154 protein-coding genes, 1 tRNA gene, 1 other RNA gene and 1 riboswitch (2 of these 157 only partly in view) are annotated in these 161,814 nt (G+C 67.8%); of the genes, 71 read left to right on the top strand and 85 right to left on the bottom strand.

The annotated features are described in order from the left end of the window. On the bottom strand, positions 1–1,076 hold the 5' portion of the coding sequence (tyrS, locus tag C1927_RS01765) for a tyrosine--tRNA ligase (RefSeq protein ID WP_108745772.1). It extends 136 nt beyond the left edge of the window; only the first 1,076 of its 1,212 coding nucleotides appear in the window; the start codon lies at positions 1,074–1,076; its stop codon lies beyond the left edge, outside the window. Positions 1,077–1,243: 167 nt separating this feature from the next. Here tyrS and C1927_RS01760 point away from each other — a divergent pair, with 167 nt between their 5' ends. Together C1927_RS01760 and C1927_RS01755 are read left to right on the top strand one after the other, a co-directional pair. Next, complete coding sequence (locus C1927_RS01760) at positions 1,244–2,716, top strand: peptidoglycan DD-metalloendopeptidase family protein (protein WP_079225010.1); 1,473 nt, start codon at positions 1,244–1,246, stop codon at positions 2,714–2,716. 67 nt (positions 2,717–2,783) lie between these two features. Continuing rightward, the gene (locus C1927_RS01755; RefSeq protein ID WP_108747748.1) at positions 2,784–3,911 is read left to right on the top strand and encodes an anhydro-N-acetylmuramic acid kinase; all 1,128 of its coding nucleotides are present in this window, start codon (positions 2,784–2,786) and stop codon (positions 3,909–3,911) included. 66 nt (positions 3,912–3,977) lie between these two features. Here C1927_RS01755 and C1927_RS01750 read toward each other — a convergent pair whose 3' ends face one another. The 3 genes from C1927_RS01750 to C1927_RS01740 form a co-directional block, all read right to left on the bottom strand. Next, on the bottom strand, positions 3,978–4,208 hold the full coding sequence (locus C1927_RS01750) for a hypothetical protein (RefSeq protein WP_079225485.1): 231 nt from the start codon (positions 4,206–4,208) through the stop codon (positions 3,978–3,980). 77 nt (positions 4,209–4,285) lie between these two features. Continuing rightward, positions 4,286–5,581, bottom strand: a complete 1,296-nt coding sequence (locus C1927_RS01745; RefSeq protein ID WP_108745771.1) for an MFS transporter — start codon at positions 5,579–5,581, stop codon at positions 4,286–4,288. Further along, the gene (locus tag C1927_RS01740) at positions 5,578–6,378 is read right to left on the bottom strand and encodes an exodeoxyribonuclease III (protein ID WP_079225006.1); all 801 of its coding nucleotides are present in this window, start codon (positions 6,376–6,378) and stop codon (positions 5,578–5,580) included. Before C1927_RS01740 ends, C1927_RS01745 begins: the two co-directional genes overlap by 4 nt. A gap of 162 nt (positions 6,379–6,540) precedes the next feature. On the opposite strand from C1927_RS01740, the gene pyrE reads away from it, so the two are divergent. From pyrE to C1927_RS01700, 8 genes are all read left to right on the top strand, one after another. After that, the gene (pyrE, locus tag C1927_RS01735; RefSeq protein WP_079225004.1) at positions 6,541–7,200 is read left to right on the top strand and encodes an orotate phosphoribosyltransferase; all 660 of its coding nucleotides are present in this window, start codon (positions 6,541–6,543) and stop codon (positions 7,198–7,200) included. A 16-nt stretch (positions 7,201–7,216) separates the two neighbouring features. Then, the gene (locus tag C1927_RS01730) at positions 7,217–7,861 is read left to right on the top strand and encodes a hypothetical protein (RefSeq protein WP_079225002.1); all 645 of its coding nucleotides are present in this window, start codon (positions 7,217–7,219) and stop codon (positions 7,859–7,861) included. A 127-nt stretch (positions 7,862–7,988) separates the two neighbouring features. After that, on the top strand, positions 7,989–8,081 hold the full coding sequence (locus tag C1927_RS01725) for a potassium-transporting ATPase subunit F (RefSeq protein WP_079225483.1): 93 nt from the start codon (positions 7,989–7,991) through the stop codon (positions 8,079–8,081). 12 nt (positions 8,082–8,093) lie between these two features. After that, the gene (kdpA, locus tag C1927_RS01720) at positions 8,094–9,803 is read left to right on the top strand and encodes a potassium-transporting ATPase subunit KdpA (protein ID WP_108745770.1); all 1,710 of its coding nucleotides are present in this window, start codon (positions 8,094–8,096) and stop codon (positions 9,801–9,803) included. 10 nt (positions 9,804–9,813) lie between these two features. Beyond that, the gene (gene kdpB, locus C1927_RS01715; protein ID WP_108745769.1) at positions 9,814–11,871 is read left to right on the top strand and encodes a potassium-transporting ATPase subunit KdpB; all 2,058 of its coding nucleotides are present in this window, start codon (positions 9,814–9,816) and stop codon (positions 11,869–11,871) included. Beyond that, positions 11,868–12,515: a potassium-transporting ATPase subunit KdpC gene (gene kdpC / locus C1927_RS01710; protein ID WP_108745768.1), complete on the top strand. Its 648-nt coding sequence runs from the start codon at positions 11,868–11,870 to the stop codon at positions 12,513–12,515. The genes kdpB and kdpC overlap by 4 nt, the downstream gene beginning before the upstream one ends. A gap of 51 nt (positions 12,516–12,566) precedes the next feature. Then, a complete protein-coding gene (locus C1927_RS01705; protein ID WP_079224995.1) occupies positions 12,567–15,227 on the top strand; it encodes a sensor histidine kinase KdpD in 2,661 nt (886 codons plus the stop codon). Beyond that, the gene (locus C1927_RS01700) at positions 15,208–15,921 is read left to right on the top strand and encodes a response regulator transcription factor (protein ID WP_079224994.1); all 714 of its coding nucleotides are present in this window, start codon (positions 15,208–15,210) and stop codon (positions 15,919–15,921) included. The genes C1927_RS01705 and C1927_RS01700 overlap by 20 nt, the downstream gene beginning before the upstream one ends. Before the next feature lie 37 nt (positions 15,922–15,958). On the opposite strand, the gene C1927_RS21630 is transcribed toward C1927_RS01700, so the two are convergent. From C1927_RS21630 to coaBC, 3 genes are read right to left on the bottom strand one after another with little or no spacing between them, the layout of a single operon-like run. Continuing rightward, positions 15,959–18,316: a phosphomannomutase/phosphoglucomutase gene (locus C1927_RS21630; protein WP_108745767.1), complete on the bottom strand. Its 2,358-nt coding sequence runs from the start codon at positions 18,314–18,316 to the stop codon at positions 15,959–15,961. Between the two features lie 12 nt (positions 18,317–18,328). Next, entirely contained in the window at positions 18,329–18,817 is a 489-nt protein-coding gene (gene dut / locus C1927_RS01690) for a dUTP diphosphatase (protein WP_079224983.1), read from the bottom strand. Then, positions 18,814–20,082: a bifunctional phosphopantothenoylcysteine decarboxylase/phosphopantothenate--cysteine ligase CoaBC gene (gene coaBC / locus C1927_RS01685; RefSeq protein WP_108745766.1), complete on the bottom strand. Its 1,269-nt coding sequence runs from the start codon at positions 20,080–20,082 to the stop codon at positions 18,814–18,816. Before coaBC ends, dut begins: the two co-directional genes overlap by 4 nt. A gap of 227 nt (positions 20,083–20,309) precedes the next feature. On the opposite strand from coaBC, the gene C1927_RS01680 reads away from it, so the two are divergent. The 4 genes from C1927_RS01680 (at position 20,310) to C1927_RS01665 (ending at position 24,433) form a co-directional block, all read left to right on the top strand. Next, entirely contained in the window at positions 20,310–20,936 is a 627-nt protein-coding gene (locus tag C1927_RS01680) for a response regulator transcription factor (RefSeq protein ID WP_108745765.1), read from the top strand. Positions 20,937–21,006: 70 nt separating this feature from the next. Next, positions 21,007–21,711, top strand: coding sequence for a DNA repair protein RadC (gene radC / locus C1927_RS01675; protein ID WP_108747747.1), 705 nt, complete (start codon positions 21,007–21,009; stop codon positions 21,709–21,711). A 127-nt stretch (positions 21,712–21,838) separates the two neighbouring features. Beyond that, positions 21,839–23,527, top strand: coding sequence for an arginine--tRNA ligase (gene argS / locus C1927_RS01670; protein ID WP_079224978.1), 1,689 nt, complete (start codon positions 21,839–21,841; stop codon positions 23,525–23,527). Positions 23,528–23,548: 21 nt separating this feature from the next. Beyond that, positions 23,549–24,433 (top strand): SPOR domain-containing protein, encoded by an 885-nt coding sequence (locus tag C1927_RS01665; protein ID WP_108745764.1) that lies wholly within the window; start codon positions 23,549–23,551, stop codon positions 24,431–24,433. A gap of 145 nt (positions 24,434–24,578) precedes the next feature. On the opposite strand, the gene C1927_RS01660 is transcribed toward C1927_RS01665, so the two are convergent. Both C1927_RS01660 and C1927_RS01655 read right to left on the bottom strand, forming a co-directional pair. After that, complete coding sequence (locus C1927_RS01660; RefSeq protein WP_079224974.1) at positions 24,579–25,331, bottom strand: SDR family NAD(P)-dependent oxidoreductase; 753 nt, start codon at positions 25,329–25,331, stop codon at positions 24,579–24,581. Between the two features lie 91 nt (positions 25,332–25,422). Further along, entirely contained in the window at positions 25,423–25,911 is a 489-nt protein-coding gene (locus tag C1927_RS01655; protein ID WP_108745763.1) for a hypothetical protein, read from the bottom strand. Positions 25,912–25,995: 84 nt separating this feature from the next. Between C1927_RS01655 and C1927_RS01650 the strand changes: the two genes are divergently transcribed. Then, positions 25,996–26,463: a DUF1456 family protein gene (locus C1927_RS01650; RefSeq protein ID WP_079224971.1), complete on the top strand. Its 468-nt coding sequence runs from the start codon at positions 25,996–25,998 to the stop codon at positions 26,461–26,463. Here the strand turns inward: C1927_RS01650 and C1927_RS01645 are convergent. Continuing rightward, positions 26,432–27,319: a LysR family transcriptional regulator gene (locus C1927_RS01645; RefSeq protein WP_079224969.1), complete on the bottom strand. Its 888-nt coding sequence runs from the start codon at positions 27,317–27,319 to the stop codon at positions 26,432–26,434. The genes C1927_RS01650 and C1927_RS01645 overlap by 32 nt on opposite strands. A gap of 158 nt (positions 27,320–27,477) precedes the next feature. Between C1927_RS01645 and C1927_RS01640 the strand changes: the two genes are divergently transcribed. Next, on the top strand, positions 27,478–28,626 hold the full coding sequence (locus C1927_RS01640; protein WP_343125699.1) for an MFS transporter: 1,149 nt from the start codon (positions 27,478–27,480) through the stop codon (positions 28,624–28,626). Here C1927_RS01640 and C1927_RS01635 read toward each other — a convergent pair. Beyond that, on the bottom strand, positions 28,623–29,321 hold the full coding sequence (locus C1927_RS01635) for a TorF family putative porin (RefSeq protein ID WP_079224966.1): 699 nt from the start codon (positions 29,319–29,321) through the stop codon (positions 28,623–28,625). The two genes, C1927_RS01640 and C1927_RS01635, sit on opposite strands and share 4 nt — an antisense overlap. A gap of 171 nt (positions 29,322–29,492) precedes the next feature. Here C1927_RS01635 and C1927_RS01630 point away from each other — a divergent pair, with 171 nt between their 5' ends. After that, complete coding sequence (locus C1927_RS01630; RefSeq protein WP_079224964.1) at positions 29,493–29,882, top strand: DUF6165 family protein; 390 nt, start codon at positions 29,493–29,495, stop codon at positions 29,880–29,882. 9 nt (positions 29,883–29,891) lie between these two features. Here C1927_RS01630 and C1927_RS01625 read toward each other — a convergent pair whose 3' ends face one another. Together C1927_RS01625 and C1927_RS01620 are read right to left on the bottom strand one after the other, a co-directional pair. Further along, positions 29,892–30,569 carry a response regulator transcription factor gene (locus tag C1927_RS01625; protein WP_079224962.1) on the bottom strand — a complete coding sequence of 226 codons (678 nt, stop codon included), beginning with the start codon at positions 30,567–30,569 and terminating at the stop codon, positions 29,892–29,894. Between the two features lie 190 nt (positions 30,570–30,759). Further along, positions 30,760–31,332 (bottom strand): Ax21 family protein, encoded by a 573-nt coding sequence (locus C1927_RS01620; protein WP_079224960.1) that lies wholly within the window; start codon positions 31,330–31,332, stop codon positions 30,760–30,762. 286 nt (positions 31,333–31,618) lie between these two features. On the opposite strand from C1927_RS01620, the gene C1927_RS01615 reads away from it, so the two are divergent. After that, positions 31,619–31,978 (top strand): DUF1428 domain-containing protein, encoded by a 360-nt coding sequence (locus tag C1927_RS01615; RefSeq protein ID WP_079224958.1) that lies wholly within the window; start codon positions 31,619–31,621, stop codon positions 31,976–31,978. A 24-nt stretch (positions 31,979–32,002) separates the two neighbouring features. Here the strand turns inward: C1927_RS01615 and C1927_RS01610 are convergent, their stop codons facing one another. After that, positions 32,003–32,689 carry a hypothetical protein gene (locus C1927_RS01610; RefSeq protein ID WP_079224956.1) on the bottom strand — a complete coding sequence of 229 codons (687 nt, stop codon included), beginning with the start codon at positions 32,687–32,689 and terminating at the stop codon, positions 32,003–32,005. Positions 32,690–32,796: 107 nt separating this feature from the next. Next, positions 32,797–33,699 carry a histone gene (locus C1927_RS01605; protein WP_108745761.1) on the bottom strand — a complete coding sequence of 301 codons (903 nt, stop codon included), beginning with the start codon at positions 33,697–33,699 and terminating at the stop codon, positions 32,797–32,799. Between the two features lie 447 nt (positions 33,700–34,146). Here C1927_RS01605 and C1927_RS01600 point away from each other — a divergent pair, with 447 nt between their 5' ends. The 9 genes from C1927_RS01600 to C1927_RS01560 all read left to right on the top strand — a co-directional run bounded on the left by C1927_RS01600 (position 34,147) and on the right by C1927_RS01560 (position 42,182). Further along, positions 34,147–35,580 (top strand): Do family serine endopeptidase, encoded by a 1,434-nt coding sequence (locus C1927_RS01600; RefSeq protein ID WP_079224953.1) that lies wholly within the window; start codon positions 34,147–34,149, stop codon positions 35,578–35,580. Between the two features lie 101 nt (positions 35,581–35,681). Continuing rightward, positions 35,682–36,044: a hypothetical protein gene (locus C1927_RS01595; protein ID WP_079224951.1), complete on the top strand. Its 363-nt coding sequence runs from the start codon at positions 35,682–35,684 to the stop codon at positions 36,042–36,044. Positions 36,045–36,052: 8 nt separating this feature from the next. Continuing rightward, positions 36,053–36,523 (top strand): phage holin family protein, encoded by a 471-nt coding sequence (locus tag C1927_RS01590; protein ID WP_079224949.1) that lies wholly within the window; start codon positions 36,053–36,055, stop codon positions 36,521–36,523. Then, positions 36,520–36,966 carry a protein sip-5 gene (locus tag C1927_RS01585; protein WP_079224948.1) on the top strand — a complete coding sequence of 149 codons (447 nt, stop codon included), beginning with the start codon at positions 36,520–36,522 and terminating at the stop codon, positions 36,964–36,966. Before C1927_RS01590 ends, C1927_RS01585 begins: the two co-directional genes overlap by 4 nt. Positions 36,967–37,033: 67 nt before the next feature. Further along, positions 37,034–38,140 carry an AI-2E family transporter gene (locus C1927_RS01580; protein ID WP_079224946.1) on the top strand — a complete coding sequence of 369 codons (1,107 nt, stop codon included), beginning with the start codon at positions 37,034–37,036 and terminating at the stop codon, positions 38,138–38,140. A 31-nt stretch (positions 38,141–38,171) separates the two neighbouring features. After that, positions 38,172–38,894 carry an HAD family hydrolase gene (locus C1927_RS01575; protein ID WP_108745760.1) on the top strand — a complete coding sequence of 241 codons (723 nt, stop codon included), beginning with the start codon at positions 38,172–38,174 and terminating at the stop codon, positions 38,892–38,894. A 3-nt stretch (positions 38,895–38,897) separates the two neighbouring features. After that, positions 38,898–40,265 (top strand): M17 family metallopeptidase, encoded by a 1,368-nt coding sequence (locus C1927_RS01570; RefSeq protein WP_079224942.1) that lies wholly within the window; start codon positions 38,898–38,900, stop codon positions 40,263–40,265. A 277-nt stretch (positions 40,266–40,542) separates the two neighbouring features. Next, on the top strand, positions 40,543–41,649 hold the full coding sequence (locus tag C1927_RS01565) for a catalase family peroxidase (RefSeq protein WP_108745759.1): 1,107 nt from the start codon (positions 40,543–40,545) through the stop codon (positions 41,647–41,649). Then, entirely contained in the window at positions 41,646–42,182 is a 537-nt protein-coding gene (locus C1927_RS01560) for a cytochrome b (RefSeq protein WP_108745758.1), read from the top strand. Before C1927_RS01565 ends, C1927_RS01560 begins: the two co-directional genes overlap by 4 nt. A gap of 126 nt (positions 42,183–42,308) precedes the next feature. On the opposite strand, the gene C1927_RS01555 is transcribed toward C1927_RS01560, so the two are convergent. From C1927_RS01555 to C1927_RS01540, 4 genes are read right to left on the bottom strand one after another with little or no spacing between them, the layout of a single operon-like run. Beyond that, on the bottom strand, positions 42,309–42,911 hold the full coding sequence (locus C1927_RS01555; RefSeq protein ID WP_079224937.1) for a response regulator transcription factor: 603 nt from the start codon (positions 42,909–42,911) through the stop codon (positions 42,309–42,311). Beyond that, on the bottom strand, positions 42,908–44,122 hold the full coding sequence (locus tag C1927_RS01550) for a sensor histidine kinase (RefSeq protein ID WP_108745757.1): 1,215 nt from the start codon (positions 44,120–44,122) through the stop codon (positions 42,908–42,910). The genes C1927_RS01555 and C1927_RS01550 overlap by 4 nt, the downstream gene beginning before the upstream one ends. 6 nt (positions 44,123–44,128) lie before the next feature. Beyond that, positions 44,129–44,905, bottom strand: coding sequence for an ABC transporter permease (locus C1927_RS01545; protein ID WP_108745756.1), 777 nt, complete (start codon positions 44,903–44,905; stop codon positions 44,129–44,131). After that, positions 44,902–45,810 (bottom strand): ABC transporter ATP-binding protein, encoded by a 909-nt coding sequence (locus C1927_RS01540; protein WP_079224934.1) that lies wholly within the window; start codon positions 45,808–45,810, stop codon positions 44,902–44,904. Before C1927_RS01540 ends, C1927_RS01545 begins: the two co-directional genes overlap by 4 nt. A 204-nt stretch (positions 45,811–46,014) precedes the next feature. Between C1927_RS01540 and C1927_RS01535 the strand changes: the two genes are divergently transcribed. The 5 genes from C1927_RS01535 to C1927_RS01515 all read left to right on the top strand — a co-directional run bounded on the left by C1927_RS01535 (position 46,015) and on the right by C1927_RS01515 (position 54,096). Continuing rightward, complete coding sequence (locus C1927_RS01535) at positions 46,015–47,265, top strand: efflux RND transporter periplasmic adaptor subunit (RefSeq protein ID WP_079224933.1); 1,251 nt, start codon at positions 46,015–46,017, stop codon at positions 47,263–47,265. Positions 47,266–47,368: 103 nt separating this feature from the next. Beyond that, entirely contained in the window at positions 47,369–48,058 is a 690-nt protein-coding gene (locus C1927_RS01530) for an ABC transporter ATP-binding protein (protein ID WP_049435531.1), read from the top strand. 14 nt (positions 48,059–48,072) lie between these two features. Next, complete coding sequence (locus C1927_RS01525) at positions 48,073–49,230, top strand: ABC transporter permease (protein ID WP_079224932.1); 1,158 nt, start codon at positions 48,073–48,075, stop codon at positions 49,228–49,230. Positions 49,231–49,242: 12 nt separating this feature from the next. After that, positions 49,243–50,559, top strand: coding sequence for an ABC transporter permease (locus C1927_RS01520; RefSeq protein WP_108745755.1), 1,317 nt, complete (start codon positions 49,243–49,245; stop codon positions 50,557–50,559). Positions 50,560–51,270: 711 nt separating this feature from the next. Then, entirely contained in the window at positions 51,271–54,096 is a 2,826-nt protein-coding gene (locus tag C1927_RS01515) for a TonB-dependent receptor (protein ID WP_108745754.1), read from the top strand. A 116-nt stretch (positions 54,097–54,212) separates the two neighbouring features. Here the strand turns inward: C1927_RS01515 and rarD are convergent, their stop codons facing one another. Together rarD and yedA are read right to left on the bottom strand one after the other, a co-directional pair. Next, positions 54,213–55,112 (bottom strand): EamA family transporter RarD, encoded by a 900-nt coding sequence (gene rarD, locus C1927_RS01510; RefSeq protein WP_079224929.1) that lies wholly within the window; start codon positions 55,110–55,112, stop codon positions 54,213–54,215. Next, complete coding sequence (gene yedA, locus C1927_RS01505; RefSeq protein WP_108745753.1) at positions 55,109–56,014, bottom strand: drug/metabolite exporter YedA; 906 nt, start codon at positions 56,012–56,014, stop codon at positions 55,109–55,111. Before yedA ends, rarD begins: the two co-directional genes overlap by 4 nt. A 424-nt stretch (positions 56,015–56,438) precedes the next feature. Here yedA and C1927_RS21575 point away from each other — a divergent pair, with 424 nt between their 5' ends. The 7 genes from C1927_RS21575 (at position 56,439) to C1927_RS01475 (ending at position 62,282) form a co-directional block, all read left to right on the top strand. Continuing rightward, positions 56,439–56,582 (top strand): hypothetical protein, encoded by a 144-nt coding sequence (locus C1927_RS21575; RefSeq protein ID WP_159095035.1) that lies wholly within the window; start codon positions 56,439–56,441, stop codon positions 56,580–56,582. Between the two features lie 67 nt (positions 56,583–56,649). After that, positions 56,650–57,582, top strand: a complete 933-nt coding sequence (locus C1927_RS01500; protein WP_254051526.1) for a HEAT repeat domain-containing protein — start codon at positions 56,650–56,652, stop codon at positions 57,580–57,582. Between the two features lie 7 nt (positions 57,583–57,589). Beyond that, entirely contained in the window at positions 57,590–58,516 is a 927-nt protein-coding gene (locus C1927_RS01495) for a transposase (RefSeq protein WP_108745752.1), read from the top strand. Continuing rightward, complete coding sequence (locus C1927_RS01490) at positions 58,503–59,240, top strand: ATP-binding cassette domain-containing protein (protein WP_108745751.1); 738 nt, start codon at positions 58,503–58,505, stop codon at positions 59,238–59,240. Before C1927_RS01495 ends, C1927_RS01490 begins: the two co-directional genes overlap by 14 nt. After that, entirely contained in the window at positions 59,237–60,358 is a 1,122-nt protein-coding gene (locus C1927_RS01485; protein ID WP_254051525.1) for an ABC transporter permease, read from the top strand. The genes C1927_RS01490 and C1927_RS01485 overlap by 4 nt, the downstream gene beginning before the upstream one ends. 222 nt (positions 60,359–60,580) lie before the next feature. After that, positions 60,581–61,915: an MFS transporter gene (locus tag C1927_RS01480; protein WP_079224927.1), complete on the top strand. Its 1,335-nt coding sequence runs from the start codon at positions 60,581–60,583 to the stop codon at positions 61,913–61,915. Between the two features lie 31 nt (positions 61,916–61,946). Next, positions 61,947–62,282: a hypothetical protein gene (locus C1927_RS01475; RefSeq protein WP_254051578.1), complete on the top strand. Its 336-nt coding sequence runs from the start codon at positions 61,947–61,949 to the stop codon at positions 62,280–62,282. A 170-nt stretch (positions 62,283–62,452) separates the two neighbouring features. Here the strand turns inward: C1927_RS01475 and C1927_RS01470 are convergent, their stop codons facing one another. From C1927_RS01470 to C1927_RS01455, 4 genes are all read right to left on the bottom strand, one after another. Next, a complete protein-coding gene (locus C1927_RS01470; RefSeq protein ID WP_108745748.1) occupies positions 62,453–64,105 on the bottom strand; it encodes a M28 family metallopeptidase in 1,653 nt (550 codons plus the stop codon). An 81-nt stretch (positions 64,106–64,186) separates the two neighbouring features. After that, positions 64,187–65,119 (bottom strand): MBL fold metallo-hydrolase, encoded by a 933-nt coding sequence (locus tag C1927_RS01465; RefSeq protein WP_108745747.1) that lies wholly within the window; start codon positions 65,117–65,119, stop codon positions 64,187–64,189. A gap of 205 nt (positions 65,120–65,324) precedes the next feature. After that, entirely contained in the window at positions 65,325–65,621 is a 297-nt protein-coding gene (locus tag C1927_RS01460; protein WP_108747745.1) for a hypothetical protein, read from the bottom strand. A gap of 124 nt (positions 65,622–65,745) precedes the next feature. Further along, positions 65,746–67,038, bottom strand: a complete 1,293-nt coding sequence (locus C1927_RS01455; protein WP_108745746.1) for a tryptophan--tRNA ligase — start codon at positions 67,036–67,038, stop codon at positions 65,746–65,748. Between the two features lie 109 nt (positions 67,039–67,147). Here C1927_RS01455 and C1927_RS01450 point away from each other — a divergent pair, with 109 nt between their 5' ends. Beyond that, positions 67,148–67,957 (top strand): hypothetical protein, encoded by an 810-nt coding sequence (locus tag C1927_RS01450; protein ID WP_079224921.1) that lies wholly within the window; start codon positions 67,148–67,150, stop codon positions 67,955–67,957. Positions 67,958–68,038: 81 nt separating this feature from the next. Here the strand turns inward: C1927_RS01450 and C1927_RS01445 are convergent, their stop codons facing one another. From C1927_RS01445 to C1927_RS01430, 4 genes are all read right to left on the bottom strand, one after another. Then, positions 68,039–68,260 (bottom strand): CsbD family protein, encoded by a 222-nt coding sequence (locus tag C1927_RS01445; RefSeq protein ID WP_079224919.1) that lies wholly within the window; start codon positions 68,258–68,260, stop codon positions 68,039–68,041. Between the two features lie 194 nt (positions 68,261–68,454). After that, positions 68,455–68,592: an entericidin A/B family lipoprotein gene (locus tag C1927_RS01440; protein WP_079224917.1), complete on the bottom strand. Its 138-nt coding sequence runs from the start codon at positions 68,590–68,592 to the stop codon at positions 68,455–68,457. 151 nt (positions 68,593–68,743) lie between these two features. Continuing rightward, positions 68,744–69,664 carry an arginase gene (gene rocF / locus C1927_RS01435; RefSeq protein WP_079224915.1) on the bottom strand — a complete coding sequence of 307 codons (921 nt, stop codon included), beginning with the start codon at positions 69,662–69,664 and terminating at the stop codon, positions 68,744–68,746. Between the two features lie 86 nt (positions 69,665–69,750). Then, on the bottom strand, positions 69,751–70,515 hold the full coding sequence (locus C1927_RS01430) for a DUF3011 domain-containing protein (protein WP_108745745.1): 765 nt from the start codon (positions 70,513–70,515) through the stop codon (positions 69,751–69,753). 165 nt (positions 70,516–70,680) lie between these two features. Between C1927_RS01430 and C1927_RS01425 the strand changes: the two genes are divergently transcribed. Continuing rightward, on the top strand, positions 70,681–71,616 hold the full coding sequence (locus tag C1927_RS01425) for a hypothetical protein (protein WP_108745744.1): 936 nt from the start codon (positions 70,681–70,683) through the stop codon (positions 71,614–71,616). Between the two features lie 502 nt (positions 71,617–72,118). Then, positions 72,119–72,523 (top strand): hypothetical protein, encoded by a 405-nt coding sequence (locus tag C1927_RS01420; RefSeq protein WP_079224910.1) that lies wholly within the window; start codon positions 72,119–72,121, stop codon positions 72,521–72,523. Here C1927_RS01420 and C1927_RS01415 read toward each other — a convergent pair. The 3 genes from C1927_RS01415 to C1927_RS01405 are packed head-to-tail and all read right to left on the bottom strand — an operon-like array spanning position 72,509 to position 74,693. After that, a complete protein-coding gene (locus C1927_RS01415; protein ID WP_108745743.1) occupies positions 72,509–72,997 on the bottom strand; it encodes a hypothetical protein in 489 nt (162 codons plus the stop codon). The genes C1927_RS01420 and C1927_RS01415 overlap by 15 nt on opposite strands. Then, on the bottom strand, positions 72,994–74,283 hold the full coding sequence (locus tag C1927_RS01410; RefSeq protein WP_254051524.1) for a PAAR domain-containing protein: 1,290 nt from the start codon (positions 74,281–74,283) through the stop codon (positions 72,994–72,996). The genes C1927_RS01415 and C1927_RS01410 overlap by 4 nt, the downstream gene beginning before the upstream one ends. 32 nt (positions 74,284–74,315) lie before the next feature. Further along, on the bottom strand, positions 74,316–74,693 hold the full coding sequence (locus C1927_RS01405) for an addiction module antidote protein (RefSeq protein WP_108745742.1): 378 nt from the start codon (positions 74,691–74,693) through the stop codon (positions 74,316–74,318). Between the two features lie 622 nt (positions 74,694–75,315). On the opposite strand from C1927_RS01405, the gene C1927_RS01400 reads away from it, so the two are divergent. Both C1927_RS01400 and C1927_RS01395 read left to right on the top strand, forming a co-directional pair. Further along, on the top strand, positions 75,316–75,924 hold the full coding sequence (locus C1927_RS01400) for a hypothetical protein (protein WP_108745741.1): 609 nt from the start codon (positions 75,316–75,318) through the stop codon (positions 75,922–75,924). Positions 75,925–76,110: 186 nt separating this feature from the next. Further along, positions 76,111–76,836: a Sir2 family NAD-dependent protein deacetylase gene (locus tag C1927_RS01395; RefSeq protein ID WP_108745740.1), complete on the top strand. Its 726-nt coding sequence runs from the start codon at positions 76,111–76,113 to the stop codon at positions 76,834–76,836. A gap of 13 nt (positions 76,837–76,849) precedes the next feature. Here C1927_RS01395 and C1927_RS01390 read toward each other — a convergent pair. From C1927_RS01390 to birA, 4 genes are all read right to left on the bottom strand, one after another. After that, positions 76,850–76,925 (bottom strand) — tRNA-Thr (locus C1927_RS01390). A 40-nt stretch (positions 76,926–76,965) separates the two neighbouring features. Beyond that, positions 76,966–77,814: an SPOR domain-containing protein gene (locus tag C1927_RS01385; protein ID WP_108745739.1), complete on the bottom strand. Its 849-nt coding sequence runs from the start codon at positions 77,812–77,814 to the stop codon at positions 76,966–76,968. Between the two features lie 10 nt (positions 77,815–77,824). Beyond that, entirely contained in the window at positions 77,825–78,556 is a 732-nt protein-coding gene (locus C1927_RS01380) for a type III pantothenate kinase (protein ID WP_108745738.1), read from the bottom strand. Further along, the gene (gene birA / locus C1927_RS01375) at positions 78,553–79,518 is read right to left on the bottom strand and encodes a bifunctional biotin--[acetyl-CoA-carboxylase] ligase/biotin operon repressor BirA (RefSeq protein WP_108747743.1); all 966 of its coding nucleotides are present in this window, start codon (positions 79,516–79,518) and stop codon (positions 78,553–78,555) included. The genes C1927_RS01380 and birA overlap by 4 nt, the downstream gene beginning before the upstream one ends. Before the next feature lie 142 nt (positions 79,519–79,660). Here birA and C1927_RS01370 point away from each other — a divergent pair, with 142 nt between their 5' ends. Both C1927_RS01370 and C1927_RS01365 read left to right on the top strand, forming a co-directional pair. Continuing rightward, a complete protein-coding gene (locus C1927_RS01370) occupies positions 79,661–79,945 on the top strand; it encodes a hypothetical protein (RefSeq protein WP_079224897.1) in 285 nt (94 codons plus the stop codon). Next, positions 79,912–80,700 carry a M90 family metallopeptidase gene (locus C1927_RS01365; protein ID WP_174208661.1) on the top strand — a complete coding sequence of 263 codons (789 nt, stop codon included), beginning with the start codon at positions 79,912–79,914 and terminating at the stop codon, positions 80,698–80,700. The genes C1927_RS01370 and C1927_RS01365 overlap by 34 nt, the downstream gene beginning before the upstream one ends. Before the next feature lie 91 nt (positions 80,701–80,791). Here the strand turns inward: C1927_RS01365 and C1927_RS01360 are convergent, their stop codons facing one another. From C1927_RS01360 to dusA, 4 genes are all read right to left on the bottom strand, one after another. Further along, on the bottom strand, positions 80,792–82,216 hold the full coding sequence (locus C1927_RS01360) for a sensor histidine kinase (protein ID WP_079224893.1): 1,425 nt from the start codon (positions 82,214–82,216) through the stop codon (positions 80,792–80,794). Positions 82,217–82,238: 22 nt separating this feature from the next. Then, positions 82,239–82,922: a response regulator transcription factor gene (locus C1927_RS01355; RefSeq protein WP_079224892.1), complete on the bottom strand. Its 684-nt coding sequence runs from the start codon at positions 82,920–82,922 to the stop codon at positions 82,239–82,241. A 71-nt stretch (positions 82,923–82,993) separates the two neighbouring features. After that, positions 82,994–83,395: a hypothetical protein gene (locus C1927_RS01350; protein ID WP_079224890.1), complete on the bottom strand. Its 402-nt coding sequence runs from the start codon at positions 83,393–83,395 to the stop codon at positions 82,994–82,996. Between the two features lie 213 nt (positions 83,396–83,608). Next, entirely contained in the window at positions 83,609–84,640 is a 1,032-nt protein-coding gene (gene dusA, locus C1927_RS01345) for a tRNA dihydrouridine(20/20a) synthase DusA (protein ID WP_079224888.1), read from the bottom strand. A 372-nt stretch (positions 84,641–85,012) separates the two neighbouring features. Here dusA and C1927_RS01340 point away from each other — a divergent pair, with 372 nt between their 5' ends. Continuing rightward, positions 85,013–86,260, top strand: a complete 1,248-nt coding sequence (locus C1927_RS01340; protein WP_159095269.1) for an HNH endonuclease — start codon at positions 85,013–85,015, stop codon at positions 86,258–86,260. A gap of 164 nt (positions 86,261–86,424) precedes the next feature. On the opposite strand, the gene C1927_RS01335 is transcribed toward C1927_RS01340, so the two are convergent. After that, on the bottom strand, positions 86,425–87,879 hold the full coding sequence (locus C1927_RS01335; RefSeq protein WP_108745736.1) for a SulP family inorganic anion transporter: 1,455 nt from the start codon (positions 87,877–87,879) through the stop codon (positions 86,425–86,427). A 232-nt stretch (positions 87,880–88,111) separates the two neighbouring features. On the opposite strand from C1927_RS01335, the gene C1927_RS01330 reads away from it, so the two are divergent. Both C1927_RS01330 and C1927_RS01325 read left to right on the top strand, forming a co-directional pair. Further along, positions 88,112–89,068: a cation transporter gene (locus C1927_RS01330; protein WP_237771993.1), complete on the top strand. Its 957-nt coding sequence runs from the start codon at positions 88,112–88,114 to the stop codon at positions 89,066–89,068. A 109-nt stretch (positions 89,069–89,177) separates the two neighbouring features. Then, positions 89,178–89,603, top strand: coding sequence for an organic hydroperoxide resistance protein (locus C1927_RS01325; RefSeq protein WP_079224881.1), 426 nt, complete (start codon positions 89,178–89,180; stop codon positions 89,601–89,603). 147 nt (positions 89,604–89,750) lie between these two features. Here the strand turns inward: C1927_RS01325 and mmsB are convergent, their stop codons facing one another. The 5 genes from mmsB to C1927_RS01300 are packed head-to-tail and all read right to left on the bottom strand — an operon-like array spanning position 89,751 to position 95,290. Then, positions 89,751–90,641: a 3-hydroxyisobutyrate dehydrogenase gene (mmsB, locus tag C1927_RS01320; protein ID WP_079224879.1), complete on the bottom strand. Its 891-nt coding sequence runs from the start codon at positions 90,639–90,641 to the stop codon at positions 89,751–89,753. Next, entirely contained in the window at positions 90,638–91,813 is a 1,176-nt protein-coding gene (locus tag C1927_RS01315; RefSeq protein WP_079224877.1) for an enoyl-CoA hydratase/isomerase family protein, read from the bottom strand. Before C1927_RS01315 ends, mmsB begins: the two co-directional genes overlap by 4 nt. Then, entirely contained in the window at positions 91,810–92,607 is a 798-nt protein-coding gene (locus tag C1927_RS01310; RefSeq protein ID WP_079224875.1) for an enoyl-CoA hydratase, read from the bottom strand. Before C1927_RS01310 ends, C1927_RS01315 begins: the two co-directional genes overlap by 4 nt. Continuing rightward, positions 92,604–93,770 (bottom strand): acyl-CoA dehydrogenase family protein, encoded by a 1,167-nt coding sequence (locus C1927_RS01305; protein ID WP_079224873.1) that lies wholly within the window; start codon positions 93,768–93,770, stop codon positions 92,604–92,606. The genes C1927_RS01310 and C1927_RS01305 overlap by 4 nt, the downstream gene beginning before the upstream one ends. A 14-nt stretch (positions 93,771–93,784) precedes the next feature. Next, positions 93,785–95,290 (bottom strand): CoA-acylating methylmalonate-semialdehyde dehydrogenase, encoded by a 1,506-nt coding sequence (locus C1927_RS01300; RefSeq protein ID WP_079224871.1) that lies wholly within the window; start codon positions 95,288–95,290, stop codon positions 93,785–93,787. Between the two features lie 114 nt (positions 95,291–95,404). Here C1927_RS01300 and C1927_RS01295 point away from each other — a divergent pair, with 114 nt between their 5' ends. Beyond that, the gene (locus C1927_RS01295) at positions 95,405–96,772 is read left to right on the top strand and encodes a short-chain fatty acyl-CoA regulator family protein (RefSeq protein ID WP_108745734.1); all 1,368 of its coding nucleotides are present in this window, start codon (positions 95,405–95,407) and stop codon (positions 96,770–96,772) included. A 413-nt stretch (positions 96,773–97,185) separates the two neighbouring features. Here C1927_RS01295 and C1927_RS01290 read toward each other — a convergent pair whose 3' ends face one another. Together C1927_RS01290 and C1927_RS01285 are read right to left on the bottom strand one after the other, a co-directional pair. Beyond that, positions 97,186–97,623: a hypothetical protein gene (locus tag C1927_RS01290; protein WP_108745733.1), complete on the bottom strand. Its 438-nt coding sequence runs from the start codon at positions 97,621–97,623 to the stop codon at positions 97,186–97,188. Positions 97,624–97,666: 43 nt separating this feature from the next. After that, positions 97,667–99,541, bottom strand: coding sequence for a patatin-like phospholipase family protein (locus C1927_RS01285; RefSeq protein WP_108745732.1), 1,875 nt, complete (start codon positions 99,539–99,541; stop codon positions 97,667–97,669). A gap of 271 nt (positions 99,542–99,812) precedes the next feature. Next, positions 99,813–100,006: riboswitch (cobalamin riboswitch) on the top strand. Positions 100,007–100,164: 158 nt separating this feature from the next. Here C1927_RS01285 and C1927_RS01280 point away from each other — a divergent pair. Continuing rightward, positions 100,165–100,836: an epoxyqueuosine reductase QueH gene (locus C1927_RS01280; protein WP_108745731.1), complete on the top strand. Its 672-nt coding sequence runs from the start codon at positions 100,165–100,167 to the stop codon at positions 100,834–100,836. Between the two features lie 56 nt (positions 100,837–100,892). Further along, entirely contained in the window at positions 100,893–101,519 is a 627-nt protein-coding gene (gene pncA / locus C1927_RS01275; RefSeq protein WP_108745730.1) for a bifunctional nicotinamidase/pyrazinamidase, read from the top strand. A 107-nt stretch (positions 101,520–101,626) separates the two neighbouring features. Here pncA and purU read toward each other — a convergent pair whose 3' ends face one another. Both purU and C1927_RS01265 read right to left on the bottom strand, forming a co-directional pair. Continuing rightward, entirely contained in the window at positions 101,627–102,478 is an 852-nt protein-coding gene (gene purU, locus C1927_RS01270; RefSeq protein WP_108745729.1) for a formyltetrahydrofolate deformylase, read from the bottom strand. 60 nt (positions 102,479–102,538) lie between these two features. Beyond that, on the bottom strand, positions 102,539–102,793 hold the full coding sequence (locus tag C1927_RS01265; protein WP_108745728.1) for a DUF2798 domain-containing protein: 255 nt from the start codon (positions 102,791–102,793) through the stop codon (positions 102,539–102,541). 122 nt (positions 102,794–102,915) lie between these two features. On the opposite strand from C1927_RS01265, the gene C1927_RS01260 reads away from it, so the two are divergent. After that, a complete protein-coding gene (locus tag C1927_RS01260; protein ID WP_108745727.1) occupies positions 102,916–103,827 on the top strand; it encodes a LysR family transcriptional regulator in 912 nt (303 codons plus the stop codon). A 3-nt stretch (positions 103,828–103,830) separates the two neighbouring features. On the opposite strand, the gene C1927_RS01255 is transcribed toward C1927_RS01260, so the two are convergent. The 3 genes from C1927_RS01255 to C1927_RS01245 form a co-directional block, all read right to left on the bottom strand. Beyond that, positions 103,831–104,934, bottom strand: coding sequence for an NADH:flavin oxidoreductase/NADH oxidase (locus tag C1927_RS01255; RefSeq protein WP_079224854.1), 1,104 nt, complete (start codon positions 104,932–104,934; stop codon positions 103,831–103,833). A 120-nt stretch (positions 104,935–105,054) separates the two neighbouring features. Further along, positions 105,055–105,861: an NAD-dependent protein deacetylase gene (locus C1927_RS01250; protein WP_108745726.1), complete on the bottom strand. Its 807-nt coding sequence runs from the start codon at positions 105,859–105,861 to the stop codon at positions 105,055–105,057. Positions 105,862–105,904: 43 nt separating this feature from the next. After that, on the bottom strand, positions 105,905–106,327 hold the full coding sequence (locus C1927_RS01245) for an acyl-CoA thioesterase (RefSeq protein WP_079224850.1): 423 nt from the start codon (positions 106,325–106,327) through the stop codon (positions 105,905–105,907). 93 nt (positions 106,328–106,420) lie between these two features. On the opposite strand from C1927_RS01245, the gene C1927_RS01240 reads away from it, so the two are divergent. Then, complete coding sequence (locus C1927_RS01240) at positions 106,421–107,056, top strand: LysE family translocator (RefSeq protein ID WP_108745725.1); 636 nt, start codon at positions 106,421–106,423, stop codon at positions 107,054–107,056. Between the two features lie 100 nt (positions 107,057–107,156). Here the strand turns inward: C1927_RS01240 and C1927_RS01235 are convergent, their stop codons facing one another. The 3 genes from C1927_RS01235 to C1927_RS01225 all read right to left on the bottom strand — a co-directional run bounded on the left by C1927_RS01235 (position 107,157) and on the right by C1927_RS01225 (position 111,408). Further along, the gene (locus C1927_RS01235; RefSeq protein WP_108745724.1) at positions 107,157–107,408 is read right to left on the bottom strand and encodes a hypothetical protein; all 252 of its coding nucleotides are present in this window, start codon (positions 107,406–107,408) and stop codon (positions 107,157–107,159) included. A 449-nt stretch (positions 107,409–107,857) separates the two neighbouring features. Then, on the bottom strand, positions 107,858–108,877 hold the full coding sequence (locus C1927_RS01230; protein ID WP_079224844.1) for a ribonucleotide-diphosphate reductase subunit beta: 1,020 nt from the start codon (positions 108,875–108,877) through the stop codon (positions 107,858–107,860). 119 nt (positions 108,878–108,996) lie between these two features. Next, the gene (locus tag C1927_RS01225; protein WP_108745723.1) at positions 108,997–111,408 is read right to left on the bottom strand and encodes a ribonucleoside-diphosphate reductase subunit alpha; all 2,412 of its coding nucleotides are present in this window, start codon (positions 111,406–111,408) and stop codon (positions 108,997–108,999) included. Between the two features lie 567 nt (positions 111,409–111,975). Between C1927_RS01225 and C1927_RS01220 the strand changes: the two genes are divergently transcribed. Further along, positions 111,976–112,773, top strand: a complete 798-nt coding sequence (locus tag C1927_RS01220; protein ID WP_108745722.1) for a DUF2884 family protein — start codon at positions 111,976–111,978, stop codon at positions 112,771–112,773. A 128-nt stretch (positions 112,774–112,901) separates the two neighbouring features. Here C1927_RS01220 and zapE read toward each other — a convergent pair whose 3' ends face one another. Together zapE and C1927_RS01210 are read right to left on the bottom strand one after the other, a co-directional pair. Next, positions 112,902–114,002 (bottom strand): cell division protein ZapE, encoded by a 1,101-nt coding sequence (gene zapE, locus C1927_RS01215; protein WP_079224839.1) that lies wholly within the window; start codon positions 114,000–114,002, stop codon positions 112,902–112,904. After that, entirely contained in the window at positions 113,999–114,670 is a 672-nt protein-coding gene (locus C1927_RS01210) for a CocE/NonD family hydrolase (RefSeq protein ID WP_108745721.1), read from the bottom strand. Before C1927_RS01210 ends, zapE begins: the two co-directional genes overlap by 4 nt. Before the next feature lie 44 nt (positions 114,671–114,714). Between C1927_RS01210 and C1927_RS01205 the strand changes: the two genes are divergently transcribed. Further along, a complete protein-coding gene (locus C1927_RS01205) occupies positions 114,715–115,572 on the top strand; it encodes a hypothetical protein (protein WP_108745720.1) in 858 nt (285 codons plus the stop codon). Positions 115,573–115,634: 62 nt separating this feature from the next. On the opposite strand, the gene C1927_RS01200 is transcribed toward C1927_RS01205, so the two are convergent. From C1927_RS01200 to C1927_RS01190, 3 genes are all read right to left on the bottom strand, one after another. After that, entirely contained in the window at positions 115,635–117,077 is a 1,443-nt protein-coding gene (locus tag C1927_RS01200) for an ExeM/NucH family extracellular endonuclease (RefSeq protein ID WP_108745719.1), read from the bottom strand. Between the two features lie 259 nt (positions 117,078–117,336). Next, positions 117,337–117,855 (bottom strand): c-type cytochrome, encoded by a 519-nt coding sequence (locus C1927_RS01195; protein WP_079224832.1) that lies wholly within the window; start codon positions 117,853–117,855, stop codon positions 117,337–117,339. A 196-nt stretch (positions 117,856–118,051) separates the two neighbouring features. Next, complete coding sequence (locus C1927_RS01190; protein WP_079224830.1) at positions 118,052–118,669, bottom strand: TetR/AcrR family transcriptional regulator; 618 nt, start codon at positions 118,667–118,669, stop codon at positions 118,052–118,054. Between the two features lie 157 nt (positions 118,670–118,826). Here C1927_RS01190 and C1927_RS01185 point away from each other — a divergent pair, with 157 nt between their 5' ends. The 3 genes from C1927_RS01185 to C1927_RS01175 are packed head-to-tail and all read left to right on the top strand — an operon-like array spanning position 118,827 to position 123,635. Continuing rightward, a complete protein-coding gene (locus C1927_RS01185) occupies positions 118,827–119,990 on the top strand; it encodes an isovaleryl-CoA dehydrogenase (RefSeq protein ID WP_108745718.1) in 1,164 nt (387 codons plus the stop codon). A 10-nt stretch (positions 119,991–120,000) separates the two neighbouring features. After that, entirely contained in the window at positions 120,001–121,611 is a 1,611-nt protein-coding gene (locus C1927_RS01180) for a carboxyl transferase domain-containing protein (protein WP_108745717.1), read from the top strand. A 41-nt stretch (positions 121,612–121,652) separates the two neighbouring features. Next, positions 121,653–123,635, top strand: a complete 1,983-nt coding sequence (locus C1927_RS01175; RefSeq protein ID WP_108745716.1) for an acetyl/propionyl/methylcrotonyl-CoA carboxylase subunit alpha — start codon at positions 121,653–121,655, stop codon at positions 123,633–123,635. 18 nt (positions 123,636–123,653) lie between these two features. Here C1927_RS01175 and C1927_RS01170 read toward each other — a convergent pair whose 3' ends face one another. Next, positions 123,654–124,805: a putative peptide maturation dehydrogenase gene (locus tag C1927_RS01170; protein WP_108745715.1), complete on the bottom strand. Its 1,152-nt coding sequence runs from the start codon at positions 124,803–124,805 to the stop codon at positions 123,654–123,656. A 125-nt stretch (positions 124,806–124,930) separates the two neighbouring features. Here C1927_RS01170 and C1927_RS01165 point away from each other — a divergent pair, with 125 nt between their 5' ends. Beyond that, positions 124,931–125,209: an NHLP-related RiPP peptide gene (locus tag C1927_RS01165; RefSeq protein ID WP_079224820.1), complete on the top strand. Its 279-nt coding sequence runs from the start codon at positions 124,931–124,933 to the stop codon at positions 125,207–125,209. Here C1927_RS01165 and C1927_RS01160 read toward each other — a convergent pair. From C1927_RS01160 to aceB, 4 genes are all read right to left on the bottom strand, one after another. Beyond that, positions 125,182–127,680 (bottom strand): putative peptide modification system cyclase, encoded by a 2,499-nt coding sequence (locus tag C1927_RS01160; protein ID WP_108745714.1) that lies wholly within the window; start codon positions 127,678–127,680, stop codon positions 125,182–125,184. The two genes, C1927_RS01165 and C1927_RS01160, sit on opposite strands and share 28 nt — an antisense overlap. Positions 127,681–127,695: 15 nt before the next feature. Continuing rightward, complete coding sequence (locus C1927_RS01155; protein ID WP_108745713.1) at positions 127,696–128,739, bottom strand: GGDEF domain-containing protein; 1,044 nt, start codon at positions 128,737–128,739, stop codon at positions 127,696–127,698. Between the two features lie 308 nt (positions 128,740–129,047). Further along, entirely contained in the window at positions 129,048–130,349 is a 1,302-nt protein-coding gene (gene aceA, locus C1927_RS01150; protein WP_108745712.1) for an isocitrate lyase, read from the bottom strand. A 76-nt stretch (positions 130,350–130,425) separates the two neighbouring features. Next, a complete protein-coding gene (gene aceB, locus C1927_RS01145; protein ID WP_108745711.1) occupies positions 130,426–132,063 on the bottom strand; it encodes a malate synthase A in 1,638 nt (545 codons plus the stop codon). Between the two features lie 110 nt (positions 132,064–132,173). On the opposite strand from aceB, the gene C1927_RS01140 reads away from it, so the two are divergent. After that, positions 132,174–133,142: a LysR family transcriptional regulator gene (locus C1927_RS01140; RefSeq protein WP_079224813.1), complete on the top strand. Its 969-nt coding sequence runs from the start codon at positions 132,174–132,176 to the stop codon at positions 133,140–133,142. A 304-nt stretch (positions 133,143–133,446) separates the two neighbouring features. Next, positions 133,447–134,355, top strand: coding sequence for a LysR family transcriptional regulator (locus tag C1927_RS01135; protein ID WP_079224812.1), 909 nt, complete (start codon positions 133,447–133,449; stop codon positions 134,353–134,355). Positions 134,356–134,438: 83 nt separating this feature from the next. On the opposite strand, the gene C1927_RS01130 is transcribed toward C1927_RS01135, so the two are convergent. Both C1927_RS01130 and lepB read right to left on the bottom strand, forming a co-directional pair. Continuing rightward, positions 134,439–135,695, bottom strand: coding sequence for an MFS transporter (locus C1927_RS01130; RefSeq protein WP_108745710.1), 1,257 nt, complete (start codon positions 135,693–135,695; stop codon positions 134,439–134,441). 120 nt (positions 135,696–135,815) lie between these two features. Next, positions 135,816–136,442 (bottom strand): signal peptidase I, encoded by a 627-nt coding sequence (gene lepB / locus C1927_RS01125; RefSeq protein ID WP_079224810.1) that lies wholly within the window; start codon positions 136,440–136,442, stop codon positions 135,816–135,818. A gap of 171 nt (positions 136,443–136,613) precedes the next feature. On the opposite strand from lepB, the gene C1927_RS01120 reads away from it, so the two are divergent. Together C1927_RS01120 and C1927_RS01115 are read left to right on the top strand one after the other, a co-directional pair. Beyond that, positions 136,614–137,015, top strand: a complete 402-nt coding sequence (locus tag C1927_RS01120) for a hypothetical protein (protein ID WP_108745709.1) — start codon at positions 136,614–136,616, stop codon at positions 137,013–137,015. Between the two features lie 3 nt (positions 137,016–137,018). After that, positions 137,019–137,465: a 3-dehydroquinate dehydratase gene (locus C1927_RS01115; protein ID WP_108745708.1), complete on the top strand. Its 447-nt coding sequence runs from the start codon at positions 137,019–137,021 to the stop codon at positions 137,463–137,465. 116 nt (positions 137,466–137,581) lie between these two features. On the opposite strand, the gene dcp is transcribed toward C1927_RS01115, so the two are convergent. From dcp to arfB, 3 genes are all read right to left on the bottom strand, one after another. Continuing rightward, entirely contained in the window at positions 137,582–139,738 is a 2,157-nt protein-coding gene (dcp, locus tag C1927_RS01110) for a peptidyl-dipeptidase Dcp (protein ID WP_079224807.1), read from the bottom strand. A 111-nt stretch (positions 139,739–139,849) separates the two neighbouring features. Continuing rightward, positions 139,850–140,410, bottom strand: coding sequence for a lysophospholipid acyltransferase family protein (locus C1927_RS01105; protein ID WP_234458306.1), 561 nt, complete (start codon positions 140,408–140,410; stop codon positions 139,850–139,852). A gap of 46 nt (positions 140,411–140,456) precedes the next feature. After that, positions 140,457–140,888 carry an alternative ribosome rescue aminoacyl-tRNA hydrolase ArfB gene (arfB, locus tag C1927_RS01100; RefSeq protein WP_049429794.1) on the bottom strand — a complete coding sequence of 144 codons (432 nt, stop codon included), beginning with the start codon at positions 140,886–140,888 and terminating at the stop codon, positions 140,457–140,459. Between the two features lie 134 nt (positions 140,889–141,022). On the opposite strand from arfB, the gene C1927_RS01095 reads away from it, so the two are divergent. Then, positions 141,023–141,550, top strand: coding sequence for a DUF2059 domain-containing protein (locus C1927_RS01095; protein ID WP_079224805.1), 528 nt, complete (start codon positions 141,023–141,025; stop codon positions 141,548–141,550). A gap of 84 nt (positions 141,551–141,634) precedes the next feature. Here C1927_RS01095 and C1927_RS01090 read toward each other — a convergent pair whose 3' ends face one another. The 4 genes from C1927_RS01090 to C1927_RS01075 all read right to left on the bottom strand — a co-directional run bounded on the left by C1927_RS01090 (position 141,635) and on the right by C1927_RS01075 (position 145,796). Then, positions 141,635–142,372, bottom strand: a complete 738-nt coding sequence (locus tag C1927_RS01090; RefSeq protein WP_108745707.1) for a pseudouridine synthase — start codon at positions 142,370–142,372, stop codon at positions 141,635–141,637. A gap of 103 nt (positions 142,373–142,475) precedes the next feature. Beyond that, the gene (gene ubiB / locus C1927_RS01085) at positions 142,476–144,131 is read right to left on the bottom strand and encodes a ubiquinone biosynthesis regulatory protein kinase UbiB (protein ID WP_079224801.1); all 1,656 of its coding nucleotides are present in this window, start codon (positions 144,129–144,131) and stop codon (positions 142,476–142,478) included. Continuing rightward, positions 144,128–144,763 (bottom strand): SCP2 sterol-binding domain-containing protein, encoded by a 636-nt coding sequence (locus C1927_RS01080; RefSeq protein ID WP_079224800.1) that lies wholly within the window; start codon positions 144,761–144,763, stop codon positions 144,128–144,130. Before C1927_RS01080 ends, ubiB begins: the two co-directional genes overlap by 4 nt. Before the next feature lie 76 nt (positions 144,764–144,839). Beyond that, entirely contained in the window at positions 144,840–145,796 is a 957-nt protein-coding gene (locus tag C1927_RS01075) for a class I SAM-dependent methyltransferase (RefSeq protein WP_159095030.1), read from the bottom strand. Between the two features lie 260 nt (positions 145,797–146,056). Between C1927_RS01075 and ddlA the strand changes: the two genes are divergently transcribed. Continuing rightward, positions 146,057–147,142 carry a D-alanine--D-alanine ligase gene (gene ddlA / locus C1927_RS01070; RefSeq protein WP_108745705.1) on the top strand — a complete coding sequence of 362 codons (1,086 nt, stop codon included), beginning with the start codon at positions 146,057–146,059 and terminating at the stop codon, positions 147,140–147,142. A 109-nt stretch (positions 147,143–147,251) separates the two neighbouring features. Here ddlA and C1927_RS01065 read toward each other — a convergent pair whose 3' ends face one another. The 3 genes from C1927_RS01065 to oleC all read right to left on the bottom strand — a co-directional run bounded on the left by C1927_RS01065 (position 147,252) and on the right by oleC (position 150,170). Then, complete coding sequence (locus tag C1927_RS01065) at positions 147,252–147,407, bottom strand: DUF1328 domain-containing protein (RefSeq protein WP_004153593.1); 156 nt, start codon at positions 147,405–147,407, stop codon at positions 147,252–147,254. 121 nt (positions 147,408–147,528) lie between these two features. Continuing rightward, positions 147,529–148,515 carry a 2-alkyl-3-oxoalkanoate reductase gene (oleD, locus tag C1927_RS01060; protein ID WP_079224794.1) on the bottom strand — a complete coding sequence of 329 codons (987 nt, stop codon included), beginning with the start codon at positions 148,513–148,515 and terminating at the stop codon, positions 147,529–147,531. Next, positions 148,512–150,170: an olefin beta-lactone synthetase gene (oleC, locus tag C1927_RS01055; protein ID WP_108745704.1), complete on the bottom strand. Its 1,659-nt coding sequence runs from the start codon at positions 150,168–150,170 to the stop codon at positions 148,512–148,514. The genes oleD and oleC overlap by 4 nt, the downstream gene beginning before the upstream one ends. 104 nt (positions 150,171–150,274) lie before the next feature. Here oleC and C1927_RS01050 point away from each other — a divergent pair, with 104 nt between their 5' ends. Beyond that, complete coding sequence (locus C1927_RS01050; protein WP_079224790.1) at positions 150,275–150,646, top strand: YkgJ family cysteine cluster protein; 372 nt, start codon at positions 150,275–150,277, stop codon at positions 150,644–150,646. Between the two features lie 75 nt (positions 150,647–150,721). On the opposite strand, the gene C1927_RS01045 is transcribed toward C1927_RS01050, so the two are convergent. From C1927_RS01045 to C1927_RS01025, 5 genes are all read right to left on the bottom strand, one after another. Next, positions 150,722–151,612 (bottom strand): alpha/beta fold hydrolase, encoded by an 891-nt coding sequence (locus tag C1927_RS01045; RefSeq protein ID WP_108745703.1) that lies wholly within the window; start codon positions 151,610–151,612, stop codon positions 150,722–150,724. A 59-nt stretch (positions 151,613–151,671) separates the two neighbouring features. Further along, a non-coding RNA gene (locus C1927_RS01040) (sX9 sRNA) lies at positions 151,672–151,742 on the bottom strand. A 62-nt stretch (positions 151,743–151,804) separates the two neighbouring features. Next, positions 151,805–152,821: a 3-oxoacyl-ACP synthase III gene (locus tag C1927_RS01035; RefSeq protein WP_079224786.1), complete on the bottom strand. Its 1,017-nt coding sequence runs from the start codon at positions 152,819–152,821 to the stop codon at positions 151,805–151,807. 101 nt (positions 152,822–152,922) lie between these two features. Then, on the bottom strand, positions 152,923–153,240 hold the full coding sequence (locus C1927_RS01030; protein ID WP_079224785.1) for a DUF4156 domain-containing protein: 318 nt from the start codon (positions 153,238–153,240) through the stop codon (positions 152,923–152,925). A gap of 200 nt (positions 153,241–153,440) precedes the next feature. Beyond that, on the bottom strand, positions 153,441–156,290 hold the full coding sequence (locus C1927_RS01025) for a pitrilysin family protein (protein WP_108745702.1): 2,850 nt from the start codon (positions 156,288–156,290) through the stop codon (positions 153,441–153,443). Between the two features lie 405 nt (positions 156,291–156,695). On the opposite strand from C1927_RS01025, the gene C1927_RS01020 reads away from it, so the two are divergent. Together C1927_RS01020 and C1927_RS01015 are read left to right on the top strand one after the other, a co-directional pair. Beyond that, positions 156,696–157,172, top strand: coding sequence for a hypothetical protein (locus tag C1927_RS01020; RefSeq protein WP_079224782.1), 477 nt, complete (start codon positions 156,696–156,698; stop codon positions 157,170–157,172). Between the two features lie 70 nt (positions 157,173–157,242). Continuing rightward, positions 157,243–157,722 carry a tRNA (cytidine(34)-2'-O)-methyltransferase gene (locus C1927_RS01015; RefSeq protein WP_079224780.1) on the top strand — a complete coding sequence of 160 codons (480 nt, stop codon included), beginning with the start codon at positions 157,243–157,245 and terminating at the stop codon, positions 157,720–157,722. 108 nt (positions 157,723–157,830) lie between these two features. Here the strand turns inward: C1927_RS01015 and C1927_RS01010 are convergent, their stop codons facing one another. Then, a complete protein-coding gene (locus C1927_RS01010) occupies positions 157,831–158,994 on the bottom strand; it encodes an acyl-CoA dehydrogenase family protein (RefSeq protein ID WP_108747742.1) in 1,164 nt (387 codons plus the stop codon). A gap of 223 nt (positions 158,995–159,217) precedes the next feature. On the opposite strand from C1927_RS01010, the gene C1927_RS01005 reads away from it, so the two are divergent. Together C1927_RS01005 and C1927_RS01000 are read left to right on the top strand one after the other, a co-directional pair. Then, positions 159,218–160,894 carry an electron transfer flavoprotein-ubiquinone oxidoreductase gene (locus tag C1927_RS01005; protein ID WP_108745701.1) on the top strand — a complete coding sequence of 559 codons (1,677 nt, stop codon included), beginning with the start codon at positions 159,218–159,220 and terminating at the stop codon, positions 160,892–160,894. 65 nt (positions 160,895–160,959) lie between these two features. After that, positions 160,960–161,373 (top strand): c-type cytochrome, encoded by a 414-nt coding sequence (locus C1927_RS01000; protein WP_079224776.1) that lies wholly within the window; start codon positions 160,960–160,962, stop codon positions 161,371–161,373. 8 nt (positions 161,374–161,381) lie between these two features. On the opposite strand, the gene C1927_RS00995 is transcribed toward C1927_RS01000, so the two are convergent. Further along, on the bottom strand, positions 161,382–161,814 hold the end of the coding sequence (locus tag C1927_RS00995) for a transporter substrate-binding domain-containing protein (protein ID WP_108745700.1). 3,182 nt of this gene lie beyond the right edge of the window; only the last 433 of its 3,615 coding nucleotides appear in the window; its start codon lies off the right edge, out of view — the gene reads right to left on this strand; its stop codon occupies positions 161,382–161,384.

Here is a 161,814-nt window from a genome sequence, read left to right as displayed (position 1 = left end):
CGGTTGGCCTCGGAGTTGCTCGGGGTCAGCCCGGCAGCGGTCAGCAGAGCCGCAATACGCAGGCCTTCAGACGGGATGGCGACGTCCTGCAGCGGCAGCTGGGTGATGTCGCCCTGCCCGGTCACCGCCGCTTCCCAGCCGGCAATGGCCTGGTCAGCCGCAGCCGCGTCGTGGAAACGGGTGGCCAGTTCACGCGCCAGGCGCAGCTTGACCACGCGCGGGTTGAGATTGCCGGCGGCGACCTCTTCACGCAGCGAAACTGCTTCGGCCTGGCTGATATCAAAGGACAGCAGCTCGATCCAGCGCCACATCAGGGTGTCGTCGACCTTCATGGTCTTGGTGACGATCTCGATGGCCGGTTCGCTGATACCAATGTAGTTGCCCAGCGACTTGGACATCTTGTTGACGCCGTCCAGGCCTTCCAGCAGCGGCATGGTCAGCACCACCTGCGGCTTCTGGCCGTGGTGTTCCTGCAGGCCGCGGCCCATCAGCAGGTTGAACTTCTGGTCGGTACCGCCGAGCTCGACGTCCGCTTCCAGGGCCACCGAGTCGTAGCCCTGCACCAGCGGGTACAGGAACTCGTGGATGGCGATGGACTGCTGGGCGGCGTAGCGCTTGGCGAAATCGTCGCGCTCGAGCATGCGGGCCACGGTGTGCTGGCTGGCCAGGCGGATCATGTCGGCCGCGCCCATCGTGCTGAACCACTCCGAGTTGAAGCGCACCTGGGTCTTCTCGCGGTCCAGCACCTTGAACACCTGCTCTTCATAGGTACGGGCGTTGGCCAGCACGTCCTCGCGGCTGAGCGGCTTGCGGGTCAGGCTCTTGCCGGACGGGTCGCCGATCATGCCGGTGAAGTCGCCGATCAGGAAAATGACCTGGTGGCCAAGGTCCTGGAACTGGCGCAGCTTGTTCAGCAGCACGGTGTGGCCCAGGTGCAGGTCGGGCGCGGTGGGGTCGAAGCCAGCCTTGATCCGCAGCGGACGGCCTTCCTGCAGGCGCGCACGCAGATCCTCGATCTTGAGGATCTCGTCGGCACCACGGCCGATCAGGGCAAGGGCTTCTTCAATCGAGGACACGGTGACTACTCCCGGCTATGCCGTTTCTTGTGTGGGGTGTTAACGCCAAGTTAACCCATCCGGCTTCACAAAAGCCAATAGGCACAAGGGTTTGACGCGGTTTTCTCAGGTGTCTATGGTAACCGGCGATCAGGCCCGCGCTCCCGGGCCGCAGGAAAAAACCACTGATGCAAAATTCCGAACAAGGGCGCGCACGCAAGCAGCGCTTCCAGGAACGTCTCCACGTCCTGCACGACAACGCCCTGCACCGGAAGCTCAGGCAGCACCTACCCGCCGCATTCAATGAACGCTGGACGCGTCGCCATTGGGTGCACGCGAGCCTGTTCGCCACCATCGGCGCCCTGGTGGCGACGATCGTGCCGGGTTTCTCGCACACCATCGATTCGCCCTACCAGGAAAGCCACACCAGCCTGGCCCTGCCCTTGCCGCCGCTGTCGCTGGCACGCCAGCAGCAGACCCCCGGCGACAGCTGGCAGGTGCTGCGGGTGCAGCGCGGGCAGACCCTGAGCGATCTGTTCGACCAGGCCGGCATCCCCGCCACCACCCTGCACCGGGTGCTGGACCATCCGGGCGCGCGTGACTCGCTGACCAAGCTGCGCCCCGGGGCCGAGATCGCCTTCGACATGCCGCTCTCGGGCGACCTGCGCAGCATCCGCTTCGACCGCGATGGCGACAACCGGGTGGAACTGAGCCTGGCCGGCGATGACATCAAGGAAAAGGTGACCAAGCGCGAGACCTCCACGCGCACGGTGGTCACCAGCGGCGAGATCACCAGCTCGCTGTATGCCGCGGCCCGCCGGGCCGGGCTGTCGCCGTCGGCGATCGCGACGATGACCGACGACATCTTCAAGTACGACATCGACTTCTCCAAGGACCTGCAGCCGGGCGACCGCTTCAGCGTGGTGATGGACGAGACCTGGCGCGAAGGCGAGAAGGTCGACACGAGCAAGATCCTGGCGGCGACCTTCACCACCGGTGGCAAGACCTACTCGGGCTTCCGCTTCGAGCGCGGCGGCAAGTCGGAGTACTACGACCTCAACGGCCGTTCGCTGAAGAAGAGCTTCATCCGCATGCCGATCCCGTTCGCGCGGCTGAGCTCGACGTTCGGCGCGCGCAAGCACCCGGTGCTGGGCAAGATGCGCATGCACAAGGGCGTGGACTACGCCGCGCGCACCGGTACGCCGATCATGGCCGCCGGCGACGCCCGCGTGCAGTTCGCCGGCGTGCAGCGCGGCTACGGCAACGTGGTCATCCTCGACCATGGCCGCGGCCACACCACCCTGTACGGGCACATGTCGCGCTTTGCCAATATCAAGACCGGCCAGCGCGTGGCCCAGGGCACGGTGATCGGCTATGTCGGTTCGACCGGCCTGGCCACCGGCCCGCACCTGCACTACGAATTCCGCGTGAACGGCGAGCACCGCAATCCGCTGACGGTGACCATGCCGCCGCCGGAACCGCTGAAGGGCGCCGAGCTGGTGGCCTTCCGTGCGCAGACCGCGCCGGCCATGGCCCGTATCCAGGGCATGGAGAAGCTGATCTACGCCGAGGCCAGCCCGGCCCCGAGCAGCCGCGAGGCCGCGCCGACCGAGGTGGCCAGCGCCAAGGCCAAGCCGGGCAACAGCCACAAGCGCGGCTGACCCGCGCTGCGTTGACGAGGAAGGACGCGGCAGCCCAAGCTTGCCGCGTCCTTTTTTTATGCCCGCCATGAACACGACCGTCGACGTTGATGCCCCCCTCTACCTTGGCCTGATGTCAGGCACCAGCGCCGATGGCATCGATGCCGCGCTGGTGCAGTTCCCCGCCAGCGGCGGCTGCCGCTTCGTGCGTGGCCTGACCGCCCGCTGGGAGCCGGTGCTGCGCGCACGGCTGGTGGCGCTGGGCGAAGGCGGTCCGCTGGAGTCGGTGGAGGAGCTGGGCGAACTGGATGCGCGCATCGCGATCAACTTCGCCGCCGCCGCCAACCAGCTGCTGGACGAGGCCGGCGTGGACCGCCGCCAGGTGCGGGCGATCGGCTCGCACGGGCAGACCGTGCGCCACCGGCCGCTGGCCGACCCGGCCTTCACCGTGCAGCTGGGCGATGGCAACCGCATTGCCGAACTGACCGGGATCACCACGGTGGCCGATTTCCGCCGCCGCGACGTGGCCGCTGGCGGCCATGGGGCGCCGTTGATGCCGGCCTTCCACCTGGCGATGCTGGGCACGGCCGGCGAGGACCGCGCGGTGCTCAATCTGGGTGGCATCGGCAACCTGACCCTGATCCCCCGGCAGGGCGTGCCGCGCGGCTTCGACACCGGCCCGGCCAATGCACTGATGGATGCCTGGTGCCAGCGCCATACCGGCCGCACCTTCGACGCCGACGGGGCCTATGCGGCCAGTGGTGCGGTGGATGCACCGCTGCTGGCCAGCTGGCGTGCGGACCCGTGGTTCGACCTGCCGCCGCCCAAGAGCACCGGCCGCGAGCAGTTCCACCTGGCCTGGGCCGAGGCGCGCATGGGCGAAGGCGAGTACGCCGCCGCGGATGTGCAGGCCACCCTGCTGGAACTGACCGCGGTGACCGTGGCCGATGCATTGCTGGCCCAGCAGCCGGAGACCCGCCGGGTGCTGGTCTGCGGTGGCGGCGTGCACAACCGGCAGCTGATGCACCGGCTGGCGGCACTGCTGCCCGGCGTGGCGGTGGAATCCAGCGCCGTGCATGGGCTGGACCCGGAGTATGTGGAGGCGATGGGCTTTGCCTGGCTGGCACAACGGACGATGGATGGGCTGGCCGGCAACCTGCCGAGCGTGACCGGGGCGAAAGGGCCGCGGATTCTCGGGGCGATCCATCTGGCGTGAGGTGATGCCATCGGCCGGGCGTGGCCCGGCGCTACCCCGTCGGCGCCATCCACGCATGGCGTGGATCTACCGGAAGCCCTGCCCCGCCGGCATGGCCTGCAGGGCGGCGATCGCCGCTGACAGGGCGTCCACTTCGGGATCGCCGAAGCCGGAGCGGACCTCCAGCTCGCTGCTCAGCAGGCCCTGTTCGAGCAGCACCGAACAGGCCTGCTCGTGGCTCCAGCCGCGCGCCACGGCCACCCTTCGGATACGTTCATACAGCAGCGGGTCCACGTCCCGCAGCACTACATCGGCCATGCTCACTCCCCGTTCGCAAGGCACCGCCCCCTCGGCGCGTCCCGGGCGATCATCCCGCAGGTTGCGCAGTCAGGCAATCAGGGGGCGCTGCGGTCGTGGATGCGCGGCCACAGCCAGGCCAGCAGCAGCAGAGTCGGTACGACGGTGACCGCGCTGAGCATGAAGAAGGTGCTGTAGGAGCTGGCTTCGACGATATAGCCCGACACGCCGCCGACGAACTTGCCCGGCAGGTTGGCCAGCGACACCAGCAGGGCGTACTGGGTGGCGGTGAAGTTGCGGTCGGTGAGCGAGGACATGAAGGCCACCAGCACGGTGCCGGCGAAGCCCTGGAACAGGTTGTCGGCGCTGAGCGCGGCGTAGAACGCCCACAGCTGGCCCGGGTTGTGCGCCATCAGCAGGAAGGCGAGGTTGGACAGGGCCACGCCCAGCGCCGCCACCAGCAGCATGCGGCGGAAGCCTAAGGCGGCCACGGCGATACCGCCAAGGAAGGCACCACCGATACCCATCCACACGCCGAACAGCTTGGAGACGGTGGCGATGTCGGCCTTGTCGAAGCCCGAATCGAGGTAGAACGGGCCGGCCATCACGCCGATGACCTGGTCGGGGAACTTGAACAGCCCGACGAAAGCCAGCAGGCCCAGCGCCAGGCCGATGCCGTTGCGGGTGAAGAAGCTGGTGATCGGCTTGACGAAGGCTTCGGCGACGTCGATCCGGCGCTGCACGGCCTGCGCCGGGCGATCCGGTTCGCGGCACACCAGGGTGGTGATGATCGGCAGCAGCATCAGCCCGGCCATGGCCAGGTAGGCGACGATCCAGCCTTCGAACTGGGCCAGGTAGAGCGCGCCGGCACCGGCCAGGATCAGGCCGATGCGGTAGCCCAGCGTATAGGTGGCAGCCAGCGCAGCCTGTGCGGTTTCCGGGGCGATCTCGATGCGATAGGCATCGACCACCGAATCCTGGGTGGCGCCGGCGAAGGACGCCACCAGCACCCAGGCCACCAGCGGCCACACGCCCTGTTCGGGGCGGACGAAGGCCAGCGCGACCAGGCCGATCAGCACCGCCACCTGCGACAGCAGCAGCCAGGAGCGGCGGCGGCCGAGGAATGCCAGCAGCGGGAACGCGTAGCGGTCCAGCAGTGGGGCCCAGACGAACTTGAGCAGGTAGAAGAAGCTGGCCAGGCTGATCAGGCCGATGCTGCCCAGGTCCAGGCCGACATCACGCAGGCGGGTTGAAAGCGTCTGCGAGGCGATCAGCAGGAACGGCAGGCCGCTGCCGAAGCCCAGCAGGGCCATGGTCAGGGCCGAGGGCGTGCCGAAGGCGCGCTTGATCCCGGCCCAGCCTTTGTAGCTGGGCTTTGCAGCGGCTTCGCTCACAGGTCGTAGTCCACGGTGAACGGGGCGTGGTCGGAGAAGCGCTCGTCGCGGTAGATGGAGCAGCTGCGCAGGCGGTCACGCAGGCCGGGGGTGATGAACTGGTAATCGATGCGCCAACCGACGTTGTTGGCGCGGGCCGCGCCGCGGTTGCTCCACCAGGTGTAATCCTCGCCGGCGGGGTGCAGCAGGCGGTAGGCGTCGGCCCAGCCGCGGCCGGTGGCCACGTCGGTGGCCTGGCCGTGGTCGGCACACAGGCCGTTGAGCCAGTCGCGCTCTTCGGGCAGGCAGCCGGAATTCTTCTGGTTGGACTTCCAGTTCTTGATGTCCAGCGCCGAGCGGACGATGTTCCAGTCGCCGCACAGGACGTAGTCGCGGCCGCTGCGCGCCCACTCCTCCAGGATCGGCCGCAGCCATTCCATCACTTCGAACTTGAAGCCCTGGCGCAGGTCGCCCGAGCTGCCGGACGGGATATAGAAGGAGACCACGCTGAGATTGCCGAAGCGGGCCTCGATGTAGCGGCCTTCGTCGTCGAACGGCGCCCAGCCCAGCGAGGTGATGACCTGATCCGGCTCGCGCTTGCTGTAGATCGCCACGCCGCTGTAGCCCTTCTTGGTGATGGCGTCGCGGTAGAAGCAGTGGTGGCCGTCGGGGCGGAACATCGGATCGGTGAGCTGGTCCTCCTGCGCCTTGGTCTCCTGGATGCACAGAACGTCGGCGTCCTGGGCCCGGAACCAGTCGAGGAAGCCCTTGGTGGCGGCCGAGCGGATGCCATTGGCGTTGAAGCTGATGATGCGCATGCGGATGAACCTACGGCGGGAAACCGGGCAAGCATACCGGTTGCCCGGCGGCCCGCGCAGCCCGCCGGCCGGGCCCGGCAGGGCCTTCACAGGGCCTCAGGCGAGCGCGGAACGCCCAGCTGGATTAGGATTTGTGCTCCAAATGAAGACGAATCGAGTTTGATGAGCGACCACCGCCACCGTTTTTTGCAGCTGGCCCTGACCGCCGACGCCCTGCGCTTCGGCCAGTTCACCCTCAAGTCCGGCCGGCTGAGCCCCTATTTCTTCAATGCCGGTCGTTTCGACTCCGGCTCGCTGCTGTCCCAGCTGGGCGCCTGCTATTCGGATGCCATCGACGCCAGCGGAATCAAGTACGACGTGGTGTTCGGCCCGGCCTACAAGGGCATCCCGCTGGCCACCGCGATGGCCTGCGAGCTGGCCCAGCGTGGCCGCGACCTGCCGCTGTCGTTCAACCGCAAGGAAGTGAAGGACCACGGTGAAGGCGGCCAGCTGATCGGCGCCGACCTGACCGGCAAGCGCGTGCTGATCGTCGACGACGTGATCACCGCTGGCACCGCCATCCGCGAAGCCCTGGCCATCATCCGCGCTGCGGGCGGCATCCCGGCCGGCATCGTGGTGGCGCTGGACCGCCAGGAAATCGCCTCGGAAGCCGACCCGCGCTCGGCCGCACAGGCCGTGGCCGAAGAAGCCGGCATCCCGGTGATCGCCGTGGCGACCCTGGCCGACCTGCTTGATTTCGCCTCCGGAAACCCGGAACTTGTGGGCTACCGGCAGCCGCTGGAAGCCTATCGGGCCCAGTACGGCGTCCGTTCCGCACGCTGACCCAGGGGAAGGTCGCATGTTCCGAGTTCCTGCCATCGTTGCCACCGGCCTGCTGCTGGCGCTGCCGGCCAGCCTGCTGGCCCAGTCCGGCGCGCCGGGAAAGAAGCTGTACTGCTGGAACGAGGGCAAGGAGCGGATCTGCAGCGATTCGCTGCCGGCCGACGCGGTCAACAACGCCCGTGAGGAGTTCAATGCCAACAGCGGCGTGCGCAACGCGCAGGTACAGCGCGCGTTGACCGACGCCGAACGTGCCGCTGCCGCCACCGTGGCGGCGCAGGCGCAGCTGGACCAGATGGCAGCGCAGACCAAGCAGCGTACCGAGCAGGCCATGTTGTCGACCTACGGCAGCGAGGATGCACTGCGCAAGGTGTTCAACGAGCGCCAGGAGGTGCTCGACAACAACCTGAGCACCGCCCGCTACAACGTCACCAGCCTGCGGGATTCGCTGGTGACCCTGCTGGGGGCGGCGGGCGATCGCGAGCTGGCCGGCGGCAAGGTGGGCGACACGCAGGCCGAGGCGATCCGCCAGCGCCATGCCCAGCTGCAGGCACAGCAGCGCCTGCAGGCCAGCTTCGAACAGCAGCAGGTGACGCTGAAGGCCGAGATCGACGCCAGCCTGCAGCGCTACCGCGAACTGAAGGGCATGGCCCCGGGCGGTTGAGGCCCGGGCGACATCGGAATTTATGCACTCTTTACGCGCCGGCCCCGTCCGGCGCGTAGTGCGTTTATGGGGGGCAGGACGACGATGGCGGCCTGAGGTGGAGGGGTTCCACCAGGACGCATTTCCCATGTCCCCCTGGCTGTCGTTGTTCTGTGGCGTGCTGGTGCTGGTTGCCGCCGCCTATCTCCTTTATGTCGTGCTGCGGCCCGAGTCGTTCTGAGCGGAGCCTGCCATGACTGAGATGCTTGTGATTCTTGCTGCCAGCCTGCTGCTGGCCTGGCCGCTGGGCCTGTACCTGGCGCGCGTGATGCGTGGCGCGCCGATGAAGGTGGACGTGCTGTTCCACTGGATCGAAAAACCGCTGTACCGGCTGTTCGGCGTGGATGCCACGCGCTCGATGTCCTGGCGCGGCTACGTGCTGGCCTTCGTGCTGAGCAACGTGGTGGTGGCCGTGCTGACCCAGGCGGTGTTCATGACCCAGGCCTGGCTGCCATTGAACCCGGACCAGATCCCGAACATGCGCTGGGACACCGCGCTGCACACGATGATCTCGTTCCTGACCAACACCAACCAGCAGCACTACTCGGGCCAGGCCCAGCTGTCCTACCTCTCGCAGATGACCGGCATCACCGGCCTGCAGGTGGTGACGCCGATGATGGGCCTGGCGCTGGCGGTGGCCACGCTGCGGGCGCTGTTCGCGCGGGCGCCGCAGACCGTGGCGGCGCCTGCGGCCGGCGGTGACCGGCAGGTGCCGGTGGGCAACTACTACGTGGACGTGGTGCGCCTGTGCGTGCGCTTCCTGTTGCCGCTGTGCCTGGTCTGGACCCTGTTGCTGACCAGCCAGGGCGTGCCCTCGACGATGGCCGGCGGCCCGCAGGCCACGCCGATCGACGCCAGCGCCGGCATGGCGCAGCAGAAACTGCCGCTGGGCCCGGTGGCGGCGATGGTCGCGGCCAAGCAGCTGGGCGCCAACGGCGGCGGCTGGTACGGCCCGAACAGCAGCTTCCCGCTGGAGAACCCGACCCCGGTGTCGAACCTGCTGGAGGTGGTGGGCATCCTGCTGATCCCGATGGCGGTGATCTTCATGATCGGTGCGTTCACCGGCCGACGCCGCTTCGGCGCCCTGGTGTTCAGCTGCATGCTCGGCATGTCGCTGCTGTCCACCGGCGCGATGATGTGGAGCGAGGGCCACAGCGCCAGCGCGGCTACGCCGCTGCTGATGGAAGGCAAGGAGGTGCGCTTCGGCGCCGACGGCACCGCGCTGTGGGCGGCCGTGACCACCCAGGTCTCCAACGGCTCGGTGAACGGCATGCACGATTCGCTGGCACCGCTGAGCGGTGGCATCGCGATGGTCAACATGCTGGTCAGCGCGATCTGGGGCGGTATCGGCTGCGGCCTGCAGCAGTTCATCGTGTACCTGCTGCTGGGCGTGTTCCTGGCCGGGTTGATGACCGGGCGCACGCCTGAGCTGTTCGGCCGCAAGCTGGAAACACCGCAGGTGCGCCTGCTGGCCCTGCTGGTGCTGCTGCAGCCGATCACCCTGCTGGTGTTCACCGCGATCACCCTGGCCGTGCCCGGCCTTTCCGGCACGTCCAACCCCGGCTTCCACGGCATCAGCCAGGTCTTCTACGAGTACGTCTCGGCCTATGCCAACAACGGCTCGGGCTTCGAGGGCCTGGGCGACGCCACGCCGTGGTGGAACCTGAGCTGTTCGCTGGTGCTGCTGCTGGGCCGCTTCCCGCTGCTGATCATCCCGCTGGTGGTGGCTGCACAGCTGGCGGCCAAGCGCCAGGCACCGGAGTCTGCCGGCAGCCTGCAGATCGAAACCCCGACCTTCGCCCTGACCCTGGTCTCGGTGATCGTCATCCTGACCGTGCTGCAGTTCATGCCGGCGCTGGTACTCGGCCCGATCGCCGACCACCTGAGCCTGGGACTGCACTAAGGACACCCTGATGAGTACCCACGCAAGTTCTTCCCGCAGTTCCCTTGCACCGCGCCCTGCCCTGCTCGATGGCGCCGGCCTGCGCCGTGCGCTGGTCGAAGCGGTGCGCAAGCTCGCTCCGATGCACCTGGTGCGCAGCCCGGTGATGGCAGTGGTGATGGCCGGCACGATCGTCGCCGCCATCGTCACCCTGACCGGCAACGCGCCGCTGGGCTTCGGCCTGGCAGTGACCGCGATCCTGCTGGTGACCGTGCTGTTCGGCAATTTCGCCGAAGCCGTGGCCGAGGCACGTGGCCGCGGCCAGGCCGCATCTTTGCGCCGGGCCCGCCAGGATCTGGTGGCGCGCCGCCTGGCCGCCCCGCAGCCGGGAGCCGCCGAAGCGCAGGTGCCGGCCGCCGAGCTGCGCCCGGGCGACCATGTGATCGTCAGTGCCGGTGAGCTGGTGCCGGCCGATGGCGAGATCGTGCAGGGCCTGGCCACCATCAACGAAGCGGCGGTGACCGGTGAATCGGCGCCGGTGCTGCGCGAGGCCGGCACCGACCGCTCCGGCGTGATCGGCGGCACCAAGGTGCTGTCCGACCAGATCATCGTGCGGGTGACCGCCGAGCCGGGCCACAGCTTCCTGGACCGGATGATCGCGCTGGTGGAAGGCGCCAACCGGCAGAAGACCCCCAACGAGGTCGCGCTGACCCTGCTGCTGGCAGCGATGACGCTGACCTTCCTGGTGGTGGTGGCGACCCTGCCGGCCATCGGTGCGGCCGTGGGCGTGCAGGTCGATCCGCTGCTGCTGATCGCGCTGCTGGTGTGCCTGATCCCGACCACCATCGGTGGCCTGCTGCCGGCGATTGGTATTGCCGGCATGAACCGTGCGCTGGCCGCCAACGTGCTGGCCAAGTCGGGCAAGGCGGTGGAAGTGGCCGGCGACGTGGACGTGCTGCTGCTGGACAAGACCGGCACCATCACCTACGGCGACCGACAGGCCAGCCACTTCCACCCGCTGGCCGGCATCGACGCCAGCCAGCTGCGTGAAGCGGCACTGCTCTCTTCGCTGGCCGACCCGACGCCGGAAGGCAAGTCGATCGTGCGCCTGGCGCGCGAGCAGGGCTGCGCCACCGCCGAACCGGAGCAGGCCGACTACCTGGCCTTCAGCGCGCAGACCCGCATGTCCGGCGTTGACCTGGAACATGGACGCCAGATCCGCAAGGGCGCGCTGGATGCGATCCGCAACCACGTGCAGGCGCTGGGCGGCACAGTGCCGGCCGAGCTGGCCGGGCGCGTCGAGCAGGTGGCGCGCAACGGTGCCACTCCGCTGGTGGTGGCCGAGGGCCGCCACGTGCTGGGCGTGATCGAGCTGTCGGACGTGGTCAAGCACGGCATGCGCGAGAAGTTCGCGCAGCTGCGGGCGATGGGCATCCGCACGGTGATGATCACCGGCGACAACCCGCTGACCGCCGCGGCCATTGCGGCCGAGGCCGGCGTGGATGACTACATCGCCGAGGCACGCCCCGAAGACAAGCTGGCACGCATCCGCCAGGAGCAGGCCGGTGGCCGCCTGGTGGCGATGGTCGGCGACGGCACCAACGACGCGCCGGCCCTGGCCCAGGCCGACATCGGCCTGGCGATGAACTCCGGCACGCAGGCGGCGAAGGAAGCCGGCAACATGGTCGACCTCGATTCGGACCCGGCCAAGCTGCTGGCGGTGGTGGAAGTGGGCAAGCAGCAGCTGATCACCCGCGGCGCATTGACCACCTTCTCGCTGGCCAACGACGTGTCCAAGTACTTCGCGATCCTGCCGGCGCTGTTTGCCGCAGCGGTCCCGACCATGGCCGCCTTGAACGTGATGCAGCTGTCGAGCCCGCGCAACGCGGTACTGGCAGCGCTGATCTTCAACGCCCTGGTGATTCCTGCCCTGATCCCGCTCGCCCTGCGTGGCGTGCGCTTCCGCCCCGCCACCGCAACCGCGCTGCTGCGCCGGAACATGCTGGTGTACGGCCTGGGTGGCGTGCTGCTGCCGTTCGCGGCGATCAAGGCCATCGACCTCCTTCTTGTCCTGGTATCCGGCGCATGAACCGTTCTGTCTCCTCTTCCTCCCTGCCCCGCGAACACGCGGCCGAGGCCCGCGTGGCGCGCCTGCAGGACGATGCCACCTGGCGCCCGGCGATCGGCCTGGGCCTGGCCACCCTGCTGCTGGCCGGTGCGGTCTACGCCGGCATCGCCACCGGGTTCGCCGGCCTGAGCTACCCGACCCAGGCCGAAGGCAGCCTGCTGCGCGATGGCAGTGGCCAGGTGCGTGGTTCGGCGTGGCTGGCGCAGCCGTTCACCGGCGATGGCTACTTCCAGGCGCGCCCATCGGCGGCCAACTACGACCCGATGGCCGCGGCCGGTTCCAACCTGGCCCGCAGCAACCCGGCGCTGGCCGAGCGCGTGGCGGCCAGCACCGCTGCGGTGGCAGCGCGCGAGGGCGTGAGTCCGGCGCAGGTGCCGGCTGACCTGGTCACCCAGTCCGGCGCCGGCCTGGACCCGCAGCTGTCGCCCGCTGCCGCGCAGGTGCAGGTGGCGCGCGTGGCGCGTGCGCGCGGCCTGCCGGTGGAGCGCGTGCAGGCGCTGGTGCAGGCGCATACCGAAGGCCGCCAGTGGGGCGTGTTCGGGCAGCCGCGGGTGAACGTGGTGACCCTGAACTTCGCCCTGGACCACGCTGCACGGGCGCCGTGATGCCAGCCTGCACCGGCGGCGCGCACAATGGCGGCCATGACAGCAGCTGCGATGAATGATGCACGTACCCGCCAGGCCGATGCCCTGGTGGAAGGCCTGCAGCGCGAAGCCGGCGGCAAGCTGACGGTGTTCCTCGGCGCGGCGCCGGGCGTGGGCAAGACCTACACCATGCTGACCCGCGCGCAGGAACAGCTGCGCCGGGGCGTGGACCTGGTGGTGGCGGTGGTGGAAACCCACGGCCGCGTCGATACCCAGGCCCTGCTGGAAGGCCTGCCGCAGCTGCCATTGAAGGGCGTGGCCTACCACGGCCATGCCCTGCAGGAAATGGACCTCGATGCGGTGCTGGAGCGCCATCCGGCGCTGGTGCTGGTGGACGAGCTGGCCCATCGCAACGCGCCGGGCAGCCGCCATGAACGGCGCTGGCAGGACGTGATGGAACTGCTGGACGCCGGCATCGACGTCTGGACCACGGTCAACATCCAGCACCTGGAAAGCCTCAACGATGTGGTGATGCGCATCACCGGCGTGCGGGTGAGCGAGACCGTGCCCGACGGCGTGCTCGACCGCCTGCATGACATCGTTCTGGTGGACCTGCCGCCGCGCGAACTGATCGCGCGCCTGCAGCAGGGCAAGGTGTACGTGCCCGAACAGGCTGCGCAGGCGCTGCAGGCGTTCTTCTCGCCGGCCAACCTGACCGCGCTGCGCGAACTGGCGATGCAGGAGGCCGCCGACCGGGTCGACAGCAGCCTGCGCGAAACCCGCGCCGCACGCGGCGAAGGCAACCTGCCGCTGCGCCGCGGCGTGCTGGTGGCCATTGATGGCGGCGGCCAGAGCGAATACCTGGTGCGCGTGGCGCGGCGCATCGCCGAGCGCCGCGATGCGCCGTGGACGGTGGTGACCGTGCAGGGCCGGCGCCAGGACGAGGCGACCCGGCGCGAGATCGATGCGGCCTTCGCGCTGGCCCGGCGGCTGGGCGGCGAAGCCGAACTGCTGCATGGCTCGAGCATCGCCGATGCCCTGCTGGACCATGCCGCGCACAACGGCGTGTCGACGCTGGTGCTGGGGCGGACCCGCGAGCGGCCGCTGGCACGGATGTTCAACCGCACCCTGACCCAGCAGCTGATCCAGCGCGGCGCGCACTACGAGATCACGATCATCAGCACGCCGCAGGCGCGTGCGCGCGCGCGACGCGAAGGCCTGCTGCCACCGATGCGCGGCATCAGCCACGAGCCGCTGCAGGCACTGCTGGCCACGGCGCTGGCCTGCGGCGTGGCGTGGCTGGGCGAACGCTGGGTGGGGATGGCCGACCTGTCGATGGTGTTCATCGTGGCGGTGGTGCTGGTGGCCGCACGCACCCGCGCCAGCGTGGCGGTGATGGCAGCCATCCTGTGTTTCCTCGCCTACAACTTCCTGTTCATCGCGCCGCGCTTCACCTTCGCCATCGGCGCGCGGCAGGGCGTGATCACTGTCTTCCTGTTCCTGGCAGCCGCGCTGGTGGCCGGGCGCCTCGCCTCGCGCCTGCGCATGCAGGTGATCGCCCTGCGTGCGGCCAACCGGCATGCGCGCGCACGCCAGCAGCTGGGCCGGCAGCTGGCCAGCGCGGCCGGCAACGGCGAGGTGGCGCAGGCCGGCCGGCAGGCACTGGAACAGGCCATGGACGTGCCGGCCTGGCTGCGGATCGGCGCTGACACCGCCACCGGCGGCGGCGCCCAGCCCGGCGACACCGACCTGGCCGCCGCCGACTGGGCCCTGCGCCATCGCCAGCCCAGCGGCCGCTTCACCGATACCCTGGCCGGCGCGCAGTGGTGGTTCCTGCCGCTGCTGGATGGCGAAGACCGCGCCGTCGGCGTAGCCGGGCTGTACCTGCCCGGTGCGCAGGCCCGCCTGCTGCCCGAGCAGCGCCAACTGGCCGAGGCCATGGTCGACGACATCGCCCAGGCCGCGCTGCGCACGCAGCTGGTGGCCGAGCTGGAACAGGCCCACGTGAGCAACGAGACCGAGCGGCTGCGTTCGGCCCTGCTCTCTTCGGTGTCGCACGACCTGCGCTCCCCGCTGGCGGCGATGATCGGTTCGGCCGACAGCCTGGCCAGCTATGGCACGGCGATGGACGCGGCTGACCGGCGTGCGCTGCTGGACACCATCCTGGTGGAAGGCGAGCGGCTGGACCGCTACATCCAGAACCTGCTGGACATGACCCGGCTGGGCCACGAAGGGCTGACCATCCAGCGCGACTGGATCGGCGTGGACGAGCTGATCGGTTCGGCCGCGCGCCGCCTGCAGCGCTACCAGCCCAAGGTGCGGCTGGAACTGGATATCCCGGCCACGCTGGCGCCGATCTGGGTGCACCCGGCGCTGGTGGAACAGGCGGTGTTCAACGTGATGGAGAACGCGGCCAAGTTCTCGCCGCCCGATGCGCCGGTGCAGGTGCTGGCGCGCGAGCTGGATGGCCAGCTGCGCATCGACGTGATCGATGCCGGCCCCGGCATTCCCGATGACGAGCGCGCGCGCATCTTCGACATGTTCTACAGCGTCGAGCGCGGCGACCGCGGCCGCCACGGTACCGGCCTGGGCCTGACCATCTGCCAGGGCATGATCGGCGCCCATGGCGGCAGCGTGCAGGCGCTGCCGGGACGCGACGGTCGCGGTACCCTGATCCGCATCACCCTGCCCCTGCTCAAGCCAGCCGCCCACGATGAGCCCGACCCCGATTGATGCCAGCGTGCCAGCCGCGCGCGTGCTGGTGATCGACGATGAAACCCAGATCCGCCGGTTCCTGGACATCAGCCTGCGCGCGCAGGGCTACCAGGTGCGCCAGGCCGCCACGGGCCAGGAAGGCCTGGACATGGCCGCCAGCGAGGACATGGATCTGGTGATCCTGGATATCGGCCTGCCGGACATGGAAGGCCACGAGGTGCTGGCGCAGCTGCGGCAGTGGAGCCAGGTGCCGGTGATCATGCTGACCGTGCGCGCTGGCGAGCACGAGAAAGTGCGGGCGCTGGATACCGGCGCCAATGACTACGTGACCAAGCCGTTCGGCACGCAGGAACTGATGGCGCGGGTGCGGGCGCTGCTGCGCACCCGCAGCGTGCCCAGCGATGGCACCCCGCCGGTGTTCGACGATGGCCACCTGCACGTGGACCTGGTGCGCCGCGAGGTGGCGATCGACGGCGAGCCGGTGGCGCTGACCCGCAAGGAATACGCGCTGCTGTCACTGCTGCTGCGCAATGCCGGGCGGGTGGTGACCCAGCCGCAGATCCTGCAGGAGATCTGGGGGCCGACCCACCAGCAGGACACCCATTACCTGCGCATCCTGGTCGGCAAGCTGCGGCACAAGCTGGGTGATTCGGCGCTGGATTCGCGCTACCTGTTCACCGAGCCGGGGGTGGGGTTGAGGTTCAAGGGGTGAGCCGTGCCGACCAACGGTCGGCACCCACCAATATCGGTCAGAAGCCCAGCGGGGTGTCGCCCAGCAGGCCCTGCAGCTGGCTGCGGAACAGCGCCTGGATGCGTTCCAGCGCGGCGGTGTCGTTGCCTTCGAAGCGCAGCACCAGCACCGGGGTGGTGTTGGAGGCCCGTACCAGGCCCCAGCCGTCGGGGTAGTCCACGCGCAGGCCATCGATGGTCGACAGGCGGCCACCGGCGTACGGGTTGTCCTCCGACTGCGCCGCGGCCACCAGCATTGCCACCAGTGCATGCGGCGTCCCCGACGCCACCGGCACCTTCAGTTCCGGCGTGGACACCATGTCCGGCAGTTCCTCCAGCACCTCGTGCGGGGTCTCTTCGCGCTGGGCGAGGATTTCCAGCAGGCGGGCGGCGGCGTACAGGCCATCGTCGAAACCGAACCAGCGCTCCTTGAAGAAGAAGTGGCCGCTCATCTCGCCAGCCAGCTCGGCATCGGTCTCGCGCATCTTCGCCTTCATCAGCGAATGCCCGGTCTTCCACATCAGCGGGCTGCCACCGTTGCGCAGCACGTGGTCGGACAGCTTGCCGGTGCACTTCACGTCGTAGATCACCATCGCGCCGGGGTTGCGCATCAGCACGTCGGCGGCGAACAGCATCAGCAGGCGGTCGGCGTAGATGATCTTTCCTTCGCCGGTGACCACGCCCAGGCGGTCGCCATCACCATCGAAGGCCACGCCGAGGTCGGCACCGAAGCGCTTGACCGTCTGCACCAGGTCTTCCAGGTTGGCCGGTTCGCTGGGGTCGGGGTGGTGGTTGGGGAAGGTGCCGTCGACATCGCAGTACAGCGGGATGACCTCGGCGCCGATCGCTTCCAGCAGCTGCGGGGCGAACGCGCCGGCCACGCCGTTGCCGGCGTCGGCCACCACCTTCAACGGGCGGTCCAGCTGCACGTCGTCGGCAATGCGCTGGATGTAGTCGGCCGCGACCTCGCGCTGCTGGTAGTCGCCCGGCGCAGCGGCCTGTGCCAGGCGGCCTTCGCTGATGCGCTGGTAGAGGTCGGTGATGGCGTCGCCGGACAGCGTTTCGCCGCCGATGACCACCTTGAACCCGTTGTACTCGGGCGGGTTGTGGCTGCCGGTCACCGCCACGCAGGTGCCCGTGCGCAGGTGGAAGGCAGCGAAATAGACCAGCGGCGTCGGCGCCAGGCCGATGTCGATGACCGAACAGCCGGCGCGGCGCAGGCCCTCGGCCAGGCTGGCCGACAGTTCCGGGCCGGACAGGCGCCCATCGCGACCGACCACCACCTCGCGCAGCCCCTGTTCGAGGGCGACGGTACCGATGGCCTGGCCGATCAGCGCGGCGTTGCGCGCGTTCAACTCGGTGCCCACCACGCCGCGGATGTCGTAGGCGCGGAAGATGCCGGCCGGCAGATCCACCGGTGGCGGCGGCGGCACGGCCGGCGGGGTGCCGGCTCCGGCATCGTCCGCATCGGCGGCAGGCACTGCCGGTGCAGCCATCTGCAGGCTTTCGCGCAGGGTCGGGCCGTGATCGGCCTCGGCCGCAGCAGCACGACGCGCCGGCAACGGCAGCGACTTCGGCAGGCGGCCCCGGCCCACCGCCAGCAGCACGGCGATGAAGGCCAGCAACAGCGCCACGATGGCACTGGGCAGGGCGCCCAGGCCCAGCGGGCCCGGGTCGATGTTGGGCGCGCTGGCGGTCAGCCGCAGCGGGGTGCCCTTGATCGGCCGCGCCATCGCCTCGGCGCTGTCGGACAGACTGGTGTTGCCCTGGGCAACGATGTCATGCGCGCCCTGGCGCAGCGACAGGAACCCACTGGATGGCGTGCGCAGCTGGTCCAGCGGGCTGGTCAGGCGCAGCAGCGGCTGGCGTACATAGACCACGGCCGGGCCCAGCGAGCCCAGCTGCACCGGTGCCGCCAGGCCGAGGCGGTTGCCACCGCCATCACGGACCACGCGCAGCCCCGGCTTGCCGTCGGCCAGGACCGACTCCAGCAGCGCCAGGCGGGCATAACCGAAGGTCGCGGCATCGGCGTAGGCATCGGCCAGTCCGGCCGTCAGGACGTCCACCTGCTCCACCCCGGACCAGCTTTCACGCAGGGCCTGCGCGGCACCGGCGGCGTCGCCGGCCTGCAGCGACTGCTGTACGCGGTCACCCTTGAGATGCTGCTGCAGCTGCAGCAACTGGCCGGATGCGGCCTGCTGCACGCCCTGCACCGCCTCGTCGCGTACCTGCGCCAGCGTGTCCCCGCTGGCCTGCTGACGCCACTGCTGCACCGCGCTCCAGCCGAACCAGCCGGCCAGCAACAACAGCGCTGCACCGAGCAACGGCGCATTGCGCCCCAATGACTGCTTCTGCCGTCCTTCCCCGCTGCCGCTCATCAGTTTCCCCCGTCAACGCACCCCGGTATGGCCGAATCCACCCGTTCCCCGCACGCTGTCGGTGAAAGTATCCACCACCTGCAGGCTGACGCGGGCAATCGGTACGACAACCAGCTGGGCGATGCGGTCGCCCGGCTCGATGGTGAAGGCTTCGCGGCCGCGATTCCAGACGCTGATCAGCAGCGGGCCCTGGTAATCGGCATCGATCAGGCCGGTGCCGTTGCCCAGCACGATACCGTGGCGATGGCCCAGGCCCGAGCGCGGCAGGATCACGGCGCACAGGTTCGGGTCGCCGATGTGGATGGCCAGGCCGCTGGGCACCAGCGCGGTGTCGCCCGGCTGCAGGGTCAGCGCGGTTTCCAGCGCCGCGCGCAGGTCCATGCCGGCGCTGGCTTCGGTGGCATAGGCCGGCAGCGGCCAGCTGTCGCCGAAGCGCGGGTCGAGCAGCTTCACCTGCAATGCCTGCAGAGGGGCCACCGGGGTGGATGTTGCCTGGGTCATGCCTGGAGTCTCCGCGCGATCAGCGCCAGCAGTTGTTCGGCCAGCTCGCGCTTGGAGGTGGCCGGGAATACCTGTTCGCCGTCCTGCCAGAAGGCAGTGGCGGCATTGTTGTCGCTTTCAAAACCGCCGCCGCTGATGCCCACCTGGTTGGCGATCACCAGGTCCAGGCGCTTGTCGACCAGCTTGCCCCGCGCGTACTTCTCCACGTCGTGGGTTTCGGCGGCGAAGCCGACCACCAGCTTCAGCGACTGGGTCTGTGCGGCAACCTCGGCCAGGATGTCCGGCGTGCGCACCAGCTCGATCACCAGCGACTGGCTGTCGGCGGTCTTCTTCAGCTTCTGCGCGGCCACCTGGCGCGGGGTGTAGTCGGACACCGCGGCCGCGCCGATATAGATGTCCGCCGGCAGCGCATCCAGCACGGCCTCGCGCATCTGCGCGGCCGAGCGCACGTCCACCCGCTGCACGCCTGGCGGGGTCGGCAGCTGCACCGGGCCGCTGACCAGCACCACCTGGGCGCCGAGGGCGGCGGCGGCACCGGCCAGGGCGAAGCCCATCTTGCCGCTGCTGCGGTTGCCCACGTAGCGCACCGGGTCGATGTCTTCATAGGTCGGGCCGGCGCTGATCAGCAGGCGCAGGCCCTGCAGCGCGCGGGTTTCCGGCGCGGCGGGCCGGGCGGCCGGGGCGGTGCCGCCCAGGCTGGCCAGCGCGGCGACGATGTCGCCCGGCTCGGCCAGCCGGCCGGGACCGGATTCGCCCTCGGCCAGCGGCCCGTCGACCGGGCCGATGACCTGCGCGCCACGCTGGCGCAGCAGGGCGATGTTGGCCTGGGTGGCCGGGTGCAGCCACATGCGGTGGTTCATGGCCGGGCACACGGTGAGCGGCGCGGTGCTGGCCAGGCACAGGGTGCTGACCAGGTCATCGGCGTGGCCCTGGGCCAGGCGTGCCAGCAGATCGGCGGTGCCCGGCGCGACCACGATGCGGTCGGCCCAGCGCGCCAGTTCGATATGGCCCATGGCCTGTTCGGCGGCACTGTCCCACAGGGTGGTACGGGTGGGCTGGCCGGACAGGGCCTGGAAGCTGAGGGGGGTGACGAACTGCTGGGCACCGGCGGTCATCGCCACCTGGACCAGGGCCCCGGCGTCACGCAGGCGGCGGACCAGTTCCAGTGCCTTGTAGGCCGCGATCCCGCCGCCGACGCACAACAGCAGTTTCTGGCCTTCCAGCGCGCGGGCCGGCGCGGGGAGGGCGTTCGGGGAATCAGCCACCTGGAAATCCTGTGCAAACGAGGGCGCTAGCTTACCCGATGGCCGGTAACGTCCCGGTACACAGCGCACATAGCGCGCAGCTATCAGCAGATGGTGCTGCGACTACTTCATTTTCCGAATTGTCGCGCTGAGGTTTCAGAACATTCCTATACCTGTAACGGGCGCGGCTTCCGCAGAATCAATGCTGGCCCCCTCGGGTGCGCCATCTGCTATCCGAGGAGCCCACCGTGCCACCGCGCATCATCATCGCCGACGACCATCCGGTCGTACTGCATGGCATCCGCATCGTGCTCGAACGCCACAACATGTGCGTGACCGGTGCCGCCTCCGACGGAGCGGCATTGCTGGATCTGGTGGCCCGCCGACCCTGCCATGCAGTCCTGACCGACCTGGTGATGCCCGGCACCGGGCCCGATGGCCCCGAACTGCTGGGCACGCTGCGGCACCGCTACCCGGCGTTGCCCGTGGTGGTGCTGACCAGCGCGCGCCATCCCGGCCTGCTCGATGGCCTGCTGCGCGACGGCGTGCAGGGGCTGATCGACAAGAGCGCCGATTTCGCCGAACTGCCACGGGCGCTGCGCGCCGCCATCGCCGGGCGCACGTTCGTTTCCAGGCAGCTGCGCCGCCTGCTGGAATCCCGCGACCTGCTGCTGCAGCGGGTGCCCTGCGCGCCGTCGGCACGCGAACAGGAGGTGCTGGACCTGCTGGGCGACGGGCTGAGCGTGAACGCCGTGGCCGAACACACTGGCCGCAGTGCCAAGACCATCAGCCGCCAGAAGGCCGAGGCCATGCGCAAGCTGGGCCTGGACAACAACCAGGAGCTGTACGACTACCTGCAGGCCCAGCGCGCCTGAGGCATCGACTGACCGCTGCGGGCGGCAAACGCCGATGGCCGGCGCGGGCGGCGGCAGCGACCATGTGGCCATGCCCATCCATGACTGGCCCATCGACGAACGCCCGCGCGAGAAGCTGCTGACGCGCGGCCCCACTGCCCTGTCCGATGCCGAACTGCTGGCCCTGTTCCTCGGCTCCGGCTTCGGTGGCCGCGATGCGGTGCAGACCGCGCGCGACCTGCTCGGCAGCCACGGCCCGCTGCGGGTGCTGCTGGACCGCCCCGCCGCCAAGCTGGCCCGCCTGCCCGGGCTGGGGCCGGCGCGCAGCTGCACGCTGGCAGCCGGCCTGGAGCTGGCCCACCGCTACCTGGCCGCCGAACTGGCCCACGGCGAGAGCGTGGGCGACAACCCACTGGCGGTCGGCCGCTACCTGCAGCACCGGCTGCGCGGGCAGGCGCGTGAACTGTTCCTGGTGCTGTTCCTGGACAACCGGCACCGCCTGATCGCCTGCGAGGAACTGTTCGCCGGCACCATCAACACCGCCCCGGTCTACCCCCGCGAGGTGGTGCGGCGGGCCCTGCTGCACAACGCTGCGGCGGTCATCCTCAGCCACAACCATCCGTCCGGCGACCCGGAACCGTCCGGTGCCGATGCGCGCATCACCGAGGAGCTGCAGCAGGCCCTGGCCCTGGTCGATATCCGCCTGCTGGACCACTTCGTGATCGGCGAGGGGCGTCCGGTTTCATTTGCTGAACGGGGCCTGCTTCCGCAGGTGCAACCGCGCCTGTTCGGCTGAGTCCATCGCCCGCGACGCCCGGCTGCCAGAGGTCGCGGGCGTTCACATGGGCAGGCCGCGGTCAGCGTAGGTGCCGGTATCTGCGCTAAAATGGGCGATTCCGCCGCTCATTCTCACAGCAGGCCTCGTGAAAAATCTCCTCCGCGCCCTGATCAGCCAAGGCATCGAAGCCTTGCGCGCCAATGGCACCCTGCCCGCCGACTCCCTGCCGCCGGACTTCGTGGTCGAGCGCCCGAAGACCCGCGACCACGGCGACTTCGCCACCAATGCCGCCATGCTGCTGGCCAAGGCCGCGCGCAGCAACCCGCGCGCACTGGCCCAGGCGCTGGTTGAAGCGCTGCCGCGCAGCGAGGACGTCAGCAAGGTCGAGATCGCCGGCCCCGGCTTCATCAACTTCCACCTGGCCCCGGCCGCGTACCAGCGCGAAGCCGCCTCGGTCATCAAGGAAGCCCACGACTACGGCCGCAACCTGTCCGGCAATGGCCGCACGGTGGGCGTGGAGTACGTATCGGCCAACCCGACCGGTCCGCTGCATGTCGGCCACGGCCGCGCGGCGGCGATCGGCGACTGCGTGGCCCGCGTGCTCGATGCCAACGGCTGGAACGCCAAGCGCGAGTTCTACTACAACGATGCCGGCGTGCAGATCGAGAATCTGGCGCTGTCCGTGCAGGCCCGCATCAAGGGCATCGCACCGGACCAGGACGGCTGGCCGGAAGGCGGCTACCGCGGTGAGTACATCGCCGACGTCGCCCGTGCCTACCTGGCCGGCGCCAGCGTGGACCTGGAAGGCACCATGGTGGTCGGCGCCAAGGATCCGGACGACATGACCGCGATCCGCCGCTTCGCCGTGGCCTACCTGCGCAACGAGCAGAACCTGGACCTGGCTGCGTTCGGCGTCGACTTCGACATCTACTTCCTGGAAAGCTCGCTGTACGCCGACGGCAAGGTCGCCGAAGCGGTGGCCAAGCTGCAGGCCTCGGGCCACACCTACGAGGAAGGCGGCGCGCTGTGGCTGCGCAGCACCGACTTCGGTGACGACAAGGACCGCGTGATGCGCAAGTCCGACGGCACCTTCACCTACTTCGTGCCGGACGTGGCCTACCACCTGTCCAAGTGGCAGCGCGGCTACGAGCGCGCGATCACCGAGCTGGGCGCCGACCACCACGGTTCGCTGGCGCGCGTGCGTGCCGGCCTGCAGGCGATGGAAGTGGGCATCCCGCAGGGCTGGCCGGAATACGTGCTGCACCAGATGGTCACCGTCATGCGTGGCGGCGAGGAAGTGAAGCTGTCCAAGCGTGCCGGCAGCTACTTCACCCTGCGCGACCTGATCGAGGAAGCCGGCCGCGATGCGACCCGCTGGTTCCTGATCGCGCGCAAGCCCGATTCGCAGCTGACCTTCGACATCGACCTGGCCCGCCAGCAGAGCAACGACAACCCGGTGTTCTACGTGCAGTACGCGCATGCCCGCGTCTGCAGCCTGCTGCGCCAGGCGCAGGAGAAGGGCCTGGTGTACGACCAGGGCAACGGCCTGGGCAACCTCGGCCGCCTGGCCGATGACGCCTCGCTGCTGCTGATGAACGAGATCTCGCGGTACCCGGAAGTGGTGGAAGCAGCCGGCGTGGCGCTGGAACCGCACCTGGTCGCGCAGTACCTGCGTGAATTGGCGCATGCCTTCCACACGTGGTATCACGGGACGCCGGTGCTGGTGGACGACGCCACCGACCGCAATGCCAAGCTGACCCTGGCCTGCGCCGCGCGCCAGGTACTGGCCAATGGCCTCGACCTCCTGGGCGTCAGCGCCCCGGAAAAAATGTAAGTCTCAGGAGACGCAGTACACATGGCAGCACGACGCGGCAAAAGCCAGGCACGACGCAACAGCAGCAGCCAGGGCACACCCGGATGGGTGTGGCTGGTCGCTGGTGTGGCCATTGCCGCAGTGGTGTTCCTGGCGGCGCCGAACCTGTTCAAGGGTGAAGGCGATGGCTTCCTGCGTGCCGGCCCGCAGCCGAACCCGAACGCGCAGCCGGCCCCGGTTGCCGATGCCGACAGCGATGTCGGCAGCGAGCCGGCGGCCGCACCGGCCACGCCGAAGCCGGCCGAACCGGCCAAGCCGGCTGCCACCCAGTACGACTTCTACACCCTGCTGCCGGGCAAGGAAGTGGAAATGTCCGACGCCGAACTGGCCGCCAGCACGCGCGCCGAGGAACTGCGCCGGGCCAAGGCCGAGGCGCAGCGCGCGCAGGCCGCACTGGAAGGCAAGCCGGTTCCGGCGGCTGCGGCCGCAGCTCCGGCGGCGACCCCCAGCGTGGCCACCGCCACCCCGGCCACCCCTGCCGCACGCCCGCTGCCGGCACCGCTGAGCGAACGCCCGGCCACGCCGTCGGCATCGGCGGCGGCACCGGCCAGCACCAGCACCGCTGCGACCACGCCGGCCGCGCGTGCAGAGGCCGCGCAGGCCGCCGCTGCCGCACCGGCCGCTGCCGCCGACAACGCGCGCTACATCCTGCAGGCCGGCGCCTTCGGGGCGTCCGGCGATGCCGAAGCGACCAAGGCCAAGCTGGCGATGATGGGCCTGGCGGCACGGGTGGAATCGGCGCAGATCAACGGCAAGACCGTGTACCGTGTGCGCATGGGGCCCTACGGCAGTGCCGGCGAGCTGTCCGAAGCCAAGCAGAAGCTCGATGGCACCGGGCTGCAGGCGATGGCGATCAAGGCGCAGTAAGTTGTTGCGGATGTGAATGAAAAAAGCCGGGCATTGCCCGGCTTTTTTGCTTTTGTAGAGTCGAGCCATGCTCGACTGCCGCTGAATGCAGCCGAGCGAGAGCAGTCGAGCATGGCTCGACTCTACAAAGGCGATACGACGCCGGTCAGCCTTCGCGGGCGACCTGGAAGCCGGCAAACGACTGGCTGACCGGCATCAGTTCGAGGCGATTGATGTTCAGGTGCGGCGGCAGCGTGGCCACCCAGAAGATCTGCTCGGCGATGTCCTCGGCGGTCATCGGGTTGGCGCCGGTATAGAGCTTGTCCGAGGCGGCCTGGTCGCCATGGGTGCGGACCACGGTGAATTCGGTCTCGGCCATGCCCGGCTCGATCGTGGTCACGCGCACGCCGGTGCCGTGCAGGTCCGAGCGCAGCCCGAGCGAGAACTGGCTGACGAAGGCTTTGGTGCCGCCGTAGGCGTTGCCGCCCGGGTACGGGTACACGCCGGCCACCGAGGAAATGTTGATGATCGCGCCCTTGCGCTCGACCAGCAGCGGCAGCAGGCGGTGGGTCAGGGTCACCAGGGCGGTGATGTTGGTGTCGATCATGGTGGTCCAGTCCGACAGCTTGGCGTTCTGCGCCGGCGCCGTGCCCTGGGCCAGACCGGCGTTGTTCACCAGCAGGTCGATATCGCCGAAGGCCGGCGGCAGCGCCAGCAGGGCGGCTTCCATCGCCACCGGGTCACGCACATCGAACACGGCAGCGTGCACCACGTCCTTGCCATAGCGGTCGACCAGCGGCTGCAGGCGTTCGCCACGGCGGCCGGTGGCGATCACCTTCCACCCAGCCTGGGCGAAGCGATGGACGGCGGCGGCGCCGAAGCCGGAGGTGGCGCCGGTAATCAGGACGGTGCGGGTCATGCAGACAACTCCGTGAGGAACCAGACCCCCATTCTGGCACCGTCGACCGATGCCTGCGTTGCCCGATCAGGCCGCGATGGTCAGGCTGGGGTCAGCGCAGGCGGAACACGCGTGCCTTGGGCAGGTCTTCGTCCACCTGCAGGAACCAGCGCCCGGCGATGCCCGGGATCACTTCGATCTGCGGTGCCTGCAGGGTCCTGCGCAGCTTCATCTGGCCCTTCATCACCTGCCACTGCTGGCCATTGTCGAGGGTGAAGACGGTGCCGGGTTCCCAGCCGGCGACATCGCCCACCACCCGCGCCGTGACCGGGCCTTCTTCCAGGCCCAGGTGCATGGCGGCCGGGGCCGGAACGTTTGCCGGCAGGGGCGCCGCCGGTCGGGCGGCCAGGGCTGCGGGGGCCGGCGCTGCGGTTTCCGCCTCGCGCATCACCCGGTTCAGCGCCTGCAGCTGTGCCGGGCTCAGCCCCACTTCGGCCAGCTGGGCCGCGGTGAGGCGCTGTTCGACCGGCACGAAGCGGTCCTGGGCGGTGGCGGCGAAGCTGCTGGCGACCAGCAGGGCGGACAGGAGGAACCGGCGCATCGGCGAAGTCTCAGCGGAAGTGCGCACACTTTGCTACGACGGGATGACAGTCCGGTGACACGCGCCAGGCCGGTACAATGGGCCATGATCAACAACGATGTACTGCGCAGCGTGCGCTACGCGCTGGACCTGGGCGACCACCACGTGGTGACCCTGTGCCAGATGGCCGACCCCGCCTTCGTGGTCGATACCGAGCAGGTCAAGGCTTGGCTGCGGCGCGACGACGAGGCCGGCTTCGAAGCGATGAACGATGGCGCGCTGGCGCACTTCCTGGATGGCCTGATCGTGCACCTGCGGGGCCGCGACGAGAGCCAACCGCTGCGCGCGGTGGAAACCCGCATCGACAACAACCTGGTGCTGAAGAAGCTGCGCGTGGCCTTCCAGCTGCGCGACGTGGACCTGATGGAGATCTTCGCCAGCGTCGGCTTCAAGGTGTCCAAATCCGAGCTCGGCGCGCTGTTCCGCCAGCCCGGCCACACCAACTACCGGCGCTGCCTGGACCAGATGCTGCGCAACTTCCTCAAGGGCCTGAGCCTGCGCGTGCGCGGCTGAGCACGGCATCGACGAAGGCCCGCGCCGCCGGCGTGGGCAGGCGTTGCCAGGCCAGGTGCACGCGCCGGGTCGGGGTGGGCTGCAGCGGTATCCGCACCACCCCTTCAAACCCCTGCGCGATCAGCACCGGCACGATGCCCACCGCCAGCCCATGGCGGACGAAGCGCTCGATCAGCTCCATCTGGTTGACCTCGAAACGCACCGGGTGCGGCAGGCCGGCCGCGGCGAATGCATCGTCGGTCTGCCGGCGCGCGCCGGTCCCGCGCGCGAAATCCACCAGCGCCTCGTCCTGCAGCCGGGCCAACGGCAGCCGCGCCTGCCCGGCCAGCCGGTGCGTCGGCGCCACCACCGCCACCAGATCCTCCTCCTGCAGCATCTGGTGGCAGACGCCCTCCAGGCTGGCCGACGGTGCCAGCCCGACCAGGGCGACATCCAGTTCACGCGCCTGCACCTGCGCGATCAGGGTTTCGCTCTTGTCCACGCGCAGCTGGAATTCCACCTGCGGATAGGCCTCGCGGAAGGTGGCAAGGATGGCCACCACGTCGATGTCGGTGAGCGAGGAAATCTGCCCGATCGCCAGCGTGCCGCGTACCGTGCCGGTCACCGCGGCGACATCGGCGCGCAGGTGGCGCAGGCTGGCCTGTACCTGCCGTGCATGCACCAGCAGCGCCTCGCCAGCCGGGGTGACCCGCACCTGGCGCGGCAGGCGCTCGAACAGCGGCGTCCCCAGTTCTGCTTCCAGATGCGCGATCTGGTGGCTCAGCGCCGACTGCACCACGTGGCAGCGCGCGGCGGCACGGGTGAAGTTGCCCTCCTCGGCCAGGGCCACGGCGAATTCAAGCTGCTTGAGGTTCACGGCGTGCCGCCCCGCATCATCATCTGGTTTCCAGATGCCAAGGATGATGATGATTCATTTCCATCATCAATGCAGCAGGAGGACACTGTGCTCCCCACGTTCTGGAATGCCCCGTGAGCCCGTCCCTCCCTCCCCTGCACCGCTGGCAGGTGCTGCTGATGTCGGTGGCCACCGGCGTGGCGGTCGCCAGCAACTACTACGCGCAGCCGCTGCTGCACACCATTGCCGATGCCTTCGGCGTGCCGTTCGGCCAGATCGGGATGGTGGTGACGGCCGCCCAGCTGAGTTACGCCGCCGGCCTGATCCTGCTGGTGCCGCTGGGCGACCTGTTCGAGCGGCGGCGGCTGATCGTGGTGATGAGCCTGCTCTCGGCCACCGGGCTGGTCATCAGTGCCTGTGCGCCGTCGCTGGCCTGGCTGCTGGTGGGCACGGCCATCACCGGCCTGTTCTCGGTGGTGGCGCAGGTGCTGGTGCCGTTCGCCGCCACGCTGGCCGCACCGGAACATCGCGGCAGGGTGGTCGGCACGCTGATGAGCGGGCTGCTGCTGGGCATCCTGCTGGCGCGTACCGTGGCTGGCCTGCTGTCCAGCCTGGGCGACTGGCGCCTGGTCTATGCCATCGCCGCCGCCGTGCTGGTGCTGACCGCACTGGCCCTGCAGCGCGGGCTGCCGCGCTTCCACCACAGCGCCGGCCTGGGCTACTTCGCCCTGCTGCGTTCGATCGGCACCCTGTTCGTGCAGGAACCGGTACTGCGCCAGCGCACCCTGCTCGGTGCCTGCAGCTTCGCCATGTTCGCCATCTTCTGGACGCCGCTGGCCTTCCTGCTGGCACAGCCGCCCTACGAATACAGCGACGCCACCATCGGCCTGTTCGGCCTGGTCGGTGCCGCCGGCACGCTGGCAGCGGGGCTGGCCGGGCGCATGTCCGACCGCGGCCAGACCGGCCGCGCCACCGCCATCGCGCTGCTGATGCTGCTGCTGTCGTGGCTGCCGCTGGGCCTGTCGGCGCACTCGCTGCTGGCGCTGCTGGTGGGCGTGGTGGTGCTGGACCTGGCCGCGCAGCTGCTGCACGTCAGCAACCAGAACCTGATCTATGCGCTGCAGCCGGAGGCACGCAACCGCCTCAACGCCGGCTACATGACCGGCTATTTCATCGGTGGCTCGCTGGGTTCGCTGCTGTCGGCGCAGGTCTACCAGCACTTCGGCTGGGCCGGTGTATGCGAGGCCGGTGCCGCGGTGGCCGTGCTGGCCCTGCTGCTGTGGCTGCCCGGCGCGTGGCGTGCGCGCCAGGCGGCCATCGCCCGCTAGAAGCTGCCCTGCAGGGCCAGCTCCCAGCGCCCGCCGGCATTGCCGGGGAACAGCCGGCGCGCGGCATTGTCGGTGTCATGCACGGTGGCCCGCAGTTCCCACGCCGGTGCCAGGGTGGCGATGGCACTGAGCTGGCCATGCAGGTAGTCCGGGCCCTGTGCGTCGGCCAGCCAGTAGTGGCCGACGGCCGCTTCCAGGCGGAAGCGTTCGTTCAACGGCAGGCGTGCCCCCAGCTGTGCATAGGTGCCGCGATGGCCACCGGCCAGCGCATCGCTGGAATGGGCCAGCTGCAACCACGCCCGCTGCTTCCAGCTGAGCGTGGCGCCCAGTTCGGTCCAGTCCAGTGCACGGCCGGTGCCCGGGTAGAGGTAGCGGGTGAGGTTGGCATCCAGGGTCCAGTCCTGCGCCACCGCGCCGGACCAGCCGGCCACCAGGTCGAATTCACTGCGCGCACCGATGTCCGGGGTGAACGATACGTTCGATCCCCACACGCTGGCATACAGGCCTGTAGGCATAGCGAGCTTCGCCCCGGCCTGCACCGCCGGGTCGCCGCCGGTCTGCGAGCTGCCGCGCCACACGTAATCGCTGGTCACGGCCATGTTGCCGCTGGCCTGCACCTGCGCCTGCGCGCTGCCGATGCCGAGCAGGCCGGCCACCAGTGCGGCCACGGCCGCGCTCATCCCCTTGCTGTCCACTGCGTGGTGTTCCTCGTCGAAGGCGGTCGCGCCGCCGGGACGGCAGTGTCGGCGGCAGCGCCGTAACGGATCGATGGCGCAGCCACGCCCAACGCGCAAATTCACCGTAAAGCGACCGGGCGCCGGCAACAGGCGGGGTATCATGGCCGCCTGTTTCCAGGAACCAACCGCGTGGACGCCATCCTGACCCCGGTATCGATCGGCGAGCTGATCGACAAGATCACCATTCTCGAGATCAAGGCCGAGCGCATCGACGATGCCGCCAAGCTGGCCAACGTGCGCACCGAACTGGACGGCCTGCTGCCGTTGCTGCAGCAGCAGCTGCAGGCGCAGCCGGCGTTGGGCGCGCTGCGCACCCAGCTCAAGGCCATCAACGAACGCATGTGGGACATCCAGGACCAGCTGCGCGACAAGGAAGCAGCGCAGGTGTTCGATGATGCGTTCATCCAGCTGGCCCGCGGCGTCTACGGCACCAATGGCGAGCGCATCGTGGTGAAGAACGAGATCAACCGCGTCGCCGGCTCGGCGCTGGTGGAAGAGAAGCAGTACCAGGGCGAGTAAGCCCGCGCTTCAACAGGAGTCCAGCAGGTGGCGGATGCGGAACAGCTCGCCATCGCTGTGGATGCCCAGCTTCTGGTAGGCCGTCTTCTTCTGCGTGCTGATGGTGCTGGCCGAGCGCTGGAAGCGCCGTGCCACTTCGCCGGTGCTGCAGCCCTGCAACACCAGCCGCAGCACTTCGCGTTCGCGCCGGCTGAGGGGCGTGAGCGCTGGCGCAGGAACGCGCCGCGTGCGCGTTCGGTTGAGCTGCGTGCGCAGCTCCGGCGGCACGAAGCGGCCGCCCCACGAGAGCGTATCCAACGCGCGCAGCAGCACGTCCGGCGAGGTGGCCTTGGAGATGAAGCCACGCGCACCGGCCTTCATTGCGGTGGCCACCGTGCTGGCATTGCAGTGGGCCGACAGCACCAGCACGGGCAGTTGGGGGTAGCGCTGGGCCAGCTCGCGCAGCAGGGCCAGGCCATTGCCACGATCGCCCAGCGCGAACGCATCCACCACCAGCAGGTCCACTGACTGCGGGTCACGCTGCAGTCGTGCCAGCAGCAGTGCCGGGTCGGCATGACTGGCGCAGACCTGCACGCCGCTGTGCTGGCTCAACAATACTTCCACCCCCAGCCGCAGCACAGGATGCGGATCCAGCAGCGCCAGGCGACGCGGCTGATCGGAAAGCAGGGGAGGTAGCGCAGGTGGCATTGCTTCGGGTCCTGTTGCACAGGACCCCCACCGTAGGTGCGCGCCGCCCGCAGCGGAATCCAATTTCTTGCAATGCAACAGACGAGCGGTGCAGCGGTCACCTTTCATTCCGGTTCGTCAGAACGCGACAGGCCCGGCAATGCCGGGCCTGTCGGTGCACATCCAGCGCGCGGGGGGCGCTGCGGTGCAGTTACCAGCTGAAGCGCGGGCCGACGGTGTATTCCTTGTCGCCGTGGCGGTTCATCTTCAGCTCGCCGTTCAGGCCCCAATTCTGGTTCAGCTTGACCTGGCCACCCAGGCGGCCGTACCACTGGCCTTCCGGATTGACACCGTGCTTCTTCGAATAATCTTCGTAACCCACCAGGCCGTAGACTTCGGCGTGCGGGCCGAAGGCGGTGCGGATACCGGCTTCAGCGCTGTAGCCGTTGAAGTCCAGGCCGTGCTTCGGGTCGAACTTCTGGTAGGCGACGCGGGCAACGAAGTCGCTCGACGGGGCGATTTCAACGTTGTAGCCGGCACCGATCTTCCACTGGTCAACCTTCAGGTTGGTGTGGTCGATTTCCTGGCGGCTGTATTCACCGAAGGCATGGAAGTTCGGCAGGAAGCCATAGGAACCCTTGACGCCCCAACCGTCGGCCTTGATGCCGTCGACGTCGGTCTTGGCGTAGTCGGCTTCAGCGTAGTTGTAGGACAGGTTCTCGGCGGCCGAGGCAGTGAACGGCAGGGCAGCGGCCAGCGCCAGGGCAATCAGCGAATTCTTCATGGGGGTACACCTTTACTTTCTTATGTTGTGCAGCAGCGCCAGGGCGCCATCGCATCGGGAATGTAAATTCTCCGTTATTCGCCACAACGCTCCCTGAAAACAGCGACCTTCGCATTGCTGAATTTTTTGCCTTGATTCAGGCACTTTCAGGCATACGCGCGCGGTCGCGAACGCAGCTCTGGCGTGATTGCCGCGTGTTGCCAGCACCGTTGTCGATTTCCCCCACGCTGGTTCGTCGGGTCATTGAAGGCCGTGCATGTGGCACGGCCCACCTCGGAGGCAAGCGATGAGTTACATCGATGGTTTCGTCCTGGCGGTGCCCACCGCCAACAAGGAAAAATTCCTCGCCCACGCGCGCAGCGGCGACGTGGTGTTCATCGAGTACGGCGCGCTGCGCGTGGTCGAGTGCTGGGGCGATGATGTGCCACACGGCAAGACCACCGACTTCTTCGGTGCGGTGAAGGCCACGCCGGAGGAAACGGTGGTGTTCTCCTGGATCGAGTGGCCGGACAAGGCCACCCGCGATGCCGGCATGCAGAAGATGATGGAAGACCCGCGGCTGGATCCGGCGAAGAACCCGATGCCCTTCGATGGTGCGCGGATGATCTACGGTGGCTTCATCCCGATCTACGAACTGACCGCCTGAGCACCGATGGCCGGGCGCGCGTGCTCAGCGCGCGTCCGTGTCATCACTTCCGGCCGCATGGCCGGCGCCCAGCGCGGCGCCGGCACCCAGGCCCATGCCACCCATGCCGCCGCCCATGCCACCACCACCACCGCCGCGGCCGCCCTTGGCATCGCCGTCGTTGCGCCCCTTGCCGCTGCCACCGCCACTGCCACCGGGCCGGGTGGGCCCCTGCGGGGGGATGCGCAGATCGCCCGGGATGGGCGCCAGATCGAGTGCCTCGCGCACGAAGTCACGCAGCGATATCACCAGTTCGTGGGTGTGCACCGGCCGGCCCTGTGCCAGTTCCTCGGCGGCACGCGCGGCCAGGCGCACCTGTTCGTCGGTGCCCAGCAGCAGGATGTCGGACAGGGCAGCTTCGACCGCATCGCGGATGCGCCGGGCGCGGTCCGAGCGAGGCTCGGCGATGCCTTCGGCTTCTTCGCGCTGGCGCAGGTCACGGCGATGGGTGGGGTCCACGCCCAGTTCGCCGGTGAAGGAACCGCCCAGGGTCTTGTAGGCCGCCATCAGCGTGCGCAGGCGTTCGTTGATCTGCCGGTTCTCGCGCTCGCGGCGCTGCTGCAGGGTCTGCATCACCAGCAGGCGGATGCCCACGCCCAGCAGGGTGATCAGGACCAGGCCGGCCAGGGTGGACAGTACGCCCTGCCAGGAACTGAAATCGATACCGCGCATGCCCGGGGCTCCAGCGGGAAGAACCCGCATCTTGCCGCAAAGCCTGCCCCTGGAATGCGAAAGGCCCTCCCGCCCGGGGGGCGGAAGGGCCTTCTGTCACCGCGCGATTACTTGCGCTTGGCGACCTTGCGCACGGCCTTGGCCGGAGCCTTCTTGGCAACGGCCTTCTTGGCGACGACCTTCTTGGCCGGGGCCTTCTTGGCGGCAACCTTCTTCAGCGGGGCAGCCTTCTTGGCGACGGCCTTCTTGGCGACGGCGACCTTCTTGCCGACAACCTTCTTGGCAGCAGCGGTCTTCTTGGTGGCGACCTTCCTGGTGGCGGCGGCCTTCTTGCCGACGACCTTCTTGGCAGCGGCGGTCTTCTTGGTGGCGACCTTCCTGGTGGCGGCGACCTTCTTGCCGACAACCTTCTTCGCAGCCACGGCCTTCTTGCCGGCAACCTTCTTGGCGGCGACGGTCTTCTTGGCCACAGCCTTCTTGGCGGTAGCGACCTTCTTGCCGACAACCTTCTTGGCGGCCGCGGTCTTCTTGGCAACGGTCTTCTTGGCGACGGCAGCCTTCTTGGTGGCGGCCTTCTTCACAGTGGCGACCTTCTTGCCGGCAGCCTTGGTGGCGGCCTTGGTGGTCTTCTTGGCCGCAGCGGCCTTCTTGGTCACGGCCTTGCCGGCAGCCGCCTTCTTCTTGGCCACTTCCTTCTTCAGGGCAGCGGCTTCGGCCTTGGCGTTCTTCTTGGCCGTTTCCAGCTTCTGCTTCGCCTTGGCGACGGTCTTGCCGACCGACTTGGCAGCCTTCTCGGCCTTCTTGGCAACGGTCTTCTCGACCTTGACCACAGCCTTCTTGGCCTTGGCAACGCGGGTACCGGCAGCCTTGGTGGCGCGCTTGACGGTCTTCTTGACCGACTTCACGGCGTCTTCGGCGGCGTGGGCGATGGTCTCGCCAACGTTGGCGGCGGTTTCTTTAACGTTCTCGACGGCGTCGGTCACGACCGACACACCATTACCGTTGCTCATGTTGCCCTCCTGGGGGCCTGGATTGTCAAAACGGGGCGATGCTATACCGACATTGTCCATCGTGGAACGGGGCGCACATATCCAATCGCATCGGATGCGACGGCCCTGGTGTAAGCGACAGCCACTGCCAGGCCGACCTTCATTCAGAAAACCCCTTTATTTAAGTGCTACGCGATGATGCCCGCGTGTGCACGGGCATCCCGCCCGTGGCGCTGCATGGCCCGTGCATGAGATGCGCGGCAAGCGCCATGGCAGCGCCAGGATGCGCCGAACTGCGCAAGGTTCGGCGCGTGCAGGCATGCTGCAGAGGCACGCCTGCACGGTCGCCACGCGCGTCGCGAGCCGGTCTTTTTTCATGGGCCATTTATCCGGATCGCGACACACTCATTCAGCTTGTTCTACCGTATAGCCCTACGGCCCCACTCCACCGCCAGCGAACCGACTCCCATGCGACCGCTTCCCACCCTGCTCACGCTCGCAATCGCGGCTGCCTTCGGCGGCTTCGTCGCCACCGGCATCAACGCCCACCTGGACAACCGCGCCGATGCAGCGCCGCTTCCCGCCGCGCTGCCGACCAGTGCCGCGTTGCCGGCCGCGGTTGCCGGGCAGGCGGTACCGTCGCTGGCGCCGATGCTGGAAAAGGCCATGCCGGCCGTGGTCAGCGTCAACACCAAGCAGGTGGTGCGGGTGCGCAATCCGTTCTTCAACGACCCGTTCTTCCGCCGCCTGTTCCCGGACGTGCCGCAGGAACGCATCAACGAATCGCTCGGTTCGGGCGTCATCATCGATGCCAGCGAGGGCCTGGTGCTGACCAACCACCACGTCATCGACAACGCCGACGACGTGCAGGTGACCCTGGCCGACGGGCGCACGGTGAAGGCCGAATTCCTCGGTTCGGACCGCGACACCGACATCGCCCTGATCCGCATCCCGGCGCAGAACCTCACCGACATCAAGCTGGGCAACAGCGACCAGCTGCGGGTGGGCGACTTCGTGGTGGCCATTGGCAACCCGTTCGGTTTCAGCCAGACGGTGACCTCGGGCATTGTCTCGGCGGTGGGCCGCACCGGCATCCGCGGCCTGGGCTACCAGAACTTCATCCAGACCGATGCGTCGATCAACCCGGGCAATTCCGGTGGCGCGCTGGTCAACCTGCAGGGCCAGCTGGTCGGCATCAACACGGCCAGCTTCAACCCGCAGGGCAGCATGGCCGGCAACATCGGCCTGGGCCTGGCCATTCCGTCCAACCTGGCGCGCAGCGTGGTCGACCAGCTGGTCAAGCACGGCGTGGTGGTGCGCGGCACCCTGGGCGTGGAAGCACAGAACCTGAGTGCGCAGATCGCCCAGGGCCTGGGCCTGGGTGAAACGCGTGGCGCGCTGATCACCCGCGTACTGGCCGGCTCGGCCGCCGCTGCAGCCGGGCTGAAGCCGGGCGACGTGGTGGTGTCGGCCAATGGCCAGCGCGTGGACAGCGCCGAAGCGCTGCACAACGTCGAAGGCCTGGCCGCTGTCGGCAGCGTGCTGGCGCTGGACGTGCGCCGCGAAGGCAAGGCGGTGCAGGTCAAGGCCACGCTGAAGGAACAGGCACGCTCGGTCACCGGCGAAAGCCTGGACCCGCGCCTGACCGGCGCCACTTTCACCGACCTGCCCGAGTCGCTGCGCCAGTCCGGCGTGGGCGGCGTGCTGGTCAGCGAGGTCAAGCGCGGCAGCCGCGCGGCCAGCAACGGCCTGCAGCAGGGCGACATCATCGCCGAGGCCACGGTGGGCGAATTCGCTGACCTGGCCAGCTGGCGTGCCAACTTCCAGCAGCGCCCGGCCAACCTGGTGCTGCGCATCCTGCGCAACAATGGCCAGCAGCAGGGCCAGCTGGTGATGCGCTGATCGCCCCGCCGTAACACCCCCTATACCCGGCCGATGCTATTGCTGTACGCCCTATCGGCCGAACCCTTCGTTCGTCCCCCCATCGCAACAGGAGTGATTCGATGAGCCCCACCAATACCGAGAACCTGAAGGAACACCTGGGTGAAGCCGGTTCCCACCTGAAGCAGGCCGCCACCGCTGCCGGCGGTGCGATCAAGGGTGCAACCGGCGCCGCCGGTGACGAACTGCGCATCGGCAAGGCCAACGTCAAGGCCGAACTGTCCGACAGCGCGCTGTCCGGCCTGGCCGCTGCCGAATTCGGCGGTGCCGCTGCCAAGGAACAGGTCGACGCACTGATGGACAAGGGCAAGGACCTGGTCGACAGCGCCGCCGAGCTGATCCGCGAGCGTCCGCTGGCATCGTTCGGCGTGGCCTTCGCCGCTGGCTGGCTGATCGCCAAGCTGGCCAGCAGCAGCGACAAGTAAGCTGCGGCGTGAGCGAAGAGACCACGCAAGCACCCGATCCAGCGGCGACCCCGCCGCTGGACGAGAGCATCCGCCAGGTCGGCGCGGCAGGTAAGGCCACCGCCGATTCGGCCAGGAATTCGCTGCGCTCGCTGCGGCGGTTGGCTTCGGCCGACTTCGCCCTGGCCCGCAGCGCATTCGGCCGCGCCCTGGCCTGGGCCGGGGTGGGCATCGTCTTCGGGGCCTCGGCCTGGCTGCTGATGGCCGCCACCCTCATCGCCCTGCTGCAGAGCTGGGGTTTGAGCTGGCTGCAGGCCCTGCTGATCACCTCGCTGCTGAGCCTGGCCGTGACCGGCTATGCGATCTGGCGGGTGTCCTACTTCTTCCACCACACCGGCATGCATGCCACGCGGCGCCAGTTGTCGAAGCTGGGGCTGTTCGACGAGCCCAGCGAAGACGACCCCGATGCCGAGGTGCAGATTCCGGAGGGCAAGCCATGAAGTTCGGCGCGCTGCAGCGACGGGTGAAGCGCTGCGAACAGGTGATGGCCGTGCGCATGGCCGAAACCGAAGACAACTGGACCGTGCTCAGCCAGGTCTGGCGGCAGGGCTGGTCGCCGCTGCGCATCATCACCGTCGGCCTGGCCGGCGGTTTCCTGGCCGGCAAGCTGGAAGTACCGGGCAAGGTGAACGGTGCACGCTGGCTGCAGATGATCGGCTCGGTATCGAACCTGTTTGCCAGTGGCCAGGCGGCGTTTGCCGCCGCGATGGCTGCACACGCGGCCGATACGGCCGATGAAGCCGCCGACCAGGCCGATGAGGCGGCCGAGCAGATGGCCCCGCAGGCCGCAGCCCGCCCTGCCCCGCGCGCGGCTGCCACGCCCGAACCGGAACTGCGCGAACCACAGCCGGCCGAAGCGGCCACCGACGTCTCCGAGCGTTGACTCGACACACCCGCCGCGTTGATCGCGGCGGGCTGATAATGGGCCTCCCTTCCCGGTTGGTGCGTCGATGAGCGAGTCCCTGCTGTCCCCTGCGGCACCCCGACCGGACAACGCGGCGCCCCTGCCGCCGCCGTCGCGCCCACGCGGGCCGATGTCGCTGGTGGTGCTGGCCACCCTCGCCGTGGCCTTCACCCTGTGGGCCGCGCAGGACATCATCCTGCCGGTGCTGCTGGCCATGTTCTTTGCGCTGGTGGGCAACCCGATCCTGCGTTTCCTGCGCCGGCTGTGGATCCCGCGCGCGATCGGCGCGCTGCTGATCCTCGGCACCGGCCTGGGCGTGACCGCCTCGCTGGGCGTGCAGCTGATCGGCCCGGCGATGGACTGGGCGCAGGAAGCACCGCAGCAGCTGCGCAAGGTCGCCCGCCAGGTGCAGGACCTGACCAAGCCGGTGCAGCAGGCCAACCTGGCGGCGGAGAACTTCGCGCGCGTGGCCGGTGGCGAGAGCAACCGCAAGATCCAGGTCATCCGCACCCAGCTGGACGACCCCTACCGCATGCTGACCCGGGCCCCCAAGCTGGCCGCATCGGTGCTGGCAGTGGTGCTGCTCACCCTGTTTTTCATGATCTATGGCGAGAGCCTGCAACGCGCGGCCATCGCACTGTTCCCCAACCGCCAGCAACAACGGTTCACCACGGACATCCTGCGCTCGATCGAGCGCGAGGTCTCGCGCTACGTACTCACCATCAGCGTCATCAACACGCTGGTGGGCCTGGTGTTTGCCGGCGTGCTGATGCTGCTCGGCATCGGCCTGCAGGAGGCGCTGCTGTGGGGCACGGTGGCCGCGCTGCTGAACTTCGCGCCGTACGTGGGCCCGCTGATCGGCGTGGCGATGATGCTGCTGATGGGCTTCGTCGAGTTCCGCGACCCGCTGCAGGCCCTGCTGCCGGCTGCGGCCTACCTGGGCCTGCATACGCTGGAAGGGCAGCTGGTGACGCCGATCGTGCTGGGCCGGCAGATGAAGCTGTCACCGCTGGTGCTGATCCTGGCGCTGATGGTGTTCGGCTGGGCGTGGGGCATGGTCGGCCTGCTGCTGTCGGTGCCGCTGCTGGTCTGCATCAAGCTGGTGCTGGCCCGCCTGGAAGGCATGCAGGGCTGGGCGCGGCTGCTGGAATGAAAGCCCCGGCGGGCAGGCGTAGAATGGCCGGGTGAAATTTCCAGTCCAAGCCATCACCCTCGACCTCGACGACACGCTGTGGCCGTTCGCGCCGATCGGCGCCCGCATCGACGTGGTCCTGCACGAATGGATGTGCGAGCACAGTCCCGCCACCGCTGCCATGTACCCGGTGGCGGCGATGCGCGAACTGCGCGAGCGCTCCTTCCGCGACAACCCGCACCTGCACTTCGACCTGAGCGCATTGCGCCGGCTGACGATCCAGGAGGCGCTGCAGAACAGCGGCGCCAGCCTGGAGCTGCTGGAGCCGGCCTACGAAGTGTTCTATGCCGCGCGCAACCAGGTCGAGTACTACCCCGACGCGCTGGAGGCGCTGGCGCGCATCGCCGCGCGGGTGCCGGTCGCAGCGCTGAGCAACGGCAACGCCGACCTGGAGCGGATCGGCCTGTCGCATCTTTTCGCCTTCCAGCTGGGCGCGCGCGAACACGGCGCGGCCAAGCCGGAGGCCAGCATCTTCCATGCCGCCTGCGAGCGCCTGGGCGTGGCCCCGGCGCAGGTGCTGCACGTGGGCGACCATGTCGAGATGGACGTGGCCGGGGCGATCGCCGCTGGCCTGCGCGGTTGCTGGATCAACCGCGACGCCGCCACCTGGACCCATCCGCAGCTGCAGCCGGACCTGCAGTTCGACACCCTTACCGGCCTGGCCGACTGGTTGGACGCCAACCTTGATGCCGCCGACGAACACCGGAGTAACTGACGCATGAGCGAGATCATCGGCTTCACCGCCACTGCCACCGCCGCACTGCCGCTGCACGTGCTGGACCGCGACCAGTTCGCACGCTGGAAGGCCGCCCAGCCGGCTGCCCAGCAGGCGTGGCTGGACGCACAGGGCTTCACCGCCAGCGCCCACAGCGTGGCCCTGCTGCCCGGCGAGAATGGCCTGGCCGGTGCGGTGATCGGGGTGGGCGACCGCGCCGATGCCTACGCCTATGCACATGCCCCGCACGCCCTGCCTGAAGGCAGCGTGTGGCAGCTGGCCACCGAACTGCCGGCCGCCGAACAGGCGCTGCTGCAGCTGGGCTGGGGCCTGGGCAGCTACCGCTTCGACCGTTACCGCAAGCGCAACCGTGCACCGGCGCAGCTGCTGGCCAGCCCCGGCGCGGAAGTGGCCGACCTGATCGCCGCCAGCCTGCGCGTGCGCGACTGGGTCAACACCCCGACCGAAGACATGGGCCCGCAGCAGCTGGAAGACGCCGCGCGTGCGCTGGCCGACACCCATGGCGCGCAGGTCGAAGCGATCACCGGCGATGAACTGCTGAAGCAGAACTTCCCGGCCATCCATGCGGTGGGCCGTGCCTCGCACCGTGCGCCGCGCCTGATCGTGCTGCGCTGGGGCAAGGACAGCGACCCGGCGCTGGCGCTGGTCGGCAAGGGCGTCTGCTTCGACACCGGCGGCCTGGACATCAAGCCGGCCGACGGCATGCGCAACATGAAGAAGGACATGGGCGGCGCCGCCCACGCACTGGCTTTGGCCGGGCTGGTGATGGCCCAGCAGCTGCCGGTGCGCCTGACCCTGCTGATTTCGGCGGTGGAAAATGCAATCGGCCCCGATGCCTTCCGTCCGGGCGAGATCATCGCCACGCGCAAGGGCCTGAGCATCGAGATCGACAACACCGACGCCGAAGGCCGCCTGGTCCTGTGCGACGCGCTGACCTTCGCCGGCGAGCAGAAGCCCGACCTGGTGCTGGATTTCGCCACCCTCACCGGTGCGGCGCGCATTGCCCTGGGCCCGGACCTGCCGGCGCTGTTCAGCAATGACGACACGGTGGCCCAGCAGTGGCTGCAGGCCGGCGATGAGACCCGCGACCCGGTGTGGCGCATGCCGCTGTGGCGCCCGTACCTGCGTTACCTGAGCAGCGGCGTGGCCGACCTGGCCAATGCCGGCTCGCGCATGGCCGGCTCGGTGACCGCCGCGCTGTACCTGGAACGTTTCCTGGAAAACGACCAGCGCTGGGCACACCTGGACGTGTACGCCTGGAACGACGGCGAACGCCCGGGCCGTCCGGCCGGTGGCGAGGCCCTGGCCCTGCGTTCGGCCTGGGCGATGCTGAAAGCGCGGTACGCCTGAGCCTGCGCGCTCCCCTGCCCCACCGGCCTGGCCGGTGAGGCGGCGGGGCGGCGGCACGCGCTCCACGGTAGAGTCGACTGTCAGTCGACTGTCGCGCGCAGCGCGGGATTTTCCAGGGCCGGTCGGAGAGCAGTCGACCAACGGTCGACTCTACCGCTGCCGGGGCCGGGGCCGGGGCTGGCAAATCTGACGAAAAATTGAATTTCGGCCCCGGCCGGGTTCTGCGAGGATGTGCGGGTCGACCACCCACACGATCTGTGAAGGCAGGAACCCGACCATGTCGCTCTTCCGCTACACCCGCGCCGGCCAGACGCCCGGCGCACCGCGCGCCAATTCCCCGTTGCCCTGGATCGCCCTGATCGCCTTGATCCTGGGCGGCGTCGCGTTGGCGTTCGCCTGGCTGGCCGGCTGGATCGGCAACCGCCTCACCGCGCAGCGCTTCACCGACACCATCGAAGCCACCGGCCCGGCCCACCCGGGCTTCCGCCGCGCGCACAGCAAGGGCATCTGCGTGAGCGGCTGGTTCGAACCCAGCGCGCAGGCACCCACCCTGTCCAGCGCGCGGGTGTTCTCCCAGGCCCGCGTGCCGGTGATGGGCCGCCTGTCGATCGGTGGCGGCGACCCGTACGGCGCCGACAACACCGCCCGCGTGCGCAGCATGGCCGTGCAGATGGTCAGCGACGATGGCCAGGAATGGCGGATGGCGATGAACAGCTTCCCGTTCTTCGCGGTGCCCGACGCCGAGGCGTTCTACGAGCAGACCCGCGCGTCCATCCCCGACCCGGCCACCGGCAAGCCCGACCCGCAGAAGATGGCCGCCGTGCTGGCCAAATACCCCAGTGCGCAGGCCTTCCAGCAATGGGCGAAGACTGCGCCGTGGACCAGCAGCTGGGCCGACACCACCTACAACAGCGTCAACAGTTTCTGGTTCACCAACGCGCAGGGACAGAAGCGCGCGGTGCGCTGGCGCTGGCAGCCGCTGGCGCCGGTGGTGGAGATGGATGCGGACACGCGCAAGCAGGCCAGCGTCGATTTCCTCAGCCAGGAACTGCAGCAGCGCCTGGCCAAGGGCCCGGTGCAGTGGAACCTGGTGGTCAGCACCGCCGCGCCCGGCGATGCCATCGACGATCCGTCCACGCCATGGCCGGACACGCGCGACCAGGTGGTGGCCGGCGTGCTCAGCCTGGACCGCATGCAATCGCAGGAGGAAGGCGCCTGCGGCCAGATCAACTTCGACCCGTTGATCCTGCCCAGCGGCGTGCGCGGCAGTGACGACCCGATCCTGGCCGCGCGCTCGGCCGTGTACTCGCAGTCCTTCAACCGCCGCGAACGCGAACGCGCCGCCGGCAACGTCGAACAACCGAAGAAGGAGGCCGCACGATGAGTACCGGCAACGGCCACTTCAACCTGCTCGCGCGCATCCTGCACTGGACCATGGCGGTGATGATCCTGGCGATGCTGTTCGTCGGCGTCACCATGGTCGCATCGCTGCACCTGCGGCCGATGCTGGTCGACCTGCACCGCCCACTGGGCATCGCCATCCTCGTGCTGGTGCTGCTGCGCCTGTACAACCGCCTGCGCCATCGCCCGCCGCCGCTGCCGGCGGACCTGCCGGTGTGGCAGGCGCTGGCGGCCAAGGCATCGCACTGGATGCTGTACGGGCTGATGCTGGCGATGCCGCTGATCGGCTGGGCGATGCTTTCGGCCGGCGGCTACCCGATCACCCTGTGGGGCGGCGTGCACCTGCCGCCGATCGTGCCGCACACCCCGGCGCTGTATGCGGCCCTGCGCAACGCGCACAGCCTGCTGGCGTATGTGTTGTTCGCCACGGTGCTGATGCACGTGGGCGCGGCGCTGTTCCACCTGTGGGTGCGCCGCGATGGCGTGTTCCAGGCGATGGCGCGCGGAAAGGATTGAGCCGGGCCGCGAACTGGTAGCGCCGGGCCACGCCCGGCGGATCGTTTCGTCGCATGTGCAGGTGCAGGTCAAGGGCGGCCACTTCGCTCGCCGGGCATGGCCCGGCGCTACCGGCGCATCGCGCGCCTACAACCAGCCCTTCTGCCGGGCCAGCCGGTACGCCTCGATGCGGTTGGCCACGCCCAGCTTGCCGATGCATTCGGACAGGTAATTGCGCACGGTGCCGTGCGACAAGCCCAGCTGCTCGGCAATCTCGCTGGCGGTGCGGCCTTCGCCGGCCAGGCGCAGCACGCGCCGCTCGCGGTCGGTCAGCGGGTCGGCCTGCGACCATGCATCCATCGCCAGCTGCGGGTCGATCGCGCGGATGCCCTGCTGCACCTTGCGCAACGCGTCGGCCAGGTTCTCCGCCGGGGCGTCCTTCAACAGGTAGCCCAGCACCCCCGCTTCCAGCGCGCGGCGCAGGAAACCGGCGCGGGCGAAGGTGGTGACGATGACTACCTTGATCGGCAGTTCGTGGCGGGCAATGCGCTGGGCCAGCTCCAGGCCGGTCAGGCCGGGCATCTCGATGTCGGTCACCAGGATGTCCGGCTGCAGCTGCTGCAGCATGCGCCAGGCCGCCTCGCCATCGGCAGCGCTGCCCAGCACCTCGATGTCCGGTTCCAGGCCCAGCAGCGCCGACAGCGCGCCGCGCACCATCGCCTGGTCCTCGGCCAGCAGGATGCGGATCATGCCGCACCGCCCTGTGCCAGCGACGCCGGCGGGACCGGCGTGGTGGCCGCCGCCAGCGGCACGCGCAGGGTCAGCAGCGTGCCCTCGCCCTTGCCCGACTGCACCTGCAACTGGCCGCCCAGCGCGGCCACGCGCTCGCGCATGCCGCACATGCCGTTGCCCTCGGCCTGCAGGCCACCCCGTCCGTCATCGCGTATCTGCATCACCAGCTGCCGTCCTTCCTGCATGAACTCCACCCGTGCCTGGGTCGCCTGCGCATGGCGCACGATGTTGGTGGCCGCCTCGCGCAGCACCAGCGCCAGGCCGCGCTCCACCTCCACCGGCATCGGCGGCGGCACCGTGTAGTGCAGGTGCACCTGCTGGCATTCCAGCAGCAGCCGCGCCGAGGCCAGCTCGCCGGCCAGATCGCTGGCGCGGATGCCGGTAACCGCGCTGCGCACCTGCGCCAGCGCTTCGCGGGCAATGGCCTCGGCCTCGCCGATCTCCTGCCGCGCACGCGCGTCATCGCGGTCGTACAGCTTGCGCGCCAGTTCCAGCTTCAGCGTGATCAGCGACAGTGTGTGGCCCAGCAGATCGTGCAGGTCGCGGCCGATGCGCTCGCGCTCGGCGGTGGTGGCCAGCCGCCGCACTTCCTCCTGCGACAGCTGCAAGGCCACGTCGCGCTGCTGGCTCAACGCCTCCACGTTCACCACCAGGCCAACAATGAAGGACACCGCCGGCATCCACACCAGCGCCTGCCACGGGTAGCCGAAGTACAGCGCGGCGGCGCAGAACACGATGTTCAGCGCGGTCAGCTGCAGCAGGTACATCCACCAGCCACTGCGCCCGCTCATGCGCATCATCACGCAGCCGAACACGAAGTAGCTCAGGCCGGACGGATACCAGGGCAGCAGCACCAGCGACATCGCGACCATCGCCAGCGCATAGCGTGGGCCGTGGTGGCGCGGCGCCAGCATCACCCGCGCATACAGCAGCAGGAACAGCGGATAGCTGGCCAACGTGAGGAACAGCCAGCGCAGGGTGAAGCCATTGCCCAGCGCGGGGGTGAGGAAGATCCACACCGACCAGAGCAGGTGGATCGCACCGCTCCACGGCGATTTGCCCCGCCGCAGCAGGTCGGCCACGGCCGAATCCGGCGCGGGGCGCAGCAGCGACGCAAGCCGGTTCGATGGCACGGGCGGATCCAGGCGGGAACGTTCGCTGCCGATCATGCCAGTTCAGCCGACCCGGCGCAGGCGACGGCGCGCCAGCAGCAGCGCCGCCACGGTCACGCCCAGCAGCACCAGCAGATGCCCGGCGATGCTGCCCACCGCTGGCTGCCCCACCACGGGCAGTGCCAGCTGGGCCAGGTGCCAGGTCGGCCACAGCGGTGCCATCGTGGAAAACAGCTTCGGCAGCGCCGACAGCGGCAGCCACAGCCCCGACAACAGGGCCAGCGGCAGGTACACCAGGTTGACCATCGCCGGTGCCGCGCTGGCACTGGCATGGCTGCCGATCAGCAGGCCGATGGCGCCCAGCGGCAGCGCTGCCAGTGCCGCCACCGCCAGCAGCTGCAGGATCTGCTGCGCCTGCAGATGCACGCCGCCCAGGGTGCAGGCCACGGTGACCAGCAGCCCGGCCACCAGCAGCGCAAACAGCACCGCCATCGCCAGCCGCGCCAGCAGGGGCGCTGCGGCCGGCATCGGCAGCGCGCGCTTCAGGGTCAGCAGGCCACCCTCGCGGTCCAGCGCCAACTGCACGCCGAAGCCGAACAGGGCCGGTGCCATCGCGCCGAACACACAGTAGGTGGCCAGCAGGTACAGCGGCGCATGGCCACGCCCCAGCAGCACGCCGAACAACAGGTAGAACAGCACCGGGAACAGCAGCGAGGGCACGGCGAAGGCCGGCGTGCGCCAGGCCCGGCGCAGTTCGGCCTGCAACTCGGCGATGTACGGGCGCAGGACGGCACGCATGGACGGGCGCGGCGCAGCGAGGGAACGGGTCACGGTGTTCATGCAGCCTCCCGGGTCATGTCGAGGAAGGCGTCGGCCAGCGCCGCGCCCTGTACTTCCAGTTCCTGCAGCTGCGCATCGGTGGCCAGCAGGCGGGCCACCACCGGTTCGGCCGGGCTGGCCAACAGGTGCAGGTGCGCGCCATCACGCTGCACCTGCTGCACGCCCGGCCAGCGCTGCACGTCCTCCACCGCCAGGCTGCTGCGGCAGCGGATGCGGCGCGGCCGGTCGGCCAGGCGCAGTTCGGCCAGCGGCGCATCGGCCAGCACGCGGCCCTGTTCCAGCACCACCACCTGCTGTGCCAGTGCTTCGGCTTCCTCCAGGTAATGGGTGGTCAGCAGCACGCCGCAGCCTTCGGCCACCAGCTGCCGGATCGCCTGCCACATCACCTGCCGCGCCTGGATGTCCAGGCCGGTGGTGGGCTCATCCAGGAACAGTACGCGCGGGCGGCCGCACAGCGCGATGGCGAACTGCACCGTGCGCTGCTGGCCACCGGACAGCTGCCCATAGCGACGGCGGGCCAGATCCTGCAGGCCGGTGCGCTGCAGTACCTCCGCCAGCGGCATCGGCTCGGCGTAGCAGGCACTGGCCTGCGCCACCAGCTCATCCACCTGCAGCATCGGCGGCAGGCTGGTGCTCTGCAGCATCACGCCCAGCCCCAGGCGGCTGGCGCGCTGCTGCGGATCGCCACCGAGCAGTTCAACCTGCCCGGCATCGGCGCGGCGCAGGCCCAGCAGCACGCTGATCGCGGTACTCTTGCCAGCACCGTTGCGGCCCAGCAGGGCCAGGACCTGGCCGGCACGCACCTGCAGGTCGATACCCTGCAGCGCGGCATGGCCGGCGTAATGCACCTGCACCTGGTGCAGGCGGGCCAGTGGGGCCGTCGTGGGGGCTGCGGTCGGATCCATCGGTGCGGTACCGGTAGCGGGGACGTTGCCATCCTGTGCCGCGCCGGTCACGTTTCGCAGTGGCCGCCGTCAGCTCCATCGGGTGACAGCTGTCACTGCCATCCCGCCCCGTGCCACCTGCATGCTGTGCTGCACGCTTGCCCACCGGAACCGCCGCTGTCGCCCTTCCGGCCATATCCGCCCGAATGCCTGTGATGGAACGCAATGAACGCTTCTGCCGAGCTGTTGAAGGAACTCCGCATCGACCGCAAGAACCCGCCGCCGTCCTCCGGGGATGGCCCGGGCGGCCGCCGCTGGCTGTGGATCGCCCTGGTCGTCATCGTGCTGCTGCTGGCCGGCGGCGCCTTCCTGCTGTTCGGCCGCGAGCCGGCGCCTGAGGTCGAGACCGCACCGGCGGTGGCGATCCAGCAGGGAAGTGCCAGCAGTTCGGTGCTCGACGCCAGTGGCTACGTGGTGGCCCGGCGCATGGCCACGGTGTCGGCCAAGATCACCGGCAAGGTGCGCGAGGTGATGATCGAGGAAGGCATGCGGGTGGAGGCCGGCCAGATCATGGCCACGCTGGACCCGATCGATGCCGATGCACAGCGCAGCCTGTCCGCGTCGCAGGTGCAGGCCGCGCGTGCGCAGGTGGCCGGCCTGCAGGCGCAGCAGCGCCAGGCCGCCGCCGAAGCCAGCCGCCTGCAGGCACTGGTGGGCCAGCAGCTGGTCTCGCGTTCGCAGTACGACCAGGCCGTGGCCCAGCGTGACAGCGTGCGTGCACAGCTGGATACCGCCCAGCGCAACGTCAAGGTGGCCAGCGACCAGCTCGCCATCGCCGACCTCGGCGTGGACAACAACATCGTGCGCGCGCCGTTCTCCGGCGTGGTCACCGCCAAGGCCGCGCAGCCGGGCGAGATCGTCTCGCCGCTGTCGGCCGGCGGCGGCTTCACCCGTACCGGCATCGGCACCATCGTCGACATGGATTCGCTGGAAATCGAAGTGGAAGTGGGCGAAGCCTTCATCGGCCGCGTGCAGCCGAAGATGCCGGTGGAAGCCACGCTCAATGCCTACCCGGAATGGAAGATCCCCGGCGAGGTGATCGCCATCATCCCCACCGCCGATCGTGGCAAGGCGACGGTGAAGGTGCGCGTCGCACTGAAGGTGAAGGACCCGCGCATCGTGCCGGAGATGGGCGTGCGGGTCAGCTTCCTGGAGCAGGCGCAGCCGCAGGCCGCCGCCAGCAAGCCGCAGGGCGTGCGCGTGCCGGCCACCGCCGTGGTCGAGCGCGAAGGTGCCAGCGTGGCCTTCGTACTGGGCGATGCCGACCGCGTGCAGCAGCGCACCGTGCAGGCCGGCCAGGCGATGGGCAAGGACCGCCAGATCCTCAAGGGCGTGAGTGCGGGTGAACCGGTGGTGGTCAACCCACCGCAGACCCTGCGCGATGGCGCCAAGGTGCAACAGAAACAAGCGCAGTAACGGCCAGGCGCCCGCGTGGCGCCGCCGGCAGCACCGTTCGACGCACGCCTGCGGCTACCGCAGGCGCAGTGCCCCGTTTCCCGCCTTCCGTGGAGAACCACCCATGTCGACCCTGGTTTCACTGCGCAACATCACCAAGACCTACCAACGCGGCCCGGAAAAAGTGCAGGTGCTGCACGGCATTGATCTGGACATCGCCAGCGGCGACTTCGTCGCGCTGATGGGCCCGTCCGGTTCGGGCAAGACCACCCTGCTCAACCTCATCGGCGGCCTGGACAACCCCAGCGGCGGCGAGATCAGCATCGAAGGCGAGCGCATCGACCAGATGAGCGGCGGCCAGCTGTCCACCTGGCGCAGCCACCACGTCGGCTTCGTCTTCCAGTTCTACAACCTGATGCCGATGCTGACCGCGCAGAAGAACGTGGAACTGCCGCTGCTGCTGACCCACCTCAGCGCCGCCCAGCGCAAGCGCAATGCCGAGATCGCGCTGACCCTGGTCGGCCTCGCCGACCGCCGCAGCCACCGCCCCAACGAACTGTCCGGCGGCCAGCAGCAGCGCGTGGCGATCGCCCGCGCCATCGTCTCCGACCCGACCTTCCTGATCTGCGACGAACCCACCGGCGACCTCGACCGGCAGTCGGCCGAGGAGATCCTGGGCCTGCTGCAGCAGCTCAACCGCGAACACGGCAAGACCATCATCATGGTCACCCATGACCCGAAGGCCGCCGAATACGCCACCCACACGGTGCACCTGGACAAGGGCGAGCTGGCCGACGCCCCGCTGGCCCACTGACGGAGGCCCCGGCGATGAAATACTTTTCCCTTGTCTGGGCGCAGCTGTTCCGCAGCCGCACCCGGACCCTGCTGACCCTGCTCTCGGTGGTCGCCGCGTTCCTGCTGTTCGGCATGCTCGATTCGGTACGCGTGGCATTCAACTCCGGCGGCAGCGTGGAAGGTGCCAACCGCCTGGTCACCGCATCGCGCCTGTCGATCACCCAGTCGCTGCCGATCCGCCTGGAAACGCAGATCCGCCAGGTCGACGGCGTGCGCGACGTGGCCTATGGCATGTGGTTCGGCGGCATCTACCAGGACCCGAAGAACTTCTTCCCGAATTTCTCGGTGTCACCCAACTACTTCGATGTCTACCGCGAACTGCAGATCGACCCGGCGCAGCTGGAAGACTGGAAGCAGACCCGCACCGGTGCCATCGTCGGCGAGAGCCTGGCCAACCAGTTCGGCTGGAAGATCGGCGACACCATCCCGCTGCAGGCCACCATCTTCCCCCGCGGCGGCAGCAACGACTGGCCGCTGGAACTGAAGGGCATCTTCCGTTCCAAGGACCGCGCGCAGGCGGGCAACGAAGAACGCCAGTTGATGATGAACTGGAAGTACTTCGACGAATCCAACGACTACATCAAGAACCAGGTGAGCTGGTACACGATCACCCTGGACAACCCCGACCATGCCTCGCGGGTGGCCCAGGCCATCGATGCGATCTCGGCCAACTCCGACCACGAAACCAAGACCCAGACCGAATCGGCGTTCCAGCAGGCCTTCGTCAAGCAGTTCGCGGATATCGGCATGATCGTCACCTCGATCATGGGCGCGGTGTTCTTCACCCTGCTGCTGTTGACCGGCAACACCATGGCCCAGGCCGTGCGCGAGCGCATTCCCGAACTGGCCACGCTGAAGACGCTGGGCTTCAAGGATGGCACCGTGCTGACGCTGGTGATGGTCGAGTCGGTGCTGCTGATCGGGCTCGGTGGCCTGATCGGCATGGGCCTGGCCGCGCTGGTGCTGCCGGCCATCGCGCCGAAGAGCATGGGCATGCTGCCCCCGCACGTACCCACACCCACCTGGCTGGTGGGCGTGGGCCTGATCGTGGTGATCGGCATCGTGGTCGGGCTGCTGCCTGCGCTGCGGGCCAAGCGCCTGAAGATCGTCGATGCGCTGGCCGGCCGCTGAGGAGGACAACCAATGAACAAGCTCAAGAAGTGGTTGGGCAACGCGCTGACCGTGCTGTTGCTGGCGGTGGGCCTGGTGCTGTGGATCGGCCTGCCATGGTTTGGCGTGCTGGCCGTGGCCGTGCTGGTGGCGCTGTGGCTGCTGCTGACCCGCAGCGGCCGCCTGGCCCTGGCGGCCACCCGCATAGGCATCGCCAGCCTGCCGCAGCGCTGGGGCGCCTCCTCGGTGATCGTGGTCGGCATCGCCGGCGTGGTCGGCGTGCTGGTGGCGATGCTGGCGATGGGCGAAGGCTTCCAGGCCACGCTCAACAACACCGGCGATGACACCACCGCCATCGTGCTGCGGGGTGGTTCGCAGGCCGAGACCAACTCGGTCATCACCCGCGAACAGGTGCCCACGCTGTCCACCCTGCCCGGCATCACCCGCGATGGCGAAGGCCGGCCCCTGCTGTCACCGGAACTTTCGCAGGTGGTGAACCTGGTGTCGCGTGCCGATGGCACCGACGTCAATGCGCAGTTCCGCGGCGTCGGCCCACAGGCGTGGGCGGTGCATGACAAGGTCAAGATCGTGCAGGGCCGCAAGTTCGCCACCGGCCTGCGCGAGATCGTGGTCGGCCAGGGGGCGCAGGGCCAGTTCCGCAACATGGAGGTGGGCAAGACGCTGACCCTGGGCAACCAGGCCTGGACCGTGGTGGGTGTGTTTGCCACCGGCGATGCACATGATTCAGAACTGTGGACCGACGCCGATACGCTGGCCACCACCTACCAGCGCGGTGCATGGCAGTCGATCAGCGTGCGCACCGATGGCAAGGCGGGCTTCGAGCAGTTCAAGGCGGCGGTGGCTGCCGACCCGCGCCTGAAGCTGGACGTGGAAACCACGCGCGCCTACTACAGCAAGCAGGGCGGCGGCCTGACCAAGCTGATCGACATCCTCGGCAAGGTGATCGGCACGATCATGGCGGTGGGCGCGGTATTCGGCGCACTCAACACCATGTATGCCGCCGTGGCCACGCGTGCACGCGAGATCGCCACCATGCGTGCGATCGGCTTCCGCGGCCTGCCGGTGGTGACTGCGGTGATGCTGGAAACCATGCTGCTGGCGCTGCTGGGTGGATTGCTCGGCTGCGCCGTGGCCTGGTTGTTGTTCAACGGATACAGCGTGTCCACCATCGGCAGCAATTTCAGCGCGGTGGTGTTCAAGTTCCATGTATCGCCGGAGCTGCTGTGGAATGGGCTGAAGTGGGCGCTGGGCATCGGCCTGGTCGGTGGCCTGTTCCCGGCACTGCGCGCGGCGCGCCTGCCGATCACCACGGCGCTGCGCGAAACCTGATCAGCGCACACGTGTATGTGGTGATGGATGTGGAAGGGCGAAGCGAAGGCTTCGCCCTTTTTTGTTGGTCGTCATCCAAGCATGGCGTGGATCTACTGGTGCCCTATCCACGCATGGCGTGGATCTACCGGTGCTTCATCCACGCATGGCGTGGATCTACCGATGCCTCATCCACGCATGGCGTGGATCTACTGGTGCCTCATCCACGCATGGCGTGGATCTACCGGTGCTTCATCCACGCATGGCGTGGATCTACTGGTGCCCTATCCACGCATGGCGTGGATCTACCGGTGCTTCATCCACGCATGGCGTGGATCTACCCGTGCCTTGTCCACGCATGGCGTGGATCTACCCGTGCCTTGTCCACGCATGGCGTGGATCTACCGATGCGCCTGTCGATCGCGCGGGTGTCCGCATTCCAGTAGATCCACGCCATGCGTGGATGAACGCACGCACACCCTGCGCATTACAGATCATGCGATTGCGGCCGTTATCGGTGCCTCTGCGCATCGAAAACAGCACGCGCGTGACGCTGCGCACAGCCATCCTGTGGATTGTTGGTTGCGATTCATCTTCAACGCGATGAAACACGCAGGGACAAACAGTTACGAATGAAAACACTCTAGAATCCCGCCCCCCACGTTGGTTTGCAGTACCCCACGCGCCCACAGAACGGGCGCATGTTTTTTTCTGAAACACGAGATTTCACGGATGTCCCTGAAGACCACCCCGCTGCGCAACGCGATCGTCATCGCGCTGGCCGCCAGCTGCACCACCCCCGCCTTCGCACAGGATGCGGGCGACAACACCACCAACCTCGACCGCATCGAAATCACCGGCTCGCGCATCCGCCAGGCCAGTGTCGAGACCGCCCAGCCGGTGGTCGCGCTCAACCGCGCCGACATCGAGAAGAAGGGCTACGTCAACGTCGCCGACATCCTGCAGGACGTGACCGCTGCCGGCTCGCCGAGCATGAGCCGCGCGTCCTCGCTGACCTCCTCGCGCGACTTCGGTGGCATGTATGTCAGCCTGCGCGACCTGGGCCCGGAACGCAGCCTGGTGCTCATCGACGGCCGCCGCATGGGCGTCAGCGCCGGCGGTTACTCCGACCTGGCCTCGATCCCCTCGGCCATCGTCGAGCGCGTGGAAGTGCTGACCGACGGTGCCTCGGCGCTGTACGGCTCGGACGCCATCGCCGGTGTGGTCAACATCATCACCCGCAAGAACTTCGACGGTGGCGAAGCCAGCGTCTACGTCGGCCAGTACGGTGAAGGCGACGGCCAGAAGCGCTCCTACAGCGCCACCTTTGGCAAGACCTTCGACCGCGGCTGGTTCAGCGTCGGTGCCGAGCGCACCAAGGAAGACGAAGTGATGGGCGGCGCGCGCGAGTTCAGCCGCTACGTCAACGGCCCGCGCCACCCGAACGACGGCCTCAACGGCACCACGCCGTGGGGCAGCGTCACCGTCGGCGGCAAGCCGGTGACGGTCGGCCCGGGCGGCGACCCGACTGATGCAGCCAACTTCCACACGCTGAACCCGGCCGACGGTGCCAACACCAAGACCAACATGAGCCTGCTGACCGGCCTGGAGCGCACCTCGGTGTTCGCCAACGGCGGCTTCTCGGTCAACGACAACCTGCGCATCGTCGCCGACGCGCTGTACAGCAAGCGCGAATCAAGCAAGCACCTGGCCGGCTACCCGTACTCGGTCACCGCCGCACAGGCCCGCAACGGCACCCGTGCCGCCCTGTCCAAGGACAGCGCGTTCAACCTGTGGGGCCAGGACGTGCTGTTCTCGCACCGCACCGAAGAACTGCTGCGCGGCACCGAGAACAACCTGGAAACCAAGCGCGGCAGCCTGGGCCTGGAAGGCAGCTTCGAGACCGGCTCGCGCTACTGGGACTGGAACGTCAACTACACCTACAACCGCAATGAAGGCGAGCGCATCGGCACGGGCAGCATGTTCCAGCCGAACGTGAACCAGGCCGTCGGCCCGTCCTTCATCAAGGATGGCGTGGCCTACTGCGGTACCACCGATGCGATCATCGCCGGCTGCGTGCCGTGGAACCCGGCTGCACCGATGGGTTACACCGGCCCGGGCTCGCTGAGCAACCAGGACGTGCAGGACTACCTGTTCGCCCGCTTCGTGGACAAGAGCCAGACCACCACCAAGGTGGCCAGCGCCAACATCTCCGGTTCGCTGTTCACCCTGCCGGCCGGTGACTTGCTGACCGCGATGGGCTTCGAGCACCGCACCGAAGAAGCACGCTACACCCCGGACCTGATGGTGCAGAACGGCCAGATCGCCGGCACCAGCGGCAAGCCGACCCAGGGCGACTACTCGCTCAACGAGGTCTACCTGGAACTGCAGGTGCCGCTGCTGGCCGACATGGCCTTCGCCCGTGAGCTGTCGCTGGACGTGGCCGGTCGCTACTCGGATTACAACAACTTCGGCTCCACCACCAACAGCAAGTTCGGCGTGAAGTGGAAGCCGATCGACAGCCTGCTGGTGCGCGCCACCTACGGCACCGGCTTCCGTGCGCCCACCGTGGACGATCTGTACGGCGGCACCGTCAGCAGCCGTGACTCGTTCACCGACCCGTGCGACACCTCGTTCGGCACCGCCGCCACCAGCGCTGCGGTTGCTGCACGCTGCAAGGCCCTGAACGTGCCGGCCAACTTCCGCCAGCTCAACAGCGACGGCACCGTCGCCAGCAAGCCGGGCCAGCAGGCCACCACCGATTTCAGCTCGGGTTCCAACCCGGACCTGAAGCCGGAAACCGCCAAGACCTGGACCGTGGGCCTGGTCTACAGCCCGGACTTCGTGCAGGGCCTGGACGTCAGCCTGGACTGGTGGAAGATCCGCATCGACAACGCCATCGTCGGCGAGTCGGCCACCAACATCCTGGAACAGTGCTACGTGCAGGGTTCGGACGCTGCCTGCGGCCGCTTCACCCGCGGCAGCAACGGCCAGGTGAACGGGCTGGACCGCTCGCTGGTCAACGCCGGCTACCGCGAAACCGCCGGCTATGACATCAGCGCGCGCTACCGCCTGCCGGAAACCGCGTTCGGCAAGTTCGCCGTCACCTGGAACACTACCTACACCGACTACCTGGAGCAGCGTAACGACAACGCCACCACCACGCCGGTGGAGCAGCTGACCAGCTGGGGCGGCAACTTCCGCGTGCGCTCGACCTTCAACCTGGACTGGCAGTACGGCAACCTGGGCATCGGTTGGACCGCGCGCTACTACTCCAGCATGAAGGAGAAGTGCTCCTACATGGACGAGTGCAACATCCCGGGCTTCAGCTCGGCCTACACCGATGCCTCGCCGACCAACAAGGTGGGCTCGAACACCTTCCACGACCTGCAGGTGCGTTACAGCCTGCCGTGGGATGGCACCGTTTCGCTGGGCCTGAACAACGTGTTCGACCACCAGGGTCCGGTCATGTACAGCCAGCCGAACAGCAGCTTCGTCTACTACGGCGGCTTCGACATCGGTCGTTTCATGTACATGAAGTACCAGCAGCGCTTCTAAGCCTGCACCCGCGTTCCCGTTCCGGCCAACTCTCTCCTGGCCGGAGATGGAAGCAGAACGGCGCCCCTCGGGGCGCCGTTCTTTTTTGCCGGAACCGGGGTCGGATCCCTTCGCGATTACCGCTTCGCCGCCCGCATCGCGCGCACGTTCTCGCCGACGAACAGCACCAGCCCGGCCCAGATCACCGCGAAACCAATCGCCTTGCCGGTGTCGAATGCCTCGTGGAAGAAGAACACGCCCAGCAGCAGCTGCAGGCTCGGCGCGATGTACTGCAGGATGCCGACCAGCGACAGCGGAATGCGCTTCACCCCGTAGGCGAAGCCGATCAGCGGCACCGCGGTGACCACGCCACCGAAGACCAGCAGCAGGTCGTTGCGCAACCCCCAACCATGGAAGAACGCGCCGCCATGGCCGTTCTCTGCCCACACCGCAAACGCCAGCGCCGGCAGGAACAGGTACAGGCTTTCCACGCCCAGCCCGGCCACCGGATCCACCGACACCAGCTTGCGCAGCAGGCCGTACAGGCCGAACGAGCAGGCCAGCCCCAGCGCGATCCACGGCGGCGTGCCGGCATCGATGGTCAGCCAGGCCACGCCCACGGCGGCCATCGCCACGGCCACCCACTGCAGGCGGCGCAGGCGTTCCTTCAGCACCAGCACGCCCAGCAGCACGTTCACCAGCGGATTGATGAAGTAGCCCAGGCTGGTTTCAATCACATGCCCGGCGTTGACCGCCCAGATGTAAAGGCCCCAGTTGAAGGCGATGGTCAGGCTGGATACCGCCAGGATCGGCAGCGCGCGTGGCTGCGCGGCGATCTTCTGCCACCAGCCCAGGCGCGCGCTCAGCAGCAGCCATGCCACCACCAGCACCGTGGACCAGATGATGCGGTGGGCGATGATCTGGAACGAGGGCACCTCGTTGAGCAGGTGCCAGTACACCGGCACCAGCCCCCACAGCACGAAGGTGGAGGCGGTGACCAGCAACCCGCGGCGTTGTTCTTTCTCGTCCATGCTCATTTCTTCCAGGTCCGCGCCATGGTCAGCACCACCACGCCCAGCAGGATCACCGCCATGGCCAGGAAGTCGCGCCAGCCGAAATGCTCACCGTTCAGTGCCGCACCCAGCAGCACCGCAATCACCGGGTTCACGTACGCATAGCTGCCGGCCAGCGCCGGGCGCACGTTGTGCAGCAACCAGACGTACGCGGTGAAGGCCACGATGGAACCAAAGACACACAGGTAAGCCATGGCCAGCAGGCCGCTGGTATCGGGCAGCGTGGTCGGGCGCTCGCCCACCGCCAGGCCGATCAGCACCAGCAGCACGCCGCCGCAGATCATCTGCCCGGCGGCGGTCATGAACGGGCCGGGCAGATCCAGCCCGCGCGCCCACACCGAGCCGAAGGCCCAGCCGATCGGCGCGATCAGCAGCAGCACCAGCCCGGTCGGCGAGGCGGTCAGACTGCTGCCAGCGTTGAGCCAGACCACGCCGATGAAGCCCACCGCGATGCCCAGCCATTCACCACGGCTGGCGTGCTGGCCGCGCAGCGCCGAGAACAGCGCCATCCACAGCGGTACCGAGGCCACCGCCGTGGCCGCCAGGCCTGAAGAGACCTCGCGCTCTGCCAGCACCACCATGCCGTTGCCCAGCACCAGCATGGTCACGCCCATGATGACCAGGTTGCGCCACTGCCGCAGGGTCGGACGCGGCATCTTCCAGAACAGGCGCAGGGCCAGGTACATCAGGCCGCCGGCAATGATGAAGCGGCTGCCGGACACCATCGTGAGCGGCAGCGCGCCGCCGTGCAGGGCCTTGGCGATGCCCAGGTAGGTCGAGCCCCAGACCACGTAGACCAGCAGCAGCGCCAGCGCGACAAGGCCACCCCGGGGGGCAGCCGCAGAAGGAACAGGGGAAGCCGACATGACGCACCAGCAGGCAGGGGAAAACGGATTCTAGAAGGTTCGGGTGACGGAAATCACCCCGGTTCTGGAAGTGAGCTCGTAAGCCGACGGCCCAATCAGAGTTTCTGGCATCACGCATGGGCTAAAACCCGAGCGAGATCTTCCCCTGAGTACGGAATTCACAAGCGAAGCATGACGCTTTCTATCGGAGCTCCAGCAACTGAGATCCAGGTCATAAAAACCTTCTTCGCGATCATTGAAAACGGATCTGCCCAACATGAGTTGGGCCACCGATCTGTAAGGAGAAACCAATGGATGGCATTCCGCTCCCCCTCACCCCAGCCGTGGGTTTGGCTGGCACTTCAATGCTCTGCTCGCCGATTGAACCAGTAACGATTGCAGTCGCAATCGTCATCGCCGTTCTCCCCGTATGAGGAATATAGACATGAAACCCACCGCACTTCCGAGGCAACAGCACCCGGTTGGCATGCATGGCTCATGCATCCTGATCGAGACAACGGGAGCTGGCTGCGCAGCAGTTGGCGTCGTCGTCGGCATCCTGATCAATCGTGGCATTCACCCGATTTGAAGTAAATCGGCGGCGGGCCGGATTCCCGGCCCACCGCACTGGAGGCGGCATGGAACGTCCGAGGCAAATGCTTGACCTGGCTGATGATCCTTCCCAGCTTCAGAAACTGAAGACTGCTCATGGAAGGAATACCTCACTCCTCAGCGCACTTGAAGCGACAGGCCAAGCGAATCGAATTCGTGGCTGGAGCAAATGTATCCGCGGCGACGGCACCGTCGCGATGAATCGTAAGTTGATGCTATCCATCTGTCGGGAGTTCGATCTGCCGACTTTGAAGCAGCACTTCGGCAGAGAGTGCCAGAACCATCTTGAGAGCGCGCTCTACACAACGCCCGGGCGGTTCTTCGTCAAGCAACCTCTAGCGGGGATGGTCGTCTACAAGGACGAGCACGTGCAGATTCACTACATGCACAGGCCGCCACGTCAGCTCATTGCAGCTCCAGAGGGTGACACCGAGACAGGGATCACGATCATCGGGATGGACTCTCTGGTGCTGTTCGCGCAGACAGAGCATGTCAGCCACCAGACATTCTCCGTTGAGTGCGACGATGCAGCGGCGCCAGCACTTGGCCCTCCCTCCAGCGGGAACTCCCAATCAGGAGATTTCGTGTTTCTAGAGGGTGGTAGACAGGGAATGCGCCTGCTTAAAGGAGATGCGCCCACGTCGATGATCATTTGCCTCGCCGCGCAGCCGAGATGTGAAGCAACCAAGCACTTCTCCCTCAGGACCAGCCAACTGGTCGGCTGCACAGCAGCCAGTATCACTGACTCCCGCCTCCAGCTCATCGCTACGGCACTTGCCCAGCTAGGGGGTAGCGGAGCTGCAAGTTCGCTTCTTGATTTATCCCACCATCCGACGACGTTCGTGCGCTGGAATGCCCTCCGGGCGCTTTACCAGGTCGACCCCAAATCAGCATCTACTCGCCTGTCGGAGATGAGAGAAGGCGATCCGAGTGATGAGATAAGAAGCCTCGCGGCCCGTTCAATGGAACAAGGATGAAAATTCCATGCCCATCCAGATATTAGACCCGTCTACAGATTCGATCACGCTGACAGATCTTGTGGAGCACCTCGATCAATCGTCATTCGATCCACGTGACCAACACTCGATGATGGCGGTGGCCCCCATGCTCAAGAGGCTTGGAAACAACCGCACATTTCTCAGCGATGCCATTTGCGCCGAGCTCAAGGATTCGAAGGAAATCCAGGTCGACAACGACTACACACCACAGGTCATCATGCTTCACGCCCCCCAGTCTTCAGGTCAGAGCTACTTCATTCGTGCGTGCTTCTGGCCCGGGAAGAATGACGAAATTCTTGCTGCGAGCGGCCCCCAGGCGTTCTTCTACGGTGTTCCGCATGATCACAATTTCAACTTTCTGACGGTTGGCTACCAGGGACCTGGATACGAAAGCGACTACTTTGAGTACGACTACGCCTCGGTGGCTGGAATTCCTGGCGAGAACGTGGATCTTCGCTTCACCGAACGCTCGCGGTTGAAAAAGGGAAATGTGCTTCTGTACAGGGCATTCAGGGATGTACACCAGCAAATGGCACCCGATGAGTTTTCTGTGAGCATCAACATCATGGAGCACTCCCTGAGAAGCGTAACCATGGATCAGTATGAATTTGAACCTGGCACAGGGACGATCTCACAGATCATCAATCGGTCCAATGCATCCGCCCTGTTCATGATTGCCGCCGGAGATGCGGATGGAGAGGCGCAGCAGCTGCTGAGAGACGTGTTCCGATGTCATCCAATGGAGCGTGTACGTATGGCTGCCTTGGAGGCACTGGTCGCAAATTCTCGCAGCCATGAGGCATCAATGCAGTTGATCGCAATGGTGGAGAACCGTCACAGCCGTTTCATGCAATCTAGGGCTCGTCAAATTGCCGAGAGAATTGAGAAGGGAGCCTCAGATGCTGCACGCTGAACGCCTTTGCAAAAATTACGGATCACGCGTAGTCCTGCATGGCCTGGAAATGCAGGTCGATGCTGGACAAATCGTCGGAATCATAGGGGCCAATGGTGTCGGCAAGACGACGCTGTTCCGCGTCCTCTGCAACCTCATCCCGGCCGATTCCGGCGTCGTCTCAGTTGCTGGGAGTGAAAACGGAGCGCGGGCGCCATGGTGTGACATCGGCTATCTTCCAGAGTCCCGGAGCCTGTTCCCCGAGGTTACCGTTGGCCGGTCACTGGAGTTCTGGTCTGCCATGAGAGGCATGACGAGGTCGGATGCTGTCCGCGCACGTGACCTTTGGCTGGGCAAGATCGGGCTTCTAGATCGTGCTTCACACCGGGTTTCCAGCCTGTCAAAGGGCAACCTGCAGAAGCTTCAGGTTGCAGCCTGCATGCTTCATTCACCGAAGGTACTTGTACTGGATGAGCCTTTTTCAGGACTGGATCCGGCCAATCAGGTTGCGGTCGTCGACCTGATCTCGGCCGCAGCGCGTCAAGGCGCAGCGGTGGTCCTTTCAGCGCATCACATTGAACTTCTGCAGCGATTCTGTGGAAGGATCCTGGTGCTCAAGAACGCGCAACTCCAGCCTGCCAAAGCTGAGGACCTTCATCTGCCCGCGGGCGCTCATCACCGGGATGACACCGGCGATCCCCCGTCACAGGCATCGACGTCATGGGAGGACAGAGCATGCGCATGAGCCACTACGCCAGGGTCAGCGGCTTTGAGTTCAGACGGCACCTGGATATTCGAGGCGAGCTGGTTGGTCTGCTCCTGCTGGCAGTGATTGCTTTGGTGAAACTGGGAGGCGACGCCATTCTGGCGAAGGAGGCCGCGACCACCATCCAGATTTCTGCCGGAGGAACTCCGGTGGCCGGAATGAATGAGGGACGCTTCCAATTCGCCAACACCAAGGGCGATACCGCCACTAATGGACAGCCAACGCTATCGATGGAGTCCGGTGACTACGTACTCCGAATCGCACAGGCGCCGGGCTGGATTGCGGAGTTGCAACACAGCCTCGATTCGCTTCATCGTCAGCACTCGCTTCAGGCTCTCGGAGTTTCCGCCGACCAGCTGCGGCATGCTGAGTCACCGGCATCACTCAGGGTAGTGGATCTCTTCGGAGTACCGGCTCTCCCGAACTCATCACTCACCGCTATTTCGATCAGCATGGTTGTACTGACCACACTTGCCATTCTCGGTTGCCTGGGCATGTTGTTTCAGGGCTTGCTCAGTGAGCGCTTTGCTCATGTGACAGAAATGATCCTCAGTGCCTCTCCGCCGGGCTTCTGGCTCGACTGCAAAGTTGCAGCGTCGATCTGCCATGGAATGAAGACGATCACAATCTATGGCGTTTACGCGGCTTTTGCCTGGATGCTCATGTCGGAATCGACCAGTATGTTCGCAGACATTTCCGGCCGGAGTTGGGGCCTCGTAGTTGGCCTGTTGGCATTCTGTTTCCTGGGCCTGATGCTGTGGAACTGGTTCTTTGCCGCGTGCGCTACCGCAATCCGGTCACCCCATTCAGCATTCCGCAACACCCTCGCAGCCTTTCCTTTGACCATGATCATGATCGGCTTTGGCGGGCTAAAGGCCCCGGAGGGCCTATTCATGCAGGCCATGTCGCTCTTTCCGTTCACTTCAATGGCGGCAATGCCGATCCGCCTGCTCTACGTGGATGTGCCGAAGTGGCAGCTTCTGGTGTCGGTGGTACTTCTGGCAGCGAGTGCAGCCATTTTGAGGACCTGGGCCAGGAGAAACTTCAGAGACGCCATCGTTTCTCCGATCGACGGTTCGGCTTCAGCGCTTCATTGAGTCGATCATGTGACAAATGGGGACCACCGCGTACGACGATCTAGCTATGGTCCCTTCCCCCTCACGCTGTCACCCTGTGCGGTCCCCATGCCCTGCCCGCCCCTCCGGCACCCGGCGTTGACGTGGGATGCAGTACCTAGGAGGCTGGCTGGCAGCGCCCACGCGCGCCCCTGGCACCGATCTTTCCCGCATGGAAGCACCGCATCGAGGATCCTCACCCAGATGAGCACCACGTCCCAACCTGCTGTCCCCAGCACCGACGGCGCCGCGCTGCGCCGCTCGATCTCCAATACCCTCAAAGGCTCCGCCGGCAACCTGGTGGAGTGGTATGACGTCTACGTGTACTCGGTGTTCGCCGTGTACTTCGAATCGCAGTTCTTCTCGCCTGAAGACAAGAACTCCACGATGTACGTGTGGGCGATCTTCGCCGCCACCTTCCTGATGCGCCCGATCGGCGCCTGGTTCTTCGGCCGCTTCGCCGACCGCCACGGCCGCCGCCTGGCGCTTACCGTGTCGGTCACCCTGATGGCCGTCTGCTCCTTCCTCATCGCCATCACGCCCACGGCGGCCAGCATCGGCATCTGGGCGGCGATCATCCTGCTGTTCGCGCGCCTGCTGCAGGGCTTTGCCACCGGCGGCGAGTACGGCGCCAGCGCCACCTACATGTCCGAGGCTGCCATTCCCGGCCGCCGCGGCTTCCTGTCCTCGTTCCACTACGTCACCCTGGTCGGTGGCCACGTGCTGGCGCAGCTCACGCTGTTCCTGATGCTGAATTTCTGGGGCAAGCCGGAAATCTCCGAGTTCGGCTGGCGCATCGCGTTCGGCATCGGTGGCATCGCCGCAGTCGTGGTGTTCTGGCTGCGCCGGGGCATGGACGAGACGATGGAAGAGTCGTCGATCGAGGCCGCACGCGAAGGCAAGGCGAAGAAGTCCGGCTCGATGTACGAGCTGTTCGTGCACCAGTGGCGCCCGCTGCTGCTGTGCTTCCTGATCACCGCCGGCGGCACCATTGCCTTCTACACCTACTCGGTGAACGGCCCGAAGATGATCCAGAGCGCCTTCGCCGCCGATGATCCGATGACCGCCACCCTGGTCAACCTGGGCGTGCTGACGTTCCTGATGGTGCTGCAGCCGATCGGTGGCTGGCTGTCGGACATCATCGGCCGCAAGAGCCTGCTGGTGTTCTTCGGCGTGGGCGGCGTGCTGTACAGCTGGTACCTGATCACCCAGCTGCCGCACCAGCACGATGCCACCCTCGCCTTCCTCACCCTGGCGCTGGGCTTTGTCATCCTCACCGGCTACACCTCCATCAACGCGGTGGTGAAGGCCGAACTGTTCCCCACCCACATCCGTGCGCTGGGCGTGGGCCTGGGCTATGCGCTGGCCAACTCGCTGTTCGGTGGCACCGCGCCGCTGCTGTACCAGGGCGCGCTGAAGACCGGCCACGTTGACTGGTTCGCCATCTACGTCACCGCCACGATCGCGGTATCGTTGGTGGTCTATGTCTTCTTCCTCACCAACAAGGGCCCGAACTGGCTCGACGGCACCCGCAAGTAAGGGCGCTGTGTTGATGGCAGCCACCGGTGCAATGCCGGTGGCTGCTGCGTCTCCGGCGTCACCGCTGATGTGGATGGCGGTGGTGCTGGCCGCAGCCACGGCAGTGGCCTGGCTGCTGCGCCGCCCCAGTGCGCAGGCCGCGTGGCCGCGCATCGGCTTCGGGGTGGCATTGCTGGTGTTCGGTGCCGCGCTGGCGCTGCAGCTGGCGGTGGACCTGGGCAGCGGCCACAGCTCCCTGGCGATGAGTACCCACCCGCGCGGCGGGCAACTGCACCCGATGGGCATGCGCACGATGGTGGCGTGCTATCTGGCCGCGCTTGCTGCCAGCGGCTGGGGCGCGTGGAGGCTGTTGCGCCAGCGACGGTAGTGCCGGCCGCTGGCCGGCAACCGGCGACCGGCGACCGGTAGAGTCGACTGTTAGTCGACTGCTCTTCGATCAGGCTGCCAAGAACCCCGCGCTGCGCGGGTAGTCGACCAACGGTCGACTCTACCTCTGTCGTCGCACCGGATTGCCGGCCAGCGGCCGGCACTACCCCCTCAACGACGGGCGGCGTCGCTCTTCTCGCGGGCACCGTGGAATTCCGACGCCTTCTCCCACTGCGGCCAGCGGCGGCTGTTGGCCAGCTCGGCGCCCAGGTCGTAGACCAGCAGGGTGTCGGCAGCGTGGCCAGCCGGGTCCCAGCTCGGGGTCCAGGCATCGCAGGCCTGGTGGTAGCAGTCGGCGAAGTACTTCTCGCGCAGCGCGCGGCCGGCCTCGACGCCGCCGTCCAGCTTGTCCAGGCCCGGGCCGATGGTGATGGCCGGCACGCCCAGGCGGGCGAAGGCGAAGTGGTCGGCGCGGTAGAAGAAGCCCGCTTCCAGGTTCGGGTCGGGGCTGTAGCTGCGGCCACGGGCCTTGGCCACGCGTTCCAGGTCGCCTTCCAGCGACACCCGGCCCTTGCCCCACGACGCGATGTCACGCGTCGCACCGTCCGGGCTGAACATTTCGATGTTCAGCACGGCGGCGGTCTTTTCCAGCGGCGCCAGCGGGTGCGCGGCGTAGTAGCTTGCACCCAGCAGGCCCTTCTCCTCCGCAGTCAGGGCCACGAAGTACAGGCTGCGCTGCGGCTGCGGGCCGGCCGCGAACACGCGGCCCAGTTCCAGCACGGTGGCCACGCCGGTGGCGTTGTCGATGGCCCCGTGGCGGATGCGGTCACCCTTGGCATCGGGCTGGCCGATACCGAAGGCATCCCAGTGCGCCGAGAAGATCACGGCCTCATCGCCATGCTCGCCACCGGGCAGCTTGGCCACCACGTTGCGGGTCACCACCTGCTCGCGCTTCAGTGCGAAATCCACGCTCAGCTTCGCGTTGTCCAGCACCACCGGGCGGAAATCGGCCTGCATGGCCTTGCGCTTCTCGGCGTCGAAATCCAGGCCCGCGTCGGCGAAGATCGCCTCGGCCAGTTCGCGCTGCATCCAGCCACGCAGCGGCGTGTGCTGGGCCATCGCTTCGGCCTGGCCGCGTTCGATGTCGAACAGCGGCGAGGTGCCCGAGCTCTTCACCGTGGCCCAGCCGTAGGCGGCCGGCGCGGTCTCGTGCACGATCAGCACGCCCTCGGCGCCGCGGCGTGCGGCTTCCTCGAACTTGTAGGTCCAGCGGCCGTAGTAGGTCACTGCCTTGCCGTCGAACGCGCCCGGTGCATCGGCTTCGAAATCAGCGTCGTTGATCAGCACCACGGCGATCTTGCCGTGCAGGTCCACGTCCTTGTAATCGTTCCACTGGCGCTCGGGTGCATCGATGCCGTAGCCGACGAACACCAGCGGCGCGTTGTTGATCTGCACGCGCTTGCGCGGCTGCAGGCTCTGCAGCGTCACGTCCACGCCGTTGGCCAGCGTGCGCTTGCCCTTCTTCAGCTGCAGGCTGGCCTTGGCCGGGCCATCCAGCTGCGCACGCACCAGCGGCACCGGCTGCACCCAGCTGCCATCGGCACCACCGGGCTGCAGGCCGTAGCTGCGGAACTGCTCGATGAGGTACTGCACGGTGCGTTCTTCGCCTGCGCTGGCCGGTGCGCGGCCCTCGAACTCGTCCGAGGCCAGCACCCGCACGTGGCGCGACAGTGCCTGCGGATCGATGCCGCCGCCGGGCAGGTCGTTGGCCGCATGGGCCAGGCCCCCGACGAAGAGGCAGGACGACAGCAGCAACACGCGCATCGGATTCACGGCAATACCACGGCAGGAAGGGGAGTCACCAGAGTGTAACGTGGTCGTGACACCACGGCGCAGCCGTGCCGGTCAGCGTCGTGCGCGGTCCAGCCAGCACGCCAGGCCCTGCGCGTTGAGCTCGATGTCCATCGCCAGCACCTCGGCCACCGCGGCCTGGTCCAGTGCGCAGCCGTGCTGCTGCGCGCGTTCCAGGTACAGCGCCTGCAGCGCGGCCAGCAGGCAGCGGTGGCGGTCGGCGCGGCCATCGCACTGGCGGCCGATCGCCGCCATCGCATCGATCTGCTCGAACAGGTCGCCGGCCAGCTTTTCGACCTGCTGCACGCGGCCGTAGTGAGTCAGGTACATCGCCTGCGGGCCGTAGCCCAGCATGCGCTGGATCGAGGCCTTCATCGCCTCCGGGTCGAACTGCACCGGCGAGGAGGTGGGGAAGATGAAGGCGCCCTGCGCGCTGTCCAGCTCGCGGTAGGAAATGCCGAACGTATCGCCGGTGAACCAGCTGCGGCTGCGTGCATCCCACACGCAGTAGTGGTGCTGCGCGTGGCCCGGGGTGTGCAGCAGCAACAGCTCGCGGCCCGCCAGGTCGATGCGGTGGCCGTCATCGGCCACCACCACGCGGGCCTCGGGAATCGCTTCGATGCGGCCGTAGCTGCGGGCGATTTCCTCGGCGCCATAGACGGCGGTGGCACCGGCAATCAGCCGGGTCGGGTCGATCATGTGCGGCGCACCGCGGGGGTGCAGCACGGCCTTGGCATTGGGCAGCTGCTGCATCAGCAGGCCCGCACCACCGGCGTGGTCCAGGTGCACGTGGGTCAGCAGCAGCCAATCCACCGCCTCCACGCCCAGCCCGGCATCGGCCAGCGCCTGCAGCATGGCCGGCACGGACAGGCCGGTGCCGCAGTCGACGAACGCCGCACGGCCGTTTTCGACGATGAGGTAGGCGGCGTCGAAGTCGGGACGCTGGAAGCCGGTATCGATGGTGTGGATGCTGGGATCGGCGGTCATCGGCACGCACCTGGCAGGATCAGGAACAGACCCCCATGGTAGGCGCCAGCGCGGGCCCGGTTCGATGCGGCTTTGGTCGGGTAGTGCCGGCCGCTGGCCGGTTGTGGACGGGTCGGCGGCGGGTAGAGTCGACTGTCAGTCGACTTCGCGCGCAGCGCGGAATTTGGCGATGCCCGACAGGAGAGCAGTCGACCAACGGTCGACTCTACCGTTCCAGCCAGCGTGGCCGCAGCAGCAACGCCAGCACCAGCACCGCCAGGAACGCGCCATAGGCATACAACACGGCCAGCACCTGCGGCCAGATCGGTCCGGCGCGGGGCTGCACGCGGCCGATGTGATAGCCCCACAGCATCGAGCCGATGCTCAGGGCGAAGGCCAGCACCAGGGTGGTGGTATCGAACAGGCGCCGCCGCGCGGTGCGCGGCTGGCGCGGGAACAGCCAGTACAGGCTGCCCAGCAGCAGGAACCAGGGCAGGAACAGCAGCAGCGACAACCAGGCCATCGCAGACTCCATGTCATCGCGCCGGGGGCGCGCGGCCATCATGCCATGGGTGCAATGCCGTGGTGGTGCCGGCCGCTGGCCGGCATGTCCCGTGCGGTTGCCGGCCAGCGGCCGGCACTACCCGTCATTCGGCGCGCAGCACTGCCAGCGCGGCCAGCACGGCATCCACTTCGGCTTCCAGCTTGAACAGCTCGCTCTGCAGCTGGTCGCCCTGCTCGGCCTGCTTGATCACGGCAATCAGCTGGCCGGCATCGCGCGGCGAATCGAAGCCTTCGCTCTGGATCAGCAGCGTGCCGTCACCGGCGGTCAGCTTGAAGTAGAAGAGGCCGTCCTTTTCGCGGTACTGCTTGAACAGCGGCGGTGCCACGCGGGCCACGCCGGCGTCCTCGCTGGCGATGTCGCCGGCGCTGGACAGGTCACGCAGGCCCACCGCATGGCGCAGCTCTTCCAGCAGCGGTGCCGCCAGCTGCTCGCGCAGCTGCTGGCCACGGCGCTTGAGCAGCGCTTCGATCTTTTCCGGCTCGGCCATCAGCGCGTTGTAGCGCTCGCGCAGCGGCGACAGCTCGCCGTCGATGCGCTCGAACAGCTGCTGCTTGGCATCGCCCCAGCTGATACCGGCGGCGAACGCCTTGGCAAATTCAGCGGTCTGTTCCGGGGTGGCGAAGGCCTGGTACATCTGGAACAGCGCCGAGCCCTCGGTGTCCTTCGGCTCGCCCGGTGCGCGCGAATCGGTAAGGATCGAGAACACCAGCTTCTTCAGCTCCTCGCGCGGCACGAACAGCGGAATGGTGTTGTGGTAGCTCTTGCTCATCTTGCGGCCGTCCAGGCCGGCCAGCGTCGCCACCTGCTCGTCGATCACCACGTCCGGCAGCGGGAAGTACTCCTTGCCGTACACGTGGTTGAAGCGCTGGGCGAAATCGCGCGCCATTTCGATGTGCTGGATCTGGTCGCGGCCCACCGGCACCTGGTTGGCCTTGAAGATGAGGATGTCGGCGGCCATCAGCACCGGGTACATGAACAGGCCGGCGCTGACGCCCGCATCTTCATCCACGCCTTCTTCGCGGTTCTTGTCCACCGCCGCCTTGTAGGCATGCGCGCGGTTGAGGATGCCCTTGCTGGCGATGGCGGTGAGGAACCACATCAGCTCGGTGGTCTCGCGGATGTCGCTCTGGCGGTAGAACCACACGTGTTCCGGGTCCAGGCCACAGGCCAGCCAGCTGGCGGCAATCTCCAGGGTCGCGCGCTGGGTGCGCTGCGGGTCCTGCGACTTGATCAGGCTGTGCAGGTCGGCCAGGAAGAAGAAGCTCTCGATGTCCGGGGCGCGGCTGGCGGCAATGGCCGGACGGATGGCGCCAACGTAGTTGCCCAGGTGGGGCGTGCCGGAGGGGGTGATACCGGTAAGGACTCGGGTCGTCATGACTGCGTGGGGGTAACCTTCGATGAACGGGGCCAGTTTACCGCGCCCGTGACCAACCCCGTCAGGGCCTGCGGCGCGTTTGTTCACCCAACCCCGCTGGAGACGCCCGATGAAACGCCTGCTGCCCCTGCTGCTGATCCTGCCCCTGGCCGGCTTCCGCCCGGCCCCGCTGCCGCCGCCGGTCACCCAGGACGGCCCGGTCCGCATGACCCTGGTCGACCGCGACCGCGGCACCGAACTGCGCAGCTACCCGGCCGACGGCCAGCGCTGGGTGGCCGGCGATCGTGGCCATCGCTATGCGGTGCGCCTGTACAACGACAGCCCGCGCCGGGTGCTGGTGGTGTTGTCGGTGGATGGCATCAACGCCATTTCCGGCGAGGAGGCCAACCCCTCACAGACCGGCTACGTGCTCAACCCCGGCCAGCGCGCGGACATCACCGGCTGGCGCAAGAGCCAGGACGAGGTGGCCCAGTTCGTGTTCAGCAGCCCCGGCAACAGCTATGCCAGCCGCACCGGGCGGCCGGACAACGTGGGCGTGATCGGTATCGCGGTGTTCAACGAGCGCACCCAGTGGCGGCCGGAGCCGCGCCCCATCCTGCGCCGGCCGGCGTCGCCCGCACCCATGGCTGAAGCCTCTGCAGCCGCCGACAGCAGCGCCCGTGCCAGCCGTGCCGAAGGCTACGCGGCCAAGTCGCAGGCACCGGCACTGGGCACCGGCCACGGCGACCGCGAGACCTCGCAGGTGCGCGACACCACCTTCGACCGCGCCAGCCGCGATCCGTCCTACGTCAGCGAACTGCGCTACGACAGCGCACGCAACCTGCGCGCACGCGGCATCGTGCTGGATTCGCCCTCGCGCCTGCCACGCGAACCGCAGGCCTTCCCCAACCGTTACGTGCCCGACCCGCCCTCGCGCTGAGGCAGACAGCACGACGCCCGCACCATCACGGTACGGGCGCCGGGCTGTGGGGGCGCGCTGTGGGGGAAGCGCGACGGACCTTTACTTGAAGTCCGGATAATCCTTGCGGACGCTGTCGGAGAACTCGTGCACTTCCTTCTCCGCGCGGTCCTTGGCCCAGCCATAGCGTTCCTGCAGACGGCCGGCCAGATACTCGGCGTTGCCCTCGGCCACATCGAAATCGTCGTTGGTCAGATCGCCCCACTTGGCCTGTGCCTTGCCCTTGAGCTGCGACCACTTGCCGGAAATGATGTCTTTGTTCATTGCTGGAACCCTTGGTTGCAACGGCGTTCTTACCGTGGTTCCAGCTTCGCGCATCGGCTGTTGGCCAACGGTCAACCCGCAATGAAAAGCATGCTCACCTGCTTGAATGGTTCACTCCGCCTGCACCCTGGAAAGCGCGCACAAAAAAGGCCGGGACGTTGTCCCGGCCTCTTTCATTGGGCACCACCCCGGGCTCAGTTGCCCTTGGCGGCATCCTCAACCGACTGGCCTGCCTTCTGCACATCCTTGCCGGCGCCGGCAACGGTGTTGCAGCCAGCCAGCATGGCCACCGAGAACATCGACAACAGCATCAGGGCAACTACACGCTTCATGGTCTTCTCCTGGGGTTCGCCACTACATGGTTTTCATCGCGCTTGGCCATTCCCGCAGTGGAGTGGCCTTGCGTGAAGTGCAATCTGGCGTCTCCCGCGTGCAGCGAGTGTGAACAGGCTTCCAGGCCGTTCAGGTGCAGTCCGCTGACGCTCAGTCGCGCATCAGCGTGGACTTGCCGAACAGGCTTTCCACCAGGTCCACGGCAAGCTCGGCGGTCGCGTTCTGCTTGTCCAGCAGCGGGTTCAGTTCAACGATGTCCAACGAACCCATGCGGCCGCTGTCGGCAATCATCTCCATCACCAGCTGCGCCTCGCGATAATTCACTCCGCCCGGCACCGTGGTGCCCACGCCCGGGGCAATGCTCGGGTCGAGGAAATCCACATCGAAGCTGACGTGCAGGTGGGTGTTCTCGTCGATGCCGGCCAGTGCCGCTTCCACGGTGCGCTTCATGCCGTTCTCGTCGATGTAGCGCATGTCGTACACATCGACCTTGTGGGTCTTGATCAGGCGCTTCTCGTCCGGGTCCACCGAGCGGATGCCGATCTGGTGCATCTGCGCCGGGGTAATGGCCGGGCTGCTGCCACCCAGCTGGGTCAGCGCGTCCGGGCCGAGGCCGCACAGGCAGGCCACCGGCATGCCGTGGATGTTGCCCGACGGGGTGACATCGCTGGTGTTGAAATCCGAATGTGCATCCAGCCACAGCACGCGCAGGGTTTTGCCCTGTTCGCGGCACCAGCGGGCCACGGCGGTAATCGAACCGATGCCCAGGCAGTGGTCGCCGCCCAGCATGATCGGCATGCGCCCGGCCTGCAGTTCAGCGTAGCTGGCGTCCATCAGCGCGCGGTTCCAGGCCACCACCTCGTCCAGGTGGCGGTAGCCCTGCACCGGCGTGGTCCACGGGTTGCGCGGGCCGTCCAGGTTGCCCAGGTCGCGCACGTCCACGCCACGCGCCTCCAGCGCCTCCGGCAGGCCAGCCACGCGCAGGGCTTCCGGGCCAAGCCGTGCACCGCGATGGCCCGCGCCCACGTCGGTGGGCACGCCGATGAGGGTTACGGAAATGGGATGGGCCATGGGTGCCTCCTGCAGGCGAAAAAGAAGCACAGTCTAGCCAGAGGCATGTGACACCACTCGCGGCGGTGCAGCAGGAAAGCGGCCGATCAGCGGCGGCGCACCGGCGTCACGCTCTGCACCTCGCCGCTGTTGCGCAGCATGCACAGGAAGCGGCCATCGGGGTAATCGATGATCATCTCCTGGTAATCGCTGCCCACCGGCACCTGGGCCACCAGCGTGCCCTGTGCGCCCTTGCGCGTGTTGCAGGCCCCCAGCGCACTGCCACCGCTGGGTGCGCTGTACGCGGCGCGCGACGTGTTGCGGAACACCGCGCGGCAGCCGCCATTCACCCACACCGCGTGCCGCGACAGGCCCCAGTTCTGGCCCTGCTCGCAGCGCGTGCGGCTGATCTGGCGGGCAACTTCCACGTTGCCGCGCGTGTCCATCCCGCACGACACCTGGCGCTGGTCGATGGATTCGCAGGTGACCTCACTCGGCAGCGCCGCCCCCTCATCGTCATCGTGGTGGCGGCGGTCGTGCCGCTCCGTCGCGGCCGGTGCACCGCTGCCGCTGACCTGGCAGATGCCGTTGGCGCCGCCACGGCCGGTGTAGCTGATCTGCGGCGTGCCGTCGTCACCACTGGTGATCGACAGGGTCACGCCGCTCTGCGCATCGCGCGCTTCGAAATAGCGGTCGTTGAAGCGCTTCAGCGCCGCCTCCCGTCCCTGCACGTAGACCGGGCCGCCCTCGTCGGCGTGCACATCCAGGCCAACGGGGCAGCTTGCGTTGAAGAACGGCACGGCGGCCATGGCCGGGGCCGCGAAGGCGGCGCACAACAGTGCAGCGGTAAGGGAAACAGCGTGGCGACGCATGATGGATTCCCAAGGCGGCCCGGATGGGCGGATGGCGACAGTATGCGTCGGGAAGGGCGCGCCGGTCCGTGAGGAATATCAAGACCTCGATCGGCCATCGCGTGGCCGGGGCGTCACGGGCCGGCGCTATCATCCGGGCACCCCAAGGACGACCGGAACACCCGCATGGCCACCCCCAGCTTCGCCGCCGCCCAGCAGACCCTGCTTGAGCTGCAGCAGCGCATCCACACCTTCAGCCTGGACACCGCCAGCGAGTACGCGCTGGATATCGACGATCCGGCCGGGCCGTTGTGGCTGGCGCTGCAGACACGACTGACCGTGGCACCGCTGTACGGTGGCCTGCACGTGGAATTTTTCGGCAACCCGTGGGACGAACCGTTCGAATGGACGCTGGCCTGCCTGTCTGATCCGGGCGTGGCCGCTGCGGTCATGTCGCTGCGTTTCACCGGCGGGGATGAAGGCGCCAACGGCACCCGCGAATGGGCGTTCACCTCCCTGTTGGACAGCAACGTGCAGTTCCCGCGCCTGCGCTCGCTGGTCATCAGCCCCACCGCGCCGGAGCACCACAACACCTCGCTGATCCAGCGCGCGGGCTCGATCATGGAAGAGGCCGGCGAGATCGCCCGCTTCGCCAGCCGTGCCCCGCACCTGACCGAACTGGTGGTGCCCAACGCGCCGGATGCCCGCTTCTTCGACGTGCCACTGCCCCACCTGAACGTGCTGCAGATTGGCGGCGGCTACGACACCCAGCACTTCATCGAGCACCTGGCCGCATCGCGCAACCTTCCGGCACTGGGCCTGCTGGATTTCAGCGAATCCACCGAACTGCAGTTCACCTGGGCCGATGCACGGCAGGCCGATGCGGTGACACCGTTTGCCGCCTACGAACGGCTGTTCGCCAGTGACGCGTTCGCGGCGGTGCATATCTTCCGCCTGCGCAACAGCGCGCTCAGCGTGGCGCAGTTGCAGACGCTTCAGGCCCTGCGGCCGGGGTTGCAGTTCATGGTCATCCAGGCGGGCATGGGCGGTTACGTCAGCCATTTCGAGAAGAACGTGTTCCCGTGGGCGCATCTGGTGCCGGGCGATACCGGGCAGCGGTAACGGTCTGCTTGGCACCGCACTGAGGGTGTGCATGGCCTGGCGCGGCTGTTAAGCCAGCTTTGCGGTGCATGTGGGGCTTGGCTTCAAGCGTTGCGATGTTGGCGATCACGTCAGCACACCTCGAACGCGCTCGCGCACGTTGTCGCTTTTGCCATTTGAGCCGGAAAAACAGGCCAATCGCGATAATTCATTTTTCCTTTCGGAAACAGCGGATTCATCCGAACAATTGATTGGCGCGTCACGACTTTGCGTGCCCAAGATGAATTGCCACCCGCACCTGGTGGCCGGGACTTCCAAACCCGTGTTTTGATGAAGCAAGTTTGCGCTTGTCAGCCGACGTCGCCTGTATGTGGCGGCGTCGGCTGGCAATCCGTCTGCGGCTGTATGGCGGGCGGTGCGTGGGGGCCTTGTGCCCGCCGGCTCATCATTCCCGGTTTTGGAAGCCACGCATCGTCCGCCACCCTCAGTCGGTGGCATCTCCGTTACTGCCGAGGATGCCCGCATGTCCAAATCCCGCCACCCGTACCTGACTGCCACCCTGGGCGACGCCGCCACGCAGCTGCCGGCCGATCTGGCCCAGCCACTGGAGGACGCCTTCGCTGCCGCAAATGAAGTGCCCTGCACCATCACCCTGCGCAGCTGCCTGCAGAACATTGCCGCCGGCGATGCCGCGGATGGACAGCCCTGGCCGTTGCCAACCCGCACGCCTGGCCAGGCCGTCGACAACGCGCGCCGGGACCGCAGCGCCGCCGGGCTGGTCGCACTGCTGGAGCTGTATCACGCCAACGAACGTGTGCGCGTGGATGGCGAGGAAAAGGACGATATCGGCGACGGTGCGCGCGAAGGGCTCATGCTGGCCTGCCGGGGGCTGGCCGAATATGTGGCGTTGCAGTCACGGCCGGGGTGAGGCAGCGCACTCCGACTCACCGGCCTTGGTCACCACCTTTCCGGCCACGTCCACCATGCAGAAGCGGCCGTTGAACCAGCGGGATTGCGCCTCGTCCTTGTTGCCCGGCGTGCCCGGTGTGCGGCCCCAGAGTTCCACCTGGTAGCGCTTGCCGCTCTGCAGCGCGGGCGCGGGCGGTCCGCCTTCGCCGTAGGGCAGGCACTGCCCCGGCGGCAGCGGCGGTTCGGCAGACCCGGACTGCAGGAAGTCACGTTCCCAGATCGGCGCGCCGCCCGTGCCGACTTCCATCACCGAAACACCGGTGATGAGCGGCGCGTTGGCGCGCGTTTCGCGGGTATCGGGCACGCCAAAACACGGCACACCGCCACGGTCCTGGATGGTCGCCTGCTGGTAGCGCCCGGCGGGCGACGAACAGCTGGCCATCATCGGCAGCAGCAGGCCCAGCAGCGCGACCGGCACTCGCAGTTGCATCATCGGGTTGTCCTCGGCAGGTTGTCCTTGCTGCTGCGGTCGGCAAGGAACGGGGAAAGCGTGCGTTCCAGCTGTGCGCCGATGCCGGCCACCGCGCGATATCGGGTGTTGTTCATGCGCGACTGTGAGCCACGGAAGGTGACGAGGAAGTAATCGGCCAGCATGTCACCCTGCGCCTCCATGTTGTAGTCGTGGAACAGGCGCGTTTCATCCAGCACGTAGTCATAGCTCATGCCCGGCCTCGGCCCGCGCACGAGTTTGACGTTGTAGCCGAGCTGGTACTGCCAGACATGCGTCATCTCGTGGATGAAGAACTGCTGGTTACCGATGCTGTCGGCGGAGAAGTCATCGAGGTAGATGCCTTTGGGGAAGTACATTTCGCCGTTCGGGGTAACAGCGGTGTTCTTGTCCTGGAAGCCGAAAAACAGCCAATAGCCGTGGTTGTGGACCTTTACGCTGCTGTAGTCGACTGCATTGCCGAACACCAGCCGTGCCATCTCGATCTCGCCCGGGGTCAGGCTGCGCTCATGGCCCGGCGCACTCACCGGCACGACCGAGGTGCCCATTTCATCGGAGGTGGTCATCACCCCATCAAGCTCGAAGACCTCCTTGGCGTCGGCGCTGGCCGGCGACGTGCGTGCGCAGCAGCCCGTCGGCTGCTCGGGTGGATGCAGCTCGGCACGCGCGATGGGCTGGCTCTGGCCGGATGACACGCGTGCCGTTTCGCCCTGTTCATTGGTGGTGCCGTTGATGGACTGGCCATCGGCCAGGTGCAGCGTGTACGGCACATTCGCCAACGGTGTGCCCTGCGAGCCGACGAAGCGGACCGCCTGGTCATACGCAGGCAGCACCTTGCTGGCGAGCGGCGCCACGGCGCCCACGATGGCGGCGACCTTGCCGGCGGCACCTGAGCTTGCGCCTGCACCGCCCGCGGCCGCGCCCGCACCGCCACCGCCACCGCCACCGCCGGTGACATGCACCACGGACTGCTGGCTGGACAACACCCGGCAGCCACAGGCAAGCGCGCTGCCATGCAAGGCAACCGGCTGGCCATCGACCATCAGCGTGGCATCGCCTTCGACAATCGCGAAGACGCCTTTATGCAGACTTGGGCAGGTTGCCTTGTCCCCGATACGTGCGACGCCCTTGCCGGCAACATCGGTGTCCCCCGAGGCGGTGATCACCCGACCGCCGCTGGAGGTAACGTCCCCCATCACAATCCAGTTCCGTGCCATGTCCGTCATCCGTTGCAGACCGGGCCCATCATGCGACGAATCTGGCGGGCTCAACTGAATAGGCGGCTGGGGGAATCCTGCAAGGATCAGCAGGCGCTCTTTGCCGCCGGCGTCTTGGCCGCCTTGCGTGCGGGCCGGCGTGCGGGCTTGGTCGGCTTGCCGTCGCTCTTGATCGGCACAAGGCTCAGCCGGAACCCCAGCGACTTTGCCAGCTTGCTGAGATTGCCCAGGGTGGGATTTCCTTCACCACGCAGCATCTTGTACAGGGTTTCGCGGGCGATACCGGTCGTGCGTGCAAGATCAGCAATGTTGCGCGCCCGTGCCACCACCCCCAGCACCGATGCGATGAAGGCTGCATCGTCGGGCGCTTCCTCGAGCGCAGCTTCAATGAAGTGAACGATGTCCTGGTCGTCGTGCAGGTGTTCGGCCGCGTCCCAGTCATGCAGTTCCAGTGTGTTTTTCATGGCAGCCTGCCTTGTCTGTTGTCACGTGCAGCGTGTGGAAAAGTGTGGAATCAGAGCAGGCCCGCCAGTACGCGAGCGCGCTCGATGTCCCGGGTCTGACTGTCTTTGTCGAATGGCATGACGCATCCGCCCCTGGCCGAGCGGCTGCAGTGTCGGAATTGGCGTGATCCGTCCAGCCATAGACGGCGTCGTCAAGCCTGCAAAATTACTAGTGCCGGGCTCATTCTGAGGGACTCTCGCTCGATGTTGGGACGTAAGCTTGATTGAAGCTGCGAGCCTACGTGCGTGACGCCAGTGTGCCTGAAGCGGCAGGATGATGTTCACTCCACCAATGGAGGCAGCACAGCGATACTGCTAATTGGTAGGAGAGGCACGCTGGGGAGCACGGTACGACTGCGTGGCGCTCGGATTGAGGGGTTCCCCGCTCTCGGCAGTACTGCTTTCCTTGTATATCGCTCACATGCTGGTCGCACTTAGGGCGTGCGGCATTGTCCACGGTTACGGAGCATGGCATCCGCCGCTGTTCATTCTCGCAAGCGCTCACGCGCTTCATGTCAGGACGTCGGATGTCATTTGGCGCGCTACCGCATACTGAATTCACCACTGTAGATAGGAGTTGGAAATGAAGGAGATATTCCTGATTGTGGCGTTGGTTGGTCTCGCCGGATGTTCCCCACCCCCGGCGGCTCAGGACAGCGAGGTAGCAGCTTCCGAAGCTGATGACACATCGCGCGAGAACTCGATAGATCCGGCGGCCGTAATGAAGCTGCATCCGAAAGTTGTCGCCGTCGATACCCAACCGTTCGCTACGCCACCGCGACTTGTGATAACGCTCAAGGGCGACGGGTGGGGCGAGTCGGACATCCTTCCTGGATTCGCTCGGGACGCAAATTATGTACTCAAAAAGATGGCAAAGAAGAAGCTGATTCCGGCTGACCACGGCATCACCTTCATCCTCCGGATTGAAGCGAAATCCGGAGACAAGATGCTCGACCTCAATGTCCTGCATCTCTCGGTTGACCAGCCCGTTGTGGAATCCATCGCCGACGGTGCCAGTATCAGCGCACAAGTGTTTCTGAATACTTCGGACGTTAGCTTCAATGGCCGAATGGGGCGCGTCATCACACAGCGATTCTGCGCCGACGACAAGTATCAAGGCGCAGGCGGCGTGCTGCGTACCGCGGAATTCTGTGCCAAGGCGCTTGGCGATCAGGATTTGTCTTCCACCTGATCGTCAGCAGCCCATTATCCGGCGCGCTTTGGTCAGCAGTTGCTCCGGCTTTACTCCCACTTGTTGTCCTGCACTCGGTCGACCTAAGATCAAGCCGTAGCAACGAATTGGCCCATCGAGCGATGCGCTATAGATGTTTCGTATAGCCGGGCGCAGATGCCAGGTTGCCAGATGACGAGCGCCCGAATGATTCCCGACGTAGTACCCAACAAAGTAGTTGTTCTCTCTGGGTCCGGCCTGAGCGCGGAAAGCGGCTTGCCTACATTCCGCGATTCGCACGGCCTCTGGAACAATTATTCGTGGCAGGAGGTGGCCAGCCCTGAGGGCTGGAGGCTTCGCCCAGAAGCCGTCTTGGCCTTTTACAACGAGCGTCGCCTGAAGGCATGGAACGCGTTGCCAAATGCCGCACACTCCGCGATCGCGTCCTTGGAATCGGCCTTTGATGTAGTCGTGATTACCCAGAACGTCGATGAGCTTCACGAGCGCGCGGGCTCCAGCAACGTGATTCATCTACATGGCCAACTTGCCTATGCGCGTAGCACGTCGGACAGCCCGAAGCGCTACCGTATCGAGGACTCCTCGATTTCGCTTGGGCAGCTGTGCGAAGACGGGACGCAGCTCAGGCCTGACATTGTCTGGTTCGGGGAAGAAACGCAGCACATGGATGAGGCGCGATGGCATGTATCCACCGCAGCAAAGGTCCTTGTCATAGGCACATCACTTGCCGTGTACCCGGCGGCTTCGCTGGTCAAGGCTGCGCGCGGCAGGGCCGAGAAAGTGCTGGTCTCGCTCGAGATGGATAGGATTCCCTATGGGTTTACCTACCTGCAGGGCTTGGCAACCACTGTGACTCCTCGCCTGGCCCAAAAGTGGCTCACTGGCACGAGTGAAGGCTCAAACAGCGCCCCGTGAGGCGTGAAGTTGTTGGTGCCGCTTATCCGAATCGAACGGATGACCTACTGTTTACAAGACAGTTGCTCTACCAACTGAGCTAAAGCGGCATGGGTGCTTCACCGGCGGCAGCGCCGCGGTGGGGCGATTCTAGCGCAGTCGCGTGCATTCCAGCGACCGCTGCTGCGCGGCGCCGCTGCGCTGCTGCACCTGCTTCGGTTCGCTGCCGGCGGCCAGCTGCCCTTCCAGCCACCACTGCCCGGCGTCGCCACTGGCCACCAGGCGCGGCTGGAAGCCGGCGGCTTTCACGGCGGCAATGCGGCGCTCGGCGCCCTCGCGGTTGCGGTACTGGCCCAGGGCGATGGCGTTGCTCTCTTCGCCCTGGCTGATGATGTAGTAATCGCTGAGACCGGCGGCGACGATGCGCTTGACCGTGGCCTGCGCCTCCTCGCGGCTGGCGGCGACTGGCAGCAGCACGCGGTAGCGGGTGCTGCCGCTGGCGGCGGGCTGTTCGCGCAGGCGCGCCGGGGCCAGCAGGCTGCCGGCGCGGCCTTGCGCGGCCACGGCGGCGGCGCGGTCGGCAAACGGGCCCAAGGCGACGCAGCGCGGCGGTGCGGCGGGCTTCTCGGCAGCGGGCTTCGCTATGGCTGGCGTTTCAACCACCGGCGCAGCGGGCTTGGCGGCGGCAGCCACGGCGGGTGCTGGGTTGGCAGCGGGGGCGGTTTCGGCGGGCGGCGGTGTCGCCGGTGCCGGTGCCTCAGTGGCCGCCACGGCGGCGCTGGGCGCGGCTTCGCGCTCCTGCAGGGCTTCGGTGGGCGTGGCGGCGCTGGTCTGGGCCACGGCAGCGGCATCGGTGCCACCCGGCAGCCAGCGCAGCTCGGCCACGCCGGTGGCGGGCTGGGGCGGCGTGGCCGGCGCGGGTTCACTGCGCAGCAGCCACCAGCTGGCGACGCCTACGTTGAGGATGGCCAGCACGACAATCAGGGCACGGGTCAGCATGCTGCCGATACTAGCCTGCGGGCTGGTGCACCGCCCAGCGGGCGAGGCCGTCCAGCACCAGCGACGGGTGGTAGTCGGCGCCGTCCAGCAACGGCATCAGCGCGGGTGCGCCGCCGCCATGCACCAGCAGCGCGGGGGCCACGCCCAGCAGCGCCTGCGCGTGGCGGGCGCTGCGTTCCACCAGCGCCACGGCAGCACCGTCGCAGCCGGAGGCCAGCGCATCGACGGTGTCGTTGGCGAATTCGCTGTAGTCGCCCCCACTGGCCGGCAGCTGCACCGCACGCGCGTGCAGCGCTTCGCGCATGGTAGTGGGCGAAGCGGAAATGCGGCCACCGTGGTGCTGGCCGTCGGCGTCGAGCAGATCGATGGTCAGCGCGGTGCCCACGCCCACCACCAGCACCGGGCGGCGCGCGGTAGCGGCGGCCAGCAGTGCGAGGAAACGATCGACGCCGAATTTTTCCGGCTTGGCGTAGGCAATGCGCACGCCCGCGCATTCGGCACTGGTGCGCACCACGCGCACATCGCCGAAGCGGGCCTGCAGCTGCTGCAGCATGGCGGTGGTCAGCGACGGTGCGGCCACGCTGGCAACAAAGGCGGTGCCGCCCGTGGGCAGGCTGTGCGGCGGCTGTGCGGCCATGCCTTCGGCGCCATGCGCCCAGGCCTGCACATCGCCGGCACGGTCACCCTGCAATGGCGCGAACTTGAAGCGCGAATTGCCAAGGTCGAACAACCAATCGCTCATGCCTTCCTCACGCTCACTTCGCCGGCGTGCAGCAGGCGCTCGTGGCCATCGATGCGCACGCGCAGGGCGCCGTCATCGGCCAGGCCCAGAGCGGTGCCGTGCTGCCATTGGCCTTCCAGTTCCACGCGCACCTCGCGGCCGGCCAGCATGTCGAAGGCGGCATAGCGCGGCAGGAACGGGGCCAGGCCCTCGCGGTCGAAGACCTCCAGTGCCGGCAGCAGGCGCGCCAGCACGGCGGCCACCACCACGTTGCGGTCCACGTGGGTACCGGCCAGGGTGTCCAGGTCCACCCACGGCTGGGTGATCTGTTCGGCGAAGGCCGGCGGCATGTGCACGTTGATGCCGATACCGATGACGGCACGCGCCGGGCCGGCGTACTCGCCGCCGCCCTCGGCCAGCAGGCCGACCAGCTTGCGGCCGTCCACCAGCACGTCGTTGGGCCACTTCAGCTGCGCCTGGGTGTAGCCCAGGTCGTGCAGGGCCTCGGCCACGGCGATGCCGGCCACCAGGCTGAGCCCAGCCAGGCGGCCCAGGCCGCCGGAGAACAGCCGCAGCACCGAGAGATAGACGTGGGCAGCCAGCGGCGAGGCCCAGCTGCGGCCGCGACGGCCACGGCCGCCGGTCTGGCGCTCGGCCAGCAGGGCGCAAACGCCGCGCTGTGGCGCGCTGCAACGCAGCAATTCGGCATTGGTGGAATCCACCGTCCAGGCCACCTGCAGCTCATGCAACAGGGCCACGGCGTCGTCGGGCAGGTGCGCGCGGATGGCCGCCGGGTCCAGCAGCTCCAGCGGCTGGCTCAGGCCATAGCCCTCGCCTGCACGGCCTTCGATGCCCACACCGGCAGCCCTAAGTCCTTGAATGCGCTTCCAAATGGCCGCCCGGGTCTGGCCCAGCTCACGGGCCAGGGCGTCGCCGGACAGGCGACCGGCAGCGAGTTTGGCCAGCAATTGGCGATCGTCCACGGCAGCTTCCACAAGGTCAGAACGGAATTATGCGGGAAAGCCGCCAGCGACGCCCGCGGGGTGCCGGGGGCGGGGCTTCCAATCCGGGGCCGGGTTCGGGCTAGAATCGGGAACTCACCCTCCCTTAACGTGGATGTCGTCAATGCGCCGTTATGCCCATTGCCTGATCCTGCTGACGATGCCCTTTGCGGCGTCGGCGACGGCATCGCTGGACGACAGCCGTGGGGGCTGCGTGTACTCCACCCCGGACGCCGCTTCGCAGCGTGCCGCCACGTCCACCGCTTCGGCCACCGCAGCCAAGCCGGCGCCGGTACGGCCGGCGGCCAGCAGCGCCACCAGCAGTGGCGGCGGTGGCAGCGATGACGATGTGCTGCAGCGCATCCGCGCGCCGAAGTGGCACAGCTACCTGCCGGGTATGTTCCGCTGATCAAGTCGTTGCTGCAGTGGCTGCGGCCTGCGCCGCGGCCGATCGAAGATGCGGTGTGGAATGAAGCCTGCGGCCGCGCCGCCTGGCTGCGGGGCCTTGGCGATGCGCGCCGCGCGCGCCTGCGCGTGCTGGCCACCCGCTTCCTGCATGAGAAGACCATCACCCCGATTGGCGAGCTGCAGCTGCAGGTGGCCGATGGCGTGCTGCTGGCCGCGCTGTGCTGCCTGCCGCTGCTGGAGTTCGGCGAGGTCGGGCTGGAGGGCTGGTCGCAGCTGATCGTCTACCCCGACGCCTTCCGCGTGCACCGCAGCCACATGGATGCGGCCGGCGTGCTGCACGAATGGGATGACGAGCTGATTGGCGAATCGTGGGACAGCGGTCCGTTGATCCTGTCGTGGGCCGACGTGCAGGCCGACCTGGCCGCGCCGCACGAGGGCTACTGCGTGGCCGTGCATGAAATGGTGCACAAGCTGGATGCGCTGGATGGTGCGATGGACGGCACCCCGCCGTTGCCGCGTGCGTGGCAGCGCGAGTGGGCGGCGGCGTTCCAGCAGTCCTACGACGCGTTCTGCGCGCAGGTGGATGCTGGCGTGGAGACGCTGATCGACCCGTATGCGGCCGAGGCGCCGGAAGAGTTCTTCGCGGTGGCCAGCGAGTACCACTTCTCCGCGCCGGATCTGCTGGCGCACGCGCTGCCGGACGTGGCCGCGCATCTGCGGCGGTTCTATGGCGAGCCGCCGGCAATGGCCGATTGATTCATCCGTTCGCCGGGCATGGCCCGGCGCTACCTGCGGGCACGTCGACCGGTAGCGCCGGGCCATGCCCGGCGGATCGAAGTGCCGGGGTTTACGGCCCCGGTGGCAGGCGCACTTCGAAGCGGGCGCCGCCCAGCTCGCTGGAACGGGCCACCAGCAGCTCGCCGCGGTAATCCTTGATCAGGTCCTGCACGATCGACAGGCCGATGCCGTGGCCCTGCACGCGCTCATCGCCGCGCACACCACGCTGCAGCACCTTGCCGATGTCTTCCGGGGCGATGCCCGGGCCATCGTCGTCCACCGCCAGCAGCAGGCCGGCGCGGCGCGCGTTGGGTGCCGGCAGCGGCTGTGCGGTCAGCAGCACGCGGCGCTTGGCCCACTTGAAGGCGTTTTCCAGCAGGTTGCCCAGCAGTTCCTGCAGGTCGCCCGGTTCGCCATGGAAACGCGCGGCCGGGTCGATGTCGAATTCGCACAGCACGCCCTTCGACGCGTAGACCTTCTCCAGGCCACGGACGATTTCCTCGGCGTTGGATTCCACCGGCAGCGGCGCGGAGAACAGCTTGTGGCCCGACGAGGCGGCACGCGCCAGCTGGTAGGACACCAGGTTGTTCATGCGCTGCAGCTGCACATCCAGTTCCTCGCGCAGGGCGCCATCGCCGGCACCGCTGTCCATCTGCGTGCGCAGCACGGCGATGGGCGTCTTCAGGCTGTGCGCCAGGTCGGCCAGGGTGTTGCGCTGGCGCTCGAGGTTCTCGCGCTCGCTCTCGATGAAGGCATTGATGCTGTCGGTCAGCGGTTCCAGCTCGCGCGGGTGGCGCTCGCTCATGCGCTCGGTCTCGCCGCGCTGCACCTTGGTCAGCTCGGTGATGACCCGGCGCAACGGGCGCAGGCTCCACTGCAGGATGACGGTCTGCAGCAGCAGCAGGATCAGGCCGATGCCGCCCAGGTAGAACCAGACCCGGCTGCGGAACACGCGCAGCTGCGCGCCCAGCGCGCGCGAGTCTTCCATCACGTAGATGGTGTACGGGAATTCGGTGGCGGGGTCGGCGTCGGCATCCCACACCAGGCCCAGGCCGTAGCGGTACACCGAGCCCTGGCTGCCGTCGATCTGGATCATCGGCAGCGGGCCTTCGAACACTTCCTGGCGCGGGGCCAGCAGGCCGCCGCCCACGGTGGGCAGCATCGGGCCTTCGGCGGACATCGAATTGCCCTTGCCGTCCGGCATCACCACCTGCAGGTACAGGCCACTGCCGGGCACGTCGAAGCGCGGATCCGGCGGCTGCTCGCGGATGTACAGCGAGCGGTCGCGGGTGAAATCGATGCCGGCCGCGTAGGCCGTGGCGTAGTTCTTCAGGCGCTCACGCAGGTTCGCCTTCGCCGTATCGGCGAAGGCGGCATCCAGCGCGTAACCGGCCAGGGCCAGGAACGCGACCAGGCCCACGGACGCGGCGAACAGCTGGCGCGCCTGCAGTGAGCGCGGCCGCCAGCGTCGGAAGAACCACAGACGGCCGGACATCGTTTATCGCCTTGTGAAAGGCTCAGCCCTCGTTGCGCGGGATCGCGAAACGGTAGCCGCGGCCACGCACGGTCTCGATCGGCTTCAGTTCGCCGTCCGGGTCCAGCTTCTTGCGCAGGCGGCCGATGAACACTTCCAGCACGTTCGAGTCGCGGTCGAAATCCTGCTGGTAGATGTGCTCGGTGAGGTCGGCCTTGGAGACCAGTTCACCGGCATGCATCATCAGGTATTCCAGCACCTTGTACTCGTAGCTGGTCAGGTCGACATTGCTGCCGGTGACGCTGACCGTCTGTGCTGCCAGATCCAGGGCAACCGGACCGCATTCCAGGGTCGGCTTGCTCCAGCCAGCGGCGCGGCGCAGCAGCGCGTTGACGCGGGCCAGCAGTTCTTCCACATGGAACGGCTTGACCAGGTAATCGTCGGCGCCCTGCTTGAGGCCTTCGACCTTGTCCTGCCAGCTCGAACGCGCGGTCAGGATCAGCACCGGGAACTTCTTGCCCTCATCGCGCAGGGCCTTGATCAGCTCCATGCCCGACATCTTGGGCAGGCCCAGGTCGATGATGCCGACGTCGAACGGCACTTCGCGGCCCATATAAAGGCCTTCCTCGCCGTCCTGTGCAGCATCGACGGCAAAACCTTCGCGCTTGAGCCGGGCTGCCAGGGTCTCACGCAGCGGGGCTTCGTCTTCGACCAGAAGGATACGCATGAACTCTCCCTAGTGTCCTGGGTGTGGCCCGGAGGCCTGTGGGTACGGTGTATTACGGCAACTATCCCTGTTCAGGGGTTATCGCCGCGTAGTGATGACATATCCGACCGCGGCGTGCGCGGCTGTGAACGTGCCGGGGCGGGATCGTCCATGTAGCGGACGCGGCCCCGGTCATCCATGTATTTGACCCGGTTGATGTCCCGGCCATCGAACGGCACGCGCTCGGCGCCGAGGATGTGGCCACCGGTGGAGCGCTGCACCCGGCGCACGGCATCGGACAACGAACGATCATCGCCACGGCCACCACGATCCATCATGTCCGTACGCATGTCCGCGCGCATGGCTGCACGCGGCTCACCGCCACCACCACCACCGCGCGGTGGCTGCTGGGCCATCGCTGCAGAAAGGGGGGCAGCCGCCAGGACCACGCAGGTGGCCAGGGCAATGCGGCGGTGGAAGGGAGCGGAAGACATCGATGCGATCCTAGCCGAGCACGGCGATTCGTTCAAAAGTCGTAAATCCGGAGCGCCGGATACGGAACCCGGTCTTTACATTTCCTTTGCAAATGATTGGTTTGGCGCGGTGAATCCGATCTGAACTTTTCCGGGTGCTCTCCGGCGTTGTTCATCTAAGTGAACATTCGGGACGAATCTACGGGCCTTGTCAAGTCAGGAACGTGACTGCGGTCACGCTGCAGCACGGTCCGATGCGCGCTCGGTGACCGCCAGCGCCTGCTCGATCAGCGCCCAGTCGGCGCCGGGGCGGTGCGCGCCCTCGCTCAGCACCTGACGGAAGGCGCGGCCACCCGGCTGGCCATGGAACAGGCCCAGCAGATGGCGGGTGATGTGCTTCAGGGCCAGGCCCTCGCCCAGGCGGGCCTCGATGTAGGGGCGCAGCGCGCGCAGCAGTTCGCCACGCGGGCGCAGCGCGGCGCCGGTCTGCAGCGCCTCCAGCTGATGCAGCAGGTAGGGGTCGTGGTAGGCCGCGCGGCCCAGCATCACGCCATCGACGTGCGCGGCCTGGGCCTGCACCGCCTCCACGGTGGCCAGACCGCCGTTGATGACCACCGGCAGCGCCGGGCGCGCCTGCTTGAGGCGGTAGGCCCAGTCGTACTTCAGCGGCGGAACCTCGCGGTTCTCCTTTGGCGACAGGCCCTTCAGCCAAGCGTTGCGCGCGTGGACCACGACCATGGCGGCACCGGCGGCCACCTGGCGGTCGACGAAGCCGGCGAACACCTCGTAATCGTTGTCCTCGTCCACGCCCAGGCGGCACTTCACCGTGACCGGGATGTCCACCGCCGCGACCATGGCCGCCACGCACTCGGCCACCAGCGCCGGTTCGCGCATCAGGCAGGCGCCGAAGCGCCCGGCCTGCACGCGGTCGGACGGGCAGCCGCAGTTGAGGTTGACCTCGTCGTAGCCCCAGTCGGCGGCGATGCGCGCGGCCTGCGCCAGCAGGGCCGGATCGCTGCCGCCCAGCTGCAGGGCCAGCGGCTGTTCGCTGGCGTCGAAGCCGAGCAGGCGCTCGCGATCGCCGTGGATGACCGCGTTGGCGTGCACCATCTCGGTGTACAGCCGCGCACCCGGCGCCAGCACGCGGTGGAACACGCGGCAGTGGCGGTCGGTCCAGTCCATCATGGGGGCAACGGACAGGCGCAGGGAATCGGCGTAACGGGCGGTGGCGGACGTCATCGGGGTGTTGATCGTGGAGACTGGCATTGCCAGTGAGATCAATAGTTTACACCGCGCGGCTGAATCTGCCCGCGCTGGCGCGGCAGGGCGCTGCCACCGGCGCTGCTGGCCTTGGCAGGCTGTGGGTTCGAGTCATCCAAGGGTATCGCCCACTTGTCCAGCGGGGGGCGCTTCCTCAACCTGCTCATCGCCTGCCTCCCGAAGCATCTCGACCCAAAAGTCTGAGGGGCACTGCCACTGAGCCATGAATGCGTTGACCACAGCACCTGCTGCCGACGATCCTCCCCTACCGGGGCATCGAAACTCAGCAGGGGAATCCTGCGGGGGCGACAAATAGGGCTGCATCGTAGAGAACCGTCTCTACATCCAACGTTGTTGAGTCACAGGGGGGAATACAAATTGAACAGCAATGAGAATGAGCAGTTCACACACCACTTGCTCAAGGCGGCAGAGCAAGCGGTCCGCCTGGGATATCCCCCGACGCGCTTCAAGCAGATGCTCAATACATACGGCGGCTTCGATACCGTCAAACGCATTCTGATGACCGGCAAGCCATCAGATGGGTTCATTAAATTGCTCGGGTACGGCCGTGTAGACCTGACCTGCGAGGCCATCATTGTCGAGTCCCACTGGCGGCCGTTCTTCGATGAAGATCTGCTCCAACGGTCTGAGGCACTTCTTACGTCAGTGGGCTACAAATTCCAGCCGTTCACTTCAACAGAAGCAGCACATCTCCCGACAGAGTCCTCAATATCCATCGCTGAAAGGCTTGGGCTATCCGCAAAAGCCGAATCCAAGGGAACATCTGCCTTCTTCGCCGAAGACCTGCGCGCCCCACTGGCCAACGTTCGCTGGTCCTGGGGTTCAGTTGACGACGTCAGCAGGCGCGTCTTCCTGCGCTTGTGGGAGGAGGACCTGCAGTCACACGACGGAAGAACCCAGATCTTCGTGCTGGATGATAAGGATACTCACCGGCTTGGATGGCAGGAACGGCAGCGTCACGTTGCACTGATGGAAAGGGGATACGCCGGCTATGGCGTGATCTGCAGGAGCCAGGAGGGTGGCGAAGGAATCGCTGCGTATGACAGCTCCCAGCTGATCCGCCTCGGCACCATTCATGATCGCGACGAGTGCAGGTACGCAGACGTTATGGACACCGTGCCTGTCCAGTCATTCAGATACACAAGTCCTACGCCCGAAGAGATTGCGGAGGATGTCACTCAGGTTGAGCGGAATGTCGAGGACCCGACAACGCGGACCGCACTGATCCAAGCACGCGTCGGGCAAGGGCAGTATCGCGCCCGACTTGAAAGTCTGTGGGACAGCGCATGTGCGGTGACTGGATGCAGCGTCCGGGCGGTACTGCGCGCATCACATTGCAAACCCTGGCGGCTCTCGGACGATGAAGAACGATTGAACGCAGAGAATGGCCTGCTGCTCAGCGCGAATCTCGATGCCCTCTTCGACGCTGGACTTGTCTCTTTTGATGACGAAGGCCGCATGCTGGTCGCCGATCAACTGTCTGTCGAAGAAAGGCAGCTGCTGAATCTTCCAAATGGGCTTCGTAAACGCCCTACCGAAGCTCTAGCCAGCTACTTGAAGTACCACCGTGAACTGATTTTTTCGAAGCCGAAGGCATCGCAGTGACTGGATCGCAGCACGTTCCAGTGACGATTTCACGCCTGATCGCCTGATCGCCCGGCATGAACTGGATCCACCCATTGGTGGATCCAGTTCAGTCCCCGCTCCAACACCGCAATGAAGCAGTTCGAGCTCCTGGAAAAAGCGAAGACCTGCACCCCCCTGCCCGATCAATGCCCGCCGCGCGCGCCGCCCACCTGCTCGATGAGGGTCTGGCTGGCGGCATTGAGGCCCACCACCGTCACCTGCGCACCATGCGTGGCCAGCTTTTCCTGTGCGCGCTCCAGCGCGGCCACGGCGGTCAGATCCCACAGATGGGCGTCGCGCAGGTCGATCTGCACCTTCGGCGCGACGTGCTGGTAGTCGAAGGCCGCGCCGAGCTGGCCAGCCGAGGCAAAGAACACCTGCCCGCGTACGCGGTACACCTGGGTATCCGCCGCGTCCTCACGCTGCACGTCCAGCATGCGGCCGACCTTGCGGGCGAAGAACAGCGCCGACAGCAGCACGCCGCTGAGCACGCCCTTGGCCAGGTCGTGGGTGGCCACGGTGACCACCACGGTCAGCAGCATCACCGCAGACGAGCTGCGCGGATGCGTGCGCAGGTCGCGCAGCGAGCGCCAGCTGAAGGTGCCGATGCTGACCATGATCATCACCGCCACCAGCGCGGCCATCGGGATCTGCCGCACCAGGTCGCTGCCGTACACCACCAGCACCAGCAGCAGTGCGCCGGCCACCAGGCAGGACAGGCGGCCGCGGCCACCGGAGGTCACGTTGATGACCGACTGGCCGATCATCGCGCAGCCGGCCATGCCGCCGAGGAAGCCGGTGACCGTGTTGGCCACGCCCTGGCCGACGCACTCGCGGTTGCGCTCGCTGGGCGTCTCGGTGATGTCCTCGACGATCTGCAGGGTCATCATCGATTCGAGCAGGCCGACCACGGCCAGCGTGGCCGACACCGGCAGCAGGATGCGCAGGGTTTCCCAGGTGAGGGGCACATCGGGGATGAGGAAGTGCGGCAGGCTGTCGGGCAACTGGCCCATGTCACCCACGCTGCGCACGTCCACGCCGAAGCCGATGACCACGGCGGTGAGCACGACGATGGCGACCAGCGGCGACGGCACGGCGCGGGTGATGCGCGGCAGCAGGTAGATGATGGCCAGCGCGGCGGCGCACAGCACATAGACGGTGGGGCCGCGGCCGATCAGCTCGGGCATCTGCGCCAGGAAGATGAGGATGGCCAGCGCGTTGACGAAACCGGTGATGACCGAGCGCGAGACGAAGCGCATCAGCGAGCCGAGCTTGAACACGCCAGCCAGCACCTGCAGCAGGCCGGCCAGGATGCTGGCGGCGAACAGGTACTGCAGGCCGTGGTCCTTGACCAGATCGACCATCACCAGCGCCATGGCGCCGGTGGCAGCAGAAATCATGCCCGGGCGGCCGCCGGCGATGGCGGTGACCACCGCGATCGAGAACGCGGCATACAGGCCGACCTTGGGGTCGGCGCCAGCGATGAGCGAGAAAGCGATGGCCTCGGGAATCAGGGCCAGGGCGACGACCATGCCGGACAGCAGATCACCACGGATGTTGCCGAGCCATTGCTGGCGCAGGGGGTAGGACGTTTGCATGGGAAAACTCCGCGCGCACGGGCAAAGGGCCACGTGGCGCTGCAGTGGAAAGACACGGGTTCCTGAGCCGGGCGGGCCGGCTGCCGAGGTGCGGCAAGGGTCAGGGTGGCGTGATCACTGCAGGCGGGTGTCGGTACGTGGGAGGCGCGCAGTCTACGGGAAGCCGCCCGGCGGCGGTAGCGCGGGCAGGCATTGAACGCAGCGTGACATGGCAGCGCCCTACAATCGGACCATGGCCCTGCCCTCTCCCCGTTTCTTCGACCCCGCCACCGAACAGGGCGTGCTGCGCCTGTCCATTGCCTTCTCGCTGGCGGTCGCGCTGGCCGGGGTGGTGTTCGGCCTGCTGGCCAATTCCTCGCTGATCATCTTCGACGGCATCTACGGCCTGATCGACGTGGTGATGACCTGGCTGTCGCTGCTGGTGGCGCGCCTGATCGCGCTGTCCACGCAGACCGATGCGCTGCAGTCGCGGCTCAACCAGCGTTTCACCATGGGCTTCTGGCACCTGGAGCCGATCGTGCTGGGGGTAAGCGGCCTGCTGATGATCGGCGCGGCGCTGTATGCCCTGGTCAATGCGGTGGATGCGCTGATGTCCGGCGGGCGCCATATCGCGCTGGGGCCGGCGATTGTGTTCGGCGTGGTGTCACTGCTGGCAGAAAGTGCGTTCGGCGCCTTCGTGTGGCGCGCCAACCGTCGCATCGGTTCGGACTTCATCGCCCTGGATGCGAAGAACTGGGTGATCGCCGCGAGCATGTCGGCCTGCTACGTGGCCGCGTTCGTGGGCGGCGTGCTGGTGCAGGGCACGTCGCTGGCCTGGGTCGGGCCCTATATCGATCCGGCCATCCTGGCGGTGGTCTGCCTGTTCGTGATGGTGGCGCCGCTGGGCACGGTGCGCCGCGCGCTCGCCGGCATCCTGCTGGTGACCCCGCCGGATCTGCAGGCGCACGTGGACGCCGTGGCGCGGGACATCGTGGCCCGCCATGGCTTCGTCGAACACCGCAGCTACGTGGCCCAGGTCGGCCGTGGCGAGCAGATCGAGCTGTTCTTCGTGGTGCGCGAGGACGACCCGCCGCGGCCACTGGTGGAGTGGGACCAGCTGCGCGATGAGATCGGCGATGCACTGGGCGAAGCGTCCCCGGACCGTTGGCTGACCATCATGTTCACCACCGACCGCGAGTGGACGATCTAGATCGACAGGACGATGTGTCAAATATTCAGGACGAACTATCACCCATCGTCCTGCAGGACCGGGCAAAGTAGACCCATCGAAACACCCACCCACTGACCAGGAGCATCCCATGTCCATCGAAAAGGTTCTGTACACCGCCCAGGCCACCTCCACCGGCGGCCGTGAAGGCCGTTCGGTCTCCTCCGACAACGTGCTGGACATCCAGCTGTCGACCCCGCGTGAGCTGGGCGGCGCCGGCGGCCCGGGCACCAACCCGGAACAGCTGTTCGCGGCTGGCTACTCGGCCTGCTTCCTGGGCGCGCTGAAGTTCGTGGCCGGCCAGGCCAAGGTCGCGCTGCCGGCCGACACCACCGTCACCGGCAAGGTGGGCATCGGCCAGATCCCGACCGGTTTCGGCATCGAAGCCGAGCTGACCATCAACGCCCCGGGCGTGCCGCGCGAACAGCTGGAAGAGCTGGTGCAGAAGGCGCACATCGTCTGCCCGTACTCCAACGCCACCCGCGGCAACATCGACGTGACGCTGATCGTTGCCTGATGCGGTGATGCCGGCCAGCGGCCGGCGCTACCACGGCAAGAGCAAAAAAATGGGCGGATGCCGGTCGAAACCGGGCATCCGCCCATCCCACCTTCGTTGTCCCGCGCGGGGGCATGAGGTTGCCGGCCAGCGGCCGGCGCTACCAGGTCACTTCTCGCTCGTGATGAGCTGCACGACGCTGGAGAAATCCAGCTTGCCGCGGCCGGCCTGGTGGTTCATCGAGTACAGGTTGCGGGCCACTTCGCCCAGCGGGATCGAGGCGCCCACGCTCATCGCCGCTTCCACCGCCAGGCCCATGTCCTTCAGCATCAGGTCGCTGCCGAAGCCGCCGCTGTAGCCACGCGAGGCCGGGGCGTTTTCCAGCACGCCCGGCCACGGGTTGCACACTTCGGTGGCCCAGCTGCGGCCGGTGCTGACCGCCATCATCTGCGACAGCACCTTCGGGTCCAGCCCGTGCGCCACGCCCAGGGCGATGGCTTCACCGGTGACGGCCATGATCACGCCCAGTGCCATGTTGTTGCACAGCTTGGCCACCTGGCCGGCGCCGCTGGCACCGACGTGGAAGATGTTCTTGCCCATGGCCTGCAGCACCGGGCGCGCACGTTCCAGTGCGTCCTCTTCGCCACCGACGATGAAGGTGAGGGTGCCGGCCTGTGCGCCGGCGGTACCGCCGGACACGGGTGCATCGAGCATCTGCAGGCCACGTGCGGCAGCGGCTTCAGACACCTTGCGGGCGCTGGCCGGGGCAATCGTGCTGCAGTCGATGACCAGCGCACCGGCCGGGATCGCGGCGAGGATGCCGTCCTCGCCCAGGTACACGCCTTCGACGTGGCGGCTGGCCGGCAGCATCGAGATCACGACTTCGGCGTCGGCCAGGGTGTCTCGGGCCGACGGTGCGGCGCTGGCACCGGCATCGACGGCGGCCTGGACGGCGGCCGGCACCAGGTCGAACACGCGCACGGTGTGGCCGTTCTTGACCAGGTTGGCGGCCATCGGGCCACCCATGTTGCCCAACCCGATGAATGCAATGCGGCTCATGCAAGGCTCCTTTCAGCAAGGGGAGTGCCCAGGTCGGCCAGCGGATGCGCGGCGTCGGCCCAGGGGGAAACAAAGAAGGTCTGCGCCCACGCGGCGGTGGCCTCGGCCAGGGTGGCCGGGTTCCACTGCGGGTTGCGGTCCTTGTCGATCAGCAGCGCGCGGATGCCTTCGGCGAAATCGCCACGGGCGGCGCACTGCAGGGCGGTGATGTATTCCAGGCGGTAGACGCTGGCCAGATCCTGGCCGGCGCTGCGGCGCTGCAGTTCGAAGGCCAGCCGCGCCGAACCGGGTGCACCGGCGGCGAGGGTCTTCTGTGCGGCCTGCAGCCAGGCATCGTCGGTCTGCAGGCTGCTGATGCGGTCGATGATTGCGGACAGGTCATCGCCTTCGCACAGCGCGTCGACCTGCGCGGCGTTGGCCAGCAGCGGGCCGGTCGCGGCGTCGCTGGCATGCGATTGCAGCAGATGATCCAGGCGTTCGTGGTTGTGCGCGGCGTCGCTGGACCAGGCCACCTGCAGCAGCGCATCGAACACCGCGCTGCGGCGGTCTTCGGCCACGTGCACATCGGCCAGGCCGGCGTAGATGGCATCGCCCGGATTGAGCAGTGCGCCGGTCAGGGCTAGGAACAGGCCGCCCTTGCCGGGCACGCGCGGCAGCAGCCAGCTGCCACCGACATCCGGGAACAGGCCGACGGTGATTTCCGGGAAGGCCAGCTTGGAGCGCTCGCTGACCACGCGGTGGCTGGCACCGGACATCAGGCCGATGCCGCCGCCCATCACGATGCCGTGGCCCCAGCACAGGATCGGCTTGGCGTAGGTATGGATGAGGTAATCGACGCGGTACTCGACGTCGAAGAACTCGGCGGCGTAGTCGTTTTCGCGGATATCGCCGTGGCCGGCCTCGCGGAAGGCGACCATGGCCTTGTACAGGCTGTGCAGGTCACCACCGGCGCAGAACGCTTTTTCGCCGGCGCCCTGCAGCACCACCATCGCGATGCCATCATCGTCGGCCCAGGCGTTCAGCTGCTTCAGCAGCAGGTGTGCCATCGGCAGCGAGAAGCCATTGAGCGTGCGCGGCGCGTTGAGGGTGGCGATGCCGATGCGCGTGCCGTTGCCGGCCACGCGCTCTTCGAACAGCACCGGTGCTTCGTCGGCAACGGTGTCGGCGGTCATGCGTTCTTCCACTGCGCGGCGCGCTTTTCCAGGAAGGCGGTCACGCCCTCGACCTGGTCGGCGGTATCGAACAGATCGACGAAGGCTTCGCGCTCGGCCACCAGCGCCGAGGCGTGGGTGCCGGTGCGGGTGGACTGCACCAGGGTCTTGCAGGCGGCGATGCTGGTCGGGCTCTGCTTGCCGGCCTTCTTCGCCCATTCCAGCGCGAGTGCCTTGGCTTCGCCCTTGCCGACTTTCTCTTCGGCCAGGCCGATGCGCAGCGCGGTTTCCGCGTTGACGCGCTCGCCCAGCAGGATCATGCGCTTGGCCCAGCCCTCGCCCACCAGGCGCGGCAGGTTCTGGGTGCCACCGGCGCACGGCAGCAGGCCGACGGTGGCCTCCGGCAGCGCGACCTGGGCGTGGTCTTCGATGATGCGCAGGTCACAGGCCAGCGCGCATTCCAGGCCACCGCCCATGGCGTAGCCGTTGATGGCGGCGATCGACACGCCACGGAACGCGGACAGCGCTTCGAAGGCTTCACCGAAGCGGCGCGCGGCTTCGCGTGCGGCGCCCTTGTCGCCCGAGGCGAACTGGTTGAGGTCGGCGCCGGCGGAGAAGAACTTCTCGCCGTCACCGGTGATCACCAGCGCGTAGATGTCGCGGTCTGCGTTGAGCGCGCCCACCAGGTCGCGCAGCGCGGCCAGGCTGTGCACGGTCCAGGTGTGCGCCGGCGGGTTGTGCAGGGTGACCACGGCGGTGTGGCCATCGGCCTCGACCTTCAGGCCCACGTGCTCCTGGGTACGCCAATCCTTCATCGCAGTTCCTCTTCGGTGTTGAGCAGGTGGCGGGCAACGATCACCCGCATGATCTCGTTGGTGCCTTCCAGGATCTGGTGCACGCGGCTGTCGCGCAGCAGGCGCTCGATCGGGTATTCCCGGATGTAGCCGTAGCCGCCGTGGATCTGCAGCGCTTCGTTGCAGATCTTGAAGCCGGCATCAGTGGCGAAGCGCTTGGCCATCGCGCACCACACGTTGGCATCGCTGGCGCCGGCGTCGAGCTTGCGCGCAGCCGAATGCACCATCTGCCGCGCGGCCACCAGTTCGATGGCCATGTCGGCCAGCTTGAACTGCAGCGCCTGGAAATCGGCCAGCGCCTTGCCGAACTGGCGGCGCTCGCCCATGTAGCGGCGTGCAGCGTCCAGCGCGCCCTGCGCGGCACCCAGCGAGCAGGCGGCGATGTTGATGCGGCCGCCGTCCAGCCCCTTCATCGCCAGCTTGAAGCCGCCGCCTTCCTCTCCCAGAAGGTGGCTGACCGGCACGCGGACGTTTTCGAAGGTGATGCCACGGGTGGGCTGGCTGTTCCAGCCCATCTTCTCTTCCTTGCGGCCATAGCTGATGCCCGGCAGGTCGGCCGGCACCGCGATGGCGCTGACACCGCCCGCACCGGCACCGCCGGTACGCGCCATCACCACCAGCAGCTCGGTGGCACCGGCGCCGGAAATGAAGGCCTTGGAGCCGTTCAGCACATAGAAGTCACCGTCGCGCACGGCGGTGGTCTTCAGCGAAGCAGCATCCGAGCCAGCGCCCGGTTCGGTCAGGCAGTACGAGGCCAGCTTGCTGCCCGAGGACAGGTCGGTGCCCCACGCATCGCGCAGTTCGGCCTGGCCCCATTTGGAGACCATCCACGAAGCCATGTTGTGGATGCTGATGTACGCCGCGGTCGACGGATCGACGTTGGCGAGCTCCTCGATGACGACGGCGGCGTCCAGGCGGCTGAGGCCGCTGCCGCCGACTTCCGGGTCCATGTACAGACCACAGAAGCCCAGTTCACCGGCCTTGGCGATCGCCTCGCGCGGAAAGATGCCCTCCGCATCCCATCGCGCGGCGTGCGGCGCCAGTTCGGCCTGTGCGAAGTCACGCGCGGCTTCGCGGTACGCCTGCTGCGCTTCTTCCTGGTCCGTCGTCATCGAGTGGCTCATGGCTGCTCCTGCCCTTACTTCAGGCTGATGGTGGTGTTGACGCCGTGGCTCAGCGTCTCGTCATCGAACCAGCGTGCGGTGACGGTCTTGGTCTGGGTGTAGAACAGCACGACCTGCTTGCCGTACGGGCCCAGGTCGCCCAGCTTGGAGGCGCGCGAACCGGTGAACGAGAACAGCGGCACCGGCACCGGGATCGGCACGTTGATGCCGACCTGGCCGACGTCGATGTCTTCCTGGAAGCGACGGGCAGCCGCGCCGGACTGGGTGAACAGCGCGGTGCCGTTGCCGTTCGGGTTGCTGTTGACCATGGCGATGGCCTCGTCCAGCGTTTCCGCTTCGAGGATGACCAGCACCGGCCCGAAGATTTCTTCCTGGTAGATGCGCATGTCGGTGGTGACACCGGCAAAGATGGTCGGGCCGACGAAGTTGCCCTTCTCGAAACCATCGACCTGCGGCTTGCGGCCGTCCAGCACCAACTTGGCGCCCTGCTCCACGCCCGAGGCGATCAGGCCTTCCACGCGCTCGCGGGCGCTGCAGGAAATGACCGGGCCGACGTCGGTGCCGGACACGGTGCCGCCGCTGACCTTGAGGGTCTGCGCCTTGGCCACCAGGTCCTGCACCCAGTTGCGCGCTTCACCGACCAGCACCAGCGTGGAGGCGGCCATGCAGCGCTGGCCGGCCGCACCGAAGGCGGCGCCGACCATCGCGTTGAGGGTCTGTTCCTTGTTGGCGTCCGGCAGCACCACGGCGTGGTTCTTGGCGCCCATCATGCACTGCACGCGCTTGCCGGCCAGCGAGGCGCGGTTGTAGACGTGGGTGCCGACGCGGGTGGAACCGACGAACGACACGGCCTTGATGTCCGGGTGGTCGCAGATCGCGTTGACCACTTCCTCGCCACCGTGGACGACGTTCAGCACGCCCTTCGGAATGCCGGCTTCCAGCGCCAGCTCGACCAGGCGCATGGTCACCATCGGGTCCTGCTCGGACGGCTTGAGGATGAAGGTGTTGCCGGTGGCGATCGCCATCGGGAACATCCACAGCGGGATCATCGCCGGGAAGTTGAACGGAGTGATGCCGGCGCACACACCGAGCGGCTGCATGATGCTGTAGGTGTCCACGCCGTTGGCCACGTTGTTGGCCAGCTCGCCCAGCTGCAGGTTGCCGATGGCAGCGGCGTGCTCGACCACTTCCAGGCCACGGAACACATCGCCTTCCGCGTCCGGCAGGGTCTTGCCCTGTTCGGCGGTGAGGATGTGGGCCAGCTCGCTCATGTTCTCGCGGATCAGCTGCTGGTACTTCAGGAAGATGCGCGCACGGGTGCCGATCGGGGTCTTGCGCCAGGTCTTGAAGGCTTCCTTGGCGGCAGCAACGGCGGCATCCACTTCGCTGGTGGTGGCGAACGGCACCTGGGCCAGCACGTCCTGGGTGGCCGGATTGATCACGTCCTGCCAGTGGGAGGTGGCCGATTCGACGAACTGGCCATCGATCAGCATGCGGATACGGGGCGCTGCAACAGTCATGACGACAATCCCACTGGCTCGAAAGATGCTTGGCATTATTCACATCACCCTCCTCGATTTCCGGCCTGAATCCGCTTAATCTGGCCAACACGCCAGACGATTCATGTTAATTCTGTGAATTTCCAGCCTTCACAACGCCAGCTGGGCCTGCGCCTGCTGCGCCTGCGCGAACAGCGCGGCTACAGCCAGGTGGACCTGGCACGTGCCCTGGGCCTGTCGGCCAGTTACCTGAACCAGATCGAGCGCAACAAGCGCCCGCTGACCCCGGCCGTGCAGAAGAAGCTGGGCGAGGTGTTGGGCGACGTTTCGGCCCTGTTCGACGATGATGAGCCCGCCGCGTTGCAGGAGGCGCTGGGCGAGACCCTGCGCGACCTCGGCCTGGCGGAGGTGAGCGCGACCGAGCTGCGGGCGCTGGCCGGCAACCTGCCACAGGTCAGCCGCGCCCTGCTGGACCTGCATCGCCGCCACCTGGCCCTGCGCGAGCACGCCGCCGCGCTGGAGTTCCAGCTGGGCGAGCCCGAGGCCGGCAGTACCCTGCCCGCCGGCGACCAGGTGCGCGAGTTCTTCAACCGCATGCACAACCACATCCCCGAGCTGGACGAACTGGCCGAGCGCCTGTTCGCCGAGTGGGGACTGTCACCCGGGCACGTGGCGCCGCGCCTGCGCCAGCTGCTGGCCGACCGCCACGGCGTGCTGGTGGAAGTGGCCGCGCTGCAGGCCGGGCGCGAGAAGCGCCAGTTCGATGCCGGGGCGCGACGGCTGTGGCTGCCCGATTACCTGGAGCCGGGCCAGCAGGCGTTCCAGATGGCCGCCGAGCTGGCCCTGCACGGCTACCTGCCGCAGATCGATGCGGTGATCGCGCGCGCGGGCTTCCACGACGAGGCGCGCATCGCGCAGGCGCGGATCGGTCTTTCCAACTATTTCGCCGGCGCGCTGGTGATGCCGTACATGCGCTTCCTGCGTGCGGCCGAGGCCAGCAGCTACGACATCGAACTGCTGGCGCATCAGTTCGGCGTGGGCTTCGAGGCGGTGTGTCATCGGCTGAGCACGCTGGCGCGGCGCAGTGCGCCGGGGCTGCCGTTCTTCTTCATCCGCGTGGACCGTGCGGGCAATGTGTCCAAGCGCCATTCGGCCACCGATTTCCATTTCTCACAGGTGGGTGGGTCGTGCCCGCTGTGGATCGTCTACGAGGCGTTCAACCAGCCGGGGCGCATCCTGACCCAGACCGCGCGCATGCCCGATGGGCGACGGCACTTCTGGCTGGCGCGGCAGGTCAGCAGTGGCCCGGTGGGCCATGGGCAGCCGCGCAAGACGTTTGCAGTGGCGCTGGGGTGCGACCTGCAGCATGCCGAGCGGTTGGTGTATTCGCTTGGGCTGGATGTGCAGAGCCCGGGCAACTCGGTGTCGATCGGCCCGGGTTGCCGGGTGTGCCCGCGCGAGGACTGCATGCAGCGCGCGTTCGCGCAGTTGCCGGGAAGGTAGGGGTTTTTGCAGGGCTGCGCCCTGCACCTGCCGAATCAACGGCGACGGCAACGTCAAAAGCTGGCTATCCGTGGGTTGGCGGGGTGGGTCCGGTTGAGGGGGACGCCGTAAACCCGTCCATGGGGGCTTGGTCGCGGCATCCATGCCGCTCACACCCCCTCAACCGGACCCACCCCGCCTTCGACAGTTTCCCGCGGGCTGTTGGAACCTGATGCTGATGCTGATGCTGATGGTGGGTGCCGACCGTTGGTCGGCACGCTCTGGCCGTGCGCGAAATGCATCCACGCGTGGCGTGGCTCTACTGGTAGGTGCCGACCGTTGGTCGGCACGGGGTCGGATCCCGTTGCGACGCGACGGGCTCTGACCCCATCCGGAAAGTCGCTCTGGTAGGTGCCAACCTTGGTTGGCAGGTTTTAGTCCCAGAACACGGTCAATACGCGATGGCCTGCGGAGGGCACGGGTGCATCGATGTGCTGCCCATACGGCCAGCCTTCACCAACGCCGTCGCACTCCAGTCCCTGCAACCAGCCTTCCACGGTTGCGGCGTCGGCGCGGGTCAGTACGTGCACGTTTTCCGCGGCCGGCCATTCGCTGTCGTCTTCCAGTGCACTGCCCCAGTCCTGGTGCAGGCCCACGTAGACACCTTCCACTTCGGGTTTCGCGGCTATCGCGGCCAGGCGTGCGTACAGCTCGGCAATCGGCGGGCGGCCGTAACCCCACTGGTTCGGTGCGATGCACTCTTCGAAATCGTTGCCTTCGAAATACGCGGCCAGCGGCACCACCGGCAGGTGGTCCGGATCGCGGGCATCGAGTCGTTCCAGCAGGTCCAGCAGGTGTTGGCGGGAGGACATGAAGCGTTCCTTGCAGTGGGGGCCGCGATTGTATCCATCGCGGTCAGTAGATCGGCGTGACCTTCATCTGCGGCAGCGGACGCGGTGCACCGTCGGTCAGGTCCGGACCCAGGTCTTCCCACGTGCGGCCCTGCTCCACCATCTGCGCCCACAACTGCTGCGATCCGCGACGCTTGTCTTCCGAACCCAGCTTGTACGACGGCGCCACCGGCTCACCATTGGCGACGATGGAATACGCCGCGCGGTAGGCCAGTACCTGCTGCGCCGGGTCATCGGTACGCGCCACTTCCAGCGTGTAGCGCTGGTAGGCCGAAGCGAGGTTGCGCCAGCGGATCCAGTAGTGGTTATCGAACGAGAACGCGCAGAAGCGTGCGCCGGCCAGGCTGCCCTTGTCGGCGATGCGGCTCAGCACCTCCTGCGGCATGTCCAGGTTCATGCCCCCTTCGTCGCCCTGCAGGCTCACGTGAACGATGCGGTCGCGGTAGCCCGGTGCGCGTGCCTGCAGCAGGTCGCGCCAGTTCTGCATGGTGGCCACCACCGCAAACAGGAAACGGCCCAGCTCGGCGGCGGCCAGCGGCGTGGCGATGGACTGGTAATGGCGCTGCCAGCCGTGGCGGTTCTCGGTGGGTAGCACCACGGCGCGCTCCAGCGCCTGCTGGCCGGTGGTGCCATGGCTGACATCCTCGGCATGCTGCGGGTAGACCAGGTTGATGGCGAAGGTCGGCCAGCGCGGCATTGCCGCATCGAACAGGTGGATGGGGAAGTTGCTGCTGATGCCACCATCGGAGAACCAGCAGATGCGGAACGCGGTGATGACCGGCCCGCAGGACTGGCCGGCACTGGTCAGGCCTTCCATGCTGTCGGCCACGTTGTGCTCGGCATCAGGGGTGGCCGGTGACGGCGCGCAGCGGCGCTCGCGGCGCGCCGGCTCATGCAGCGGCACCGCACTGATCAGCAGCGGGAAGCTCAGGCTCATCCGGGTGGCCACCAGTACCGGCAGCTGCGGGCCCTGTGGCAGGTGGTAGTACTGCCGCCCTTCCACATCCACCGGCGTGCCGGCGTGGTCGACCAGCCACTGCACCACGCTGGCCGGGAACAGCTGCTCGAATTCCTCGCGCAGGAACCAGAACTGCGCACCGCCCAGCGGCAGCGTGCGCGGTTCGTTGTGCGACACGCAGGTGGTGATCATCTGCAGGCTGATGGCATGCGGGCTCTCCGGCTCGCCGGCATAGCGCGGTGCATCGTGCAGATCGGCAAAGGTGAGCGGTGCGTCCAGCGGCTTGCCGGACAGCTCCTGCAGGCTCTGGTGCAGCCATTCGGTCAGTGCCGGCTTGCGTGCATCGCGGCCCAGGCCGCTGCACAGGCCCAGCAGGTTGCGCCGTGCCACCCGCGCCACCCGCAGCGCGGCACCGGCCACGCCGGCGCCATAGGCACACAGCAGCGAAGGGAGCAGGGTGGCGGCCACGCCGCTCCAGCCACCGCCCCACCAGCCCAGGCCCAGCAGCAGCGCCAGCGACACCAGCACTTCCAGCGGGGCGATCTCGAACACGGCCACCGCCAGGCACAACAGCTTGCGCGGCCACCCGTAGCCGCCGGTCAGCGCCACCAGCAGCCGGTAGGCCGCCCGCGCGCCGCGTGCCGGCTGGAACAGGCTGTAGATGAAGCCGCGCCGCGACAACTGCGCTGACACCGCGGACAGGCCGCCGTAACCGGTGCCGTCGGCCAGGTGCTCACCCGCCTGCTGGCGGCGATCGCCATACGCTGCCGCTGCCGCCACCGCCGCCGCAATGGCGCCGGCCGAGGTGCCACCGATGCTCTTGAACCGGTAATCGCGGGCCAGCGCCAGTACCGCATTGGGGTACACGATGCCGCTGGTGATGCCGCCCTTCATGACCAGATCGCAGTACTTGTCTGCCACTACCCTGCCCCCGCTGACTGTGCCTGAGATGCCACCCGACGCTACGGATGCAGTATGACGCGAAGGCTTCTCACCGCCTGAGAACCCGCCCACGGAAGGGCAAGGCAGGACTGCGTCGGAGGGCATCCGCCGCTCCGGTGGGTGCCGACCGTTGGTCGGCACGATCCGTGCCGTGCGCGGAAGTCATCCGCGCATGGCGTGGATCGAGTGGGCAAGTGGACGTACTCCCCTTGACCGGCGCAGGCATCGCGTCCACCGTGGGCACGCCGAAGGTATCCCTGCCGTCGTTGCGACAACGGCAGGGATTTGAATGGGAATCCGGTGAAGGCGCCTCGCGCGCCCATTCCGGAGCTGCCCCGCAGCGGTGAATGGAAACGAATCCTGCCAACAGCACTGGGCTCGCGCCTGGGAAGCGGCAGGTAGTAGGTGGGCTGCGGCCCGTGTCCATCAGCCCGAATACCGGCCCCGGCCGGGGGACACGACCGTCCCCTGACTCGACCTGGAATCTCCGCGGGGAGGTTGCCGGGGCCGTCTTCGTCCTGCGCGTGCAGGCGGGGTGGCCGCGCGCGTCCTGTTCACGGTTTCCGGCCAGACCCGTTGCCCACGCCCAGATGCACCCGACGATGACCGAGTTCCAACGCCCCGACCTGTCCCTGCCCGCCGACGGCAAGCGCCTGCTGCTGCATTCGTGCTGCGCGCCCTGCTCGGGTGAAGTGATGGAGGCGATCACTGCCTCCGGGATCGACTACGCGATCTTCTTCTACAACCCCAACATCCACCCGGTGAAGGAGTACGAGCTGCGCAAGCAGGAGAACATCCGCTTCGCCGAGCAGCACGGCATTCCCTTCATCGATTGCGACTACGACACCGACAACTGGTTCAGCCGTGCGCGCGGCATGGAAAACGAGCCCGAGCGCGGCATCCGCTGCACGATGTGCTTCGACATGCGTTTCGAGCGCACCGCGCTGTACGCGCATGAGCACGGCTACGACACCATCAGTTCGTCGCTGGGCATTTCGCGCTGGAAGAACATGGCGCAGATCAACGACTGCGGCATCCGCGCCGCGTCGCGCTACGAAGGCCTGCAGTACTGGGATTACAACTGGCGCAAGGGTGGCGGTGCCAGCCGCATGGTGGAAATCAGCAAGCGCGAGCAGTTCTACCAGCAGGAGTACTGCGGCTGCGTGTACTCGCTGCGCGATGCCAACCGCCACCGCCGCGAAACCGGCCGCGAGCGCATCAAGATCGGCCTGCTGTACTACGGCCAGGATGCTGAAACGCCGCAGGGCGATTGACGTGCGCGCAGGGGGCGGCCACGCTGGTCGCCCCTTCTGCTGTGCTGGACCCTGCCATGACCGCCCTGCCCGCCGATGTCGCCCTGCTGGTGATCGACCTGCAGCCGGACTTCATGCCCGGTGGCGCATTGGCCTGCGACCAGGGTGACGCGCTGGTGGCGCCGATTGCCGAGCTGCTGGCACAGCGCCACTACCGCACGGTGGTGGCCACCCAGGACTGGCACCCGGCCAACCATGCTTCGTTCGCCAGCCAGCACCCGGGCACGCGTCCGTTCGAAAGCATCCTGCTGCACGCGCAGCCGCAGACCCTGTGGCCGGACCACTGCGTGCAGGGCAGCGACGGCGCCGCGCTGCACCCGGGCGTGGACTGGACCGTGGCCGACCTGATCCTGCGCAAGGGCACCCGCCAGCAGGTGGATTCGTACAGTGCGTTCCGCGAGAACCACGGCCCGGAGGGCGAACGCCCACCGACCGGCCTGGCCGGCTGGCTGCATGAGCGCCGCATCCGCGAGGTGCACGTGTGCGGCCTGGCGCGCGATTACTGCGTGCTGTGGAGCGCACAGGACGCGGTGAAATCCGGCTTCCGGGTGAAGTTCCTGTGGGAGCTGACCCGGCCGGTGACCGAAGCCAACGACGCGATGGTGCGTGAGGCGCTGGGCAAGGCAGGGATTGCGATCGTCTGACCCGGAACGGTAGTGCCGGCCGCTGGCCGGCAACCTCGGGATCCCTGCAGTTGCCGGCCAGCGGCCGGCACTACCGGATAGCACCCGTGGTGGCGCGGGATGGACGATTACCGGAACACCACCGTGCGGTGCCCGTTGAGCAGGATGCGGTGCTCCACGTGCCGGCGCACGGCGCGCGCCAGCACCTGCGATTCGGTATCGCTGCCCAGCCGCACCAGTTCGCGCGGTGCCATGGCGTGGTCCACGCGGGCCACGTCCTGTTCGATGATCGGGCCTTCGTCCAGATCCTCGGTGACGTAGTGCGCGGTGGCGCCGATGATCTTGACCCCGCGCGCGTGCGCCTGGTGGTACGGCTGCGCGCCCTTGAAGCTGGGCAGGAAGCTGTGGTGGATGTTGATCGCGCGGCCGGCCAGGGCGCGGCACAGCGTGGGCGAGAGGATCTGCATGTAGCGCGCCAGCACTACCAGGTCGATGCGCTCGCGCTCGACCAGGTCGATGATCTGCTGTTCCTGCATGGCGCGCGTTTCGGCGTTTACCGGCAGATGGTGGAACGGCACCTGGTAGGACGCGGCCAGCGGCGCGAAATCGGCGTGATTCGATGCCACCGCAGCGATGTCCACTTTCAGCTGCCCGCTGTGGGCGCGGAACAGCAGATCGTTCAGGCAATGGCCCTGCTTGCTGACCAGCACCAGCAGGCGCGCGCGGCGGCGACCGTCATGCAGCTGCCAGTCCATGCCGTAGTCGGCGGCCAGTGCAGCCATCGCCGCGTGCACGGTGTCGAGCGGCAGGCTGGCGTCGCGGTCGAAATGCACGCGCAGGAAGAAGCGGCCGCTCTCCTCATCGCCGAACTGCTGGGCGTCGAGGATGTTGCAGCCGTGGTCGAACAACAGCCCCGAGACGCGGTAGACGATACCGGTGCGGTCGGGGCAGGACAGGGTAAGAATGGAATCGGGGCGCATCGCCCGAGTGTAGGGCAGCACCCTGCCGCGATGCACAATGCTGTCAGATGCAACCGATCTTCAGCGCGGATGCACCGTCAACGCCACCAGCCGCACCACCAGCGGGCGCACCAGCAGCACGCCGCAGAACGCGACTGGCATGGCCATCTGGTAGGCGGCCATCACCCGCGCCAGATAGCCGCTGCCCAGCCCGGCGTTGGCGGCGGTGATGACCAGGCACATCAGCAGCGCCATCAGGCCGGCCATGAAGAAGGCGAAGACAAACGGCGTGCTGCGGGCGTGCAGCTTCCAGCGGGACGATCGGGGGTAGGCCATGGCACATCGTGTCGAGTGAAGTGGGCCGGCAGGCTAGCGGTGCGGCGGCCCGCGCACAGCCCCGCCACGCTTGGCACAGACCCAAGCGATACTTGTCCTTCCGCATGGCAAGCTGGTCGGTCATGAACCTGTTGCAGCTCATCCGCAGCTTCACCCGCACCGCAGAGACCGGCAGCATTGCCGCCGCGGCCCGCCACCTCGGCATCAGCGCCACCGCCGTGGGGCAGAACATCAACCGGCTGGAAGCCCACCTGGGCGTGCGCCTGCTCAACCGCAGCACGCGGCAGCTGGCGCTCAGCGAGGCCGGTGCGGTCTACCTGGCGCAGGTGCGGCACATCGAGGCGGACCTGGCGCGCGCGCAGGCGATGGTCACCGCTGGCGATATCGAACCATCCGGACCGCTGCGCATCGCCAGCAGCAGCGCGTTCGGCCGCCACGTGCTGGCGCCCCTGCTGCCCAGCCTGCAGCAGCGCTACCCGCAACTGCAGCTGGAACTACGCCTGAGCGATCGTGCCGTACAGCACGGGCCGGAGGCGGTGGATGCCAGCATCCGCATCGGCGCGCAGCTGGAAGACGGGCTGGTGGCACGGCCGCTGGCGCGCATCCCGTTCGTGTTCTGTGCCTCGCCGGCCTACCTGGAGGCGCACGGCACGCCGGGCGATCCGGCCGCACTGAACGGCCATCGCGGCCTGCTGCACCGCTTCCCCACCGATGGCCGGCCGCTGCGCTGGGGCCTGCTGAAGGACGGCCAGCGGGTGGACGCGGCGCTGCCGCCGAGCATGGTCTGCGATGACATCGACGCGCTGGCCGAGCTGGCGGCGGCCGGCGCGGGCATCACCCGGCTGGCCGCGTTCGTGGCCGAACCGTACCTGCGCGATGGCCGCCTGCAGGCGGTATTCGGCCCGGCCAGCGCATGGCAGCCGGCGCCGATGGAGGTGTTCTTCTGCGTGAGCGACCGCCGCGATTTCACCGCGAAGATCCGCGCGCTGTTCGAGCACCTGCAGGCCGGCATGGCACCGGCCTGGCAGGTCTGAGGTTCAGCGCGCGCGGAACACGTTGCGTGCTTCGCGCGGCTCGCAGCGCAGGTACTGCGGCGACGGCACCACGCTGTCGCCCAGCGCGGCGGCGGCGTGCCACGGCCAGCGCGGGTCGTACAGGATGCCGCGGGCCAGCCCGATGGCATCGGCCTGGTTGTGGCGCAGGATCGATTCGGCCTGTTCCGGCTCGGTGATCAGGCCCACCGCAATGACCGGCATGCGCAGCTTCTTGGCCTTGATGGCCGCCGCGAACGGCACCTGGTAACCCGGGCCGACGCTGATCTTCTGCCGCTCATCGAGGCCGCCGCTGGACACGTGCAGGAAGTTGCAGCCACGCGCATCCAGGATCTGCGCCAGTGCTTCGCTCTGCACCAGGTCCCAGCCGCCGTCGACCCAGTCGGTGGCGGAAATGCGCACGCCCACGGCCATCTTGTCCGACACCGCTGCACGCACCGCATCGAACACCTCCACCAGCAGGCGCAGGCGGTTCGGCAGCGAGCCACCGTAGCCGTCAGTGCGGCGGTTGCTGAGCGGGGACAGGAACTGGTGCAGCAGGTAACCGTGCGCGGCGTGGATCTCGATCAGCTCGAAGCCCAGGCGCTCGGCACGCACCGCGCTGGCGGCGAAGGCAGCGATGACCTCGGCGATGCCGGCTTCATCCAGCGCCTCGGGCGCCGGATCGGTGGCGTGGAACGGTACCGGTGACGGGGCGACCGTGGCCCAGCCGTTGGCATCGTCGGCCGGCAGCTGGCGGCCACCGTCCCACGGGCGGGCGGTGGAGGCCTTGCGGCCGGCGTGGGCCAGCTGGATGCCCAGCGGCATCGACGACCAGCGGCGGACGCTGGCCAGCACCTGCGCCAGGGCGGCCTCGGTGCCGTCATCCCACAGGCCCAGGTCGGCCCAGCTGATGCGCCCGCGCGGCTCGACCGCGGTGGCTTCCAGGATCAGCAGGCCCGCGCCGGACTGCGCCAGGTTGCCCAGGTGCATGGCGTGCCAATCGCTGGCGCGGCCATCTTCGGCGGAGTACTGGCACATCGGCGCGATCACGATGCGGTTGGGCAGGGTCAGGGGGCCGAGGGACATCGGCGAGAACAGCTGGCTCAAGACGGTCAGGACATGCGTAGGGGGTGCGTATTGCACCGCTGCGCGGCCTGCGGATCAACCATCTGGATGGATCGCTGTTTCGCGGCGGCGCATCGCGCGCTCGCCGGGCATGGCCCGGCGCTACCGGATCGCGAAGCCCGCCAACGCCTCGGCGCAGTCCCGTTCATCCTTGAACTGCAGCAGGTCGTCGGCGCGGGTGCGGCCGCGGTTCAGCGCCGCCACCGGCAGGCCGGCCTTGGCGGCGGCCTGCACGAAGCGGAAGCCGGAATAGACCATCAGCGAGGAACCCACCACCAGCACGGCGTCGGCCTGCTGCAGGTGCTCATGCACGGCCGCCACGCGCTCGCGCGGCACGTTTTCGCCAAAGAACACCACGTCCGGCTTCAGCAGGCCGCCGCAGTACGGGCAATCCGGCACCACGAAGGCGGAAAAGTCGGTTTCCAGATCGGCGTCGCCATCGGGGGCAATGCCCGCTTCCAGCGCGTCCCAGCCCGGGTTGGCATCAAGCAGGCGCTGCTGGAAATCCTCGCGCCCGCTGCGGCGTTCGCAGCCCATGCAGCGCACCAGGTCCAGCCGCCCGTGCAGGTCGATCACGTTCCGGCTGCCCGCACGCTGGTGCAGGCCGTCCACGTTCTGGGTCAGCAGCACCTGCAGCGTGCCGCGGGCTTCCAGCGCGGCCAGCGCCTGGTGGGTGCCGTTGGGCAGGGCCAGGCCGAAGCGCGGCCAGCCCAGCAGGCTGCGCGCCCAGTAGCGCTGGCGGGTGGCCGCCTCGCCCATGAAGGCCTGGTAGGTCACTGGCGGCGTGCGCTTCCACTGGCCGTCGGTATCGCGGTAATCGGGGATGCCCGAGGCTGTGCTGCAGCCGGCGCCGGTCAGCACGAACAGGCGTTGGGCACGGTCGATGAAATCGGTCAGCGGCGGGGTCATGGCAGCAAAATGGGGGCGCAGGGGTACCCCCGCAAGCGCGTGGTCAGCTGGCCGGGTCGGCCGCCGGGGTGCCCGGCAGGCGCGGCACGGCGGTCGGCTGGCCGTCGTCACCCAGCGCGATCATCACGAAGTGGCCGCGCGTGCACAGCTTGCGCTCGCCGCTGTGCAGGTCTTCGGCAATCAGTTCCACTTCGACCTTCATCGAGCTGCGGCCCACTTCGACGATGCGGCCCACGGTTTCCACCATCTGGCCGATGCGGATGGGCAGCTTGAAATCGACCTGGTCGCTGCGCGCGGTCACCACGGTGCGGCGCGAATAGCGGGCGGCGGCGAGGAAGGCGGCCTTGTCCATCCACGCCAGCGCCTGGCCACCGAACAGGGTGCCCATGTGGTTGGTGTGGTTGGGGAAGACGATTTCGGCCATGCGCACTTCGATGGGCGGCACGGTTTCGGGAATGGGGGTCATGGCGGGGCCATCGGTGTGGGGTGCGGCAATTTTAAGCCAGCCCCGGTGCAGGCGGCGCTACACTGCGCCACGCCCACCGCACGGAACGCCGCCATGCCTGCCGCCACCGACCTGCTGGCCTTCGCCCTGCTGTCGCTGGGCATGGTGCTCACGCCTGGGCCGAACATGGTCTACCTGGTCTCGCGCTCGATCTGCCAGGGCCGCCGCGCCGGGCTGGTGTCGCTGGGCGGGGTGGCGCTGGGCTTCGTGTTCTACATGCTGTGCGCGGCACTGGGCATCACCGCCCTGCTGATGACCGTGCCCTTCGCCTACGACGCGCTGCGCATCGGCGGCGCGCTGTACCTGTTGTACGTGGCCTGGCAGGCGGTGAAGCCGGGCGGACGCTCGCCCTTCGCGGTGCATGCCCTGCCCGTGGACAGCCCACGCCGGCTGTTCGCGATGGGCTTTTTGACCAACCTGCTGAACCCGAAGATCGCGGTGATGTACCTGTCCCTGCTGCCGCAGTTCCTGCATCCGGACGGCCACGGCAGCGTGCTGGCACAGTCCGTGGTGCTGGGCTTCACCCAGATCGCGGTCAGCCTGGCGGTGAACACGATGATCGTGCTGATGGCCGGCAGCATTGCGGCATTCCTGGCCGCGCGGCCGAGCTGGCAGGCCGCGCAGCGCTGGCTGATGGGCACGGTGCTGGCCGGTCTGGCCGTGCGGATGGCACTGGAAGGACGGCGGTAAGACCTCTGGTAGCGCCGGGCCATGCCCGGCGAGCGCGCAGCGCGGTCGATGTTTCCCGCCGCGCCGGATGGATTCCGCCGGGCGTGGCCCGGCGCTACCGTCAGTGCAGGGTCGGTCCAGCAACCAGTCGTTCCACGGTTTCCGCGCAGCGGCGGCCGTTGATGGCCAAACACAGCATGGCGTGGGTGGCTTCGGCCGGTTGCTTGCCGTGCAGCGGCGAGGTGCTGCCGTTGGCCTGGGCAAGCTGGTGGCCGCAGAGCAGCAGGGCGGTGCCTTCGATGCCCTGCATCAGGCGGCGCAGTCGCAGCAGCAGGTGGTTGAGTTCATGCGCGTTCGTCGGATCGGTACTCATGGTGGTTTCTCCATTACGGATCAGGCCACCGGTGAGGGTGGCGGACGATGCGTGGCTGCAATCACGGTCTATCGACTGAAAAACCGGAAGGCACAAGGCCTCCACGCACCGCCCGCCGCAGAATCGCGACGAATCGCCAACCGCCACCGGACAGATGCCGGCGACGGTTGGCGAGCGTATCAATCGATAGGATTCGGGATTGCAGTCCCGGCTGCTGGTTCGCCAGCAGCGCGCCATGATGTGCAGCGGAATCCGCGTGATTCCAGTGGCTTACGCGACATGCAGGCACATTGCTGGCAGAGCCGACGCGTTAGGTCGTGATCGACCGTCGATGCGGTTTGCGTCAATGTGCGCTGCGCGCGTGAGCCAAGCATGGGCTTGGCTCTACAGAAAACAAAAAACCCCGGCATTGCCGGGGTTTTTCGTTGCGACAGACCTGACTGGTTCGATCAGAAGTTCATGTCGAAGGCGACTTCGCCCTGCACGCCGACCTGGTAGGCCGAGGCGCGGCGTTCGAAGAAGTTGGTCAGTTCCTGCACGTCCTGCAGTTCCATGAAGCTCAGCGGGTTGCGCACGTTGTACTTGCGCTCCATGCCCAGGCGATGGAAATGGTTGTCGGCGCAGTGCTGCAGGTACTGGCGCATGTCACGGGTGGAGATGCCCGCCACGCCACCGGACAGCACGTCCTCGGCGAACTGCACTTCGCACTCGATGGCTTCGGCCAGCATTTCGTAGACGTCCTGCTTCATCTTGTCGTCGAACAGGTCCGGCTCTTCCTCGCGGATCACGTCCACGCACTCGAAGGCGAAATCCATGTGCGCGCTTTCGTCGCGGAACACCCAGTTGGTGCCCGAGGCCAGGCCGTTGAGCAGGCCACGCGAACGGAAGTAGTAGACGTAGGCGAAGGCGGCGAAGAAGAACAGGCCTTCGATGCACGCGGCGAAGCAGATCTGGTTCAGCAGGAACTGGCGACGCTCTTCGCGGGTCTCGATGCGCTTCAGGCTCTGGATCGAGTCGATCCACTTGAAGCAGAAATCGGCCTTCTTCTTGATCGAGTCGATGTTCTCCACCGCGTCGAAGGCTTTGGCGCGCTCGTCCGGATCCGGCAGGTAGTTGTCGAGCAGGGTCAGGTAGAACTGCACGTGCAGCGCTTCTTCATACAGCTGGCGCGACAGGTACATGCGCGCTTCGGGCGCGTTGAGGTGCTGGTACAGGTTCAGCACCAGGTTGTTGGACACGATCGAATCGCCGGTGGCGAAGAACGCGACCAGGCGGTGGATCAGGTGGCGCTCACCCGGCGACATCTTGCTGTGCAGGTCGCTGATGTCGATCTGGAAGTTGATCTCTTCCACCGTCCAGGTGTTCTTGATCGCGTTCCGGTACATGTCATAGAACTGCGGGTAGCGCATCGGGCGCAGGGTCAGTTCAAAACCGGGATCGAGCAGCATCTGCTTGGGCTTGTCGGCCATGGGTGTTTCCTTGTCTTCTCGGGTCAAAACGCCGGGCTTGGCCCGGCGCTACCTTGGTGTTTTCTGCAGTCGAGCAGTGCCGACCAACGGTCGGCACCTACCGCGCGGCGGTGCCGCTCTTATTGGCAGGCCTCGCAGGCTTCCGGGTTCTCCAGCGAGCAGGCGATGGCCTCTTCCGGGCTGAACACCTTTTCCGGCGCTGCGGTGGCGGTGTGGCTGACCGTGGTCTTGGCGATCTTGGTGGCCGGGCGCGAACGCAGGTAGTAGGTGGTCTTGATGCCCTGCTTCCAGGCGTACATGTACATGGAGGACATCGCGCCGATGTTCGGGCTTTCCATGAACAGGTTGAGCGAGGCGGACTGGTCGATGAAGGCGCCACGGTCGGCGGCCATGTCGATCAGCGAACGCATCGGCAGTTCCCACGCGGTGCGGTAGACGTGGCGCAGCGTTTCCGGAATCTGCGTGATGCCCTGGATCGAGCCTTCGGCCAGCTTGATGGCGTCGCGCATTTCCGGGGTCCAGTGGCCCAGCTTCTTCAGCTCGTTCACCAGGTAGCGGTTGACCTGCAGGAAGTCACCGGACAGGGTTTCGCGCTTGAACAGGTTGGACACCTGCGGTTCGACGCACTCGTAGCAGCCGGCGATCGAGGCGATGGTCGCGGTCGGGGCAATGGCGATCATCAGCGAGTTGCGCAGGCCGTGTTCCTTGATGCGCTCGCGCAGGGAATCCCAACGCTCGGCATCTTCAGGCACCACGTTCCAGGCATCGAACTGCAGCTCGCCGCTGGCCGCACGGGTGTCGGCGAAGGACGGGTGCTTGCCGCGTTCCTGGGCCAGTTCAACCGAGGTTTCCAGCGCGTGGAAGTAGATGGTCTCGGCGATCTTCTTCGACAGCGCGCGTGCTTCGGCGCCATCGAACGGCAGGCGCTTGCGGAAGAACACGTCCTGCAGGCCCATGCAGCCCAGGCCGACCGGACGCCAGCGCAGGTTGCCGCGGCGCGCCGATTCGATCGGGTAGAAGTTCAGGTCGATCACGCGGTCGAGCTGGCGCACGGCCAGGCGCACGGTGTCGGCCAGCTTGTCGAAATCGAACTCGCCGTTGCCGTCGAAGTGGTTGCCCAGGTTGATCGAACCCAGGTTGCACACCGCGGTCTCTTCAGCCGAGGTGACTTCCAGGATTTCGGTGCACAGGTTGGACAGGTGGATGACGTTGCCGGCGCGCAGGGTCTGGTTGCTGGCGCGGTTGCACTTGTCCTTGAAGGTCATCCAGCCGTTGCCGGTCTCGGCCAGGGTACGCATCATCCGCGAGTACAGCTTGCGCGCGGAGATGGTGCGGTTGGCCTTGCCCTGTGCTTCGGCCTGCAGGTAGGCGGCTTCGAAGGCTTCGCCGAACAGGTCGGTGAACTCCGGCACGACGCGCGGATCGAACAGCGACCATTCCTGGTCGGCCTCGACGCGCTTCATGAACAGGTCCGGGATCCAGTTGGCCAGGTTCAGGTTGTGCGCACGGCGCGATTCGTCACCGGTGTTGTCACGCAGCTCGAGGAAATCCTCGATGTCGGCGTGCCAGGTTTCCAGGTAGACGCAGGCCGCGCCCTTGCGCTTGCCGCCCTGGTTCACCGCGGCCACGGACGAATCCATGGTCTTCAGCCACGGCACGATGCCGTTGGAGTGGCCGTTGGTGGACTTGATGAGCGAACCACGCGAACGCACGCGGGTGTAGCTGACGCCGATGCCGCCGGAGAACTTGGACAGCTGGGCGATGTCGCCGTACTTGGAGTAGATCGATTCCAGCGAATCCTGCGGCGAATCCAGCAGGAAGCACGAGGACAGCTGCTCGTGGGTGGTGCCGGAGTTGAACAGGGTCGGGCTGGACGGCAGGTAGTCCAGGTTGCCCATGCGCTTGTACAGCGCCAGGGCCTCGGCCACGTCCTCGCTCAGCGCGCTGGCGATGCGCAGGAAGAACTGCTGCGGGGTCTCGATCACCTTGCGGGTGTGCGGGTGGCGCAGCAGGTAGCGGTCGTACAGGGTACGCAGGCCGAAGTAATCGAAGTTCAGGTCCAGCGAGATGTCGATGGCATCGTTGAGCTTGCGTGCGTTGGTCTGCACGAAGTTCAGCAGGCGGTCGTTGATCAGGCCCACTTCGTGGCCACGGCCGACCGACTGCGAGAAGGCGTAGATTTCCTGGCCCGACACTTCCTTGGCGATGTAGTTGGCCAGCAGGCGCGCGGCAAGGCGGCCGTACTCGGGCTCTTCACCGATCAGCAGGGCGGCGGTGCGGATGGACAGTTCGTCCAGCTCGCGGGTGGTGGCGCCGTTGTACAGGCCGGAGATGGTGCGGGTGGCCACGCGCATCGGATCGACGGCGTGCAGGCCTTCGGAGGAACGCTGCACCGCGCGCACGATCTTGTTCAGATCCACCAGCTCGGTCGTGCCGTTGCGCTTGGTCACGCTCATCGCGTTGGCCGTCGGCGGCGACGTCAGCAGGAACTCGCTTTCCTTCTCGATGGTGGCGCTGGATTCGGTGGTCACGGCGTGTGTCCTCTTGGCGTGATTGGGGGTGCTGTATGCATCAGGGTTGCTCGACCCGGGACATGACAGCCCAGGGTGGCAGGACGGCGTCGCAGGAGATGAGACCCTGCGCCTTCCACTGCCGGTTGACGATCGCTGGCGGGTACTGCGGTAGTGCCCCGTTGCGGACCCCAAGACATGGGGTCGTTGCGACCGACGGCCACAAGATAGTGGGGGTGATGGGGGCCGTCAACGCCAAATATAGTGAAATTTGGTAATCCCTTGCGGCGCAAGGATCATGCCATCGGCGCCGCGTCTGGACGCTTTGGACCTGCCGGAACGGGCTGCGCAGTCAAGCCCGGAAGGCGTCACATCGGCGGTACAACGTGCTGCGGAAACGGAACAATGACAGCTTCACATGACAGCGACGAAGCTGGCTAGGGACAACCCTGTGGATAGGTAGTGGGCAGCCGGTGGGAAAGCCGGTATGGCCGGATGGATGACCGTCGGGCAGTGACTTCCGGCCGGTGACGGCGCCTTGCGGGCGCGGGATGCTGGGGCCCTGCTCTGACCGGAAAGGACTCCACCATGCGCCTGCCCCTGACCCTGCTGGCCTGCCTGGCCGCCGCCCCGGTGATGGCCGGCGACGGCCCGACGCTGAGCGCCGACCAGTGCGGCATGCACACCGACTACGACGTGCTGGTGGACAGTGGCGGCGTCTGGCTGCGGCACGGCCCGCAGGCGCCGCACGAGGTGGTGTTCCACGATGGCGTGCTGAGCCTGGACAACACGGTCGTGCCGGTCAGCGAGGCCGACGCCGCCCGCCTGCGGCAGATGGAGGCCGGGGCCCGGCAGCTGATGCCGGCGGCCACGGCGCTGGCGCATGAAGTGAGCGGGGTCACCTTCGATGCGCTGGATGCCGCCTTCGAGGCCATCACCGGCAAGCGCCGCAACCGCCAGATGCGTGCGATGCGGGGCGAGATGGAGGGCTGGATCGACGGCAGCCTGGGCCGCGGCTACTGGGAACAGGCCACCTTCGGCGAGGGTTTCGACGAACACATCGAGCAGATGGCCGAAAGCATGGCCACTTCGATGACCCGCAGCGTGCTGTGGCAGGTGTTCACCGGCCGTGGCGAAGCCATGGAGCGCCGGGCCGACCGCCTGGACGCGGAAGTCGACCGCCGCATGGAGGCCCGCAGCCAGCAGCTGGAAGCCAAGGCGCAGGCGCTGTGCCCGCTGGTGGCCGCCGTGGCCGAGGCCCATGACGCGCTGGAGGTGCGTTACCAGGGGCAGCCGCTGCGGCTGATACAGCGCAGCGACACCCTGCAGGCGGCGGCCAGCGTGCGCGAACAGCCGCAGGGCGATGCGGTGGCGCCGAGCCGATAGCCGCGCCGTGGATGCCGGCCAGCGGCCGGCACTACCGGGGGCGCTGCGGGGACGATGCCGGCCAGCGGCCGGCACTACCGGGGGCGCTGCGGGGTAGTGCCGGCCGCTGGCCGGCAACGCGGATCCGGTCACGCCCGGTGCGGGGTGCCCAGGTACTCCGCGCTCTGCATTTCGATCAGGCGCGAGGCGGTGCGCTCGAACGCGCCCTGCAGGCGCTCGCCGGCATACAGCTCCACCGGCGAGGTGCTGGCGGTGCAGACCAGGTTGACGTGGCGGTCGTACAGCTCGTCGATCAGGTTCACGAAGCGGCGCGCGGCATCTTCGTTCAGGCGGTCGAAGGCAGGAATGCCGCCCAGCAGCACCGTGTTGAACTCGTGCGCGATCTCGATGTAATCCGACGGGCCGCGCGGGCCTTCGCAGAGGGCGGCGAAATCGAACCAGGCAATGCTCTTGCCGCGGCCCCGCACCGCAATCTTGCGGCCTTCGATCTCGATGTTGCCGGCCTTGGCCGGCTGCCCGCCGCTGAGTTCGCCCCAACGGCTGGCCAGCCAGCCATCGCTGTCGGCCGCCAGCGGCGCGCGGTACACCGGCGAGCGGGTCAGCGCGCGCATGCGGTAATCCTCGGTGCCCTCGGCGTACAGCTCCACGCAGTAGCGCTGCAGCAGGCCGATGGCCGGCATGAAGCTCTCGCGCTGCAGGCCGTTCAGATACAGGTTCTCCACCGCCGTATTGGAGGTGGTCACCAGGGTCACGCCCTCGGCGAACAGGCGCTCGAGCAGGCGCGCCAGCAGCATCGCATCGCCGATGTCGGTGACGAAGAACTCGTCCAGCACCAGCACGCGCAGGTTGCTGCGCCATTCCTGGGCGATCTTCGCCAGCGGGTCGCTCTGCCCCTGGTGCTCGCGCAGGCGCTCGTGGACGCTGCGCATGAAACGGTGGAAGTGCGTGCGGTACTTCTGCTTGATCGGCAGGCCGTCGTAGAACAGGTCCACCAGGAAGGTCTTGCCACGGCCGACGCCGCCCCAGAAGTACAGGCCCTTCACCGGCTCGGGCTTCTTCCAGAACGAGGACAGGCGGTCCAGCCAGCCGTCCTCGGCGCTGTCGACCAGGCCCAGATGGATGCGGTCCAGTTCGGCCAGGGCCGCGTGCTGGGCCGGATCGTCCTGCCAGTCGCCGCTGGCAACCCCGGCCGCGTACCGCTGCGACGGGGTCAACGCCTGCTCGCTCATGCCGCCGCGCCCAGCCAGTGCTTGACGCCGTGGGTGAGCGCGCCGCGCAGGTCGATCAGCTTGCGGTGGAAGAAGTGGCTGGTTTCGGGCATGCGCACCAGCTCATGCGGGGCATCCAGCGTTTCCAGCCACTGGTAGACGGCCTGCGGGTCGACGATCTCATCCTGCTCGCCCTGGATGACCAGCCAGCGGGCCGGCGGCTGCACGCCGCTGAAATCCCAGCGGCCAGCCGGCGGCGCGATCGAGATCAGCGCTTCCGGCTGCAGTTCGCCCGCGGCCTTCAGCGAAACGAAGGAACCGAAGCTGAAACCGGCCAGCCACAGGCGGTCGTCCGGGCGCTGGCTGCGCACCCAGGCGGTGACGGCCTTCAGGTCGTCCTGTTCGCCCACGCCATGGTCGAAGCTGCCGGCCGAGCCGCCGACGCTGCGGAAGTTGAAGCGCACCGTGGCAATGCCCTGCTCGCGCAGGGTGGTGGCGGCCATGGTGACCACCTTGTTGTGCAGGGTGCCGCCTTCGGTGGACAGCGGGTGGCAGACGATGGCCACGATCGGCTGCACCGGCACGTCGGCCTTGGGCAGGTCGACGACCACTTCCAGCGGGCCGGCCGGGCCGTCCAGTACGAGGCAGGCGGTTTCGCCGGGGGCGACGGGGAACGAGGGCTTGTGCATGGCACCATGATACCGTCCCCCGCCCCTGCCCTGTGCCCCGCCCCATGCTCTACCTGTCCCTGGCCGTGATCTGCAGTGTGCTGGTTTCGGTGTTGTTGAAGCTGGCCAACCGCCGCGCGCTGGACGTGCCGCAGATGGTGACCTGGAACTACCTGGTGGCCGCCACCCTCACTGCCGTGGTGCTGCAGCCGCCGCTGGAGGCGCTGCGCGCACCGCATGCGCCGTGGGTGTCGCTGCTGGCGCTGGCGGTGGTGCTGCCGTCGATCTTCCTGGTGCTGGGCCGCGCGGTGGCGGTGGCCGGCATCGTGCGCAGCGATGTGGCCCAGCGCCTGTCGCTGCTGCTGTCGCTGGCCGCAGCCTTCCTGTTCTTCGGCCAGACCGCCACGCCGTGGAAGCTGGCCGGGCTGGGCCTGGGCCTGCTGGCGATGGTGGCCATCAGCCTGCGCCCGCGTGGCCCTGCAGTGGCGGCCTCGCCCGGTGGCTGGGGCTGGCTGCTGGGCGTGTGGGGCGGCTTTGCCGTGGTGGACGTGCTGCTCAAGCAGGTGGCGCTGTCGGGCACGCCGTCGATGGCGGCGGTGCTGGCCAGCTTCAGCGTGGCCTTCGTGCTGATGCTGGCGCTGCAGCTGTGGCGGCATGCCAGCGGCCGCAGCCGACTGGCCTGGCGCAACCTGGGGGCCGGCGCGCTGCTGGGCCTGCTCAACGGCGGCAACATCCTGTTCTATGTGCACGCGCACCAGTCGATGCCGGACAGCCCGGCCACCGTGTTCGCCGGCATGAACATCGGCGTGGTGGTGCTGGGCGCGCTGGTGGGCGTGTTCGCCTTCGGCGAGGCCACCACGAAGTGGAACCGCGCCGGGCTGGCGCTGGCGGTGCTGGCGATCGGGTTGATCGCCTGGGGGTGAAAGGCCGCCGGGCATGGCCCGGCGCTACCCGTTCGACGCGCCGGGCGTGACCCGGCGAATCCTTATCTACCGAAACCCAGCAGCAGCGGGTCGTGGTCGGAGCTGCGCCACGGGCCCGGCACGTTGCGGCCCTGGTAGCCGCTGGCGTCCTGTTCGTCGGCGTTGCTGTGCCATTCGGCGGCACCGCGCAGGCGCTTGGCCATGCCCGGGCTCAGCAGCGCGTGGTCGAGGCGGCCGGTGTAGCCGTTGTAGACGTAGCTGTAGGGGTGCTCGACCTTGGCCACCTTGAAGGCGTCCTGCCAGCCGAGGTCATGCAGGGTGCGGATCGGATCTTCCTGGGCGTAGGCATTGAAGTCGCCCAGCAGCACGATGTCCTTCACCTTCAGGCGCGCCGCCTCGGCGCCGACCCACTGGTTCAGCTGCCGCGCCGATTCCACGCGGGTGGCGTTCCAGCAGCCCTGGCCATCATTGCGGTCGGCATCGGCGCCGGCAGCATCACGGCAGCCCTTGGACTTGAAGTGGTTGGCGACCACCATGAACGGCGCGCCGTTGCCCTGGAACGCCTGGGCCAGCGGCGCACGGCTGTGTTCGGCGAACGGGCCGTCCAGCTTGGTCAGCGGTGCGCCCAGCGGCTTGAACAGGCCCTTGCGGTAGATGATGCCCACCCGGATCGGATTGGTGCCCGGGCCTTCGCCCGCATCGACCATCGCCCACTGCTGGGCCGGTTCCAGCGTGGCGTTGAGCGCGGCCAGCAGTTCGGCGATGGCCGACTGCGGGCCGTAGCCGTCGTTTTCCAGTTCCATCAGCGCGGCGATGTGGGCATCCAGCGCGCTGATGGTGGCCACCAGCTTGGCCACCTGGGCCTTGTGCTCGTCCAGCGTGCGCGCACCGCGCAGGGTCGGGAAGCCACCGCCCTGGCCGTCACCGTTGAAGAAGTTCTCCAGGTTGAACGCGGCGATGTGCAGGTCGCCGGCCACCTTGGGCACCGCCGGGCGCTGCAGGTCGGGCAGCGTCAGCGTGCCTTCCACCTGCAGGCTGGGGCGGCCCTGTGCGTCCACGCGCACGATGCCTTCGACGTTGCGCAGCTGCATGCCGGTGCGCAGCACCGGGTTGCCGGCCAGGTACGGCACGCTGCCCGGGTCGCGGGCATCGCTGCCGTCATCCAGCACCAGGCGACGGCGCTGGTTGTCAGCCATCACCTGTTCGATGCCGGCCGTACCCGGCGCGGCCACTTCGGTGGGCTGCCAGAGGCGGCCGTCGAAGGCCACGGTGAGCTGGCCGAAGCGTTCCAGGCCATCGGTGCCGGCCAGGGTGAGCGGGGCGGCGATGCGCACGTGCTGGCCGTCCAGCGCGCGCCAGTCGGCCGGGGCCGTGGTCAGCACGACCGGGGCCTTGCTGCGAGCGGTGGTGGCGGTCTGGGTCGGCGCGGCCTGCGGCTGGGCCTGGGCAAAGGCGGTGGCCGGCAGCAGCAGGGACAGGGCAAGGGCGAGGGAACGGCGGCGCATCGACGGGCGACTCCACGAAATGGGCGCACAGACTAACCCCGAAATGTGCAGGCCCGCTTGCAGCACCGGGCACGATGGGCGATCAGGCCTCGGTAGGCAAAGCACGGGGGCGCGGGGGCGCGGGGGTAGAGTCGACTGTTAGTCGACTATCGCGCACAGCGCGGGCTTTTCGGCGACGTAGCGAAGAGCAGTCGACTGACAGTCGACTCTACCCCCCATTCCGCCATTCCGCCGTTTCCCGGTTTGGCCGTTCCGGCGGTTACTTCAGGTTGCCCAGCATCCAGTCCACGGTGGCGTGGATCTGCTCCTCGGTCAGCGCCGGGTTGCCGCCCTTGGGCGGCATGATGCCGCCATCCGGGCCGGTGTAGCCCTCGATGGCATGCTTGTAGAGGGTGTCCTTGCCCTGCGCCAGGCGCTGGTCCCAGTGCGCGTGGTCGAGCGTGGGCGCCTGGCCGACGCCGGTGGTGTGGCAAGCGGTGCACAGGTTGTCGAAGATGACCTTGCCGTCCTTGGTGCCGCCATAGGCGACCTGCGACGCGGCCTTGGCCAGTGCGGCGGCCTTGGCGGCGGCCTGTGCAGCGGCGCCGGTACTGCCGGCGTACACCGCGCCGGTGGGCGAGATGCGCTGCTCGGTGCGCTTGGCTGCCGTGGGCGATACCTCGGGCGGAATCCGGGTGTGGATGTACGCCGCCAGGAGGATGAGACCGAGGGTGATGGCCGCCAGCAGCGCGATCACCATGGAGAAGCGTTTCAGGAACTCCAGATCGTAATTCCGCACTCTTCGTTACCCCTGGCTGATAGTCGTTGGACCACGGCTGAGCGACTGCGTGATGGGCCGAGTATAGAACGCGCTTTGCGTGCGACAACAGGCGTCGATGCTGGTGCGGCGCAGCATGCATGCCTGGTAGTGCCGGCCGCTGGCCGGCATCGCCATCCGCCGGATGGATCGCGCGGAAGCCGGCCAGCGGCCGGCGCTACCGGGTGACGGGCGCGCCGATCGCGCGCAGGCAGAAGCTGCAGATCGCATCCACCAGCGCGTCTTCGTCGCGGTGCGCTTCGCGGCTGGGGGCGGTCGGGCCGACCATCGCTTCGGTAAAGGCGCCCACCAGGCAGGCGGCGGTCGCATGCGCGTCCTGCGCAGGCAGCTCGCCGGCCGCCACGCCCTCTTCCACCAGGCGCAGGAAGACATCGCCGAAGGCGCGGCGCCCGCGCATGCGCTCGGCCTCCACGTCCGGGTCCACCGGTTCGACGATGAAGGCATGGGCCAGCCCCGGCCCGGCCAGGGCGCGGCGGACGAAGGCGGTGATGGCCAGGCGCAGGCGCTCGCTGGCCACTTCGGGGCCGCTGGCGATGCGTTCCATGATCTCCACCTCGTGGGCCACGGCGGCGTTGAGCACCTCCACGAACAGCTCGGCCTTGGACGGGAAGTGCCGGTAGATCAGCCCGGTGGACACCCCGGCCTGGGTCGCCACGGCGGTCACCGGGGCGTTGCGCCAGCCGCCGGCAGCCACCAGCTCGCGGGTCGCCAGCAGGATCCGTTCACGGGCCCCGGCCAGGCGTTCTTCCATCAATGCAGAGCGTTTGTAGGCCATATCCTGATTCTAGTTTCAATTTTTGAATTTGTGTTCACTTCTTTCCCGAACCCCGCTACGCTGGGGCCATCGCCCGTGCTGGCCGCTGCCTTCAACAGCCACCAGCCTCCCCCTGACGGGTGCGTCCATTCCCCACCTTCCTCGTGGAGCCGCCGCAATGCACGTGCCATCCCTGAACTTCGATCTTGGCGAAGAGATCGACCTGCTGCGCCAGAGCGTGGCCCATTTTGCCGCCGCCGAGGTCGCTCCGCTGGCCGCCGAGGCCGATGCCACCAATCAGTTCCCGCTGGCCCTGTGGCCGAAGCTGGGCGAACAGGGCCTGCTGGGCCTCACCGTGGAAGAAGAATACGGCGGCACCGGCATGGGTTACCTGGCCCACGTGGTGGCGATGGAAGAAATCTCGCGCGCCTCCGGCGGCATCGGCCTGTCCTATGGCGCGCACTCCAACCTGTGCGTGAACCAGCTGCGCAAGAACGGCAACGAGGAACAGAAGCAGCGCTTCCTGCCCGGCCTGTGCAGCGGCACGCTGGTCGGTGCGCTGGCGATGAGCGAGCCGGGCGCCGGTTCGGACGTGGTGTCGATGAAGCTGCGCGCGGACAAGCGCGGCGACCGCTACGTGCTCAACGGCAACAAGATGTGGATCACCAATGGCCCCGATGCCGACGTGCTGGTGGTCTACGCCAAGACCGACATGGCAGCCGGCGCCAAGGGCATCACCGCCTTCCTGGTCGAGAAGGGCATGAAGGGTTTCAGCACCGCGCAGAAGCTGGACAAGCTGGGCATGCGCTCCTCGCCCACCTGCGAACTGGTGTTCCAGGATTGCGAAGTACCGGAAGAAAACGTGCTGGGCCAGGTCGGCGGTGGCGTGCGCGTGCTGATGTCCGGCCTGGACTACGAGCGCGTGGTCCTCTCCGGTGGTCCGCTGGGCCTGATGGCCGCGGCCATGGACGTGGTGATGCCGTACGTGCACGAGCGCCACCAGTTCGGTGAAGCCATCGGCAGCTTCCAGCTGATCCAGGCCAAGATCGCCGACATGTACGTGGGCCTGGGCGCCTGCCGCGCCTATGTGTACGCCGTGGCGCGCGCCTGCGACCAGGGCCGCACCACCCGCCAGGACGCCGCCGGCGCCATCCTGTATGCCGCCGAGAAAGCCACCTGGCTGACCGGCCAGGCGATCCAGATCCTGGGCGGCAACGGCTACATCAACGAATACCCGACCGGCCGCCTGTGGCGCGACGCCAAGCTGTATGAAATCGGCGCCGGCACCTCGGAGATCCGCCGCATGCTGATCGGCCGCGAACTGTTCCAGCGCACCCTGTAAGGCCACTGCGATGACCGTCCTCAACAGCCAGCTGCAACCGGGCAGCGACACCTTCGAAAGCAACCGCGCCGCCATGCAGGCCGTGGTTGATGACCTGCACGCCACGCTGGCGCGCACCGCGCTGGGCGGCAACGAGGCCGCCCGCGCCAAGCACACCGCACGCGGCAAGCTGCTGGTGCGCGACCGCATCGACGCCCTGCTCGACCCCGGCAGCGCCTTCCTGGAAATCGCGCCGCTGGCTGCGCACGGCATGTACGAAGACGCCGTGCCCGCCGCCGGCGTGGTGGCCGGCATCGGCCGGGTCAGCGGCGTGGAATGCGTGATCGTGGCCAACGATGCCACGGTCAAGGGCGGCACCTACTACCCGATGACGGTGAAGAAGCACCTGCGCGCGCAGGAGATCGCCGAGCAGAACCACCTGCCCTGCATCTACCTGGTCGATTCCGGTGGTGCTTTCCTGCCGCTGCAGGACGAGGTGTTCCCCGACCGCGATCATTTCGGCCGCATCTTCTACAACCAGGCCAACCTGTCCGCGCAGGGCATCCCGCAGATCGCCTGCGTGATGGGCAGCTGCACCGCCGGCGGCGCCTATGTGCCGGCGATGAGCGACGAGACGGTGATCGTGCGCGAACAGGGCACGATCTTCCTCGGCGGCCCGCCGCTGGTGAAGGCCGCCACCGGTGAAGTGGTGACGGCCGAGGAACTGGGCGGCGCCGACGTGCACACGCGCATTTCCGGCGTGGCCGACCACATGGCCGACAACGACCTGCAGGCGCTGGCGCGGGTGCGCGCGATCATCGCCCAGCTGAACTGGCGCAAGCCGGAACCGGCGATGGCGGTACAGCCTTCCGAGGAACCGCTGCTGCCGGCACACGAACTGTACGGGGTGATCCCGGCCGATACGCGCAAGCCCTACGATGTGCGCGAAGTGATCGCACGCCTGGTCGATGGCTCGCGTTTCGATGAGTTCAAGCCGCGGTACGGCGCCACGCTGGTCACCGGCTTCGCGCATCTGAACGGCTACCCGATCGGCATCATCGCCAACAACGGCATCCTGTTCTCCGAGTCCGCGCTGAAGGGCGCGCACTTCATCGAGCTGTGCACCCAGCGCAATATTCCGCTGGTATTCCTGCAGAACATCACCGGCTTCATGGTCGGCCGCAAGTACGAACAAGGCGGCATCGCCAAGGACGGGGCCAAGCTGGTGATGGCCGTGGCCTGCGCCAAGGTGCCCAAGTTCACCGTGGTCATCGGCGGTTCGTTCGGTGCCGGCAACTACGGCATGTGCGGCCGCGCCTATTCGCCCAACTTCCTGTGGATGTGGCCGAACGCGCGCATCGGCGTGATGGGCGGCGAACAGGCGGCCAGCGTGCTGGCCACGGTCAAGCGCGATGGCATCGAAGCCAAGGGTGGGCAGTGGCCTGCCGCGGAAGAAGATGCCTTCAAGGCGCCGATCCGCGACCAGTTCGAACAGCAGGGCCACCCCTACTACGCCAGCGCGCGCCTGTGGGATGACGGCGTGATCGATCCGGTCGACACCCGTCGCGTGCTCGCCCTGGCCCTGTCGGCCAGCCTCAACGCCGCCCCGCAGCAGACGCGCTTCGGCGTGTTCCGCATGTGACCCGTGCCATGACCGAGCAAGCTCCCATGAAGCCCGTTGCCATGTTCAGCAAAATCCTCATCGCCAACCGTGGCGAGATCGCCTGCCGCGTCATCGCCACCTGCCGCCGCCTCGGCATCGCCACCGTGGCGGTGTATTCCGATGCCGACCGCAACGCGCGCCACGTGCGCCTGGCCGACGAGGCCATCCACATCGGTGCGGCCGCCGCGCGCGAAAGCTACCTGCGCGGCGACGTGTTGCTGGACGCCGCGCGCCTGACGGGCGCGCAGGCGATCCATCCCGGTTACGGCTTCCTGTCCGAGAACGCCGATTTCGCCGACGCCTGTGCCGCCGCCGGCATCACCTTCATCGGCCCGCCGGCCAGCGCCATCCGCGCGATGGGCGACAAGAGCGCGGCCAAGGCCCTGATGGCCAAGGCCGGTGTACCGCTGACCCCGGGCTACCACGGCGACCAGCAGGACCCCGCGTTCCTGCGCGCGCAGGCCGATGCCATCGGCTACCCGGTGCTGATCAAGGCCAGCGCCGGTGGCGGTGGCAAGGGCATGCGCAAGGTCGAACACAGCGAGGACTTCGTCGATGCGCTGGCCAGCTGCCAGCGCGAGGCCGCTTCGGCCTTCGGCAACGACCACGTGCTGGTGGAAAAGTACGTCGAGCGCCCGCGTCACATTGAGATCCAGGTGTTCGGCGATTCCCACGGGGATGCGGTGTACCTGTTCGAGCGCGACTGCTCGGTGCAGCGCCGCCACCAGAAGGTGCTGGAAGAAGCCCCGGCACCGGGCATGAGCGCCGAACGCCGCGCCGCGATGGGCAAGGCCGCGGTCGATGCCGCGCGCGCGGTCGGCTACGTGGGTGCGGGCACGGTGGAGTTCATCGCCGGCCCGGACGGCGATTTCTATTTCATGGAAATGAACACCCGCCTGCAGGTCGAGCATCCGGTGACCGAGTACATCACCGGCACCGACCTGGTGGAATGGCAGCTGCGCGTGGCCGCTGGCCAGCCGATGCCGCTGCGCCAGGAACAACTGGCCATCCACGGCCACGCCATCGAAGCACGCCTGTACGCCGAAGATGCCGACCGTGGCTTCCTGCCGTCCACCGGCACCCTGCGCCGCCTGCGCCTGCCGACGCCTTCGGCGAACGTGCGCGTGGATACCGGCGTGGAAGAAGGCGACAGCATCACCCCGTACTACGACCCGATGATCGCCAAGCTGATCGTCTGGGACGTGGACCGCGAGGCCGCGCTGCGCCGCATGAGCCAGGCCCTGGCCGACTGCCAGGTGGTGGGCGTGACCACCAATGCCGGTTTCCTGCGTCGCCTGGTGAACACCGATTCGTTCGCGCACGCGAAGCTCGACACCGCGCTGATCGAACGCGAACAGGCCGCGCTGAACGCCGTGGGCGACAGCGACGATGCGCTGTGGCAGCTGGCGGCCATCGCCGCCGTGACCAGCACCGTGCATGCCGGCAGCGATGCGCGCGATCCGCATTCGCCGTGGCAGGCACAGGACGGTTGGCGTCTGGGTGCTTCGGCACCGCGTGTGCTGCCGCTGCAGCAGGGCGAGCGCACGCACACGCTGAAGGTGTGGGCGCAGGCCGATGGCTGGCGCGTGCAGCGCGATGATGCTGCACCGGCCACGGTGCTCGGCAGCGCCGACGGCCAGCGCATGAGCGTGCAGCTGGACGGCCGTCGCTGGCAGCTGCAGCTGCTGCGCGAAGGCGACCAGCTGTATCTGTTCGGCGCCGATGGCCAGCACCGCTTCACCCTGCACGACCCGGTCGGTGAATCGGACAACGCAGTGGCCGACGCGGGCAGCCTGCTGGCACCGATGCCGGGGAAGATCGTGGCCACCCTGGTGGAAGCCGGTACGCAGGTGAAGCGCGGCACGCCGCTGGTGGTGCTGGAGGCGATGAAGATGGAGCACACCCTGCAGGCACCGGCGGATGGCACGGTGAAGGGTTATCGCGCCAAGGCCGGTGACCAGGTGGGTGACGGTGCGGTACTGGTGGATTTTGAGGCGGGCTGAGCGTGGCTGGCCCGGCACTCAGCCGGGCCACACCACAGCGAGGGGATCCAGTTCCGGGGTGACCTGGGCGGCGCCCCTCCAGCCTGCACCACAGGCCAACAACGGTCCCTCCGCCAGGGGCTCCAAGCCAAGCGCCTGCTCGATATCCACTTCATTGATCGCGGCGGTGACATAGGCGCCCAGGCCCTGCTCGCCTGCAGCAGTGAACATCGCCTGCGAGATGTGCCCCAGATCCAGCAATGCGGCGCGGTAGGCCTTGGGATGGTTGCGGTATTTCCAGAAGGCGCGTGCATAGCGCACGGTCAGCAGAAGATGCACCGGCGCGTCTGCAAACCAGTGCTGGCCCGCCAGCAGGCGCTTGGCCAACCCTTCCATCGGTGGGCACGGCATCGCCACCAGCGCATGTTCAAGCGGTCGGTAGTGGTAGAGCCCTGGATCGATTCCGTCCACGCGCTGTACCAGCAGATAGGATTCAGCGGCATGCAGCGCGCCACCGGAGGGCACCGCCTTCTTCAGGAAGGCGACGCCGGGCTCGGCTTCCACGCGTGCATGCGCCATCACCGTAGCGGCCAGCAGCGCTGACAGCTGCGCTGGGCTGAGCGACCGCTGCGTGTCGAAATTGCGGCAGGTTACCCGCCGGTTGCCCGCAATGGCCTGGGCAGCAGGCCCCTGCGGCAGCGCGATGGGATCGCCATGACCGCGCTCGACGATCTCGGGTGCCGGCGGGCCCAGCTGCTCGCGCAGGTCGCGCGCAGTGAAAAGACGCCGCGCTTCCATCGCCGCGGCACTGTCTTCCCCTGACCAGCGCGACTGCCGGTGCAGCAGGGCGGCGGCGGGATACCAGTGCGCCTGCCGCTGCGCTTCATCGCGGGATCCCGGCGCGCCGGGTGCCCCTTCATCGACCAGAAGGCCCACGTCGATCAGCCGTGTCACATGCCCGCGATCCGGCTCGGCAAGCGTCGCCATATCCCGCCAGCGCCCCGGGCTGACCCGTCCCAGCAGCGCCGCTTCCGCTTCATCCACTTGCACGGGCGCCTCCAGGTGTGGCGCCAGGGCCCACCACTGGACCACCTCGCGCAGGCCATCTCCGCCATCGGCCATCGCGGTGAGATCGAAGGACAGGCTCGCGCGTGGCTCCAGGAAAAGAATGCTGCAACGACGAAAGCGCATGTCATGTACCGGAAAGCCCAAACAACTACAGTGGCGCAGGCCGCAGACTAGGGCAATGCCTCAATTTTGCTGTATGGCCGCCGATAGGAATTTCTACGTACTCCCACCCAGGCGCCTGATAGAAAATGACCGACACCAAGTCTCCGCTTTCAACTGAAGTCGCTTCCCGCCTGCTCGACCTGCTGGCGACCGACGATGATTTCCGGGCCCGCTTCCTGTCCGACCGCGAGGCGGCCCTGGCTTCCGTGGGCGCGGCGCCGGACCAGACGGGCGTCTACTGTGATCCGATCACCAAGCTGGCCAGCAAGGAAGCGTTTGCCGCAGCCCGCGATGCGCTGCTCGCCGACCTGACCGGAAAAGCGCTGTTCATGAATCCTCACTGCTTCATCGACGCCAAGGGCTGAGCAACCTTCGGGGCCGACCTGCTGGCCGGCCCTGTATCGAGGATGTTCCGGGTCTGCAGGCCATAGCTGCCTGCAACATCAGCGTAGGCCAGCCCGCGATGTGCCTGCAGCCACGCTGCCTCGCCCCGCTCTTTCGCCTCATCGCCCAGCATGGCGTACGCCTGCCGTTGCGACACATGCAGCGCAACCAGTGCCTCGTTCGTGTCCCAGGGCCGCAGTGCCTCCAGCGCTCGGGCCGGCTCGCCCGCCTGCATCAGCTGGCCGGCTTCCAGAATCGCAAGCATCTGCCGGGCGCGCGCATCATCAAGTGCGATGGCAACGCTGCGGTAGGTGGGCAGCCAGCGCTTGGCGACCCCCGGGTGACCTGCCCGCTGCGCCAGCCACGCCGCTGCCATCGCAGTGAACAGCCTCGATTCGCGTTCGACCGTGTCCTCGGGGCCCTGCACCTTCGCAGCGGCGGCGTCCCACTCTGCAGCAGAAGGCGCATCCCCGGCTGACCAGCGAACGTTCAAGTCGATCAGGGTGAACAGCTCGCAGAGCACTGGCTCTCCGCAGCGCTCCAGGCTTCCGGCTGACAGGGCCACTGCCTTGTCCCACTGGCCACGTTCTGCGGCGAACGTGATGCGCTCGATGCTGTTGGGCAGCGAGGGCGGAAGCTGCCCAAGCAGTGCCTCTGCACCATCAAGGTCGCCTTTGGCGGCCAGCGCTGCGGCCATCTGCCGGCTGCCCGCCCAGTCGCCCGTATGCGTGGCCGCCTGGAAGTAGAACATCGAGCGTTCCAGATCATCTTCGGCCAGGTACATGCGGCCGAGGAAATCCAGTGCCATGGCGCGTGCCGGATTCTGCGATGCCAGCAACGTCCGTGCAGCGTCGATCGCTTGCGCGTACTTGCCCTCGCTCGCCAGTGCATTGGCGTAGTTGGCACGCGCCCCGTAGTGATCCGGGTAGAGCGTGGAGAGGGCTTCCCAGCGGCGCGCGATGTCCTTGAAGGTCCCTCCGCTGAACTCCGTACCCCAGGCATCCATGTACAGGGCATCGCGGGGGCTCATGCGGTTGCGCAAGGCCATTGCCCGCTCGAAGAACGTGCGGGCCATCGCCATGTTGCCCTGGCTGTAGTGCACCCGCATGCTCCCCACATAGGCGAATGCAAACTGCGGGTCGATGCGCGCCGCCTGGTCGAAATGTTCCAGTGCCTCGCGGGTGCGGTGTTCGGCATAGGCTGACAGGCCCAGCGCATAGGCCCGCAGCGCATCCAGGTCACCCGTGGTGACTTCCGGCAGCGGACGCGAATCGCTCCTGATCGATGCCAGTGATTCACCCAGGCGCGCACGCATGGCCGATACCACCTGATCCGTGGACCCGAGCACGGACTGCAGGCCGCGGCCTTCGGCGTGCTCCGAATAGACCGCGACCCCACTTACCGGATCGATGACCTGCAGCGCAACCTGCAGTTGGCCATGCACTTCCTGCACGGTGGGCAGCACCACGGCACGCGCGCCGTCGCGCAGCGCAATCTGGATCGCCAGGTCGCGATCGATGGCCGGGGCATCCTCGGCGCGCATGCGGCGCAGCGTGTCGCGGACCTTGAGGTCGCTCAGTACATTGACGTAGCGGGATTGTTCCAGGCTGATGCGCAGTGCCTGGTCCATGCCCTGCTCGAACAGCGGGTCGTTGGTCAGGTTCCGCACATCGGCGAGCACCACCCAGTCACGTTCGGCGAAGGCGATGGCAGGCTCGGGCCGCAACAGCGTCCACAGCATCGTTGCCACCAGGGCCAACGCCGCTACCTCGGCCAGCAGGGACGTCGGCCGCCGCCACAGCGGCAGGATCGGCCACGCCTTGGCGCTCCTGCGCGGGCGCCGCAGGGGGGCAGTCCCCTTGCGACCCAGTTCGACCACTTGCAGTTCTGCATCGCCGCCGCGGAAACGCCAACGCCCGTGCGACTTCCAGACCCGTTCGGCACCCTCGGCTGGCAGTGCATCCTGCGACCGCCGGACCATCGATTCGGCCACCCCCGAAAGCAGCAACTGCCCCGGCCGCGCCATCTGCATCAACCTCGCCGCCAGGGGCTTGGCCAGGCCCTCCACTTCCACGGGCTTGGCACCCAGTGCGATGGCGTCGGTGCTGTTGGTCCAGATCATGATCTCGCCCACATGCAGGCCCGCGCGGCACAGCAGGCGAGCGCGATGGGGCGCACCCAGATCAAGCAGCCCCTGCTGGTAGTCCAGCGCGAAACCGACCGCATCGGCAGGACGCTTGAAAATCATGAACAAGCCATCGGAGCGATCGATCTGCTGCCCGCGCCAACGCTGCTGCAGGGTCAGCACCAGGCGATCATGCTGCTGGAACAATTCGGCGGCAGCGGCATCACCCAGCCGGTTCACGACGTGCAGCGAATCGCACAGGTCAGTGAAAAGCAGTGCCCGCACCTGGGGCGTGTTGTCAGGGGTGGAGCCGATGGCATCCTTCATCGGTGGGGCTCGCCATTATCCTGCTGGAGGGTATGCAAATGCCCAACGCACGCAATCACCACCGTCGCGCTTGGCCTGGTACAGCGCGCGGTCGGCACGGCCGTACCACTCGCTCCAGTCGCCCTGCACGTCCAGCATCGTGGCACCGATGCTGGCCGGGGTGACGTGCGGATTGCCATGGCTGCGTTCGAGCAGGCCATGCACTGCGCTGAGGATGAACTCGGCCGCGTGCTGGGCGGCCTCGCGGTCGGCGTGGCGCAGGATCAGGCAGAACTCATCGCCGCCCAGCCGGCAGGCCAGGTCGTGCTCGCCGGCCATCGAACGCAGGATGTTGCCCATGCTCTGCAGCACGCGGTCACCGGCCTGGTGGCCGTGGCGGTCGTTGACCTGCTTGAAGCGGTCGCAGTCGATCAGCAGCAACACCTGCGGTGCGCCATCGGGCTGGCTGCGGCAGTCCTGCAGGTAGCGGGTCAGGCCACGGCGGTTGTGCAGGCCGGTCAGTTCATCGGTCTGCACCAGTTCGCGCGTGTGGGTGAGCTGGTGGGTGGTGATGTACAGGTTGTCCAGCGCGGTTTCCAGGTCGTGGTTGCGCCGGCGCAGCTGGCTGATCAGCACCTGTTCGTTGGACAGCATGCGCATGATCGTGCGGCGCAGGAAGTAGGCCACCAGCCCCGGATCGGATTCGACCAGGCAATGGAAATCGGCCGGGCCCAGTTCCAGCACCTGGCAATCGTCGATGGCACGGGCGCCGGCACTGCGCAGGTGGTCGCCCACCAGCAGGCCGAGTTCACCGAAGAACTCATGCCGCCCCAGGGTCTTGACCACCAGGTCCTCGCCGAAATCCAGTTCGATCCGGCCTTCCACGATGACGTACATGCGTTCGCCACGATGGCCGCGATGGAACAGCCACTGCCCGGCCTCGACCCGGGAGAGCCGCGCGAACCGCGCGAACAGGGCGACTTCCGCGTCCGACAACACGGCGTGCACGATCTCGGCCATCGCCACCTGGGCGATACCGGTTGTCATGTCGATGTTCTCGGCCGCACCCCTGCCGGTCATTCCCCGCCGCCAGCGTCCCCTGGTGAGGAGCGGAGCATAGCAGTGAATCAAACTGTGCGCGTCTTCTCATTTTTCATGAAGACACCACGATCGGGCCCGAACAGGCGGGCAACCCGCATTCATGAGGGCAGTTGCCGCGCGCGGGCGGCGCCCGGATACAACGACGCCGGCAGGTCCCCCGACCTGCCGGCGTCGTCTGGCCCTTCCCTGGCCACCCTGATCGCACTCATGTTCCGGTAGAGCCGGCCGCTGGCCGGCTGTTCCGGGAGCTTGCCGGCCCGCGGCCGGCACTACCGGCCGAGGTTGGCTCAGGCGGCGCGTTCGCTGCGGCCGCCGTGGAACTGCTCTTCTTCGGTCGAGCCGGTCAACGCGGTGGTCGAGGACTGGCCCTGCTGGATGGCCTGGGTGACCGCATCGAAGTAGCCGGTGCCGACTTCGCGCTGGTGCTTGACCGCGGTGAAGCCACGCTCTGCCGCTTCGAACTCGGCTTCCTGTAGTTCCACGAACGCGCTCATCTGGCGGCGCGCGTAGCCGTGGGCCAGGTTGAACATGCCGTAGTTCAGCGCGTGGAAGCCGGCCAGGGTGATGAACTGGAACTTGTAGCCGTAGCTGCCCAGCTCGCGCTGGAACTTCGCAATCGTGGCGTCGTCCAGGTTCTTCTTCCAGTTGAAGCTGGGCGAGCAGTTGTAGGCCAGCAGCTTGCCGGGGAACTTCGCATGGATCGCCTCGGCGAATTTCCGCGCGAACTCCAGGTCCGGCTTGCCGGTCTCGCACCACACCAGGTCGGCATAGGGGGCGTAGGCCAGCCCGCGGCTGATCGCCTGGTCCAGGCCGTTGCGGGTCTTGTAGAAGCCTTCCACGGTGCGTTCGCCGGTGGTGAACGGCTGGTCGTTGCCGTCGATGTCGCTGGTCAGCAGGTCGGCAGCTTCGGCATCGGTGCGCGCCACCAGCAGGGTCGGCACGCCCAGCACGTCGGCGGCCAGGCGCGCGGCGTTGAGCTTCTCGATGGCCTCGCGGGTCGGCACCAGCACCTTGCCGCCCATGTGCCCGCACTTCTTCACCGAGGCCAGCTGGTCCTCGAAGTGCACGCCGGCGGCGCCCGCCTCGATCATCGCCTTCATCAGCTCGAAGGCATTGAGCACGCCGCCGAAACCGGCCTCGGCATCTGCCACGATGGGCTGCAGGAAGTCGATGTCATCCTTGCCTTCGGCATGGTGCAGCTGGTCGGCGCGCAGCAGGGTGTTGTTGATGCGCTTGACCACCGCCGGCACCGAGTCGGCCGGGTACAGCGACTGGTCCGGGTACATCTGCCCGGCCAGGTTGGCATCGGCGGCCACCTGCCAGCCGGACAGGTAGATCGCCTTCAACCCGGCCTTGACCTGCTGCATGGCCTGGTTGCCGGTGAGCGCGCCCAGCGCGTTGACGAACTCGCGCTCGTGCAGCGACTTCCACAGCTTTTCCGCGCCCAGCCGGGCCAGCGAATGCTCGATGTGGACGGTGCCACGCAGGCGCACCACGTCGGCGGCGCTGTAGTTGCGCTGGATGCCTTCCCAGCGCGGGTGGGTGTCCCAGTCGTGCTGGATCTGTTCGGCAGTGGGCAGGGTGCTCATGTCTTTCTCCAGTTCGGTGTTGTAGAGCCGGGCGCTGCCCGGCTGGGATGGATTCGGGGCGGCAGGGACGATGCGGTCAGTCGATGCGTGCGTAGGCCGGCAGGGTCAGGAAATCGGTCAGGTCGTCGTTGCGGCTCAGTTCGCCCAGCAGGGCGATGGCTTCGCCGATGCGGGCGCCGCCAGGCAGTGCGCGGGTATCGCCCAGCCGCGCCGGCAGCTGCGCCAGGGCGGTGTCGAGCAGCGCCAGGTCGATGGCGGTGCCGTCGTCCAGCTGCTGGCCCGGCGTGTGCAGCCACTGCCACAGCTGGCTGCGGCTGATCTCGGCGGTGGCCGCGTCTTCCATCAGGTGGTGGATCGGCACGCAGCCGTTGCCGTCCAGCCACGCGGCCAGGTAGCGCACGCAGACTTCGACATTGCCCTCGAAACCGGCACGGGTGATGCTGCCCGGCGGCCGCGCGATCAGTTCATCGCGGCCCACGCGCACGTCCTGGCGCAGCACCTGGTGCTGGTTGGCGGTGGGCATGTGTTCGTCGAAGATGGCCATCGCCACCGGGATCAGCGCCGGGTGCGCGACCCAGGTGCCATCGTGGCCAGCGCTCACTTCGCGCAGCTTGTCCGCACGCACCCGGGCCATGGCCTGTTCGTTGGCGGCGGCATCGCTGTTGATCGGGATCTGCGCGGCCATGCCGCCCATCGCATGCGCGCCACGGCGGTGGCAGGTCTGGATCAGCAGTTCCGAATAGGCCTTCAGGAACGGCTGGGTCATGGTCACCTGGCCACGCTCGGGCAGCACGCGGTCGGCGTGGCGGCGGAAGGTCTTCAGGTAGGAAAAGATGTAATCCCAGCGCCCGCAGTTCAGGCCGACAATGCGCTCGCGCAGGGCGTGCAGGATCTCGTCCATCTCGAACACCGCCGGCAGCGTTTCGATCAGCACGGTCACCTTGATCTGGCCGTGCGGCAGGCCGAGCATGCCTTCGATGTGCGACAGCGCGGTTTCCCACAGGGCGGCCTCTTCCATGCTCTGCAGCTTGGGCAGGTAGAAGTACGGGCCGCGGTCCTTGGCCTGCAGCGCGCGCGCATTGTGGAAGGCGAACACCGCCGCATCGAACAGGCCACCGGCGATGAACTGGCCATCGACGCGCACGTGCTTCTCGTCCAGATGCCAGCCGCGCGGGCGCACGATCAGCACCGCTTGCTCGTCGTAGGGGCGCAGCGTGTAGTGCTTGCCCGGCTTGCCGTTGGCGGCCGGCGCAGTGAATTCCAGATCGCCGCGCACGGCAGCCGCCAGCGACTGCTGCCCGGCCAGCAGGTTGCGCCAGGTCGGCGAGGTGGAATCCTCGAAGTCGGCCATGAACACCTTGGCGCCGGAGTTCAGCGCGTTGATGACCATCTTCGGATCGGTCGGGCCGGTGATCTCGACGCGGCGGTCCTGCAGTGCGGCCGGCAGCGGCGCCACGCGCCAGTCGCCGCTGCGGATGGCAGCGGTGTCTTCGCGGAAGTCCGGCAGGCCGCCCTGGTCGAAGAACGCCTGGCGCTCGCGGCGGGCCTGCAACCGCGCCTGCCGGCCCGGTTCCACCGCCCGGTGCAGCGAGACCAGCAGCGCCAGCAGCGGTGCCGGCAGCACGGTCTCCTGGCCGGCCACGCGGGTCGCCAGAGCGATGCCGGGGGTGGCCTTGGCGGGGATGGAGGAAACGGCGGAAGCGACGGCGGACATGGGGCGACTCCAGCGGTGGGGGAACGCCCCCAAAGTGCCGCCCGGGCGGAGTATTTGGCAAAACAGTTTTTGCAATGTTGTACATAAGGTGTGCTAATACTTATGACACCATGACCACGCGCAGCCCGCCAAGTCCGCGTTTTTCCTACAAATCCGACCGGCTGAAGCCGCTGCGCGCGTTCTGCCAGACGGTGCGGCTGGGTTCGGTCTCACGGGCCGCTGAGGCGCTGTTTGTCAGCCAGCCGGCGATCAGCCTGCAGTTGCAGGCACTGGAACGCGAGCTGGGGGTGCCGCTGTTCGAGCGCAGCGGGCGGCGTCTGGTGCCCAGCCGCGAGGGCCAGGTGCTGTACGAGATGGCGCAGCCGCTGGTGGAAAGCCTGGACGGGCTGGAAGCGCGCTTCCGCGACAAGGTGCGCGGGCTGGACGCGGGCGAGCTGAACATCGCCGCCAACAGCTCGACCATCCTGTACCTGCTGCCGAAGATCGTCGAACGCTTCCGCCTGCACCACCCGGACGTGCGCCTGACCCTGCACAACGCGATCAGCGCCGATGGCACCGACCTGCTGCGCGAGGACGCGGCCGACCTGGCGATCGGTTCGATGACCGACGTACCCGCGGACCTGACCTATGCGCCGGCCTACCGCTTCGAGCAGGTGCTGATCGCGCCGCACGACCATCCGCTGGCCAGCGGCGGCGAGCTGGAGCTGGCCGACATTGCGCGCTACCCGCTGGTGCTGCCGCCGAAGCGGCAGATCACTTACCGGCTGGTGGACCAGGTGTTCCAGCGCCACCGCATTGCCTACACCGTGGCGCTGGAAGTGGGCGGCTGGGAGGTGATCAAGCAGTACGTGGCGATGGGCATGGGCATTTCCATCGTGCCGGCGCTGTGCCTGCATGAAAGCGACCACGAGCGCTTGGCGGCGCGGTCGATGAAGCGCTGGTTCCCCGAGCGCAGTTACGGGGTGATCGTGCGGCGGGGCAAGGCGTTGTCGGCGCAGGCGCGGGCGTTCATCGAGCTGATCCAGCCGGAGCTGTTCAGCCCGCGCGATTACGACCAGAGCGGGCATTCCGAGCGCTGAGGGTATTTGGGTAGTGCCGGCCGCTGGCCGGCAACCTCAACAGCAACAGCGGGCTATCCGTGCGATGGCGGGGCGGAGTGGGTGGGTAGGACACGCCGTAAACCCATCCATGGGGGCTCGATGGCGCCATCCATGGCGCCAACGGTCCTGCCCACCCACACCGCCCCGCCTCTGACAGTTGGTCGCTGCTGTTGGTGCCAGCTGCTGTTGGTGGGTGCCGACCGTTGGTCGGCACGGGGTCGGATCCCGTTGCTGCGCAACGGGCTCTGACCCATTTCCGGCTGACGATGAATAAACTGGCCCCATGTCCATCGAACTCCGCCACCTGCGCTACTTCCTCGCTGTTGCCGATACGCTGCACTTCGGCCAGGCGGCCGAGCGGCTGGGCATGTCGCAGCCGCCGCTCAGCCAGCAGATCCGCCAGCTGGAGGAACTGATCGGGGCGCGCCTGTTCGTGCGCAGCCATCGCCGCGTGCAGCTCACTGCCGCCGGTGAGCTGCTGCAGGAACGTGCGCGGGCCATCGTGCAGCAGGTGGAAACGGCGGTGGACGAGGTGCAGCGCGCGCAGCGGGGCGAGCAGGGCGAGCTGCATATCGGCCTGACCCGGGCCACGCCGCTGTCGCCGCAGATTCCGCGTTCGATCCTGCACTACCGCCAGCAGTACCCGCAGGTGCGCCTGCAGCTGAGCGAAATGAACACCCTGCAGCAGATCGATGCCCTGCTCGATGGCAGCCTGGACGTGGGCATCATCCGCAAGCGTGCGCTGCCGCCGGAACTGGTGGCGCACAGCCTGTTCGTCGATCCGCTGGCGTTGATCGTGCACGCCGACCACCCTGCCCTGCGCCGCCTGTCGAAGCAGGGCACGCTGGCGCTGCGCGATTTCGCCCAGGAGCCGTTCGTGGCGTTCCGCCGCAGTGCCGGGGCCGGCATCCATGACCACATGATCGCGCTGTGCGCGGCGGCGGGGTTCACCCCGCGCATCGTGCAGGAGGCCGGTGAGGCATCGACGCTGATCAGCCTGGCGGCCGCCGGGCTGGGCGTGGCGGTGCTGCCCTCCTCGTGCGACCACATCCGGGTGGAGGGCGCACGCTTCGTGGCGCTGGCCGATGCCGGGGCGCATTCGGAAGTGCAGCTGGCCTGGCACCGCGAAGGGGTGACGCCGTTGATCCGCAATTTCGCCGGGTTGTTGCGCGGGGCGTTCGCCGAGGGGTGATGTGCCGCGCTGCGCGCTCGCCGGGCATGGCCCGGCGCTACCACCGCATCACACAGGTAGCGCCCGGCCATGCCCGGCGGGCGTCAGGCGGTGACCGGCTGCGGGGCGCGCTGCTGCAGGGCCCAGATGATGCCGCCGCCGAGCACGGTCAGCACGCCGGTGAACAGGCACACGCCCAGCCAATCCCATGCGGCATAGGCCAGGCCACCGACGGCGCCGAGCACGCTGCTGCCCAGGTAATAGGCGAACAGGTACAGCGCCGAGGCTTCGGCACGCATCGAGCCGGCACGGCTGCCAACCCAGCTGCTGGCCACCGAATGGCCGCCGAAGAAACCGAAGGTGACCAGGGCGATGCCCAGCGCCATCGTGGTCAGCCACGGCATCGACAGCAGCACGATGCCGGCACCGATCAGGCCGAAGGCAATGGTCAGCACGCGGCCGCGCCCGTACCGGGTGGCCTGCTGGCCCATCCACGCCGAGCTGAACGTGCCGACCAGGTACACGCTGAAGATCAGGCCGACCACGGTCTGGCTGAGGTGGTACGGCGGCGCCAGCAGGTGGTAGCCCAGGTAGTTGTAGAGGGTGACGAACACGCCCATCAGCACGAACGAGGTGGCGAACAGCCACGGCAGGCCCGGATCGGCGAACAGCGTTCGCCAGCGCGAGGGCAGCTGGCGCAGGCCGCCGCGGCGTGCCTGGAAATGCCGCGACGGCGGCAGTTGCAGCCACAGCAGCACGGTGCTGGCCACGGCGATGATCGAGACCACGCCGATGCCCCAGCGCCAACCCCAGTGGTCGGCGATGATGCCGGCCAGCAGGCGCCCGCTCATGCCACCGATGGCGTTGCCGCCGATGTACAGGCCCATGGCCAGGCCCAGCGCGCGGCTGTCCATTTCCTCCACCAGGTAGGTCATCGCCACCGCCGGCACGCCGCTCAGCGCCAGGCCCAGCAGGGTGCGCAGCACCAGCATGGTGGTCCATTCATCGACCAGCGCGGTGCACAGCGACAGCAGGGCCGAGGCCATCAGCGCGGTGATCATCATCGGCCGCCGGCCGATCGCATCGGACAGCAGGCCGGCCAGCAGCATGGCCACGGCCAGGGTGCCGGTGCTCAGGGACAGCGACATCGCGCTGCCGGCGGCGGACACCCCGAAGTGGCGGCTGAACTCGGGCAGCAGGGGCTGCACGGTGTACAGCAGGCCGAAGGTCGAGAACCCCGCCAGGAACAGCGCGACCGCCGTGCGCCGGAACGCCGGGGTGCCCTGCTGGATGCGGGTGTCGACAACGGAATCAGGAGTGCGGGGGCGGCCGCTGAGGGACGCCGCAGTTTCGCCAGTCATGGGATCGAAGGGCCGTGGGGGCGGCCGGCGTGGGGGTACGGGGCCCAGCGTAGGCCCCTCGATCCAGTCGATCCATAACCTGATGAGTCAGGATCGATATGCAGGACGTATCAATTCAGCTTACAGGTGCTTCCATTCGAAGCCATCGCCGCTGCGGTAGTAGATCGCCACGGCACGGCCATAGACCTTGCCGGCGTCGACGAAGCCGAAGAAGCGGCCATCGAAGCTGTTGCCGCGGTGGTCGCCCAGCACCAGCAGCTTGCCGTCCGGCACCACCATGTCGCCGATGTCCGGGCCACCGCCCATGTCCAGGTCAAGCTGGGCCTGGCGCTCACCGAAGGCTTCGGTGTCGCGCAGGTCGGCGATCTGCAGCGGCTGGCCGTTGATGGCCAGGTGGCCGCCGCGCAGCTGCACGTGGTCACCGGCCACGGCCACCACGCGCTTGATCAGGCGGGTGCCATCGGCCGGCGAATCGAACACCGCCACTTCGCCGCGCTGCGGGGTGCCGGTGGCCAGCAGCTGCTGGCTGGTGAACGGCAGGCGCAGGCCGTAGGCGCGCATGTCCACCACCACGCGGTCGCCGGGCTGCAGGGTCGGCTGCATCGAGCCGCTGGGCACCACGTAGTGGTTGGCCAGGGTGTCGCGGGCAGCGGCAAGCAGGCCGAGCATGACCAGCAGCGGCAGCGCTTCCTTCTTCAGCCAGGTGAGCGCGCGTTCGGCAAACGGGGGGCGGGTGACAGCGTCCATGGCAGGTTCCGGGTAGGCGGTAGCGCTATCAGACCACAGGCAGGCCCGCGAGGTTCCCGCACGGGTTACGCAGGTTTTACGCGCGCCCCCGGCAACGGGCATCGCTCCTTTACGGGCACCGCGCGCATCGTGTGCCCACCGCGCCACAGGGCGCATTCCACAAGGTGTTGTATGACCCTCCTGGTGATCCGCCACGCGTCTTCGCCGGCACCGCGCCCGCAGCTGCCGGCAGAGCTGAGCGGCCATCGCGTGCTGTGCAGCGACTGCGCCAGCCTGTCCGAAGTGCGCCACTGCCTGTGCCAGCCGCAGGCGCGCGCGGCCGACTGGGTACTGCTGGATGTCGGTGCGGCCGACGAGGCGCAATGGCAGGCCGAGGGCGGCGCGTTGCAGGCGGCGCTGGAACGACTGCCAGCGCAGTACATCGAACTGCAGTCGCGCAGCGAACCGGGGCTGGAGGCGCGCCTGCGCCTGCAGCACGGTCCGGCCGCGGTGGTGGTCGACCAGCGCAGCCAGCAGGCCGGTTACCCGTTGTCGCTGGCCATCGTTGGCCGCCGCCTGGCGCAGGAGGGCTGAGCCATGTCGATCTTCATCATTCGTGGCCCGGAAGCCGCCGGCACCCTGATCCGCACGGCGATGCCGCTGCCGGCGCCGGTGCTGAAATCACTGGTGCACCGCGCGATCGACGCCGGCACCAGCGTGGCCATCCGCGCCTGCGGCTCGGAACAGGAACTGCTGGATGCACTGCGCGTGGCCGACCACAGCCGCGGCGAGGTGACGCTGCTCGACCCGGGCGCGTGTGCCAACAGCCTGCGCCTGCAGCGCCTGCTGCCGTACCTGCACAACGCCTACGTGGAAGTACATGACGACGGTGCGGTTGCCGAACCGTGCCTGCCGGCCGGTGTCGGCCAACGCCTGGGCATCGCCGCCGGCTACGGTGCGCAGAGTTACGTTCTGGCGTTGGACATCGCGCTGGATCACCTTGGATTGGCCGAACAGGCCAATCGCGTGCATGTTGGGACGTAACGCTGTTTGTAGAGCCGAGCCCATGCTCGGCTGCCCTTCCAGGAAACATCAGCCGAGCGTGGGCTCGGCTCTACACAACGAAAAACGGCGGGGTTGCCCCCGCCGTTTTCTGTTTCTTACTTCAGCCCGCGGAACTTCAGCAGCGGTTCCACCGACGGGTCCTTGCCGCGGAAATCGCGGTACAGGGTCGACAGTTCCACGCTGTTGCCGCGCGAGAGGATCTTGTCGCGGAACTCCTGGCCGTTGGCCGCCGTCAGGCCACCGTGTTCGGTGAACCACTGGTAGGCGTCATGGTCCAGCACTTCGGCCCAGAAGTAGGCGTAGTAACCGGCCGAGTAGCCGCCGCCCCAGATGTGGTCGAAGTAGGTGGTGCGGTAACGCGGCGGCACCTGCGGCAGGTCGACCTTGAACTTCTTCAGCGCGCTGGCTTCGAAGGCGCCGACGTCCTGCAGCGGGGCATCGGCCTTCTGCGTGTGCCAGGCCAGGTCAAGCAGCGCGGCCGACAGGTACTCGGTGGTCGCGTAGCCCTGGTTGAAGCTGCGTGCCTTGAGGATCTTGTCGACCAGTTCCTGCGGCATCGCTTCGCCGGTCTTGTAGTGCTTGGCGTAGTTGGCGAAGACCTTCGGGTCCAGCGCCCAGTGCTCGTTGAACTGCGAGGGGAACTCGACGAAATCGCGCGAAGTGGCGGTACCGGCGATCGACGGGTACTTCACGTTCGAGAACATGCCATGCAGGGCGTGGCCGAACTCATGGAACATGGTGGTGACGTCGTCGAAGCTGATCAGCGCAGGCTGGCCATCGGCCGGCTTGGTGAAGTTGCAGACGTTGTAGACCACCGGCTTGGCACCGGTCAGGCCGTCCTGCTCGACGAACACGTCCATCCAGGCGCCGCCGGACTTGGTGTCACGCTTGAAGTAGTCGGTGTAGAACAGGGCCAGCGAGGTGCCGTCCTTGTCGAACACTTCGTACACCTTCATGTCCGGGTTGTAGGTCGGAATGTCGGTGCGCGGCTTGAAGGTGATGCCGTACAGCTGGGTGGCGGCGTAGAAGACGCCGTTCTGCAGCACGTTGTCCAGTTCGAAGTACGGCTTGACCTGCGACTCGTCCAGATCGTACTTGGCCTTGCGGACCTGCTCGGCGTAGAAGTCCCAATCGGAAGCGGCGACCTGGAAGCCACCCTTCTGGGCGTCGATCACCTTCTGGATCTCACCGGCTTCGGCACGGGCCTTGGCGGTGGCGGCCGGCACGGTGTCGGTCAGCAGCTTCAGCGCCGCGGCCGGGGTCTTGGCCATCTGGTCGCCCAGCTGGTAATCGGCGAAGGTTTCAAAGCCGAGCAGCTTGGCCTTCTGCGCGCGCAGCTGGGCCAGGCGCTGCACGGTCTCGCGCGTGTCGTTCTTGTCGCCACGCTCGGCGCGGGTTTCCGAAGCCTTCAGCACGGCCGCGCGCTGGTCGCGGTCGCTGAGCGAGCCGAGCACCGGCTGCTGGGTGGTGTTCTGCAGCGGCAGCACGAACTTGCCATCCAGCTTGCGATCCTTGGCGGCGTTGGCCGCGTTGTTGATCGCGTTCTCGTCCAGGCCGGCCAGCTTGGCCTTGTCATCGACGACCACGGCCGCAGCGGCGGTTGCAGCCACCAGGCGGGTGTGGAACTGGGTGGACAGGGTGGTCTCTTCGACGTTGAGCTTGCGCAGGCTCGCCTTGTCGGCGTCGGACAGCTGCGCGCCGGCGCGCACCAGGCCGTCGTAGTAATGCTCGACCAGGCGCTTCTGCACCGGATCCAGTTCCAGCGTGTCACGCTGGTCGTACAGCGACTTCACGCGGGCGAACAGCTTCGGGTCGAGGTTGATCTCGTCCTGGTGCGCGGCCAGCTTCGGGGCGATGTCTTCCTGGATCTTCTGGCGCGCTTCGGTGCCATCGGCCTGGACCAGGCCGAAGAAGATGCGCGACACGCGGTTCAGGGTCTCGCCGCTGCGCTCCATCGCCACGATGGTGTTGTCGAAGGTGGCCGGCTCGGCGTTGTCGGCGATCTTGCGGACATCGGCCAGGTGCTGGCGCATGCCTTCTTCGAAGGCCGGCGTGTAGTCGCTGTCCTTGATCTTGTCGAACTGCGGCGCCTGGAACGGCAGCGTGCTGGCGCTCAGCAGCGGGTTGGTGGAGGCTTCGGCCGGCTGCTGGGCCGGGGCTTTCTGTGCTTCGGACACGGGGGTGGACTCCTTGCCGGAACAGGCCGCCAGCGCCAGGCTGATGGCGGCGGCCAGGACTACGGTACGCGACATGTAAAACGCTCCTTGGGCGGACGGTATGGGATACCAGCCCTCCACCCTACTCCTGTCGCGCTCGCCCGGCATGTGCCGGACGTGGCGCCTCGGTTGCCGGCCGTGGCCGGCTCAGACCGTGCCGCGGGTCTTGCCCATCCAGGGCCGGTAGAACTCACGGATGGCGGCCATGTCGGCGGCGTCATCGCCGGTCGGCTGGAACAGCGGGCCGATGCCGATGGTCTTTTCCGGGTAGTGGAAGTACGCCGCCAGGACCGGCACATCGGCCATCCGCGCGATCTTCAGGAAACCGGCTTTCCAGTCCTTCACGGCCTTGCGGGTGCCTTCGGGGGTGATGGCGAACCACATCTTCTCGTTGTTGCGCAGCAGGTCCACGGCCTGGCCGACGGTGCCCTGCGGCGCGCTGCGGTCCAGCGGGATCACGCCCAGCTTGTGCAGCAGGGGGCCCAGCGGCCACCAGAACAGCGAGGCCTTGCCCAGCACTTTCACCTTCATGCCCAGTGCGATCTTCGCCGCCATGCCCCACAGGCCGTCCCAGTTGGACGAATGCGGGGCGATGATGAAGACCAGCCTGGGCACGTCAGGCAGGGTACCGGTGACCTTCCAGCCGCCCATGCGCAGCGTGCAGCGCGCCAGCCAGCGCAGGAAGGCGTTGGGTTTGACCTGCGGCATGCTCGGCGGAACGGCCGGCAGCAACGGCGTCGGGTTGTTCAAGCAATCACTCCCAGTCACGTGATGAGCGCCCGCGCTTGATCTGCGCGCGCCCGCGTTTGGCGTCCAGACGACGCAGTTTCGACCCGAGGGTCGGCTTGGTGGCCTTGCGTGGCTTGGGCACGCTCAACCCGGCCTGGATGAAGGCCGCCAGCCGCTCGCGCGCATCCTCGCGATTGCGATCCTGGGTCCGGAACCGTTGCGCATCGATGACCAGCACGCCTTCGCCGGTCATGCGCCGGTCGCGCCGCGCCAGCAGGCGCTCGCGCAACGGGTCGGGCAACGAGGGCGAGTTGGCCACGTCGAAACGCAGTTCCACCGCGGTGGAGACCTTGTTGACGTTCTGCCCGCCGGCGCCACTGGCGCGCACGAACCGCTCGACGATCTCGCCGTCGGGGATTTCAAGCTGCGCGCTGATGGTGACCGGTCCACTGCCCATCCGCGCATTGTAGCGGCAGGCGGGTTGCCGTGGCTGCCATCGCGCGCCGTATGCCGCCGATCAGGCACCGAACACGCCGCCTTCGCCTGTCCAGCAGGTATGCTGGCTGTCCCATGTACCGCAGGAAGCTTCGCATGACCCGCTTCATTCCCGCCCTGTCCACCGCCCTGCGCCGTACCGTGCTGCTGCTGGCGCTGGCCGCGGCGAGCGCGCCGGCCCTGGCGGCAGCGCCCACCGATGCCGACATCAACCGCCTGCTGGCCGCCTCGCGTGCGCAGAGCCTGCTCGATGGCATGCTGCCGCAGCTGGAGGCGATGCAGCGCCAGCAGTTCGAGGAGATCGCCCGGCAGCGCCAGCTCACCCCGCAGCAGACCGAGCAGCTGCAGCGCATGCAGCAGCGCACCACTGCCACCCTGACCAAGGCGCTGTCCTGGCAGCAGCTGCGGCCGATGTACGTGGATCTCTACAAGAAGAGCTTCAGCAAGGAAGACGTGCTGGCGATGGCCGAGTTCTACGAGAGCTCGGCCGGGCAGAGCCTGCTGGACAAGACCCCGCTGCTGATGCAGAACGTGATGATCGCCATCCAGGAAAAGATGAAGCCGCTGATGGCCGACCTGGAGAAGGACATGCAGGCGATCATCAACGAGCCCGAAGCGAAGTGAGGCGGTAGCGCCGGGCCATGCCCGGCGAGCGCGAAGCGCGGCCGTTTCATCGCAGAAGCCGCCGGGCACGGCCCGGCGCTACCCCTACGGTACCTGCCAGCCGAACAGGTCCAGCGCCTTCTGGAACTCGCCATCCACCGGCGCACGCACGTCCACCGTGCCGCCATCGGGGTGCGGGAAACGCAGGCGCTCGGCGTGCAGCAGCATGCGGTGCACGCCCTGCATGCGGAAATTGCGGTTGTGGCGGCCATCACCGTGGCTGGTATCGCCGATCAGGTGATGCGAAAGATGCTTGAGGTGGCGGCGGATCTGCCGGAAGCGGCCGGTCTGCGGCTGGCAGCGCAGCAGCGCATAGCGCGAACTGGCGAAGTCGCCCACCGGCACCGACAGTTCGCCGGTGGCCAGGCGCTGGAAATCGGTCACCGCCGGCTTTTTCACCGGCTTGCCCGGCCCGCCATCGAGGTCGTGGTCGACCTGCCAGGCCTCCTCGGCCGGCCAGCCGCGGCAGATGGCCAGGTAATCCTTGCTCACCTCGCCGCCCATCAGGGCCTTGCCCAGCACGCTGGCGGTCTCGCGGTCGAAGGCCAGCAGCAGGCAGCCGCTGGTGGCGCGGTCCAGGCGATGCACCAGGAAGATCGGCCGGCCCAGCTGCTCTCGCAGGCGGTCGGCGAGGAAATCGTCTTCGCCACGGGCCAGCTTGCTGTCGTGGACCATCAGCCCGGCCGGCTTGTTGACCACGGCCAGGCGCTCGTCCAGGTGCAGCAGCTGCAGGGGGGCGGTTTCAGTCTCGACCGCGGCGAGGGTGTCGGGTTCGGTGCTCACCGGTGGATTATCGGTGATGGGGGGCCATGCGTACACGGCACGCGAATCCGGTGGGTGGCGACCGTTGGTCGTCACCCAACAGAGCGGGTGGCAAGCGCGGTGCTTACCGCCACCAGGCGCGGGCCAGGGCGAAGGCCCCTACCGCGGCGGCGCCCAGGCTCAGCACCGGCAGGTCGCCCCAGTACCAGCCGGGCGGCTGCAGCACGTACATCAGCGTGGCGATGGCCAGCAGGCCGACGCCGGTGATCGCCCCCACCGCGCGCTTCTGCAGGCGCTGCAGGCTGGCATCGAGGGTGACCAGGTCGCGCGAGCGCATCGCCAGTTCGTGGCGGCCTTCCACCTGCTGGGTCAGCCAGGCGTGCACCAGGCGCGGCATGTCCGGTGCGTGGGTCATGATTTCCGGCAGGCGCTTGCCGATCTCGCGCACGACCCGGCGCGGGCTGTAGCGGTCGCGCAGGATCCTGGCCAGGACCGGCTTGGCCACCGCCCAGATGTCGATCTGCGGGTCGAGCTGGCGGCCCACGCCTTCGATGTTCAGCAGGGTCTTCTGCAGCAGGATCAGCTGCGGCTGCAGGGTGAGCTGGTAGCGCTGGGCCACCCGGAACAGCTTCAGCAGCACCTCGGCCAGCGAGATCTGCGACAGCGGGCGGGTGAAGTACGGTTCGCACACCGAACGCACCGCCGCTTCCAGATCGTCGATGCGCACGTTGTCCGGCATCCAGCGCGCCTGCACGTGCAGTTCGGCGATACGGCGGTAATCGCGGTTGAAGATGGCCATGAAATTCTCGGCCAGGTAGTACTGATCTTCCTGCGAGAGCTGGCCCATGATGCCGAAGTCCAGCGCGATGAAGCGCGGGTTGTCGCGGCGCGCCGGATCGGTGTCGACCCAGATGTTGCCGGCGTGCGCATCGGCGTGGAAGAAGTTGTCGCGGAACACCTGGGTGTAGAACACCCGCACGCCCTTGGCGGCCAGCGCCTTGCGGTCGATGCCGGCCTTGTCCAGCGCGGCGATGTCGTCGGACGGAATGCCCCACACCCGCTCCAGGGTCAGCGCGCGCTCGGCGGTGTGGCTCCAGATCACTTCCGGCACGTACAGGTCGTCGCTGTTTTCCCAGAAGCGGCGCAGCACGCTGGCATTGGCGCCTTCGCGCTGCAGGTCCAGCTCGGCGGCCAGGGTGTTCTCGACCTCGGCCACCACTTCGCGCGGGCGGATCTTGTCGGCGCGCGGATGGGTGCGCTCGACCAGCGCGGCCAGCGAATTGAGCAGGGCGATGTCAGCATCGATCTGCTTCTCGATGCCCGGGCGCAGCACCTTCACCACCACCTGGCGGCCATCGGACAAGGTCGCGGCGTGGACCTGGGCGATCGACGCCGAGGCCAGCGGTTCGGTGTCGAAGCTGGCGAACGCTTCGCTGACCGGCAGGCCCAGCGCCTCTTCAACGATGCGGCGCGCGGTGTCGCCATCGAAGGGCTTGACCCGGTCCTGCAGCAGGGTCAGTTCGTTGGCCACGTCCGGCGGCACCAGGTCGCGGCGGGTGGACAGGATCTGCCCGAACTTGACGAAGATCGGGCCCAGGTCCTGCAGCGCCAGGCGCAGGCGCGCACCGCGCGACTGCGAGGCGATGCCGGCCGAGGCGCGCGGCACGAAGGGCTTGGCCAGGCGCAGCCAGCGCTCGGCCGGCGTGCCCTGCAGCAGATCGTCGAGGCGGTAGCGCAGGATGATGCGGCCGATGCGGTTGGCCCGCAGCAGCGCCTTCATGCGGCACCCCGCAGGCGCTGCACGCGTGCACCCAGGCGCTCGACGTCGTCGCGCAGCACGTCCACGTCGTCGTGGAAGGCATCCAGTTCGGCACGTGGCACCACGTCGCGCGACTCTTCGGTGATGAATTCGGCGGCGCTGTGGGCCAGGTCGATGGCGCCCTGGCGCGCGTGCTGCAGGGCGCTGCGCAGGGTGTTGGCCACCTGCACGCCCAGCACGTCACCGAACACGCTGACGAAGGGTTGCTGCCAATCGGGGTCGAAGCCCTTGGCCAGCTGCTGCAGGCGGCGCGCGAGTTCGGCATCGCCGGCCACGCGCACGCGGCCCTTGCCGTTGTCGCTGCCGCGGCGCGCATTGGCCAGCAGCGGCAGCTGGGCAAGCACGCCGGCCAGGCTGCTGCGCACGGCCAGGTCGGCTTCCTGTGCATCCACCGGGCCGACGCGCAGCTGGTCGCCAGCCACGCTGATGCGCATCGCCAGCGATGGGGCGTCCAGGGTCAGGTCGATGTGGCGGCCGGCGAGGCTGGCCAGGGCATGCCGGGTATCCGGATCCAGCGCCAGTGCGCGGTTCAGGGCGGTCTGCAGGGCGCGGCCGGCGAGCGGCTTGAGGGACGAGAGCAGGGAGAGAGCCATGCGTGCATTCTACCTGCGTGGGTGGTGGGCTTGGGCCGGGCGGCTGCCCGGCACCCGCCGCTGCATCACCGGGCGCTCAGGGTTTCACGGCGGTGATGACGACCTCTTCCGCCCACCGCGGCGTCAGCGTGGCCAAGCCATCGCAGGCCCACCGCGCGAGATGCCTGAAGCCTGCCGAAGGCAGGGCGATGCCATGGGCCTGCGCGATTGCGGCGCTGTCGCGCCAATGGACCCTGGCATGGGTGCCGCGCCGATGCACCTTGATGTCCTTGAAGCCGGCGTCCGCGAGCAGCCGGCACATCTGCGCCTGGGTGGTCAGGCAGATGTGGTACGGCGGATGCAGAGCGCACCAGGCGCTGCCGAACACCTTGAGGCCCAGTGCCTCCGGGTTCGGGTAGGCAAGCCACAGCAGCCCATCCTTCTTCAGCGCGCCGAAGCAGCTGGACAGCAGCTCGCGCTGGTCGAAGACGTGCTCCACCACCTGGTTCATCGTGACGATGTCGTAGCGCTCGTGCTCGGCCGCCAGCAGATCGAAGCCTCCCAGACGCACATCCAGCCCCTTGCGCTGCGCAAGCGCGGCAGCCTTGGGGTCCGGATCGATGCCGCTGGCCTGGATGCCCATCCTGCCTGCGAGCGAGAGAAAGCCACCGTTTCCGCAGCCGACGTCCATCAGCCGCAAGTCGGCGCGACGCCCGCGCTTGAGGTGGACATGTCGCCCGAAGCGGTCCAGCTTCAGGCGGAACGGCTCGATCAGCGAAAACAGCAGGTGGCCGGCGCGCAGCGTCCTGCCCGGCACCTCCAGGCAGAACCGTTGCTGCAGATAGCCGCGGATGAGTGCTCCCACAATGCCGCCTGACGGGATCCCCTGATCGGCGTCGCCGTCATGGTGGGTCGGGTAGTCCTCGTAGGCGCGGTGGATCGAGGTGGCGTCGGGGCGGACCGCAAGAAAGACCGACGCACAGCTGCTGCAGCGTGGCATTTCCCACGTGTCCGGCATGCTGAGGAGATCGTCCCGCCGGGTGTAGGCAGGCATGAAGGCAGTGGCCCCACACGCAGGACAGCGGTCAACGTTCTCGGCGCCGCCTTTTGACCACTCCATCATCCGGATCCACCCGTGGAAAAGCGATGACTGTAGGCCCTACCACGCCCCGAGGGAAAGCTCCGCCCTCCGCCGATCACCCTGCTGCACGAGCGATGCGGCGCCCAACGGCGACTGAGTGGCCTGCGCCCGGCCGTACCTGATCGGCTGCGGAAGGTTCATGCTGTGTGGCCTTGTTGCACAGGACAACACCCATGGCACGGACCCGGGTCGGCATCATCTTCGGGGGCATGTCCTCCGAGCACGAAGTTTCGCTGCAGTCGGCGAAGAACATCCTCGATGCGCTCGATCGCGAGCGCTTCGAACCCGTACTGGTCGGCATCGACAAGCAGGGCCAGTGGCACCTGAGCCAACCCGATACCTTCCTGGTCCATGCCGATGACCCGGCGCGCATCGCGCTGCGCCCCTCGGGCACGGCGCTGGCGCTGCGGCCGGGGGCGGGCCACGCACAACTGCAGCCGGTGGATGCATCCACCGCGCTGGGCCAGATCGACGTGGTGCTGCCCATCGTGCACGGCCCGCTGGGCGAGGACGGCGCGCTGCAGGGGCTGCTGCGCATGGCCAACCTGCCCTTCGTCGGTTCGCCGGTACTGGGGTCGGCAGCGGCGATGGACAAGGACGTGGCCAAGCGGCTGCTGCGCGACGCGGGCCTGCCGGTGGCGCCGTGGGTGTGCATCCGCCGCCACGAGGCCGCAGGCGTGGATGTGCAGGCACTGATCGCACAGCTGGGGCTGCCGCTGTTCGTCAAGCCGGCCAACCAGGGGTCGTCGGTGGGGGTCAGCAAGGTCAAGCACGCCGGTGAGTTTGCCGACGCGCTGCAGCTGGCGCTGCGCCATGACCACAAGGTGCTGGTGGAATCGGCCGTAGTCGGCCGTGAGATCGAGTGCGCGGTGCTGGGCAACGACCAGCCGCAGGCCAGTGTCTGCGGCGAAGTGGTGGTGCACGACGAGTTCTATGCCTACGACACCAAGTACATCAACGCCGATGGCGCGGACGTGGTGGTGCCGGCGGTGATCGATGCCGATGCACAGGCGCGCATCCAGCAGATCGCGCTGCAGGCCTACCAGGTGCTGGAATGCGCGGGCATGGCGCGGGTGGATGTGTTCCTCACCGCTGAGGGGCAGATCGTCATCAACGAGATCAATACCCTGCCCGGCTTCACCCGCATCAGCATGTACCCCAAGCTGTGGGGTGCCAGCGGGTTGGGCTATACCGCGCTGATCACGCGGCTGATCGAACTGGCGCTGGAGCGGCACGCGGCCGATCGAGCGCTGGTGTAACCCGCTTCTGTAGAGTCGAGCTTGCTCGACTGCGTTTTCATCAGTCGAGCATGGCTCGACTCTACAAAGGCAGTCGAGCAACGCTCGACTCTACAGAAAGCGGTACCGCCTAGCCGCGCTTGCGGAACATCGAGATCACGGCGAGCACCAGGAACACCACGAACAGGATCCAGGCGATGTTGCTGGCGGCGCCCGCAATGCCGGAGAAACCGAGCACGGCGGCAATGATGGCGATGACGAAAAAGATGACGGCGTAATGCAGCATGGCGTTCCTCGCGGGTGGTCCGGCCGGTGTGGCGTTGGGTCCATCCTGCGCATCTGCCGGTGTGCAACCGGTGATGGCGATCTCTGCGGCTGATGAAGCCTTCAGCGCCGTGACGCTGCCGTCACGACGCGGCCTTCAGGCGGCGCAGCCCTTCTTCGATGCTCACCTGCGGCACATAGCCGAAATCGCGACGCGCCGGTTCCATGCTGTACCAGTGCGGCGTGCACAGCTGTTCGGCCAGGAAACGGGTCAGCGGCGGTTCGCCGCGCAGGCGCAGCAGCGGCCACAGCCGTTCGCTGATCGCGCCGATGCGGTAAGCGGTCTTGAAGCTGAGCGTCTTTTCCACGGCCGGTGCACCGACGGCGGCCAGCAGCTTGTTGAGCAGCTCGCGCATCGGCAGCGGCTCGCCGTTGGAAATGAAGTAGGCCTTGCCGGCGCAGGCCGCGCCCGGGGCCAGTGCATCCAGTGCGAGGAAATGCGCCAGCGCGGCGTTGTCGATGTAGGTGGTGTCGACCTTGTTGCTGCCATCACCGACCAGGCGCAGGCGGCCCTGGCGGGCACGCTGGGCCAGGCGCGGCACCAGCTGCTGGTCACCCGGGCCCCAGATCAGGCGCGGGCGCAGCGCCACGGTGGCCAGCGTGGCGTCGTTGGCGGCCAGCACGCGCTGTTCGGCAATCGCCTTGGTCGCTGCATACGGTGCCTGGAAGTTCTCGCCGTAAGGCACTTCATCGGCACCCAGTCCTTCCACCGGGTGGGTGGCACGGTGGGTCACGCTGGGCGTGGAGGTGTAGACCAGTCTGCCGATGCCGTGCGCGCGGCAGGCGGCGATGACGTTGTCGGTGCCGACCACGTTGGCCTGGTGGTAGCTGTCGTAGCTGCCCCAGGCACCGGCCTTGGCACCGTTGTGCAGCACGGCGTCGACGCCGGCCACCGCATGCAGCACGGCCTGCGCATCGGCCAGGTCGCCGCGGATCTGGCCCACGCCCATCGCCTGCAGTTCCGGGTAGTGGCTGCGGTTGAAGGCCAGCACCTGGTGGCCACGTTCAAGCAGGCCGCGGCACAGCGCCTGGCCAAGGAAACCACCGCCGCCGGTGACCAGGATCTTCATGCGCGCTTCTCCAGTTGGGCGCTGGCCCAGACGGCGAGCTTCTCGCGGCCGATCTTGGCGTTGTGACGGATATCGACGGGGAACGCTGGATGCACCAGGAAGTGCTGCAGGCCGGCGTCGGCCACGCGCGCGGCCGCATGCGCGCGCAGGGCCTCCTGCAGCGCCGGGCTGTCGCTCTGGCCGCGCTGCAGCTCCACGCACAGCACCGGCACCTGCGCGCCGGCGGCACCTACGCCGACCAGTGCGGTGCGGGCCACGCCCGGCACGGTGTTGAACACCGGCTCGACCTGTTCGGTGTACAGCGGCCCGCGCGCGGTTTCCACGCGCTGGGTCTTGCGCCCGCAGAACCAGAGGCGGCCCTGCGCGTCGAAGTAGCCGACGTCGCCCATGCGGTGCACCACGCGGGTGCTGCCGTCGGCCAGGGTTTCGCGGATCTTCGCCGCGGCCGTGGCCTGCGGGCGGTTGAAGTAGGTATCGGTGGCGGTCGGCCCGGCCACGGTGATCTCGCCCACCTCGCCGGTGGCCAGCACGCGCGCCTGCGACCAGTCGGGCAGCGCCGCGTCGTCGATGGCGATGATGCGCACCTCGTTGGGTGCGACCACGCTGCCGACGCAGGTACCGGCACCGGCCTCGGTGGCGCCGCGGGTGCGCTCCAGCTCGCGGCCTTCGACCACGGCCACGGGCAGGCACTCGGTGGCGCCATAGGGCGTCCAGAACTGCGCATCGGCGGGCAGCAGGCGGCGGATGGTGGCCACCACGTCCGGCGGCACCGGCGCACCGGCCGAGGTCACCCGGCGCACCGTCGGCAGCGGCCGGCCGTGCCTGGCCAGCACGCGCATGAGCGCCGGTGAACCAAACAGCTGGGTGACGCCGAAGCGCTGGATGGCATCGTGCAGGCGCGCCGGGTCGGCCTGCGCCGGCCGGGTCGGGTCCATGTCCGGGATGACCGAGGTCAGGCCCAGCGCCGGATCGAACAGGGCGAACGGCGGGAAGGTCGGCAGGTCCACCCCGCCCGCTTCCATGCCGAAGGCGCTGCCCAGCAGCTGGATCTGGCCGACGAAGTGGCGGTGGCGGTAGACCACGCCCTTGGGCACGCCGGTGGAGCCGCTGGTGAACAGGATCGCCGCCATGTCCTCGCCATCGGTGGCGGCCAGCATCGGGCCGCCGCTGGCACCGGCGCGCTCCAGCGCGGCCAGGGTGGTGCCGCCCCAGCCCAGGCGGCGTCCGACGGTGACCAGGCGGGTGGCCGACGGCGCCCAGCGCAGCGCCAGCCGCGCGACGTGGGCCAGCGGGATGCCGATGAAGGCCTCCGGCTGCGCTTCGTCCAGGCACTGTTTCAGCGCGCGCTTGTCGATGCCCGGGTCGACCAGCACCGGCACCGCGCCCAGCTTGAACAGGGCGAACATCAGCAGGAAGAACTCCGGCGAGGGCCGCACCATCACCACCGTGCGCACGCCGCGGCCGATGCCGTACCCGGCCAGGCCGGCGGCCATGGCGTCGCTGCGGGCGTCCAGCTGGCGGTAGTCCAGGGTGACGTCATAGGCGGCCATGCCGTTGCCGGCACCACGACGGCCGGGGCAACGGATGGCGATCTGGTCAGGGCGCTCGCGGGCCAGTTCAGGCAGCCGCGCCGCGATATTGCAGGGTCCGTTCATCCGTTCATTGTCGCCGCTTACGGAATTTCTTGCGCGGCCGCCCGCTTCGTGGAAAATCCGCAGCCTCGTTCCCGATTCCCACTGCCGCCCGAGGCGGCTTGCCCATGCAACACCCCTGCATGACCTGCGGCGCCTGCTGCACCCAATATCGCGTGGCCTTCCACTGGATGGAATCGGACGAGGTCACCCCCGGCGGCGTGCCGCACCAGCTGACCGAAACCCTGGACCCGCACCGCCTGTGCATGCGCGGAACGCACTCCAAGCCCGTGCGCTGCGTGGCGCTGGACGCGCAGATCGGCGTGTATTCGCGCTGCACCATCCACCCCAACCGGCCCAGCGTATGCCGCGAGGTGGACGCATCGTGGGAGTACGGCAAGGCCAGCCCGCAGTGCGACAAGGCCCGCATCGCCTATGGCCTGGACCCGCTGACCGCAGCGGACTGGGAAGGCGGCGATAACAACCCGATCGCGGCGTAGCCCGGCGTGCCGACCAACGGTCGGCACCCACCCATGCCATCCCCGGTGGGTGCCGACCGTTGGTCGGCACATCCTTCAGATGGGATTCGCGTCCAGGAAGGCGCGGATTTCCGGCACCAGCACTTCGTGCTTGTCTTCCAGCACGTAATGCCCGGCGTCCTCGAAGGCATGCACCTGCGCCTGCGGCAGCGCCGCCTGGAAGCCCTTCAGGAAGTGGTGGTCGAACACGAAGTCACGCAGGCCCCAGCCGATGAAGGCCGGGCGATCCGCGAAGGACGGCAGCGCCTGGCCGGCGCGCTCCAGCAGCGACCAGGCCTTGTCGGCCGGCGACAGCGGGATGTCCTGCATGAAGCGGATGGTGCTGATGCGGTTGGCGTAGCTGTTGTACGGCGACACGTAGGCGCGGCGCACGTCGGCCGGCATCTTCCGCTCCACGCCCAGCCACGAAGCCCCGGACGAGAAGGCGTTGAAGCTGCGGATGATCCACTCGCCGATCTTCCAGTGGCGGCCCAGCGCGATCTGCCACGGCATCTTCTTGGCCGCCGGCATCGGGAAGGCGGCGGTGTTGAGCACCACCAGGCGCTTGACCTGCGCATGGTGCGACAGCGCCCAGCCGAAGCCGATCATGCCGCCCCAGTCGTGCACGGCCAGGGTGACCGGGCCGGTGATGCCCAGGTGCTGCAGCAGCGCGTCCAGGTCATCCACGCGCGACTGCAGGGTGTATTCGTAGCGGCGGTCATCGGGCTTGTCCGACAGGCCCATGCCGATGTGGTCCGGCACGATGCAGCGGTATTTGTCCGACAGGCCGGCCACCAGCGTGCGCCAGTAATAGCTCCACGACGGGTTGCCGTGCACCATCACCACCACCTCGCCATCGCGCGGGCCTTCGTCGAGATAGCTCATCGACAGGCCGGGACGGACCTCGAAGCGCTGCGGGTGGGCGGGGTAACCGGGAAGCTGGGACATCGGATCGCACCTGTAGAAAGGGCCGGTAGAACCGGCCCTTGGACACTTGGAAAAATCATCGCTGCCCGTCGCGAGCGATTGGCTGGCGGGTGCGGACGGCGCGCAGGAACCGGAGTGTACGTGGGTACATGAGGATTCCGAGCACCGGCCGCGCCTGCCAGGCAATCGCGCAGCAGGTCAGCGGTGACTTTTTTACCAGACCACTTCAGCCATCGAGCAGTTCAGGCCCGAGCCGATGCCGAGCAGCGCGATGCGATCGCCCTTCTTCAGCTTGCCCAGCTGCTTGAGCTTGCTCAGCACGATCGGCACCGAGGCCGGGCCGATGTTGCCGTGCTCGCCGAAGATGGTCATGACCTTCTTCGGGTCGATGCCGAAGTTCTTGATGAACGCGGCGGTGTGCGGCTGGCTGACCTGGTGGATGACGAACTGGTCCAGTTCCTCCACGGCCCAGCCGAGGGCGATCTTGGCGGCGGCAAAGGTCTTCTGCGCCAGCTTGATGCCTTCGATCAGCAGCAGGCGGGTATCGGTGACCATGCGGTCCAGGTTGCCCAGGCACAGCTGGTTCCACTCGGTGGCCGAGCGGGTCACGCCACCCTTGTAGCGCGGGGCGTCGGGCACCAGCTCCGAGCGCGCCATGACCATGGCGGCGGCACCCGAACCGGTGGTCAGGGCGGCCAGCTCGTTGCGGAAGTCGTCGGCGGTGACGTCCGGGGCGGTCATGCGCTCCAGGGTCTTTTCGTACACCAGGTTGGCGGTCTCGCCGTCCACCACCAGCGCGTAGTCGATGTCACCGCGCTCGAGCATGCGTGCGGCGATATCCATGCCGTTGATGAAGGCCAGGCAGGCATTGGCGACGTCGAAGGTCATGCACTCGTCGCTGACGCCGAGGTTGCCGGAGACGATGGAGGCCGTGGACGGCTCCAGGTAGTCGCGGCTGACCGAGGTGTTGACCAGCAGGCCCACCTGGCCCGCGGTGATGCCGGCATCTTCCAGCGCCTTGCGGCCGGCCATGGTGGCGGCGTCGGAGGCGAGCACGCCGTTGTCCCACAGGCGGCGGGCGTGGATGCCGGCGATATCGCCGAGCACGTCGGTGCGGATGCCCAGGCGATCCAGCGTCGGCTGCAGCCGCTCGTTGATTTCCTTGGTCGTCAGCGTATGCGGCGCGTCGACGTGTGCCAGGCCGGCGATCGAGACATTCTTGAAGAGCATCGAAGTTAGCGCCAAGGCTCAGGCAAAAGGGGGCGCTATTCTATAACCCCCGGGCTTTCACCGCATCTTTACGAATTCAGCCTTGGCCGTATGGTCCCTGTTCAGCGCGGCGGGCACTGGAAGGCGGCGAAGCGCTGGCTGCCATCGGCGGGCGGCGCAGCGGCCTGGACGGCGTTGGCGCCGGCGCTGGGGGCCTCGTTGCGGGCCAGGGTTTCCAGCTCTTCCTGCACGCGCAGGGGGTTGCGGTTGTAGAAGCCGACCTTGCTCTTCACGGTGACCACGACCTCGCCCTTGGTGATGCAGCCGGCGGGCAGCGGGCCTGCCGGGAGCACGCGCACGGTCTTGCCGGCCGGTTCCATCGGCACCCAGGTGCAGGCGGTGACGGTGAGCAGCAGGGACGACAGCAGCAGAAAGCGCATGGGTAGATCCTGGAAGGGTATGGGGCGATTCTGCCTGAACCGCCTGAATCGGGGGTAGCCGGGGCCGGGGTCGGATCCCCTCGGAGCCGGGGTCAGATCCCCCGCAGGGGGCTCTGACCCCAGATGCACGACGGGGTTGCCGGCCAGCGGCCGGCACTACCGGGGAGCCGGCCCGCCAGGTGGCGGGCCGGGGTTCTGCCTTATTTCTTGACCGGGTTGCCTTCGGCATCGATCACGGTCACTTCGCCCAGCTTCAGCGCGCGCACGGCCGCTTCGGTCTGCTTGAGGTCACCCACCACCACCCAGGTCAGGCCCTGCGGCTTGATCTCGGTCGCGGCCTGCTGCACCTGCGCCGGGGTCATCGCCTCGATTTCGGCCTTGCGGCGCACCACGTAGTCATCCGGGCGCTTGAACTGCACGATGGCGCCGATGGTCGAGGCCACCGCGGCGGCGGTCTCGTAGGCGCCGGGCAGGCTCAGGGTCTGGATGTTGCGGATGCGGTTGACCTCGGCCTCGGTGGCCGGCTTGCTGCCATCGGCGAACTCGGCGATCTCCTTGCGCATTTCCGCCAGGGCCGGGCCGGTCTTGTCGATCTGCACCGGTGCCATGGCCATCCACGGGCGCTGGCCCACGGTGCTGCTGGCGCTGGTACGGGCACCGTAGGACCAGTGCTTGTCCTCGCGCAGGTTCATGTTCAGGCGCGAAGTGAAGTCGCCGCCGAGCACGCCGTTGGCGATGTCGAAGCGGGTCGAGCCGGCATCACTGGACGGCGGCACGACCTGGCCGGCGAACAGGTTGGCCTGCACCGCACCGGGCTGGTCGATCAGGAACACGCGCGCGGCCTTGGGCACGGCCACGGCGGTACTGGCCTTGATCACCGGGGCATCGCCGCTGGCCTTCCAGTCGCCCAGCTGCTTGTCCAGCAGCGGCACGATCTCGGCCAGGGTGGTGTCACCGACCACGATCAGGGTGCCGTCCTGCGGGCGCAGCCAGTCGCGGTGGAAGTCGACCAGGTCTTCGCGGCCCAGGCTGGTGATCGCCGCTTCGTCACCGCTGCCGGTGAACGGAATGGCGTACGGGTGGCCCTTGCCGTACAGCAGCGGCGGCAGCACGCGCATGGCCACGGCGTTCGGATTGACCTTCTCCTGCTTGATACCGGCGATCCACGAAGCCTTCACCCGGTCGATCTCGCCCTGCTCGAAGCGCGGTTCGCGCAGCAGGTCGCGGTACAGCGCCAGCGACGGCACCAGGTTTTCCTTCAGCGCCGACAGGTCGACAGTCACCGAGTCCAGGCCGGCGCCCGCATCCAGGCTGGCACCCAGCGCGTCGGCGGCATCGGCGAAGGCCAGCGAGCCCAGCTTGCCGGCGCCTTCGGTCATCAGGTTCATGGTGAAGTTGGCGGTGCCCGGCTTGCGGCCCTGGTCGGCGGTGAAGCCGCCCGGGAACTGGTAGCTGAACTGCACCACCGGGATCTCGTGGCGCTCGGCCAGCACCACGGTGGTGCCGTTCTTCAGGGTGGCGCGCTGCAGCGCCGGGAACTTCAGTGCCGGGAACTCGCGGGTCTGCGGCACGCCGGCCTTGCGGTCGACCTGCTCCGGCAGGGTGCTGTACTTCGTATCCACGGCCGGCACGTTGAACGGCTTCGGCGTGGCCGAGGCTTCTTCCTGCAGGGCGACACGTTCGCCGGGCTCGACCACCAGGGTGTGGCTGCCCTTGTCCAGCCACTGCGCGCCCACGCGCTTGAGGTCGGCGGCGGTAGCCTTGTCGATGTTGGCCAGCGAGGTGCGGAAGCAGCCCGGATCGCCGGTGTAGACCGCGCACTCGGCCAGCGCGTCGGCCTTGCCGCCGAAGCCACCGATGCGCTCGATGCCGCGGATGAAGCCGGCGCGGAAGCCGGTCTTGGCGCGCGACAGTTCGTCGGCGGTCGGGCCGTCCTTCAGCAGGCGCTCGATTTCCTCATCGATGATCTTCTCGACCTGGGCCGGGTCCTGGCCCTGCTTCACCGTGGCCATGACCATGAAGTTGGAGCCCAGCTGCGAGCCATAGGCACCGGCGCTGATGTTGTCCACCAGCTTGTCCTGGTGCTGCAGGCGCTGGCTCAGGCGCGAGGACTTGGCGCCGCCGAGGATCTGCCCCAGCAGCTGCAGCTGGTCGATGTCGGTGGTGCCGACCTGGGCCACGTTCCAGGCGCGGTAGATGCGCGCCTGCGGCACCTTGTCGGTCATTACTTCACGGGTGTCGGCATCGCGCTTGGCCACGTCCACCTTCGGCTGGGCCATGGTCGGGCCGGCCGGGATGCTGCCGAAGTACTTGGCGGCCTTTTCCTTGGCGGTGGCCAGGTCGATGTCGCCGGCCAGCACCAGCACCGCATTGTTGGGGCCGTACCAGGTGCGGAACCAGGTCTTGACGTCATCCAGCGAGGCGGCGTTGAGGTCGTTCATCGAGCCGATGACGCTGTGGTGGTACGGGTGGCCAACCGGGTACAGCGAGCGGTTGATCTTTTCCCACACCTGGCCATAGGGCTGGTTCTCGCCCTGGCGCTTTTCGTTCTGCACCACGCCGCGCTGTTCGTCCAGCGCCGCCTGGTCGATGGCACCGACCAGGTGGCCCATGCGGTCCGATTCCATCCACAGCGCCATGTCCAGCGCGGTGGTGGGCACGTTCTCGAAGTAGTTGGTGCGGTCGGTGTTGGTGGTGCCGTTCTGGCCGGTGGCGCCGACCTGCTTGAAGGGCTCGAAGTACTCGCCGTCGTGGTTTTCGCTGCTCTGGAACATCAGGTGTTCGAACAGGTGGGCGAAACCGGTGCGGCCGGCCGGCTCGTCCTTGCTGCCCACGTGGTACCAGATGTTGACCGCGACGATCGGCGCCTTGCGGTCGGTATGCACGATCACGCGCAGGCCGTTGGGCAGGGTGAACTGCTCGAACGGGATATCGACCTTGGTGGCGGCGGCCGGCTTGGCCGCCAGTGCCGCGGTCGGCGCAAGCGTGCCGAGGGCGGTACTGAGGGCGACGGCCAGCAGCGCGGTGCGCGGGCGCAGGGCGAGAGACATTTCCGGGTCCTTGGTCACGTTGGTGAATCGCGATCCTAGCGCGCGGGCGCGGGGCCGGGTATCGGCCACCAGTCACTGGGGGTATCCGCCGCCCAGCACCGTCAGGCCTGCCTTCCACACGGTCACGTGCGGCCAGATTCATCGTCCGGACAGTGTCCACGGAAGTTCGAACGGACAGGTGTCCGCCCCGCGGACACTCCAGGCCGCCTACAAAACCCTTTTAAATCAATGATGTGAAGTTGGCACGGGGATTGCTCTGTTGTTCCTGCGCCAGGAAGGGCTTCAGATCCAAAATGACTGGATGCTGAACAAAAGAAGGAAATTGAAAATTTTCCTTGCAAGCCCCTAATTGGTGTTCTACCTTACTACCACACCACCGCTCACCAACACTAAACAGGCCCCGTCATGAACGCCAAGACCATTGCCATCGCCATCGCCCTGATTGCCGGCACCGCGGTTGTTTCGTCGGTGCAGGCCTCCGAATCCATCAAGACCCTGTCCACCGTGCAGGTCCGCCCGGCCGCCGACCAGCTGGCCCAGCAGGCCTGGGAACAGGCCAGCGGCATCGTCACCCTCGCCACCGTGGAAGTGCGCCCCAGCGCCGACCAGCTGGCCGAGCGCGGCGGCTTCATCGCCGCCCCGGTCGCCGCCGCCCTGCCGATCACCACCCTGGCGGCCGTCGAAGTGCGCCCGAGCCTGGAACAGCGCGTGGCCCTGGCCGCCGAGCTGGAAGCCGAGCGCTACGCCGCCACCCTGGCCGCCGCCGCCACCAGCGTCGCCAACCAGGTCATCACCAACCTGCCGGCCCTGCAGGTGCGCCCGAGTGCTGCCGACCTGCAGGCCCTGGCCACCGAAACCGCCCAGGTCCTGCTGCGCCCGTAAGCGGCGTCCGCCCTGCCCCGTGCAGGGCGTGCGCCGTAAAGGCGGCATCGGTCGCAGGTACACTGCAGCGATGAATGCCGCGCCCCTGTTCCACGTGATCCTGTTCCAACCGGAAATCCCGCCCAACACGGGCAATGTGATCCGGCTCTGCGCCAACACCGGCGCGCAGCTGCACCTGGTCGAACCGCTCGGGTTCGCACTGGAAGACAAGCAGCTCAAGCGCGCCGGGCTGGACTACCACGAGTATTCGCGCCTGCAGGTGCATCCCGACCTGGACACCGCGCTGGCGCGCATCGCGCCCAAGCGGCTGTTCGCCCTGAGTACCCGGGCCAGCGTGCGCTATGACAGCGTGGCGTTCGAAGAAGGCGATGCCTTCCTGTTCGGGCCGGAAAGCCGCGGCCTGCCGCAGGACCTGCTCGATGCCCTGCCCGAAGGCCGGCGCCTGCGCCTGCCGATGCGCCCGGACAACCGCAGCCTCAATCTGTCCAACACCGTGGCCGTGGTGATGTACGAGGCCTGGCGCCAGCACGGGTTTGCCGGCGGCGCGTAAGGCGCGCTCAACCGCGGTGCCCACGGCATGCCAACCAAGGTTGGCATCTACCCGTAGGTCCACGCCATGCGTGCGTCACACTAGATCCACGCCATGCGTGGATGGCGGTCAGAACGCGCTGATCCCGGTCAGCTCGCGGCCGATCACCAGCTGGTGCACGGTCTCGGTGCCTTCATAGGTGATCACCGATTCCAGGTTCAGCGCATGCCGTATCGCCACGTGTTCGGTGGTGATGCCGGCGCCACCCAGCAGGTCACGGCATTCGCGGGCGATATCAATGGCCATGCGGCAGTTGTTCCACTTGGCCAGGCTGACCTGCTGCGGCTGCAGCTGCCCCGCTTCCTTCAGCCGGCCCAGCTGCAGCGCCAGCAGCTGCGCGGTGGTGATCCGGCGGGCCATTTCAGCCAGCTTGATCTGCGCACTCTGGGTGGCGGCCAGCGGGCGGCCGAACAGCACGCGCTCCTTGGCATAGCCCAGTGCTTCGTCCAGGCAGGCGATGGCCGAACCGATCGGGCCCCAGCTGATGCCGAAGCGGGCCTGGGTCAGGCAGCCCAGCGGCCCCTTCAACCCCTTCACGTTCGGCAGGCGGTGGCTGTCGGGCACGCGCACGTCGTCGAAGTACAGAGCGCCGGTGAGCGAGGCGCGCAGGCTCATCTTGTGCTTGATTTCCTGGGTGGTGAAGCCGGCCATGCCCTTTTCCAGCACGAAGCCCTGGATGCCGTCCTCGGTCTGCGCCCAGACGATGGCCAGGTCGGCCACCGGGCCGCTGGTGATCCACATCTTGCTGCCGCTGATGCGCCAGTCACTGCCATCGCGCACCGCACGGGTCTTCATGCTGGCCGGGTCGGAGCCACCGTGGGCCTCGGTCAGGCCGAAGCAGCCGATCAGTTCGCCGCGGGCCATCGCCGGCAGCCACTGGCGGCGCTGTTCCTCGCTGCCGTAGGCGTAGATGGGGTACATGCACAGCGAGCTCTGCACCGACACGAAGCTGCGCAGGCCGGAATCGCCGCGCTCAAGCTCCTGGCAGATCAGGCCATAGCTGACCGCGCCGAGGTCGCCGCCGCCGTACTCGGCCGGCAGCGTCGCGCCGAGCAGGCCCAGCGCCGCCACTTCCGGCACCAGCTCCTCGGGGAAGCGGGCCTGGTCGAAGGCATCGCCGATGATGGGCAACACGCGCTCGTTGGTGAAGCGGGCCACGCTGTCCTGCACCGCGCGCTCTTCCTCGCTGAGCAGGGAACGGACATCGAACAGATCGTACGGATGCAAAGCCATGGCACTCACGCGCAGTCAGGACCCGGCCATTGTCGGTCATTCGGGGCCGGGACATTACGCTGCGCTGCAGCAATCGTGCGGTGAACGGCGTCTATCTAGCTCGATCACGCGCGGCCCGGTACCCTGACACATTCAAACAACCGTTTCGCTCGTGGCCGCACGCGCGATTCCCAGGCACCGCCGGTGGCCCCGATGCCGGCCCTACCCACGAGTCATGCAATCGATGAGCGCTGAAGCCAACGCCCTGCCCCCGCGTGAAGTAATGGAATTCGACGTGGTGATCGTCGGTGCCGGCCCGGCCGGCCTGGCCACCGCGATCCGCCTGCGCCAGCGCGCGGTGGAAGCCGGCCGCGAGCTGTCGGTGTGCGTGCTGGAGAAGGGCTCCGAGCCGGGCGCGCACGTGCTGTCCGGTGCGGTGATGGACCCGCGCGCGCTGACCGAGCTGTTCCCCGACTGGGCCGAGCGCGGTGCGCCGCTGAAGCAGAAGGTCACCCGCGACGAATTCCTGTTCCTCAGCGAGACCGGCGCGCGCAGCACGCCGCATGCACTGCTGCCGGAGTGCTTCCACAACGACGGCAACTACATCATCAGCCTGGGCGAAGTGACCCGCTGGCTGGCGCAGCAGGCCGAAGCGCTGGAAGTGGCGATCTTCCCCGGCTTCGCCGCCGCCGAAGTGCTGTATGGCGACAACGGCGAAGTGATCGGCGTGGCCACCGGCGACATGGGCATCGAGAAGGACGGCACCATCGGTCCGGCCTTTGAACGCGGCATGGCCCTGCATGCGAAGTACACGATCTTCGGCGAAGGCGCGCGCGGCCACCTCGGCCGCCAGCTGATCGCCCGCTTCAAGCTCGATGAAGGCAAGGACCCGCAGGCCTACGGCATCGGCATCAAGGAGCTGTGGCAGATCGACCCGGCCAAGCATGAGCCGGGCCTGGTGGTGCATGCCGCCGGCTGGCCGCTGGACAACGACACCTATGGCGGCGCGTTCCTGTACCACGCCGACGGCGGCAAGGTCGCCATCGGCTACGTGGTCGGCCTGGACTACAAGAACCCGTGGCTGAGCCCGTTCGAGGAATTCCAGCGCTTCAAGACCCACCCGTCCATCCGCAAGCACCTGGAAGGCGGCACCCGCATCGGCTACGGCGCCCGCGCCATCACCGCCGGTGGCCTGATGTCGCTGCCGAAGACGGTGTTCCCCGGTGGCGCGCTGGTCGGCTGCGAGGCCGGCTACCTCAACGTCAGCCGCATCAAGGGCAGCCATGCCGCGATCAAGACCGGCATGCTGTGCGCCGATGCGGCCTTCGATGCCCTGGCCGCCGACCGCCAGCACGATGAACTGGATGCCTACCCGAAGGCCTTCGAAGCCAGCTGGCTGCACGCCGAGCTGCAGCAGGCCAAGAACTTCAAGCAGTGGTTCAAGAAGGGCCAGACCGTGGCCACGCTGATGACCGGCATCGAGCAGTGGCTGCTGCCCAAGCTGGGTGTGCGCAACCCGCCGTGGACCCTGCGCCACAGCACCCCGGACCACGCCTGCCTGGAACCGGCGGCCAGGCACGCGCGCATCGCCTACCCCAAGCCCGATGGCGTGCTGACCTTCGATCGCCTCAGCTCGGTGTTCCTGAGCAGCACCAACCACGACGAGAACCAGCCCAGCCACCTGACGCTGAAGGACGCCAGCATCCCGGTGAAGGTGAACCTGGCCGAGTACGCCGGCCCGGAAGCGCGCTACTGCCCGGCCGGTGTCTACGAGTTCGTCGGCGAAGGCGATGGCGCGCGGCTGCAGATCAACGCGCAGAACTGCGTGCACTGCAAGACCTGCGACATCAAGGACCCCACCCAGAACATCGTCTGGGTGACCCCGCAGGGCGGCGGCGGCCCGAACTACTCGGGCATGTGAGGCTGCCGGGCTGCGACCGCATGTCGCAGCCCGCTGCCGCGGGCACACCGTTATCCTGCCCGCCCATGCGCGCCTGCCTGCCCCTGCTGCTGACCCTCGCCCTGGCCACCACGGCCTGCCAGCGCACGCCGTCGGCACCGCTGACGCCCGAACAGCTACGCCTGCAGGCCCAGCAGCAGGCCTTCGAGATCTGTGCGGGCTGCCACACGGTCAACGCCGGCGGCATCCACCGCTTCGGCCCCAACCTGCACGGGGTCATCGGCCGCCGCGCCGGCAGCCTGCCCGATTACGCCTATTCCGATGGCATGCGCCGCGCCGGTTTCGTGTGGAGCGCGCAGACGCTGGATACCTTCCTGCAGTCGCCCACCCACGTGGTGCCGGGCACGCGCATGTACAACGCCTTCCCCAGCCCCGAACGCCGCGCGTTGGTGATTGCCTTCCTGCAGGAGCAGGCCGCGCAGCCACCGGCCCCGCGGTAACTGGCGGCTCAGGGTGCCAGGCGCTGCAGCTGCTGCTGCAGGTGCTGCACGAACGCGCCCACCTGCTGCAGCGCCGGTGCCGCGTCGGCATCGCTGGCCTGCTGCAGCTGCTGTTCCAGCGCCGCCGCGCGCTCGGCCAGGCCACGTGCGCCCACCGCACCCAGCGCGCCGGCCATGCGGTGCAGCTGCTGAATCGCACCGGCGCGGTCCGCTTCGCCCAGCGCGCGCTGCAGCTGCGCGATGTCGGCCGTACTGGCCTGCAGCAGGCTGTCGCGCAGCTGGGTGGCCACCTGCAGTGAGCCGAAGCGCTGCTGCAGGGCGGCCAGGTCAGGCAGTTCCGCTGTCTCCGGCACCTCTGCAGCGGGCGCCGGCGCCGGCGCGGGCTCCGCCACCTCCACCTGCAGTGCCGCCGCCTGTGGCAGCCAGCGCAGCAGCGCCTGC

Origin of the sequence: Stenotrophomonas sp. ZAC14D1_NAIMI4_1, from assembly GCF_003086775.1 — a bacterium.
GTDB lineage: Bacteria > Pseudomonadota > Gammaproteobacteria > Xanthomonadales > Xanthomonadaceae > Stenotrophomonas.
The sequence above is the reverse complement of the archived record's forward strand: the minus strand, read 5'-3'. Positions and strand labels throughout refer to the sequence as shown.

Coding starts and splice junctions, on each gene's coding strand:
- aceA (WP_108745712.1), bottom strand. CDS start 130,349: ATGAGCACCCTGCCCACTGCCGAACAGATCCAGCACGACTGGGACACC.
- C1927_RS01200 (WP_108745719.1), bottom strand. CDS start 117,077: ATGCGCCGCCGTTCCCTCGCCCTTGCCCTGTCCCTGCTGCTGCCGGCC.
- C1927_RS01120 (WP_108745709.1), top strand. CDS start 136,614: ATGACCCTCCTGGTGATCCGCCACGCGTCTTCGCCGGCACCGCGCCCG.
- C1927_RS01655 (WP_108745763.1), bottom strand. CDS start 25,911: ATGCGCCGGTTCCTCCTGTCCGCCCTGCTGGTCGCCAGCAGCTTCGCC.
- C1927_RS01155 (WP_108745713.1), bottom strand. CDS start 128,739: ATGACCGGCAGGGGTGCGGCCGAGAACATCGACATGACAACCGGTATC.
- oleD (WP_079224794.1), bottom strand. CDS start 148,515: ATGAAGATCCTGGTCACCGGCGGCGGTGGTTTCCTTGGCCAGGCGCTG.
- C1927_RS01610 (WP_079224956.1), bottom strand. CDS start 32,689: ATGCGCGGTATCGATTTCAGTTCCTGGCAGGGCGTACTGTCCACCCTG.
- C1927_RS01445 (WP_079224919.1), bottom strand. CDS start 68,260: ATGAACAAAGACATCATTTCCGGCAAGTGGTCGCAGCTCAAGGGCAAG.
- C1927_RS01650 (WP_079224971.1), top strand. CDS start 25,996: ATGATCAACAACGATGTACTGCGCAGCGTGCGCTACGCGCTGGACCTG.
- C1927_RS01280 (WP_108745731.1), top strand. CDS start 100,165: ATGACCGAGTTCCAACGCCCCGACCTGTCCCTGCCCGCCGACGGCAAG.
- lepB (WP_079224810.1), bottom strand. CDS start 136,442: ATGGACGCTGTCACCCGCCCCCCGTTTGCCGAACGCGCGCTCACCTGG.
- ubiB (WP_079224801.1), bottom strand. CDS start 144,131: ATGAAGGCGCTGCTGCGGGCCAACCGCATCGGCCGCATCATCCTGCGC.
- C1927_RS01220 (WP_108745722.1), top strand. CDS start 111,976: ATGCGCCTGCCCCTGACCCTGCTGGCCTGCCTGGCCGCCGCCCCGGTG.
- C1927_RS01385 (WP_108745739.1), bottom strand. CDS start 77,814: ATGCTGACCCGTGCCCTGATTGTCGTGCTGGCCATCCTCAACGTAGGC.
- C1927_RS01560 (WP_108745758.1), top strand. CDS start 41,646: ATGAGTACCGGCAACGGCCACTTCAACCTGCTCGCGCGCATCCTGCAC.
- rocF (WP_079224915.1), bottom strand. CDS start 69,664: ATGGCCCATCCCATTTCCGTAACCCTCATCGGCGTGCCCACCGACGTG.
- C1927_RS01095 (WP_079224805.1), top strand. CDS start 141,023: ATGACCCGCTTCATTCCCGCCCTGTCCACCGCCCTGCGCCGTACCGTG.
- C1927_RS01230 (WP_079224844.1), bottom strand. CDS start 108,877: ATGGCCGACAAGCCCAAGCAGATGCTGCTCGATCCCGGTTTTGAACTG.
- zapE (WP_079224839.1), bottom strand. CDS start 114,002: ATGAGCGAGCAGGCGTTGACCCCGTCGCAGCGGTACGCGGCCGGGGTT.
- C1927_RS01290 (WP_108745733.1), bottom strand. CDS start 97,623: ATGTCCTCCCGCCAACACCTGCTGGACCTGCTGGAACGACTCGATGCC.
- C1927_RS01235 (WP_108745724.1), bottom strand. CDS start 107,408: ATGAGTACCGATCCGACGAACGCGCATGAACTCAACCACCTGCTGCTG.
- C1927_RS01475 (WP_254051578.1), top strand. CDS start 61,947: ATGCCGGTGGCTGCTGCGTCTCCGGCGTCACCGCTGATGTGGATGGCG.
- C1927_RS01210 (WP_108745721.1), bottom strand. CDS start 114,670: ATGCACAAGCCCTCGTTCCCCGTCGCCCCCGGCGAAACCGCCTGCCTC.
- C1927_RS01175 (WP_108745716.1), top strand. CDS start 121,653: ATGTTCAGCAAAATCCTCATCGCCAACCGTGGCGAGATCGCCTGCCGC.
- C1927_RS01570 (WP_079224942.1), top strand. CDS start 38,898: ATGAGCGAGATCATCGGCTTCACCGCCACTGCCACCGCCGCACTGCCG.
- pyrE (WP_079225004.1), top strand. CDS start 6,541: ATGAGCGACCACCGCCACCGTTTTTTGCAGCTGGCCCTGACCGCCGAC.
- C1927_RS01305 (WP_079224873.1), bottom strand. CDS start 93,770: ATGAGCCACTCGATGACGACGGACCAGGAAGAAGCGCAGCAGGCGTAC.
- C1927_RS01355 (WP_079224892.1), bottom strand. CDS start 82,922: ATGCGTATCCTTCTGGTCGAAGACGAAGCCCCGCTGCGTGAGACCCTG.
- C1927_RS01400 (WP_108745741.1), top strand. CDS start 75,316: ATGAAGGAGATATTCCTGATTGTGGCGTTGGTTGGTCTCGCCGGATGT.
- C1927_RS01615 (WP_079224958.1), top strand. CDS start 31,619: ATGAGTTACATCGATGGTTTCGTCCTGGCGGTGCCCACCGCCAACAAG.
- kdpB (WP_108745769.1), top strand. CDS start 9,814: ATGAGTACCCACGCAAGTTCTTCCCGCAGTTCCCTTGCACCGCGCCCT.
- C1927_RS01620 (WP_079224960.1), bottom strand. CDS start 31,332: ATGAAGAATTCGCTGATTGCCCTGGCGCTGGCCGCTGCCCTGCCGTTC.
- C1927_RS01490 (WP_108745751.1), top strand. CDS start 58,503: ATGCTGCACGCTGAACGCCTTTGCAAAAATTACGGATCACGCGTAGTC.
- C1927_RS01035 (WP_079224786.1), bottom strand. CDS start 152,821: ATGCTCTTCAAGAATGTCTCGATCGCCGGCCTGGCACACGTCGACGCG.
- C1927_RS01050 (WP_079224790.1), top strand. CDS start 150,275: ATGCAACACCCCTGCATGACCTGCGGCGCCTGCTGCACCCAATATCGC.
- C1927_RS01140 (WP_079224813.1), top strand. CDS start 132,174: ATGACCACGCGCAGCCCGCCAAGTCCGCGTTTTTCCTACAAATCCGAC.
- pncA (WP_108745730.1), top strand. CDS start 100,893: ATGACCGCCCTGCCCGCCGATGTCGCCCTGCTGGTGATCGACCTGCAG.
- C1927_RS01015 (WP_079224780.1), top strand. CDS start 157,243: ATGAATGCCGCGCCCCTGTTCCACGTGATCCTGTTCCAACCGGAAATC.
- C1927_RS01185 (WP_108745718.1), top strand. CDS start 118,827: ATGCACGTGCCATCCCTGAACTTCGATCTTGGCGAAGAGATCGACCTG.
- C1927_RS01135 (WP_079224812.1), top strand. CDS start 133,447: ATGTCCATCGAACTCCGCCACCTGCGCTACTTCCTCGCTGTTGCCGAT.
- C1927_RS01250 (WP_108745726.1), bottom strand. CDS start 105,861: ATGACCCCGCCGCTGACCGATTTCATCGACCGTGCCCAACGCCTGTTC.
- C1927_RS01760 (WP_079225010.1), top strand. CDS start 1,244: ATGCAAAATTCCGAACAAGGGCGCGCACGCAAGCAGCGCTTCCAGGAA.
- C1927_RS01165 (WP_079224820.1), top strand. CDS start 124,931: ATGACCGACACCAAGTCTCCGCTTTCAACTGAAGTCGCTTCCCGCCTG.
- C1927_RS01430 (WP_108745745.1), bottom strand. CDS start 70,515: ATGCGTCGCCACGCTGTTTCCCTTACCGCTGCACTGTTGTGCGCCGCC.
- yedA (WP_108745753.1), bottom strand. CDS start 56,014: ATGTCGGCTTCCCCTGTTCCTTCTGCGGCTGCCCCCCGGGGTGGCCTT.
- oleC (WP_108745704.1), bottom strand. CDS start 150,170: ATGAACGGACCCTGCAATATCGCGGCGCGGCTGCCTGAACTGGCCCGC.
- C1927_RS01315 (WP_079224877.1), bottom strand. CDS start 91,813: ATGACCGCCGACACCGTTGCCGACGAAGCACCGGTGCTGTTCGAAGAG.
- C1927_RS01260 (WP_108745727.1), top strand. CDS start 102,916: ATGAACCTGTTGCAGCTCATCCGCAGCTTCACCCGCACCGCAGAGACC.
- C1927_RS01700 (WP_079224994.1), top strand. CDS start 15,208: ATGAGCCCGACCCCGATTGATGCCAGCGTGCCAGCCGCGCGCGTGCTG.
- C1927_RS01075 (WP_159095030.1), bottom strand. CDS start 145,796: ATGCCTGCCTACACCCGGCGGGACGATCTCCTCAGCATGCCGGACACG.
- mmsB (WP_079224879.1), bottom strand. CDS start 90,641: ATGAGCCGCATTGCATTCATCGGGTTGGGCAACATGGGTGGCCCGATG.
- C1927_RS01660 (WP_079224974.1), bottom strand. CDS start 25,331: ATGACCCGCACCGTCCTGATTACCGGCGCCACCTCCGGCTTCGGCGCC.
- C1927_RS01160 (WP_108745714.1), bottom strand. CDS start 127,680: ATGAAGGATGCCATCGGCTCCACCCCTGACAACACGCCCCAGGTGCGG.
- radC (WP_108747747.1), top strand. CDS start 21,007: ATGCCCATCCATGACTGGCCCATCGACGAACGCCCGCGCGAGAAGCTG.
- C1927_RS01130 (WP_108745710.1), bottom strand. CDS start 135,695: ATGACTGGCGAAACTGCGGCGTCCCTCAGCGGCCGCCCCCGCACTCCT.
- C1927_RS01545 (WP_108745756.1), bottom strand. CDS start 44,905: ATGAACACCGTGACCCGTTCCCTCGCTGCGCCGCGCCCGTCCATGCGT.
- C1927_RS01425 (WP_108745744.1), top strand. CDS start 70,681: ATGGCCACCCCCAGCTTCGCCGCCGCCCAGCAGACCCTGCTTGAGCTG.
- C1927_RS21630 (WP_108745767.1), bottom strand. CDS start 18,316: ATGAGCGGCAGCGGGGAAGGACGGCAGAAGCAGTCATTGGGGCGCAAT.
- C1927_RS01025 (WP_108745702.1), bottom strand. CDS start 156,290: ATGTCTCTCGCCCTGCGCCCGCGCACCGCGCTGCTGGCCGTCGCCCTC.
- C1927_RS01495 (WP_108745752.1), top strand. CDS start 57,590: ATGCCCATCCAGATATTAGACCCGTCTACAGATTCGATCACGCTGACA.
- C1927_RS01395 (WP_108745740.1), top strand. CDS start 76,111: ATGATTCCCGACGTAGTACCCAACAAAGTAGTTGTTCTCTCTGGGTCC.
- dusA (WP_079224888.1), bottom strand. CDS start 84,640: ATGCCAGTCTCCACGATCAACACCCCGATGACGTCCGCCACCGCCCGT.
- C1927_RS01465 (WP_108745747.1), bottom strand. CDS start 65,119: ATGACCGCCGATCCCAGCATCCACACCATCGATACCGGCTTCCAGCGT.
- C1927_RS01665 (WP_108745764.1), top strand. CDS start 23,549: ATGGCAGCACGACGCGGCAAAAGCCAGGCACGACGCAACAGCAGCAGC.
- ddlA (WP_108745705.1), top strand. CDS start 146,057: ATGGCACGGACCCGGGTCGGCATCATCTTCGGGGGCATGTCCTCCGAG.
- C1927_RS01245 (WP_079224850.1), bottom strand. CDS start 106,327: ATGACCCCCATTCCCGAAACCGTGCCGCCCATCGAAGTGCGCATGGCC.
- C1927_RS01705 (WP_079224995.1), top strand. CDS start 12,567: ATGAATGATGCACGTACCCGCCAGGCCGATGCCCTGGTGGAAGGCCTG.
- C1927_RS01330 (WP_237771993.1), top strand. CDS start 88,112: ATGGCCCTGCCCTCTCCCCGTTTCTTCGACCCCGCCACCGAACAGGGC.
- kdpA (WP_108745770.1), top strand. CDS start 8,094: ATGACTGAGATGCTTGTGATTCTTGCTGCCAGCCTGCTGCTGGCCTGG.
- C1927_RS01450 (WP_079224921.1), top strand. CDS start 67,148: ATGAAACGCCTGCTGCCCCTGCTGCTGATCCTGCCCCTGGCCGGCTTC.
- C1927_RS01380 (WP_108745738.1), bottom strand. CDS start 78,556: ATGAGCGATTGGTTGTTCGACCTTGGCAATTCGCGCTTCAAGTTCGCG.
- C1927_RS21575 (WP_159095035.1), top strand. CDS start 56,439: ATGAAACCCACCGCACTTCCGAGGCAACAGCACCCGGTTGGCATGCAT.
- aceB (WP_108745711.1), bottom strand. CDS start 132,063: ATGTCCGCCGTCGCTTCCGCCGTTTCCTCCATCCCCGCCAAGGCCACC.
- C1927_RS01325 (WP_079224881.1), top strand. CDS start 89,178: ATGTCCATCGAAAAGGTTCTGTACACCGCCCAGGCCACCTCCACCGGC.
- C1927_RS01045 (WP_108745703.1), bottom strand. CDS start 151,612: ATGTCCCAGCTTCCCGGTTACCCCGCCCACCCGCAGCGCTTCGAGGTC.
- dcp (WP_079224807.1), bottom strand. CDS start 139,738: ATGTCGCGTACCGTAGTCCTGGCCGCCGCCATCAGCCTGGCGCTGGCG.
- C1927_RS01580 (WP_079224946.1), top strand. CDS start 37,034: ATGAGCGAGTCCCTGCTGTCCCCTGCGGCACCCCGACCGGACAACGCG.
- C1927_RS01755 (WP_108747748.1), top strand. CDS start 2,784: ATGAACACGACCGTCGACGTTGATGCCCCCCTCTACCTTGGCCTGATG.
- C1927_RS01370 (WP_079224897.1), top strand. CDS start 79,661: ATGCGCCGTTATGCCCATTGCCTGATCCTGCTGACGATGCCCTTTGCG.
- C1927_RS01115 (WP_108745708.1), top strand. CDS start 137,019: ATGTCGATCTTCATCATTCGTGGCCCGGAAGCCGCCGGCACCCTGATC.
- C1927_RS01300 (WP_079224871.1), bottom strand. CDS start 95,290: ATGACTGTTGCAGCGCCCCGTATCCGCATGCTGATCGATGGCCAGTTC.
- C1927_RS01585 (WP_079224948.1), top strand. CDS start 36,520: ATGAAGTTCGGCGCGCTGCAGCGACGGGTGAAGCGCTGCGAACAGGTG.
- C1927_RS01550 (WP_108745757.1), bottom strand. CDS start 44,122: ATGATCGGCAGCGAACGTTCCCGCCTGGATCCGCCCGTGCCATCGAAC.
- C1927_RS01310 (WP_079224875.1), bottom strand. CDS start 92,607: ATGAAGGATTGGCGTACCCAGGAGCACGTGGGCCTGAAGGTCGAGGCC.
- C1927_RS01600 (WP_079224953.1), top strand. CDS start 34,147: ATGCGACCGCTTCCCACCCTGCTCACGCTCGCAATCGCGGCTGCCTTC.
- C1927_RS01535 (WP_079224933.1), top strand. CDS start 46,015: ATGAACGCTTCTGCCGAGCTGTTGAAGGAACTCCGCATCGACCGCAAG.
- C1927_RS01540 (WP_079224934.1), bottom strand. CDS start 45,810: ATGGATCCGACCGCAGCCCCCACGACGGCCCCACTGGCCCGCCTGCAC.
- C1927_RS01525 (WP_079224932.1), top strand. CDS start 48,073: ATGAAATACTTTTCCCTTGTCTGGGCGCAGCTGTTCCGCAGCCGCACC.
- C1927_RS01265 (WP_108745728.1), bottom strand. CDS start 102,793: ATGGCCTACCCCCGATCGTCCCGCTGGAAGCTGCACGCCCGCAGCACG.
- C1927_RS01480 (WP_079224927.1), top strand. CDS start 60,581: ATGAGCACCACGTCCCAACCTGCTGTCCCCAGCACCGACGGCGCCGCG.
- C1927_RS01360 (WP_079224893.1), bottom strand. CDS start 82,216: ATGTCCGGCCGTCTGTGGTTCTTCCGACGCTGGCGGCCGCGCTCACTG.
- C1927_RS01030 (WP_079224785.1), bottom strand. CDS start 153,240: ATGCGCTTTCTGCTGCTGTCGTCCCTGCTGCTCACCGTCACCGCCTGC.
- C1927_RS01065 (WP_004153593.1), bottom strand. CDS start 147,407: ATGCTGCATTACGCCGTCATCTTTTTCGTCATCGCCATCATTGCCGCC.
- C1927_RS01080 (WP_079224800.1), bottom strand. CDS start 144,763: ATGGCTCTCTCCCTGCTCTCGTCCCTCAAGCCGCTCGCCGGCCGCGCC.
- C1927_RS01170 (WP_108745715.1), bottom strand. CDS start 124,805: ATGCGCTTTCGTCGTTGCAGCATTCTTTTCCTGGAGCCACGCGCGAGC.
- arfB (WP_049429794.1), bottom strand. CDS start 140,888: ATGGGCAGTGGACCGGTCACCATCAGCGCGCAGCTTGAAATCCCCGAC.
- C1927_RS01730 (WP_079225002.1), top strand. CDS start 7,217: ATGTTCCGAGTTCCTGCCATCGTTGCCACCGGCCTGCTGCTGGCGCTG.
- kdpC (WP_108745768.1), top strand. CDS start 11,868: ATGAACCGTTCTGTCTCCTCTTCCTCCCTGCCCCGCGAACACGCGGCC.
- C1927_RS01485 (WP_254051525.1), top strand. CDS start 59,237: ATGAGCCACTACGCCAGGGTCAGCGGCTTTGAGTTCAGACGGCACCTG.
- C1927_RS01740 (WP_079225006.1), bottom strand. CDS start 6,378: ATGCGCATCATCAGCTTCAACGCCAATGGCATCCGCTCGGCCGCCACC.
- C1927_RS01415 (WP_108745743.1), bottom strand. CDS start 72,997: ATGATGCAACTGCGAGTGCCGGTCGCGCTGCTGGGCCTGCTGCTGCCG.
- purU (WP_108745729.1), bottom strand. CDS start 102,478: ATGCGCCCCGATTCCATTCTTACCCTGTCCTGCCCCGACCGCACCGGT.
- C1927_RS01000 (WP_079224776.1), top strand. CDS start 160,960: ATGCGCGCCTGCCTGCCCCTGCTGCTGACCCTCGCCCTGGCCACCACG.
- dut (WP_079224983.1), bottom strand. CDS start 18,817: ATGACCCAGGCAACATCCACCCCGGTGGCCCCTCTGCAGGCATTGCAG.
- C1927_RS01105 (WP_234458306.1), bottom strand. CDS start 140,410: ATGCCGCAGGTCAAACCCAACGCCTTCCTGCGCTGGCTGGCGCGCTGC.
- C1927_RS01020 (WP_079224782.1), top strand. CDS start 156,696: ATGAACGCCAAGACCATTGCCATCGCCATCGCCCTGATTGCCGGCACC.
- C1927_RS01455 (WP_108745746.1), bottom strand. CDS start 67,038: ATGACGACCCGAGTCCTTACCGGTATCACCCCCTCCGGCACGCCCCAC.
- C1927_RS01405 (WP_108745742.1), bottom strand. CDS start 74,693: ATGAAAAACACACTGGAACTGCATGACTGGGACGCGGCCGAACACCTG.
- C1927_RS01420 (WP_079224910.1), top strand. CDS start 72,119: ATGTCCAAATCCCGCCACCCGTACCTGACTGCCACCCTGGGCGACGCC.
- C1927_RS01440 (WP_079224917.1), bottom strand. CDS start 68,592: ATGAAGCGTGTAGTTGCCCTGATGCTGTTGTCGATGTTCTCGGTGGCC.
- C1927_RS01555 (WP_079224937.1), bottom strand. CDS start 42,911: ATGATCCGCATCCTGCTGGCCGAGGACCAGGCGATGGTGCGCGGCGCG.
- rarD (WP_079224929.1), bottom strand. CDS start 55,112: ATGAGCATGGACGAGAAAGAACAACGCCGCGGGTTGCTGGTCACCGCC.
- C1927_RS01240 (WP_108745725.1), top strand. CDS start 106,421: ATGCCTGCCGCCACCGACCTGCTGGCCTTCGCCCTGCTGTCGCTGGGC.
- C1927_RS01190 (WP_079224830.1), bottom strand. CDS start 118,669: ATGGCCTACAAACGCTCTGCATTGATGGAAGAACGCCTGGCCGGGGCC.
- C1927_RS01460 (WP_108747745.1), bottom strand. CDS start 65,621: ATGGCCTGGTTGTCGCTGCTGCTGTTCCTGCCCTGGTTCCTGCTGCTG.
- C1927_RS01520 (WP_108745755.1), top strand. CDS start 49,243: ATGAACAAGCTCAAGAAGTGGTTGGGCAACGCGCTGACCGTGCTGTTG.
- C1927_RS01350 (WP_079224890.1), bottom strand. CDS start 83,395: ATGTCTTCCGCTCCCTTCCACCGCCGCATTGCCCTGGCCACCTGCGTG.
- C1927_RS01500 (WP_254051526.1), top strand. CDS start 56,650: ATGCTTGACCTGGCTGATGATCCTTCCCAGCTTCAGAAACTGAAGACT.
- C1927_RS01605 (WP_108745761.1), bottom strand. CDS start 33,699: ATGAGCAACGGTAATGGTGTGTCGGTCGTGACCGACGCCGTCGAGAAC.
- C1927_RS01205 (WP_108745720.1), top strand. CDS start 114,715: ATGCTCTACCTGTCCCTGGCCGTGATCTGCAGTGTGCTGGTTTCGGTG.
- C1927_RS01565 (WP_108745759.1), top strand. CDS start 40,543: ATGTCGCTCTTCCGCTACACCCGCGCCGGCCAGACGCCCGGCGCACCG.
- C1927_RS01625 (WP_079224962.1), bottom strand. CDS start 30,569: ATGCCACCTGCGCTACCTCCCCTGCTTTCCGATCAGCCGCGTCGCCTG.
- C1927_RS01335 (WP_108745736.1), bottom strand. CDS start 87,879: ATGCAAACGTCCTACCCCCTGCGCCAGCAATGGCTCGGCAACATCCGT.
- C1927_RS01470 (WP_108745748.1), bottom strand. CDS start 64,105: ATGCGCGTGTTGCTGCTGTCGTCCTGCCTCTTCGTCGGGGGCCTGGCC.
- C1927_RS01515 (WP_108745754.1), top strand. CDS start 51,271: ATGTCCCTGAAGACCACCCCGCTGCGCAACGCGATCGTCATCGCGCTG.
- C1927_RS01180 (WP_108745717.1), top strand. CDS start 120,001: ATGACCGTCCTCAACAGCCAGCTGCAACCGGGCAGCGACACCTTCGAA.
- C1927_RS01640 (WP_343125699.1), top strand. CDS start 27,478: ATGTCGGTGGCCACCGGCGTGGCGGTCGCCAGCAACTACTACGCGCAG.
- C1927_RS01010 (WP_108747742.1), bottom strand. CDS start 158,994: ATGGCTTTGCATCCGTACGATCTGTTCGATGTCCGTTCCCTGCTCAGC.
- C1927_RS01750 (WP_079225485.1), bottom strand. CDS start 4,208: ATGGCCGATGTAGTGCTGCGGGACGTGGACCCGCTGCTGTATGAACGT.
- C1927_RS01530 (WP_049435531.1), top strand. CDS start 47,369: ATGTCGACCCTGGTTTCACTGCGCAACATCACCAAGACCTACCAACGC.
- C1927_RS01595 (WP_079224951.1), top strand. CDS start 35,682: ATGAGCCCCACCAATACCGAGAACCTGAAGGAACACCTGGGTGAAGCC.
- C1927_RS01725 (WP_079225483.1), top strand. CDS start 7,989: ATGTCCCCCTGGCTGTCGTTGTTCTGTGGCGTGCTGGTGCTGGTTGCC.
- C1927_RS01005 (WP_108745701.1), top strand. CDS start 159,218: ATGAGCGCTGAAGCCAACGCCCTGCCCCCGCGTGAAGTAATGGAATTC.